Consider the following 172,297-nt stretch of genomic DNA (forward strand, 5'->3'; position numbering starts at 1 on the left):
CGCGCAGGGCGCGGGCGTGGTGGGCGATGTGCTCGCCGATGAAACTGGCGATGAAGTAGTAGCTGTGGTCGTAGCCCGGCTGCAGGCGCAGGGTCAGCGGATGACCGGCGGCATCACAGGCCTGCTGCAGGCGCTGCGGTTGCAGCTGGGTCTGCAGGAATTCGTCCGCCTCGCCCTGGTCGACCAGCAACGGCAGGCGCTCACGGGCCACGGCGACCAGTTCGCTGGCATCCCACTGCGCCCAGTCCGCCGGGTTGTCGCCCAGGTAGGCGTGGAAGGCCTTCTGCCCCCACGGCACGTGGCTGGGCGCAACGATCGGCGAGAACGCCGACACGCTGCGGTAGCGCCCCGGGTTGCGCAGCGCGATCACCAGCGCACCGTGACCGCCCATCGAGTGGCCGCTGATGCCGCGCGCATCGGTGACCGGGAAATTCGCCTCGATCAGTGCCGGCAGTTCCTGCGCCACGTAGTCGTGCATGCGGTAGTGCTTCGCCCACGGTGCACGGGTGGCATTGAGGTAGAACCCCGCCCCCTTGCCCAGGTCATAGCCCTCGGCATCGGCCACGTCATCGCCGCGTGGGCTGGTATCGGGCGCGACGATGATCACGCCATGCTCGGCCGCGTAGCGCTGCGCGCCCGCCTTGGTGATGACGTTCTGCTCGGTGCAGGTCAGCCCGCTCAGCCAGTACAGCACCGGCAGTTTCTGCGTTTCCGCCTGCGGCGGCAGGTACACGGCGAACTGCATGTCGCAGCCCAGCGTGGTGGAATGATGCCGGTAGACGTCCTGCCAGCCGCCGAAACAGGCGCGGTGTTCAATACGTTCCATGGTGCTCTCCTGCGCGGCGCGTCAGCGCACGCGTGCTTCTGGTAGATGCCGACCTTGGTCGGCTTATCCACGCGCGGCGTGGATGCCTTTGTTGATCCGTTCATCCAGCTGCGCCAGCAGGCGCAGCAACGATTCGACGCCAGACTGGCCATCAAGATTGCGCCAGGCCGCCACGGCCACATCGCTGCGCGGCGGCCACTGTCCGGCTGCGCGCGCTTCATGAAGGCGCGGCAGGAATACCTGCGCAAGCCACTGCTCGAACGGCATGCCATCGTCGCTGCCGAAGGCCGAGGTCACCGCACGCGGCGGCCCCACCTCCCCCACTACCCAGCCCAGCGCACGCAACGCCTGCTCGATCGGAACCACCAGGGCCGCGCGCGGGTCTTCCGCACGCGGCCGGCGCAGGGCATCCAGCCAGCCCATGACGCGGCTCAGTAGTGAACCACCGACCGGATCGACTTGCCTTCGTGCATCAGGTCGAAGGCTTCGTTGATCTTGTCCAGGTCCATGGTGTGGGTGACGAACGGTGCCAGTTCGATATCGCCCTTCATCGCGTCCTCCACCATGCCCGGCAACTGGCTGCGGCCCTTCACGCCGCCGAAGGCGGTGCCCATCCACTTGCGCCCGGTCACCAGCTGGAACGGACGGGTGGAGATCTCCTGGCCCGAACCGGCCACGCCGATCACCACGCTCTGGCCCCAGCCACGGTGCGCGCATTCCAGCGCCGCGCGCATCACGTTGACGTTGCCGATGCACTCGAAGCTGTGGTCCACGCCCCAGGTGGTCATCTCGACGATGACCTGCTGGATCGGCTTGTCGTAGTCCTTCGGGTTGATGCAGTCGGTGGCGCCGAATTCGCGCGCCAGTTCGAACTTGGACGGGTTGGTGTCCACCGCGATGATGCGGCCGGCCTTGGCCTGGCGCGCACCCTGGATCACCGCCAGGCCGATGCCACCCAAGCCGAACACCGCCACGCTGTCGCCTTCCTGCACCTTGGCGGTGTTGTGCACCGCGCCGATGCCGGTGGTGACGCCACAACCGAGCAGGCAGACGTGCTCCGGGTTCGCGTCCGGATTGATCTTCGCCAGCGAGACTTCGGCCACCACGGTGTACTCGCTGAAGGTCGAGCAACCCATGTAGTGGTACAGCGGCTCGCCGTTGTAGCTGAAGCGGCTGGTGCCGTCGGGCATCACGCCCTTGCCCTGGGTGGCACGCACCGACACGCACAGGTTGGTCTTGCCGCTCTTGCAGAACAGGCACTCGCCACACTCGGCGGTGTACAGCGGAATCACGTGGTCGCCGGGCTTGACGCTGGTCACGCCCTCACCGACCTCCACCACGATGCCGGCGCCTTCATGGCCCAGCACCACCGGGAACAGGCCTTCCGGATCATCGCCGGACAGGGTGAAGGCATCGGTATGGCAGACACCGGTGTGGGTGATCTTGACCAGCACCTCGCCCTTCTTCGGCGGGGCAACGTCGATCTCGACGATCTGCAGCGGCTGGCCGGGACCAAAGGCGACGGCGGCACGGGACTTCATGGTGGACTCTCCAGACATAGGGAAAACGGGATGTATGGCGCGGTGATGCGCCATCGCTTACTTCAGGTACGAGCGGATCAATGCGCTCATGTCGCGCACGCGTTCGGCGCGCTGTTCATCGGAGGCCGCAGGCTGGCCGAACTCCTCGCGCAAATGGGCCTCCATCACCTCGGACATCAGGCCATTGACCGCGCCACGGATGGCGGCGATCTGCTGCAGCACCGGCCCGCAGTCGGCACCGGCTTCCAGCGCGCGATCCAGCGCATCGCACTGGCCGCGGATGCGGCGCACGCGGGCCAGGACCTTCTTCTTCTCTTCGGGGGAGTGCGGCATGGCGGGGCCACCTCGGAACTATACTGGGGGATAGTATACACAGAGGGGCGAATGAAGCCATCTGGTGCTGCCGAGGCATGCCCCAGGGACAGATCAGCCCAGAATATGAATGAACAATAAATAGATTCATTTGTTACTTTTTCATGACGTAGGGTGCCTGCCTTCCGCCCGCGTTTACCCCCGAGTCACATTGGCGTGACCAGGGAGAAATCATGTACCGACCGTTGTTCGCCCGCAGTCGCTTGTCTGTCGCGCTGGGTTCGGCATTGGTGCTGGTGGCCGCCGCACCGGCCATGGCGCAGCAGGCCGCCACGCAGGAACAGAAGGCCGAGCCCGCCAGCAGCAAGACCCCCGTGCAGCTGGACCGGATGACCGTCACCGGCTCGCGCATCTACCGCGCCGGTTTCGACACGCTCGAGCCCGCCGCGGTGGTCAGCCGTGAATCGATCGAGAACTATGGCGACACCAACCTCATCGATGCCCTGACCCGGATTCCCGGGGTCAGTGCCGGCGTCAGTTCGCGCGGCGACCAGGCCGGCTTCGGTGCAGGCGTCAACTTCGCCAGCAAGTTCGGGCTGGGCAGCAATCGCCTGCTGACCCTGGTCAATGGACGCCGCTTCGTCACCTCTACACCGCCCACCATCTTCGGAGCCGGCGGCGGCTCGGGCATCCAGGTCGACATGAACGCCATTCCCAGCGTCATGGTGCAACGCATTGAAAGCCTGAGCGTTGGCGGTGCACCCACCTATGGCTCGGATGCGATCTCCGGCGTCAACAACATCATCCTGCGCGACCGGTTCGAGGGTGCCGAAGTCGAGCTGGGCTACGGCAGGACCAGCAAGAACGACAACGAGCGCTACTCCTGGTCGGCCATCTTCGGTACCGACTTCGCTGATGGCCGTGGCCACATTGTGGTGGCGGCGGAACTGGACAACGCCGATGGGGTGAACGCGCTGCAACGCGATTTCTACCGCCAGGGCTACAGCCTGCAGGCCAATCCCACGGCGGCCAATGCCACTGCCCAGCCCCTGCGCCGGCCGACCAATGATGGCCGCATCGACGGCAGCATTCCGTTCAACACCGGGCCCCGCGATGGTATCCCCGACCAGGTCTGGATCCGCAACCGGCGCATTGCCAGCATGACCTTCGGTGGCCTGGTGATGCCGGCGACCGGCAGCTACACGCGCAACGGCCTGGGCGACATCCTTGGCTTCGGCCCGAACAAAGACAAACTGTGGCAGTTCAACAACGAGGGCAAGCTGGTCGAGTTCAATCCCGGCACCAGCTACGCGGGCGGCAACGCCTCCGGCGGTGACGGCCTGAACCTGTTCGAGACGGTGCCGCTGATCGCCGACCTCGAACGACGCTCGGTGTTCTCCACCGGCAGCTTCGACTTCACCGACAACGTGCGCGGCTTCTTCGAACTTTCGCGATACGAAGCGACCGCCCGCGAAACCCTCGACCAGAACGTCTACAACGCGGTGTCCTTCGGCAATGCGCGCCTGGACGGCGGCGGTACCGCCAGCGGTGCACTGACCTTCAGCGCCAGCAATCCGTTCCTCAGTGCGGAAACCCGCAAGATCCTCGCCGACAACGGCATCACCTCGTTCCGCCTGTCGCGATCTTCGCGCGACCTGTCGATGAACAACGCCAGCACCGAAACCCGCCTGACCCGTGCGGTGCTCGGCCTGAACGGCTTCTTCGAGGTCGGAAAACGCAGCTTCAACTGGGAAGCCAGCGTCACCCACGGCCGCGGTGACTTCGACTACCTCGGCACCGGCCTGATCCAGCAGAACTTCATCAATGCGATCAACGTCACCACCGACGCCAGCGGGCGCATCATCTGTGATGCCACCCGCCCGGGCACCACGGCCGATGCGAACTGCCGCCCGCTGAATCTGTTCGGCGAGAACCAGGCGTCGCGCGAAGCCCTGGACTATGTCTCCACCCGGACCGTGGCCAAGGCGCAGACCCGCCAGACCGTCATCAATGCGTCGGTATCCGGCGGCCTGTTCGATCTTCCCGGCGGCGAGCTGTCCGCGGCGGCCGGCTTCGAACACCGCCGCGAAGAAGGCTCCTTCACCCCCAGCGAGTACCAGCGCCTGGGCCAGGGCCGCTCAGTGCCGACCCAGGCGGCGGAAGGCAAGTACCACACCAATGAAGTGTTCGCCGAAGTGCTGGCACCGCTGTTCAATCCCGACTGGGATATTCCGGGCCTGCATCGCCTGGACCTGACCGCCAAGTTCCGCCGCGTCGACAACTCCGTCGCCGGCGCGTTCAATGCGTTCACCTACGGCATCCAATACGAACCGATCGCCGGCCTGCAGCTGCGCGGCAACAAGACCCAGTCACTGCGCGCGCCCTCCATCGCCGAGCTCTACACCACCCAGCAGCCGGCCTACTACAACATCCCGGAAGTGTGCTCGCTGGACAACATCAGCGGCGGCTCAAATCCGGCGGTGCGTCGCCGCAACTGCGAGGCGTTCTTCGCCGCCTACCCGGGTGCCGATCCGAACACCTTCCGCCAGCAGCCGACCAATACGCTGGGTTCGACCAACGGCAGCACCCGCCTGCAGAACGAAACGGCGAAGTCGTGGACGGCCGGCATCGTGTTCGCGCCGGAATGGATCCCGGGCCTGCGCGTCGCCGCCGACTGGTATGACATCAAGATCAACAACGTGATCACGTCGCTGAGCGCCAACGACATCATCACCGGTTGCTTCGACACTGCCGACTTCAACGCCGCCAACGTGCCCAACGCCAACCGCTTCTGCAGCCTGGTGACGCGTGATCCGAACACCGGCGTGGCTACCAGCATCAAGACCGAGTATGGCAACGGCCCGGTGCTGATGTTCCGTGGCTGGACCGCCGAAGTCGGCTACCGTTGGGACCTGTCGCGCTTCGGCGTACTGGACCTGGACTTCTACGGCTACATGCCGAAGAACCGTGGCCAGGCCGCGAACCGGGACGTGCCGTTCGTCGAACAGGCGGGCAGCTTCAACGAGCCCAAGCGCCAGTTCCGTTGGACGGCCCAGCATCGCATCGGCAACTGGAACTACGGCGTGGCCTCCAACTACACCAGCCGCGCCCAGTACACGATGACCGATACCCCGGAAAGCCGTCAGTACTTCTACCGCGACAGCTGGACCACCTGGGACGCCAACGTCACCTACCGCATCACCGACGCCGCGCGCGTGACGTTGTCGGTGATCAACGTGGGCGATGACATCGGGCCGTTCCCGTATGTACTGGATGCACTGGGCCGTCGCTACATGGCCAGCCTGCGCTACAACTTCAAGTAGGCCTGGCGCAGCGTTTCCACAGGCGGGGCCCGGTGTACGGGCCCCGCTCAATCAAACAGACCTTGTTCCGCCAACCGGGTCAGCTCATCCACCACGTAGCGCACCTTCGGCCGCAGGTGGCGCGTCGGTGGCCACAGCGCATGGATGTCGATGTGCCGCTGCATGTGTTCGTCCAGCACCGATTGCAGCACGCCGGAATCGAGATGGCGGCGCACCAGTGAAATGGGCATCTGGCAGATGCCGAGGCCGGCGATGGCCGCTTCGATCACCGCGTCGCCATCATTGAGTTGATAGGGCGCACTGGGAATGAACGTTCCCTCGTCCTCCTCGCTGCCGATCCGCCACCAGATCGGTTGCCCGTGGCGGAAGCCGACGATGCTGCGGTGCTGCGCCAGTTCCTGCACCGTGCGCGGCACGCCATGCGCCTGCAGGTACGCCGGCGATGCGCAGGTGACCAGGCGCTGGCGCCCCAACCGGCGCGCGACCAGGTGCTCGGCCTGGTGCAGCCCACCGAAACGGATCAGCAGGTCGATGCCCTCTTCGACCGGATCGACGAAGTGATCGGTGAAGGTCATCGTCAACTGCAGGTCCGGATACTGGCGGCACAACCGCAGCAGCACCGGCAGCACCACCAGCCGCCCGAACGAGGACGGCATGTCAATGCGCAGCCGCCCGCTGGGCAGGCCCGCCGAACCCAGACAGGCCTCGGCCGCGGAGATTTCTTCCAGCGCCGCCGCACAGGAGGCGTAGTACGCCTCGCCATCAGTGGTCAGTGCGATGCGCCGCGTAGTGCGATGGAACAGGCGCACCCCCAGCCGCGCTTCCAGCCGGGCGATGGCCTTGCCCACCGCCGAGCGCGAGATGCCCAGCGCGTCTGCCGCCTCGGTGAAGCTGCCCGAGCGTGCGGTCGTGACGAACGTCACCAGGCCATTCAAGGATTCCAGCGGCAGCATCGTTCGCACCCCATTGGGGACAAATAGTCCCCCACCAAGGGAGATCGAAGCGCTTTATGCGCCCGCATGTCAACTCCATCCTGTGTGCATCGCGCCGCTGGCGCTCTTCCCCGCACCGAGATGACCAACATGACCGCCGCCCTGTTCCGTCCGTTCGACCTGACAGGCATCGCCCTGCGCAACCGCATCGCGATGGCCCCGATGACCCGTGCCCGCAACCCCGGCTCGGTCGCCAATGAGCTCACCGCGCAGTACTACCGGCAGCGTGCCAGCGCCGGCCTGATCATCAGCGAAGGCACGCCGGTCTCGCCGCAGGGCCAGGGCTACATCGACGTGCCGGGTATCTGGTCGGCCGAGCAAGTGGCCGGGTGGAAGCTCGTCACCGAGGCGGTGCATGCCGCGCAGGGCACGATCTTCGCCCAGCTCTGGCACGTCGGCCGCATGTCGCATGCCTCGCTGCAGCCCGGGGGTGGGCAACCGGTCAGCGCCGGTACCCGCCCGGTGGCCAGCGCACCGAAGAACACCTCGTTCGTCTATCTGGACGACGGCAGCCGCGGCCATGCTGATCCCACCCCGGCGCGTGCGCTGGCCACCGAAGAGATCCCCGGCATCATTGCCGACTTCGCACGCGGCGCCGACAACGCCATCGCTGCCGGCTTCGATGGCATCGAGTTGCATGCCGCCAACGGCTACCTGTTCGAGCAGTTCCTCAACCCGCTCATCAACGAGCGCGACGACCGCTACGGCGGCTCGCTGCCGAACCGCGCGCGATTGATCCTGGAGACGGTGGATGCGATGGCCCAGCGCATCGGTGCGCACCGCATCGGCGTGCGCCTGGCACCGAACAACCTCACCTTCGACATGCCGTTCTACCCCGACAACGAAGCCACCTATCTGTACCTGGCCGAGGAACTGGGCAAGCGCGGGCTGGCCTATGTGCATCTCAACGACAACCTGCAGGCGGGCCAGTCGGTGCTGGGCGAGGCGTTCCTGCAGCAGTTCAAGCAGGTCTACGGTGGCACGTTGATCCTGGCCGGTGGCATGACCCGCGAACGCGCCCTGCAGCTGGTCGAGGCCGGCACCATCGACCTGGCCGCATTCGGCCAGCCGTTCATCGCCAACCCGGATCTGGTCGAACGCCTGCAGCACAACGTCGCGCTGGCCACGCCCGACCGCAATACCTATTACGGTGGCGGCGAGGCAGGCTACCTCGACTACCCGCGCGCGCAGTAGAGCCACGCGATGCGTGGACGCGGGCGTACACTGCCCACCCGCATCCACCGGATCTGCCCATGGATACGCCCACCGCATCGTTCATCGTCAACCTCGATGTCCCCGGTCTTGCCGCTGCCGAGGACTTCTACATCCGAGCCTTCGGCCTGCGCATCGGGCGCCGTCTAGGCCCGGGCGCCGTGGAGCTGCTCGGTGGGCCAACGCCGCTGTACCTGCTGCAGAACGAGGCCGGCAGCGCCGCCACCGATGACGGCGACGTGCGCGACTACGAGCGCCATTGGACGCCGCTGCACCTGGACTGGGTGGTGGATGACATCGAAGCCGCACTGGTCCGTGCGGTTGCGGCCGGGGCGACGCTTGAGCAGTCCGTGCGCGAGCGCCGCTGGGGGCGCATCGCCGTGCTGGCCGATCCGTTCGGCCACGGCTTCTGCCTGATCCAGTTCAGTGGCGAAGGCTACAACGCGCTGGTCGAATGACCGGTGCGCCGTTCACCACGGCAACGGCACTGCTTCACCGTTGGCGCGCTCACCGTAGTACAGCGACGGCAGCAGGCGCGAGAGGAAACTGAACTCCGTGTAGCAGTGCTTGAGCAGGCCCAGGCCGACCGCATCGCCGGCATCGCAGTGCGGATCGGTGCTGTCCAGGCCGAGCACGAAGCGGCTGCGCAGCACACAGCCAAACGGCGTATCGCGCGCCACGTGCAGCATCTGCCCGTCGCAGGGATCACCGTTTGCATCCAGGCGTACGTGATCTCCGAAGCCGATGCGCGCGGCGATCACCGCCGACACATCGCCTGCATCCTGTGCCACCTGCAGGCGCTCGGGCACCAGCAACGTGCGCGGGTCATGGAACTTCAAACGCGCCGCCACCGGCGGAATATCGGCCAGCGATTCCACCGCGTGGATGCTGGCACCGTGGTAGCTGCGTCCGCGCTGCCAGGCCGCGTCCCAGCCGCGATGCTCGACATGATCGACCGGATGCCACCAGCGGATGTGCTGTGTGGTCTCAAAGAAGGTGAACCACCAGTCCAGCATGCGGCCCTTGCAACCGTGCAGATCGGTACGCACCGCCACCAGCAGAGTGCCATCTTCGCGGCGCTGGATGCCGGTTTCCAAGCGCATCGGTGCGGGGTCGAGCAGATCGTGGTGGTCCAGCCAGGCGCGGGCGTTCACAGCGGTATCCATCGGGGTCTCCTGCATGTCGGGAGACCTGACAATACGGAAACGTTCTTCGTTTCGCAATTATCCGAATGCGGTAAGATGGGCGCAATGAACAGCACCACCCTGCCCGAGCCACCCTCACCAATCCGCCGCCGCGGCCGCCCTGCGCGGCCGGAAGCCGAAGTCCGCCACGCCGTGCTGCAGGCCACGCTGGAGCTGCTGCTGGCACAGGGTTACGAGGCCACCACCATCGAAGCGGTGGCGGCGCACGCCGGGGTAGCGAAGAAGACCGTGTACCGCCACGCCAGCAACCGCGAAGAACTGGTCGGGTTGGCCGTGCGCGAGTGGACCGACGGCTTCGCGCCGCAGTTGCAGCGCGATGCGCACGACGCCGATGAGGTGATGCCGTTGCTGCGGGCCATCCTGCACGCGGTGTGCGCGCAGGCACTGTCGGCGCAGGCAGTGCAGGTATTCCGCCTGCTGGCCACCGACTTTCCCGGCAAGGACGCGCTGCTGCAGGCCTATCTGGACAATGGCATCGAACGCGGCCGTGCGCTGCTGGCCGACTGGCTGGCGCGTCAGCAGCAGCGCGGGCTGCTGCGCGAGGGAGATGCCGCGTGCATGGCGCGGCTGATCCTGGCGATGGCCGTGGCCGAGCCGCTGCGCGAACGCGTGATCGGTGTGGTGGCCGAGGATGCGCCGGTAGAGGTGCATCTGCGTGATTGCCTGGAATTGTTGGCACCCGTACTGCAGGTGCCGTAGCCGGCCGCATCCACGCATGGCGAGGTTCTACCGGCAGCGCTTCGGATCAGGTCACGCCTGCACGTAGGGTATTTCGCTGTCGATACCGTCGAACGCGATCAGCTGCAGCAGCGGCTGCACGTCCTCGTCACTGATCTCACCCGCAGTGATGTCATCCACGCGTGCATACAACGCCTCCAGCGCCGCTACCTGGTCCCCTCGCAGCCAGCCACGATGGGTACCGAGCCAAGCCTGCAGATTGGTTCCGATATCGCCCTCCGAAAGCAGCGAATCCTCTTCCTCCAGCTCCACCACCGCTTCGGCCATCTTGCGGAACAGGAAGTCCTGGAAGTTCGCGGCCAGCAGATCGGCGCGATCATCGTCATGCCAGACCAGCAGCACCGGCGACTCGCTGGAACCCGGTGCATTGGTCCAGAAACAGTAGTGATCACCCGCGCCGGTGCGCGCGAACGGCAGCAGTTTCAGGTCATCGCGCAGCGGGTTGTAATGATCTTCGGCAGTCAGATCTTCCCACGCTGCGCGCAGTTCGCTCGGCTCGATCGGTTCATAGTCGTTGGCATACAGCAGTACCGGCGGCTGCGGCTGCACCTGCGGGAACACCGTGCGGTACCATTTCGGGCCCTGCTCGCCCCAGCTGAAACGGTTGTCTTCCACCAGCTGGCGGAACAACGGCGGGAAGGTCTGGCCGGAAGCCTGTTCGAGATCGGCGAGCATGCTCAATGACGTCCTTTTGTTGAGAAGACTCACTCTAGCGGGTGAACGCCATCCACGCATGGCGTGGATCTACCCGGAAAGCTCTCGTTGGAGCCGGTCATTGGACGGCACTGCGCCATCCACCGCGATTCACTCGCGCAGCATATCCACGAACGCACGCAGCGCACCGGGCATCTGCCGCTGCTTCGGGTAGTACAGCGCGAAGCCGGCGAACGGTTCGCTCCAGTCTTCCAGCACCGCCACCATCTGCCCCGATTCGATGTAGGGCCGCGCGGTGTCTTCCAGCACGTAGGCCAGGCCGATGCCATCGAGTACCGCGCCGACCACGGTGCCCTGCTCGCCCAGCGTCAGCCGTCCGGGCACGTCGATCTCCAGCGCCTGCCCACCGCGCTCGAACTGCCACTTGTACAGGTGCCCGCTGGCGAAGCGGAAGCGGATGCATTCGTGCGCGGCCAGGTCGCGCGGATGCTGTGGCGCCGGATGCCGCCGCAGGTAGTCCGGCGAGCCGACAATCAGCCCGCGCAGCGGTGGCCCCATCGGCACTGCCACCATGTCCTCGGGTACGAACTCGTGCAGGCGCACGCCGGCGTCGTAGCCCTCGGCGACGATGTCGACCAGGCCGTCGTTCTCGGTCAGCTCCACCCGCACGTCGGGATGGGCGTGCAGGAAGCGCGCCAGCCGTGGTCCCAGCTGTGTCGCCACCGCCGCACGGGTGGCATTGATGCGCAGCAGGCCGGCCGGTGCGGCACGGAACTGGTTCATCTCCTCCAACGCATCGTGCACCTGCCCCAAGGCCGGCTGCAGGCGCTCCAGCAGGCGCTGTCCGGCCTCGGTCAGGGCCACGCTGCGGGTGGTGCGATGGAACAGGCCCACGCCCAACCGTTCTTCCAGCGCGCGGATCGCATAACTCACCGCCGAGGTCGACAGCGCCAGCTCGGCGCCGGCACGGCGGAAGCTGCGGTGGCGGGCGACTGCGGCGAACGCGGCCAGGTGGGAGAGATTGTCAGTGGCCATGATTGTGCAGTTTCACTTGATGAATCATGCCGATATCCGGGCTTCTTGCCGCTGGGTACGGGGCGTATTGTAAAGCGCCTTTCGACAAACCCTGCCAAGGATTCCCCATGTCCCTCGCCCGTGGTTACGCCGCCCATTCACATACCGACCCGCTGATCCCGTACGAATTCGAACGCCGCGCGGTCGGCCCGGACGATGTGCGCATCGAGATCCTCTACAGCGGCATCTGCCATTCGGACCTGCACCAGGCCCGCGACGACTGGGGTGGCTCGATCTACCCGATGGTGCCGGGCCACGAGATCATTGGCCGCGTCACCGAGGTCGGCAGCAACGTCACCCGCTTCAAGGTGGGCGACCACGCTGGCGTGGGCTGCATGGTCGACTCATGCCGCAACTGCGACGCCTGCGAGCACGACCTGGAGCAGTACTGCGCCGAAGGCGCGACCTGGACCTACAACGGCCGTGAACGCGAAAGCGGCGCGCCGACCTACGGCGGCTATTCCGACCACGTGGTGGTCGAACAGCGCTTCGTGGTGAAGGTGTCCGAAACGCTGGACCTGAAGGCCGCCGCCCCGCTGCTGTGCGCCGGCATCACCACCTGGTCGCCGCTGCGCCACTGGAAGGTCGGCCCGGGCCAGAAGGTCGGCGTGATCGGCCTCGGTGGCCTCGGCCACATGGGCGTGAAGTTCGCCAAGGCCCTCGGCGCGCACGTGGTGATGATCACCACCACGCCGGAGAAGGGTGCCGATGCCAAGCGCCTGGGCGCCGATGAAGTGCTGGTCTCGCGCGATGCCGCGCAGATGAAGGCGCACGCCGGCAGCTTCGACTTCCTGCTCAACACTATTCCGGTTGGCCATGACACCAACCCGTACATGGGCCTGCTCAAGCGCGAGGCCACCATGTGCCTGGTCGGCGTGCTGACCGAACTGGATCCGCCGCTGACCGGCGGCAGCGTGATCTTCGGCCGCAAGCACCTGACCGGCTCTGCGATCGGCGGCATGGCCGAAACCCAGGAAATGATGGATTTCTGCGCCGAGCACGGCATCGTCAGCGATGTCGAGATGATCGACATCAAGAACGTCAACGAAGCCTGGGAGCGCATGGCGAAGAACGATGTGCGCTACCGCTTCGTGATCGACATGGCGACGATGAAGAACGCCGCCTGATCGATTGGCGACTGTGAACGAAGAACCCCGGCACTGCCGGGGTTTCTTGTTTGCGTTGCACGGCCCGTCCGCCGGGCCATGCCCGGCGAGCGAAGCGGTTGCCTCCCTCCTTGGGCATGACGAAGATCAAGGACCCGGCCACCAGCCGGGCGCAGACTCGCTGCATGGCCCGCCTGCCCTCCCCTGCGATGCTGATGCGCGCGCCGCACCGGCTGCTGTTCTTCATCGGCGCCAGCAACCTGCTGCTGGCAATGCTGTGGTGGGCGTTGTGGCTGGGCGCATTGCGCGGGTTGTGGACGCCGCAGCCACCGCCGCTGCCTCCGGCCTGGCTGCACGCGCTGCTGATGCAGTACCTGGTACTGCCCAGTTTCATCTTCGGCTTCCTGCTCACCGTGTTCCCGCGCTGGATGGCACAGCCGGAGCTGCCACGCAGCCGTTATGCACCGGTCGGCATCGGCCTGTTTGGTGGGCAGGCGTTGCTGATTGCCGCCGCCTGCGGGTGGACACCCGGGCTGTGGCCCGGCCTGCTGCTGGCACTGGCCGGCTGGAGCGCCGGACTGATCGTGCTGGGACGCGTGCTCAAGGCCGCCGGTCCCAACCGCAACTGGCATGCGCGCGCCTGCTATGCCGCACTGCTGCTGGGCTGGCTGGGGCTGCTGCTGTTCATGGCGGTGGGGCGCGGCCACGCCACGCTGATGCCAGTCACGGTGGCACTCGGCACCTTCGGCCTGCTGCTACCGGTCTACCTCACCGTCGCGCACCGGATGATCCCGTTCTTCGCCAACAACGTGGTCGATGGCTATGTGGCGTGGCGCCCGCTGCGCTGGTTGGCTGCGATGTGGGCGCTGCTGATGCTGCGCCTGCTGTTGAGCGCGTTGCAGGTCGACCACCTGCTGTGGCTGGCCGATGCGCCGCTGCTGATGTTGTCGCTGCAGGCGCTATGGCACTGGTGGCCACGCGGGCCGATGCCGGGCCTGCTCGCGGCCCTGTTCCTGGCACTGGCGTGGCTGCCGATCAGCTTCGCGTTGTATCTGCTGCAGGACATCGGCCAGATGCTGGGCCATCCGCAACTGCTCGGCCGCGCGCCGCTGCATGCCCTCGCCGTGGGCCTGTTCGGCAGCCTGCTGGTGGCGATGGTGACCCGGGTCACCCAGGGCCATTCCGGCCGACCGCTGGTGATGCCGGCAGTGGCCTGGTTTGCGTTCGTCGCGCTGCAGGCGGTGGCGATCATGCGCATCGTCGCCGAACTGATGCCCGACGCCTATGCGTGGCATTTCGCCGCAGCCATCGGCTGGTTGCTGGCCTTGGCACCGTGGGTGGCGCGGCTGGGCTGGATCTACCTGAGCCCACGGCGCGACGGCAAGCCGGGCTGACATCACCGCCGGGCATGGCCCGGCGCTACCGCAATCGAATCAATACGCGAACTCGCGGAACACCGGATCGACGTCGCCGTGCCAGCGGCCATGGAACAGCGCCAGCTTGCGTTCGGCCGGGGTCAGGCCGGACTCGACGATCTCCTGCAGCACGTCCAGGAACTTGCTCTCGTCCTGGCCGTCGGCATTGCGCGCCGCGCGGCGCTTGAGGCCTTCGACGGAAATCTTCACCGCTTCACGGGCCAGGTCGCGCACGCTGCCAGTGCGGAACGGCAGGTTCATCGCATGCTTCGGCACGCCGTCGCGCAGTGCATGGCGCTCGGCCAGGGTGAAATCACGTACCAGGTCCCAGGCCGCATCCAGCGCGGTGTCGTCGTACAACAGGCCCACCCAGAATGCCGGCAGCGCACACAGGCGGCTCCACGGGCCACCGTCGGCACCGCGCATTTCCAGATACTTCTTCAGGCGCACTTCCGGGAACGCGGTGGTCATGTGGTCCGACCAGTCGCGCAGCGTCGGCAGCGCGCCCGGCAGCACCGGCAGCTTGGCCTGCATGAAATCGCGGAAGCTCTGCCCGCTGGCGTCGTGGTAGATGCCATCGCGGTAGGAGAAATACATCGGCACGTCGAGCAGGTAATCGACATAGCGCTCGTAACCGAAGCCATCCTCGAACACGAAGTCGAGCATGCCGGTGCGGTCGGCGTCGGTGTCGGTCCAGATATGCGAGCGGTAGCTCAGGTAGCCGTTCGGCTTGCCTTCGGTGAACGGCGAATCGGCGAACAGCGCGGTGGCGATCGGCTGCAGCGCCAGCGACACGCGGAACTTCTTCACCATGTCCGCTTCGGTGGCGTAATCCAGGTTCACCTGCACCGTGCAGGTGCGGGTCATCATGTCCAGGCCCAGCGAGCCGACCTTGGGCATGTAGGCGCGCATGATCTTGTAGCGGCCCTTTGGCATCCACGGCATTTCATCGCGCTTCCACTTCGGCTGGAAGCCCATGCCGAGGAAGCCGAGCTGCAGCTCACCGGCCACCTGTGCCACTTCGTTGAGATGGGTGCCGGTCTCCACGCAGGTCTGGTGGATGGTCTCCAGCGCCGCTCCGGACAGTTCCAACTGACCGGCAGGTTCCAGCGTCACCGAGGCACCATCGCGCAGCAGGGCGATCGTGTTGCCGTTCTCCTGCACCGGCTCCCAGCCGAAGCGGACCAGGCCGTTGAGCAGCGCTTCGATGCCGCGCTCGCCTTCAAAGGTCGGCGGGCGCAGGTCATCCAGGCGGAACCCGAACTTCTCGTGCTCGGTGCCGATGCGCCACTGCGCGCGGGGTTTCTCGCCGGAGGCGATCACCTCCACCAGCTGCGAGCGGTCGGTAATGGGTGTATCGGCGACGTGGCTGGGGCTCGACAAGGGGAAGGCTCGCTGGACAGTGGCGGGGGATGTGGGGCTCGGAGCCTTCCATCGCAAGGGCGCACTATAGCGTGGCGACCCGTTGCGTCATGCGACGGAGACGGTTTTCAGCATCCTACCGACGCCCTCTTGACCCTCGTACACTCGGGGCCATGAGCCGCCATTCACGACACCCCGAACTGCACCGCTCCGAGCGCGTCGGCTGGCTGCGTGCCGCCGTGCTGGGGGCCAACGATGGCATCGTCTCGGTGGCCGGCCTGGTGGTCGGCGTGGCCGCCAGCGGCGCCTCCGCGGCGACCATTCTGGCCACCGGCGTGGCTGGCACCGTGGCCGGCGCGATGTCGATGGCTGCTGGAGAGTATGTCTCCGTGCAGACCCAGGCCGACACCGAAGACGCCGACCTGGCGATGGAAAAGCGCGAACTGCACGAAGATCCGCACAGCGAGCTGGAAGAGCTGGCCGCGATCTACCGCCACCGCGGCCTGGAGCCGGCGCTGGCGCGGCAGGTGGCCGAGCAGCTCACCGCCCACGACGCACTGGGCGCCCACGCCCGCGACGAGCTGGGCATCACCGATACCCTGCGCGCGCGCCCGCTGCAGGCAGCGCTGGCCTCGGCCGGCGCCTTCACCTGTGGTGCGGCACTGCCGGTGCTGACCGCGCTGCTCGCGCCGGTCGACAAGGTCGCGATGATGACCACCGCCAGCACCCTGCTCGGCCTGTGCCTGACCGGCGCGATGGCGGCCCAGGCCGGCGGCGCACCGCCGGTGCGCGGCGCGATCCGGGTCATGTTCTGGGGCGCGTTGGCGATGGCCGCGGCCGCCGGCGTCGGTCGCCTGCTCGGCGCACACGTGACATGACCGCCATGCTGCCCCCGGCCACCGCACTGCTGGCCGAGATGGCCAGTCTGGCGGGCTGTGAGCGCGCCGAAGGCTATACCTGCATCACCGCTCGCCAAGAGCATGGCGCCAGCTCGGTGGAGATTCCGCAACCACAGTTCGCGATCCTGCTGGAAGGCCGCAAGCAGGTGCGCACCGCGCACCAGTCGCTGGAATTCATCCCTGGCGACATCCTGCTGCTGACCCAGCGCTGCCGCATCGATGTGGTCAACAGCCCCGACCCGGGGACCGGCCGCTACCTCAGTGCCATCGTGCCGCTGTGTGCCGAAGTGCTGGCGGCCGCACGCACGCTGTGGAGCGAGGACCTTCCCGCCCCTGGCCAGGCGATGGCACGTCTGCCGTTGATCGACCATGGCCCGGTGCTGCGCCAGTGGCGGCAATCGCTGCAGGACGGCCGTTACAGCGAGGCACGATTGGCCCTGGCCTCGCTGGTATTGACCCTGTGCCGGCAGGGCCACGGCAACCTCTTGCTGCCACAGGCACCGAGCCTGGGCGAACAGATCCGCGACCGCATCGCCGCCGAACCGGCACGCGACTGGCAATCGCGTGATGTGGAAGAACAGTTCGCGCTGAGCGGTGCGACCCTGCGTCGTCGTCTCGCCGCCGAGGACACCAGCCTGCGCCAGCTGCTTACCGAGGCCCGGCTGGCGCATGGCATGCAGCTGCTCTACACCACGGACCTGCCATTGAAGACCGTCGCAGCACGCGCGGGCTACCGGTCTGCGGCGAGTTTCAGCAAGCGCTTCGCCGAGCAATACGGACTGGCTCCCACAGACATTTGAAGGGGTTCGGCAGGGCTGCGCCCTGCACCCGCAGAGGCAACGGCAACGTCCGAAGCAACAGCAACAGCAACAGCGGCTATCCGAGGGAAGGCGGGGCGGTGTGGGTGGGCAGGACACGCCGTAAACCCATCCATGGGGGCTCGATGGCGCCATCCATGGCGCCAACGGTCCTGCCCACCCACACCGCCCCACCTTCGACAGGTTCACTCGGCTGTTGGCAACTGCGGCTTTGTTCCGCGCGGCTGTTGGTAGGTGTCGACCTTGGTCGACACGATTTTTCTCTCAGATATCGAATGAGTCATCCACGCATGGCGTGGATCTACTGTGTCGACCAAGGTCGACACCCACCAGAGCAATACGTCGTTCCAACAGATCGCGGAAAACTGTCGAAGGCGGGGTGGGTCCGGTTGCGGGGGCGTGAGCCGCATGGGCCCGAGGCATGCCTCGGGCGGGTTGGGCAGGACGCCCAACCCCGGTCTTGCCGTGTGCGCAGGAAAGCGCACACGAGCAAGCGGCGACCGAGCTTACATGGGTGAGGGCGCTTTGCTTGCGAAGCACTGCTTCGCAAGCGCCCGAACGCACAGCCGCCAGCGGCTGGGCCGGGCCCCGGAGGGGGACTTGCAGCGTCCCCCGCAACCGGCCCCACCCCGCCATCCCACAGGAAACCAGCTTTTGCCGTTGCCGTTGCTGTTGCCTTTGCTCCGGCTTGTAGCGGGTGCAGGGCGCAGCCCTGCAAAGAAACCCCTACTCCTACGAATCGCGGGTGATGTGGATGTCGGTCGGGGTCGACAGCGGAATGTTCCGCTCCGCCAGGATCTGCAGCAGGCTGAAGTACAGATCGCTGCGGGTGGCATACACCTGCCGCGGGCTGGCCACGTACGCGAAGCTGTTGATGATGATCTGGCCACCGGCAATGCTGTCGATGTAGACCGTCGGGGCCGGCTGCTTCAGCACGTTGGTGTGCGCTGTGTACGCATCCAGCAGCGCCTGACGCAGGCTGCCGACATCGGTGCTTGGCGGCACCGCGAACTGGATCTGGATGCGGCCCTGGTTGTTGCCCATCGTCATGTTGCGCACGGTCTTGGTGACCAGCTCGGAGTTGGGCACGATCAGGGTGGACTTGTCGCCCACCTGGATCTCGGTCGAGCGCAGGCTGATGCGGCGGATGTCGCCCTCCTGGTCGCCCAGCTTCACCCAGTCGCCGATCTTCACCGGACGCTCGGCCAGCAGGATCAGGCCGGAGACGAAGTTCTGTGTGATCACCTGCAGGCCGAAACCAATACCCACTGACAACGCACTGACGAGCAGCGCCAGCTTGGTCAGCTCCAGCCCCATCGCCGTCAACGCCCAGATCACGGCGAGGATGATGCCGACGTAGCGGGCGACGGTACTGACCGAGTTGCGCGCCCCCAGGTCCAGTTCGGTCTTGGGCAGGTAGGTATCGGTCAGCCAGCGCTGCACCAGCTGGGTGATCGCCAGGCCGGCCAGGAGCACCACAACCGCCAGCACGATCTGCATCGGCTTCAGGGTGGTTCCGCCCAACGGAATGCCCGTGGTGAGCAGCGAAGTGAATCGCTCCACCACCGCACCGATGTTGCCGAACGGCGCCACCAGGGCAAGCAGCGTGAGCAGCACGACCACGGTACGCAGCGCCGCCGACAGCAGCACGCCGGCCTGCTCCAGCCGCGATACGCTCAGGCCGGTGCTGAGCAGAATGGTCTGGCCCACCTTGCTGTCGGCATTGAGCATCCACGTGCTCAGGTCATCGACGAATTTGAACAGCAGCGTCGCGGCCAGCACCACAATGCTGCCGTTGATCAGCTGCTGGTTCACGAATTTGGCGAAGTTCAGGTAGCCCATCAACGTCGCGACGATGGCGGCCACCACCGCGACGTTGCCCGCCACGCGTGCCAATACCAGCCAGCTGCTGCGGCGCACCGGTGTGGCCGCGCCCACGCCATCGGCCTGCGCCTCCAGCTTGGCCTCGGCCTCGGCGGTCTGCCGCCGATGCAGGCGCGCCAGGGTCACCAACATGGCCATGATCAGGCCGAGGTAAGTCAGCGCAATCAGGCCATCCAGTGCAACCGTGGTGACATCGCTGGTACGCGTGGCCTGATCGAGGGCCACCAGCACCGTGCTCAGCCAGGCAAGCGCCGCCGCGCCCCACGCATACTTGCGCAGCTTGAGCGCGGCGGTGTCATCCAGATTCAGCAACCGCCACGACGGCCGCTTGGGAACCAGCATGCAGGCGCTGAGTGCCGCAATGAACGCAGCGCGGAACGTTGCGGTCTCCAACCCATCGGCCACCACCTGCAGGCGCGGCGCGATGGCATCGATCGCATCAAGCGCTGCCATCAGCACAACCACCGCATAGCCAGGCAGCAGCGTGCCCACCAGCAGCAGCCACATGGCCAGGCCGGAACGGCGCAGGCGACCGTCCGGCGCGCGCTCGGACTCCGCAAAGCGCCGCCCCAGCCTGCGCAGCCACAGCCGCAGCGGGAACATCATCACCAGCGCGGCCACCAGGCCCAGCAGCGGCGTGCCCCAGCCATTGGCCCGGATGCCGGCGACGAAGGTATCGCGCCCCTGCTCGGCCAACGGCGCGACGCGTGCGATATCGATCGGCAGGCGCTCGGCAACCTTGCTCCACAGCGCCGGAGACAACGGCGAGGCGACCTTCTTCCCCATGTCTTCGGCGCGTTGCGCAGTGCGCTGCTGGTCGATGTCGGCTGCCAGCTGCTGGGCACGCACGGCACTGGCCTTGGCCTGCGCTACCGACGCGGCCAGGCCGTCGCGCTGTTTGGTGATGCTGCGCCGTTGCGCCGCCAGTTCGGGCGGCTCGGTGGTGCCCTCGGCAGGCGTGCCCAACTGCGCCAGCTGTTCGTCGAGGCGATCCTTTTGCGGCTGCAGCGCCTTTTCCAGCGCCTCGGCATCACGCCGGGCCTTCGAAGCATCCTCGGACAGCATGGCCAGTGTTTCGATGGCCGCGGCATCGCCACGCTTGCGGTCGACCTCCTTCAGCTTCGCATCGATACCTGCCAGCTGCTGCTTCGGCGTGGGTTCATCATCCTGCGCCAGCACCGGCGCGGACAGCAGGAAGGCGCTGCACAGCAGCAGGGCCAGCCAAGGGCCCCGTGCACGGATCGATCGCAGGAAAGAAGACAAGCCAGCCACACCGGTTCGCGCGGACCACCGCGCCTGCGCGCGACTATACGGCAGAGGCGGTCAAGGGCGGATGGGCGGCCCTGGCAACGTCGAGCATCAGTACTTCAGCCGCAGCTCTTCCACGGCCGGCTGCTGCAGCGCGTACCAGTCCTGGAACTCTTCCTCGGTAATCTCATCGGGCGCATATACCGCCACCGGGTGCCAGTCGTGGTCGGTCGGCAGCGGCTGGCGCGGGCCGGCGCGCAGGCTGTAGGCCACGCCTTCGTAGTCGACCAGGTCATCGACCTGCGGCCACTGTTCGCGTGCGAACGCGGATTCACTCTTCAACAGGATCACCTGGTACATCGGCACCTCCACCTCGGTTGGATCAGGAAAACACGGCGCTGGCAGCAGGATACCGCCACGCCGGTGACAACGGGCGCTCCGCCGGGGCGACGGAACGTTCTGGACACGGCCATCGCCCCGGCTTCACCCGCCCATGGCAAGGCCATCGGCATCGTGGAGGCCCACCCCTGCCACGACCACCGATGACCGAGCACCCGCCGCTGAAAACCGTCGCCGACCTCAAGCTGCCCCGCTACCTGGGCACCTGGTACGAGATCGCACGCCTGCCGATGCGCCATGAACCGGAAGGCTGCACCGACGTGTCGGCGCACTACACCCTGCTCGACAACGGCAACGTCGGCGTCACCAACCGCTGCCGCATGGACGGCGAGGTCGAGGAAGCCACCGGCGAGGCCTGCGCCGTCGACAACGACAGCGCGCGCCTGGAGGTGAGCTTCCTGCCCAAGGGCCTGCGCTGGCTGCCGTTCGCCAAGGGCGACTACTGGGTGATCCAGGTCGCGCCGGACTACAGCGTGGCACTGGTCGGCAGCCCCGATCGCAAGTACCTGTGGCTGCTGGCCCGCGAACCGCAGCTGGACGCTACCGTGCAGGACCATTATCTGGCCGCCGCCCGCCTGCAGGGCTTCGATCTGTCCGAACTGATCCAGACCCCGCATACCGGCCAGCCCACGGCCTGATCAGCACACGGCCATGGACCTGAAGAGCGGTTACCCCTGGTGGGCGGTACGCAATGGATTGATCCAAGCGTTTCCGCCATTGGAAAAGGATCTGCGCTGCGACGTGCTGGTGGTCGGCGGCGGCATCACCGGTGCGCTGATTGCCAACGAACTGTCCCGGCATGGCCACGACGTGGCGGTGATCGAGCAGCGCGACATCGGCTGGGGCAGCACCGCCGCCAGCACCGCGCTGCTGCAGTACGAGATCGATACCTATCTGATGGAGCTGGCCCAACACTATGGCCAGGACGCCGCCGCGCTTGCCTATCGGGCGTGTGCCGAGGCGATTCCGGCCCTGGGCGACGTGGCTCGCGGCCTGAAGGACGTTGATTTCCAGCGCATGGACAGCCTGTACCTGGCCAGCCGCCATCGCGACGTGCCGCGCCTGATGGCCGAAGGTGAGGCACGGCGCGGAATCGGCCTGGATGCCCGCTGGCTGGGCCCGGAGGCACTGCGGAAGCGCTTCGACGTGGACGCCGGCGGTGCCCTGCTCACGCGCCAGGCGGCGCGGGTCGATCCCTATCGCCTGACCTATGCGCTGCTGCAACGCGTGCGCCGGCGCGGCGGCAATGTGCATGACCGTACGGTACTGCACACGCTCACGCCCAGCGCGCGCGGGGTAACCGCCCTCACCGAGGACGGCGCCACGATCCACGCCCGCCACGTGGTGCTGGCAATGGGCTATGCCAACCAACGCTGGCTGCATCAGCGCGTCGCACGCAACCGCAGCAGCTATGCCTTCATCACCGACCCGATCGATGCGGACGTGCTGGGCCGGCTGCGCAACACGATGGTGTGGGAGAGCGCACGCCCCTACCTCTACCTGCGCGCCACCGGCGACCGCCGCCTGCTGGTGGGCGGGCTGGACGACGCCATCGACATCCCCGCCCGCCGCGATCGGCGCGTAGAGCGCAAGGCCGACAAGCTGATGAAACAGCTCCAGCACTGGTTCCCGCGGCTGGATCCGGTGCCCGCCTTCTCCTGGGCCGGCACCTTCGCCGAAACCGCCGACGGCCTGCCGTTCTTCGGCCCGCACGATCAGTGGGGGCCACGGGTGCATTTCGCCATGGCCTACGGCGGCAACGGCATCACTTATTCGATGATCGGCGCCCAGCTGCTGCGGGCCCGGATCGAGCGGCGCAGGCATGCGCTGGAAGGGCTGTTCGGGTTCGGGCGGCTGTGACCTGCAGCCAGGCATGGCCTGGCTCTACCCCAATCCGGCGCCGACAGGCATCATTCAAGCAACCCCTGCTAGCGTCGGCCTGTACCGCCGCGTGTTGCGTGGCCACCTGTCCGCTGGAGCGCCGTCATGATCCGCCCCCTGACCCTGCTGCTGTGCCTGGCCCTGCCGGGAACCGTGCTGGCCCAGTCCGCCGCTGGCGCCACCGCGCCGCAGGCCGCCGGCCTGGACCTGACGCTGCCGCAGGCGCCGATGCGCTACCTCAACGACCCGGCCCTGCAGCAGGACCCGCCGGGCACGTACTACGGTGACAAGAGCGGCCCGCGCGTGCACGACGACGCGAAGATCGCCGACGTCACCGACGACAAGGTCAAAGTGTCCGGCAGCTTCACTACCGGCATCGGCTATTCCAAGAACGGTGGCAACAGCCACTACAACGCCGCCACACTGAACCTGAGCAAGAACTACACCACCGATGAAGGCAAGACCCACGGGGTCAACGTCAACATCCACGTGAGCGAAGGCAAGGGCCCGGGCTTCTACGGCCCGTACGGCGGCTACTACGGCCGCGGCCCGGGCTACTGGGATTACCCGCCGCCGTTTGGCTGGTAAGCGCCGCGTCGGGCCTGGGCCGACCAGGGTCGGCCGCTACCGCTGCGTACGCTTGGTAGGTGTCGACCTTGGTCGACACGCTTTCTCCCCGTGTGCCGGCCAGCGGCCGGCACCTACCGGCACGCGAATCAATCCAGCCAGCCATCGCGCTCGCTGTGCAGGATGCGGCCGTCATAGCCGCTCAGGCGCACGTCCACCTTCTGGTTGCGGGCATTGCGGGCTTCCAGCGACCAGGTCGCACCATCGCGTTCCAGCGAATGGATCTCGCGCAGGCCATGCGCCTGTGCCCGTGCCAGCACCTGCTCGGTGGTCAACAGCGCGCGACCGCTGTGCTCGTCGAAGATCTCGCCGGTCTTGGGGTCAACGTAGACCTCGCTGAAGCGGCCATCGGCGCGGCTCACGTCAGCCTCCCACAGGCCATCATCGCGTTCGATCTCGTGGATCTGGGTGTAGCCGGCCTTGCGCAGGGTCTGTTCGACCTGGGCCATGCCCAGCGGTGCAGCCTGTGCGGCCGGTGCGATGGCCAGCAGAGCAACAGTGGCGAGGGTGAGCGACTTCAACATGGGGGTTCTCCTGTTCGTGTTCGTGGCCGGACCATCCCGGCAACGCCACAATGCACCCCGTGGTTAACAGCTCCTTAGCCGGCACTGTTAGCCAGCTGTTAGTCAGCCCCGGCACACTCACGCCTGTTCGTACAGCCCGCCCTGCGCCCCGATGCTCTCCACCCTGCCCCTGCTGCTGGCCCTGGCCAGCGCCCCGACCACCGCCGCGCCGGCACAGGATCCGGCGCAGCAGGTCGCACGCCGTGCCGTGCAGCAAGGCCGCTATGTGCCGCTGGAAGGCGTGGTGCGCGATGCGCTCCGTCGTTACCCCGGCCAGCTGTTGGAAGTGGAGCTGGACGATGGCGTCTACGAAGTGGAGATCCTGCGCGGCGACGGCGTAGTGGTGGAGCTGGACTATGATGCGCGGAGTGGAAAGCTGCTGAAGACGGAACTGGACGACTGATGCGCATCCTGTTGGCTGAAGACGATGCCGCGCTGGCACAGCGCCTGCTGCCGTTGCTGGAGCAGGCTGGCTACGTGGTCGAGGTGGTCGCCGACGGCCGCCAGGCCGAGGAGATCGGCCAGATCGAGGATCTGCAGGCGGCCATCGTCGACCTGGGCCTGCCCGGGCTGGATGGATTGAGCGTGATCGAGCGCTGGCGCGGCAATGGCCGCAGCTTCCCGGTGCTGATACTGACCGCGCGCGGGCGCTGGCATGACAAGCTGGCCGGCTTTGACGCCGGTGCCGACGATTACCTCACCAAACCCTTCCAGCCCGACGAACTGGTGCTGCGCCTGCGTGCACTGATCCGCCGCAGCCACGGCCACGCCAGCCCACGCCTGCACTGCGGTCCGCTGCAACTGGACGTCAACGCCGGCCGCTTTGAACTGGATGGGCAGGTGTTGCCGCTGAGCCCGCAGGAGTTCCGCGTGTTGAGTTACTTCATCCACCACACCGGCAGCGTGATCAGCCGCGACCGCCTCGGCGAGCAGGTCTTCGAAGGCGGCTACGATCCGGATTCGAACGCGCTGGACGTGCTGCTCGGGCGGTTGCGCCGCAAGCTGGGCATTGAGCTGATCCATACCGTGCGCGGCCAGGGTTGGCGGCTGGCAGAGGCATGAGCGCGCGGCAACCTTCGCTGCGCCGGCGGCTGCTGCTGGTGGCCGGCATCGGCCTGGTGCTGGTCTCGGCACTGGCCAGCGTCCTGCTGGGCGAACTGTTCAAGCGCAGCGCGCATGACCGCCTCGACCACGAACTGCAGCAGGACATGCTGACCCTGCTCGCGCAGGCGGAAGTGGATCCGGAAGGGCAGCTGCGCCTGCGCCAGGAACCGAACGACGCGCGCTTCCAGCGGGTGTTTTCCGGTGCGTACTGGCAGATCGCCGACAGCCAGGGCAAGGTGCTGCTGCAGTCACGCTCGTTGTGGGACCAGACCCTGGCCGCCAGCGCCGATGGCCCGGTCGAACGCAACCTGGGCGGGCCGATGCAGCAATCGCTGCGTGCGCGCGTGCAGCAGGTGCGCCTGCCCCGCGCCACGCAGACCTATGTGGCCGTGGTGGCCAACGACCGCAGTGCGCTGGATGCCGACATCGCCGCATTCCGCCAGCGCAGTGCGTTGGCACTGGGCATCCTGGTTGCGGCCTGGCTGGCGGTGCTGGCCAGCCAGGTGCACTTCGGCCTGCGCCCGCTGCGTGGGCTGGGCCAGCAGCTGGAACGCATCCGCCGTGGCGAGGCCGAACGCATCGACCGCAGCCAGCTGGACCGGGAAATCGCGCCGCTGGCCGATGAGCTCGATGCGTTGCTGGACCACCACCAGCGCATGGTCGCGCGCGCGCGCAGCAGCGCCGAGGACCTGGCACATGCACTGAAGACGCCGCTGAGCGTTCTGGCCGCTGAAGCGCAGGGCGAAGGCCGCGACTGGCGCCGCACCCTGCACGAACAGGGCGCACGCATGCGCGCCAGCATCGACCGCTATCTGGCCGCCGGTCTGGCCGTGGACCATCGCCAGCGCAGCGAGGTGGCCCCGGCTGCCGAAGCACTGTGCCGGCTGATGACCCGCGTGCATGCCGGCCGTCGCATCCGCTTCCAGATGGACGTTGCGCCGGGCCTGGCCTTTGCCGGTGCCAGCACCGACCTGGAAGAAATGCTCGGCAACCTGATGGACAACGCCGGCAAGTGGGCGCGCAGCGAAGTCCGCCTGCGTGCCCTGGCCCAGAACGACCGGCTGCATATCGAGGTGCGCGATGACGGCCCCGGGCTGGACAAGACCAAGCTGGAAAGTGTCCTGCAGCGCGGCGTGCGCCTGGACGAGCGGGTGGAAGGCAGTGGATTGGGCCTGGCGATCGCTGCGGAGATCGCGGCCAGCCACGATGGGTCACTGCGCCTGTCGAATGAAAACCCGGGATTGCGCGCGCGGCTGGAACTGCCGCTGGCGCCGACTGACTGAGTGGAGCCGAGGCATACCCAGGCGCAGCCGAGCGTGGGTTCGCTCTAAAACGGACGATGAGGCAACGGGCTGCTGTAGGGCCGAGCCCATGCTCGGCTCGGCGCGTCCCATCAACGGTGATGCATCCACCAGCAGTCAATCGCGTCCAGCACGATGTGGATGATCAAACCGATGCCGAACAACCGCGTTTTCTTCGGCACGCACAGCCCCACATAGACCGCGATGGCCGGTGCGGTGTGCAAGGGGTGGAACCCGATGCTGCAGCGGTTCGGCGCATAGATCGGATCGGCCAGCAGATGATCCAGGTCGATGATCCAGCCCAGCAGCATCAGCAACCACGCCGAGGCGAAGCGCTTGCGCCAGAACAGCCATGCCAGCAGGGCTGGCACGGCGGCATGCAGGAACAGGTGGAAGATCGCGCGCGCGCTCATCGGCAACGGCGGCGCCGGGCAAACCCGGCGCCGTCCATCAGACCAGCGGTTCGTCGGACAGGTAGGTGTAACCGGTCAGGCCGGCTTCCAGCGCCTCCGACAACTCCTGCGCGCGTTCCGGCGACAGCTGCGCCTCGGCCACGCGCTGCGCATAGGTGGCGCGCAGTTCGTCCAGGCGGTAACCCACGTAATCCAGCATCACGTCGGTGGTGTCGCCACGGCGCTGCTGGGTGATGGCATAGCCATCGGCGTCGGCCAGCACTTCCACCGCGTCGGTATCGCCGAACAGGTTGTGGATGTCGCCCAGGATTTCCTGGTAGGCGCCGACCATGAAGAAGCCGATGCGGTAGCTCTCGCCCGGCTTCATCTTGTGCAGCGGCAGCGAGCTGTCCAGGCTCTCGTTCTCGACATAGGTTTCCACCATGCCGTCCGAGTCGCAGGTCATGTCGGCGATGATGCCGCGACGGTCCGGGGTTTCGTCCAGGCGCTCGATCGGCACGATCGGGAACACCTGGTCGATCGCCCACACGTCCGGGATCGATTCGAACACGCTGAAGTTGACGAAGTACTTGTCGACCAGGCGCTCGTTCAGTTCGTCCAGCACCGGGCGATGGCTCTTCTCGTCGTAGCTCAGGCGCGCACGCACGCCATGGGCGATGGCGTAGAACAGATCGTCGATGCGCGCACGCTGCGGCAGGTCGATCTGGCCCAGCGCATAGCTGGCCAGGCCTTCGGCGTGGAAGTGCTGTGCTTCCTGGAACAGCTCCACCGCCGGGCGCACGTCCAGCTCGTCGTGGATCTCGCGCAGGTGGCGGATCGCCGCCGGCTCGTCGTCGTGCTGGTCCGGCACGCGGCCTTCCTGCGCCTCCTCCACTTCCGAGACGTTGGCGATCAGCACCGCGTGGTGCGCGGTCATCGCGCGGCCGCACTCGGTGACGATGCGCGGCGGGGTCAGGCCGAACTCTTCGCAGGCATTGGCCAGCGGCTGCACGATGTTGCTGGCATAGGAATGCAGGCCGTAGTTGATCGAGCAGAAGCTGCGCGAACGGGTGCCTTCGTAATCCACGCCCAGGCCACCGCCCACATCGACGTGGGTGATCTTCGCGCCCAGGCGCGACAACTCCACGAAGTAGCGGGTGGCTTCGCGCATGCCGTTGGCGATGTCGCGCACGTTGGAGATCTGCGAACCCATGTGGAAGTGAAGCAGGTTCAGGCAGTCGGCGTACTCGGTGTCACGCAGCGACTTCCACAGGTCCAGCAGCTGGCGCGGCGACAGGCCGAACTTGGCCTTGTCGCCACCGCTGTTCTGCCACTTGCCGGCGCCCAGCGAGGCCAGGCGCATGCGCACGCCCAGGCCCGGCTTCACGTCCAGCGCCTTGGACTCTTCCAGCACCAGCTTCAGTTCGGAAGGCTTCTCGATGACGATGAAGGTCTGCAGGCCCAGCTTGCGGCCAATCAGGGCCAGGCGGATGTACTCGCGGTCCTTGTAACCGTTGCAGACGATCAGGCCACCCGGGCGCGACAGCGCCAGCACGGCCATCAGCTCGGGCTTGCTGCCTGCTTCCAGGCCAAAGCCTTCGCCGTGGTGGCTGGCCAGGGTGCCGGCCACGCCGCGGGTCTGGTTGACCTTGATCGGGTACACGGCGGTGTAGCCGCCGCTGTACTCCCAGTCCTGCTGGGCCTGGCCGAAGGCCGCCTGCAGCTTGCCCAGGCGCTGGCCGAGGATGTCCGGGAAGCGCACCAGCAACGGCAGCTTGGCGCCGGCCGCACGGGCCGCGTCGACCACCTTGGGCAGCGACACCACCGGGCCGTCCGCCCCGGTCGGTCTCACCACCATGTGCCCGGCCTGATCCACGTCGAAGTAACCGTCCGCCCAATGCGGGATCGAGTAGGTCTTGCGGGCTTGGTCGAGGGACCAATCGGTCATTTCAGTCGGCCTTGTTGGCAATAAAAGGGGGGGCATGATAACGCCTATATGCCCACAGGTTCGTTATCATGCGCGCCCGCGCCCGTGACAGGTTTCAACCTGAACGGGCCGATCCGTCCGGATGTGGCATCTGTGCCACGCGGCCCCGCCCGCCAGCCCGGCTTCACCTCTCCGAACAGGACTGTTTTCAAATGACTGACAGCAACAACTGGTACATCGAGCACTTCGAGCGCACCGGCTCGGCCATCGGCTACCGCATCACCGGCAAGCTGGACGAGGTGCAGTCGCCGTTCCAGAAGATCGAGATCTTCCAGACCACCGACTGGGGCAACCTGATGACCATCGACGGGGCCATCATGCTGACCAGCAAGGACAACTTCTTCTACCACGAGATGATCAGCCACCCGGTGCTGTTCACCCACGCCGCGCCCAAGCGCGTGGTGATCATCGGTGGCGGCGACTGCGGCACCCTGCGCGAAGTGCTCAAGCACACCGGCGTGGAGAGCGTGACCCAGTGCGATATCGACGAGCAGGTCACGGTGATGGCGCGCAAGCACTTCCCGGAACTGTGCGACTCCAACGACGACGCCCGCGCCGAGCTGCTGTTCGACGACGGCGTGGCCTACATGGCCAACTGCCCGGCCGGCAGCGTGGACGTGGTGATCGTCGATTCGACCGACCCGGTCGGCCCCGGCGAAGGCCTGTTCAACAAGGCCTTCTACGAGAGCTGCTTCAAGGCCCTGAAGGACGACGGCATCCTGGTGCAGCAGTCCGAGTCGCCGCTGATGCAGCTGGACCTGATCAACGAAATGCGCACCGAGATGGGCAAGGCCGGCTTCGGCTCGTTCAAGACCCTGCCGTTCCCGCAGCCGTGCTACCCCACCGGCTGGTGGAGCGTGACCATGGCGCGCAAGGGCGACAGCAGCTTCGACTTCCGCCAGGCCGACTCGGCCGCCAAGACCTTCAACACCCTGTACTACACCGCCGCGCTGCACACCGGCGTGCTGGTGACCCCGCCGTTCGTGCAGGCGGCACTGAAGGGTTGATCCAACAAAAAACCCGCGCTGGCAACAGCGCGGGTTTTTGCTTTCTGTAGAGTCGAGCCATGCTCGACTGCTCTTCTGCAGGGCTACCGCGATCTGACCGAAATGCAGTCGAGCATGGCTCGACTCTACAATTCAAAGCGCCCAGATACCCGCGATCACCGCCACCACCAGGCCCCACTTGATGACCTGGTAAGCCACCACGCTGCGCTCACGCAGCGCCTTGGCCTTCAGGCGCACCTTGTAGACGCTGCCAAAGGCCTTGTTGACGCCACCGGTCGGGTCACCCGGCAGGTTCGGCGAGGCACCACCGGCCAGCAGCGTGGCCGCCACCGCGCGGTTGAACAGGCCCGGCAGGCCGAAGCGCAGCGGGCGGGCGATGTCGCAGAACAGGATCACGCGATCATCCGGCGTCTCGTTGTGCGCGTGGTGGATGTAGGTCTCGTCGAACATCATCCACTCGCCGTCGCGCCAGCTCTTCTTGATGCCGTCCACTTCGATGTAGCAGCCGTCGTTGTTGGGCGTGGCCAGGCCCAGGTGCAGGCGCAGCGAACCGGCGAACGGGTCGCGGTGCGGGCGCAGTTCGCTGCCCGAAGGCAGCTGCGCGAACATCGCCGCACGCACGTCCGGCAGCGACTCCAGCAGCGCGGTGGTCTTGGGACACATCGCCTTCGCCGACGGGTGCGACGGGCCGTACCACTTCAGGTAGAAGCGCTTCCAGCCACGGCGGAAGAACGAGTTGAAGCCGGCGTCGTTGAACGTGCTGGACGCAGCGATCTTCTGTGCATCGCGCAGCGCCAGCGCCTCGTCGCGGATCATCTGCCAGTTCTGGCGCAGCGGCTCCAGCTGCGGGAATTCCTTGGCCGGGTCCAGGAACGGCGTGGTCGGCACCTTCGAGAACATGTACATGACCACGTTGATCGGGGCCATGAAACTGGAGTGGTCCAGCAGCTGGCGCGACCAGCGCGCGCGGACCTTGCCACGGAAGTGGATGTACAGCACGCAGGCGACGAACAGCGCTGCAATGACGATTTTGATGATCAAAACACTTTCCTCCAGCCGCAGCCGGAACGGGAATCAGGGCGATGCACGGCCGGACGGCCAGCACCGGTGGGGACCGCGGCAGGGGACGGGGACGTGCCAGGAAGGGGCGGCCGCCGATGTCGCGAATTAACAGCTTATGGTCGGCAGGCCGTGCGTCGGGGTCAAGCTGGACGTGCGTGACGTTCAGCGGGCCGCGGATGAACGAAATAGAGCGAAACGCAACCTATTGATTCTGAAAGAATCACCGACAAAGTGAGACAGAATTGTCCGATTGGGCGCGACGAACTGTTCCAGCCACGACCCCGACATTTCTCCGACAAATCGTGGAATAGCGAACTGGCGAGTACTAAAATTAACGAAAACTTAGTAACTCCCTGTAACACCGGTTCGCTTGACGCTTTGCGCCACCCACCGGGTCGTCCGAGACCCCGACATGTATCTTCCCGCGCTGCCCCCCTCCTCCTGCGGCGATGACGCCGCCACCCCGCTGCTGCTCAAGCGCGGCGAACGCTTCCTGGCCCCCGACGTCTACCGTACCTGCCTGGACGGGCGCGAGGCGGTCATCAAGGACTATTCCCGCTACCGCGGCACTCCCGTTTCGCTGATCGCGCGGCTGATGGTGCGCCGTGAAGCCCGCATGCTACAGCGCCTCGGCGGCTGGAAGCATGCCCCCGCGCTGCTCGGCACCCTCGGTGGCCTGGCGCTGGGCATGGAGTTCATTCCCGGCCAGACCCTGAGCACCGCACAGGCCGTGGGCAATGAAGTGTTCGAGCAGCTGCAGCACGCGCTCAGCCGCCTGCACGCCGCCGGCATCACCCACAACGACCTGCATGGCACCAACGTGGTGGTCAGCAGCGGCGTACCGGTGCTGCTGGACTTCACCTCGGCCTGGCGGGCCCCGCGTTGGCTGCGCCGCAACCCGCTGAGCCGGCAGATGCGCCGCAGCGACATGAAGAACCTGCTGAAGATCCGCCAGCGCGTAACCGGCCAAGCGCCGAGTGCCGCGCAGGCCGCACTGGTGGCCGACCCGGGTTGGGTGGCGGCGGTGCGGCAGGGCTGGAAGCGGTTCTATACGTGGGCGAAGCGCCGGTAAATGCTTTGCTTTGGTAGGGGTCGAGCTTGCTCGACCGCTTTACCGCTCTTTGTAGAGTCGAGCTTGCTCGACTGAAGCGCAGAGCAGTCGAGCAAGCTCGACTCTACAAAGAGCAAGCCGAGCATCGGCTCGGCTCTACAACATCCTGCCGAACGGGTTACAACGCGTCCGCGTCCAGCTCACCGGTACGAATACGCACCACGCTGCCCAGGTCGTACACGAACACCTTGCCGTCACCAATCTTCCCGGTCCCGGCGGCCTTCACGATCGCCTCAACCACCGCCTCAACCTGGTCATCGGTCACCGCCACTTCCAGCTTCACCTTCGGCAGGAAATCGACCACATACTCCGCGCCGCGGTACAGCTCGGTATGACCCTTCTGGCGACCAAAGCCCTTCACTTCCGTCACCGTGATCCCGGTGACCCCACGCTCGGCCAGCGCTTCGCGCACGTCGTCAAGCTTGAACGGCTTGATCACCGCCATGACCATCTTCATCGTCTATCTCCTGTCTTCCGGCGTGGAGGATAGCGCCTGAACGCGGCCCGTGCGAAGCCGCCGCCGCCTGTCCGGGCGATGGGTGCCGGCAGTATCCTTGTGCCCGAATGGCCTGCCCGCGCCGGATGCACGGGCCCACCCCCACGGAGCACCCCATGATCGACCTGAACCACATCGATGACCTCGCCCGTCGCCTCAGCGACCTGGTGCCGCCGGGCCTGCGCGAATCGCGCGAGGAACTGCAGGCCACCTTCAAGAGCGCGCTGCAGGCCGGCCTGGCCAAGCTCGACCTGGTCACCCGCGAGGAGTTCGAAGTGCAGCGCGCCGTGCTGCTGAAAACCCGCGAGAAGCTGGATGCGCTGGAAACCGCCGTGCGTGAACTGGAAGGGCGCGGCGCCGCAGAATAAAAAAGGAGGCGCACCGCGCCTCCCACTACAGAGTATTTCCCGGATGGGGCCTTGCAGCAAGGCCCACCGGGCGCCCTAGACTCGCCGGCCTGTCGATCCGGCAGGACACGCAGGGGCAGTGCCGATGGCGCAGGACACCGAATGGACACCCGTTTCGCATGACACCTGCCACCAGGTTGCCGGGCCGTTCTATCACGGCACCCGCGCTGACCTCGCGGTGGGCGAACTGCTGAGCGCGGGCTTTCGCTCCAACTATCGCGACAGTGTGGTGATGAACCACATCTACTTCACCACGATTGCCAAGGGCGCCGGGCTGGCTGCGGAGATGGCCAAAGGTGAGGGGCGGCCGCGCGTGTATGTGGTGGAGCCGACCGGGCCGTTTGAGGACGATCCGAACGTGACCAACAAGAAGTTTCCCGGGAACCCGACGCGGTCGTATCGGAGTGCGCAGCCGTTGCGGGTGGTTGGGGAGATTGTTGAGTGGGAAGCCTACGACGCGGAGTTCGTTCGGCAGTTGAAGGCGTTTGTTGCTTCCGGGAGTGGGGAGATCATCAATTGATGGAGGAAGACGCCGCCGGGGCACGTCGGCGTCTTCCTATCAACACGCTCGTGTGGCCCTTATCCGCGAATCGTGCCACACGGCATCTCATCCTCCAGTCGTCTCATCGCGGCGACCGCACCGGTATCACCTCAATCCGCAGGCTGTCCCTGGTCAGGCCAACCGATTCCGGATGAATCACCACTCCGCCCGGCTTCCCGTGTCGAACCCGCCGATTCCTTCTGCCGAGGAATCCGAAGATGCCAGCACCACCATCAGCACCTAGCTGGAGCGCATCATCGACCCAATGACGAACGCCGCAGTCAGGCCCGCCCAGGACAGTACCGCCACGACAATCAGCAACACCTTCCGATGCATCGCCTGCGCCTCGTGCCGATAGGGCGCCTTGCGGTCGTACGGCCTGATCAGCCCGAACAGCTCGCCAGGGACGGTCAGCGCTCCCAGCAGCAACAGGGCAAGCATGCAGAACCCGAACAGCGTTCCAACGTCGCCCACCCGGGCGGCGTCGGTTGCGGTATGGGAATGACCGGCAAGGGCTTCGAAGAACGTCCCGACCCAGCCGGCCAACAGCCCGGCCAGGATCCCGACGAACCCCAGATGACTGAAAAGATGCACCCAGAAGCGGGCTGGAAGCTTCATCGCGTGAGGTCCTTCATCCAGTCAGAAGTAGTGGGCCGTCCACCAATTGAACACATCAACCCGCATGTGTGCCCATCAGTGCTCGAGGTGCGTCTTCAGCTCGTTGGAATCCCTTCGCAGCAGGTACAGCGCCACCAGGAATGGCCACAGCGAGTTGATCGACGAGAACAGCCGCTGTGTCAGCCCTCTGAAGCCATCCGGGTCCGCTCCCACCACGTTCAACCAGAGATAGACGATTCCCCCGACGCTCACCATAGCGGTCACGGCATAGGCCCTGCGGTTGGCAGACCACGCGCTCAACTCGATGTGCGACATCGCCGGTGCAATGATGTTTGCGATGCCGATGGTGTAGAAGCCGTGCATCGGATGGCCCATGGGCCAGAGCCCGTTGGTCAGCATGGAGATGCCAAAGATCATCCAGCAGATCGCTCCTAGGGCAATCCGGCGACCGGACTCCCGCCATACACCGATGGAGAACGCCACGAAACCCACACCGGAGCCGATAGCCGCGATCCTGCCGCAGATGCTTGCAAGCGTTGGCGCCTGCAGCAGCTCGCTGGCGTGCTGTGCAAGCGGGTTGTAGCCCGGTGCAAACACGGCGGCAACGCTGGTCCAGAACAGGAACCACGGAAGCGGGACCAGACCGGCGGAAAGGAGAAGTCGATTGCGGCGTAGCACGCACAGTGATCCTTGTTTTGGCCTGCGCCAGTGGGTGGAATCCGTTCAAACGCCGCAGAGCCTTCCTGCTCCGGGCAGGACAGTTCCGGGTGACTACAGCAGTAGTCAGATTCTGCGTGACGCCCTGTGGGGTCAATAGGCAAAAAGTCACTCATGCATGGAGGCGAAGTACGCGGCACTCATCAGCTGCCCTCGCACCGGTTCCTTCGCAATGGCGATCACACATTGCCGTCGGCCCGATGTTGTCGCATTTGCCGTGCCTTGCGTCTCTGGTGGAAGGTTCTGACGACTCCGTTCCAGAAGTGCCGCTGCGCCTAGCACGCCAACGCTCTCGCCGCTTCCGGCGCTATGCGACAATGCCAAAAGCGTCTCGGGTTTTGGCGGCATTGCCCCCTACCCGTTGGCATTCCGAACAGCAGCAGGTAATCGTTACTGTGCCACCGTGCATCGGTGGTCGGGACTCGAAAACCCGGATTGCTAGACGTAAGTTTGCGCTTGCCAGCCGGCATCACCTCGCGTGGTGCCGGCTGGCAATCCGTCTGCCGGCTATGGCGGGCGGGGCGTGGGGGTCTTGTACCCGCCGGTTTTGTCTAGCAACCGGTTTTCGAGCCACGCCCTGTCCGCCACCTTTATCGGTGGCGGCTTCCGCCTGCATGCACGGAGCCCGCCATGACCACGCCGCACTCCCCGCCCCCGCGTCCCATCCAGGAAGCGCGCTCGAACGCTCCAGCCCCGGACCCGAACAGCCTCATCGCCATCCTGCACGCCATCGGCGCGGGCGCTGCGGCCGATGGCCAGCCCTGGCCCGAGCGGCACCATCTACGCAGCCGGCAAATGGCGCTGTCCGACGCCGACTGCGCGCTCACCGGCCAACGCATCGTGCAGGAGATCCTGCTGGCGGCCGAGCGCACGCGCCAGAACGGTGAGCCCGAGCAGTACGTGGGCGACCGGGTGATGGAGGGGCTGGTGATGGCCGATCTGGCGCTGACCGCCTACATCCACGAGCGAATGCGACCCAAGGACTGAGCGCGCTTATTGCGCGGAGTTTTCTGCCTGTGTGCGGGGTGACGAATGAAGATGCACGGCCTTGCCGCTGCAGCGGTGTGCATCGCGGTGATCGGCGCGATGTGGGTGGAGTGGCCCGAGCCAGCGGGCGATCAGGTGTGGGCCTACCAGAAGCTGCGGCCGGCCGATTACCGCCAGCTGCGCAGTGATGCGCTCGGCTTCGTTACCGCGAAGGCATACGAGGGCTTTGAACTGCACGCGCGCCATGCCGGAGCGACGTCCTTCGAGATCCGGTGCAAGGGCGTGCTGGTGATGGACGTGGAGAATGCGCCCTCGCGCGTGCTGATCCGGATGTCCGCAGATGCACTTACGCGGGCGCCGGATATCGAACGCCTGCGTCTCAGTTTCGAGCGATGGTGGGACTACCACCAGAGCCAGGTCGGGTTGCTGGTGGAGAGTGCAGGAACCTCGTGGATCGAAGCGCTGTTTCGACGCTTCAATGAGTACGTGCCTGATGAGCAGCGTTGTTTGTTGAGGACCGCGGGCCGCCCTTGGTCGTAATCCCTCTAGCCGCTTCGCCAGCGACTCACAACGTCAGCCCGCGGAGTGCCCGTCGCGCCATCGAGCGTTCTCTGTCTACCCTCCGCAGATCATCAAATTGGGCTCCGTCGCATTAAACGAATTGCGACGCCGTCATCGATCAGATTCGCTTCCGGCCAGAGGCTGACCTCTCCGGGTACTCGACGAACCCGGCATCACACGTAGCAATCCTACCGTCCTGTGATCCTGGCCTGATGCTCGAGCATCAGGGGCAGCGCCGACATCATGGGCGGTCCGTACTAACGGAAACGGAGCCGTCCTCCCTCAGCCGGACGCTTACATAAACATCTGGCGGAGGTATCTGATTGATCGAAGCCCCCGCGGGAAGGATCTCCCAACTGGTGACCGAGCCGCAGACTGTTTTATGAGTCAACCTGCGACTATCCAACGCCCGTCTGGAAAGCTCGGCAACAACCACTTCTGGTGGGTGGCGATCAAAGCCCTTGTCGGCAGTGCAGGTCTTTCCACTCTGACCCATGGGATACGTTGAACTCTCCACCTCGTCCCTGCACCCCAGCAGACCCAGGATGAGCGAGAGGAGGGTTAGTATCCGAATGCATCGCATTGCCGGTTACTCCTTTCTTCCACTGCCCTGTTATACGCCTTGTCTATCGCAACTCCTCCGAGTCGCCATCGCGTAGCCGTAAGGAACGGTGCTTTGGCGCGAGCACTGGCCGGATGACAGACCCGTCCGGGTCAGGCGCTGCGCAGGATCGCCACCGGGGCTTCTTTGGCTGCTCGTCGGGCCGGAACAAATGCTGCGGCCTGGCCCAACAGAAGCACGGTCAGTACGCCAATGGCGAGAAATGGCGTCTCGATCCTGGCCACCTCGTAGTACCGGGCCACGGCCATGTTCAGGCCGATGGCCAGTACGGTGCCGACAACAGACCCGGTGGCGGTGAGAATCAGGTTCTCCACCAGGAAGTACCGGAGGATGTCGGATTTCCGGGCACCCAATGCGCGCCGGATACCGATCTGACGATACCGCTTGCGAACCCAGAAGCTGGCCAGTCCGTACACGCCCGTAGCCGTTACCACCAACAGCGCCAACCCGGAGCTCAGGAACATTATCGCCATGGTCTGATCGTGGCGGAAGTAGTCGGCGCGCAGTTCCCGGAACGAGGTGCTGCGGGCGATGGTGCGGTTTGCGTCGCGCTGCGACAAGGCCGCCTCACTGGACGCAATCACATCCGCCACCCGCCCATCCGCGGCACGGATGGCGAACATCACGCGAGGCCCGTCCGGAATCAGCGGCAGGATGAGTGACATGTCATTGTCTGCATCGGTCTTCAGAACAGGCCGGGAAAGCGACTTGACGATGCCGACCACCTGGATGGGATGCTGCGCATCGGCATACAGGAACTTGCCGACTGCGCCGCCTTCCGGAAACAGCTTGTCTGCCAGTGCCTGCGAGACAACGGCCTCGCTTGCCTTGTAGAGCCCGGCATAGTCGGCGCTGGCCTCCATCGGCACGAACGCTCCCGCAGACAGGTCACGGCCGGCAACAAGGGTCAGGCCCAACACCTGGACTGCTGGCGAAGATGCCGTGTAGACAGTCGGCTCTGCCTCGACGATACCGGAGATGTCATTGCCTTCAAGCACCTTGTTGGTGAATCCCACCGACCAGCTGCGCTGGGAAAGGGGAAGCGACTCTGCTGCGACTACCTGTTCGACGCCTGGCTGTTGCCGGATGGCCTCCAGGTCGGTCCTGATCGAGGCTGCAGGGTTGGCTGCTGCAGGCCCCAGGTACTCGGTCTCGATGACGCCCAGGTTCGCCTCTTCCAGGCCCGTCTTGTAGGTGAGGGTTCCCAGCCGCTCGGACAGCAGAAACGCAAGGTTCGTCACGCACGCGGTGGCAACCAGCACCTGCACCAGAAGAATGGACGCGATGACGCGGTTGCGGGTGAGCGCGCGGACGACAAGGGGAACTTCTGCAATGCTCATTCTGACGCCTTGATCTGCATGGCCAGACGGCCCGAGGTAGCGCGCAGCGCAGGGAAGAACGCAGCGATCACGCTGGAGACACACGCCAGGCCCATGGTGAGAGCGGCCATGCTGAGATCCATGTTGGCCAGCGAGGCGTAGTCTTCCGGCTGCGTCCGCACAAGGTGGAGGCCGGCCTCTGCAACGATCAACCCTACCGCCCCGCCCAAGCCGCCGATGATCAGTGCTTCAGTGCAGAGCTGATAGATGACGTCCTGCCGACGCGCACCCAGCGCCCGACGGACCGATATTTCATGGGACCGGCGGATGAAGCGGGCGAAGATCAAGGCACTCATGTTCAGCAGGCAAACGATCAGGAACCCCAGGCACAGCGCCAACTGCAGCTTCACCTCGTTGGGGATGATGCGATGCTCGACCAGGAAGTCCTTCAGGGACACCATCCGCGGTGCAGTTGTCCTGTCAAACCTTCCCGCCTGGTGCTGTGCACGTGCGTAGTTGCCCAGGAAGCGCTCGTACTGCTCGACACTGGCCGCGTCAGGCAACTCCGCCCAGAACTGGATCCACGACGTGCGAGCGTCCTGCAGGCGATTGGGGGATTTGTCACCACTCCATGAAAAGACGCTGTTGGTCACCGTCATCTGCATCTCTGCCGCGACACCTAACGGTATGAAGAAGTCTTCGCGTCCCTTGAACACGTCCTGCTGAAGGTCCGTATAGAACCGTGGGCGCGGGCTCCACGGACCGGCAACACCCACCACCGTGAATGCCTGGCCACCCAGCCGAACCGTCGTACCCACCAGGCCTTCACCGCCCAAATGAGCAGCCAGATCCTGACCCAGCACGACAACCCGGGCGCGGGCAGCATCATCTTCACGCGTCCAGGCCCTGCCCTGCACCACTGGGATGCCGAACATGGCAAACGCATCCGCAGTGACATACTGCCCTTGCGTGAAGAATGGAATCTGCACGCTGCGCTGCGCATCCACCAATAGACGAGCAGATGCCAGCGCGGCCTGATGGGAGGCCGGGGCCTGCCGCAGCAGGTTCTGGGCATCTACCCAGGTAAGGGCCACCCGCGGGTCCATGCCAGGCCTGACGTCGTAGGAGGTGGGGAGTGCGTCGATGAAGGGGTGATAGAGATGCTCGCTTCGCCCCGGCAGTGGATCCCACGTCATTGTCCGCACGACGGTCAACATCGTCATGCTCGCGCCAATGCCCAACCCCAGCGCCAGGATCAGCGCGGCGCTCATTCCCTTGGTTTCCAGAAGCCTTGTGCGGGCCAGCGCAAAGTAATGGCCTAACATATACGTCTCTCTAATGCAGGAATGTGGCCGCAGTCGGAATCACGTCCACCGGTTCAATCGAGATCCACGCTGTGCTGTTCTGCGCCCTGTCGCGGGCTTCCAGCAGATGCATCAGGCGGAAGCGCGAGCGCTGGACGATCCGAAGGATCGCTTCGATGCCCTTCTCGCTGCGATCCTTGATGAACGCCCTGGGTATCTTGTTCTGATTCAGGGCGTCCACAACGGCTTCCAGGGTCAGGTAACCAAGCCGCTGGGTAGAGGCACTGTCGATGAAGATCGAGGCGCTTTCCGCCATGCGCGGCAGAAACGCCGCTAGCAAGGCCTGGATGCTGTCCTGGGAGTGATTGAAGTCGGAGAAGACCATGTCTATTCCGCCGTCAAAGGCGGGGGCCGGGCAATATCGGCAAAGCCGATTTCCTGCCAGTTGGAGACAACGTGATTCTCGACCCCGGCCCACTGGAATACGTGCTTCAGGAAAGCGGGATAGTCCTGCGCCTTTTCCCGCAGCAGATCGGCAAACGGCCCCTGCAGGCCCTCCACAAACCTGATGCCTGGCTCGCTGGAGAAGTGCGAGCCATTGTCGTAGGTGTGAATGACACCGCCACCGTTCTCCCGCAGCGCACCGGCCATCCAGGCCGCAGTGACGCCAAACCCGGTACCCAGTTCAACCACGATGCGTGGGCGCATCCGCTTGACCAAGCTGTACAGCAGTACGCACAGATCCTCGCTTCCGTAAACCCAGCCCATGGACTCGCGCAGCGAGCTCAGCTTTTCAAGCAGCATTCACACCTCCGGCGTTGCCGGCAAGCAACCACGCATCCAACGCATCCTGCACAGCCGCATCGGCCGCGACGGAACGAAGGTAAGGCGAGAATGCATGGAAGGTTACCGCCTCATCCGTCACGTACAGGAGCATCTCTCCCGCTTCGGATCGGAAGGCGTGTGCGGCCGCTCGCGTTAGTTGCTCGCACACACCACCATCGACCTCAACGCTTTCACGGGGAAAGTGGATTCCGTTGTAGTCCCGCCCAAGGAACCACGCAACCACGGGGACGCCCTTCGGCCTGGAAACGTGGAACTGGTGTCTGCGGCGCTCTTCATCATCAAGCTGCCGTTCCTGCCGCCAGTCAAAAAGTGACCATACCGACTTCTGCATGGGGTCTTCGATGCGGGACAGGTCTGGTTCTTCGTAGCCAAAACTGTAGGCGAAGTCAGGCGTGTTCGCGCCTGGAAGAGCGCGTTCGAGTTCAAACCACTGCACGTTCAATGGAGCCAGGCACCGGGACACACCGCGCGTGCCCGTGTCGTGACAGAGACTCACCCCCAGCGCCAGAAGCGGCTGCAGGCGGATATGGAACCAGCGGGCGTCCACTCCGCGCTCGGCCAGAAACTGTTCGATCTGCGTTCCTGCCAGTGAGAAGACCCGATTCACCACATTGGCTCCGCGGAACAGACGCTCGAGATGCGCACCTGGGCTCAAGCGGAGTACTTCGGGCCAGGGTTGGCCCTCCATTACCGGGATCAGTTCATCAATGTGCATGGCAGGGACACCTGTAGCCATGGCCCGCAGGGCGACAGGGTCAAGGTGATCCGCATGGATGACGACCGTTCTGCTCATTGCTGCCACTCCCCATAGCGATACTGCCGCTTCATTTCGGCCTGCATTCGATCGATCATCTGCCCAACCTCACTATTGATGGCGTCCTTGGTCATCAACCGACCACTGAGATCCTGCTCGATCAGGAAGCCGGCAGCGCAGACGGCCAGCCTGCGTTGGACGTGGCGCTTGGCGGTTTCACCCAGGTCCGGCGAGACTTCAAGATGACGTTTCAGCAAGCGGTGGCACACGTAGTAGACGAAGACAGCGTGGATGTAGGAGGAGTTGGGAATGGGATTCCCGGACCAGGGAGATACGACACGATGCTGGTAGTCATTGGCAACGAAGAACCCGTTGGCCAGCTCCCATGCGGCCAGATAGTTGTGGGTGCTTTCATGCATGATGCTCTCCATGCATGCCTCAACCAGAAGTTCAGGGTTATGCGTGTTCAGCAGTCGAATGGAACCCGGCTGCCTCGGCACATGCTCCGAGCCGTAGCGGCCGGCTTCATCGGAGGTGACGTCTGCCGACTTGCGTACGGTGATCCGCCGGACGAAGTTGCGGATGAGAAGGCCGTACATGGGTTCTGCACTATCGATCGCCGCCAGTGCGTCTGACAGCTTTCGCGAGACATGCTCGCGCTCCGCATCGGTCAGCGGCAGGCACGGTTGGCTCAGCACTCCAGAGCGTGGCTCATGATGCCGCGCCGGTGGGCTCTCAAGATCCAACGCGATACAGTCACCCAGCTTCGGCAACTGCCGAAGGGTCCACACGCCCGTGGCATCCTTCTCCGCAACGCAGTCTCCAACCGGACTGTAGAGCTGCCACTGCCGCGCCTCCCTCAGGTACCTGCCTGTCCGTCCCTGTGCCAGTTCGGCGATCGACTTCTCCCGAGCGATGATGTCGTGCAGCGCGCCAAGCGCGCGGGCCTGTTCCTCCGCCCTCTCCTGCTCGTCGGCTCCCGCCTCCAGCCTACCCTTCCGTGCGGACTCCAGGCACAGATACTGCTCACAGAACTCGGAACTGAGCAGTACGCGGGCTTGGTGATCGGCACCGATTGACTGGTACATCTGGTGCATGACACGAGCCATGGCCCCGTACTGCTGGTCGGCAAGCACTTCCTGAAGTCGCGCTCTCATCCTGCGGAGTCTTGACCAGAGGATGCCCTCGACGACCGACTCCATGCTTTCTGTTGCATCTGCGATTTCCATCAGGCAGATCGGGTTTTTTACATCTGGCGGTTGGGCCTGGGCCATCGAACTCATTCTCCTACTCCATGTGGTGATCGCCGTCCTCGCCACTTGCTTCTGGCAGCTCTTATCCACCCTTCAAATCCACTTTGAGGCCGAAGACAAGAAGCCACCTCCGGCCTCCATAGGCTCTGCATGACAGTGATTCACGTGCAAGGGGCGGAGAGATCCCCGCCCCTCTCTCTTCAGACGTCGAATCGGGAATCCGCGGCAATGCGCGAAGCAAATGCCATCTGCTTGCTCGCCGTGTCATGATGGTGATGGGATCCGAATGAATCGGAGTGATGGTGCCCATCTGCGAGAAGCGCGGATTTTTCGTCTCTGAACTCACTGATGCTCAGAGACTGCATATCCGCCTGGATGGACGTCGACGCCGCAATGTCATTGGCGAAATCTCCGTTCGATGCAGCAGCAGAAGCCGAACCTGCTGCCGCGACACCCGCAATGATCAGCGTGAGGGACGAGAGAGTCTTTACAGCAGTGCGTTGGGTCATTTTTCTTTACTCCATGTAATGGCGGGCATTTGATCTTCTGAGCTGCGAACGTGATCAGCGTTGTGGCTCAACTTTATTCAACGGCCCGCCGGCATCCAGCTGCAACCTCGCTGCTGTGCCGCGCACAGCTTCCGCCGCGCGCGGGCGGTTGCGCCCCAGCTTTCACTACGTGCAGAGGGCAACCATCACCAATCGAGTGCTTGAATTTGCGCTTGCGCGCTGGCTCCGAAAGGACGTCACTGTCGCTAACGTCTTGGCCAAAGATAGGGAGGACGCGGCGTTCATCCCGTATCGCCACGTGTCAGAAGCAGCGTCCTCAGCGCATTCAAGAAGATATTCGTGCGAGAACCGACATATGTAGAACTGCTACAGAATTGACGATCTGTATTGGCGCTCACACACTTCCCCGCACGCCCTGTGCAAGGGAGCATAGGAAGGGGAGTATGCATGGAGTTCCGCACTGATTCACTGTCCGCCCGGATCCGCGTTGCGCGTATCAGCAACAGGCTATCTCAAACCGATCTCGCCAAAGCCCTGAACGTAAACCGGGCGACGGTGGGCCACTGGGAACGCGAACTAGGCTTCGTGCCGTCTATCGACCATCTGCATGCGTTGAGCAGGGTCACGTGCGTGAGCGTATCTTGGCTGATTACGGGGAACACCATCGCCGATGGTGGGAAGCCTGAAGGTATGCGCCTGCAGATGGAAGCCCACATGTTGACGGCATCGCGCAACCTTCCGATCTCCCTCCTCGACAACATTGTTGAGTTGATGAGGTCTGCCGAACGACATATCTGACGTCGTCCCGACGACTGAACCACACGTAGTGGCTGGCCGGACAAATCCTATATACACCGCCGGAGTACTCCGATGGTGATCGGCGCACCGCCGCCGCACCATCAAGCGCCCGTCTGCAGGAAACCACACATGAGCCTGGCGCTGGTCCACAGCCGTGCCCGCGCCGGGGTCGATGCCCCACTGGTGCGGGTGGAAGTGCATCTCTCTGGCGGCCTGCCTGTCACTCAGATCGTGGGACTGGCCGAGACCAGCGTGCGTGAGTCCCGCGAGCGCGTGCGTGCCGCCTTGTTGTGCGCGCGCTTCGACTTCCCGCAGCGGCGCATCACTTTGAACCTCGCGCCTGCCGACCTGCCCAAGGAAGGCGGCCGCTACGACCTGGCCATTGCGCTGGGCATTCTGGCGGCCAGCGGCCAGGTCGATCCGCAGTCGCTGCTGCAGTACGAATTCCTGGGCGAGCTTGGCCTGACCGGTGAACTGCGGCCGGTGGCCGGCGCGCTGCCGGCGGCGATTGCGGCGGCCGAAGCCGGACGCATCCTGGTGGTGCCGCCGGGCAATGCCGCAGAAGCTGCTCTGGCCGAGCACGCTGATGTGCGGGTGGCCCGTACGCTACTGGAGTGCTGCGCCGGGCTGGGCAATCCGCGCCTGCTGCCGCCCGTGGAGCGCGTGGACACGACGCCATTGCCGCTACCGGATCTGGCCGACGTGCGCGGGCAGGCGCATGCGCGGCGCGCGTTGGAAGTGGCCGCAGCGGGTGGGCACCATCTGTTGTTGATTGGCAGTCCTGGCTGCGGCAAGACACTGCTGGCCTCGCGCCTGCCCAGCCTGTTGCCGGATACCGAAGAGACTGAGGCGCTGCAGCTGGCCGCTATTGCCTCTGTGAGTGGCGAAGGGCTGGACCCACGGCGTTGGCGGCAGCGGCCCTTTCGGGCGCCACATCACAGCGCCAGCGCGGCGGCGCTGGTGGGTGGCGGCAATCCGCCCTGCCCCGGTGAAATTTCGCTGGCCCACCATGGAGTCCTCTTCCTCGATGAGCTTCCAGAGTGGAACCGCAGTGCGCTGGAGACCCTGCGCGAGCCGCTGGAATCCGGCCACATCCGCATCGCCCGCGCGGCGCGCAGCGTGCAGTATCCCGCGCGGTTCCAGCTGGTGGCGGCTTTTGTGAGAAATCCCACCATGTAAGCATTTAGGTCGTCAGGGGTGACAGAACGAGCCGACCAAATTCTTCACGGCAGACGGGGTCTATTCTAGGGAAATGGAGGCCTTGGGCTCTGCTAGAGCAAGCGTGTAAGCCTTTCACCGTGGATCGCAATTCTGTCGAAGTCGGCTGCGGTGAGCTTGATAAGGCTTGTTGGGAATCTCGCTACGAAGTTTGCCTCCTCCTCATCTGCAGAGTCCGCACTGGTTGGACTGCCGATGTAGATCATTGCTCCCCTATTGGCACTCTTAGAGAGGTAGTGGTGAAAGGAGCGAACCCTCAGTGCATGTGACTGGTCAGACATGATGTCGGCCACGCGCTTGATCCGGAATGGATTCAGAGAGTATTTGCTGAAGCCCATATCCAAGGGCCTTCCTGCATCTGACACCAGGATGAAGTGGCCGTTCGGCTCCTTCGGCTCTCCACTACCCGCATCAAAGAAGGGCTCAAGTCCAAGGTTGTCGTATACGCCACCGTCGTAGAGATGGATTACAGAGCCCGGCTGGGAGTCTACGGTTTCGTGTGCAGGCCCGCTCCAGTTCGCTCGACGCTTCCACCTGAATTTGTCCGCCCTGAGGCGAAGCGGACCAAAGCCGCCTGGGAAGGCGGCCGAGACAGCCATTGCGCTGGCCAGGGGGAAGTTGCCCGCAGCTGCGTAGCCCGTGAGGTAATCTCCCAAGTCTGCACGCTTGAACCGAAAGCGGCGTCCGTTCTCAGCATTGGTCCCATTGATTGACCAATCAGGTGTCGCGGGAAGATCGCAAAGCCTGTTCTCAATGCCCCACCGGCGGCGCAGTGCAGCTGCCAAGAGATTCGAGCGGCTCAACAAGAACCGGAGATTCGAGAGGCTCGACAATTCGCGGAGTGCATCCCACTGGAGGCTGCGTGAGGTGAGTTCATCGCGGAGTGCCGGGTAGATCTGTTCGAGAAACCGCTCTGAAGTCGGCCATGCCATGCCAGAGCGATGCAGCACAAGTCCGGTGATAAGGCTCCCTCCCGACACGCTGGATATCCGAGACACTGACTCCAAACAACCAGCCCTTGCCAGCGCCCGCATGACCCCCAAGTGGAAGGTCATTGCTCTGATGCCTCCACCGGACAGCACTAGATCGATCTGGCGATCTTTCAAGGCTGAACCTCCGCCTGGACAACACGAATGTCATGGCTTCCAACGATGACTTGGATTACCGGAAGGCCTTCTTCGTGCATTCCCATAGCGAGCTCGACCAGCTGCACAAGATCAGCTCGGCTTGGCTCTGGAGGACAGCCGTCTGGGTGGCTGTGCCACTCTCCAACGTATCCAACGATTCCAGCAGTGCGGTTCTGTGCCTCTGCGACAGCCTCTGGCATTCCGGCAACGCCGCGCTCAAACGAAGCGGGCGTACCCTTACTGTCGGCTGGCGCCGGGAGCGCATCTACAACGACGAGCAGGTTCTGCGTGAAGTCGTGGTAACCAAGGAGGATGCCCCCCGTCTCGTTGGGAAGACTATTGCCGCGCAGAGCATGCAGATGTTCGTGTAGGCCTTCATCCATGTAGATGCAGAGACCATTAGCTGCTTGGTGTATCCGCCTATCAGACAGTGGGATCTCTATCGCTTCCGTTTGACCGCTCAAATCTCGCTGCCAGATCAACGCGGCGGCCTGGGGGTTGGCAATATGGACTGGGATGCTCTCGGCAAACTGACAGGCATGAATCATCACACTCGAGTACGGTAGGACCATTGAGATGTCACGGCACGATGCTCCGCTCCAAAACGCTCCGCGATGGCCCTCAAGATGGGCCCTTCCCCAATCGGAATTGATGATGGCGCGGTAGTACTGAGCTTCAATCGTACGCAAGCACCGTTCCTTGGCGACGTCCTCAAGCATCATGACTCCCGACCGACCGGTGGGAGTTACGAACACGCTCACATGCCGTGATCGATCATCCACGACTGCTGACGCCCGCGGGTACCCTAGGTCTGCAGTTGCATCTACGACCAAGTTTGCGCTCCTGAGGGCCTGCGCCAGCTCTGGCGATGTACTGGTAAGGACGTCTTCCTCGAGAGGAGTCACAGCCGAACCGTTACGCGTGACCTCCCTGGCATTCGCGGAGACTGCCAGAACCTTGGGTAGCCCAATCTGTCTATTGAATGCAGTGTGGCGTGACAGATTGTGCGGTCGGACATGATCCTTATCCACTACAGTCCACCGACCCCAGCCAGATCGAACCCATAGGTCCAACAAAGCACTTCCCAAAGATCCAACGCCGATCAATACGCCTTGCGGCCCTGCATCGCTGAAGCCTGACTGGGTGCGTGCACGTTCAGGGCTGTTCTCCCAAAGAACGGTGACTGGATCAAGCCCGATAGACTCCCAACCTTCCTGCGGCTGATTTCCAACAACACCAACTGAGCTGAAGTACCGACCGTCATGCGGGATAAGGGCACCGAGCATAGTTCCGATCTTCAGTGCCCCACCATCAAGGAAGAAGGCGCGATAGGTGATTCCTTCGACCTCGCCAGTCGACGCACGCTTGATGGGAACAGAGAGCAGCACAAGCGTGCTCGGAACCTCATCCTGGCGAGTGAGTCCGCCTGAAGGCGTCGCTGCCTGGATAGCTGCTGTTACAAGCGGAAGCAGGTCCGCTCCTCGCCGTGCCAAAAGCTCATTCAACTGTCCGAGAGTATGCGGATCCCATTCAATCATCCCGCCTTCAATGGGCTCAAGATCTACCTTGACCAGAGTAGCGTGGAGAGACTTGTTGGCAGGCAGTTGATCAACGATGCGCAGTGTCCAGCCATCGTCCTTACGCGCAGCTGCAGCGATGACACTGAGCTTCCCCCTTGCCGCCAGTTGGTCAAGATCCCAAGGGATCAGCAGTTCATGCCGAGACTCAAAGAACAGCATGTCCAAAGGCTGATCGGCCAGATGCAGCTCGCCCTTGGCATTCTTCTCCATCCACCACTGGATCCGAGCAAGAAATGACGAAGGAGTCCAGGTGCGAGCGACAACGGGGGGCGGTTCGAAATACAAGCAGAGCTGAGCTGGGCCCTGCGACGTCACGCTGTTTTGGTGTGCAAGCCTCGGAAAGTCCTTTCGCATTGACCAAACGACCGTTGCCTTCGCATCGTCCTGAGGTACATGTATAAGCATGCGCTCCCGAAAGCGGAGCCCGTATTCATTGTGGGTGGGCACACCGTGGCATTCAACGTCCACCATTAGGTAGACGGTCTCCAGCTCATCTACCTTGGCGCTACGCATCACCTCAATGAGCTTGAAGTCACGGTGAGCATTGACAGCTGCGATCATCGCGCTTGTACGCGATGTGACTGCCGCTAGATCGTCGAGAGCAGTCAATGTATGCGCAAAGTACTCCGAGCTCATGCTCCTGCCCTGGCTGGGCGGGAGGCAACGATGGCCGCAGAGCCAAATGACGACGCTGCTTTCGTCCATGTGACGCCTGCGGCAGCCACCTCAAAGACAATTGGCTTGGGCTTGTTGGCGTTAGGCTCTTCCATGGTGACGAGGAAGGATCTTCCACCAACCTTCTCAAGATAGGACGCGTAGGTTCTGCGGGCTTGAATGTGGGGTGGCTGGACCTGCTCGTAGGACTCTTTAATGTCGGGCACAGGTTTGCAGCAAGCGACGATGTACGAGTCCTTCTTTCCCATCATGAGAAGTTCAGCGACCTTTTCGCAGGGAACAGTGTCCTTCTCCCCCTTTTCTGCCCCGAGTGCCTTGTAGCTGCAGTGATGGGGAATGTTGAAGAGGTCCCAGGCAAGACGGTCTTCATTGCCGTGATACTTCGTAATGTCGACAATTCTCTCCAGGTCGCAGTAGTCGGCATCACCAACTTCCAGGTAGTCGTAGGTGCGGCCGTCTGCCTGGAGCCTCACGTTGAACACCAAGGCTGCTGAGTTGCGGATGATGTCCCCATCGTCGCAATGTTCGACGAAGGGCGAGTGGCAGAAGAACTCCACGTTGTCTTCTTGCAAGGTGAAACCCGGAACGACAGTGCCAGCGTCGACAAACAGGTGATCCCGGGCCGTCAATGCTTCGCCGCGTGCTTCCAACTTGGGCTCCAGCCACTCCATCAGCGCCTCTGGCTGTGAGAAGACCAGAATGCCTTTTCCTTCCAGCAGACGGTGGCGCGCCTCTTGCCTCAGAAGCACGAACTCTTCGCTCTGCTGTTCTTGGGTGGCCTCCTCCAAGAGCATTGCTGCGGGGACCCACAACTGGTCGATCTTGATCCGACCGTCGCCATGATAGACCTTTGCATGCTCCAGCCAGAAGAAGTCAGTGCTTCCCTCGATGTGATCATTGTCTGCGTGGGTGAATGCAACGACGTCGAAGCTTTCCTTGCCTGCGTCGGCAAGGTCTTTCTTGAGAGCTGCCTTCAGATCAATCTCTGGTGTCGACTCTTCTTCCGCGCACTGTTTGTGACGGAAGTCGAAGAGAACTCGTTTTCCATTATCAAGAATGATCTGCGTCGTGTCCCCGTTACCAACCGGGTAGAAAATCACTTGGTGCTTAGTCGCCATCTCGACATCCCCCTGAAAGTTGATCCATCAATCTCAGATTGCCGCCCTGCCGTCTCGAGGCATGAGACCGCGTGCAGCCGGCTGTTTCTGTTCAGCCAAGCGTCTATTTTGTGATGACCATCACTCTTTTCAAGGGCCGGGCGGAATTTTCTTTTGTGTTTGGAGAAGAAGGGCCGAGGCCTTTAAAATCAATAACATAACAAGCCGTCGAATTGTGCGCCGGCTTGTTTGAAGGGATGGTGTCTCGAGGCCACGAGCCCAGGTACGTCACTGAGAGCTGCTCCATCTCGGCAAGATCGATCAGATACACGCACTTCGACGTTTCAACTATTCGCCTGCATCCGGGCCATAGCCCTGCCAAGCGGGCAGCTTAATTGGATTGAGTTCGACACCGATCTTCATGCCCTTGAGCAAATCGAAGAATTTATTTTGAAGATCCCCTTGACCATCATCGAGATGAATGGCAAGCATCAAACTACAGTACAACGCTCTTGCCGCTAGCGCTTCGGCTTTTATCAGCAACGTATGTTTGACGCTAGTTACACCTGTATGCACAATTTCTGATCGAGCATCGTAAATTTTTCCAAGATCCGCATGGACGCGCCTTCGGTCCTCGCCCTTAAAGCAAAGTAGTGACGCGTAGTCAGCCAGAGTAATCTTGATGGGCGCGTGCTTATCGCGAGAGAAAATTGCCTCCATTGATATGACAAAGAATATGAATCGCGCCACGCTATCCTTCTCGCCCACGGCTCGACCAAAGAATTCCAGCGCGTTCCTAAGCTGTGCATTCAAGGTTTTTTCCTCACCCAAGGAGAGCAGCTTGAGGGCAATTGGTACGTCGGGCCGCTTCATTACTTGAAGAAGCTTTCTCTCCAGCGAAATGGACACAGTCAACGGGCGCATCGCCATAACCCGATCAAGCCACCCCGTACGCTTGTTGATGAGGAACAAATAGCTTGGTGTGGCCTCCTTCCCCAGCACCGGCTTCTTTACGCCGAAAACTCGACCAAACAATTCAATTAATCCGATCACGCGGCGAGCAGCTGCACGTGTCTGATGGCGTAGGGAATCCGAAGACCCATGGGTTGGCAGGAGCAACAAAGGATTGCTGCTCAGTGCCTGGTCAGTCTGCCGTTGCTGATGTTCGAATAAGTCGTCCGGCACAGCTTTGGAGTTAAACATCTTGATGCGCTTGTTCAGCGCTTCGCTCGTGGCTGCAGCTGGCACTAGTGTAAATGGACCAACTTGGAATGGGCGAAAAACGCTCTGCCTCTTCGAAGCGAAAGCTATGGGCTGAAAGAACCCTAAAGGGATGACGGCAATATAGTCGAGATGCACCGCTGTTTGTTTCAGCGCAGCATCAAGCCGCGTTGCAAACGCTCGGGCATCGTCGAGATCGCCAGCATTCAGCACTGCATAGATTAAATCGAGCGCGTGCTCCCAACCTATGTGACTACGTGTGTACTCCGACTTATAGAAGGCGGCTCCCAACTTCTGGTTCGCGTAGATGAGCTTGGCTTCCTCATCCTCATCCAACTCATTTCTCTTACGCAGCGCCTTCAACTGGGGCAGAACGGATCTCATGACCCGCTCAACCGCACCGATGTCGATTCCAGGCGTTGTACTCAGTGACATGTTGGCTACGCGTCCGTGTGGTCAGATGGTGTGAATGAGTTCTTAGACCTTCACTATAGCGTCTCCGCATCCTTGCGATGCCGCCGCTGTGACACTTACTCTTTCATCCTGCATCCAGCCAGAGAGGCCACAGTAGGTGAGTGCTTGCATCCCACGTATCTTTCACATTGAAACGCGAAGCCCACCGCGTAGCTGGGTAGGGAACCCGCGAAGATAGCTGTAGTGAATGAGGCAGAATTCTCCCGTCCAAAGATCGTCGCGATCTGAGACTTGCTCAGCTTTGACGGATCATCGCCGATGTCAGCTGGGATCGATGTGAGATAACAAAGAACCGAGGTCGACTCAGTTCCCTTGTGGGGTTTGACATAGCCATCGATTACCCAGATTTGATCGCCGTCGGGGAAGAAGGTGAGGTCAGTCATGCCTGATGTTGCTGGAGTGCATCACCAACATTAGCGGCACCTGGCCTCTTTAATTGATGATGTATGTTGACCGACGTCGCAAATTCGGCTCGCAACCGTCTCATTGCTGGGGAATGCGGCAAGTCACCCTACAGGCCTGAATTCCCGTACCGATATCAACCAACACACAATGGTCAGATAGGAGTAGTGATGAAAGAGGAACTTTGGTTCGTGGCCGAATGCGAGGACCTGGCGGACAATTGCCACTATCTAGTCTGGGTGCATAGGATCGGCTCGTCCGCAAGGCTAACAGTGGACGGTAGGGGTAGAGGGGTTCTTGTTGATGCGAAGACTGAGGACGAAGTCGTGGACCAGATCCTCGTCGTGCTTAAAATGGTGGTCGAGAAGACCCTTAGCCGGGAAGAGGTCGCAAGGGCGACGAACAAACACCTAGAAGATGCGGAGGAGGCATCCTCGGATAGCGAAGCCGACGACTCAGAGCAGATCATTGACGAGGAATCAGAAGAGCCTTCCGAGTCGGCACACCAGCAGCAGGGTTCGGCCTCCTGATGCCGTTCGGCAAGCCCGGGCGCTTGGTAAGCCTGACTGCTCGGGCCTTGTTGGCAGGAAGAAGAGTGGGTCTCCCGCAGAGACCCAGCGCACCATTGCCAATGCCCACAACGGCGCTCTGGTGATTCGACGCATTGAGCAGGATCACTCCGGGCCAGTGGATCTAATGAATCCGCGACCGCCTAGGTAGCGCTGCAAACCCATGTTGCCCTTGAGGAACTCGGCATTAGGGTCGATGCTATCGGGCTGAAGAGCGGCGAGCGGATCCACTTTGCCTTCCGGCCATTTTGCAAAAGTATGAATGACCACTGCCGACATCGGTTCAATGAGCTCTTCTTTTTCTGCCAAGGAAGGACCGCCGCTGTAGTACCCCACTCCGCGGACACCAATGAGGGGCTGCAGGAGTAGATAGAAGCGATGCCGCCAATGTTCTTCCTGTTCCTCCAGAACAAGCTTATGCGGGACGGAAGTCACCCGTTTCTTGATCCACTGATACTGGGTAAGTAGGCGTGCAGCACTAAGCCAGGCGATGCGATCTGGTTCAGGTGGATTGTAGGGCTTGGCATGTTGGCGCGCATCCAGAACTGACCCACTTTCGGCGGTGATGCGCGGGTAAAACTGACCCACCTGAAGCCCACATCCTGAGCATCTTTTGCTCGGGGGATTTCAGGAGTGATCACCATGGTCATGTTGGCCAAGATCCGGCGGATGCATTTCCGCGATGGCCTGCCGCTGCGCGAGATCGCCAAGCGCACGGGCCTATCCCGCAATACCATCCGGCGATGGCTGCGCAGCGGCCAGTCCGAGCCGGTCTATCCCAGGCGAGCCTCGCCCTCCCGGCTCGATCCCTACCGGTCCCAGTTGGAGACGTGGCTGCGTGCCGACAGCCATCGTCCCCGGCGGGAACAACGCACCGCCAAGGTGCTGTTCTCGCAGTTGCAGGCGATCGGCTATCCGGGCACCTACACCCGGGTGACGGCCTTCATCCGCCAGTGGAAGGCGGCCGGCGGCGCCAGCCGCCGCCCGGCCTTCGTGCCGTTGCACTTTCCTCCGGGTGAAGCCTTCCAGTTCGACTGGAGCCGCGAGTACGCCTTCGTCGGCAGCCACGCCAAGATGCCGCTGGATCTCGCCCACGTGAAGCTGGCCTGCAGCCGCGCCTTCTGGTTGGTGGCCTATCCCACCCAGAGCCACGAGATGCTGTTCGATGCTCATACCCAGGCGTTTACCGCCTTCGGTGGCGTGCCGCGCCGCGGCATCTACGACAACATGAAGACGGCGGTGGACGGGATCGGCCAGCACCGGGAACGGCGGGTCAACGCCCGCTTCCACGCCATGACCAGCCACTACCTGTTCGCCGCGGAGTTCTGCAACCGCGCCGCGGGTTGGGAGAAGGGGCGGGTCGAGAAGAACGTGCAGGACCGGCGCCGACAGATCTGGATCGAGGCCGGGGCCCGCCACTGGCCAGATCTGGACACCCTCAATGCCTGGCTCGCCAGCGAGTGCCGCGCCGCTTGGCCGATGCAGGCGCATCCGGATGCCTCCGACATCACCGTGGCCGAAGCTCTGGAGGACGAACAGCCCCACCTGATGCCGATGCCCGCGCCCTTCGACGGCTACATCGAGCGGCCGGTGCGGGTCAGTTCGACCGCGCTGGTCAGCTTCCAGCGCAACCGCTACAGCGTGCCGTGCGAACACGCCCACGCCGTCGCCAGCCTGCGCGTGTATCCCTTCGAACTGGCCGTGGTGGTCGGCGAGGCCGAGGTCGCCCGCCACCGGCGCAGCTTCGAGCGTGATCGGGTCCACTACGACTGGCAGCACTACATCGCCCTGGTCCAGCGCAAGCCGGGGGCACTGCGTGACGGCGCGCCGTTCCTGTCCATGCCCGATCCGCTGCGCAAGCTGCAGCAGGTGTTGCTGCGCCAGCCTCACGGCGACCGCGCCATGGCCCAGGTGCTGGCCGCCGTACCCGTGCACGGGCTCGAAGCGGTACTGGTGGCGGTGGAACTGGCACTCGAGTCCGGCCTGGTGCGCGCCGACCACGTGCTCAACGTGCTGGGGCGATTGCAGCATCCGGACCGCACGATCGAGACGGTCGCCTCGCGAGTGACGCTGCGTCATCCGCCGGTGTCCGATCCGGCCCGCTACGACGCCCTGCGGGAGGCAGATCATGTCGACGCCTGACCTGCCGCTGCGCATGCAGCAGCTCAAGCTGCACGGCATGGCCAGCCAGTGGCCCGAACTGCTGGCCAAGATGCGCCTGCACACCATGGAGCCCGAACACTGGATGGCCGAACTGCTGCAGGCCGAGTCCGCCGAACGGCAGGTTCGTGCCCAGGCCAACCAGATGAAGGCCGCACGTTTCCCCGTCCATCGTGACCTGCTCGGGTTCGACTTCGCGGCCAGTCCCGTTGATCGCGCACTGGTCGAACGACTCCACCAGGGTGACTTCATCCACACCCCCGAGAACGTCGTCCTTGTCGGTGGACCGGGCACCGGCAAGACCCACCTGGCCACCGCCATCGGCATCCAGGCCGTGCGCCAGCATCGCCTGCGCGTGCGCTTCTTCTCCACCATCGAACTGGTCAATGCGCTGGAGAAGGAACAGGCCCAGGGCAAGGCCGGGCAGATCGCCCTGCGCCTGACCTATGCCGACCTGGTCATCCTCGATGAACTGGGCTACCTGCCGTTCACCCCCTCAGGCGGCGCGCTGCTGTTCCACCTGATCAGCAAGCTCTACGAGCGCACCAGCCTCGCCATCACCACCAACTTGGCCTTCTCCGAATGGGGTCAGGTGTTCGGCGACGCCAAGATGACCACCGCGCTGCTGGATCGCATCACCCACCACTGCCACATCCTGGAGACCGGCAACGACTCCTGGCGGCTGCGCAACAGCACCGCCGCCAACAAGACCAAAGCCAGAATCAGGGCAAAGGAGGCCACCACCCAGACCACCAACTGATACCCTCAGCCCCGTACACCGGGTGGGTCAAAGTTCAACGCGCAGCCTGGGTCAGTTTTAAGTGCGCGCCAACAGGCTTGGCATCCTTGGCAAGGGCTTCATAGGCACGTTCCAAGGAAAGGACGGCCTGCTCCAGCATCTGCTTGCTCTCCTGGTCCCGCCGGGTTCCTCGGATTGAACTGGCAGTGATAACCGCTGTAATCGCAGAGCCGATGGCTGAAACTCCGGCAAATACTACCGTTCCAATCGTAATGGCTTCTGTGAAATTCATGAGGGCCGCCCGCGTCAATGTTGGTTCCGCATTCTATCAACGGCCCTGAACGGCTGGACGGAGGACTTGCGTCATCTAACTCCTAGGTTGCAGGCCTTTTGCTGCCATCAGGCGCGCAACCCGGCTCAGGCAGGCACTTTCGCCCCCCTCAACCAGGTTTTCGCGCATGCGACCAGCCCTCAATGTGCCGCGGCTGTCTTCGTGCAGTTCGCACAGTCTGGGCGTAACCGCGCAAGTACTCCATGAGGCAACTCAAACCAGAACAGTCATTGATCAGACAAGGCCGAACGTTGGCAGCAGCTCAACCAAAGAAGGTTCTCCGCTTCACAGGTGGCACCCCCAGAAAGAGCCCACATGAATCATCTGGCTTGACGCGATCGCCACCGTCGCTCGCTAGTGCCGGCCCTTAATCTGGCTGCCGCGCACGCTCTGTAGCATCTTCATGACCTGATCAGATACCTCAGCCGGAGAGAACCCCAAGGCAGCAGCGATGAGGCAGAACTCCAATACGTCCAAGCGTCGGGCCCCAGACTCAACGGAAGAGACTCGCTGCTGAGGCCACCCCAGATGAGCGGCTAGCCGGGTTTGACTGATACCCAACGACTCACGTCGCTCGCGGAGCAGACCGACCAACCGAAGGTACGCACTTTGGTAGATCGTCTTGGTAGCCATCAGGTCCGCCTGGAGGAGCGGAACGAAATCTATGGCCGAGCCGGGCACTACATGAAAATTGTGTAGACGACTTTCCGGTGGCTTGCTAGCATCAGAGCCGGTTGAACTGCCGGGGATCGAGTGATCTATGGTCGTGACCAACAGACCCTCATCCCTCCGTGGCCAGACCTCGATGCGCTGCTAGTATCGCTTGGGCCGTTCTACGCGTGCGCGTGGTGTGCGCTCGAGCGCTCCACTTCGATTTCCGCACCTGTGGCCGCTGACACAGCAGTTGCGCAGCACTTGCTGCTGTTCCTTCAGACAGCGGGGGTCCTAGCTGAGACGAGCTCGTCAAATGGCTCTACAAGGCGATCTCTTTACGACCCTATTAGCTGGAGCTATCGGGAGAGCAGTCAGCTGCCTGACGACCTGAGTAGTTCACTAACCCATGCACTTAGAGCATGGCGCCCCTCGCTTGGAGCACAGGACCGACAGTGGCTCTGGCGTCAGCTTTCCGACCGCGAAGCTGCTGCCTATCTCGTGTCATTGCTACGCAAGCATCGGATCCGTACTCAACACGCCGAGGAGATCCTATGTGTACAGGAAAGAGAATGGCGTGAGCTGAGTTTGGGACGCAAGCGATACGTGCTTTGGTCGTCAGTCCGGGGAGCTGCGAGTGAGTTCTTAAGCACCGGCGGCGACGAATCCGCAGCATTGACCGTGCTGAGCCGCGAGATACGCAGTCGAGCAGATTGGCTATCTCGCAAGCAAGCATCAGGAACGCTAAGCAAGTCTGACTACTGCTTTCTGCCGGACCCTGCATGGCGGCGACCGCTGATGGTCGATGTCGCGCTGGAGTGCCTACTGCCTATTGGCGACGACTACTGGCTCGCCCCTCCTATTCTGGCTCGGCAGCAAGAGGGGCCAGGACTCAGATCGCGTCTCTTACGACGCACTCAAACGTAGATAGGCTCCTATCGCATGCGCCCCAGTATCCTCGCCCTCGATCTTGAGGGAACCCTGATCTCCAATGCGGTCAGCCAAATTCCTCGACCAGGACTTCGGGATTTCCTAGATTATGCTAGAACCACCTTTGATGAGGTTGTGCTTTTCACAACGGTATCTCGGCATATGTCGCTAAGAATCGCCTTACTTCTGGCTGAGGAAGGCCATGTGCCTGGCTGGTTCACAGGGGTCCGCTACGTCGAATGGACTGGGCCTACCAAGGACCTTCGATTCGTGTCTCCACTACTTGGCCAAGCTCTGCTGCTTGACGACCACCGCCCCTACATCCACCGGGGTCAACACAAGTTCTGGGTTGAGGCCCCGCTATTCGCATCACCGTACCTTGCTGATGACAGTGGGTTGCAGGCCGCCCAGCGACGCATCGGGGAGAGAGTGTCGCTGCTTTCTAGCTCGCCTGACTAAGCATCAATCGAAGCCATCGCGCCAGAGCCGCAGACGAAGCCACGTCTAGGTTCTCTGCATGACAGAGCGCGCCATTCAATCGCCGGAGTCAGCGTGACCAGAACCAGTCTTTCCCACCCCCTTCAGATTGCGACTCTCCCGGTTGGCCATTGCGGTGGGGCCATCGGGGTGACGTTCGCGCCTGGCAAGCATCAAGTCACAGCTATGACCGGATCGTGGTCGCGAGACTTGGATATGGACCTTCAAGCTATAAGTTCATGGGGCGCAAGTCATCTCATCAGTCTAATTGAGCCTTGGGAGTTCGAGGATCTTCAGATCGCCGCTCTGCCAGAGCGTGCAGCAGACCATGGTCTACGGTGGTACGGACTGCCGATCGTGGATGGCGCCGCGCCCGACTACGGGTTCCTCCAGCGATGGAAGGAGTTGGAGACGTCCATCTGCAACGCGCTACTTAACGGCAAACGGGTTGTCGTCCATTGCAAGGGCGGACTTGGCAGAGCAGGCACTGTCGCCTGCATGCTTCTCCTCAGCACCAAGACTTCCCTGAGCAGCGAGGATGCGATCAGGCGCGTGAGAATGGTACGCCTTGGTGCCGTTGAGACATTGGAGCAAGAGGAGTTCCTGCACAACTGGGCATCTGCCTCACATCACCTCTAGGGAAGCACTGATCAGCTTCCTGTCCTTCTGATAAGACCAACCCCAACGTGTCGCTGCTGAGGATCGTCGCGTTAGGAGAGGGCGCGGCAGCAGCCGGCGCAAGTCAGTATCGGGCGACTGACCAATGCCCGGCTTCGGTCAGAAGACGATAGCCCCCTCCCCCGATAGATCTTTCTTATCCACGACTAGCCTTGAGCCTACTGGTCCCGCGGAGAAGAGAAATAAGGGGCGGACGGATTCTGGCGTTAGCCGGATTGCCGCCAACGACCTAGATCTCTCCAAGATCCTTGAGCACGGCCTGTCCCTTCTGCAAGAACCCAGCCAGCAACCGGCCTCCCGCCACTCGCCGGCCAAGTTGCTCATTGAGGTAGCTGGCCTGCAGGCGTGCGTGGGCCAGCAGATCCTTCTGGGCCATGCTAGGAATCACGGCCCGGAGCGGTTCGCCTGGTGAGGCCAGCTGCCCCCGGATCGGCTGGACCACGCAAGGGTGCTGGCTGCCGCTCTTGGCATATGCCGTGGCCATCATCCGGTCGCTCTTCGACGACCAGCCACCAAACACCAACTCGGTCCCGAGCTGCTCGATCGGTAATCCTGCCTCGGCTGCCGCCTTCTCGTAGTTCGGCCACAGCTGGTCCACCACCAACCCCAGCTCGACAGATAACTGTTCCATTGTGAAATCTGCGCGGTAGCTAGCCTGCAGCGCCAGCTCATAAATGCGAAGGAAGAACTGCGTAGAACCTCGCGTAGCAAACATCAGGTTGTGCTGAGGGATCAGCAGCAGCTTTGCCCCGGCGGAATGTGCCCCTGTGAGAGCATCCTCTGCCAAGGTATCCACGGCGACGACAAGGTGATCACGAGTGAGCAGAAGGTTGAGGATGCTCATGGCGGACTCGTCCAGATGTTCGCAAACTATCGCCTTCCCACCCCTTGCCTGTCCAGACTGCCATGACCTCCGAGATCACAGAAATCCTTGAGCGCCTCCACGCTTGCGAGGCCGCACTTGAGATGCACCGCGGCTACCTCAAAGCAATGGAGTATGGGTTGCGGGTTTCGTTTCTAACACACCAAGACCCGGTGATTCTGCTCGACACGTGGACCAGACTGCTCCCCTCGATCGCCCATAGCCACGAGAGGGAGGGCAGCCAGCAATTCGCCGCCGCATTCCAGCAGTCCCTGACAGTTCTCACTGAGCAGATCGGCACCGAGTGCAAGAGACCCTAAGCAGCCAAGGCGTACGGCTCAACGAGGCGGGCAATGTCCGATCTCGGCCAGAAACGGACGTCCCAGCACACGGTGCCTGCACTGCGACTTCTGCATCAATGTGGCCCGACACTTACAGCCGGGCCACATTGCCCACCGCTTACTTCTTCTTAGCGCCCGAAGCCGCCTCGGCGTCGCAACGCTCCTTCAATGCCTTGGTCTGAGAGTCATTCAGATCAACCTTGTACTTCGATCGATCAGCCAGCTGCTCGCACGTCTTTGGCTTAGCTTGTGGCGCGGCGGCCGGCACCGGATCGGCATGCAAGGCAGGATCGTGGGCAGATGCGCCTGAGGACCATGTCAGGCCGGCAACGAGGCATACAGCGAACGTATAACGCAGTTTCATGGATTGACTCCTGGGTTGGTTCCGGCGGAATGCCGGGGGTGTTACGGCTGATACAGGTCGGCCTGATAGCCATTCAGTTCGATTGTGATGATCACCGGCGAGGTACCTCGGTTCTGCCAATACCAGCCATGTGTTCCATCGAAGGGAGCGATGAAAGTCCCCTCTGCTTTCGATTGGGCGCCCTCTACGGCGTAGCTGGTCCAGGCTCCCTTCACGTCAGGTCTCTCGCCATGCATGTCCACGGCAACCGGAGCGCTGGATGTCCAGCGGAACAGCATTCCTGCACCCGTGGTCATGTGGGACTTCAGCTCCATGCCTTTGCCTGGCTCGATTTCGATGGTCATGGTGTCCTGACGCAGCGCGCCAGAACCAAAACCTACAGCCGCTGGATCAAGGGATTGCCCCTTGTTCTCTCCGAAGGCGACCTTGGCCTTCTCGGACAAGGCCGCAATGGCTTCCGGGCGCCCATTTGAGGTTTGAGGAACGGCTTCAGATGCGGAGGAATCGCCGCTCGCGGCCAGCGCATCCAAACCGAGGGCACGACCCACGCCAGTCGGGTCAATGCCGTACTCGGCGGGCAGTACGGTAGTGATCAGAATCACACCAGCGACCGCCACGGCGAGCGCGGTCGATTTGAGCAGTCGGCGAGTGCTGGGAAGTTGCTGATTGATGGAAATGGACATTGAAAGCCTCGATCAAAGGTCAGGAAACGAAGTAGCCCGTCAGTTGCATGCCCATCAGCACGAAGCCGGCACACATCAGGACGGTATTGATGCTGTAGGCCTGCCGATGGAAGGACGGCAGGCGACGCCAGAAGCCCATCAGAATCAGGATGCCGGCCAAGGCCAGCAGCTGGCCCAGCTCCACGCCGACGTTGAACGCCAGCATGTTCGGGACAAGACCATCAGCCGACAGGGTGAAATCCTGCAACTTCGTTGCCAATCCGAAGCCATGGAAGAAGCCGAAGATCAGCACGGCTGCTTTGGTGTTGGGCTGCACGCCGAACCAGCGCTTGAACGCCCCCATGTTGTCCAGTGCCTTGTAGACCACTGACAGTCCGATGATGGCGTCCACCAAGTAGGCATTCACGTGGAAGCCACCCAACACGCCCAGCAGCAGCGTCGTGCTGTGACCAATGGCGAACAAGGTCACGTAGATGCTGACATCACGCATCCGGTACAGGAAGAAGATCACCCCGAACAGAAACAGCAGGTGGTCGTACCCTGTGACCATGTGCTTGGCACCCAGGTAGGTAAATGCAATCAGCTGGGTGCCCGTGCTGTCCTCCAGGAAGGCTTGGTCACCCTCACTGACACCGTGGGCGAACGCAGCCCAGGGAATCAACAGCGCGGCCAGCAGGAGGAGCCACGACAACGGTCTGTTCAACGGAATCAAGCGTAGGTTCCTCAACGTTGGAAAAAGGGAAAGCGTCATTCGGCTTCATCCTTGGACGTATCGCCCTCGCGATGGATGAGGCGGTAAAGCGCAGGAAGCACCAGCAGCGTCAGAAGCGTGGACGAGACGATGCCGCCGATGACCACCGTGGCGAGAGGACGCTGTACTTCAGCGCCGGCACCGACGTTCAGTGCCATGGGCAGGAAGCCCAGGCTGGCGACCAGGGCAGTCATCAGCACAGGTCGCAAGCGTCCCGCTGCCCCCTCGCTGACAGCGCGGTGGAGAGGCACACCCTGTTCCCGCAGGCTTTTGATGAAGCTGATCATCACCAGGCCGTTCAGTACCGCCACGCCCGAAAGCGCGATGAACCCGACACCGGCCGAGATGGACAGCGGAATGTCACGCAGCCACAGAGCCGCCACACCGCCGGTAAGGGCGAGCGGCACGCCGCTGAAAACGATGGCGGCATCACGTCCCGAACCAAACGCCATGAACAGCAGGCCGAAGATCATCACCAGCACTACGGGCACCACCACCATCAGCCGCTCGCTGGCCGAGATGAGCTGCTGGAACGTGCCGCCATACTCCACCCAGTAACCTTCAGGCAGCTGGACTTCATCTCCGACGGCGGCGCGCAGCTCCTCGACGAACGAGCCGAGATCGCGTCCGCGGACGTTGCTGGTGATAACCACACGCCGCTTGCCGTTCTCGCGGCTGATCTGATTCGGGCCTGGAGCCACCTCAACCTTGGCCAGCTGCCCCAGCGGAACGAAACCGCGATCAGCATCGGCCTCTGTCGAACCTGACACCGTTACAGGCAGTGATTCCAGCGTGCGCGTGTCCTGACGCAGGTTCTCGGGCAGCCGCACGACGATGTCGAAACGACGATCACCTTCGAATACTTGGCCAACGGACTCCCCACCCAATGCGACCGATACGGTCTTCTGCACATCGTCGATTGCCACGCCATAGCGCGCCAACGCGTCCAGGTCAGGCGTAATGGTCATCAACGGAAGGCCCGAGACCTGCTCCAGCTTCACGTCCGCTGCGCCGGTGATCCGGTTGGCAACGTCCTCGATCTGGCTGCCGATCTGTGCGAGTTGATCCAGATCGTCGCCATAGAGCTTGATCGCCACTTCCGCGCGCACGCCGGCGATCAGCTCATTCATGCGCATCTGCACCGGCTGAGTGAACTCGTAGTTGTTGCCGGGGATGGCTCTGACGGTCTTCTCCAGCTCGGCAATCAGCTGGGCCTTTGGTTTGCGCGGGTCCGGCCACTGGTCCCGATCCTTGAGCATGATGAAGGTGTCGGCGACCGACGGAGGCATCGGGTCGGTCGCCACCTCGGCAGTACCGATCTTGGCCACCACCTCGTCGACTTCAGGGAACTGCTTGATGGCAGCTTCCAGCTGGCGTTGCATGCCGATGGCTTGGGTAAGGCTGGTTCCGGGGATGCGCAGCGCGTGCAGGGCGATATCGCCTTCATCCAGGTTGGGGATGAACTCTGTACCCATGCGACTGGCACCGATGCCGGCCACCACGGTAAGTGCAACCGCTGCGCCGACCACCCACCTACGGGCACTGACCGCCCGCTCCAGCAGAGGGCCATACAGGCGGGTTACGCCACGCATGACCTTGGTTTCCTTCTCGGACACCTTGCCGGTGACGAACTGCGCCACGGCAGCCGGCACGAACGTCAGCGACAACGCCATGGCACCGGTGAGGGCGATTACCACGGTCAAGGCCATGGGATGGAACATCTTTCCTTCCACACCCGACAACGCGAAGATCGGGATGTACACCGCCGCGATGATGAACAGACCGAACAGGCTGGGCTTGATGACCTCGGCGCTTGCCGAAGCGGCCAGGGAGAATCGCTCCTCGCGCGTTAACAGGCGTCCCAGCGCATGCTGGCGTTCACCGAAGCGGCGCAGGCAGTTCTCCACGATGATGACCGCGCCGTCCACGATCAGGCCAAAGTCGAGCGCACCGAGGCTCATCAGGTTGGCCGATACCCGGTTCTGAACCATTCCGGAGATCGTTAGCAGCATGGTCAACGGGATGACCGCAGCGGTGATGAGCGCGGCGCGCAGATTGCCCAGCAGCAGGAACAGCACCGCGATGACCAGCAGCGCGCCCTCCAGGAGGTTCTTCTTCACCGTTTCAATGGTGCGATCCACCAGCTCGGTTCGGTCATACACCGGGTGCGCACGAACGCCCTCGGGCAGCGTGCCGTCGATCTCCTTCAGCTTGGCAGCGGTGCGCTGGGCGACGGCCCGGCTGTTCTCGCCGATCAGCATGAAGGCCGTGCCAAGCACAACTTCCTTTCCATCCTTGGTGGCGGCGCCGGTCCGCAGCTCGGTGCCTTCGTGGACATCAGCAAGATCGCCTACCCGCAGCGGCAGCCCCTCTCGATTAGCCACCACGATCTTGCGCAGGCCGTCCATGTCGGCAACCTGCCCAGGCACGCGTACCAGGTATTGCTCGCCGCTCTTCTCGATGTAGCCCGCACCGACGTTCGCATTGCTGCGGGCAACGGCCTCCATGACGTCCTGCAGGGTCAGGCCATAGGCCTGCAGCTTGCGGGGGTCTGGCGTGATATGGAACTGGCGGACGTAACCGCCCACGGTGTTGACCTCGGTCACGCCCTTCAGGTGCCGCATCTGCGGGCGTACCACCCAGTCCTGCAGGGTACGCAGTGCCATTGGCGTCCAGGTTTTCTCAGCTCCTGGTTCGGCCTCCACGGTGTACATGAAGATTTCGCCCAGGCCCGTGGCAACCGGTCCCAGTGTTGGCTTCAGGCCATTGGGCAACTGGGAGGCCGCCTGCTGCAGACGCTCAGCAACCTGCTGGCGGGCGAAGTAGATATCTGTCCCATCCTCGAATACCACGGTCACCTGCGAAAGGCCGTAGCGCGAGATTGAGCGTGTGTACTCCAGACGTGCCAACCCGGCCAGTGCGGTTTCAACCGGGAAGGTCACGCGCTGCTCGGCTTCCAGTGGCGAATAGCCAGGGGCTTCGGTGTTGATCTGTACCTGTACATTGGTAATGTCAGGCACGGCGTCGATGGGAAGCTTGCTGTAGTTCCAGATGCCCAGGCCGGACAGCGCCAGCACGAGCAGCAGCACAAGCCATCGATGCGCGATGGACGCGCGAATGATTCGCTCTAGCATGGGATGCCCCTCAGTGATCGTGGCTCGCGCCAGACTTTTCGATGTCCGCGCGAATCAGGTAGCTTTGCTCGCTGACATAACGGGTACCGGGCTTGAGGCCACCGAGTACCTCGACCAGCTGCCCATCGCGCTTGCCGAGCTCAAGCATGCGCACCTCATACGTGTCGCCCACCTGTGCGAAGACCACGGTGAAGTCACGGAAGCGCTGCAGCCCGGATTCCTTGACTGCCAACGGGACCTGGGTTTCGGACAACACGACCTCGGCCGACACGGCCATACCCGGGCGCCACCGGCCGTCTTCATTGGGGATGCTGACCCGTGCGACTACGCTTTGGCCGGCACTGGCCAAGGGGAGCAGGCTCTGCACCCGTCCTTGGGTTTCATGGGCGCCAGTGGCTGAGCGAAGCGTCACCACCTGGCCTGCAGCAAGCCGCTCGGCGTCGGTGCCCAGTGCCCGCAGGTCTACCCATACCTCGGAGAGGTCGGCGATCTCGAACAACGTGTTGTCTGCCGCCACGTCCCCAACGCTGGTATTACGCGCCAACACAATTCCGCCAAACGGCGCGATGACGGCATAGCTGCGCATGCTGTCGTTGCCTTCCACCGTGGCCAGAGTCTGGCCCGCACTGACTCGCTGGCCCATCTCGACTGCAACGCTGCGCACCACGCCGGGAAAGCGTGCTTTCACTGCGGCTTGCCGCGCCGTGTTGACCGTCACGTTGCCCATCAAGGTCACTGTGTCGCGGATGCTGGCACTGCCTGCTGCTTCCACCACGATGCCCGCGTCCTTAGCTGCTTGTGGTTCGATTCGCGTACGGCCTTCATAGGAGGGGTAGTTCCAGCGATGGGACTTGCCTGCTGCGGTGGCTTCGGCCACCACATCGAACGAGTGCGGCTCAGTGACCTCCCCACTGCCGACGAGGTAGCCGTTCTCCGGCTTGAAGCTGAAGGTATTGACCTCGCCGTCCAGACGCTTGAGCTGCATGCTCGCCTGCACTTCGGAAGGCGGAATCGGTTTGTCGTTGCGATACGCGTAAAGACGGAAGTGTGGCGGCGTGTTGGTTTCGTAAACGGTGATCTCGAGGGCAAAATCGCCGTCACGCAGCATGCGCCCTCGATTCGGCCCTCGTTCGTAGTCGGCGGATGCGGCAGCTGTCTCGGTAGAGGCTTCGGTCGCGGCTTTGTCACCGCCGCAGGCGGAAAGGACCAAGGGGAACATGATCAGGAATGCGTAGCGGTTCATGGGCGGATGTCCAGAGCGGAGGCGGTGAGGCGATCTGCCTCGACCAGCAGTCGGAGATAGCGGGCGGCGGCTTCAACTTCGCGCTCGCGAAGGTCGAACAGGGTCTTCTGCGCCTGGCCCAGCGCCAGATAGGAGAATCGGCCCTCCTCGAAGCCGCGCCGGCTCTGCTTCAGTGCTGCCTCGGCCTTGGGCAGCTGGCGTTCGCGTACCGACTCGACCTCCAGCTGCGCTTGCCGCAATTGCTGGTAGATATCGAAAAGTTCCTGTTGCAGTTCAACGGCCTGCGCTTGGCGCCGGGCACTGAGGGCAGACAGCTCGTGGTCGACTTCAGAAACGGAATACGCTGATCGCTTGCGGCTGCCCAATGGGACAGAAACCGACATCACCAATCCGCTGTCTTTGGTGGCTTCCAGCCGGCGAATGCCCAGGCCCACGCTGACATCTGGCCGGGCGGCGGCAAGCGCCACGTTACGGCGCGCGGTCAGCACGCCTGCCTGGGACTCAAGAAGCTGTTGCTGAGGTGTCGAAGGCAGCTTCGCGGCCATCGCCTGGAACTGCTCAAGGGGGGGCAGCACCGAGGTATCACCAGCGACGGCGCCAAAGTCGACCGTCAACGCACCCCATGAAGCTGCGAGCGCATGGCGTGTCGACTCCAGACGCTCCAGCGCCTGATCGCGCTTGAGTTCGGCGTCGGCAACTGCGATTTCTGCCGCTCGCAGGTCGGAATCAGGATTGCGCGCCGCCGAGACCCAACGCCCGACCTCTCGCTGCAGGGCGCGCGCCATCGCGATGCGCTCCTGCGCGTGTTCCACATGCTCCTGCGCGGCCAGCACATCGATGAACCGTCCTGCGGCTCGGGTGGCGATGGTTACGCGAGTCACGTCCCCTGCCCGTTGGGCCGCGTCGATCTCCGCGCCGCCCAATGCCTGTCGCGCAGCGCGCTTGCCGCCGAGTTCCAGCAGGCGGGATACGCGGAACGTTGCCTCAGCGGCATCCATCCCTGAAACGCTGCCGCTGCCAGCAACGTTCTCCAGTTCCCCGCCCAGAATGATTGGCGCCGGCAGGCCCTCCCGGGCTGCACGGCTGCGGGTTGCCTCCAGCTGGGCGGCATCAGCTGCGGCGCTCGGATGACTGCCCAGGGCGCGGGCGACCGCTTCCTCCAGGCGCAGAACTTCGGCGGCATGGCCAGGCACGGCCATACCGCAGGCGCCGGCAATGGCCAGCGCCCACACACTACGGAATTTCACGGAAGCCTCCGGAAAGATGTTAGAACAACGCGCTGCCGCCCGCTAAGGCAGGCAGCAGAACAGGCCGCGCGGACGCGGCAGGCGTTGTCAGACGATCGGAGGCCGGAAGGGCGAGGCGGGATAACCCAAAGGCACGCGCAGCAGCCGCAATGCGGGCACGTCGGCGCTCAGTGCGAGAGCGACTACCTGGTGGTGGCCATTGAACAGGCTCCCTGCGAAGCTTGCGTCTGCCTGGTGCAGCACGCTGTGCGCACCAGAGGCGTGGTCGTCGTCGAGGTTGTCACTGGCTCCGGCCGGATGGGAATGCCCATGGTCGAACGCAGCGGCGATGTCGTGCTCCAGACCATGCAGTTCGCTCAGCTGGATCACCATCGGCCGCGCCACAACACTCAGCAGCATCAGCGCGAAAAGGCTGATGCGGGCGAGCACACGGTGGCGGGCGGAAAGACGCATGGGATCTAGGGTAAATGTGGCACGTGGCCTTGTCGAGATGGTAGGACGAATGTTTGCAGAGGAGCGTACCCGGCTGCCCCGGGCACGCCCTCCTGGCCTGGTCTTACATTTTCTTCAGCTGTTCATACTGCCCGCCCGTACGCAGCAGCAGGGTGACCGGTTCCTCGCCGCGATTGCGCCAGAACCAGCCGTGGTTGCCCGTAAAGGCGGCCAGAAGTACGCCCTGGTCGGACGCCTCACCTCGCCCCTTCTCATAGCTGATGGCACGACCACCGCCGTCACCATGGGTGTCGAAGTTCACCACCCCGCCCTGGACCGACCAGGTGTAGGTCGCACGCTCGCCTTCCTTCATGGAAAGCTTGATTTCGGTACCCTGACCGGGCGCCAGCACGACTTCGGCTTCGTCACGCCACTCCGTAGCTGCGGGCGCTGAGGCCGAAGCAGCGGCCGGCTTGGAAGTGACTTCGACTGTCTGGCGATCCCGCGTGGAGACCTGGGTGAGCACGGCGAGGCCCTCCTCGGCCCGGGCATCCATGGCCGCATCCGCTGCGGCTTCTTCGGACAGTTGCTGCTTGATCTGTCCCATCTCGGTCAGACCCAGCATTCGGCCTATACCCAACGGATCCACGGCGTGTTCCGCAGGCAGCACGACACCGATGAGAAGCACGACGGCGATGCCGGCGGCGATGAGGGTAGTGCGCGCCAGCTGACGGCTGCTGGGGAGGTCACTTTCGAGGGGCTTGCTGTTGTACATGATGGTAGGGATCTCTCAAGGATTCAGGAAATGGCGTAGCCGGTCAGCTGCATGCCGATCAGGACGAAACCTGCGCAGAGCATTGCCGCGTTGGCGAAGTAGGCGTGCTTGAAGAAGCTGGCGGTGCGGCGCCAGTAGCCCATCACAATCAGGATGGCGCCCAGGGCAAGCATCTGCCCCATTTCCACCCCGACGTTGAAGGCGAGCAGGTTCGGCAGAAGACCATCGGGGGAGATGTCGTATTCGATGATCTTGGTGGACAGGCCAAAGCCATGGAACAGTCCGAACACCAGTGTCGCGACCTTGGTATTGGGCTGGAAGCCGAACCAACGCTGGTAGGCACCGAGGTTATCCAGCGCCTTGTAGACCACTGACAAGCCGATGATCGCATCGATCAGATAGCTGTTGATGCCCACATTGAAGAGCACACCCAGCAGCATAGTCGTGGAATGACCGATGGCAAACAGGGTGACGTACAGCGCGACATGCTTCATCCGGTAAAGGAAGAAGATCACGCCCAGCAGGAACAGAATGTGGTCATACCCGGTGGCCATGTGCTTGGCGCCCAGGTAAGCGAAGGCGATCAGATTTACCCCTGATATCTCTTGGATGTAACCCTTGTCGCCCTCGGCGATGGCATGCGCCAGAGCACCATCGGCAGTGAAAACAAGCAACAGCATGGTTATCGCTGCGAGCAGCGTGCGCGGCCAATGCGACGGCATGGCCATGGGATGGGTACGGGTGGATAGCCCGGAATGTGGTCTGGGGATCATGATGGAGTTCTTGAGTGACATGACATGCCACGGTCCTCCGCGCCGCGCCCCGCCACAGGCGCACGGCAACGCCATGCAGATGTGTGCCAGGGCACGCATGCACGTCGTTACCGCGCGGTGGCGCAGGAGTCAGCCGGATCGTGGCCGGAATACAGAGGGGAACCGCGATGCGTCTAGCCGCAAGCCAGCCGCATGCCCGCAGAAAGCAGGCAGCGCGGCAGACATGCGCCCGGCATCAGGCCGCGACGATGGGAGGCCTGAACAACGATGAGCAGTGATGGGCAATGAACGCTGCCTGGCGATGCCAAGGGTGCGCACCACGGCCGATGGCTGGATCGTGGAGTGCTACGTCCAGCAGGATGCCAAGTGACCCGCCCAGATCGGACTGGTGCAGCACGCCATGGCCGCCCGACGCGTGCAGAGGATCCCGATCTGCAGCATCACGATCGCCCGCGTGCGGATGTCCATGTTCGGCTGCGGTCTGCACCATGTGCTGCAGACCATGCAGCTCGCCAAGATGATTCAGCACCGGGCGCAGGAACATGCTTGCCACCAGCATCAGAAAGATGCTGGTGAGCAGTCGCACATTCGATATCCGGCGCAGTGATGTCATGCTCAAAGACTAGTGTGTTGCTGGATCAAAGTCGACACGAAAAAGGGGGGTTGTTCAGCGTGCGCGCGCTACTGGGCATCTCTGGTGACTCGTCGTTCAACCGGGCCAACGGGTATGGTTGTCATCGATGACAAAACGGTGCGAGTGGCCTTGTTCCGTATGCGCGTGTTCCTGCATGTGCGGGTGGTCCGCAGGGAGATCATCATGTCGGTGGGTGATTGCGTCAGGATCATTCGCAGGCCAGGTACGCCAGGCGAATAGAAGCCCCGCGCAGGCCACCACCGCGAGCGCCAGAACCGCCACCGGCATGCCCAGGCGTGCCCCCACGGTACCGGCCAGTGGGTAGGCAATCAGCCAGCAGACGTGGGAAAGCGAGAACTGCGCGGCGAACAGGAAAGGAAGGTCAGTGGACTCTGCCGAGCGCCGTAGCAGCCGGCCGCCTGGTGTCACCAAGCCGGCGTAGCTCATGCCCAGCAATGCCCAGCCGGACAGCACCAGGGGCCAGCCGATCGCGGAGGGCGTCAGCCACCACGTAACCCCCAAGGCGGTAAGCACCGCAAGCATCATGCTGGCTGCAGAGAGCATCACGCGACGGTCCGGTACGCGGTCCAGTACCTTGGGAAGAACCAACGCCATCAGCATCGAGCCGCCGCCGAACGCAGCCAGGGCCCAGGCGACCTGGGCTTCAGCACCGCCCAGCACGTTGCGCACGACCACCACCGTATTGACGAATACCATCGCACCACCCGCGGCAGCGCACAGGTTCAGCGCCAGCAGGCCTTTCAGTCGAGGCGTCTTCAGATAGATACGCATGCCACGGATGGCCCGTGCATAGGGGCCTTCCTTGCGCGGCGAGGCTGCAACGAAGGGGAATGCCGTGACCACGACCAGCAGCGCTGAGCAGACGAAGCCCACCGACGTACCGGCGAAAAGGCCATGGAAGCTGATCAGTGTCAGCAGGGCCGCCGCCAGCGCAGGGCTGAGCAGGCTTTCCAGGTCATACGCCAGCCGCGACAAGGACAATGCACGGGTGTAGTCGCGCTCTTCCTTGAGGATTTCCGGAATGGTCGATTGGAACAGCGGCGTGAAGCAGGCTGATGCCGACTGCAGAAGAGCGATGAGCAGGTACACCTGCCAGATCTGATTCACGAAAGGCAGGCACAGTGCCGCGGCCGCGCGCACCAGATCAAGCCCGATCAGGACCGGCTTACGCAGATTGGCTGGCACGACCGCGCCGGACATAGGCGCGAGCAGGACGTAGACCACCATCTTGATGGCCAGTGCCGTGCCGAGCACCTGGCCGGCCTGCGCGCCAGCCAGGTCATAGGCGAGCAGCGAAAGCGCCACGGTCGCCAAGCCAGTACCGACCAACGCAATCACCTGGGCAGCGAACAGATTCCTGAAGGTCGGAAAACGGAGAACCTCGATCATGGCTGTCCTCGGAGGAATGGAGTGCAGAAATGCCAATACCCTGCGGATCGTAGAACGATCCGCAGGGCCGGGCGTGAAACTGTGGAAGGGAACGTACTCAATCGGTTTCCGGCGCCGGCAGTGGGTCCTCGATGCCCGCTGCCTTCCTGCGCGCAGTCCTGCGCAGCACCAGCCCACACAGTGCCGGCAGGACGAACAGGGTCAGCACGGTGGCCGTGATGAGGCCGCCGATGACCACGGTTGCCAACGGCTTCTGCACTTCAGCACCCGTGCCGGTTGCGATCGCCATGGGCACAAACCCCAGTGAAGCAACCAAGGCCGTCATCAACACGGGCCGGACGCGCTCCATTGCACCCTGCTCCACCGCCTCGTCCGGCTCCATGCCGTCATGCAGACGCTTCTTGATGGCGGAGATCAACACCAGTCCGTTCAGCACCGCCACACCCGAAACAGCAATGAACCCCACTGCTGCCGAGATCGAGAACGGAATGCCACGCAAGGCCAGCGCGAAGAAGCCACCGGCCAGCGCCAGCGGTACGGCCGTCAGCACAGTGCCGGTCAACAGCCCGTTGCCGATGGCCATATACAGCACCGCGGCAATCAGGATGAAGCACAGCGGCACGATGATGGCCAAACGCTGGGTAGCTGCCTGCAGGTTCTGGAACTGCCCGCCCCACTCGATCCACGAGCCGGTCGGCAGTTGCACCTGCTGTGCGATCGCTACCTTGGCATCGTCCACGAAGCTGCCCAGATCACGCCCCACTACGTTGGCCTCTACATAGATCCGGCGCTTGCCGTTGTCACGACTCACCTCGTTCAGACCCTGCGTGAAGCGGAAGCTGACCAGCTCACGCAGCGGCACCGAAGGGCTGCCTTCCTGATTCCCCGGCGGCAGCATGACCGGCACCGCACCCAGGACGTCCAGATCACTTCGGTCGACGCGGGGCAGCCGAACCACCACATCGAAGCGGCGATCGCCCTCAAAGATCTGGCCCGCCTGGCGTCCGGCCAACGCGGCCGACACCGTATCAGCCACATCCTTCACGGTCAGGCCATAGCGGGCGATCGCTGCGCGATCAAACGCCATGTCGAAGGTCGGGAAGCCACCGGTCTGGGCCACACGCACATCCGATGCCCCGGGAATCTTCTTCAGCACAGCAGCAATTTTGTCTGCGCTGGTGGCCAAGGCCGTCAGGTCTTCGCCGTAGATCTTCACCGCCACGTCGCTGCGCACACCACCGATCAGCTCGTTGAAGCGCATCTCGATCGGCTGCGTGGCGTCGTAGTTGTTGCCCACCAGGAACGCGGTCTTCTCGCGGATGCGCTCGATGACCTGCTCTTTGGTCTTCACACCATCAGGCCACTGGTCCTTCGGTTTCAGGATGACGTAGTTGTCCGATGCGTTTGGCGGCATGGGGTCTGCGGCAAGGCTCGCCGTACCCGCCTTGGAGTAGACGGTCTGCACCTCGGGAAGCGTCAGCACAGCCCTTTCCAAGGGAAGATCGATGGCCACCGACTGTTCGATGGAGGTGGAGGGAATACGAACGGAGGACAGGTTCAGGTTCTGCTCGTCCAGTGTCGGCATGAACTCACGTCCGACGAAGGAGAACGCCACCGCGCCGGCCAGCAATACGCCCAATCCGCCGGCAAGATATGGCATCGGTTGCCGGATCGCATTGCGCAGCAACGGCTGGTAACGGCTCTTCGTGGCCGCCACTACACGCACTTCCTTCTCGGAGATGTGGCCCTTCAACATGACCGCGACCATCGCCGGAACGAATGTCAGCGAGAGGACAAAGGCCGATGCAAGCGCCAGCATCAGGGTGATCACCATCGGCGAGAACATCTTGCCTTCCACGCCCTGGAACGTCAGGCACGGAACAAAGACGAGGAAGATGACCGCCTGTCCGTAGATCGTCGGGCGGACCATCTCCTTGGAGGACGCGATGGTCTCGTGCAGGCGCTCGCTCAGAGTGAGGATTCTACCTTCGGCATGCTGACGCTCGGCCAATCGTCGCAGTGAGTTTTCGACAATGATCACAGCACCGTCGATGATCAGTCCAAAATCCAGCGCTCCCAGGCTCATCAGGTTGCCGGAGATGCCCAGCTTGTTCATGCCGATGGCGGTGATGAGCAGGGACAACGGAATTACCAGTGCAGCAATCACTGCCGCACGCCAGTTACCCAGCAACGCGAACAGGATGACCACCACCAGCAGCGCGCCCTCCGTCAGGTTCTTGGCGACGGTCTTGATGGTCGCCACCACCAACTGCGAGCGATCCAGCGTCGGGACGATGCTCACGCCCGGCGGCATGGTCTTGCTGATCTCCTTGAGCTTGTCGCCGACGGCGGCGGCCACGGTGCGGCTGTTGGCGCCCACCAGCATCAGCGCGCTGCCCACTACCGTCTCGTAGCCGTTGCGACTGGCGGCACCTCGCCGCAGCTCGCCGTCGATCACCACCCGCGCAACATCACCCACCGTGACCGGAACACCGTTGCGGTTACCCACCACGGCCCGCGCGATCTCATCCACCGAACGGATACGGGCATCAGCTCGCACCAGATAGGATTCGCCAGAGCGCTGGATGTAGTCCGCACCCACCGAAAGATTTGCATCCTGCAGCGCGTTCGCCAGGTCGGTGTAGGAGAACCCATACTCAGCAAGCTTGGCTGCATTGGGCTCGACCACATACTCCTTCACATAGCCGCCCAGGCTGTCGACGTCAGCCACGCCCGGCGTCGTGCGCAGCTGCGGGCGCACGATCCAGTCCTGTACCGTGCGCAGGTACGCTAGGCGCGCCATGTCATCGGCCAGGCGATCGCCCTGATCGGTCAGGAACGAGCCATCGCTCTGCCATCCGGGCTTGCCATCGTTGCGTGGCGCGTCCTTGCCATCGGGGTGTGTGAACTCGACGCTGTAGTGGAATACCTCGCCCAGGCCAGTGGAAACCGGCCCCATCAGCGGCTCGGCGCCTTCGGGAAGCTGCGGCCGGGCCTGGGTCAAGCGCTCGGTGACCTGCTGGCGCATGAAGTACAGATCGGCACTTTCATCGAAGATGACCGTCACCTGGCTGAAACCGTTGCGCGAGAACGAACGCGTGTTGGCAACGCCGCGCAGGCCCGCCATCGCGGTCTCGATGGGATAGGTCACCCGCTTTTCCACTTCCACCGGGCTGAGCGTGGGGATGACGGTGTTGATCTGCACCTGCTTGTTGGTGATGTCCGGGGTGACATCGATCGGCAGCATGTTCAACTGCCAGGCACCGATGACCGAGATCACCAGCGTGATGAACAACACCAGCCAGCGGTGCCGCACGGCACCTGTAAGCACCTGTTCGATCATCACTCGTCTCCGCCGGACTTGTTCATTTCCGCCTTCACCAGGAAGGCGTTGCGGGTTGCTACGCGGGTTCCTGCGGAAACACCGGAGAGGATCTGCGCCATTCCACCACTACGCACGCCTACGAACACGGGCTGGGCGTTGAACCCCTTCTCCGTGCGCACGAACAGCACGTCTTTGCCATCGATGTTCTGCACGGCTTCTTCGGGAACGGACATGCCACCGGACTGCCCGGCTGACGCCACAAGGCGCACCTGCACGCCGTCACCGACGACAAGTCCGGCGCCAGCGTTTTCCGGCGTAATCACCACGGTTGCAGCTCGAGTCAATCCTCCCACCGCCGTCGCTACAGAACGGACCTTGCCTGATACCACGGTGCCGTCAGAGCGCACGATGGTGGCAGGATCACCGGAGCGGATCCGGCTGGTATCACCCGCGCGCACCGATGCCTGCACCTCCACGCCGTTCGAGCCGGTGACGCGATAGAGGGTGGCCTGTGGTTCAACGAATACACCCAGTGTGGCCTGGGAACTGCTGATGGTCCCGGCGATGGGGCTGACCACCGAAACGCTGCCGCCGCCATCGACGTTGGCGGTGCGAGCCACCAGCGCAGCCCGTTGCGCTTCGGCCTGTGCCGACAGGTAGGCAGCTTGGCTGGCTTCGGCCTCCTGCCGGGCAAGCACCCCCTGCGCCAACAGCGACTGGTCCCGGCTGGCGTTCTTCTGCGCCAGGGAAAGACCGGCATTGGCCACGCGCAGATCTGCTGCAATGCGTGCGCCATCAGGGCTGGCGACCCGTGCAAGGACATCGCCCTTGGCGACCTTGTCGCCCACCTGGCGAAGCACCTCGGTCACGTTGCCTGCGGCCCTGGATACAACCACGGCTTCGCCACCCGGAATGGCAACGACGGAGCCTGCTGCGCCAATGTTGGCTGCCACGTCGGCAGAGGTGACAGCCTCCACGGCAATACCGGCTGCTCCAAGATATGCATCGGGAATGGCAACGGCCTGCACGCCGCCGGTATCTTCAGCGGCAGTGGGCGCAGCGTCTGCCGGGGCAGGCGCGCTGGAGGACTGCGAAAGGCGGGCGATGCCGAAGCCTGCGCCAAGCGCCAGCGCGGCGACGCCGAGCATGCCCAGAGTATTCACGGAAGGGGTGTTTCGCTTCATTCAACGGTCTCCGAAGACGATCTGGCCATTGGCCATTGCAAGTGATGCGTAGGCACGGACCCGGGCAAGGCGCGCATCGACCACGGTCAGCCGCGCTTCTGTCAACGTGCGGCGGCTGAGCAGCAGTTCCACCAGGGGCGTGCGGCCGGCCTCGTACCCCAGACGGCCCATGCGGTAGGCCTCGGCCGCGGCTTTTTCACCCTCGGCAGCTGCCTCGAGGCCGCGTCGTGCCGCAGCCACCTGGGACAACGCGGTAGCGCGATCTGCCTGGCTCTGCAGGCGCGCAGCGTCCAATCGCGCCCTGGCCGCGTCGGTACGGGCACGGGCGGCGCTGATGCCGCCACTGTTGCGGTCGAACAGCGGCACGGACAGCGAAAGGCCCACGACCAGCGCGTCCCCACCTGCTGCAAAGCTGCGACGCCCTGCAGACACGCTCAGGTCCGGCGCACGCTTGAGCCTTTCGATACGCAGTTGGGCTTCGGTAGCGTCCACGTCCGCCTTGGCTGTCAGCACCGCCGTGGCATCGCCTGCGGTTGCGCCCACCGTTGGCCAGTCGCGCTCTAGAAGGGACTGGCCCACACCTGAGTACGTCTCGGTCTGGCCGGCCAGCACCGACAACTGCTCAAGAGCAGCCGTCGTCTCGGCATCGCGACTGGCAGCAGCCGATTGCGCCGCGCTCAGGCCGGCCTGGGCTTGGGCGGAACGAAGGCTGGCCTCTTTGCCAGCTTCCACCAGAGCCTTGGCCGCACGCAGGTCGCCCTCGGCGCGCTCCACATCCTCCTGCGCGATTGCCCGGCGAATCAGGCTGGCCTCGGCAGCGGCGTAGGCCACCGCCAGCGCTGCCGAGAACTCAACCTGCGCTTGGTGTTGCCGAGCTTCGGCCGCCTGCAGGCCCTTCTCGCCCGCCTGGATACGCGCGCTCCGCTGGCCGAAGATCTCCAGCGGCTGGGTTAGGGTGTAGGTCGTCTGGCGCTGGCTGCTGCCATTGCTTAAGGGTGCGTTGAGATTCTCGACAAGGCCGTCGATAGTGGGGTTGCGCAATGCTCTGGCCTGCCGGGCATCGCCGGCGGCCGCTGCGGTGTCGAAGCGCTTTTCCTGCAGGTAAGGCGATTGCGCCCTGCTCTGTTCCAGTAGATCTTCGTAGGTGGGCGCGTCGGCGGCCCACGCCACCGATGTGCCGAACAGCGCCAGCAGTGTCGACAAGGCAAGCAATGAGTACTTCATCCAGGGGTCCAGTGCAGTGATGCCGCATCAGCGGTCGTCTCATGCACTACGCGGCCTGTGTGCCGCTCCCCTCACATCTGGGAGATTTTTTTCTAACGACCCAACGCCGAGGCCAGTTTTGCCCGGGCGCGAAGTACGCGGCCTTCGATCGTTTTCAGGCTGATTCCCAGCGCAGCGGCCGCTTCAACCTGGGACAGACCGACGAATGCCGTCAGCACCAGTGCCTCGCGTAAGGCGGGATCGATGCTGTCGAGCACGCGCATCACGCTGGCGAGTTCAAGGCTGGAACTGGCGCTCTGTTCCGGGCCGGCCTGGTCCGATACCAGCGTCCGGCTCTCTTCATCGTCGATGGGCCGGGCCTTGAATAGGAAGTAACGCACGCGGCGGAAACGCTGGGTATCGCGAACCTTGTTGATTCCGATACGCATCAACCACGGAAGCACCGGGCGAGCGGGGTCATACTCAGCCAACGCGCGCCACGCCGACACGAACGTTTCCTGCACGACGTCGTCCACGTCGGTTTCCGGAACGCCCATGCCTCGCACCATCTGTGTGATGGCCGGCGAGTGCCTGCGCACCAGGCGCGCGAATGCCGCTGGGTCACCCGCAGCAGCTTCGACGGCCCAGTTGTTGTCTTCCTCGATCGTCACGCTCAGGCCATGCTTTCAAGGGGAATCGTTGCGCAGTGCGTCCAGCAGCGCCTTGTCGTAGGCAGCGCGGTGATCGGGCTTCAGCCCTGCACGCATCTCGAAGACGTGCTCCAGCGTGATACGCTGCAGATCACCCGCCGCACGCTCGACCTCCCTGCTTGCCGCCTCTACCTGCGGACTCCAGCGAGGATCGGCCGCAATGGCATCGGCAAGTTGACGGTTGGCGATTCGCAAGCGCGCCTCGATCTCGCCCCTGCGCGTCGCAAAGAGCTGCTCTTTGGCCTGCAGGATGTCCTTCTCCGAATTGTCCAGGGGCACCACGGCGTGCAGCCGTTCATGCAGGTCGCTGTGGCCAGGGTTGAGGTAGTGCCAGCCCCAGCCGATCCCCAGGGCGCAAACCACGCCGATGACCGCGCCGGCCAAGGTCGCCAAAGGCAGGCGCATGGCGGTTCCGATAGCCATCAGCGTTCCACCAGCAGGGCGTAGGGGGACATGGCAGACGGCGCCGCGACCCAGGTGGGCCGCGGGTTGGACTGGGTGACGAGGAATGCAGAGCCCACCCCGCCACAGGTCAGCACCGCAGACAACGCAGCACAGGTCACAGCGCGGCGGAGCTCGCGGCGTCCCGCCCACTTGGCAGGTGGCGGCTCCTGGGCCAGGCGGGCCAGCAGCGCATCGGTTCCCGCGCTGGCATCTGCGCGCGTTGCGTTTGCGGCTTTTGCAAGCCAGTCATCAAGGTTGTTCATCTGCAGATCTCCTCGTCCACATACTTCATACGGCTGCCAGGGCGGCTTCCCCTCGAACACTAGCAGTTGATGAACGTGGTTTCTGAATAGGCCTTCCGGGAGCTCTGCCCCAGCGGGATTCGTCAACGATGTCTGCTTTCGGCCATAAGCGATCGCCTAACCCGGGCTAGACACCGCCCTACTCTGCCAGCGGAGCGAACGATGCTTGGCTTGGCGTCCCCATGACTTTCTGGACAAGCTCGTAACCAGAAACCTCCTCGTACCGTGAGGGTATTCTTGCCTTTAGCCCATGGAGGCGCCGGTTTGCTGTCAATGCGAGCTGGTTGTAAGTGGTCGCTGTTACCCGTCCGCGCTGGGCTCCGTTGTATTCCAGGTTATTGACAGTTGGGATATTGGATGCGACCGAATGGCCGACCACGAAGGCATGGAAGAAAGGCCCACCCTGTATGCCTCCGCTGGAGACAAGTTCATCGACATACTCTGCCGCCTGATTCATTTCTTTGCGACCGATTTCAGAACGCCCTTTTTTCAACTCGATGAGCAGGACATCGCGCATCATCACGAGCTGATCCTTGCCGGTATCAAAACTTTCCGTCCCGACGATTGAGAGAGTGGCATCGGAGAGGACGACGATGTCGGGGCGCTTCGCAGCATTAGCAAAGGTCTGATTCTGCTTTCTCGCTTTGAATAGACTGGTGGCGACTGTTCGCAGGGTGTTGTTCGACGCATACTCCGAACTGTCGAACTCCGGCCCAAACAGCCAACGCGCCTGCGTCACGAGCGGATGAAGGGTATGCAACTCGTCAGCTTCCGGGTCGCCGCTGAGCTTCTCCATGGCGGCAATGATGGACAAACGACTGTCGATCTCATCCAGAACCGTGAGCGCATCCTCCACAGTCCACTGTCCTAGCAATCGATCCAGCCCGTCGATGTCGTGCTCATCCAGCTGCATCAGCTTGTCAAGGAAACTTGAACCGCTTCGTGCCTTCTGAATCTTGATAACCGCTTTGACGACCTTGTTGAGGGTCTCCGGCGGTATCCCTGGCTGGTCATGCACCACGGTCTTTGTGAACTGGGCTACTTCAAGCATGGATCGCCTAGGTAGCGTCCGCAGATCCTCTCGATTCTTGTAGAGCGCGTCTTCTGAGTTCTCCTCGATCAGGTGGGCCGACAACTTCTCGACCATTTCCTGGGCATACCCGTTGGCCGCTTCGAAAAGGTGATCAGTTCGCTCCGTAGTCTTGAACTTCGACCAGTCTGGTTCGATTTCGGAAAGCCACTCCGATCCGCACTCAATCACGAGGGCATAGCGCTTGGCAAAGCGCACCCGCCCATCCAGAACGACCATCGGCCCAACGGTCCAACTCGGCAGCCCGACCAACCGATTGCTCACCCAAAACGCTACGCCTTGGTAGCGGGTGGATTTCGCTGTGCGTGTTGTGTCCACCACATACGCCGTGACATCAAAGCCAGGTTCGACCTGAATCTTGCGTTCCTCCAGAAGGCCCTCATGCTCAGACAGCGGGACGGACTGGCCGTTCACCGAAACGACGAACTGCGGATCGTGCAGGAAGCGTCCTGACAGGACCGTCCTGATCCGATCTGGATCTGGGCGGTGGCGTTCAACCTCCACCAACAACCGGGTGCCATGGCCCGAACGGGTGGCTGTCTCATGGCTTTGGATGTAGAACGGCGACGGCTGATTTCGGGTCCCAATCACGAAGGTAGAAAGAACGCCATTTGTCCAAGTTTCGACCGTGTAATGATCAGAAAAGCACAACAAGCCATGGCGACCAATACCGTTGCGTCCGAAGGCCATGCGTACCCAATCGTCGCGTTCGGAAGGAAACTGGACGTTCGCCCCTTGGCTTCGATGCCTGTTGTATCCCAAGGTCATCCAGCGCTTGCGAAACTGGTCCTCGGTCATCCCGTGGCCATCGTCTTCGACCGACAGCATGCCACTTGTTTCCTCGGGGATGATCACGGCAACCCTGGCAGCCCCTGCATCCCACGTGTTGGCCACCAGCTCAGTGAGCGCCATATCTGGGTCATAGCCAATCCGCCCGAGTGACCGCAGCACGTAGTCTTCCTCAAAGAGAGCTTGGTTGGCTGCCTTGCCCTTCTTGGCCATGGGAATATCCGCTAAGTGCTTGATCGGTAATATGTGCAAGACTATGCCGCCTTCCGCCGAGTTTGGCAAAAAGCTAAGCCCAGCCCATCTCACCTGCCGCGACGCCAGCCGACGCGTGTGCTATTGCCGGAGCGCCGTTCAATCCCTCGCCCGCTCCGCTTGACCCACTTGGTAATCTCCGTCAGCACGCCGACCAGGAATGTGCCGTATAGACAGCCACTGAGCTAAGCGTCCGCTTTCGGCCAGAAGCGGATATCAGAGTTTCACGTCAGCAGCCCAGCTGCACCCGCTCAGCTGATGCGCTTTGGGCTGGTTCCCGCGGGACGTTGAGCACAATCGGTATCGGCGCCAGCCCAAGCGCTCCTCCGGACTGTCCGGCCTCGCCCCCGCCCAAGCCGCTTTTCCAATGACCTCACCCATCCAAATAGAGTCAAATAGCGCTCCGAAAGCGGTTCGGTTCCGACCAGCAGCGCAACACGCGTGACCGAGCAATGCCTGGCCCAAGGCTCTGGGAACCTATAGCGAAGACGGTGCGGCCGACGATCAAGCACGCTACCGTTGCCCAGAATGCCTGAGCATCCAGCGGAGAGGGCACCGAGGGAAACGAGCTACACGCTCGAAGTACGACGCCAGCGAACAGCACGACCGCCAACGATTGAATTCCGGTCAGTGCAAGGGCGACTCGGAACGCGAACCATGTGCTTTCGGGCACTCACGCGCGCATCCATTATGGCTGTGAGCCCGTGTTGGTGATGCTTCGCTGGGACGCCTGGTGGGACGACCACAAGCGTGTGCATCGCATCCGCAAGGAAGAAGGCGCTTTTTACGGCGTCGCCGGCAACCGATCAAGGTGGTCACGACACCCAATACTCTGTAGGACATTCACTGTCCCCAGTGACGCCCTGTTCGATGGACGTCGCTTCCGGCTACTAGAGGTGCTGGATCGCCCGCACCACACCAACAGCAAAGGGCTCTCACCCATACCACCGGCGCCCCTGCACAAGCAGTTCATCCCAGCCCCATCCCTTGGTGGGCGAGTACACCCAGTTTCGGAGCCTTCTCAAGCTGCGAAGCAAGTGCGCTACGAACCCGGCTAAGCAGGGCTTTCCCTTCGGAGCTTTCTATCGCCGCATCACCAAAAACCTCCAGTTCCCGGATGAGCTCGCCAATCTCCAAGGTCCCGCGGTTCTCGGCATCCGAGGCCATTTCCTGATAGGCCCAGTCAATGTAGTCCCACATGCTAGTAGGATTGGAGTGGCCGCTTAAAGAAGCCACCTGTGCGAGTACCGTTGCTGCTGCCTCAACGCCAAGAATCCCAATGTTTCGAAGCCTCTTGATCCGATCGATGACCTGAAGAGTTATGTACCTGTGTCGAAGCATATGAGCCGTAGCGCGCTCTGAAACTCCGGCAAGCGCCCGCAGATCCGAGAAAGTCTGGCTCACCGTTGCAGCAGCTAGCCTTGAACCGCTCTGAGAGCAGAAGACCCAACCCTTGTCGCGACTCCCCCGTCCGGACTTGGTATGGCGGCGCATATGCATTTCCCGTTGCACCCTGATGTACTTCATGACCTCCTGCAAAGTTAGTGCGGGAACAGGAACCAGACGTATAGGGTTCCCCCTCCTCTTCGAGGTCCGCACCTTCAGCATGCCATCACCCTTCGATGCATCAAGTACATCGGTGACCCTGATCCAAACAAGCTCTTCGCGCCTGATCCCGGTATCCGCGAGTATCAGGAGCATCGCGCGATTGCGACTCTTTACAAAGGTGCGCTTCGCGCTTCGCTCGCACTGCGCCAGGAGTCGGCGAAATACCTCAAGAGGCATTGGTCGTACGACTCGCTTTGCACCACTTGGAAGCATCGCTGCATGCCTGTCCGAGGACACCCGGTCCAGCCGTTTCGTCCTCACCACGCGCCTTTCAACCGTGATAATCGCCTGCTCACCAAGCCGGCCGATCTGGGAAGGGCCGAGACTTATACATTCGGCCCAGCCAATGAAAGCGAGAACACGTGAGAGGATACGATTGATGTGCCTTGCGCTGGACTCATCCCGAACCACCAGCCAATCAGCAAACTCGATCAGATGATCATCATCGATCTCTCTCAGCTCCAGGCGACGCAAGTACAGAAATCGTACCAGCAGGCTTAGCTCACTCGCATAGGTGGATATCGTACCTACCGTCAGCCCAAGGCGTCGGCAATGAACTAGGTACGCATTCACTTCCCAGCAAGAACGGCCGTTTGGGAAGAACACCACCTTCATGCCTCCTGCGGCGCCCCTATCGAGGAACGAGGTGACGCGTCCAACCCCCGGTAACCGGAATTGATTGCTGGCCCTCCTACACAAACCACCATCAATCTTCACTTCACTACCCGCAGGGAGCTAGAGCCGCGGTACCGATCGAAGTGTCGCTTTAGCTCATCGGCTGCGACCTCCGATCCAAGAGCCAGCCTCTTGAAGCGTTGCACGAGATCACTGTACCTAGCGGTCATGTCCAGAACAGCATCCTCCAGCCAAGCCTCATCTTCCTGCTGTGCAACAGGCTTCCTCGCGGCCCCCAGAAGCTCTCCGATGGCACGCCTAAACGCTTCCATCCCGCCTGGGTACAGCGATTCCACATTGTTCCTGAGTGTTCGAACCGACATCGGAAAGATGCCTCGAGCCTCATCATTCATCCCGGCAAGATCACTCATGCGTCTAAAGAGATCACTATGCTCTTCAAGAAGGGACCCAACTGCCACCGCCTCGTCCAGGATGGCGATGATGCCCCGAACACTCCGTTCAGCACGAAGCTGCTTGTCCCGCACACCCGCAGCTACCTGTCCTTTACTGAGCCTTGGCATCATTCCCCTCTGTGCGAAATGAGGATTGTGAACGTACTACGATCGCCGGTTGTAATCTGAATCGGCTTGACACTGATCTTTCGCTCCTCAGAGAGCATCTCCAGATACTCCAAGACATCATCATGATCGAGAACAGCGAGATCGTCGCTTCCGAAGTGCTCGAGAAGAAGCGTCTTCAATTTTTGGGCAGATTCCGAGCCATCACCTGAGTTCACAGCCGCCATCGCCAAACAGGCTTCTGCATGACTGATCTCCTTGCCCGTCATAGACTCCTTCACGTATCTCCAAGTCTCCTCGACATCATGATGACCCATGAGCCACGCGAGCGCAGGTAGAGATGACTCTTCCCCCTCCGAATGAAAGAATGTCATAGCAAAGCTCCTTCGCAGTTGATGAGGCTCAAGCACCCATCGCTTTCCGTCGGGGCCACGGAGATCAAAGTAGTCACTTATGAGCTGGAGAACGACGCGCGGATGATTCTCACTGAATGGCCTGATGCCCTGCATTCCGACGAAGAACATCACGCGATCATCCAGCAACGCATCCTCCCTGGGCATCACCCGAAGTAGTTGCGTCCTGAGATTGTTCATGATCGATATCGCCATGGCAACGATACGTGGCACAGGCTTGTCAAACCTCGGCCTCTCGTTCCCTTCCCCCCGCTTTGCCTGGTGAATCGTCAAGTGGTAGCGACCATCAGATGTCAGGAGCGCATGCAACCCCATGTCAATGATCTCGGATCTCCTTGCACAAGCAAACAAGGCCACAAGTCCAAAGCAAACTCCTAGATGGATTCGGATCAGTCCGAGAACCAAAGGGAACAACCGATAGGGTTCCAAATCACAGTACCTGTCATCCCCTCTCTCCCTGAAACGCTGGGAAACGAACCTCGAACAGCGTACTAGTGGACCGGTTTCAATCAGCGCTTCCGCATCCTTCAACAATGCAGTTGGCGACCGGTGGCCAAGGTCACCACTTTGGGCGATTTCATCAATCAACCCTGCAAGGTGAGCCTCCAATGCAGGCGCCTCCTCAAGCATCCACGCACACGCTGACCTAACAAACTGCCTACAGACGGTCGGTGGCAATGTCGCCGTGCGGCCCGACTGTTCTCTGCGAAAAGGTCGGCAAGCATCGCGAACCTCGCGAACATTGCTCAAAGCCCACGCGCTCAGGCTCTGGACGGAGTGCGAGGCCTGAGCCAGTAGCGGAAAGATATCCGCATAGCCGCTGGTGGTACGAGCGCCGCGGCTTAAGTCGCGTTCTCCTCGGTACCCGTACTGGGTCAGATGGCTCCGAAATGCGGGACTACTGCGCAGCCTCTGCCAGTCCACCGATATAGCCGCGCCAATGGCGACCAAACTCAACTGGTTTGTTTCCGTCAAACCAAAGTGGTTCCTAACCTCATCCGCGTCTAACCGTTCCAACGGAATCTCAGCCGAAAGGTAAGAGCTAAGCCGCTCAATGAACCGCCCCGTCCCGCAAGACCCCGCCTCAGCATAGGACTCCATGAATGCCTCTACGTCGTCCAGATGAGCGACTAGGAGTCCGTCACGCAGGAACTTCTCTTCGTACTTAAGGGCCAAGAACTCTGCGAAGAGAAACAGTGCGCCGTGAACTGATCTGAGCGACCGGGTTGATCCACGGACCTTCGCTACGGCGATGATCAACGCCTTACATTGTTCACAGATAACTGCGTGAGATGATGTGCTCAATCGTCCCGTTGGTAGCAGTAGATCCCATCTCAGAACCTGCCCACCGCGACTCTTCTCACCGACTTGGCGCAGATCTCTCTTTCCCGTCTCAACTCTCCATACAGATTCGTGGACCGCGGATTTCAGCCACCACGGACGCACTAATGGGCTCAAACCGGTTTGGGTCCGACTGAAGAAGGACAGGACCTCCGAGGGAAGTTGAGCCATCACCGGATCTCCGGCAGCCGAATGCGAGAAATGATGACAGTCTTTCTAGCCAATGCACACTCGACAAGATCAGTGATCTCAATCAATGCCGGGGGCAATGGCGCAGTCAGCGCATCCACAAAGTCTCTCCAGAATCGCGGGGCAACTCCGGTCCGGAGATCAGGTCGATCCAGGAAGGTCGCACTGGCGCTTTCCAAGCGATCCCGGTAGAGCATTGCAACCGCCAGCGCATCAGGATCCTTACAGAGGATCAGTCCCGCGCCAGGAGAAGCGGCCTTGTACACACGGCGGGGAACCTGAGCTTCAGCAGCCTCGTCCGCGCTACCCGAGAGGAACAGGTGGAGGTCCTCAACCGTCGAGAAATCCGACACTTCAAGAAGCCGCTCGTGATCAGAAAATGCTTGAACGATCAGTCTGTTCTGGTGCCGCCTAACCTGCCTCTCAAACAAGGCGATGCGAAGGGCATTTGGGACGTAGTGCCCCAAGGTCGTCTTGACCGATCGGTGGCCAAATATCCTCGCCGCTACGACAAGATCACCATCTGCCTCAAGGAACTTTAGCACTCCGGAGTTCATTCGTAGATTCTTGTAGGTGAGCTTCTCTCTCCATGGAGCGAGCTCGGCATGGCGCTCCCCGAAGTTCGTTGCCCGGGTGACCATGCCGGCTCCCCTGACACTGCGCCAAGCTTCAGATGCACCAAGTGCATTCAGGAACGCTTTCTCCGAGAAGGCTTTCAAACGGTAGTCGAGGCTACTGATGCCAATCCAAAGATGGTTTGCATCCTTCCTTCTCCCTTCCTGGATCATCCGAGTACGTACGGGCTCGGTCCACTCGAAGACCTTCACAAGAACTCGCTGGGCAAGAGGCGAAAGCTCCACACTCTTCTCCTCACCCGCACGCAGCTTCTCCACGCTAAAGCGAATACCCCCTTTTCCGACAAGACCATCGGAGGAGATGTAGGTTCCACCATGACGATCCCTTTCTATCCTGGCCCTGTACAACGCCACCGGGTTAAGAATCGGGTGTTCAATGAGTAGGATCAGTATGCAGACCGCCGCCTGCTTGCTACTCATGATGCCAAGGTATGGCAGGAGCTCGTTCTTTCCGAACGAAGAAACGAAGTCCCAGATTCTGCTAGACCCATCTAAGATGGATGCCTTGCTCGACTTCACATCGAATTTGCGTCGCTGCCTAGGAATCCCGCCCATATCAAAGACGCATATCCCCAAGGCAATCCTGAGACCCTTCTCATATCGCTCTTGATTCAGCAGGTGCCCCCAGTTCTCTCGGGAGAATCCGCCTCGGCGATGCGCCTTAAGCTCATGTAGTGAACCTACATCGAAACGGCTAATTTCAGCCAAGCCTCTCTCTCGTTGAGCCACGAACTCCTCGAAGTCCTTCACTGCGCAGCGGAGAATCGTGTTTACTGCCTTCCCAAGTTTTTCCTGATAGCGATCTAGGTACTCTGCACTTCCATCAACGATTGAGATCGACTCGAAGAGATTGTCGTTGTATGAGTTCTGTGCCGAATTCAAAGTCTTTGGGGCGTTGTTCAGGCACACTGGTGAGTTTGCAGCATGCTCCCTATCCGCAATGATGAGCGCGCGAGGCGGAGCGGAGATGGCAGCCAATTTCGATTCGACGAAGTTGATTGCACCGGTCTGAACAAGACAGGGGATGAATCGAACAAAGCTGGTCCACTGATTCGTGATCGTAGTTAGCGCGACTCCAACCGCCGCTCTGGCCGCGTAGAACTCACCCCGAAGATCAGACAATTGCGCGACCAAGGCAGCGGAACTCATTCGACGACTTGGAGCCGACCACCCCCTTCTTGCACCGAGGGCCTGCCAGAACTGAAGGACGCAGCGAACCGAGTACGTGTTCTGGGCCGCGACGTAGCGCCTTGATAGCTTGACAATTGCATCGACAAATGCGGCTTGACCGCGAGGTCCGATCCAACTCCGAAGAAATGTGAAGTCAATCGACGCTACTCCATGCGCCCGACCGATCGCCCTTACCGTGATCCAAAGTCCGTCCGGGCCCGTTTGGACCTCGCCGACACTCTTCTTCTTTCTAGTTGCCATGCAATGTGAGCTACCGTGGTGAGCAGAGCTAATTTGCCGCACCTTATCTTTTTTCCCAAGCACTATTCCTCACAAAACATCTGGATGAACCCTTGCCCGTGTGGCTGGGCCGGTGACCGCAGCAACCGCTGCCTGTGCAGTGACGAGCGCATCAACCGCTATCGCGCGCGGGTATCCGGCCCGCTGCTGGACCGCATCGACCTGCATATCGGCGTGACGCGCATGGATGCGGTGGAGCTGCGCGAGAGCACGCCGCTGGGTGAGCCCAGTGCATCGGTACGCGCACGGGTGGAAGCCGCGCACGCCCGGCAGCAGGCGCGTGGCGGGCTCAATGCCCATCTGCCACCGGCGGCGCTGCGGGCGTGCACGAAGCTGAGCGAGGCCGATCAGGATCTGTTGGAGCAGGCGATTGAGCGTCTGCAGCTTTCTGCGCGGGCGATGCACCGGATTCTGCGGGTGGCGCGCACGATTGCTGATCTGGCGGGTTGTGAAACGATCCAGACGGCGCATCTGGCTGAGGCGATCGGTTACCGGCAGTTGGATCGGGGGAAGCCCTAGGAGCACCGTTCGGAGTGGTCGTTGGTTGAGTCGACCGTTGGTCGACTCACGCGCGAAGCGCGGCCTTCTGTGAAGTAGATGCAAAGAGCGGTCGACTAACAGTCGCCCCCACCAAGGGCAGGCATCAGGCTGCGGAATGCAACCGTCCCCGCTTCGCCAGCAACGCCACCCGACGGCTGACCAGCGCGTGCAGCTCCGCCAGCTCCGACGCCCGGTCAGCCGTCATGTTCCCGCCGAACAACACCCGCGACAACGCCGCCTCGTCGCTGTCGTGCGGGTGCCGCCACCGGTCCCGGTACACCTTCTGGCACACCAGCCAGGCCAGCCGCAGCCCCCCACCGGGCAACGGACGGACCACGCGCTCGTAGACGTGCCAGAACTGGTACTCGGCCTGCAGGTCGATCACAGGCGCCACGGACAGCGCCTGCCGGGGCCGTCCTGGGCCCCGGATGCCGAACAGCGGGGTTCGCGGGTTGTACTGAGCCATGCCGACAGCATGACCCAGCAACATTGTGGGAACCTTGCGTCGCCGCCAGAAAATCCCTGTTGATTGCGCAAGGCGGGTTTGTGGGCGGATCTGGGCACCTGCCTGGGGACCGCCAGGTGCATCCACGCATGGCGTGGATCTACTTAGAACGCCATCGAGGTGCTGAACATCAGCTGCCGGGGGGCGCTGCGCTGCAGGGTCTGGTAATCCCCCGAGAACGACGAGCCGGCGATGGTGGCGGTGCCGATGTTGTGGCGGTTGAACAGGTTGCTCACGTCCAGCCGCAGCTCCAGGCCGGGCACGGCGCTGTCCGCACCGAAGCGGTAGGCGGCATAGGTGTTGACCTGCCAGAAGGTCGGCACGCGGATGTCGTTCTCGTAGGTGAAGGGCTGGCGCAGGTAGGAGGTGCTGGTGGCACCGAAGCGCCAATCACCGAAATGCGCCGACAGGTCGCTGACCAGCGAGATCTGGGGATAGCCCGGCTGGGCGTTGCCCTTGATCGGGTACACCGTGTCGCCCACCACGAAATCGCTGTCGTAGTACGAACGGGCCACGGCCACGCCCTGGTAGAACTGCAGGTGGTCGGTCAGGTCGGCGGTGATGCCGAGGTCAGCGCCGATCACGTGCATCTTCGGCATCAGCCGCACCGTGTTGATCTGCGCGAACTGCGTACCGATGGCGGCCGACAGCAGGCGGTTGCGGATGTCGTTGTAGAACACGTCGCCGGTGATCGTCAGCCGGTCGAAGCGATGCGACGCTCCCACGGTCAGGTTCCAGTTCTTCTCCGGGCGCAGGGTGCCGGCCACGCGGTCGAACTCTTCCTGGTCGGTGATGGTCCACGCCGAGGCGGTGTAGCCGATGTTGCCGCGCTGAGCGACGCGGTAGCCGTTCATGGTGTTGGCCAGGTCGATGAAGGCATCGGTGGATTCGGTCGGGCTCCAGAACAGGGAGACATGCGGCAGGAAGTTGCTCTTCGCGCGAAGCGTGCCGTTCACCGGCCGGTCCTTGGCATCGCCGAGGCCGCCGCCGCTGGTGCGGAAGTCCACGGCCTTGAAGCCGACACCCAGCTTCAGCGTGTCGTTCAACACGATGTCGTCCTGCAGGTAGAACTGGCGCGAGCGGGTCACCCAGCTCGATGCGTTGTCGGTCTTGAACGCGGGGCCGTACACATCGAACGGGCCGGTGGCCTTCAGCGGCGGGCCCTCGCCCAGCAGCGGCTGCTGGTACCACTCGGTCTTGGCCGCGGCCTTGCTCTTCTCCTGCCAGACGCCAGCAGTGAAGGTGTGCGCGCCGGTCTCGAACTGCAGGTTGACCATGCCACCCAGCCGATTCACACGCGGCGTCTGCACCTGTTCGGAGAACGGCGCACCGTTGGGCGACGGCACGGTCGGGTCGGTCAGCGTGGCCTGGGTGTGGCTGTTGGCGTTGTACAGCTGCACGTTGCCGCTCAGCGCCGGGGTGATCTGGAAGCGGTGGTTGATCGAGGACACGCGGTCGCGGGTGATCTGGCCGGTGTCGTACGGGATCAGTTCGGACAGCTCACCGCAGGTGTAGGCGCCGCAGGACTTGTCCGCATTCTCCGGCGAGGCCACGTACCACGCCCACGCATAATCGGGATAGAAGATGTCGGCCTTCCAGCCCAGCTTGCGGATCATGTCGAAGGAGATGTTGTTGTAGCCCCAGACCTTGGCCTTGCTGTCAGACAGGAACACGGTGAAGTCGCCCCAGGCGACGTCCTGCTGCAGCTTCAGGTCGCCGCGCAGGAAGTTCTGCGTGCCCTCGCCCTGGTACTTGTCGGCCGACACCCGCTGCAGGTCGACCAGCACTTTCGGGCCATGCTCGCCGAGCTGGCCGCTCTGCCCGGATACGGTGGTGACCAGCGTGTTGTTGCTGCCCACGCCCTGCTTCACGCGCAGGCTGGGCGTGTCCTGCAGGTCGCGCAGACGATATTCCAGGCTGCCGCCGTTGACGCTGCTGGAGAACACGCTGACCGGTGCCCCACCGGGGCTGACCGTGATCGCGCCGATGCCATCGGGCACGCCCACGTTCACCACACTGGTACCGGTGAGCGAGAGGAAGCCGTTGTCGTTCAGCGGCACGCCTTCGAAGGTGATGCCCATTTCGTTCATGCGGAAGCCGCGCACGAACAGGCTGGTGGCCGAGATATCCAGGCCAAGGCCATCGGTGGCGGTGTAGCTGGCGCCCGGCACCTGCTTGAGCATGGCCAGGCCATTGTTGCCGGTGACCATCGCGTCGAGGTCTTCGGCCTTGATGATGTAGCGGTTGGGACCGACCACCTGGGTGGGCGCAACGGCGGCGCCGCGCGGGGTAGCGATGACCTGCAGGGCGTTCAAGGTGGTGGGGGTGTCATGTGCTGCGTCGTGAGTCTCGGCGGCGTACACAGGTGCGGTGATGGCCGTGATGATGGCCAAGGCGAGGCGCGTCGTGGGTGGGGTGTTCATCGGCAGATCCAGGTGCAGGGAGAGAGCGGCGCAGGCGCACGCCCAGCGCGTTGCAGCACCGGTGTCGGCGCCCTGGCTGGCGATGCGATTGCGTTGAGGGAGCGACGGCGCAGTGCGCGCCGGTCAGCAGACGAAGACGATCATCTGCCGTGGGATTCGATGGGGTGATTTCGACGTGCGAAATTCTTGCATCGCAGTGCCGCATTCGCCATTGCGCGGTGGTACAGCGCGGATGGCGATGGGGATGGGTGGGTTATACGTGGGTATAGCCTGGGTCGGCGCATACGGTGCGCGTGTGCCAACCAAGATTGGCACCTACCGAGGCGGACGGGACCCGGTAGAGGCCGACCTTGGTCGGCGCTTGCCGTCTGCGTGTGCCAACCAAGGTTGGCACCTACCAGGGCGGATGGGACATGGTAGAGGCCGACCTTGGTCGGCGCATACGGTGTGCGTGTGCCAACAATGGTTGGCACCCACCAGGGCATAGGGACGCGCGGTTACTGCAGGACGAAACGCTCGATCGCGCGCGCCACGCCTTCGTCGGCGTTGCTGGTGGTCTCGAACCGCGCCACCGCCTTCACCGCGTCGATGGCATTGCCCATCGCCACACTGGTACCGGCGTACTGCAGCATGGTCAGGTCGTTCTCCTGGTCACCGATGGCCATCACGTTGGCACGGTCGATGCCCAGGTGTTCGGCCAGCTTCTGCAGGCTCGGCCCCTTGCCGGCGCGGTGGTCGAACACTTCCAGGAAGAACGGTGCGCTCTTCAGCACCGCGAAGCGCTCGGTCAGCTCGGCGGGCAGGCGCGCGATGGCGGCATCCAGCACGTCGGGCGCGTCGATCATCATCAGCTTGATGAAGGACATGGACGGGTCCATGTCGGCCACGCGGCGGTACGACAGCGGCATCCGCGAAAGATGCGAGTCGGCCACGGTGTAGTAGCTGATGTCCTGGTTGGGCGTGTACATGCGCTGGCTGTCCAGTGCCTGGAAGTGCACGCCCAGGTCGCGGGCCACCTGCTCGCAGAACAGGAAGTCGTCGAAGCTGAGCGGGTACTCGACCACGGTTTCGCGCGTGCCGATGCGCTGCACCAGGCCGCCATTGCAGGCGATGCAGTAGTCGTCGTCGCCGGCGATGTCCAGCTCGTGCAGGAACGGTGCCAGGCCCGGAACCGGGCGGCCACTGGTCAGCACGATGTGCACGCCCAGCGCGCGCGCCTGTGCGATCGCCTGCTTGGCCCGCGCGGTGAGGGTGTGGCCGGGGTCCAGCAGGGTGCCATCCATGTCGATGGCGACCAGTTCGATGGTCGATTGCCTGCGGCCCATGTCCATTGCGTTCAACTCGTGCGGGGCACGCCAGTTTACCCCCTCATGCCCGGTTCACCTCTTTGCCCACATTGGCCGGGATACTGCGGGAGCCTGTGCGTCCCCCACCGCAGGACGGCCCGCTGACCGCCCTTCCCTGGAGAACCTTGCGACGCATGACCTACCGTGCCCCCGAAACCAACGACAGCGCGCCCCTGGCCGAGCAGATCGAGCAGATGATCGACGAGCTGCCCGGTGAGCAGGTCAGTATCGGCACCCTGCTCAGTGCGCTGGGCGACGAAGGCCTGCTGCTGATCGTGATCCTGCTCTCGGCCATCTTCATCATTCCGGTGTCGATTCCGGGGCTGAGCACGGTGTTTGGTGCCTCGATCCTGCTGATCGGCCTGAGCCGCGTACGCAACCGGCCGCTGTGGGTGCCGCAGAAGCTGGCGCGCCGTGAGATCGCCACCGACAAGCTGAAGGCCAACCTGGGCCGTGCGCTGAAGTGGGTGCACCGCATGGAGCGCCTGTCGCGACCGATGCGGCTGGCGGTGATGGTGCGCTCGAAGAAGATCATGCGCCTGAACAACCTGATGCTGGTGTTCGCGACCCTGCTGCTGATGGCCCCGGCCGGGCCGATTCCGTTCAGCAATACCTTGCCGGCACTGGCGCTGATGTCGTTTGCGATTGGCTTCATCCAGCGCGATGGTGCGGCGGTGGCCGCTGGGTACGGCTTTGTTGTGGCCACGGTGGTGTATTTCGGCGTGCTGCTGGGTGGCGTGGGGTTCGCTGCCGAATCGGTGTTCAGTGGATTCCGCGCTGCGCCTTCGGAAATGTAGAGCCGAGCCCAGGCTCGGCGGCTTATGGCTTTTTGTAGAGTCGAGCCATGCTCGACTGCTGCTGGCAAAAGCAGTCGAGCATGGCTCGACTCTACAAGGGCCAGATCCAAAGCAGTCGAGCAAGCTCGACTCTACAAGGCTACTTGGCAGACACCCGCCACACCACGTCGCCCACGTCGTCGGCCACCAGCAGTGCGCCCTCGGCATCCATCGCCATGCCTACCGGTGCGCCCATCAAGGTCTTCTCGTCCTTGGAGGCGAAGCCGCTGACCACGGTCTGCGGCCGCCCGGTCGGCTTGCCGTCCTTGAACGGTACGTAGACCACTTCGTAGCCGCTCAATGGTGAGCGATCCCAGCTGCCGTGCTCGCCGATGAAGGCGCCGCCGTGGAACTGCGCCGGCAGTGCCTGGCCGGTGTAGAACAGCAGGCCCAGCGGCGCCACGTGCGAGCCGATGGCGTAGTCCGGCGTGATGGCTTTCGCCACCAGGTCCGGCCGCTGCGGCTGCACGCGCTCGTCCACGTGCTGGCCGTAGTAGCTGTAGGGCCAGCCGTAGAAGCCATCTTCCTTCACCGAGGTGAGGTAATCCGGCACCAGGTCGGCACCGATCTCGTCGCGTTCGTTTGCCACCGCCCACAGCTTCCCGGTGCTCGGCTCCCAGTCCAGTCCGGTCGGGTTGCGGATGCCCGACGCAAAGATGCGGCTGCCACGGGTGGCGACGTCCACTTCCAGCACCACCGCGCGGCGGTACTCGACGGCCAGGCCGTTCTCGGTGATGTTGCTGTTGGAGCCCACGCCCACGTACAGCTTGCTGCCATCGCGGCTGGCCAGCAGTTCCTTGGTCCAGTGGTGATTGATGGTGCTGGGCAGGTCGGTGAACTCACGGCCCTTGTCGGACATGCGGGTTTCACCCGGCACGTAGTGGTACTGCACGATGTTGCCGGTGTTGGCCACGTACAGCGTGTCGCCGATCAGCTGGATGCCGAACGGCGAATGCAGGCCTTCGATGTAGACGTGTTGGGTCCAGGTGTTCGTTCCCGGCGTGCGGCGCAGCAGGGTGACCCGGTTGCCGCCCTTGCCGGCCTTGCCCGAGCGCGCCTTGACCTTGCCGGCGATCCACTGCTTGGGCGTGGTGACCGGTTCTTCGCCGGGGCCATTGCCCTCCACCACCAGCACATCGCCGTTGGGCAGGGTCAGCAGACGCCGCGGATGCAGCAGGTTGGCGGCGATGCGTTCGATCTTCAGGCCTTCGGCCACCGTGGGTGACTGCCCCTCGGCCCAACCCACGCCGCGCGGCACCTGCATCGGCGGCATCAGGAAGTTCTTCGGTGCCGGCAGTGGTGGCTTCGCACCGGATTGGTCGGTGGGGTGGTACTCGGCCTTGCCGGCACAGGCCGACAGGGTCACGGCCAGCGCCAGCGCGGCCACGGTGGGCAGGATGTGCTTAGCCATGACGGCCTCCCTGCAGCACCGGCGGCTGCAACGACAGCAGGATCAGGCCCAGGGCGATCAGGGCCACGGTCAGCGCCGACAGGATCGTGCCCGGCACGGCAACGGCATACGCATCGCGGCTGTGCACGAAGGCGTTCCAGATGGCCAGCACCACCGCGACCAGGTTGAGGAAGAAGTCGATGCGGTCGATGCGCGTGGCGGTACCGTTGCGGCGCCAGACCGCGAACAGGTTGATCAGGCGCGGAATGATGGCGATCAGCAGGCCGAAGGTGATCAGCCAGGCGGCGGCCTTGCCCCACATCACCTCGGCGCTGTTGAGGTAGATCGCGTCGAAGATCAGCGCGCCGACGAAGAAGCCGAAGGGTATCGGGTTCAACAGGCTGAACAGCGTGGTGCCGAGGCCGCGATGGGCCTGGGCCAGAGGGTTGACCATCATCGTGCTCCGATGCGGAAGGGTGCACGGGCTGTAGTAGCACAGCCGGATGTGAGGGCGCGCGATGATGCCGGGTAGATCCACGCCATGCGTCGATACGCGTGCCAACCAAGGTGGGCACCTACCAGATGCGGGCCGCTGCAGTCGTCATTACCCCACGGCATAAGTGTTTGTGACGCAATCGGCACATCTGCAGATTGGGAGTGTGAAGAGGTAGGGGGTTGTTCGTTGTGTCGCGTTTGGCTCGTTGCGATGGGGCAGTTCCGCCCCGCCGTCCTGCCATGCCGATTCACAACAGAAGGATTCGTGTATGAAGCGACACACGCAACGCTCCGCGCCACCGCGCTCCGCGCGCCTGGCCCTTGCCACTGCCCTGGTGCTGGGCAGCCTGGCCGTCACCGCCCAGGCCCAGCAGGCCGATCCGCTGGCCGGGCGTCAGTGGCATCTGCTCAACACCGGACAGACCGTACTGGGCGATACCCTGCCGGTGGCTGGCAACGATCTGAACGTGGATGGCCTGTTCCGCAATGGCATCCGTGGCCAGGGCGTCACCATCGCCATCGTCGATGACGGCCTGCAGATCGCACACCCGGACCTGGCCGCCAACGTTGCGGCGGTCGCCGGCAAGAACTTCGCCAACCAGAGCAACAACCCTTCACCGTCCAATCCGGACCGCGACAATCACGGCACCATGGTCGGCGGCATCGCCGGTGCAGTAGGTGCCAACAACCTGGGCGTGCGCGGCGTCGCCTCGGCGGCCACCCTGAAGGGCTTCAATTTCCTGGCCTCCAATGCCCAGGGCAATTCGAACTCCAACATCGAGTACTCGTGGTGGGATGGCGCCGAAGTGGCCGACGTGGGGGTCTTCAACAACAGCTGGGGCTCCAGCCCGGGCAACCCCAACCTGCCGCTCGCCTATAGCCAGAACGACATCGCCGCCTATGAGCAGGCCATGTCCGGCACCCGTGGCGGGCGCGGTGGCATCTACGTGAAGGCCGCCGGCAACAATCACAACAACGGTGCACGCTCGGATGGCACCGACATCTGCTCGGCAGACACCAAGAACCGCAACACGGGTTGCATCCCGGCCGGTCGCGACCCGCGTAACAACCTGTTCAACGTGATCACCGTTGCCGCCGTGCGCGCCGATGGCGTGCGCTCTTCCTACTCGTCCACCGGCTCGGCGCTGTGGGTGTCCGGCTTCGGCGGTGAGAATGGTTGGCAGCGGCAGGTCGTGCCGGGGCAGCTGGCGATCCGCTACGATCCGGCCATCCTCACCACCGATGTCACCGGCTGCGCGCAGGGCAGCAACAAGAACACGAGCCTGCGCAACACCTTGGACGGCGACCAGTCTGCCATCGACAGCACCTGCAACTACACCGGCAAGATGAACGGCACCTCGGCGGCCACGCCGATGGTGTCGGGCGTGGCGGCACTGCTGCTGGAGACCAACCCGAACCTGTCCTACCGCGATGTGAAGTACATCCTGGCCACCACCGCCACCCGCACCGATCCGAACCGGGCAGCGGTGACCCACTCCGACGGCCGCGTGCTGGTGCCGGGCTGGACGGTGAATGCCGCCGGCCGTGCCTACAGCAACTGGTACGGTTTCGGTGTGGTCAATGCGGCACGCGCGGTACAGGTCGCAGAGGACTTCCAGCCGCTGGGTGCACTGGTGGATAGTGGCTGGCGCAACACGACGCGTACCGTGGCCATCGGCAATACCTCGGCGGCCGCGGCGCGCCTGACCTTCCAGCTGGCCAACGGTGCGCGCAACATCGAGAGCGTGCAGCTCGGCTTCCGCGTCAACCACAGCAACACCCGCCAGCTGCAGTTCGTGCTGATCTCGCCCAGTGGCACCCGCAGCGTGGTGCAGCCGGCATTCACCGCGATCGGCTCTGGCCTCAATGGCGTCCAGCGCAACTTCACCAACTGGGACCTGCTGTCCAGCAATGCCTTCCTGGATGAGAACGCCACGGGCACCTGGACGCTGGAAGTCACCGACCTGGGGCAGGCCGCGAACGCTGCATCGCGTGGCAACCTCGAATTCTTCAAGATCCGCGTTCTGGGGCACTGATGATGAAGACGACCATTCTGTTGAGCACCCTCGCCCTCGCGGCGATGACCACCACCGCCTGGGCACAGAGCTCGGGCCAGACACCTCCGGCGAAGACCTTGTCGACCGTAGACACGCAGCAGTTGAAGGCGGAGGCCACCGGCCGTTCGTTCAATGTCGGCGGCTCGCGCTTCCAGCTGGCGCCGTCGGCAACCGTGCAGCAGGCCAGCGGCGGCCAGTTCAGGATCACCACCGGGGCTGATGCCAGCGCGGCGGCCGTCGGCACCCGCAGCAAGCGGTCCACGGATGCGTCTACCGGTGTGGCCGCACGTGCGGATGCCGGTGCCAGCAAGTTTGCGGCCGCTGTCTCCAACGATGGCGCGCCGGTCGTGGCGACCTCGCGGGTCAAGGTGTTCTTCACCGATGCGGCTTCGGCGCAGCGTGCGGCCACCGCCACCGGCGGCACCGTGGTGAAGGTATCCAAGGCCTCGGGCCGCGCGATTGTGGAGTATCCGTCGGTGAACGCGGCACTGGATGCGACCACCAAGCTGCTGTCGACCGCCGGCATCAAGGCGGCCGAGCCAGACGTGGTGCAGTGGGAAGAAACCAAGTAAGGCGTTGAGTGGTGCCCCCGGCCGGTTGGCTCTCCTGGCCGGTCGGGGGATTGGTGTGGGGGGTGTGCCGACCAACGGTCGGCACCCACCAGATTCATTCACCGCGTGTCGACCAAGGTCGACACCTACCGGGCGGCGAGCATGTCGCTTTGCTTGAGGTGGCAGCTGGCCAGCGGGCCGTTGCCGGCGGCCGGATGGCCCGGCTCCAGCAGCAGGCGCTGCACGTCGGAGAACAGTTTCTCCACCGGCATGCCGTACGGTGCGAACAGGCGCAGACGGCCTTGGCGATCAAACACGTAGCCGCCGGCGATATGGCTCATGGTGTAGGTGTCCGGCACCGGGCCGGGTTCCTTTTCGTAGAACGCCTTGAAGTCGCTGGCCATCGCGGCCAGTTGCGCTTCGTTGCCGACCAATGCGACCGCCTTGGGGTCGAACGCTTCCACATAGGTGCGGGCGACTTCGGGCGTGTCGCGTGCGGGATCGACACTGACGAACACTACCTGCAGCTGGTCGGCATCCTTGCCCATCAGGTGCTTGACCTGGCTGAGCTCGACCATGGTGGTCGGGCACACGTCCGGGCAGCTGGTGAAGCCAAAGAACAGATAGGTCACCTGCCCCTGCAGGTCCTTGGGCCCGCGCACGGCGCCGTAGCTGTCAGGCATCGACCAGTGCTGGCCGAGCTCTTCGCAGGCAATGTCCTTGGAGTAGAAATCCATGCGCGACTGCGCGCTGCAGCCAGCCAGCAGGCCGATGGCCAGGCCTGCCAGCAGCGGCAGGCGGAATCGGGGAGAGAACAACGAACGGACAACAGCAGCAGGACGCTTCACGGGTACCACCAACGCAGACGCGGGCGGGGTCTCGGTCAGGCCTGCCCGTGGGGGAAAGAGGACGGAGGTGCCGGGGTGATCGCGCGGTCCATGCCGATCACCCCGGCCACGGTCAGTTGATCATCATGTGGTAGTGCATGCTCCAGATGATCCAGACCGACAGTGCGACGACGATGAACAGGATCACCAGGGTGAACACGAAGCTGGCCAGGTTCCAGCCGCCTTCGGACTTGCGGTCCATGTGCAGGAAATAGACCAGCTGCACCAGGATCTGCGCCACCGCGAAGCCGACCAGCAGGAACAGCGTGAGCGGCCGCGACAGCACCGGGTTCATCACCAGCGCGAACGGCACCACGGTCAGCAGCGCGCACAGCACGAAGCCGATCAGGTAGGACTTGGTGGAGCCGTGCGCATTGCCGGCGCGCGAGGTTTCGACGTGGGCCATGTCAGAAGGCTCCGATCAGGTAGACGAAGGTGAAGACGCAGATCCACACCAGGTCCAGGAAGTGCCAGAACAGGCTCAGGCACGACACGCGGGTGATGTTGGTCGGGGTCAGGCCGCGGCTGTAGACCTGGTGCATGACCACCGCCATCCAGATCAGGCCGCTGGCCACGTGCAGGCCGTGGGTGGCGACCAGCGCGAAGAACGCCGACAGGTAGGCACTGGTGCTGGGGCCCGCGCCTTCGTGGATCAGGTGCGAGAACTCGTAGATCTCCATGCCGATGAACGAGGCACCGAGCACGAAGGTCACGCCCAGCCAGCGCAGCACTGCCGAGGTATCGTGGCGATGCATCGCCAGCACGGCCTGGCCATAGGTGATGCTGGAGACCAGCAGCAGGAAGGTCTCGGCCATCACGAACGGCAGCGAGAACAGATCCTTGCCGGTGGGGCCGCCGGCGTAGGCGGTGCTGAGCACCGCGTACGAGGCGAACAGCGAACCGAACAGCACCAGGTCGGACATGAGGTAGACCCACATGCCGAACACCTTCATGCCGCCCTGCTCGTGGCCATGGTCGTGTTCGTGGTGGTCCTCGTGCGCCTGCGTGTCGCTGGCCAGCTCCGGGCGGGTCAACAGGTTCATGCGCGTACCTCCTTCAGCTTGGCAAGGTTGGCTGCTTCGGTGCGCGCCACCTCTTCGGAACTGACGTAGTAGTCCACGTCCTCGTCATAGGACCGCACGATCAGGGTGACGATCATCGCGATGAAGCTGGCTGCAGCCATCCACCAGATGTGCCAGACCAGGGCGAAGCACAACACCAGGATCCAGATGTTGAGGATCAGCGGCACGCCGGTGTTCTTCGGCATGTGGATCGGTGCGTACTTCTTCGGCGGCGGCGGCAGGCCGCGCTTCTTCGCTTCGTGGAAGGCATCCAGCTCATCGGCCTTGGGCACCACGGCGAAGTTGTAGAACGGCGGCGGCGACGGCGTGGCCCATTCCAGCGTGCGTGCGTTCCACGGGTCGCCGGTCAGGTCCAGGTTGCGCTTGCGGTCGCGCACGCTCACGTAGATCTGCACCAGCATCAGGATGATGCCCGCGAACACGAACAGTGCACCGATGAAGGCGGCGATCAGGTACGGCGTCCACGCCGGGTTGTCGTACTGGTTCATGCGGCGGGTCATGCCCATGAAGCCGAGCATGTACAGCGGCATGAAGGCCAGGTAGAAACCGATCACCCAGCAGGCGAACGACCACTTGCCCAGGCGCTCGTTGAGGGTGAAGCCGAACACCTTCGGGAACCAGTAGGCGAAGCCGGCCAGGTAGCCGAACAGCGCGCCGCCGATGATGGTGTTGTGGAAGTGCGCGACCAGGAACAGGCTGTTGTGCAGCAGGAAGTCCGCGCCCGGAATGGCCAGCAGCACGCCGGTCATGCCACCGATGGTGAAGGTGACCAGGAAGGCGATGGTCCACAGCATCGGCACGCTGAACTCGACGCGGCCGCCATACATGGTGAACAGCCAGGTGAAGATCTTCACGCCGGTGGGAATGGCGATGATCATCGTCATGATGCCGAAGAAGGCATTGACGCTGGCACCGGAACCCATGGTGAAGAAGTGGTGCAGCCAGACGATGAACGACAGGATGCCGATCGCCAGCGTGGCGCCCACCATCGACTTGTAGCCGAACAGCTTCTTGCGCGCGAACGTCGCGGTCACTTCAGAGAAGATGCCGAATGCCGGCAGCACCAGGATGTACACCTCCGGGTGGCCCCAGGCCCACACCAGGTTCACGTACATCATCGGGTTGCCACCCAACGTGTTGGTGTAGAAGTTGAAGTCCAAGTAGCGGTCCAGGGTGAGCGCACCCAGCGCCACGGTCAGGATCGGGAAGGCGGCGATGATGATCACGCTGGTGACCAGCACGGTCCAGGTGAACACCGGCATCTTCATCAGGGTCATGCCCGGCGCACGCATGCGCAGGATGGTGATGAACAGGTTGACGCCGGTCAGCAATGTGCCGATGCCCGAGGCCTGCAACGCCCAGATGTAGTAGTCCACGCCCACGCCTGGACTGAACTCGATGCCCGACAGCGGCGGATAGGCTACCCAGCCGGTCATGGCGAATTCGCCAACGCCCAGCGAGATCATCATCAGCGCGGCGCCGACCACGAAGATCCAGAAGCTGAAGGCGTTGAGGAACGGGAACGCCATGTCGCGTGCGCCGATCTGCAGCGGCACGATGATGTTCATCAGGCCGACCACGAACGGGGTGGCCACGAAGAAGATCATGATCACGCCGTGCGCGGTGAAGATCTGGTCGTAGTGCTCAGGTGGCAGGAAGCCGTCACTGCCCGGGCCAGCCGCGGCCAGCTGCGCGCGCATCATCAGCGCATCGGCAAAGCCGCGCACCAGCATGACCAGCGCTACCACCACGTACATGATGCCGATCTTCTTGTGGTCCACGGTGGTGAACCAGTCACGCCACAGCGGGCCCCACAGCTTGAAGTACGTCACCGCGCCGAGCAGCGCGAGGCCACCCAGCACCATGGCCGCCAATGTGACCACGACGATCGGCTCGTGCAGCGGCACGGCCTCCCACGTCAATTTACCCAACATGTTCGTTACTCCTGGGAAACCTGGGCACCGCCGGCAGCGCCCGCCGGGGTCGCAGCAGCCGTGTTCTCACCAACGCCGATGAACTGGTCGATGACCTTCTTGAACAGCAGTGGTTCAACACTGGAGAAGTGCTGCACCGGTGCGTTCTTCGACGGTGCGGCCAGCGCCTTGAACTGCGTGAAGCTGAGCGCGTCCGGCGCGCTGCGCACCTCGGCCACCCAGCGCTCGAAGTCTTCGTTACTGCTGGCGGTGGCGATGAACTTCATGTTCGAGAAGCCATGCCCGCTGTAGTTGCCGGACATGCCGCGGAACTGGCCGGGCTCGTTGGCGATCAGGTGCAGCTGCGTGCGCATGCCGGCCATCGCGTAGATCTGCCCACCCAGCTGCGGGATGAAGAAGGTGTTCATCGTCGAGTTGGAGGTGATGTTGAACGCCAGCGGGCGGTCGACCGGGAAGTTGAGCTGGTTGACCGTGGCGATGCCCAGGTCCGGATACACGAACACCCACTTCCAGTCGGTGGCGATCACGTCCACGTGCAGCGGCTCACCGGCCACGTCCAGCGGCTTGTAGGGGTCCAGCTCGTGGGTGGACTTCCACACGATCACCGCCAGCACCGCGATGATGATCAGCGGCACGCCCCAGACCACGATCTCCACCTTGGTGGAGTGCGACCAGTCAGGCATGTATTTGGCTTTGGTATTGCCGGCGCGGTAGCGCCAGGCGAACACGAAGGTCAGCACGATGGCCGGTATCACCACGATCAGCATCAGGCCGATGCAGATCAGGATCAGGTCGCGCTGGGCGAGCCCGACCATGCCCTTCGAATCCAGCAGCACCCAGTCACAGCCCGACAGGCCGACGCAGGCCAGGGCGACCAGCGCCAGGCGGATGCGGTTCCAGCAGATATTCATTGGAGGTCAACCCTGTTGAAGAAGCGCGCTTGACCGGCTCGCCTGCGCGCAGCGCCCGGGCGTGGAGCGGCTACACTGTGGGTACGAGGTCGCCTACAAGCAGGCGAACCACTCCAATCAAGCCCATACAAGATACATCATTGTATGGACTTGTGCATCTGCACGTATGGAAAAAACTGACCGATGACGCCACCTGCCGCCGGCCGCCGCCTGAAACACCCCAATCGCACCTGGGTTCGCCCCTTCCGCGAGGGCGCCGGCCCGCTGTACCTGCAGATTGCCCAGCAGGTGCGCGAGGCGGTGGATGACGGCGTGCTGCGCCCGGGCGACCGCCTGCCGCCGCAGCGCGACCTGGCCCAGCAGGTGGGCGTGGACCTGACCACGGTCACCCGTGCCTTCGCCGAGCTGCGCCAGGCCGGCCTGCTCGACGCCCAAGGCGCTGGCGGTACCTTCATCGCGCTGTCGGCCGGCAACCGCAGCACCTCGGTGGACCTGAGCATGAACATCCCGCCGCTGCTGGGCAGCGCGCCGTTCGCACAGGGCATGGAGGCCGGTTTCCAGCACGTGGGCCAGCAGCTGGGCCAGGGCGAACTGATGAGCTACCACGTCGGCGCCGGCACCCGCGAGGACCGCGCCGCCGCTGTGCAGTGGCTGTCACCGATGCTGGGGACGGTCGGTGCCGACCAGGTGGTGATCTGCCCCGGTGCGCAGACCGCACTGTGCGCGCTGATCCTGGCCCGCACCCAGCCGGGCGAGCTGATTGCCGCCGAGCAGCTGACCTACCCGGGCCTGCTGGCCGCCGCGCGCGTGCTGCAGCGGGGCGTGGTGCCAGTGGCGATGGACGCCGAAGGCATGCTCCCCGACGCACTGGAGGAGGCCTGCCAGCTACGCCGCCCGCGCCTGCTGTACCTGGTACCGACCATCCAGAACCCGACCACCGCGACGATGTCGGCACAACGCAGGCAGGCCCTGCTGGCGGTCGCGAAGCGCCACGATCTGACCGTGATCGAAGACGATCCCTACTGGTTGCTGGCCGGAGACGCCGCGCCGCCGCTGGCCGCCCACCGCGATGTGGGCTGCGCGGTCTATTACATCTCCACCCTGTCCAAGTGCCTGGCGCCGGGCCTGCGCACCGCCTACCTGGTGGTGCCGGCCGGCGAGCCGATGGAACCGGTGCTGGATGCGCTGCGCGCAATCGCGCTGATGCCGACCCAGTCGATGGTGGCGGTGGCCTCGCAGTGGATCCGCAGCGGCCAGGCCCAGGACATGGTGCAGCGCTTCCAGCAGGAACTGCGCGAGCGCCAGGCCATTGCCGCCCGCTACCTGCCGGCCCGTGCCCAGGCGCATCCGGCCGGCCTGCATGTGTGGCTGCCGCTGCCGCCGCGGCTCGACCAGTACCGGTTGATCCAGGCCGCACAGGAGCAGGGGCTGGGCATTGCCAGCTCCGATGCCTTCAGCGTGGAAGAACCGCCACCGGGCAATGCGATCCGCCTGTCGTTGGGCGGCGCGGTCGACCAGGGCGCGCTGGCCGGGGCACTCGCCAAGCTGAACGAGATCCTGTCCGAGGCCCCCGAGGCACGCCACAACGCCATCGTCTGAACGGGGCGCATGGCGCTTTATCCATACAAGATGATATTTTGTATGCAATGTATGGATGAAGGGACGTGCATCGATGCGCGCCGAGAAACTGAAGTTCCACCTGGTGATGGCCGGGTGCGGCGGCTTTGTGGTGCTGATGCTGGCCGCGCTGGCCTGGGTCTGCCTGCAGCCGCAGACCGTGGATGTGCAGGCGGCCGAACGCCACGCCATCGAGCAGTGCGTGCAGCGCAGCGAGGATCCGTCGCGTAGCGAGATCCAGCGCCGCGCGCAGGCCGATTCCTGCCGCGAGATGCGCAAGCAGTACGTGCACAAGTTCGGCCGGGAAGATTCCTGATGGGCGCAGCCGCGCCGCGTCGCCGCTGGCTGCTGCCGACGATGATCGCCCTCGCCTGCCTGTTCATGGCCGGCGTCGCGGCTGCGCTGTGGCAGTACTTCGGCTACAGCGCGCAGTCCACCTTCACCGAACAGGCCATCGTCTTCGACGATTCGCAGCTGCGCCTGCCGGCCGATCTGGCCGGTGATACCGGCCGCATCCGCGTGGTGCATTTCTGGGACCCGGCCTGCGGCGTGTGCAACCGCGAAACCGGTGCGCACCTGAGCTACCTGATCAGCATGTACCGCCGCGCCGGCATCGACTTCTATGCCATCCGCCGCCCGGGTACGCAGGGCGAGCTACCCGAGCCGCTGCGCAACAAGGTGATCAACCTGCCGACCATCGATGGCATCGAACACATCCCGGCCAGCCCCGCCGTAGCCATCTGGGATCGCCAGGGCCACCTCGCCTACGCCGGCCCGTACAGCATCGGCATGGTCTGCAACTCGGCCAACAGCTTCGTCGAACCACTGCTGGACAGACTGGTGCGCGGCGAGACCGTGCGCCCGAAAGGACTGCTTGCCGTGGGCTGCTACTGCCCCTGGCAGGCCAAGCGCTGAGGACGCGCAATGACATCACTGACGCTGGCCGGCGTGGCCGCCGCAGACAACAACGGCGGTCACCTGTCCGAACCGACCGATGGTTATGGACAGGCTCCCGCCGTTGGAAGCAACGATACGCCCCGACATGCTCCGTACATGCCGCGACCGGATGTCGCAGCCCGCGAATGGGTGCAGGACGTACTCGCGCACAGCGGGCCGATCTACCTGCGCATTGTCAACTCGCTGGAACGCACGGTGCGCCGCGGTGGTCTCGCACCGGGACAGCGCCTGCCTTCGCAACGCGCGTTGGCGCAGCAGCTCGGTATCGACCTGACCACGGTCACCCGCGCCTTCGATGAAGCACGCAAGCGTGGCCTGATCGAAGCGCGTGGACCACAGGGCAGTTTCATCGCACCGCCCAAGGCCGGCTTTGACCAGGTGGTGGACCTGAGCATGAACGTGCCGCCGGTGCCCGATGCCGACGCGCTGGCCGAGACGCTGCGCCGCGGTGCCGCCGCCGTGCTTGCGCGCAGCAACGCGCCGAACCTGATGACGTATCACCTGGGCGGCGGCAACCCGACCGACCGCCACGCAGCGGCGCGCTGGCTGCAGCCGATGCTGGGAAAGGTGGACGATGCCTGCCTGCTGCTGACCGAAGGTGCACAGGTGGCGCTGGCGTCGATCCTGGTCAGCCAGGGCCGCGACGACGACGCGATCCTGTGCGATGCACTGGTCTATCCGGGCCTGCTGCAGGCCGCTGCCGCACTGGGCCGGCGCCTGCTGCCGGTGGACAGCGACGAACACGGCATGTGCCCCGATGCACTGGCGCGGCTGGCACGCGAAAGCGGCGCGCGGTTGGTCTATCTCAATCCCACCTGCCAGAACCCGACCGCACTGACCCTGCCGCTGCATCGGCGCGAAGCGCTGGCGCGTGTGCTGGAAAGCGAAGGCCTGCTGGCGATCGAAGACGATCCGTACTGGCATCTGGCCGAAGATGCGCCGCTACCGATGGCAACACTGGCACCGCGTCATGTGTTCTACGTGGCGACGCTGTCGAAGGTGATCAGCCCCGGCCTGCGCACCGCCTTCGTGCGTTGCCCGAGCGCCGCGCATGCCGAGGCGATGACGGCCGCACTGCGGGCGACGCGGTTGATGGGCCATCCGCTGGTCTCGGCGTTGGCCAGCCAGCTGCTGCTGGATGGTTCGGCGCAGTCACTGCTGGCGCAGGTGCGCACCGAGGCGCGCGAGCGCATGCGCATGGCGCGCTACCTGCTGGCGCCGTCGCTGCTGCAGCGCGCCGAAGGCCTGCATGCCTGGTGCCGGATACCGGCGCCGTGGACCGACGCCACGCTGGTGCGTACCGCACAGCTGCAGGGGCTGGCGATCGCGCCGTCATCGGCGTTCTGCCTGCCGGGGGTATCGCACCAGAGCGGCGTGCGGCTGTCGTTGGGGCTGGCGGCGGATCGCCGGCAGTTGGAAAGTGCGCTGCGGAGGATCGACCGGTTGTTGTTGTCGGATGCGTTGCCGGCGATCGAGCGGTAGGTGGAGAGCATCCACGCATGGCGTGGATCTACGGGACCCGCTTCGGTAGATGCCAACCTTGGTTGGCAATGCCCGTGCACGCCATGCGTGGATGGAATGTGCCGACCAACGGTCGGCACCCACCAGGCTGGAGGAGGATCGGTAGCGCCGGGCCATGCCCGGCGGAAGATTCCCCGGCACGGACGGAATGTGCCAACCAAGGTTGGCACCCACCAAAGCAGAGTCAGGCCAGGGCGGAGAGCGCCTGCACCAACGCGTCCATCTGCTCCGGCCGGGTGAACACCGACGGCGTCACCCGCACGCAGGCGCCGGAGTCCAATCCATCGCGATGGGTGGTGAACACGCGATGCTCATCCAGCAGGCGCTTCTGCAGCGCGAGGTTGTCAGCCACGCTGGTGCGCCTGCGCAGGCGGAAGCTGGCCAGAGCGCTGGCCAGCGTCGGGGCCGGTGAAGACAGCACTTCGATGTGCGCCATCTGCCGCGCTGGCAGCGTCCAGCGCTCACGCAGGTAGCGCAGGCGTGCCTGCTTGTTGGCCGCGCCGATGCGCTGGTGCAGCGCGATCGCTTCCGGCAGCGCCAGGTAGGCGGCGAAGTTGACCGTACCGGTATGCACGCGGCTACCCACGCGGCCGTCGTCGGTCTCCCCCATGTACGGGTCAAGATCGGCCACACGCCCCTTGCGCACGTACATCGCGCCGACGCCGACCGGCGCACCGATCCACTTGTGCAGATTGATGCCGACGAAATCAGCCTTGAGCTGCGGCACCGCGTAGTCGATCTGGCCGAACCCATGCGCCGCATCGACGATCACGTCGATACCACGTGCACGCGCACGTTCGGCGATCTCGGCCACCGGCAGCACCAGCCCATGACGATGGCTGACCTGGGTCAGCAGCACCAGCTTCAGACGCGGCAACAGCGCGAATGCGTCCTCATACGCCTGCAGGATCTGCGCGTGGTCCGGCACCGCCGGCAGCGCGATACGCTCGACCTGCACGCCGCGACGCTGCTGCAACCAGCGCATCGCGCCGATCATGCTGTCGTAGTCGATGTCGGCGTACAGCACCTGGTCGCCGGGCTGCAGGCGGTTGTAGCCGCCAATCAAGGCCAGCATCGCCTCGGTGGCACCACGGGTCAGTGCGATTTCATCAACGCCCACGCCCAGCAGCTCGGCTACCTGCCGCTGCACCGCCAGGTACTGCGCCGGGAACTCACGACGGCCGTACCAGGCGTTGCCACGGTTCACTTCAGCGGTATGGCGCTGGTAGCTGGCCAGCGTCTCGCGGCCCATCGCGCCCCAATAGCCGTTCTCCAGGTGGTTCACCTCGTCGGTGATGTCGAAGTGGCTGGCCACGGAGGCCCAATAGCCTTCATCGCGGGCCAGCACGTCCGGCGCCACGGTCGTTGCGGGAATCTGCATGGGCGCAGCGTAACGCGTGGCAGCCATGGCGGGCAGTGAAGACAGTGCGGCTGCGGCCGGCAGCAGGGTGCCGGCACGCAGCAGGGAGCGGCGCGTGCGGTCCATCAGAAGCTCAACCGGTACTGCGCGTACAGGTTGGCACCATCGGTGTCGTACGGCGCGTTGCGCGAGTAGACCAAGCCACGGCTGGCCTGGAACACCGCCTCATCCGGATAGCGGTCGAGCACATTGTCGGCACCGACGCGCAGGCTGTGGTGCTCGTTGATGCGATAGCCCACGGCCAGGTCGAGGAAGCTCATCGCGCCGAAGCGCTGGTAGATGTCGCCCACCGCATTGCCGCTGGCGTCGGTCCAGGCACCGTAGTAGCGCATGCGCGCCATCAGCGACCAGGCGCCGACATCCCAGCTGCCGGTCAGGCTGCCCTTGTGCTCGGGGAGGCGGTCTTCAAACAGCACGCGCTGGGTCTCGTTGGTGGCCACCGAGGTGCTGCCGTTGTCCACCCGCGTACGGTTGTAGTTGTAGGCCAGGGTCAGCGTCATGCGGCCGGCACCGAGATCGCGCAGGTAGTTGCCGACCACGTCCACGCCGGTGGTGGTGGTATCGAAGTCATTGGTGAAGTAGTTCACCGAGGTATAGCCCAGCGGATTGGGAGTACCAGCCGGAATGGCGAAGCTGGCCGACTGGCTGAAGCGGTCGGTGAGCTTGATCTGGTAGACGTCCACCGAACCGGACAGGCCCAGGTCGGTGCGCCAGGTCAGGCCCAGCGACGCGGTACGCGATTCCTCCGGCTTCAGCGGCTTGGCACCGAGCAGCTGCGCCAGCGGATCGTTCGGCGACAGGCGGCCACTGGTGAAGATCTGCAGCGTGCGCGTATCCAGGCCCTGGGTGGTGCTGGTGGTGCTGAGCTGCGCCGGGGTCGGTGCACGGAAGCCGGTGGACACGGTACCGCGCAGGGCCACGTCCGGGGTGATCGCGAAACGCGCCGAGAGCTTGCCGTCCAGCGTGCTGCCAAAGCTGGAGAAGTCCTCGTAGCGGCTGGCTGCACCGATGCTCCAACGCTCACCCACTGGCACTTCCATATCCACGTAGGCGGCCTTGCTGCGCTGGCTCCACTGCCCGGCCTGGCTGGCCGAGAAGCCCGGCGCGCCGTTGGAGTTGGCTTCCAGGCCCGCCGCTGCGCCCGGCCCCACCGCGTACGAAGCCGGATCACCCGCGCGCACCTGGTAGGTCTCCTGGCGGAACTCACCACCGAAGGCGACGTTGATCGGCTTGGACAGCGCGGCTACGTCCCACTCGTAGTTGAAGTCGGCGTTGGCGTTCTTCTCGGTCTGGGTCAGGCGGCCGAGATCGAATGCGGTGGGGCTGGCCGGGCCGAGCGAGGCATTGATCGAGTTCTTCAGGCTGTAGTCGATCGCGCTACGGCCGTACGAGGCGCTGACATCCCAGCGCAGCTTGGACGTGATCTCGCCACGCAGGCCACCGACCAGCTGCAGGTCGTTCTGGACGTTGCCGTACTGCGGGCTGAAGCCCACCGGATAGATCGAACGCAGGTTCCAGCCGGGGAAGATCGCGGTGGTGCGGTAGGCACCGGTGGTGGTATCCGGATTGCGCCAGTTGAAATCGCTGACGCCATCGCTGTGGCTGTACAAGCCGAACGCATACAACTCCAGCGTGTCGCTGGCATTGGCCTTCACGTTGAAGCCGACACGGCGGCTTTCCAGTTCCGGCTGGCCCCAGCGCTGCACCGGGTTGGGCACGTCCAGATCCGGATGCGCGGCCTGGAAGGCGATCGCATCCGGGCGCTGGCGGGTGCGCGAGGTGGCGTCGGAGTTGGACGATTCGGCGAACAGAACCAGGCTGCCATAGTCACCCAGCGACCAGCCGGTGCGTGCGCTGAAATCGCGCGAGGCGCCATCGCCCTGCGCATACTGCGAATAACCAGCGGTGATCTCGGTACCCGGGCCATCCTCGAGAATGATGTTGATGACGCCGGCGATGGCATCCGAGCCGTACTGCGCCGACGCACCATCGCGCAGCACTTCGATGCGCTTGATCGCACTGGTCGGAATCTGTGCCAGGTCGGCCGCCTGCGCGCCACGGTTGCCGAGCAGCGCGCTGCGGTGGAAGCGGCGACCGTTGACCAGCACCAACGTCTGGTCCGGCGACAGGCCACGCAGCGTGGCCGGGCGCACGAACACCTGGCCATCCGCCATCGGCAGGCGCTGCACCACGAACGACGGCACCAGCTGCGCCAGCACGTCCTTCAGGTCGGTGGATTCAACGGACTTGATGTCTTCCTTGGTGAACACGTCCACCGGCGCCAACGTTTCGAACTGGGTGCGGTTGGAGGCGCGGGTGCCGGTGACCAGCATCGCGTCGAGCTGGGTGGGCGCCGCACGGCTGCCCGCCGGGGCATCGACCGCATCGGCCTCCGCTGCGATCGCGCCTCCTGCGCTGGCCATGGAAAGGGCGAGGAGGATGGAACGCGAAAGCTTCGAACGATGCACGGCAGGGCTCCGGGAGGACGCGACAGGGCCAGCACCTGCAGGGATATCGCAGGCCTGGACAAGGCGCGCAGTCTCGGCGCGATCTGTGAAGGAGCCATGACGTCAGTGCGACAGCTTGATGCCGCTGGAGCGCAAGAACTGCTAAACGCGCTGCCTGCCGATCCGCTACTGTGCCCGGCATCGGAATCGGGGAACGGCTGGATGAGCGCGGCAGGCAAGGCGTTGTGGTACATCGAAACCCATGCGGACCAGCCGTTGGCACTGGCCGATATTGCCGCTGCGGCGGGGCTGTCGCCGTTCCATCTGTCGCGCCTGTTCCAGGCCCGCACCGGCACCTCGGTGGTGCGTTATCTGCGGGGACGGCGCCTGACCGCTGCCGCGCAGCGGCTGGCCAACGGGGCGGGCGACATCCTGCAGGTGGCACTGGGCGCGGGCTACACCACCCATGCCGCGTTCACCCGCGCCTTCAGCGAACAGTTCGGGCAGACCCCGGAGCGGGTACGCGAACAAGGTACTGATGGACTGGCGCTGGTGCAGGCGATCCGCGTGGACGAGGCGCCGGCTGCCTGCGGTGAAGCGCCGCGCCTGCTCGACACGCCCGCTTTCCAGGTGGCGGGCATCGGCATGCGGCATACCCGCGACAGCGGCGGTGCGATTCCTGGACAGTGGGCGCAGCTCAACCGCGAATGGCCGGCGCCGGCGCCGATCAGCTTCGGCGTGTGCTGCAACAATGATGACGATGGCGGCTTCGACTACATCGCCGCACTGCCGGCCAGCGCGGTGCCGAGCGTCCCTGCGCACTGGCAACGCGTGGACATTCCGCCGCGTCGCTACCTGGTGGCCTGGCACGGCGGGCACATCTCGACCATCCGCTCGACCTGGTTCTGGCTGCTGGATCACTACCTGCCCGGCTCCGGTCTCAGCCTGGCCGATGCCCCCGATCTGGAACGCTACGACATGCGTTTCGATGAGCACAGCGGCAACGGCGGCGTGGAGATCTGGCTGCCAGTGGAGTGATCTTCGAGCGCGGCACCCACCGTAACGAATCGTTGCGCCCGCGGTGACACCCACGCAATCCCGCCAGGTCTACACTCGGTGCATGCGCTCCACGGAGGATCGATCATGCGCCTGCTTCACCTCACCCTGCCGGTGTCCGACGTCACCACCGTCGCCGCGTATTTCCACGATGTGCTGCAGCAGCGCGTGGTCGGCAATCATGTGCACATCGGCTGGAGCACGATCGAACTGCAGCCGGCGGGTGATCATCCGGTCGGTGGCGTGCACCTGGCCTTCAACGTACCGGACAACCGCTTCAGCGAGGCGATGACCTGGTTGCGTGAGCGCACGCCGCTGCAACGCAATCCGGCGGGACTGGACTACTTCACGCTGGAGAGCAGCTGGCAGTCGCAGTCGGTGTATTTCACCGGCCCTGACGGCCTGATCCTGGAACTGATCGGCCGCCGCCGTTTGCCGGCCAGCACGCGCGAAGGCGCGTTCCACGGCAGCGAACTGACCTGCCTGAGCGAAGTCGGCCTGCCCAGCCACGATGTCGATGCCGTGCGCGCGCAGTCCAACCGGCACTTTGGCCTGCAGCCGATCAGTACGGCCTCGCCGCAGTTCGCACCGATGGGCAACGACGAGGGCCTGCTGATCGTGGTTGCGGCGGATCGTCGCTGGTTCCCCGAGCAGAAGGACCTGCCGAATGCGCGCGGCCTGCAGCTGCAGGTCGCCGATGTGGCCGGCCCGGGCGTTGTGGAGGACGCCGCGCTCGGCTGGCGGGTGCAGGCGGCCTGAGAACTACCAGCTGCCCGATGCGCCGCCGCCACCGCTGCGGCCGCCGCCTCCAGACCAGCTGCTGGAACTGCTCGACGACGAACTCGACGAGGACGGCGAACGGGACGACGTGCGTTCGCGGGATGAAGAAGCCCGGCCACGTGCGCGCTCGCCCGGCAGCATGGTGAACAACCACACGAAGTACAACAGTACGCCGCACACCCCGGACACGATCATCGCCAGCAATCGTGGATCGTCACCTTCGGCACGATGGATGGCCAGCAACGCGCCCACACCGTAGCCCAGGGTGAGCAGGACCAGCGCCGCCATGCGCACGGCGAAGCTGCTGCGGTTTTTCTTCCAGCGCGTGCGGCAAGCCTGCACCAGCAGGAACACCATCAGGGTGAGAACGCCCGCGGCGGCCTGCAGCAGCAGGTGCCGGGCCAGGCTCGGTGGCAGCTGGCCACGAAGCAGCGCCTGCGCAAGGAAGACCACGCTGAGCACCAGCATGCCGCACAGCACGATGCGCACACTTCGGCTGCGGCGCCAGCACCAGCCCAGCAGGGCCGCCACCGGCACACCCAGCGCCAGCACGAAGCACAGGCCCGGCAGCACATGGCGTGGCAGCAGCAGCGCCACGGAGAGCACGCCCGCACCCACAACAGCGGTCAACAGCATCGGGCGGCCCCAGGCCGGCAAGGTCGGCCAGGTTGGTTTTGGTGCCGATGCATTGGCGGCCAGTGCCTTGCGCCGCCGCTCCCGACGGCTGCCGCTGAAATCATCCTCGGTCTTCGCCGGCGGGAGCGGCGGCGGCGAGCGCCACAGCCCGGCCAGGAAGCCGGCCAGCAGGGTCAACGCCACCACCGAGTCTGCGCGTCGCCAGTCCGCAGGCAGCACGTTGCTGGCCGACGGTTCTTCCCATGCCGGCAGGTCCTCGCCATCGATCAGCGCCACCATGATCGTCGTGCCATCGAGCACGCCCTGGTCGACATCGCCCTCACGGAAACGCGGCACGATCGCGTTGTCGATGATGCGAGCGGCGTACGCGTCCGGTAGCGCTCCTTCCAGGCCATAGCCGGTCTGGATGCGTACGCGGCGGTCCTGCACCGCCACCAGCAACAGCACACCGTCGTCGACACCGGCGCGACCCAGCTGCCACTGATCGAACACCCGCTGTGCATAGGCCTCGATGCCTTCGCTGCCCACGCTGGGTACCACCAGCACCTGCAGCTGTGCACCTTTCCGTGCCTGCAGCTGCAGCGCCTGCCTGCGCAGGGTGGCGCGGGTTTCAGCGGACAGCGCGTTGGCAGTGTCCACCACGGGATCGTCCAGCGCCGGGACCGGGATTGCCGCCAGCGCTGCCATCGGCAGCAGGCACAGCAGCAACAGCAGCCACACGGTGGCGGCCGCCTGCTGCAAGGGGCGCGCCGGGTTCACGTACCCTGCCCTGCCTCGATCTGCGCATGCAGCGCCTGCAGCTGCGCCGCCGTCTGGTTGAACACCTGCAGATCGGCATCCACCAGGGCCGCCCAGTCAGGCGCGTGCCCCAGCAGTTGCGCCACCTGCTCGTTCGGCGCGCGGTCGAAGCCCTCGCCAAGCACGGCAAGATAGCGCTCACGGAACCCTTCGGGGTCGCGCTGGTCCTGCACGTACAGCTGCACGGCCAACAGCCCCGCATACAGGTAGTTCACCAGATAATTCGGGTCTTCATACATCAGACGCTTGCCGATCCAGGTGTTGCGCAGCTGCGGGTAGCGCTCCGGTTGCTGGCCGAAGCGCGCCAGCACCTGCCCGGTCAGCGCGTCCAGGTCATCGGCGGTGCCCAGCGTGCCGGCGGCCACGCCCCGATAGATCGACTGCTCCAGCTGCGCTTCCTCGGAAGAGGTGAACAGCTGCAGCACCATGTCGTCCAGCAGCGATTTCAGGTAATAGGCTTTGGCGCGCGGATCCTCTGCCTGCTGGTACAGCTGGTCGCGGAAGCGCAGCTCGTTGTAGATCGCGAACGCCTCGGTCAGCCACTGGCTGCCATTGCGCTGCAGCGGCGACGCATGACCGCGCTGCATCCACTCGCCGTGCACGGCATGACCGGCTTCATGGGCGATCTCGACGTCGCTTTCCAGATCACCACGGCGCAGGCCAACGAACAGCATTGCCGGCACACCGGGAGCGCTCACCGAGAACGCGTCCTGGCTGCGGTCACCGCGTTCGGTGGCCAGATCCATGCGCTGGTTGGCCGGATCGAGCAGCGCGCGCAGTTCGGCGACGTACGCCGGCCCCAGGTGCTGCATGGCATCGGCGGCGTTGTCACGCAGCTGCGCCAACGTCAGCACTGGTGGCGTATAGCCGGCATCGGGCACGGTGGTATCCCAGATCTGCGGCGCGTCGATGCCGGATCGCGCAGCGTGGCGCAGCAGCATGTCCTGGTAGGCACGGCGGTCCCCAGCGTGCCGTTCGATCGCCACCAGCGTTGCATCCACTGCGGCAGTATCCAGGCCCATGCGCTGGTAGCCATATGCCGGCGCCGAGCCGTCACCCTGCAGGCGTGCGGCGGCGTCATTCACCTGCACCAGCCCCAGCAGCACCGAGGCCATCGGCTCACGGCGCGAGTGCAGCCCCTGCCAGTAGCCCTTCCAGCCGGCCTCGCGCAGGGCGCGGTCGGGCTGCTGGGCCAGCAGCTGCTTGTCGCGTCCGGTGTCCCAGTGACGACCGCCGTGCTCGATCTGCGGATACTCGGCGCTGCGCAGGATCTGCCCGCGCAGGCGCGCGAAGCTGTCCAGCGCCGGATCGGCCAGTGCCTCCACGGCCTCATCAAGCGCGGCGTTGGCCGGGGTGGCAGCCTCCTTCAGCGCCCGAGTGCGCAGGAAGCCATACGGTGCTGCCCACGCCGCATCTGCGGGCGCCTCGCGCAGTGCGGCGCGACCACTGCGAGCGATGCGGCTGCACAGCCCCGCTGCCTGCTCCATCGCCTGTGCCGGTCGAAGATCGCGCGCGTTGCGGGCGGACTGCAGATGCAGATAGGCGAGATGCCGCAGGCACTGCGCCTCCAGTGCCTCAGCCTGCTGGAAGCGTTCCGCCGGTGCGAGGGTGGACGCCTGCTGCAGGGCCTCGACGCGCTTGCCCAACGCGTCGCGCGCGGTCTGTTCGGACGCGGCGCTGGCGAAGTAGGTGCGGTCATCGGCATGCACCGACTGTGCCTGCGCGCCGCTGAAGGGGGCTATCGCCAATACGGCGGCAATGGCGGCGGTGGTGGTGCGCTTCCTGAAAGCCTGCATCGGCGTCTCCCTGCCTGGACCAGGGATCGAGCCTAGCAGCCGCTGGCCCGCCGCGCCTGTGCCGGATCAGCCATCAGATCGACTCATCCTCACGCTTGACCAGCGTCCAGCACGGCGCCTGCGCGAAGGTGTAGGTCTGCTGGTCGCTGCTGTCCGGCGTACGGATCTGCACCTGCCGCTGTCCATCGGCCAGGGGGCTGACCTGCATTTCGCGGCCCTGCCCGGCCAATGCGGCGGGATCAGGCATCACCGGCCACTCGACATCGGCCAGCGCCAGCCGGCTTTCCACCTTGCGCGGTTCCGGCTCGGCCTCTGCATCGATGTAGCTGTCCAGCAGCGGATCGGCGGTGGTCTTTTCCTGCAACGCGATCTCGTTGCCGAAATGCTTCAGGAACGTATCGAATTCCGGGTAGAGGCATTCACCGCGTGCAGCCACAGCTGTGGGCTCGGCGGGGGTGGTCGCCGGCGCCGCTGCGGCAGGTGAGGCTTCGGTCGCGGTCTGCAGTGCCTGCGGCGCTGGCGCGCAGGCTGCCAGCACCGCGCTACAGGCAAGCATCAACGGTGCGGCAGAACGGTATCGACACATGGGCTCATCCTGAATCCGGTCCGGTCGCTCCATGCTACCGCGCACCCTACAATTCCGGCATTCCGCCTGTCCGAGAGTCCTCATGCATCGCCTCCTGCTCCTGATCGGCCTGCTGCTGCCTGCCCTGTGGCCGGCGGTGGCGAGGGCCGTCGATGTCCACGAAGGCGACCTGCTGTTCGTCACTGCCGGCCGCAGCGGTCTCAGTGCGGCCATCGACGATGCCACCGGCAAACAGGGCGCGCCCAGCTTCGATCACGTCGCGCTGGTCGCTTCCGCGCCGAAGGGCTGGGAGGTATTGCATGCAGACGAGAAAGGATCGCGCCGGCAATCGCTGGTCGAATTCCGCCAGGAAGCGCGCGCCAGGCAGCGGCAGATCGTGGTCTATCGCCTGCGCGTGCCGCAGCAGGCAGCGATCAAGGATGCGGTCGCCACCGCGCGCACGATGCTGGGCAAGCCGTACAACACGTCGTATGTGTTGAACGAGGACAGCTACTACTGCTCGGACTTCATCGAACGCACCTTCCGTGCGCACCACGTGTTCGCATTGCAGCCGATGAACTTCCGGAACCCGCAGACCGGGGAGATCGCCCAGCACTGGATTGATCTGTACCGCGGCATGGGCATGGAGGTGCCGCAGGATCAGCCCGGCACCAATCCGAACGACATGTCGGCGGCGCCGGTGTTGCAGCGCATCGGCATGCTGGAATAAGCAAAGCCCCGCACGGGGCGGGGCTTCGCCGGTCACGTTGCACATGCAACGCGGTCATTCTTCTTCGTCGTGTCCGCCCTGCTGCTGGTTCTGGTTGCGCTTCTGCTGTTCCTGCTGCTGTTGCTGCTGCTGGTCGCGGCCACGGCCCTGCTGCTGATCCTGCTGATCCTGCTGGTTCTGCTGGCCCTGCTGTTTCTGGTTCGGGTTCTGGTTCTGCTGTGCCATGTCCGATCTCCAAAGCCACTCGCGGAATGCGGTGGACGTGGCCATCGTCTGCAGCGAATGGTTAATCACGCGTGGGTGGGCGGCTACATCTGTGTGTACGCGTGTGAATGAACGCGCAGAAGCCCTTGTGGCACAAGCGGCTGAAGGATTCATGCGGGTTCGGCATGTGCTCATGCCTTCGTCAGCCTGCACGCATTCATGGCGTTCGCCGCCGGAAACACGCGCTGAACAAGGTTGGCTTCCCAACGCACGCAGGGAAGCCAACCCTGCATTCAGGGCATCACGGGCGGCACATAGGCCAGGGTCATGCCCAGCAGCCACAGCAGGCCCAGCACCAGCGGAATGTGCACCAGCAGCTGGATGAAGGTGAAGCCCACGATGTCGCGTGCCTTCAGGCCCAGCACGCCCAGCAGCGGCAGCATCCAGAACGGGTTGATCAGGTTCGGCAGCGCTTCGGCCGCGTTGTAGACCTGCACCGCCCAGCCCAGGTGTGCCTTCAGTTCATTGGCGGCCTGCATCACGTACGGCGCCTCGATGATCCACTTGCCACCGCCGGAGGGCACGAAGAAGCCCAGCACCGCCGAATAGACGCCCATCACCAGCGCGAAGGTATCGGTGCTGGCCACGTGCACGAACAGGCTCGACAGGCGGTGCGCCAGTGTCTGCCCATCGCCGCCGGCAGCATGGGTGAGGATCATCGCGATGCCACCGTACAGCGGGAACTGGATCAACACGCCGGTGGTGCTGGGCACCGCCTTGGCCACCGCGTTGAGGAAGCTGCGCGGCCGCCAGTGCAGCAGCAGGCCCAGCGAAATGAACATGAAGTTATAGGTATTGAGGTTGGCGATGGCGGTGACCACCGGCTTGTTGGCGAACTCGTTGAACAGCCAACCGAACGCCAGCAACGAGAGCAGCACAGTCAGCAGCGGGCTGTATTCCAGCCACTCACCCGGGCGCGTGCGGCGCTGCAGCGGTTCCGGCTCGGCCTGCGCGGCGCCGGGGAAATCCTCAGCGGTACGCGCACTGCCGGCAGCCGGTGCGGTCAGCCAGGCGATCAGCAGCGAAACCAGGATCAGCACCGAGGTCAGCGCGATCGACTGCAACAGGAAGATGGTTTCGGTGAACGGCAGAACGCCGGTGATCTCGACCAGCCCCGGCGGCATGCTGGCCGGGTTGGCCTGCAGCTGCGCGGCCGAGGAACTCAGCCCCATCGCCCACACCGCACCCAGACCGAGATAGGCCGAAGCACCAGCCGCGCGGTAGTCCATGCGCAGTTCGGTACGGCGCGCCAACGCGCGCACCAGCAGGCCGCCGAACACCAGCGAGAAGCCCCAGCTGAGCAGCGAGGCCAGCATGCTGACCAGGCCCACGTACACCACCGCACCACGGCCGGTGCGCGGCACACGGGCGAGGAAATCGATGAAGCGTGCGACCACCGGTGCAGTGGCCACGGCGTAGCCACCGATGACCACGAAGGCCATCTGCATGGTGAAGGGAATCAGGCTCCAGAAGCCATCACCGAAGGCGCTGGCGGTGGCCTGCGGGGTCGAGCCGAAGCCCATCGCGGCCAGCGCGACGATGACCACGCCCAGCACCGCGAACACGTACGCATCGGGGAACCACTTTTCCGCCCAGGCGGCCGAGCGCAGCGCAGCGCGCGCCATCCAGCCGTCCTGTACTGCTGCCGTCGAGGCCATCGCCTACCCTCCCAGGTTCGATGGATCGATTCTGGGCGGTGGGGTGCAGGCTGTCTGCCACCTATTGGTCGTAGGTGGCGGAATGGTAGTGCCGGCCGCTGGCCGGCAACCTCGGGATCACGCACGGGTGCAGCCAGCCAGCGGCCGACTCTACCTCACCTTGGGCTCAACGCAGCGCCAGGTCCACGGCGATGCCGGCGAACAGCGCGGCACCCACCCAGTTGTTGTGCAGGAACGCCTTGAAGCACGGGCCGCGCTCGCGGTTGCGGCAGATCCAGAACTCGTACACCACCAGAACGGTGGCCACCGCCACGCCGGCCAGGTAGTACCCACCCAGCCCGCCGCGCACGCCGACCAGCGCCATGGTGGCCAGGAACAGCGCGTACAACACGCCCTGGATGACCAGGTCGAGGTCACCAAACAGGATCGCGGTGGAGTGCGAGCCCATCTTCAGGTCGTCCTCGCGGTCGACCATGGCGTACCAGGTGTCGTAGGCGGTGGACCACAGGATGTTGCCGGCATACAACAGCCAGCCCAGCAGCGGCACCTCGCCCTGCACGGCGGCGAACGCCATCGGGATGCCCCAGCCGAACGACATGCCCAGGTAGACCTGCGGCAGATGGGTATAGCGCTTCAGGTACGGGTAGCTGGCGGCCAGGAACACGCCGATGAAGCTGAGGCCGATGGTCAGCCCGTTCAGGGTCAGCACCAGGCCGAACGCCACCAGCATCAACACCGCGAACAACGCCAGCGCAGCGCGGCCACTGATCGCACCGGTGGCCAGCGGACGCGCCTTGGTACGCTCCACATGCGGGTCGAGCCAGCGATCGGCGTAGTCGTTGATGACGCAACCGGCCGAGCGGGTCAGCCACACGCCGGCGGTGAACACGAACAGCGTCCACAGCGGCGGCATGCCGCCCGCGGCCAGCCACAACGCCCACCAGGTGGGCCACAGCAGCAGCAGCGTGCCGATCGGGCGATCAGCGCGCATCAGACTCCAGTAATGCCGCCAACGCGGCGTCGCCGGCGACTGCGGCGAAGTGAGGGGGGTATCAGCCATGGCGATAGGATACTCCTGCCCCTCCGGCAGGGCTTTGCCCATGGGGGGAGATTTGTTCGGCGAAACTGGATAGAATGCCGGTCCCGCACCGCCTCATGGCGCTGCGATGCCCGCCCCGGCACTGGTCGGTGGCGCGGCGGTTCTACAACGCGCCCGTAGCTCAGCCGGATAGAGTAGTGGCTTCCGAAGCCATTGGTCGGGGGTTCGAATCCCTCCGGGCGCGCCATCTCCTTGTCGGCTTCGACCTGCCAATCACCGGGCAGATTCACCCGCGCATGTCCCCGTTCTCAGCTTATGAGTCCCGCAAGGCGCAGAATGTGGGTCTGCACTCCAGATCCATTTGGATTGAGTAGACTCGCTGCCATGGGTATCGCCTTGCCAGCACAGGACAGCCTCGGCGTCGGTCTCTATTCCTACGCCGATGCCGCGCGCTTCATCGGCGGCAGCTCGTCGGAACTGCGCCGGTGGCTGAAGGGCTACCAGGGCCGGAAGCACGGGAATCCGGAAGCCCACCCTCCCCTGTGGAAGTCGCAATGGGCCGATTCAGAGATCGACGGCATTGGCTTTCGCGATCTGATCGAGCTGCGCTTCGTCCGCACATTCGTCGCATGTGGCGTGCCACTCAACCTGGTGCGGCGAACCATTGTCGAGCTGAACGAGCGGCTCGGTAAGGAGTATCCCTTCACCAGCACCAGCTTCAAGACCGATGGGCGCCGCATTTTCATGGAGCTCGTGGGCGACAGCGGCGATGCCGCACTGGTGGATGTGGTGAAGCGCCAGGACGTGATGCGCAAGGTCATCGCACCTTCACTGCGCGACGGCGTCGAACTGGGCATCGATGATCGTGCCGAACGATGGTTCCCACTGAAGGGCTCCCGCGCCGTGGTATTTGATCCACAGCGCAGTTTTGGTCAGCCCATCCTTTCCGAATCGGGCGTTCCTACCATCGCCATTGTCGAGGCGCTGCGCGCCGAAGGTGGCGACGAGCGTCGCGTGGCCAGGCTCTATGACCTGCCTCTGACTGCAGTGAAGAAAGCACTGCAGTTCGAGAATCGAGCCGCGCCTTGAAGGCGCAGATCGATGAGAATCTTCCGCCCGCGCTGGCCCGGGCCATCGACGCCATTGCAGGAACGGACGAACACGAAGTCTTCCACGTAAGGGAGTTCGTGAAGCCCGGCACTACTGACCTGGAGCTCTTCGACGCGGCCACCCAGCGAGGCATCCGTGTACACGTTACCCAGGATCATCATCATCGCAAGCCCGCAGAGCGCGAGGCGATCGCACGCCTCGGCCTGACCGTATTCGTTCTGGCCAAGGGTTGGAGCACGTTCAACCACTACGAGCGCGCAGCGCGGCTTCTGGAGTGGTGGCCCAAGATGATGCAGCAGGCCGACCTCGTGCAACCTGGTGCAATGTTCCGCGTACCGCATGCCAGGGCATCCGGGGGAAGGCTGACGCAGATCAAGGTTTCGCGGTAACCGCCTCGAGCGTCAACCCTCATCAGCCCTGAAACCATGCTGTGCACGCAGCGTTGGGTCGGTCTCGATCATGAACATATGGAACAGGTGTTCATGGTCCCGCGACCAGCTCCCCTGCAACAGACGCCACGACGCCACGTCCACGCGCGGCAGCTTCCGTTCCAGATAGTAGATACGGCTTCCATCGCTCGAGAAGTGTCCATCCAGCAGCCGCCAGCGCGCACGATCCACCGCGGGCAGCGGCTTCCCGTCGCAGTAGACGTTGCTGTCATCAACGGCGTACAGCGGGTCCTGCGGGATTGTCTGCAGCAGGTCGCCGCGCCGGCAGTGCTTCATCCGCCGGCCGCAGTACCAGCCGCCATGGTCATCGGCACCGTAGCCGCCTCCGAGATCGCGGAACGTCGTGCAATCTGCCTCGGCCATCGCCTTCAGCGAGGTCTCGTGCTCGAAGTAGACGGCGTGGTTGTCCAACCAGTACGCGCCACATTGACGAAAGCTGTCGCGGTCGATGGAGGTCTGCCGGGTCCAAGCATGGTAGACCGCGTGCACGTCGCGACCGATGAAGTAGTGCGCCGGAATGAACTCGAAGCTCGCTGCATCGGCCTTGCGCAGCAGCCGGCCCTGGTGGAACACCTGGCCCTCGTGGATACGCCAGAATTCGATGCCATACGGACCGATGAAACGCTGGTCCGGCAGGTCACTGATCTTCTGCCATGGCATGGTCTGGGCCTCCGCCAGTGGTGGGGCCTTAGTGTAAGTGGTAGGAGAAGCAGCCGAGCGTGGGCTCTGCTCTACAACAGCAACACCGGGCATGGCCCGGCGTTGTGTTCAAAGCAGTCGAGTATGGCTCGACTCTACAGAGAGCGAATCAATACTTCCCGTCAAACGCAAAAATCGGCTTACGCTGCTTCCACGCACCAGCGGTGAAGTCCGGGAACTCCAGCGTCTGGAAGCTGTTGGCGATCGACTGCTCGCTCAGCGGGGTGATCGCGCTCCAAGTCACCGCGTCATAGATGTCGATCGGCATCGGCGCCTTGGCCTTCAGCGCTTCCACGAACGCATGGATGACGAACCAGTCCATGCCACCATGACCAGCGCTGGCAGCGGTCTCGGCATTCTGCTTCCACAGCGGGTGCTCGTACTCGTCCTGGTACTTCTTGAACTCTTCCCACTGGTGCGGCGGGCTGCGGCCTTCGATGTGGATCGAATGGTTCACATCCATCCACAGGCCCTTGGTGCCCTGCACGCGGAAGCCCATCGAGTACGGGCGCGGCAGCGAGGTGTCGTGCTGCAGCAGGATGGTCTCGCCATTCTCGCAGGCCAGCGTGGTGGTCACGATATCGCCCAGCTTGAACTTCACCTTGGTGCTGGGATGCGTGGTGCCGCCACTCTTGGCCACGGTGTATTCGTGCAGGCCACGCGCCTTGGTCGCGAAGGCGTTGATGTGGGTGAAGCGGTTGCCACGGTTGATGCCGGTGTACATCGCGCACGGGCCGATGCCGTGGCTGGGGTAGAGCTCACCATTGCGCTCCACCGAATGCTCGGTGCGCCAGCGGGCTTCGCTCCAGCCCTTGGGACCGAACTCCACGCCGCTGTCATACGGCTGGTTCGGGTCACCGGAATTGAACTTCACGCCGCGCAGGTCGTGCTGGTAGCCAGCCTGCAGGTGCACCAGCTCGCCGAACAGGCCCTGGCGCACCATCTGCAGCGCGGCCATCACGTCGCGGCGGTAGCAGACGTTCTCCAGCAGCATGTACGGGGTACCGGTGCTGAGCTGGGTCTTCAGCACGTCCCAGTGATCCTGCAGGGTGATGCCGGCCACTACTTCACAACCCACTGCCACGCCGGCCTGCATCGCGGCAATCGCCATCGGCGCGTGGTACTCCCACGGCGTGGCAATGATCACGCCATCGATGCCCTTCTGTTCCAGCAGGCGCTTCCAGGCATTGGTGTCGCGGTCCTGGCCGTAGGTCTTCGGGGCCGGCTTGCCGGCCTTGCTGACCATCTCCACGGCGCGGCCGAGCATGATCGGCTCGATATCGCAGACGGCGACAACCTCGACGTCATCGCGGCGCACCAGTTCCTTCAGCAGCACCAGGCCACGCATGCCGGTACCGATCATGGCCAGGCGCACCTTGCGCCCGCGTGCCCAGGCCGGGGTCTGCGGCAGCAGGCTGCTGGCGGCGACAGCGGCGCTGGCCGCGATGAATTCCCTACGCTTCATGGCAAACATCTCTCCTCTTGGCAGCGTGCCGACCGAAGCCGGCACGCCAGGTCACGCAAACGGAATTACTTGAACCGGTAACCGACAGTCACACTGTAACCACGACCGAAGATCGTTGCGTAGTCACTGGAGTCACCCAGGAAGCTGTTCGGATCGTAGAACGGCAGGCGGTTGAACAGGTTCTTGACGGTGAAGCTCAGGTTCCACGCATCATCCGGGCGCCAGGTGACGCTCATGTTGGCGGTCCACCACGACGGTGCACCGTCGCACTTGCTCTTCTGCAGGGCCAGGTAGCCGCCGGTGCAGGTTTCCTTGTTGTTGCTCACCTCATCAACCTGGTCGGTGGCCCACTTGGTGCCACCCACGTAGTTGACGAACATGCTGGTGGTGACCTGCTTGTAGGTCCAGTCGGCATTGAGCGTGGTACGCAGGCGCGGGTTGTTGTAATAGCCCACCACATCGCCGTAGTACCAGCCGTTGGCTTCATCCATGTAGAAACGGTTGCGGTTGGCGATGGTGGCGGCCAGGCCGATGTTCAGGTTGCCCCAGTCCCCCAGCGAGAAGCGGCTGCGCGCATCGATATCGAAGCCGTCGATCAGGGTCTTGCCACGGTTCTTGTACTGGCCCACTACGCTGGCCACATTGCCGGCGGAGTAGCCCGGCAGCACCGACGGGCAGCTCACGCCGCTGGCCGGGTCGGCACACATCGCCGCCAGCTGCGCCAGGTTGGCGCGGTCGCTGTCGGTGATCGGCGAGCGCGACGAGGAGATGATGTCTTCCATGCGGCGGTAGTCCGGCGCGACGATTTCATTGTCGCGATAGATGAACCAGTAGTCGGCCGACACCGACAGCCAGGTTGCCGGCTCGTAGACGAAGCCAAGGGTGGCGATCTTCGCCTTCTCCGGCTTCAGGTTCTTGTTCGGCTGGGTCATGCGTGCCACGGTGCGACTGCAATCGACGTTCAGCATGGTCTTGCCCAGATCGACATCGCCCGGCCGCTGCGACTTCAGCAGCAGGTTGGCGATGGCGTTGGTCTCGTTGCAGCGCAGCTCGTCACGGTAGCCACCCAGCTGCGCGAACACGCCGCCGTTGCCGGATTCGGCCAGGCTCGGTGCACGGAAACCGGTCGAGTAGGTACCGCGCAGCATCAGCTGGTCGAACGCCTGGTACTTGAAGCCGATCTTCGGCGCGACGTTGGCGCTGAAGTTCGGGTACTTGTCCACGCGTACCGCCGCGTCCAGTTCCAGCTTGTCGGTGATCGGCGCCACGGTCTCGGCGAACAGCGCGTAGGTGTTGCGCTTGCCGTCGAACCAGGAGCCGCCCTGCTGGGTGATCAGGCCGTTGGCCGCATCGGCGTTGCCCGGGGTATAGAAGGTCTCACGGCTGGCATTGAAGCCGAACGCGGCACGCATCTCACCAGCCGGCAGCTGGAACAACGGGCCTTCGATCTTGCCGTCCAGGGTGTGCAGGCGGGTCCACGACTGGATGTCGAAGGTCGGGAACGCTTCACGGATCAAGGCAGCGTTGGCTTCACTGATCTCGCCGAACTTGTACGCCGGGTGGTCGGAGATGATCACGCGGCCGGTACCCGGATCGATCGTGTACGGACCGAAGGCCTTCTCGAAGCCCTTGGTGTTGACGTTGATCGTCTGATAGGTGGTGGAGTGGGTACCCGCACTGGCGAACGCGGTCTCCCAGTTCCAGTCACCCCTGCTGCCGCGTGCACCGGCCAGCACGCGGTAGCTCTTGTCGGTGTTGCGCTGGCCGAAGTAGTTGGCGCCGGCATCCTGCAGCAGGTAGTTCAGGCCGACCACACCGCCCATCATCGCCTTCATCTGCGGGCTGGCGTGGTTGTACTCGTTGTTCGGGCCCAGGAACGGGTACAGGAACTGGTTGACGTTGTTGCCGGTGTTGCGCGAGAACCAGCTGGTCGGGTTGCCGGTGGTGGTGCCGTAGGTGCGCGGCGTGCCGCCGTTGGCGCGCAGGTCGATGTCGGTGTAGGTCGCCTCGGCGAAGATCTCGGTGCTGTCACCCACCAGGAAGGTGCCGTTGAGGTAGGCGGTGTTGCGCTCGGACTTGGCGCCGGCATCGATCTCGTTGTTCATCCAGGTTTCCCAGACGCAACGCGGGCCGGCCGCTTCACTGGTCAGCACGTTCTTGCAGCCCGGCGCAGCTTCCTGCACGCGGCGGCCGGTGACCGGATCGAACGCGAAGTAGCTGCCCGGGTTGAACTCACCCGGCTTGCTGCCCACGCCCAGGCGCAGGTTGTTGAGGTAGTTCGGGTTGTTGACGTAGTACTGGTCGGGCCGCTTGTCGTAGAAATCGCTGAGCGGAATCGCGTCGCGGCGGTACATGTTGACCGCGCCGTAGATGTTGAAGCGGTTCTCGGTCAGGTCACCGAAGCCGGCAGTGATGCTGGCCTGGCGCTCGCCGTAGGAGTCGATGCGGGAGGAGGTGTCGTTGGTGAAACTGATCTCGGCGCCCTGGAAGTTGCGCTTGGTGATCACGTTGATCACGCCGGCCACCGCGTCGGTGCCATACACCGCCGAAGCGCCGTCGGTCAGCACTTCCATGCGCTCGATGGCTGCAGCCGGGATCGCATCGATGTTGACGAACTGGGTCTGGAAGCCGGCCGGCGCACCGTAGTACGACAGGCGACGACCGTTCAGCAGCACCAGCGTGCCCTGTGCGCCGAGGCCACGCAGGTTGGCCTGCGAGGCACCATCGGAGCCGGTGAACAGCGAACGCGCGTCCTGCTGCGCCGGGCGTGCGGCCGGCAGGTTGTCGAGCACCTGCAGCAGCGTGCGCGCACCCATGTTCTGGATGTCCTGCTTGCTAATCACCTGCACCGGCGAGGCGGTTTCAACGTCGGTGCGGCGTATGTTGGAGCCGGTGACCTCGATGCGGGCCAGGTCGGTGGCCTTGTCCTTGCTCTCCTGGGCGAAGGCAGGAACGGCGACCGACAACAGCACGCCGGCAATGGCCAGCGTCAGCGGAGCGATCGAACGACAGGGGGGGCGGTGGTGGCGGGCGGGCAACATCGGGGTTCTCTCCTGGCAGGGGTGCGGCGCAAAAAGTGAGCGCGTGGGCGTTCGGCGGGCAAAACGCTCCCGGGCCACGGCCATGAGGGCCGTAGTCGGAATGGGCGGGGGGAGGAGCGGTGTTACGTAGGGGTCATGGGGCGACGATGCTGGCGGAGTCGCCCTCCTGGCCGATCAGCACGGCGTTGGCCCAGTTGGCACAGACCTGGGCGGGTTGGCTGCCCTGGGCACCCAGCGTGCGCAGGCTCAGGGTGGAAAGGCCACGGATGTCCAGCTCCGGCTTGACCACGCCGGGCGCCTTCACCAGGCCGCTGTCGTACAGCAGGCGGTTGTCACCCCAGACCTGGAACTGCAGGCCACCGGCAGTGCGGCAGGCGTCGTCGATGCCGAGGTCGGCACGCAGCAGGTGCCAGCCTCCCTGCAGACGCAGGTCGATGCGGCTGTTGGCGCCGACGCCCAGGCCACGACGGAACTGCAGGCCGTTCATGCGCATGCCGGCGTCGCCACGGAACGACTGGTCAGTGCGTACCTGGCTGGCCAGCGCGGCCGGCACCGGCAGCTCGGAGAGATAGCGCTGCCGGGCCGGTCGCTCCGGTTCCTGGTGTTCAAGAATGTGGAAGGTGGACAAGGCGATCGGGCCGACATCGCGCGGCTGCAATGCATCGAAGGCGCGGGCGCTGCCCTGTGCGGCGGTCACCATCGGGTCGGTGCTGCTGGCGCCGTCGCCTTCGGGGTTCTGCACGCTCAGCACGCGGAAACGCAGCAGGCGGCCGGCGTGGGCCGGGAAGTCGATGCGCTGCACGCCTTCCTTCAGCTGCAGGCGGCCGCGGGCGATCGGCTCGCCCCACTCGCCATTGCTGTCGCCGAGGTAGACCTCGTAGTCGCGTACCTGGCCGTGCTTCCAGTTCTTATCGTTGCGCGGCGCGATGTCGATGCCGTCGATCATCCTGCGCTCGCCGAAGCCGATCACCCACTCGTGCGCACCGGTGCGCACGGCCTGGTTGCGCACGCTGCGGAACCAGGTGCCCGGATCATCATCGAAGGCATTCTCCAGCGCATGGCCGGGTTCTTCGGCCGGGCGATTGACCACCAGCAGGCTGTCGGCCGGCAGTTCGCGGCCCAGCACCGGCGCGGCCGGATAGGCATCGTCGGCGGCCGCGGCAGCCACCGCGAAGTCCAACTGCAACTGCAGCGGCTGGCGGATGTCCTGGGCGGCGGTGCGCACATGCACGGTGCCACGACGCTCCTTGGCATCGAAGTACCAGCCTTCGCTGGCGTTGTTGAACGCCGCCGCGTCGGCCAGCGCCGGCAGCGCGCGACCACCGGCCTGCACCGCACGCGGCGCCTGCCGGCTGAGCATGCGCAGGCCGTAGCGGCGCTGCGCCAGCTGGCCGTTGTACTGGCCCTGCACCGCGTCGATCTGCACCTGCACCGGACCGCTGCCCTGCACCGGCGCCTGCACGCGGATCTGCTGCGTGCTCGACTCGCCCTGCTGGTAGCGGCGCGTATTGCCATCGTCTTCGTACAGCGTGTACTGCGAATCGCCCTGCGGGTACAGGTCGAACGTCACCTCATCGAGTGGCTTTTCGCCATCGAACAGCATCGACGGGTACATCGGCAGGATCGCACCGGCGCGCACGAACACCGGCAGCGTGGCCAGGTCCACTTGGCGGTCGAGCTGGCGGCCATCGGCGGCGGCCTGCACGCGGCGGCCATCCCAGTAGTCGATCCAGCCGCCGGCAGGCAGGTGAATGTCGCGGCGCCAGCCACGGCTTGCGGCCTGGCTGCGATACACCGGTGCCACCAGCAGGTCGCGGCCGAGCAGGAACTGGTACTTGTAGGTTTCATCCTGCGCATGCGGATCGCGCGGGTTGTCCCACATCAGGCCACGCACCGGCGGTGCACCGGTCTGCGCAGCCTCGTGCACCAGCCCGTACATGTACGGGGTCAGGCGCATCTTCAACTTCAGGTAATCGCGGTTGATGCTGCGGTAGGGCTCGTCGTACCACCACGGGTGCTTGCGCGCGTTCGACGACCAGCCGCTCATGCCCATCAGCACCGGGGTGAACGCCTTCCACTGCAGGTCGCGGGTGAAGGTCTCGGCGCTGCCGCCGAAGATCGCATCGACGTCGCCGCTGGCGTAGGCCATGCCGGACAGGCCCGAACCGACCAGGGTCGGTACGTGCCAGCGGATGTAATCCCAGCTGCTGCTCTGGTCGCCGGTCCATGCCACCGCATAGCGCTGGATGCCGGCCCAGCCCATCACCGTCCACAGGAACGGGCGCGAATCGGAATTGTCGAGGATGCCGTTGAAGGCCTGGCGGTTGGCGTCCATCGCGAACTGGTAGCCCTTGCCGGTCCAGGCCACGTCCAGCTTCTGCACGCGGCTGCCGGCCTTGCCCACTTCCCAGGCGATCTTGTCGACGCCGTTCTCGGTCCACAGACCGGTGCGGAAACCGTACTTGGCCAAGCCCTTCACCGTTTCCGGCAACTGCTTGTAACCGCAGCCGTAACCATCATTGGGCAGGATCCAGCCACCGGGCATGTCGTGGGCGCGGTACTGCTTGGCCACGCTGTCGATCACATCCGGGGTGGTGCCGGTCGGGCCGTCGCTCCAGCCTTCGGGCACGGTGCCGGGCTTCTTGCTGTTGTCGCCGTCGTTGTAGCAATCGGCATCGCCGTAGGACAGCGCCCAGCGCGCCACCATGTTGGGGCGGCCGGTCAGCTGGGTGTAGCGCTCGATCAGTTTCGGCAGGTCGGCGCCGACGAAGTAGTACGCATCGAAGCGGTCTTCGCGGTGCAGCAGCGTGGCCTGGTCGGCCTCGCGCAGATCGTAGCTGCCATCGCTCCAGGTATTGCGCAGCATGCCCCAGCCACGGCTGCTCAGCAGCATCGGTGCCGGGCTGGGGCGGTCGCCCTCTTCCCAGCCGCCGGAATAGGACACCTCCAGCTCGCGTCCCTTGAACTGGTAACGGCCGTTCTGCTGGCCGCCACCGTAATAGCCTTCATCGGCCTGCGAGGACAGCACCTGCACGCTCTGCGTGGCATCCAGGTCCAGCGGCTGCAGTTCCTGCCACAAGGCGGTGGGCTGGCCGTTGTCCAGGCGCTCCAGGCGCAGGCGCAGCGGCTGCCGTTGTACATGCAGCACCAGTGCATCGGTGCGCACGCGGATTTCCTGCGCGTCTTCTTCCAGCTGCGCCTGTACGTTCGCCTTGGGCTGCGGCAACACGATCGGTGCGGCCTTGTCGCCGGCGCCGGTCAGCGTGCCGTTGCGGCCGGCCTGCACGCGGATGATGTCGGTGGCCGGCAGTTCGATGCGGATGCGCGCGCCCTTGTCGGTCTGCAGATCCCAGCCCTGCACGCCGTCGCGGCTGGCGCTGGCGCTGACCGAACGCAGGTTGCCGACGGGCTCGGCCCGGGCCGGCATGGACGCCAGCATCAATGCCGGCAACAGGGCCAGCATCAGCGGCGAGCGACGAACGCAGATTTCCACGCGGACTCCCAACCCGTTCACCGGGCGTTTCGAAAGCGATTGGGCCGACTCTAGGGCAGCGATTCGAAAGATGTCAACAAATTGAAAGGAAAAAGGAAGATATATTCCATTGAAACGAAAGTTGTTGCGCCGCAATACTTTGTGTAAGCGCTTGCAGGCGCCTGTTAAGCATTGTGCGATACGGCATTCGGCTGGTCCTTTCGTTTTTCGGAGCACTCCACGGCGGGAAAAGTCACCACGCCATTTTCTTTCTTTTTACTTTCGCTATTTGACATTTCGAAAGAAAACACAGATGGTGCGCTGGCCCAACTGGAACCTCCGAATGGACGTCACCCTGCTTTCCGATGTGTCCGCCTGGCAGCGCCTTGGCGGAGCCGATACCGCTACCGAAATCGCCCAGCAGCCTGCGCTGTGGGACGCCCTCGCACAGGACCTGTCGCGTGCCCGCGACCGCCTGCAGGCCTTCCTCGGCGACAGCCTCAACGATCCCAACCAGCGCGTGCTGTTCACCGGCGCCGGCAGCTCCGGCTTCATCGCCGAAATGGTGGCCGATGCAATCAACGCGCAATGGCCGGCCGATGTGCGCGTGGTGCACACCACCAGCCTGCTGACCCACCCGGCGCTGTACCTGCAGCGCGACCGTCCGACCCTGCTGGTCTCGTTCGGCCGCAGCGGCTCCAGCCCGGAAAGCGTGGCGGCGGTGGACCGCGTGCGCAGCGACGTGGATGACGCGCGCTTCCTCGACATCACCTGCAATGCCGATGGCGAACTGGCCCGTCGTGGCGCCGGCCGTGCCGACACCTGCACCCTGCTGATGCCGTCGGCCAGCTGCGACCGTGCCTTCGCCATGACCAGCAGCCTGACCTGCATGCTGCTGGCCGCACTGACCGTGTTCGATCGTTCGCCGTGGGATGCGCGTGTGGCGCGCCTGAAGCAGATCGCCACGCTGGCCCGCGACGGCCAGGCGCAGTGGGATGCACCGGTGGCGGCGCTGGCACAGCGCCCGTTCAACCGCATCATCTACCTCGGCAGCGGCCCGCTGGAAGCGCTGGCACGCGAGTGTGCGCTGAAGGTGCTGGAACTGACCGCCGGCCGCGTGCTGGCGCTGGCCAACACCCCGCTGGGCTTCCGCCACGGCCCGAAGTCGACGCTGGACGGCAACACCCTGGTGGTGGTGCTGCGCAGCGTGCAGCCACTGGCGCGCCGCTACGAACAGGACCTGCTGGAAGAACTGCGCCGCGACGGCGTGGCCGGCCAGGTACTGGCGATTGGCCCGCATTCGGACATCGGTGCGGACGACGAGTACACCCTCACCGTACCGGCACTGGATGATCCGTGGCTGGCACCGGTGTGGCTGGGCTTTGCGCAGCTGTTCGCGCTGCAGCGCTCGGCCGCACTCGGCCTGACCCCGGACAATCCGTTCCCGGATGGCACCGTCAACCGCGTGGTCAAGGGCGTCACCATCCACCATGGCTGAGCTGATCGCCCACGCCTGCTACGGCATCGACATCGGCGGCACCAAGATCGAGCTGGTGGCGTGCGATGCGGCGATGCAGGTCACCTGGCGTCGCCGGGTGGCCACGCCGCAGGGCGACTACGACGGTTTCCTGCAGGCGGTGGTGAACCTGGTCGCCGAGGCCGATGCCGCGCTGGGCCGCAGTGATGCGGCGATCGGCATCGCTCTACCCGGCGTGCGCGACCGCCGCAGCGGCCGCCAGCTCAGCGCGAACGTGCCGGCGTTGACCGGCCACAGCGTGGCGGCCGACCTGCAGGCGCGCCTGCAGCGGCCGCTGCATTTCGGCAACGACCTGCAGTGTTTTGCCCTGTCGGAAGCACACGGCGGTGCCGCCGACGGCTATCCGAGCATGTTCGGCGCCATCCTCGGCACCGGCGCGGGTGGTGGTTTCTGCCTGCACGGCCGCCTGCTGTCCGGTTTCAACGGGCTGGCCGGCGAATGGGGCCACTGGAGCGTGCCCGGTCATCTGCTGCAGCGCCACGGCCTGCCGCTGATCGACTGCGCCTGCGGCCTGCAGGGCTGCGTGGAGCGCTATGTGTCCGGCAGTGGCGTGGCGATGATCGAACGTCACCTCGGTGGCAGCGCCGCTGACGCCAGCGCGGTGATCGCGCTGGCCGAAGCCGGCGATGCCCGCGCACGCAAGGCGCTGGACATCCATCGCGACCTGCTCGGCCACAGCCTGGCCGCGCTGGTGCTGGCGCTGGACCCGCACGTGATCGTGCTCGGCGGCGGTCTTTCGCAGTATGCGCCGCTGTACCAGCAGTTGCCTGCGGCCATCGCCGCGCATCTGTTCAACGGCGTGCAGGTACCGCCTATCGTGCCGCCACGCTTCGGCGATGCCGGTGGCGCACGTGGTGCTGCCCTGCTCGCCTGCCAACTCTCGTTTTCCTGATGTCCGGAGCCTGACCATGTCCCCGTTGCAGACCCTGCTTGCCTCCCACCGCGCCGGTGCCAACGTCGGCCTGTACAGCGTCTGCTGCAGCAACGAGCAGGTGCTGCGCGCGGCCATGCACGTGGCGCTGGCACACGGCACCGTGCTGCTGATCGAGGCCACCTCCAACCAGGTCGACCAGTTCGGCGGCTACACCGGCATGACCCCGCCGCAGTACCGCGATTACGTGGGCACGCTGGCCGATGAGGAAGGCTTCCCGCGCGAACGGCTGATCCTGGGCGGTGACCACCTCGGCCCGAATGCCTGGCAGAAGCGCCCGGCCGCCGAAGCGATGACCCACGCGCGCGTGTTGATCGAAGCCTACGTCGCCGCCGGCTTCCACAAGATCCACCTGGACTGCAGCATGTCCTGCGCCGATGACCCGGTGCCGCTGCCCGATGCCATCGTCGCCGCGCGTTCGGCCGAGCTGGCCGAGATCGCCGAACGCACCGCCGCCGAACACGGCCTGCCGCCGCCGGTCTACGTAATCGGTACCGAAGTGCCGATTCCCGGTGGCGAAGCCTCGCTGGCCGAAGGCCTGCAGGTGACCACGCCGGCCGCCGCCGCGCAGACCCTGGCCATCCACCAGCAGGCGTTCGACACGCCGCAGCTGCGCGATGCGTGGCAGCGCGTGATCGCGATGGTGGTGCAGCCGGGCGTGGACTTCGACCACAGCAGCGTGCACGAGTACGACGCGGCCGCTGCCAACACGCTGGCTGGCTTCCTCGAACAGCAGCCGCGCATCGTGTTCGAAGCGCATTCCACTGACTACCAGCGCGAAAGCGGCCTGCATGCACTGGTGCGCGACCACTTTGCCATCCTGAAGGTCGGCCCGGCCGCCACCTTCGCCTATCGCGAGGCGCTGTTCGCGCTGGCCGCGATCGAGGCCGAGCTGCTGCCGGCTGCGCAGTGCTCGCGCCTGCCGCAGGTGCTGGACGAGGTGATGGTGGCGCAGCCGAAGTACTGGCAGTCCTACTACCAGGGCGATGAGGCCGCGCTGCGCCTGCTGCGCAGTTATTCCTTCAGCGACCGCTGCCGCTACTACTGGGGCGAACCGGTGCTGGTACGGGCGGTGCAGACCCTGTTCGCCAACCTGGAGCAGCACGCGCCGCCGCTGGTACTGCTCAGCCAGTACCTGCCGGAGCAGTACCGCGCGGTGCGCGAAGGCCGCCTGGCCAACACCCCCACCGCCCTGGTGCAGCACCGCATCGGCCTGTGCCTGGGCGAATACGCCCGCGCCTGCAGCGCCAACCAGGCCGGAACCCGCGCGCACCACGCAGGCTCGGCTCCCGCCGTTGCTGCGAACGGCTAATCTCTACCTTTTCCCGCGAAACCGAGAATGGCCATGCGCAACACCCGCTCCCGCCGGCAACAGATCCTGCAGCTGCTGATCGAGCACGGCTCGGTGCAGGTGGCCGATCTGGTCGAGCGCTTTGGCGTGTCGGCGGTGACCATCCGTGCCGATCTGACCCACTTCGAGTCGCAGGGCCTGGCCACCCGTACCCACGGCGGTGCCACGCTGGTGCGCACGCCGCCTCAGGAACAGGACATCCACGAGAAGGACGCGCTGAACCTGCCGCTGAAGGAATCGATCGGTGCGCGCGCCGCGCGCCTGGTGCAGCCCGGCGACAACATCATCATCGACTCCGGTTCGACCACGATGACCCTGGCCCGCCACCTGCGCGCGCATCGCGACGTGACGGTGATGACCAACGGCCTGAACATCGCCTGGGAACTGGCCAATGCCGCGGGCATCACCGTGCTGCTGACCGGCGGGCTGCTGCGCCAGCAGTCGCTGTCGCTGCAGGGCAGCCAGGCCGAAGCCAGCCTCAACTCGTACAGCTTCGACACCCTGTTCCTGGGCGTGGACGGCCTGGACCTGCAGTTCGGCCTGACCACCCACGACGAGGCCGAAGCCCGCCTCAACCACCGCATGGTCGAGCGCGCGCGCCGCATCGTGGTGCTGACCGACGCCTCCAAGTTCGGCCGCGTCAGCCTGCACCGCATCGCCCTGCTGGATCAGATCCACGCCATCATCACCGACGCCGGCATTGACGACGCAACCCGTGAGGGGCTGCAGCGGCTGGGCATCGAAGTGATCATCGCCGAGCCCACCGCATGACCGACACCCGCACCCTGCATGGCCGCATCCTCACCCCGCTGGGCTGGCGGCGTGGCCACGTCCACTTCGATTCACACGTGCGCCAGCTGCAGGTGGACGACCACAGCGGCGCTGACGACCTGCAGCTGCCGGTGATCCTGCCCGGCTTCATCGACCTGCATGTGCACGGCGCGGCCGGCGTGGACCTGATGCAGGGCGGTGACGTGGCACGCACCATCGCCCGCACCCATCTGCGCTTCGGTACCACCACGCTGCTGGCGACCACCATGACCGCCGGGCTGGACGAGATCGAGCACGCGCTGCAGGGTGTGGCCGCCACCATGGCGGCACCCGATGCCGACGCCGCCAGTATTGCCGGTGTGCATCTGGAAGGACCGTTCATCAGCCCGCAGCGGCTGGGTGCGCAGCCCGACCGCACGATCGAGGCGACCCTGGCACTGGTGCAGCAGCTGCACGCACTCGCACCGATCCGGGTGATGACGCTGGCCCCGGAAATCGGCGAGCACACTGCGCTGATTCCCGCGCTCTCGGCGATGGGCATCCGCGTGCAGCTCGGTCACAGCGCTGGTACCTACGAGGAAGGCGTGGCGGCACTGCAAGCCGGTGCCTCCGGCTTCACCCACCTGTTCAACGGCATGACCGGCGTCGATCACTATCGCCCGGGCATTGCAGCGGCGGCACTGGCGCATGCGCAGTACGCCGAGATCATTCCCGACCTGCAGCACATCCACCCCGGCGTGATCCGCCTGGCCGCGCGCGCGATTCCGCGCCTGTACGCGGTGACCGACGCCACCGCCGCCACCGGCATGCCCGATGGCGAGTACGCGCTGGGCGAACAGCGCGTGCACAAGTGCGGCGGCTGCGTGCGCCTGGCGACCGGTTCGCTGGCAGGTAGTGCACTGACCATGGACCAGGCGCTGCGCAACCTGGTGCAAGTGGGCCTGGAGCTGGCCGATGCCTCGCAGCGTGTTTCCACCTTCCCGGCGGACTACCTGGGCCTGGACGATCGCGGCCGCATCGCGCCCGACGCCCGCGCCGACCTGGTGGTGCTGGACGCCGAGCTGCGCCTGCAGCAGGTGGTGGTTGGTGGGCGCGTGGTCGATTTGAACGCTGCAAACGCCTGACGTGCCGCCGCTCCTTAACGCCGGAAATGCCTGACGCACCGCCTTTGTAGAGTCGAGCTTGCTCGACTGCTCTGCCGCGCCCCGCACGGTCAGTCGAGCAAGCTCGACTCTACGAAGGCAATCCGCACCGAAACGCCTCCTGGGATATGCCGATGACCGCAAGCACCGCTCCGCGCTGGCCCGTACGCTACCTGCTCTTCATCGGCGGCCTCGGTGGCCTGCTGTACGGCATCGACATCGGCATCATCGCCGGCGCCCTGCCCTACCTGGAGGCAACGGCCAGCCACGCCTGGCAACTCAGCAGCCAGCAGCTCGGTTTTGTCGTGGCTGCGGTGCTGCTCGGCAGCGTGTTGTCCTCGCTGTTCGCCGGCATGGTCGCCGACCTGATCGGCCGCCGCGGTGCGATGCTGCTGGCCGGCCTGCTGTTCACTGCCTCGATCCCGATCATGGCACTGGCCTCCGGCTACACGCCCCTGCTGCTCGGCCGGCTGCTGCAGGGCATCAGTGGCGGCCTGATCGGCGTGGTGATTCCGCTGTACCTGGCCGAAGTGCTCAGCCCCGAACGACGCGGGCGCGGCGCAGCCATGTTCCAGCTGCTGCTGACCGTTGGCCTGGTGCTGGCTGCCCTGATCGGCCTCTACCACGCCCACGCCGTGGATGCCGCCGCCGAAGCCGTGCGCTCACTGCCGGTCGCGCAGCAGGCGCAGGAGCTGTTCACGGTGAAGGACCACGCCTGGCGCACCATCTTCTGGACCTGCCTGGCGCCGGGCCTGCTGTTCTGCGCCGGCATCTTCTGGTTGTCCGAATCGCCGCGCTGGCTGGTGCGTCGCGGCCGCATCGGTGATGCGCGCCGCAGCCTGCAGCGCGTGCTGCCCGCTTCGGAGGTGGAGCCGACGCTTGCACAGATCCAGGCACCGGAATCGAGCAGCGGCAGCGGCAAGCGCGACCCGCTACTCAGCCGCCGCTACGTGGTGCCGTTCCTGCTCGCCTGCGTAGTGCTGGCCTGCACCCAGGCCACCGGCATCAACTCGGTGCTGGCCTACGCGGTGAACATTCTCAACCAGGCCGGCCTGTCCGGCTCGGTGGCCAATGGTGCCGATGTGGCGATCAAGCTGCTCAATGCGGTGATGACCGTGGTCGCGCTGCTGCTGGTCGACCGCAAGGGCCGCAAGTTCCTGCTGATGCTCGGCAGTGGCGGCATCTGCGTGGCCCTGCTGGCCGCGGCCACGCTGTTCTTCCAGGCCGAGCGCGGTCGCACCGACGTGCAGCCGCAGCTGCAGGCGGCGGTCAGCGGCGATGGCCTGCAGCTGGTGCTGGATGATGCGCAGTGGCAGCGCCTGAGCAATGGCATCGACAGCCAGGGCCGGCCGATGCAGCTGACCGTCTCCTACGCCTACGGCGACTTCACCAATGTGCGCGCCCTGCGCAGCGACAACCTGACCGACCGCGAGCTGCGCATCGAGCGTGCTGGCACTGTGCAGCCGGACAGCGTGATCGGCGCGTTCTTCCGCAAACTGCACCTGAATCCGTTCGCCGACCCGGCCAAGGCGGCGCAGGCTCCGCTGCGCATCGAGCAGGCGCGCATCGGCCCGGTGCCGCCACCGGCACACGGCTGGGCCGTGGCCGCCTGCATCCTGGTGTTCGTCGCGTTCTTCGCGGTCGGTCCAGGCGTATGCGTGTGGCTGGCACTGTCGGAGCTGATGCCGAACCGCATCCGCTCCAATGGCATGAGCATCGCGCTGCTGATCAACCAGTTCGTGTCGACCACTATCGCCGCGATCTTCCTGCCCACGGTGGGCCACTATGGCTACGCCAGCATGTTCGTGTTCTGGGCGGCGTGCACCTTCGTGTTCTTCCTGGTGGCCGCGTTCTGGCTGCCGGAGACCAAGGGCAAGTCACTGGAAGAAATCGAGGCCCGGTTCGCCCGGTAGCGGTCGACCTGGGTCGACCTCCGCGCGCAGCGCGGGTTCATGGCGCGCCCGTCATTCGCCAGTGATGTGCTTCGCCAGCTCCCGCGCCTCGGCAACGCTGGACAACCCGCTCAGCATCATCGATTCGCCGAACGGCCCCTGCACCGTCGCCACCATCAGCACGCGGCCATCCACGCTGAGCGCTGCACGCTGGCCCACCAGGGCCGCGGTGCCATCGTGGATGCGCTGATGCGCCTCCGGCCGATAGCGGATCTGCAGGCCCGGCTGCTTGCCTTCATCCAGCACATAGCGCACATCGGCAATATCCGCGCTGCCGGCAATCGGCGGCTCGCGCAGGGCGAGGGTCTCGCCCTGCCACTGCGCCGGCGTGCCCTTGCCGGTTGCATCGACCGCGCTCAGGCGCACATCCACGCCGGGGCGTGGCGCATGATCCTTGCCTGCCAACGCACCGGGCGTAGCGCCCGGCATGCATCCGGTCAGGGTCAACGCCATGCCCAGCAACAGGGGAAGCGCAGTCCTCACTTCAGCTTCCGCAGCTTGAACGCCACCAGCACCTGCAACAGCCCGTACAGCAGGCTGCCGATGCCGATCCACAGCGTGGTCACCGCAACGCCCGCATACGGGTTGGCCGCAAACAGCAGGCCCAGCACCACCGCCAGCACGCCACTGAGGATCAGCAGCCACTCGCCTTGGATCTGCTTGCGCACGCGGATCGCGAACACGATGCGATAGATGCCGGCCACCAGCAGCCACGCTGCCAGGAACAGCACCAGCACGCTGGCGGTGGCCAGCGGATTGATCACCGCCAGGATGCCGAAACCCAGCGAGGCGATGGCATACAGCGCCAGCCAGCCACGCGAGGCACCGCTGCCGCCGCTGACCAGTGCGAACAGGCTGATGACACCTTCAACGATGGCCATCACACCCAGCGTCCATGCCAATGCCATGGCTGCAGACAGCGGCCAGCCGATGGCAACGATGCCGAAACCCAGTGCGACGAGCCCGTACAGCAGCAGGATCCACCAGCTGCGCCCAACCGCCGACAACAGGGGAGACAAGGGGGAATTCATGGCCACTCCTTCGATCCGGAACCGGGCTCATCCTAGCCCCTGGTGATGAAGAGGGCGATCACGGCGCCCGCGCGCAGACCCATACCCGCACCTCGTCCGCTCCCACCCACCGCAGCGTCTCCGCAACCTCCATCACCGTGCTGCCGGTGGTCATCACATCGTCCACCACTGTCAGTCGCGGCGGCACCGGACCACGTACATCGAACGCATCGAACAGGTTTTCCCTGCGCTGTTCGGCCGTACGCTCAGACTGCGGCGCGGTATGCCGCCGCCGGTACAGCCCCTGCCAGACCGGCATCGGCAGCAGGCGGCACAGTTCTGCGGCCTGGTTGTAGCCGCGCTGGCGCAGGCGGCGCCGGTGCAGCGGTACCGGCACCAGCGGTGGGCATGACCAGGGCGGCGGTGCGCGCTGCATCAACTGCGCGAGCAGGCGACCGGCGGCGAGATCCTGATGGAACTTGTAGCGCACCAGCAGCTGGTCGACCGGCGGCAGGTACAACAAGCTGGCATGGGCAGCGGCCTGCGGTGGCGCTTCCTCGCGGCAGCTGCCGCAGACGATCAGGGCGTTGTCGGGCAGCGGCAATGCGCAGCGCAGGCAGGCGCGGCCGGCCCACGGAAGTTCCGCATAGCACGCGGCGCACAGATCCAGCCCATCGTGGCCGGGGTCGTTGCAGACCAGGCAACGCAATGGCAGCAGAACTCGAAGCAGCGCGTGAGGGACAGTGCTTGCCGTGTGCAGGAAGTTGATGCGCATGCGCCAGCCTTCCATCGCTGCGTCAGCTTCACCATCAGCGGACCGCGTGCTGCAGTGTCAGCGCTATCTGTTACCGCGCGCCCTTCAGGGCGCGCGTTCGCGATCCCCGGCATCCGACGGCGCCACGGCGGGCATCATCAACACCTCCGCCAGCCCGCGATAGATCGGCACGCGGCACACCAACCCGGACACGCCGCGCGCGATCAGCACCGTGGCCAGGATCGGCAGCAGCAGATCACCACTGTCGGTCAGCTCCAGCGAGATCACCGCCGAGGTCAGTGGCGCCTGGGTGACGCCGGTCAGATAGGCGCACATGCCCAACAGCACGAACGCACGCGGATCCACACCCGGCATCAGCACCGCGAGGTTGTGCCCAAGGCCGGCACCGACCGCCAGCGCCGGCGAGAACAGGCCACCGGGGATGCCCGCCACGTAGGACGCCAGATTCGCCAGCAGCTTCATCAACCCGAACTCGTGGCCGACCATCGCCTGCCCCTGCACCAGGCTGCGCGCCTGCTCGTAGCCGGTGCCGAACGCGCCTTCACCGAACGTCAACGCCAGCGCCACCACCACCAGCCCACAGCCTGCAGCCAGCAGGACGGGATGCCGCTGCCGCAGCTGGCCCAGCCAACGCGGGTGGCCCGCCGCACTGGCCAGCACCGCGCGCGCGAACAATCCACCCAGCAACCCGGCCACTACACCGCACAGCAGGATCGCCAGCCAGCCCTGGCCGAGCGGCAGCCGCGCGCTCACATGACCGAAGTAGGTGTAGTTGCCCAGCAGTCCGAGCGATACCACGCCGCCGACGATCACCGCGGTCAGCAGGGTGCCTGAGAAACGATGTTCGAAGCGGCCGCTGAGCTCTTCGATGGCGAAGACGATACCCGCCAGCGGTGTGTTGAACGCCGCCGCAATGCCGGCAGCACCACCGGCCAGCAGGAAGTGCGAGAGCTCGCGCGGGTCCTTGAAGCCGAACCAGCGGCCGAACAGGTACATCAGGCTGGCGCCCACATGCACCGTCGGGCCCTCGCGCCCGACCGACGCGCCGCCCAGCAGCGACAACGAGGTCAGCAGCAGCTTGCCCGCCGAGACCGCAGGCGAAAGATTGACCTTCCGGAACGGCTCATCGGGCTTGTCCAACGCAGCGATGACCTGCGGAATACCGCTGCCCCGCGTGGGTTTCAGCACACCGGAAGTGAGCCAGGCCAGCAGCGCGAAGATGCCCGGCGTAAGCAGCAGGGCCCACCACGGCGAGTGCGAGGTGATGTGCTGGAACAGGTGAAACGCCGCGTCGCTGGCCTTGGCGAACAGGATGGCCACCAGTGCCACGGCCACGGCGCCGCCCCAGAGCGCGGCACGGCGGCGCCAGGCCTCGCTGAGAACCAGCGCGGTGATGCGGCCGCGGAGGCGATGGAGATCGGTCATGCGGGGCAGTCTGGACCCTGCGGAGGAAGGCGGACAGCGGGTACTGTGGCTGAAGGCCTTGCAGGATGCGGTGAATACGCTCACGCGCCGGGAACCGCATGCTTTGGCAGCAATGGCACGCCGTCCCACATGCGTGAAGGCCGGCCGATTCCTACCGGGTTCGTCCACCGCGCCTCGTGGAGGTAGCATTGCAGCCGCTGCCCTCTGGGGAGAGGGTGCAGCTCCGCCGGCAACGAAAGGCCGCCACCGCTCGTCATCGCGGTAGCGCTTGCCAGCACCTGCGTGCCGACATCTGCGTGAATTGCTTCGTTCTCGACATCCTCAATGACAATGGAGTGTGAGATGAATGCCTACGACCCGCTGGATCACATCATCCATCTTCGTGATGGCACGTTGCAGGAATCAGACCTTCGCCGGATTGTCGGTCGCGCGCTGCAGGCCAGGTCACCTTCCGGAATCGTCATCCATGTACATGGCGGCCGCGTTTCGCAGAAGCGTGGACGGCGCATCGCAGAAACCCTGCATGACCCCTATGTGCGGGCACAGGCCTACCCCTTGTTCTTCGTCTGGGAAACGGGTGACATCGAAGCTCCGTTGAACAACCTGGGCGAGATCCTGGGTGCAGTACTCGCCAAACTGCTCTTCAGGAAAGTCCAGGACAAGATCCTGGAAAAGCTCGGCGGTGAACAGGCATTCACGCCCGGCATGAAGATCCTCAACGCCGCGCCACCCGACGAGGAAAGCCTTTCGGCAGATCTCGCACAGGAGTTCGCTGAAGATCCCGAGGTGAACCAGGCCCTTGCCGAGGCCCGGGAGGATTACAGGGAGGCGACGCTGACGCCCGTAAACAAGATGCTGGCACATGAACCGCCAGCCGAACACGCGGCCATCGTCAACGAGCGCACGGCAATGGAACTGTTTGGCACTCCGTCACCCAACAAGGCCGTAGCATTGAACTGGATCGCGCTGGCCATCAAGGTGGCCAGACTGGTGATACGCGTATGGCAACGCCAGCACAGTGGCCGGGGGCGGCCAGGTGCCGTCTCCGCCGTGATCGTGGAAGAAGTACTGCGAGAGTTCTATCTCGATGACGTGGGGCGCATCGGCTGGTGGAATCCCATGAAGAAGGATGCACAGGATTCATTCGACGGCCCGGCATCGGGTGGCGTCAGATTCCTGCGCGAGCTGCACAGGCAGTTGCAGTCCGAAGCCTCTGTTCCCCGCATCACGCTCGTCGGCCACAGCGCCGGCAGCATCTTCCTGTGCGAGCTGTTGGACCAGGCAGCGCAGATCCTTCCGGATCTGACGTTCGACCTTATTCTCGAAGCGCCTGCGGTGACGTGTCGTCGGTTCGCGCATGCCATCTCGAAGCACGAGAACCGCATCGGGAGGTTCCGGCAATTGGCGATGAGGGATGCCGACGAAGCCAGCGAGCGTTCACTGTTCTTTCCCGGTTCGCTGCTCTACATCGTGTCCAACATCTTCGAAGATGCCGCCGATGAGCCTCTGCTCGGCATGGAACGCTTCTTCACCCGGGAGAGCGTCTATAGCAACTCTGCGGCGTGGGCAGACATCTCGGCCTGCCAGGCGTTCTTCGCCCGGAAAGGAGAAAGCGCGGTGAGCTGGTGGACCCTTGATGACCTCAATGCCGACCAGCGCGAAGGTTGGGGCCACGGCTACTTCGATGACGGTCCCTTCATCCTCGGCAAGGTGACCGCGTTGATCAGCGAAACACCGCACACGCCTTGATGCCGATCACTTTTCGCGCTCGACGACAGAAGCAACGCTCCGGGCGGGATCGCCCGGAGTGCAAACACTGTAAACCATGTGAACATAAATATTGTTGACAGCCTGCGCACGCCCACCCACACTGCCGCCCTCGCTCTACTCGTACCCAAGGTCCCGCCATGGCTGCTGCCATCCGCCACGACTGGCAACACGACGAACTGCAGGCGCTGTTCGATCTGCCGTTCCCCGAGCTGCTGTTCCGCGCCGCAGCGGTCCATCGCGAGCATTTCGACCCCTCGCAGGTGCAGGTCTCCACGTTGCTGTCGGTGAAGACCGGCGGCTGCCCGGAAGACTGCGCGTACTGCCCGCAGGCGCAGCGCTACAGCACCGGGGTGAACGCGCAGAAGCTGATGGAGACCGATGCGGTGCTGGCCAAGGCACGCCAGGCCAAGGCCGCCGGTGCGTCGCGCTTCTGCATGGGTGCCGCGTGGCGTTCGCCGAAGGACCGCGACATTCCGAAGGTGGCGGCAATGATCGCCGGGGTGAAGGCACTGGGCCTGGAGACCTGCGCCACGCTGGGCATGCTCAGTGGCGAACAGGCACGTGCGCTGAAGGACGCCGGCCTGGACTACTACAACCACAACCTCGACACCGCGCCGGACTACTACGATTCGATCATCCACACGCGCCAGTACCAGGACCGCCTGGACACGTTGGAGCACGTGCGCGATGCCGGCCTGAAGACCTGCTGCGGCGGCATCGTCGGCATGGGCGAGACGCGCGCGCAGCGCGTCGGCCTGCTGCTGGCGCTGGCCACGCTGCCGGCACATCCCGATTCGGTGCCGATCAACAAGCTGGTGCAGGTGGCGGGCACGCCGCTGCATGGCAGTGCCGAGCTGGATCCGTTCGAGTTCGTGCGCATGATCGCGGTGGCGCGCATCGCCATGCCGCGCTCGATGGTGCGGTTGTCCGCCGGGCGCGAGGCGATGAGCGACGAACTGCAGGCGCTGTGCTTCCTGGCCGGTGCCAATTCGATCTTCTATGGCGACAAGCTGCTGACCACGGGCAACCCGGAAAGCGAACGCGACCTGGCCTTGTTCGCACGCCTGGGCCTGCAACCGATGGCGGTGCAGGTAGATGCAGAGGGCCACGACCACGGCGGCACCGTGCACGCCGATATCAGTGCCGATACGCCCGGCTGTGGCTGCGCTCACGCGGCCTGAGACGGGCCGCAAGCAGGCGTCGCGGCAACGCGCTACCCTAGCCGCCCCGTCGTCGCATTCAGCCACCATGGCCCGCCCCGACCTGACTGCCCGCCTCCACGCCCAACGCGCCCTGCGCGATGCCCAAGGCCGTCGCCGCCCTCGACGCACGGTCAGCCGTCGTGATGGCGTGCGCCTGGAAGTGGACGGCCAGTGGCTGACCGGCTTCTGCAGCAATGATTACCTGGGCCTGGCCCAGCAGTTCAGCGTGGTCAATGCGCTGCAGGACGCCGCCGCGCGCGAAGGCGCTGGCGCCGGTGCCTCGCACCTGGTCTGCGGCCACCACGCCCTGCACGAAGCGCTGGAACGCGAAGTAGCCGAGTGGCTGGGCTATCCGCGTGCGCTGCTGTTCGGCAGTGGCTTCGCCGCCAACCTGGCGGTGCAGCAGGCATTGCTGAGCGAAGAGAACGATGTCTGCGTACAGGACAAGCTCAACCACGCCAGCCTGCTCGATGCGACGCGGTTGGCCGGTGCACGCCTGCGCCGCTATCCGCATCTGGATGCGGAAGGCGCGATGCGTCAACTCAAGCACGCGCCCGATGGCGCGGCGATGCTGGCCACCGATGGTGTCTTCAGCATGGATGGCGACATCGCACCGCTGCGCGCTTTGTCGCTTGTGGCACGCCTGCAGCAGGCGCTGTTCTACGTCGATGACGCGCACGGCGTGGGCGTGGTCGGTGATGGCCGTGGTGCCGTGGCCGCCGCCGGGCTGGGCGTGGACGACGTACCGCTGCAACTGGTCACGCTGGGCAAGGCACTGGGCGGTTCCGGTGCACTGGTGCTGGGCCGCGACGACCTGATCGAGCATCTGGCCGAAACCGCACGTCCCTACATCTACACCACCGCCGTGCCACCGGCGATGGCCGCTGCGGCGCTTGAAGCAGTGCGCCTGGCGCGTCGCGACCACTGGCGCCGCACCAAGCTGACCGACCTGATCGCGCTGTTCCGCAGCGAAGCGCGTCGCCATGGGCTGGACCTGATGGCTTCGGAAACGCCGATCCAGCCGCTGCTGTGCGGCGATGACCATACCGCCGTTGCGATGTCCACGACGCTGGAACAGGCCGGCTGGCTGGTCGGCGCAATCCGCCCACCGACGGTGCCGGAAGGCAAGGCACGCTTGCGCGTGACGCTGTCCGCGCTGCATACGCCGGAACAGGTGCGTGGCCTGGTGGAGGCCATCGCCAGCGCGCGCGATCGCGTGACCCTGGCCGTGCGTGAAGCCGCGCCACCGCCGCTGCCCGCTTTTGCCTGAGTTCCGTGTAGTTCCCCATGCATATTGAAGTGACCGGCCGTGGGCCGGACCTGGTACTGATCCACGGCTGGGCCCTGCAGGGCGGTGTGTTCGCACCACTGGTGCAGCGCCTGGCGGACCAGTTCACCCTGCACCTGGTAGACCTGCCCGGCCATGGCCACAGCCGCGAGGACACCACGCCGCTGCGCCTGCCGTTCGTGGTCAATGCCATTGCTGCGGCCACGCCGCCGGCGGTGTGGTGCGGCTGGTCGCTGGGCGGCCTTTTCGCGCTGCATGCTGCCGCGACGCTGCCAAAGGTGCGCGGGCTGGCGATGATCGCGGCCACGCCGCGCTTCGTGCGTGGCGAAGACTGGCCGCACGCGGTGGAACCGGCGGTGTTCGAACAGTTCGGGCGCGAGCTGGCCAGCGACTTCGGTGGCACCTTGGAGCGCTTCCTGGCGCTGGATGTGATGGGCTCGGCACACGCCCGCGAGGAGCTGCGCACGCTGCGCCAGCGCCTGGTCGAGCGCGGTGCGCCCACCGAACGCGCCCTGCTGGAAGGCCTGCGCCTGCTGGAAGGCACCGACCTGCGCGGCGCACTGCCGACGCTGGGTAAACCCAGCCTGTGGATCGCCGGCCAACGCGACCGGCTGGTGTCTCCGGCGGCGATGCAGGCCGCCGCGGCACTGGCCCCGGGCGGGCAGGCGCTGACCATCGCCCACGGCGGCCATGCGCCCTTCCTCGGCCATGCCGACGAGGTCGCCGCCGCCCTGCAACACTTCGTTGCCGGCCTGTCACCGGCCGATGGCGGACAATGAGCGCCTTCCTCATTCCGCGGGATTGACGCATGGATCTGGGTATCAATGGCCGCTGGGCACTGGTCTGCGGCGCAAGCAAGGGGCTGGGCCTGGGCTGCGCGCGTGCGCTGGTGCGTGAAGGCGTCAACGTGGTGATCGTGGCCCGCGGTGAAGCCGCCCTGCAGGCCGCCGCTGAAGAGCTGCGCGCGCTGGCCGGTGCCGCCGAGGTGCGCGCGGTCGCCGCCGACGTCACCACCGAAGCCGGCCGCGTCGCGGCGCTGGCCACATGCCCGCAGGTGGACATCCTGGTCAACAACGCCGGTGGACCGCCGCCCGGTGATTTCCGCAATTTCGAGCGTGACGACTGGATTGCCGCGCTGGACGCCAACATGCTGGCGCCGATCGCGCTGATCCGCGCCACCGTCGACGCGATGATCGAGCGCGGCTTCGGCCGCATCGTCAACATCACCTCGTCGGCGGTGAAAGCCCCGATCGATATCCTGGCGCTGTCCAACGGCGCGCGCAGTGGCCTGACCGGTTTCGTCGCCGGCCTGTCGCGCCGCACCGTGGCCCACAACGTCACCATCAACAACCTGCTGCCCGGCCAGTTCGACACCGACCGCCTGCGCGCCAACTTCGCCCACAGTGCGGGCAAGGACGGCGACGCCGGCGAAGTGGCCGAACGCCGCCGCCAGCAGATCCCCGCCGGCCGCTTCGGCACACCCGACGAATTCGGCGCCGCCTGCGCCTTCCTGTGCAGTGCACAGGCCGGTTACCTCACCGGGCAGAACCTACTGATCGACGGCGGCGCCTACCCCGGTACGTTCTAAGAGACTTTCGCAATGCCGTCCCACTTCGATGCCCGCCACGTCCGCCGCGCGTTCGCCCGTGCCGCCAACAGCTACGACGCCGCCGCCGCCCTGCAGCGCGAAGTGCAGTCGCGGCTGATCGAATCGCTGGACTACCTGGAGGCACGCAAGCCCGAGGTGGTGCTGGACATCGGTGCCGGTACCGGACACGCCAGCGCGCTGATGAAGAAGCGCTGGCCGAAGGCGCAGGTGATCGCGCTGGACGTGGCGCTGCCGATGCTGGACCAGGCCAAGCGCCAGGCCGGCTGGTGGAAGCCGTTCCAGCGCCTGTGCGGTGACGCCGCCGCGCTGCCGCTGGCCGACAACAGCGTGGACGTGATCTTCAGCAACCTGTGCCTGCAGTGGGTGGACGACCTGCCGGCGGTGTTCGCCGGGTTCCGCCGTGTGCTCAAGCCAGGTGGCCTGCTGGTGTGTTCCACCTTCGGCCCGGAAACCCTGATCGAACTCAACGAAGCATTCGCCGCTGCCGATGACCGCCCGCACGTGAGCCGCTTCGCGCAGATCGCCCAGTTCGGCGATGCGCTGATGATGGCCGGCTTCCGCGACCCGGTGCTGGACCGCGACCTGTTCACCCTGACCTACGACGACCTGCCGTCACTGATGCGCGAACTGCGCGCGATGGGCGCGACCAATGCCCGCGTCGACCGTCGCCACACGCTGACCGGGCGTGGCCGTTTCGCCGCTGCGGCAGCGGCATATGAGCCGATGCGGCGCGCCGACGGCAAGCTGCCCAGCAGCTGGGAAGTGATCTATGCGCACGCCTGGGCACCGGACCCGGGCGCACCGATCCGCGAAGGCGGGCATGACGTGGCCTCGGTGCCGGTGTCGGCAATTCCGATCCGGCGCAAGCAGAGCTGATCGTCCGGTAGTGCCGGCCACTGGCTGGCAACCTCACGATTCCATGGTGGGCATCTGCCGGCCAGCGGCCGGCACTACCGCATGCCACTCCGCACGCGAATCGCTCTGGTAGGTGCCAACCTTGGTTGGCACACCCCATCAGATCGCGGTGCCGCCAGCAGTGTGCCGACCAAGGTCGGCACCTACCAAAGGCGGGTATGGGCCGGCACGTGGACCGGGTAGCGCCGGGCCATGCCCGGCGAGCGCAGCGGCACCCTCAGGTATTGGCCGGCGAACTCAGCGGCGGGCGCACCAGGTCACGGTGGAAGAAATAGATTTCCTGCACCAGGAAGCGCCAGCTGGTGTGGAAGCTGCGGAAGCGCGTGCTGGGCGTGGACGAGGCCAGCGCATCGATGCCCAGCGCCTTGCTCAGGCGCAGCGCGCGCGCCATGTGCAGCGGATCGCTGACGATGATCACCCGGTGCAGGTCGCGCTGGTCCATCAGCCGCTTGGCTTCAACCAGGTTCTGCACGGTATTGCGCGAGGCGGTTTCGATCAGGATCGCATCGTCCGGCACGCCATGCTTCAGCGCATAACGCCGCGCCACCTGCGATTCGGAAAAACGCGCACCGGTGCCACCGTAGCCGCCGGTGAAGATCAGCAGCGGCGCGTACTGGGCCTCGTACAGGTCCAGCCCATGCCGGATACGCTCTTCGAACACCGGTGACGGTTTGGCGTCATAGGCGGCCGCACCCAGCACGATGATGGCGTCGGCCTTGGCGGCCTGGTCACGCTCGCCGACCCAGACGATCCAGGCAGTCACGCCCAGCAGCCAGATCACCAACAGGACAAACAGCCGCCACAGCCAGCCCAGCAGGCCGGTGCGAGGCCGCTGCCGGTCGCGGCTCACGGCGCGCCCCAGCGCAGCGCTGGCAGGTCGACGTTGCCGCCGGACAGCACCAGGCCCACGCGCAGTCCGGCGAAACGTTGCGGCTGCGCCAGCACCGCAGCCAGCACAGTGGCCGAGGACGGCTCGACCACCTGCTTGAGCACCTCCCACAGCAGGCGCATCGCGGCCATCGTCGCCGCGTCATCGACCACGATCACCTCGGCACCGGCCGCGCGCAGCAGTTCGAAATTGGGCGCGCCGATCAGGGTACGCAGGCCATCGCAGATCGTGTCCGGGGTGAACGCGTCCTGGCGCTCGCCAGCGGCCAGCGAGCGCGCGGTATCGTCGGCACCGGCCGGCTCGGCCAGCACCAGACGGGTCTGCGGGCTGGCGTGCTGCAGCGCCAGCGCAGTGCCGCTGGCGAGGCCGCCGCCGCCCACCGGTACCACCAGCACGTCGAACGGGCCGTCGCTGTGCAGCAGTTCCAGGGCGGCGGTGCCCTGCCCGGCCATCACCGCCGGATTCGTATAGGGATGCACCAGGGTCGCGCCGGTGTCGGCCTGCACCTTGGCGCAGGTGGCCTCACGATCGGCAATGGTCGGCGGGCAGTGCCAGAGCGTGGCGCCATGGCGCGCAATATTGGCCAGCTTGGCCGCCACCGCGCCTTCCGGCACCACCACATGGCAGGGAATGCCACGGGTGCGCGCGGCCAGCGCCAGCGCGGCGCCATGATTGCCGGAGGAGTGGGTGACCACGCCGGCACTGGCGGAATCAGACTCCAGCGACCACACCGCGTTGCAGGCACCGCGGAACTTGAACGCACCACCACGCTGCAGGTGCTCGGCCTTGAACGCCAGCTGTGCCCCGGCCAGCGCATCGAGCGTGTGCGAGCGCAGCACCGGGGTCACGCTGGCATGCGGGGCGATCCTCGCGGCAGCAAGCAGGACGTCGTCGGCGCGGGGCAACAGTGAATCGCTCATGACGCAAGATTAACGTATGCCCCCGCGCTGGCGACCGGGACACAGGTCATGCCAGCATGCAGCCCTACGCCTCCATTCATCCTGGCCGGCGGAATTAAGGGCCGATTCAACGCTGGCGCCCGAAGCTGACTGCACACCCGTCCTCTGGGGGGACCCACCATGAAAATGCGCCTGATGCTTGCCGGTGGCCTGTTGCTGGCCCTGACCGGCTGCACCACCTACGACTATGTCGGCGGCGGCCGCAGCGGCAGCTACTACCACGGTGCGCCGTCGGTGGAATACCGCTACCCGGCCGGCTATCCCTACAACTACGGCCCCTACTACGGTGGCTATGGCGGCTACTACGGCGGCTACGGCAACCCGTATTACTCGCGCCCGATCTACCGCCCGCCGCACAACCACCGCCCGCCGCCGCGTCCGGGCAATGGCGGCGAGCACCGTCCGCCGCCGCCGTCGCGACCGTCGTACAACGGGGGTTCGCCGTGGCGGAACATGGACTCCATGCGCCGCCCGCCGCAATCGAACGCCCAGCCGTCGGCGCCCCCGCCGCAGACCCGTCCGGCACCGGCACCGAGTGCGCCGAGGATGAACGGTTCCCCCTGGCGCAACATGGATCGTGCGACGCAGCGCACAGTTGAGCGCTGAACCGTCTTGCATTTCACACGGTCTAAGCCGCAATCTACGCGGACATTGACGGCCCGCGTCACAAAGTGACAAAAACGACACGGGCCGCCGCAAAAAGCTCTACGTCGATATCCGACAGGAACATCTGGATCCCCCCTGTTCCGGCCCTGTCGGATGTCGGCACCTCTGAAAACAGACGGCCCCGCAATGCGGGGCCGTTTGTTTTGTTGGGTCGCCAACCGGCGAGGGCCCCAGCGTCAGTAGCTCCACGCCATGCGTGGATGGCGCCTTCCCGACAGCCGCAAAAAAACAGGGCCGGACAGTCCCCCGACTGCCGGCCCTCTGCTCCCCCACCGTGCGCCTGTACCGGCCCCTGTTCCAATTCCGGTCACGGGCGCCTACGGCGCCAGCCACGGTGGGTGCTATTGGGTTATCTGCAAAAATCCTGCCAACTTTAGGGCTGATTTCGGCGCTGGCCGGCCGGCGGCGACGTCCCGGCCCCGAATGGCGCTAAAATCGCCACCCCGGCGCCGCCTCCGGCCGCGCCCGCCCCCAGCTGAACAGGCCCCATGAATCCGTCCTTCCATCGTTACGACGTCATCGTCATCGGCGGTGGCCACGCTGGCACCGAAGCCGCGCTGGCCGCGGCCCGCACCGGCGTGCGCACCCTGCTGCTGACCCACAACATCGAAACGGTGGGTGCGATGAGCTGCAACCCGGCCATCGGCGGCATCGGCAAGGGCCACCTGGTCAAGGAGATCGACGCGCTGGGCGGTGCGATGGCGCATGCCGCCGACCGCGCCGGCATCCAGTGGCGCACGCTCAATGCCTCCAAGGGCCCGGCCGTGCGTGCCACCCGCTGCCAGGCCGACCGCAACCTGTACCGCATGGCGATCCGCGCCATCGTCGAAGGCCAGGCCAATCTGACAGTGTTCCAGGCCGCCGTCGATGACCTGGTCATTGAAGGCGACGCCGTGCGCGGGGTCATCACCCAGACCGGGCTGCGCTTCGATGCCGAGGCCGTGGTGCTGACCGCCGGCACCTTCCTGGCCGGCAAGATCCATGTCGGCCCGACCCAGTACGCCGCCGGCCGCATGGGCGACCCGCCGGCCACCACGCTGGCCGCGCGGCTGCGCGAGCGCCCGTTCCAGGTGGACCGCCTGAAGACCGGCACGCCGCCGCGCATCGATGGCCGCTCGCTGGACTACAGCGTGATGGACGAGCAGCCCGGCGATTCGCCGCGGCCGGTGATGTCCTTCCTCGGCTCGGTGGACGAGCATCCGCAGCAGGTCAGCTGCTGGATCACCCACACCACCGAACAGACCCACCAGATCATCCGCGACGCGCTGCACCGTTCGCCGCTGTACAGCGGCCAGATCGAAGGCATCGGCCCGCGCTACTGCCCGTCCATCGAGGACAAGGTGGTGCGCTTCGCCGAGAAGGCCAGCCACCAGATCTTCGTCGAACCCGAAGGCCTGGGCATCGTCGAGATCTATCCCAACGGCATCTCCACCTCGCTGCCGTTCGACGTGCAGCTGGAGATGGTGCGCAGCATCCGTGGCTTCGAGAACGCACACATCACCCGCCCCGGCTACGCGATCGAGTACGACTTCTTCGACCCGCGCGGGCTGAAGGCCTCGCTGGAAACCAAGCTGGTCAACGGCCTGTTCTTCGCCGGCCAGATCAACGGCACCACCGGCTACGAAGAGGCCGCCGCGCAGGGCCTGCTGGCTGGCCTGAACGCCGCACGCCAGGTGCGCGGGCTGGACGGCTGGTGCCCGCGTCGCGACGAGGCCTACCTGGGCGTGCTGGTGGATGACCTGATCACCCACGGCACCAACGAGCCGTACCGCATGTTCACCAGCCGCGCCGAGTACCGCCTGCAGCTGCGCGAGGACAATGCCGACCAGCGCCTGACCCCGACCGGCCGCGAAATGGGCCTGGTGGATGATCGCCGCTGGAGCGCGTTCGAGACCAAGCAGGCCGCCGTCGCTGCCGAGCGCGCACGCCTGGGTGCGCTGTGGGCAACCCCGGCCAATGCACTGGGCCGCGAAGTGAACGAGACGCTGGGCGTGGCGGTCAGTCGCGAGACCAACGTGCTGGACCTGATCAAGCGCCCCGAGCTGGATTACGCCAAGCTGATGCAGGTGCCCTCGCTGGGCCCGGCGGTGGCTGATGGCAAGGTTGCCGAGCAGGTGGAGATCGGCGTGAAGTACGCCGGCTACCTGGACCGCCAGCGCGAGGAGATCGAGCGCCAGCAGCGGCACGAAGCCACGCCGATCGCTGAAGCCTTCGATTACGCGACGGTGCGCGGGCTGTCGGCCGAAGCGCTGCAGAAGCTGGAGCGCGTACGCCCGCAGACCATCGGCCAGGCACAGCGCATTCCGGGCATGACCCCGGCAGCGATCTCGCTGCTGCTGGTGCACCTGGAGCGCGCACGCCGGGGACGCGTGGCGTAACGCACCGCTTCGCTCGCCGGGCATGGCCCGGCGCTACCAGCTCTGGTAGGTGTCGACCTTGGTCGACACGGATGCATGAAGCATCCCGGCAGTTGCAGGTGTCGGCGGGGTCGCCATTGGCCGAGCGCGTATCATCGTCGTGAACGCCCTGATTTCCGGAGACTTCGATGAACCCGCTGCGCCCCTTCCGCGACAAGATGCCCGTCCTCGGCGAACGCGTGTACATCGATCCGGCCTGCACCATCATCGGCGACGTGGAGCTGGCCGATGACGTGTCGGTATGGCCGGGCACGGTCATCCGCGGCGACGTCAACCATGTGCGCATCGGTGCACGCACCAACGTGCAGGACGGCACCATCATCCACGTCAGCCACCACAGCCCGTACAACAAGGCCGGCTACCCGACCCTGATCGGCGAAGGCGTGACCGTTGGCCACGGCTGCATCATCCATGCCTGCACGATCGGCGATTACAGCCTGATCGGCATGGGCGCCTGCATCCTCGATGGCGCCCGCGTGGAGCGCCATGGCTTCGTCGGCGCCGGTGCGGTGATCGGCCCCGGCAAGGTGGTGGGCGAAGGCGAGCTGTGGGTCGGCAACCCTGCACGACAGGCACGCACGCTCAGTGACAGGGAGATCGAGGCGCTGCATTACTCGGCCGACCACTACGTGCGGCTGAAGGACGAATACCGGGGCTGAGCCCCCGACGCTGCCATGCGGCTCTGCTAAAGTCTTGGCCCGACCAGGACCTGTCGAGACCCCCATGCCTGTGGCTGCCCGCCGGAGAGGACTCCGGCGCCCACAACGAAGGCCATCGCGCTGATGGCCGCACCGATGCTCGATACCTACCGCGAGGTGGTGACGCCGGAGGGTGTGCCGCTGCAGTTGCCTGCCGCCGGCCCGGTACCGCGGGCGATGGCCTGGCTGGTCGATCTTGGCGTGCGCATCGCGGCACTGGTGCTGGTGTCCATTCCGCTGGCGCTGCTGGACAAGTTCGGCTCCGGCCTCTACCTGGTGCTGATGTTCCTGGTCTACTGGGCCTACCCGATCGTCTGCGAAGCGTTGTGGGGGCGCACGCTGGGCAAGCGTGCGCTGGGGCTGCGCGTGCTGTCCCGCGATGGCGCGCCGGTAGGCTGGATGGCGGCGATCACCCGCAACCTGCTGCGCACGGTGGACATGCTGCCGTTCGGCTATGCGCTGGGCCTGATCAGCAGCCTGTTCGATCCGCATGGCCGCCGCCTTGGCGACCTGGTGGCGGGCACCGTGGTGGTGCACGCACCCGCGCTGTACCTGCCACCGCCGCCGACCATCGACAGCGTGCTGGCCCCGCCGCAGCCCCTGCGACCAGAGGAACAGGCTGCGTTGATGGCCTTCGCCGAGCGCGCGCCACGGTTGTCGGCGGCGCGCCAGCAGGAGCTGGCCGGTATTGCCGAGCCACTGACCGGCACCCATGGCCAGGTCGGCGTGCTGCGCCTGTATGCGATGGCCAACTGGCTGCTGGGGCGGCGATGAAGCAGGAACAGTTCGTCGCCCGCTACCAGCAGGAATGGCAGGACCTGGAGCAGTGGCTGCTGCTGCGTGCCGGTGCCTCACGCCGCACGCGCCGCAAGGCCAGCGGCCTGGCACTGGATGACACCACCTTCCCGCAGCGCTACCGGCGGCTGTGCCAGCAACTGGCGCTGGCCCGCGAACGCGGCTACAGCCCGCAGCTGGTGCAGCGCCTGCAGCAGCTCATGCAGCAGGGCCACAGCGTGCTGTACCGCACGCCGCCGACGCGCTGGCGGGGTGCCCTGGAGTTCCTGGTGGCCGATTTCCCGCTGCTGGTGCGCAGCCAGGCGCGCAGCATGTGGGTGGCGCTGGCGATGTTCGCGCTGCCGGCGGTGGCCTGCTTCGTGCTGGTGCAGGTCTATCCGGACCTGATCCACATGCTGATGGACAACCGCCAGATCGCCGAGATGGAGCGCATGTACGATCCCGCCGCCGAGCGCCTGGGGCGTGACAGCGGCACCGACTGGATGATGTTCGGCCACTACATCATGAACAACATCAGCATCGCCCTGCGCACCTTCGCCAGCGGGCTGCTGGCTGGGCTGGGCACGCTGCTGGTGCTGTTGTTCAACGGCGTGATCATCGGTTCGGTGGCCGGTCACCTGCAGCACATCGGCCATGGCGACCCGTTCTGGCGCTTCGTGGTCGGCCACGGTGCCTTCGAGCTGACCGCGATCGTGATCGCCGGCGGTGCCGGTCTGCAGCTGGGCATGAAGCTGCTGGCACCAGGCCGGCGCAGCCGCCTGGATGCACTGGTCGAAGGCGGCCGCATCGGCGCACGGCTGTGCCTCGGCGTCGCCTTCATGCTGCTGGTGGCCGCCTTCATCGAAGCCTTCTGGTCCTCGCTTGCCGAAGTACCGGCGTGGGGCAAGTTCAGCGTGGCCGGTGTGTTGTGGGCCGGCGTGCTGCTGTGGCTGTGGCGCGGCGGACGTGGGGGCGGCCATGCGCATTGACCGCCTGGACGTGGCGCTGCGCGCCCGCAGTGGCTGGGAAGCGATGGAGCTGGGCACCGCCCTGTCCCGCCGTCACGCGCGTGCGCTGTGGGGCAGCTGGCTGCTGGCCAGTGCACCGCTGTTCGTGATCTTCAACGCGCTGGGCTGGTGGCTGGATGCCTTCGGCTGGGCCTGGCTGGCGATGTGGTGGTGCAAGCCGCTGTTCGAACGCGCGCCGCTGTACGTGCTGTCGCGCGGCATTTTCGGTGAGCCGGTCGGCACGCTGGCCGCGCTGCGCGCGCAGCGAAGCTGGGGCAACAGCGGCTTCTGGGGCTACCTGGGCTGGCGCCGCTTCAGCGTGCTGCGCAGCCTGTGCCTGCCGGTGAACCTGCTGGAAGGCAACACACCGGGCCAGCGCGGCCCACGCCGTCGTGCGGTGGCAGCCGGCGCAGCGGGCGCGGCACTGGTACTGACGGTGACCTGCCTGGCGTTCGAAGCCGTGTTGGTATCCGGCGCGATCGGTGCGGTGTTCATGTTCATGCCACTGGAGCTGATGTCCGAATCGTGGCGTGCGGCGTGGGACATGATTGGCAAGGACACGCCGGCATGGGCACGGCTGGGCTTCAACCTGGCGTGCTGGCTGGCCTCGGTGTTGATCGGCCCGTTCTTCGTCGGTGCGGGCTTTGGCCTGTACCTGAACCGTCGAACGCAGATGGAAGCCTGGGACGTCGAAATCGCCCTGCGCCGCCTGCGCGAGCGGCTGCTGCCGGCAGCATCGACGCTGGCGCTGCTGCTGTGGCTGGCACTGCCGCTGGTGTCCGCACCGGTGCATGCGCAGGACGCGCAGACGGTCGCGGAGCAGGCAGGCGATGCCGAAGAGGACGAAGACAGTGCGGAAGAACCGGCCACCGCGGCCAACGACCCCGCCAATACGCCGGCAATGATCTTCGGTACAGCGCCGGTGGACACCGCCGGTTTCCGTCAGGCAGTGAACCGCGCCTATGAAGACCCGCTGCAGCGCCCGACCCGCCAGGTGACCCGCTGGAAGCCGATCGAGCAGGCCGAGAAAAAAAAGAAGGAAGACAAGCAGCTGCAGCGTGACACCAACAGCAAAGGTGAACGCAAGGCGCGCAAGGACGGCATCGCCTGGCTGGCACGGCTGGCCGAATGGGGCCTGTGGGGCCTGCTCGGCATCCTGCTGCTGGTGCTGCTGCTGACCGCGCGGCTGTGGCTGCCGTGGCTGCGTGGCAGTGGCCGGCGCAAGGCCGACGTTGCACCGAAGGTGCTGGAGGAGCAGGTGGAGTTGCCGGTGGTGCTGCCGCCGGACGTGGCCACCCAGGCCGGCCTGCTCTGGGACCAGGGCCGGCCGCGGCAGGCGCTGGCCCTGCTGTACCGCGCCAGCGTGCGCACGGTGGGCGAGCGCAGCGGTATCGCGCTTCCACCCGGTGCTACCGAAGCGCAATGCCTGCGCGCGTCGCGACGCATGCCCGAGGCCAGCGACCGTGACCTGTTCGCGCGCATCGTGCGCATGTGGCAGTACGCTGCCTACGGTGGCCGCCTGCCCAGCCGCGCCGATTTCGATGCGTTGGCCGATACCCTGCGCCAGCAGTACGGGTGGCAGGCATGAGCCCGCGCCTGTTCTGGTCGCTGCTGCTCGGTGCATTGGTGCTGTTCGGCGTACCGCTGACCATCCTCTACCTGCGCACGCACGAACGGGTGACCGAGACGATCCGGCTGCCGCCACAGGGCGAGGCCGCCTACAACCCGCTGTACGTGCTCGGCCAGGCCCTGCGCGCCGATGGCATCGACGTGCATTCGCGACCGCGGCTGGAGTTGCAGCAGATGACGCTGGGGCGCCACGACACGGTGGTGCTGCTGCAGGACAGCAGCGAACTGCCGCCGCCCGTCGCCAGCGCACTGCTGGACTGGGTCGACGGTGGTGGTCACCTGCTGGTACGTACGCCGCCGCCGGCCGAGGACGATGCCGGCAGCACACAGGGCCCCCTGCTGGACCGGCTGGGCGTAGACAGCCTGTTCCAGCGCAGCGACTGCCAGGCCTTCCATGTCGACGACGATCCGGGCCACGTCGAATTCTGTGGTGGCCGCCGCTTCACCCTGGGGTTTGCGGCCAGTGCGCAGGCCGAACGCCGCTGGGGCACTGATCGCGACCTGGTGTTCGCGCGCCTGCGCCACGGCCAGGGCAGAGTGAGCGTGCTGGCCGACATGGAGTTCATGCGCAGCGAAGTGGACTCACCGGCAGCGCGCCTGGCGTCGGCAGGTGGCGGGGCCAGCGACGGCCTGCACGACGCGTCGCATCGCGACCTGACCCGCTACCTGCTCGATCCGAACTATGGCAAGGGTGCGGTCTGGCTGGTCTATGCCAGCCGCCCGCCGTCGCTGTGGTCGCGCATGTTCTATCAGGGCTGGCCGTTGTGGGTGCCGTTGCTGCTGGCCTTGCTGGGCTGGCTGTGGGGCCGTTCACAGCGCTTCGGCAGCCTGCTGCCGTCGCCGGTGCTGGAACGTCGTTCACTGCTGGAGCACGTGCGTGCCAGTGGCGAACTGCTGCTGCGCTTCGGTCACGGCATACGCCTGTACGAGGCCGTGCTCGCCCTGTTCCTGCACCGCCTGCGCCTGCGCGCACCGATTGCCGCCGCATTGGATGGTGCGCCGCGCGATCAGGCCATCGCCGAGCTGCTGAAGTGGCCGCAGGGCCGCGTCGCCAGCGCACTCACGCCCCCACCGCCGCACGATTCCTCCGCCCTGCGCGAGCGCATCCGCTTGCTGCTCCAGATGAGATCCCTGCTATGACCGAAGTCCCCGAGCTGCCGGCGGCCGCCAACGCCCGCCTGATCGAACGCGTCGATGCCATCCGCGATGCCGTCGGCCACGCCTTCATCGGCCAGGCCGATGTGCTGGACCAGATCCTGGTGGCGCTGCTTGCCGGTGGTCACGTGCTGATCGAGGGCGTGCCCGGGCTGGGCAAGACCCTGCTGGTGCGCGCACTGGCACAGGCCCTGGAGCTTGATTACGGGCGTGTACAGTTCACCCCCGACCTGATGCCCAGCGACGTCAGTGGCCACGCGGTGTACGACCCGAAGAGCGAGAGCTTCAAGATCCGCCGCGGCCCGGTGTTCACCAACCTGCTGCTGGCCGACGAGATCAACCGTGCACCCGCCAAGACCCAGTCGGCGCTGCTGGAAGTGATGCAGGAAGGCCAGGTGACCATCGAAGGCAAGGCCTTCACCCTGGCGCCGCCGTTCATGGCGCTGGCCACGCAGAACCCGCTGGAGCAGGAAGGCACCTACCCGCTGCCGGAAGCACAGCTGGACCGCTTCCTGCTGAAGGTGCTGATCGACTACCCGCAGTTGGAGGACGAGAAGCGCATGGTGACCGCGATCACCAGCGGCCGTGCCGCCAGCGATTTCGACCTGAGCCAGGTGCCACGCGTGCTCGGTGCTGGTGAGCTGCTGGAACTGCAGCGCGCCACTGCGGCGATCACCGTCGACGACGAAGTGATCGACTACGCGGTGCGGATTGTGGCGGCCACAAGGCAGTGGCCGGGTATCGCGGTCGGCGCTGGCCCGCGTGGCAGCATCGCGCTGGTGCGTGCCTCGCGCGCGCAGGCGGTGCTGGCCGGTCGTGATTTCGTCACTCCGGATGATGTGCGCGACATCGCACGCCCGGCGCTGCGCCACCGCATCGCGCTGGCCCCGGAACTGCAGATCGAAGGCCAGGACGCCGACGATGTGCTGGGCGCGCTGCTGGCCAAGGTGGAAGCGCCGCGCCGATGAAGCCGGCCCCGCTGCTGCTGGCACTGCTGCTGGCCTGGGCTGCCCTGGGCGGTCTGGTGCTGGGCGGTCTGCTGCCGCGCTGGAGCTGGGCGCTGGCGGCGCTGGCGATTGCCGTGCCGGCGCTGATGGATCTGTGGCGCCAGTGGCGGCGTCCGTCGCCGCAGGTGCAGCGCGAACTGCCCGAAGCGCTGGCACTGGGCGTGCGCCGCGAGGCTGCACTGCGGCTGCAGGCGGACGCACCGATGACGGTGCAGGTGTTCGACCTGGTCCCCGGCGGCTGGCCGCTGGAATCACTGCCGCAGCGCGTGCGCCTGCAGGCCGGCAGTGCCTCCACCCTGCACTACCACTTGCAGCCGCTGCAGCGTGGGCATTTCCGCTTCGAAGGCGTGCACCTGCGCATGCGTTCGCCGTGGCGGCTGTGGTGGCAGCAACGCACGCTGCCGCCCACACTGGACGTGCGGGTCTATCCGAACTTCGTGCCGCTCACCCGCTTTGCCCTGTTCAGTGCCGACCAGGCCTCGCGGCTGGTCGGTGCACACGTGAAGCGCCGCCGCGGCGAAGGCACCGACTTCCACCAGATGCGCGAGTACCGCATCGGCGACAGCCTGCGCCAGCTCGACTGGAAGGCCACCGCGCGTGCGCGCAAGCTGATCTCGCGCGAATACCAGGACGAGAAGAACCAGCAGCTGCTGCTGATGCTCGACAGCGGTCGGCGCATGCTGGCCAGCGAAGGCGGGCTCTCGCACTTCGACCATGCCTTGAACGCCTCGCTGGTGGTGGCTTACCTGGCGTTGCGCCAGGGCGACGCCGCCGGCCTGTTCGCCACCGGTGGCGAGCGCCGTTGGGTGGCGCCGCAGCGCGGCATGGGCACCGTCGAGCACCTGCTGCGCGCCAGCTACGACCTGCAGCCACGCGCGGTGGCCACCGACTACCTGGCCGCCGCCACCGAAGTGTCGCTGCGCCAGCGCCGGCGTGCGCTGGTGATGCTGGTCAGCAACGTGCGCGACGAAGACATCGAAGACCTGCTGGCGGCGGTGCGCCTGCTGCAGCAGCGCCACCTGGTATGCGTGGCCAGCCTGCGCGAGCGTGAGCTGGACGGCGTGCTGGACAGCGAAGTGCAGACACTGGAAGACGCCACCCAGGCCGGTGCAGCGGCGCTGTACCTGCAGCAGCGCGCGAAGGCGCATGAGGCGCTGCGCAGCGAGAAGGTGATGGTGCTGGACGTAACCGCCGATGCCCTGCCCGGTGCGCTGGTGGAACGCTACCTGGCGGTGAAGCGCGAAGGGCTGCTCTGATACCAGCGATCGATCTGGTGGGGGCCAACAACGGTTGCCGGCCAGCGGCCGGCACTACCCCTGCAACAACCAACGCATCGCTCTGGTAGGTGCCAACCTTGGTTGGCACGAAACCCACGGCGCCGACCAGGGTCGGCCTCTACCCTCAGCGGTTGTTCTACGACGGGCGATGGTTGCCCACGCCGGCCCGTGGGCGCCGCACTGTCATCAGACGTAGATCCGCGTCGGCGCCTCGTCAACGATTGCGTGCGGCACGAAGCGCGCACTGTCGCGGGTGATCGCGCTGTCGTCCTCGCGGATGCCGATGCCGCAGGCGTGGTCACCCACCACCCAGCTGCCGATCAGCGGGTAGCCGCCTTCGAAGCGGGTCAGCGGATGCGCACGCTGGATGATCGCCGGGCCGTCGTAGGGACCGTCGCTGCGTTGGGTGCTGCCATCGGCCAGGTGCATCTCGATGTTGGCGCCTTCGCGCGAGAACAGCGGCTTGCGCACCCAGCCCGAGGCCAGCGTGCTGCCGTCATCGAAATGCGCTTCCAGCAGGTTCGGATGGCCCACGTTGCGCTGCCACAGCAGCGGCAGGATGCCCTTGTTGCTCAGCACCGCCTTCCACGCCGGCTCCAGCAGCTGCACGCCCGAGCCGGGCAGCGCGCGGCCGAACTCCTCGGCCATCAGGTCTTCCAGTGGGTACAGCTTGAACAGCGTGCCGATCACCGAATCGTCCAGCGCGGTGAAGCGTCCGTCCTCGGACAGGCCGATATCCTCGATGGCGATGGCCTGGCCATGCAGGCCGGCCTGCGACGCACAGTCGCGCAGGTACTCCACGGTGCCGCGGTCTTCTTCCGAACTGCCCACGGCGCTGAAATACAGCGGCGGCGGCAGCTGCGTGGCCAGTTCGCCGAAGCGTTCGACCAGCGCTTCGTGGATCGCGTTGAACTGGTCGGCATGCTGCGGCAGGCGACCGGCATTGCGCTGGTCTTCCAGCCACTGCCACTGGAAGAAGCTGGCCTCGAACAGCGAGGTCGGCGTGTCGTAGTTCAGTTCGTACAGCTTGGCCGGGCCGGTACCGTCGTAGGCCAGGTCCAGGCGACCGTACAGATGCGGCTGGCGCTGGCGCCAGCTGTCGGCGATCCAGTCGCGGTAATGCGACGGAATCGCCAGCTGGTCCATCAGGCGTTCGCTGCCGATGACATCGCCGACCAGGTCCAGCGCCATCTGGTGCAGCTCGGCGCTGGGGTCTTCGATGTCCTGTTCGATCTGGCGCAGGGTGAAGGCGTAGTACGCGCTTTCATCCCAGTACGGCTGGCCGTCGATGGTGTGGAAGCGGAAACCCGCCTCTTCCGCGCGTGCCCGCCACTGGGCACGCTCGGCAATCCGGATACGCTGCATGGGTCGATCAGCCGCCGTAGCTGCCGCTGGTGCTGCGGCGTGCGCTGGTGTTGCCGAAGCCACCACGGCTGGCGGTGACCGCACGGTTCGGTTCGCTGGTGACCGGCGCCAGGCCCGCCTTGCCGGCGCCGATGCCGCTGGCGGTGTTCAGGCCGCCGCTGCCGCCCGGTGCCGGACGCGCCCAACCAGCGCTCTTGTCCTGGTAGGCCGGCGACGCCGCCGGCGCCTGCGGAGCCAGGCCGCCGCGGTTGCTCAGCATCTGCGACATGAAGAAGCCCATCATCATCGGGCCGATGAACGAGGTACCGGCCGAGGTGTGCTGCTGCACGCACTGTTCCGGCTTGTAGTCCTTCTCGCAGGCTTCCTTGCTGGCGTACTTCGGCGCCGCATCGGCGGCCTGCTTCTGCGCTTCGGCGAACGCATTGCGGCACGACGACGGATCGCCGGTGGCCTCGGTGCAGGCCTCCACCGAGGTGTACAGGCCTTCCTGCACCTTCACCTCCGGCTCCTTCTGGCAGGCGGTGAACAGCAGCGGCGCAGCGCTCATCAGCAGCAGCGCGGTGGTGCGGGAACGTTTCATGGCCTCATGCCCTGTCGACGGATCAATGCCCCAATGATGCCAAATCCGGACCAGCAACCGGAATCGGCAAAGTCCGAAAGATGAACGGACTTTCATTTTCGTCGGGCATTGGGGTCAGAGCCCATCGCGCCGCGATGGGATCCGACCCCGGGCGGCGCACCGCTCTGGCAGGTGCCAACCTTGGTTGGCACACACGGCACGGCGCCGACCAAGGTCGGCATCTACCGAAAACGGGTGGTTGCAGCAGCAACCGAAAAAATTGGCCATGATCGGGCGACCCCCACGTTGTACGGCCCGCCCGTTCCGCCAGCCATGCCTGAATACCGCTCCCGCACCTCCACCGCCGGCCGCAACATGGCCGGCGCCCGCGCCCTGTGGCGTGCCACCGGCATGAAGGACGGCGACTTCCACAAGCCGATCATCGCCATCGCCAACTCCTTCACCCAGTTCGTGCCCGGCCACGTGCACCTGAAGGACCTCGGCCAGCTGGTCGCGCGCGAGATCGAACAGGTCGGCGGCGTCGCCAAGGAATTCAACACCATCGCCGTGGACGACGGCATCGCGATGGGCCACGACGGCATGCTGTATTCGCTGCCCAGCCGCGAGATCATCGCCGACGCCGTGGAGTACATGGTCAACGCGCACTGCGCCGACGCGCTGGTGTGCATCAGCAACTGCGACAAGATCACCCCCGGCATGCTGATGGCCGCGCTGCGCCTCAACATCCCGGTGGTGTTCGTCTCCGGCGGGCCGATGGAAGCGGGCAAGACCAAGCTGTCCGAGCACAAGCTGGACCTGGTCGATGCGATGGTGGTGGCCGCCGATGACAGCGCCTCCGACGAGAAGGTCGCCGCGTTCGAGCGCAGCGCCTGCCCCACCTGCGGCTCCTGCTCGGGCATGTTCACCGCCAACTCGATGAACTGCCTGACCGAAGCGCTGGGCCTGTCGCTGCCGGGCAATGGCACCACGCTGGCCACCCATGCCGACCGCGAGGCGCTGTTCCGCCGCGCCGGCCGCCTGATCGTCGAACTCTGCCACCGCTGGTATGGCGGCGAAGACCCGAGCGCGCTGCCGCGCGGCATCGCCACCCAGGCCGCGTTCGCCAACGCGATGACCCTGGACATCGCCATGGGCGGTTCCACCAACACCATCCTGCATCTGCTGGCTGCCGCGCAGGAAGCGGAGGTCGACTTCGACCTGACCCACATCGACGCGCTGTCGCGGCGCGTACCGCAGCTGTGCAAGGTGGCGCCGAACACGCCGAAGTACCACATCGAGGACGTGCATCGCGCCGGCGGCGTGTTCGGCATCCTCGGTGAACTGGACCGCGCCGGCCTGCTCGAAACCACGGTGCCGACCGTGCACAGCGCCAGCCTGGCCGAAGCACTGGAACGCTGGGACGTGGTGCGCAGTGACAACGACACCCTGCATACCTTCTTCAAGGCTGGCCCGGCCGGCATCCCCACCCAAGAAGCCTTCAGCCAGGCCACGCGCTGGCCGACGCTGGACGTGGACCGCGCCGAGGGCTGCATCCGCTCGCTGCAGCACGCGTATTCGCTGGAAGGCGGGCTGGCCGTGCTGCGCGGCAACCTGGCCATCGATGGCTGCGTGGTGAAGACCGCCGGCGTGGACGAGTCGATCCATGTGTTCGAAGGCCCCGCGCGCGTCTACGAAAGCCAGGACGCCGCCGTCGCCGGCATCCTCGCTGACGAGGTGCAGCCGGGCGAGGTGGTGGTCATCCGCTACGAAGGCCCGAAGGGCGGCCCCGGCATGCAGGAGATGCTGTACCCGACCAGCTATCTGAAATCGAAGGGGCTGGGCAAGCAATGTGCGCTGCTCACCGATGGCCGCTTTTCCGGCGGAACCTCGGGCCTGTCAATCGGCCATGTCTCGCCGGAAGCCGCCAGTGGCGGTGTCATCGGCCTGGTGGAAAACGGCGACCGCATCCGCATCGACATCCCGGCGCGCCGCATCGATCTGCTGCTGGATGAGGCCACGCTGGCCCAGCGCCGCGCCGACGCCGATGCCCGCGGCTGGAAGCCGCGCGCACCGCGCCCGCGCAAAGTCACCAGCGCGCTGAAGGCTTACGCGCTGCTCGCCACCAGCGCCGACAAGGGCGCCGTACGCAACACCGCCCTGCTCGGCGATTGACCCCCGTGCGGTAGTGCCGGCCGCTGGCCGGCATCTGCACTGCGACGCCCCACATCAATGAGGTTGCCGGCCAGCGGCCGGCGCTACCTCTCCTGATCCGTTATGGTGGTCCAGGAAGTCACCAACACGGAGGTTGAGATGATGTTGCTTTCCTATGCGCTGGCCGCTGCCATGGGCATGTCTGCAGAACCGCCCAAAGCCCCCGACTGCAGCTACGACCGTGCAGCGATGCTGGCGATGGAACCTGGCCGATTCGATCAGGACCTGGCAGGTGGCTGGCGCCCGCTGGCCGACCGTGGCTGTACCCGCGAAGCGGCCGACCTGCTGTCCGCCTACGGCGCTCTGCCCAAGGCAGAAGGCAACGTCATCATCACCTGGCACGAGGGCCAGCTGCGCGCGGAGCTGGGGCAGACCGCGCAGGCGATCACGCTGATGGAACGCAGCCACAAACCTGTGAACGCGGGCGACCCGGGTTACTGGAATGCCTACGTGGACGGCATGGTCGCGTTCCTGCGCCAGGACCGCGGCGCCCTGGAAAAGGCTCGTGCGAGGCTGGTCGCGATACCGACGCCCACCGCGATGGCGGAGAACATCAAGGACGGTCGCTACCACTTCACCACCGAGGGCGGGCAGCAGGTGCAGATGCCGTGGCCACCGAACCTGGATGTGCTTGATGGGCTACTGCGCTGCTTCGGCAAACCCTACACGGAGGCTTATGGGCCAGGCTGCCGGACGCCTGAAACAGCCACCCGGTAACCACCAAGCGCCGCTGTCCGATCGTCAGCCCGTGCGGTAGTGCCGGCTGCTGGCCGGCATCTGTACAGTGCTCGCAAAAAAGGGGACGGAGGGAATTAAGTCGTTTTTGCCATAAACGACTTAATTCCCTCCGTCCCCTTTTTGCTACTGGTCAGCCGATCACGCGCTTGAACGGTGGCAGCGCGTCGATGATGCGCTTGCCGTAACGGCGGGTCAGCAGCCGCGAATCGAGGATCACCACGCGGCCGGTGTCGGTGGAGGTGCGGATCAGGCGGCCGGCGAACTGGGTCAGCGTGCGCAGCGCGTGCGGAATCGCGATCAGGTTGAAGGCGTTGAGCCCACGCCCCTCGAACCATTCACTGAGCGTGGCGGTCTGCGGATCGGTCGGCACCGCGAACGGCACCTGGGTGATTACCACCGTGGTGCAGGCCTCACCGGGCAGGTCGAGGCCTTCGCCGAACGAATTCAGGCCGAACAGCACCGAGCCTTCGCCTGCCGCCACGCGCCGCAGATGCTCGTCGATCAGTCGGGTCTTGGACATCTCGCCCTGCACCAGCACCTGCTTTCGGCGCGCGGCCGACATCAGCCCGGCTACCTTCTCCATCTTCCAGCGCGAGGTGAACAGCACCATCGAGCCCTTGGCCCAGTCCAGTTCGGTGTCCAGGTAGCGCGCCACTTCGCGCGGGTGGCCTTCGCGGTCGTCCGGCGTGACTGGGAACTTCGGCACGATCAGCTCGGCCTGGTTGGCCAGGTCGAACGGCGACGACAGCGAGACCATCTCGGCCTCTTCCGGAATGCCGTTGTCGATCGCCAGCGACTGGAAATCACCACCGCCGGTCAACGTCGCCGAGGTCATCACCACCGAGTCCACTTCATCCCACAGCAGCTTGCGCAGCACGTGCGCGGCCGACACCGGCGAGCCATGCAGCACCAGGTCGCCGTCGCGGGTGGCGGTGACCCAGCGCGCCATCGGCGGCGCGCCGTCCTTGTCCTCGCGGCGCCAGGCCTGCCACAGGTTGTACTGCTGCTCGATCATTTCCAGCGCCATGCCCAGGTTGCGCTGCAGGCGCTCGCGCGCGGCATCGTCCGGCTTGCCCTTGGCGACCTGCGCGGTGGCGGCATGCGCCCAGTTGTAGAGGCTGCGGGTGTCGTCGGCCAGCGCTTCGATCGGCTCGCGCCAGGCCTCGGGCAGGCGGCCATTGGCCGCGCGCCACATCGGCTCTTCGTCGGCCGGTGCCGGCATCCACACCCGCTCGATGTGGTCACGGAACGCGCGCAGCTGCTTGGCCACGTTGCTGGCCACCTCGATCGCCTCGTTCGGCAACAGGTTGCCAAGGCGGTCCTTGTCGACCGCGCGGTAGGCGCCGGCGATCAGGATCTGCAGGCGGCCGGTGCGCTTGGCCATCTCGTCCAGCGCCAGGCTGGCCGCGCCCTGGTCGATCGCCACGTTGCCGATGTGATGGCCTTCGTCCAACACCAGCAGCATGTCCGACGGCGGGGCGATCAACGGCTGGCCGTTGTCGCTGTCACCGATCGACAGCGCCGACAGCAGCAGCGCGTGGTTGGTGACCACGATCTGTGCGTCGCGCACCGTATTGCGCGAACGCAGCACCGCGCACTGCGCCGAATAGGCACAGCGGCGCCCGGCACAGCCCGAAGCCGGCGTGGTGATGCGGCTGCGCAGGCCGGGGCTGATGGTCTCCGGCGCGTTGTCGATGTCGCCATCCCAGCTGCCGCCGGTGAAGGCATCGGTCAGGCGCTTGGCGATGTCCATCTCGATCGGCGCCAGCGGCCGGTCGAACAGCGGCGCGTCATCCTCGAACATGCCGCCTTGCGAGCCCTCGCCCTGCGCCTCGGCGGCGTTGCGCGTGCAGAGGTAGCGGGTACGGCCCTTGGCCAGCGCCACGGTCGCTTCCAGGCCGGTGGCCTTGAGGAAATTCGGGATATCGCGCTCGACCAGCTGCGACTGCAGCGCCACGGTGCCGGTGCTGATCACCAGCTTCTTCTTGCTGGCCAGCGCGATCGGCACGCCTGCGGTGAGGTAGCCCAGGCTCTTGCCGACGCCGGTGGGCGCTTCGACCACGCCGACGCCACCGCTTTTCGACAGCGCACGCGACACCACGCCGATCATCTGGCTCTGCGAGCGACGGGTGGAGAAGCCGGGGGTATTGGCCTGCAGCGTCGTGTACGCCTTGCGGATCGCGTCCTTCAAGGTGTCATCGAGCGTGCGCGGAGCGGCGACGGTTTCGGTCACGCCGGGAAGTACCGTGGCTGGATCAGGCCGGTCATTGTCGCATGGCCGGCCGCGTTCACCGTCGCTGGCACCCTGAACGGGCCAGCGACGACGCCCGGCGGCGGTCACGGTCCGATGGCCGGACCGCTCATGGGCCAGATACGCCGGGCATGGTCCGGCGCGACCGGTCAGGACGCCGGGATCGAACGGGTACGCAGCAGGCGCACCAGCGCCCACACCAGCAGCACCACGCCGATGGCCTCGACCATCGCCAGCGCGAAGTGCAGCACGCCAAGGATGGCACTCATGCCCGAGATGGCGTCGAAGTTGCCGCTGTTGATCAACCACATCGGCAGGATGCCGGCGGCCATGCCGCCGAGGCTGGACAGCAGCAACAGCACCAGGCCGACCAGGGCGCCGGTACGGGTGGCATCGCGCGGTGCGCCGACCACCCAGACCAGGCCCACGCACAGTGCGATCAGTACCGGCAGGCGCACGCCCACGATGCTCAGCACCGTCACCATCAGGGTCGTGTTGTCCATCGATCAGTCCTCGCCGGCCAGCACGGCCGAGCCCTGCCGCAGCGTCTGGTAGACCTCGTCGGTCTGCGGACGCACACCGTGCCACTGCAGGAAGCTCTCGGCGGCCTGCTCGACCAGCATGCCCAGGCCATCCACGGTATTGCGGCAGTTCGCTGCGCGCGCCCAGGCCAGGAAGGCGATGGCGGCCTCGCCGTAGTTCAGGTCGACGGCGGTGGTCATCGAGTTGACCAGCGACAGCGGCAGCTTGAACTCAACGTCGCGGTCGCGGCCGGCCGAGGTGGCATTGACGATCAGTTCGAAGTCGCCCAGCTCGCGCAGGTCTTCCCAGTAGCGGCTGATCGCGCGGCCCGGTTCGCCCATCGCGTCGATCAGTTCATCGGCGCGTTCCGGCGTGCGGTTGACCACCACCAGCTCGGTGATGCCGGCATCAAGGAAGGCCGGAGCGACGCTGCGCGCGGAGCCGCCGGCACCGATCAGCAGCATGCGGCGGCCACGCAGGTCCAGGCCATGGCGGTCGGTCAGGTCACGCACCAGGCCGATGCCGTCGGTGGTGTCGCCATGCCAGCGGTCGCCCTTGCGCAGCAGCGTGTTGACCGAGCCGGCGCGGCGCGCACGTGCAGTCAGCGTGGTGCACACCGAGAACGCGGCTTCCTTGTGCGGCGAGGTGACGTTGGCACCGACACCGCCGTCGGCGGCGAAGGCTTCCAGGCCGGCCAGGAACGCATCCGGGGCCAGGTCGATCGCGCGGTAATCCACCGCGATGCCTTCCTGGCGACCGAACGTCGCGTGGATCTGCGGCGACTTCGAGTGGGCAACGGGGTGTCCGAAGACGGCGTAACGGTCGGTCATGGAATCCTCAAGCTGGCTAGACTGATGCTCTTTCGTGCACGGACCCGGATGATGCGCATCACCCCGCCCCTGCTGGTGCTTGCCGCCAGTCTACTCTCTGCCCCCGTGGCGATGGCGTTGAACGAGTACGGCATCGAAGGCATGGGCGTAGTCTCGACCCGTGCCGACGAGGGCCGCGCCACGATCAGCGCCGATGGCCAGCGCATCGTTTTCGCCCGCCGTGGCGAGGCCGGTTGGGGCCTGTGGGAGGCGCGCGTGGTGGACGGCCGCTGGCAGCAGGCGCAGGCCTTGCCGGTAGGCGTGGCCGGTGAGGCCCATGATCCCTACTTCAGCCGCGACGGCCGCTGGCTGCTGTTCGCGGCCGGCCGCGAGGGCAAGCTGGCGCTGTATCGGGCCGCTCTCGCCACCGATGGCCAACTGGGTACCGCGCAGCTGCTGGCGGGCGACGCGGGCCGCCGGGAAGAGCGCGGGCCGGCCCTGAGCGCGGATGGCAGGCAGCTGTTGTTTGCCCGCCAGCAGGGCCGTGGCGCCGGCTGGGACCTGTTCGTAGCGACGCTGGATGCGCAGGGACTGCGTGGCCCGGCCAGCGCACTGAGCGCGTTGAACAGCGCCGACGACGAGACCGACGGCGACTGGCTGGGCCATGACGGCGCCGTGGTGTTCAGCCGCGGCAACGGCACGACCACGCAGGTGTGGAGCAGCGGCTGTGCGTGGACCGGTGCGGCGCTGCAGCCATTGGGGCTGTCGTTCAACCAGGCCAGCGGCTGGACCGGCGCGCCGGTGATCGACAACGCCAAGCCCGGCGAGATGATGGTCGCCAGCAGTGCGGCGAAGGCACCGCGTGCCGGTGGCGTGGATGTGTACCGGTTGGCCGCGCCGAAGGTGGCGGCGGTTGCGGGGTGCGTGCCGGGCGCACGGTGACGGCAAACGCCAACCAAGGTTGGCGGCTACCCGGGCGATGGAGGCGCCAGGTGCGTGCGGTAGATCCACGCCGTGCGTGGATGGCCGCTTGGTAGATGCCAACCTTGGTTGGCATGCGGGAAAGTGCCAACCAAGGTTGGCACCCACCCGTCAGCGCGACAACACCTTGGCGCGCTGCTGCTCGTACTCGATCTCGCTCAGCTGGCCATTGTCCTTGCGCTGGTTCAACGCGGCCAGTTCGGCCTGCACGCTGTCCGGCAGGGCCTGCTCACGGGCGACATGGCGGGCGGCGGAGAGCTGCTCCGGCGGGCGCTTGCCGGCCCGCCAGGCCGCGATGAAGACACCGACGATGATGGCGCCGAACACCAGCGTACCGATGCCCCAGATCAGCCATTGCATCCATCCCAGTTCGGGTCCCATCGCGTAATCCTCCGTCTATCGTGGCGCTATTGTCAGCGCTCGCGCAGCCATCGCGCCACCTGCGGCGCGAAATAGGTCAGCACGCCATCGGCGCCGGCCCGCTTGAAGCCCAGCAGCGACTCCAGCACGCAGGCGCGTTCGTCCAGCCAGCCGTTGGCGAAGGCGGCCTTCATCATCGCGTACTCGCCGCTCACCTGGTAGGCGAAGGTCGGCACGCCGAATTTTTCCTTCACCCGGCGCACCAGGTCCAGGTACGGCATGCCCGGCTTGACCATCACCATGTCAGCACCCTCTTCCAGGTCCAGCGCGATCTCGCGCAGGGCCTCGTCGCCGTTGGCAGGGTCCATCTGGTAGGTCTTCTTGTCGGCCTTGCCGAGGCTGGTGGCGCTGCCCACCGCATCACGGAACGGACCGTAGAACGCCGAGGCGTACTTGGCCGAGTAGGCCATGATGCGCACGTTGATGTGGTTGTCGGCATCCAGCGCACGACGGATCGCGCCGATGCGGCCGTCCATCATGTCCGACGGCGAGACGATGTCCACACCGGCCTCGGCGTGCGATACCGACTGCTTGACCAGCGCCTCGACGGTGATGTCGTTCAGCACATAGCCCTTGTCGTCGATGATGCCGTCCTGGCCGTGCGTGGTGTACGGGTCCAGCGCCACGTCGGTCATCACCCCCAGTTCCGGGAATCGCGACTTCAGCGCGCGGATCGCACGCTGCGCCAGGCCGTCCTCCGCCCACGCCGCCGATGCATCCAGCGACTTCAGCGACGGGTCGATCACCGGGAACAGGTCGATCACCGGAATACCCAGCTCCAGCGCTTCTTCGGCTACCTTCAGCAGTTCTTCGATCGACAGCCGCTCCACGCCCGGCATCGACGGTACTGCGGTGCGGCCGGCCAGTTCGTGCACGAACACCGGGTAGATCAGGTCATCGGTGGTCAGCGTGTTCTCGCGCATCAGACGGCGTGAGAACTCGTCATGGCGCATGCGGCGCGGGCGGTAAAGCGGGTGGGACATGGCAGGCTCCGAGGAGTGGCTATTGCAACAGGTAGCCCTGCGGCAGCAGGGGTTCGGGCAATGGGCGTTCGCCGAGCGCGTCGAGCTGGTCGATCTCGATCGTGCGCACCAGCGCGTCCAGCGGCAGGTCGTTCGGCTCCAGGCCGAACGGGTCTTCCATTTCTTCGCCCAGCTGGTCCAGGCCGAAGAAGGCATAGGCCAGCACCGCCGACAGCACCGGCGTGCCCCAGCCCAGCGAACTGGCCAGGCCGAACGGCAGCAGCACGCAGAACATCCACGCGCAGCGGTGCAGCAGCAGGGTGTAGGCGAACGGCAGCGGTGTGGTGAGGATGCGCTCGCAGCCGGCCTGGATCGACGACATCGCATGCAGGCGCTCTTCCAGCTGGGTGTAGAGGATCGGGTCGAGGTCACCGGCGCGCAGGGCCTGCGCCAGTTCCGCAGCGATCATCGAGAGCAGCGCGTCGGGCACGTTCTCGCGCTGCCCGAGTTGTTCGCGCTGGCGCTTGTCCAGCCACGGCAGGGCCATCAGCGCCACGATGCGCCCGCGCAGGCGACCGGCCAGGGCATGGGCGAACGCGGTGGTGAGGTAGGCGATGCGGCGGCGGCGACCGGCGTCATCGGCCAGCAGCAGGTTGACCTGGCGCGCCAGCGAACGCGATTCATAGACCAGCTGGCCCCACAGCTTGCGGCCTTCCCACCAGCGGTCATAGCAGGCGCTGTTGCGGAAGCTGAGGAAGATCGACAGGACCAGGCCAAGCAGGGTGAACGGCGTGACCGACACGCGTTCGATGCCGGTCGGCGGCGCCAGTTCCACCACCGCGGCCACCGCGATGGACAGGATCAGGATGGCCAGCACCTTGGGCGCGATCGCTTTGACGATCGAGCCGCGCAGGATGTACAGCAGTTGCCAGCCGTGGGGACGGGGTCGGATGATCATGGGGCAGCCGCGCCGGGCGCGGATTCACAGGCACGCGGGGGGCTCGCGCAGCCATTCATTGTACGCCCCTGCCCGGCCATGGGCCGTGCGCCTGCGACGCCCTGTCGCACCCGACGGTGGGCTCAGATCACGCCGCCCCCCAGGCCGAGGCGGAGGATGCCGACCACCACCACGATGCCGTTCAGCACCAGCCCGGCCCAGGCCCGGCCACGCTTGCTCGAGTGGGTGAACAGGATGCCGAGCGCGGCGATGACCGCGCCCACCGCAGCGAACGGGATCAGGAACCAGTTGCCCCAGCCCAGCAGTGGAATCAGCGCCAGGATCATCCACAACAGCGCCAGTACGCCCCACAACAGACTGATCACACCCATGCCGCTCTCCCGCAGTTGGTTCCTGCCCCAACCATAGACGTTCCCGCTGCCGCCGCCTACTGCCATTGGCGGGGCTGTCACCCCCGCCGTGCTAGCGTGCTGCCGTGCGTGCCCTGGCCCGGGTGTTGGCGCCGATTCAGAGTGGCCCGCCGATGATCGCAACCAGTCCTACAGGGGTCGTGCCATGAACATCCGTTGGGCCGCGTTGGCGGCCATCCTGCTGGTCGCCGCTGGCTGTGCCAGTACCTCCAAGGTGATGCTGGGCCGCGCCCGCGCACCGATCGATCCGGCGCTGGTGCAGATCTATTCGACGCCACCGGCCGGTTCACAGGAAATCGCCCAGCTGGAATCGGCGTCCGCCGTCGGCTTCGGCACCCAGGGCCAGACCGATGCCGCCGTGGCACGCCTGAAGCGTGAGGCCGCCGCGCTCGGCGCCAATGGCGTGGTGTTGATGGGCGTGGGCAGCAGTGGCTCACCGGTGGGCATGTCGGTCGGCGCCGGCACGTTCGGTTCGCACGTCGGTGGCGGCGTCGGCATCGGTATTCCGACCACGCAGAAGCGCGCCGCCGGCGTCGCGATCTGGGTGCCGAATCCGGCACCGCCCGCGCGGTTGCCG

156 protein-coding genes, 1 tRNA gene and 2 pseudogenes are annotated in these 172,297 nt (G+C 65.0%); 66 read left to right on the forward strand and 93 right to left on the reverse strand.

What is annotated here, in order from left to right; genetic code table 11:
• From fghA to frmR, 4 genes are all read right to left on the reverse strand, one after another.
• Positions 1–826 (reverse strand): S-formylglutathione hydrolase (gene fghA, locus N7573_RS03750; protein ID WP_279943081.1); only part of this gene is annotated, 826 nt, incomplete at its 3' end.
• A gap of 63 nt (positions 827–889) precedes the next feature.
• Positions 890–1,249, reverse strand: coding sequence for a YqcC family protein (locus N7573_RS03755; protein WP_279913144.1), 360 nt, complete (start codon positions 1,247–1,249; stop codon positions 890–892).
• Positions 1,250–1,257: 8 nt separating this feature from the next.
• Positions 1,258–2,367 (reverse strand): S-(hydroxymethyl)glutathione dehydrogenase/class III alcohol dehydrogenase, encoded by a 1,110-nt coding sequence (locus N7573_RS03760; protein ID WP_012512082.1) that lies wholly within the window; start codon positions 2,365–2,367, stop codon positions 1,258–1,260.
• Positions 2,368–2,424: 57 nt separating this feature from the next.
• The gene (frmR, locus tag N7573_RS03765) at positions 2,425–2,700 is read right to left on the reverse strand and encodes a formaldehyde-responsive transcriptional repressor FrmR (protein WP_005411009.1); all 276 of its coding nucleotides are present in this window, start codon (positions 2,698–2,700) and stop codon (positions 2,425–2,427) included.
• 212 nt (positions 2,701–2,912) lie between these two features.
• On the opposite strand from frmR, the gene N7573_RS03770 reads away from it, so the two are divergent.
• Positions 2,913–6,002 (forward strand): TonB-dependent receptor, encoded by a 3,090-nt coding sequence (locus N7573_RS03770; RefSeq protein ID WP_121504397.1) that lies wholly within the window; start codon positions 2,913–2,915, stop codon positions 6,000–6,002.
• 47 nt (positions 6,003–6,049) lie between these two features.
• Here N7573_RS03770 and N7573_RS03775 read toward each other — a convergent pair whose 3' ends face one another.
• Entirely contained in the window at positions 6,050–6,955 is a 906-nt protein-coding gene (locus tag N7573_RS03775; RefSeq protein WP_049461842.1) for a LysR family transcriptional regulator, read from the reverse strand.
• A gap of 129 nt (positions 6,956–7,084) precedes the next feature.
• Between N7573_RS03775 and N7573_RS03780 the strand changes: the two genes are divergently transcribed.
• Positions 7,085–8,188 carry an alkene reductase gene (locus N7573_RS03780; RefSeq protein ID WP_279913143.1) on the forward strand — a complete coding sequence of 368 codons (1,104 nt, stop codon included), beginning with the start codon at positions 7,085–7,087 and terminating at the stop codon, positions 8,186–8,188.
• 59 nt (positions 8,189–8,247) lie between these two features.
• The gene (locus tag N7573_RS03785; RefSeq protein WP_279913142.1) at positions 8,248–8,664 is read left to right on the forward strand and encodes a VOC family protein; all 417 of its coding nucleotides are present in this window, start codon (positions 8,248–8,250) and stop codon (positions 8,662–8,664) included.
• A 12-nt stretch (positions 8,665–8,676) separates the two neighbouring features.
• Here N7573_RS03785 and N7573_RS03790 read toward each other — a convergent pair whose 3' ends face one another.
• Positions 8,677–9,372, reverse strand: coding sequence for a hydrolase (locus tag N7573_RS03790; RefSeq protein WP_107433164.1), 696 nt, complete (start codon positions 9,370–9,372; stop codon positions 8,677–8,679).
• A 75-nt stretch (positions 9,373–9,447) separates the two neighbouring features.
• Between N7573_RS03790 and N7573_RS03795 the strand changes: the two genes are divergently transcribed.
• A complete protein-coding gene (locus tag N7573_RS03795; protein ID WP_125895892.1) occupies positions 9,448–10,110 on the forward strand; it encodes a TetR/AcrR family transcriptional regulator in 663 nt (220 codons plus the stop codon).
• 51 nt (positions 10,111–10,161) lie between these two features.
• Here the strand turns inward: N7573_RS03795 and N7573_RS03800 are convergent, their stop codons facing one another.
• Complete coding sequence (locus tag N7573_RS03800; RefSeq protein ID WP_279913141.1) at positions 10,162–10,824, reverse strand: SMI1/KNR4 family protein; 663 nt, start codon at positions 10,822–10,824, stop codon at positions 10,162–10,164.
• A gap of 129 nt (positions 10,825–10,953) precedes the next feature.
• On the reverse strand, positions 10,954–11,838 hold the full coding sequence (locus tag N7573_RS03805; RefSeq protein ID WP_049400266.1) for a LysR family transcriptional regulator: 885 nt from the start codon (positions 11,836–11,838) through the stop codon (positions 10,954–10,956).
• 107 nt (positions 11,839–11,945) lie between these two features.
• Between N7573_RS03805 and N7573_RS03810 the strand changes: the two genes are divergently transcribed.
• Positions 11,946–13,004 (forward strand): NAD(P)-dependent alcohol dehydrogenase, encoded by a 1,059-nt coding sequence (locus N7573_RS03810; protein ID WP_279913140.1) that lies wholly within the window; start codon positions 11,946–11,948, stop codon positions 13,002–13,004.
• Positions 13,005–13,120: 116 nt separating this feature from the next.
• Entirely contained in the window at positions 13,121–14,377 is a 1,257-nt protein-coding gene (locus N7573_RS03815) for an NnrS family protein (protein ID WP_279913139.1), read from the forward strand.
• A 39-nt stretch (positions 14,378–14,416) separates the two neighbouring features.
• Here N7573_RS03815 and N7573_RS03820 read toward each other — a convergent pair whose 3' ends face one another.
• A complete protein-coding gene (locus N7573_RS03820) occupies positions 14,417–15,781 on the reverse strand; it encodes a glutamate--cysteine ligase (protein ID WP_032129893.1) in 1,365 nt (454 codons plus the stop codon).
• 152 nt (positions 15,782–15,933) lie between these two features.
• On the opposite strand from N7573_RS03820, the gene N7573_RS03825 reads away from it, so the two are divergent.
• The gene (locus tag N7573_RS03825; RefSeq protein ID WP_032129894.1) at positions 15,934–16,638 is read left to right on the forward strand and encodes a VIT family protein; all 705 of its coding nucleotides are present in this window, start codon (positions 15,934–15,936) and stop codon (positions 16,636–16,638) included.
• Positions 16,635–17,459, forward strand: a complete 825-nt coding sequence (locus N7573_RS03830; RefSeq protein ID WP_279913137.1) for an AraC family transcriptional regulator — start codon at positions 16,635–16,637, stop codon at positions 17,457–17,459. Before N7573_RS03825 ends, N7573_RS03830 begins: the two co-directional genes overlap by 4 nt.
• Before the next feature lie 750 nt (positions 17,460–18,209).
• Here N7573_RS03830 and N7573_RS03835 read toward each other — a convergent pair.
• Together N7573_RS03835 and N7573_RS03840 are read right to left on the reverse strand one after the other, a co-directional pair.
• Positions 18,210–20,633: a DUF3772 domain-containing protein gene (locus N7573_RS03835; protein ID WP_279913876.1), complete on the reverse strand. Its 2,424-nt coding sequence runs from the start codon at positions 20,631–20,633 to the stop codon at positions 18,210–18,212.
• Between the two features lie 87 nt (positions 20,634–20,720).
• Positions 20,721–20,969 (reverse strand): hypothetical protein, encoded by a 249-nt coding sequence (locus N7573_RS03840; RefSeq protein ID WP_049422925.1) that lies wholly within the window; start codon positions 20,967–20,969, stop codon positions 20,721–20,723.
• A 182-nt stretch (positions 20,970–21,151) separates the two neighbouring features.
• Between N7573_RS03840 and N7573_RS03845 the strand changes: the two genes are divergently transcribed.
• The 3 genes from N7573_RS03845 to N7573_RS03855 all read left to right on the forward strand — a co-directional run bounded on the left by N7573_RS03845 (position 21,152) and on the right by N7573_RS03855 (position 23,477).
• Positions 21,152–21,646, forward strand: coding sequence for a lipocalin family protein (locus tag N7573_RS03845; RefSeq protein ID WP_049400797.1), 495 nt, complete (start codon positions 21,152–21,154; stop codon positions 21,644–21,646).
• A gap of 13 nt (positions 21,647–21,659) precedes the next feature.
• On the forward strand, positions 21,660–22,868 hold the full coding sequence (locus N7573_RS03850) for an FAD-dependent oxidoreductase (RefSeq protein WP_279913877.1): 1,209 nt from the start codon (positions 21,660–21,662) through the stop codon (positions 22,866–22,868).
• A gap of 126 nt (positions 22,869–22,994) precedes the next feature.
• Positions 22,995–23,477 carry a hypothetical protein gene (locus N7573_RS03855; protein ID WP_049400799.1) on the forward strand — a complete coding sequence of 161 codons (483 nt, stop codon included), beginning with the start codon at positions 22,995–22,997 and terminating at the stop codon, positions 23,475–23,477.
• A 128-nt stretch (positions 23,478–23,605) separates the two neighbouring features.
• Here the strand turns inward: N7573_RS03855 and N7573_RS03860 are convergent, their stop codons facing one another.
• Complete coding sequence (locus tag N7573_RS03860) at positions 23,606–24,040, reverse strand: PepSY domain-containing protein (RefSeq protein WP_032127132.1); 435 nt, start codon at positions 24,038–24,040, stop codon at positions 23,606–23,608.
• A 151-nt stretch (positions 24,041–24,191) separates the two neighbouring features.
• Here N7573_RS03860 and N7573_RS03865 point away from each other — a divergent pair, with 151 nt between their 5' ends.
• From N7573_RS03865 to N7573_RS03875, 3 genes are read left to right on the forward strand one after another with little or no spacing between them, the layout of a single operon-like run.
• Positions 24,192–24,482: a PepSY domain-containing protein gene (locus N7573_RS03865; RefSeq protein ID WP_279911973.1), complete on the forward strand. Its 291-nt coding sequence runs from the start codon at positions 24,192–24,194 to the stop codon at positions 24,480–24,482.
• Positions 24,482–25,141, forward strand: coding sequence for a response regulator transcription factor (locus N7573_RS03870; protein WP_153854715.1), 660 nt, complete (start codon positions 24,482–24,484; stop codon positions 25,139–25,141). Before N7573_RS03865 ends, N7573_RS03870 begins: the two co-directional genes overlap by 1 nt.
• Positions 25,138–26,466, forward strand: coding sequence for an ATP-binding protein (locus tag N7573_RS03875; RefSeq protein WP_110713997.1), 1,329 nt, complete (start codon positions 25,138–25,140; stop codon positions 26,464–26,466). Before N7573_RS03870 ends, N7573_RS03875 begins: the two co-directional genes overlap by 4 nt.
• Before the next feature lie 110 nt (positions 26,467–26,576).
• On the opposite strand, the gene N7573_RS03880 is transcribed toward N7573_RS03875, so the two are convergent.
• On the reverse strand, positions 26,577–26,897 hold the full coding sequence (locus N7573_RS03880; protein ID WP_005414728.1) for a DUF6122 family protein: 321 nt from the start codon (positions 26,895–26,897) through the stop codon (positions 26,577–26,579).
• A 37-nt stretch (positions 26,898–26,934) separates the two neighbouring features.
• On the reverse strand, positions 26,935–28,824 hold the full coding sequence (speA, locus tag N7573_RS03885) for an arginine decarboxylase (RefSeq protein WP_012512349.1): 1,890 nt from the start codon (positions 28,822–28,824) through the stop codon (positions 26,935–26,937).
• Positions 28,825–29,015: 191 nt separating this feature from the next.
• Between speA and speE the strand changes: the two genes are divergently transcribed.
• Positions 29,016–29,870, forward strand: coding sequence for a polyamine aminopropyltransferase (gene speE / locus N7573_RS03890; RefSeq protein ID WP_049400802.1), 855 nt, complete (start codon positions 29,016–29,018; stop codon positions 29,868–29,870).
• Between the two features lie 132 nt (positions 29,871–30,002).
• On the opposite strand, the gene N7573_RS03895 is transcribed toward speE, so the two are convergent.
• Entirely contained in the window at positions 30,003–30,908 is a 906-nt protein-coding gene (locus N7573_RS03895; RefSeq protein ID WP_029550749.1) for an aspartyl/asparaginyl beta-hydroxylase domain-containing protein, read from the reverse strand.
• 436 nt (positions 30,909–31,344) lie between these two features.
• Here N7573_RS03895 and N7573_RS03900 point away from each other — a divergent pair, with 436 nt between their 5' ends.
• Positions 31,345–32,004, forward strand: coding sequence for an RIO1 family regulatory kinase/ATPase (locus N7573_RS03900; RefSeq protein WP_006399523.1), 660 nt, complete (start codon positions 31,345–31,347; stop codon positions 32,002–32,004).
• Positions 32,005–32,161: 157 nt separating this feature from the next.
• Here the strand turns inward: N7573_RS03900 and N7573_RS03905 are convergent, their stop codons facing one another.
• Positions 32,162–32,500, reverse strand: a complete 339-nt coding sequence (locus N7573_RS03905; protein WP_005411374.1) for a P-II family nitrogen regulator — start codon at positions 32,498–32,500, stop codon at positions 32,162–32,164.
• 155 nt (positions 32,501–32,655) lie between these two features.
• Here N7573_RS03905 and N7573_RS03910 point away from each other — a divergent pair, with 155 nt between their 5' ends.
• Both N7573_RS03910 and arr read left to right on the forward strand, forming a co-directional pair.
• Positions 32,656–32,907 carry an accessory factor UbiK family protein gene (locus N7573_RS03910; RefSeq protein ID WP_049456468.1) on the forward strand — a complete coding sequence of 84 codons (252 nt, stop codon included), beginning with the start codon at positions 32,656–32,658 and terminating at the stop codon, positions 32,905–32,907.
• A 124-nt stretch (positions 32,908–33,031) separates the two neighbouring features.
• The gene (arr, locus tag N7573_RS03915) at positions 33,032–33,466 is read left to right on the forward strand and encodes an NAD(+)--rifampin ADP-ribosyltransferase (protein WP_279911972.1); all 435 of its coding nucleotides are present in this window, start codon (positions 33,032–33,034) and stop codon (positions 33,464–33,466) included.
• A gap of 261 nt (positions 33,467–33,727) precedes the next feature.
• Here the strand turns inward: arr and N7573_RS03920 are convergent, their stop codons facing one another.
• Positions 33,728–34,105, reverse strand: coding sequence for a hypothetical protein (locus N7573_RS03920; RefSeq protein WP_049421112.1), 378 nt, complete (start codon positions 34,103–34,105; stop codon positions 33,728–33,730).
• Positions 34,106–34,180: 75 nt separating this feature from the next.
• On the reverse strand, positions 34,181–34,783 hold the full coding sequence (locus tag N7573_RS03925; RefSeq protein ID WP_121504213.1) for a DUF998 domain-containing protein: 603 nt from the start codon (positions 34,781–34,783) through the stop codon (positions 34,181–34,183).
• A 669-nt stretch (positions 34,784–35,452) separates the two neighbouring features.
• On the opposite strand from N7573_RS03925, the gene N7573_RS03930 reads away from it, so the two are divergent.
• Together N7573_RS03930 and N7573_RS03935 are read left to right on the forward strand one after the other, a co-directional pair.
• Positions 35,453–35,809: a hypothetical protein gene (locus tag N7573_RS03930; protein ID WP_049421114.1), complete on the forward strand. Its 357-nt coding sequence runs from the start codon at positions 35,453–35,455 to the stop codon at positions 35,807–35,809.
• 45 nt (positions 35,810–35,854) lie between these two features.
• Positions 35,855–36,349 (forward strand): hypothetical protein, encoded by a 495-nt coding sequence (locus N7573_RS03935; protein ID WP_049400809.1) that lies wholly within the window; start codon positions 35,855–35,857, stop codon positions 36,347–36,349.
• A 735-nt stretch (positions 36,350–37,084) separates the two neighbouring features.
• On the opposite strand, the gene N7573_RS03940 is transcribed toward N7573_RS03935, so the two are convergent.
• From N7573_RS03940 to N7573_RS03970, 7 genes are all read right to left on the reverse strand, one after another.
• The gene (locus tag N7573_RS03940) at positions 37,085–38,332 is read right to left on the reverse strand and encodes an FtsX-like permease family protein (RefSeq protein ID WP_253146044.1); all 1,248 of its coding nucleotides are present in this window, start codon (positions 38,330–38,332) and stop codon (positions 37,085–37,087) included.
• Positions 38,329–39,582: an ABC transporter permease gene (locus N7573_RS03945; protein WP_279911971.1), complete on the reverse strand. Its 1,254-nt coding sequence runs from the start codon at positions 39,580–39,582 to the stop codon at positions 38,329–38,331. Before N7573_RS03945 ends, N7573_RS03940 begins: the two co-directional genes overlap by 4 nt.
• Before the next feature lie 64 nt (positions 39,583–39,646).
• Complete coding sequence (locus tag N7573_RS03950) at positions 39,647–40,000, reverse strand: hypothetical protein (protein ID WP_279911969.1); 354 nt, start codon at positions 39,998–40,000, stop codon at positions 39,647–39,649.
• Between the two features lie 2 nt (positions 40,001–40,002).
• Positions 40,003–40,419, reverse strand: a complete 417-nt coding sequence (locus N7573_RS03955) for a hypothetical protein (RefSeq protein WP_279911968.1) — start codon at positions 40,417–40,419, stop codon at positions 40,003–40,005.
• Complete coding sequence (locus N7573_RS03960; RefSeq protein ID WP_279911967.1) at positions 40,409–41,176, reverse strand: hypothetical protein; 768 nt, start codon at positions 41,174–41,176, stop codon at positions 40,409–40,411. The genes N7573_RS03955 and N7573_RS03960 overlap by 11 nt, the downstream gene beginning before the upstream one ends.
• A 74-nt stretch (positions 41,177–41,250) precedes the next feature.
• Entirely contained in the window at positions 41,251–42,498 is a 1,248-nt protein-coding gene (locus tag N7573_RS03965; protein ID WP_152905172.1) for a hypothetical protein, read from the reverse strand.
• A gap of 170 nt (positions 42,499–42,668) precedes the next feature.
• Positions 42,669–42,977, reverse strand: a complete 309-nt coding sequence (locus N7573_RS03970) for a hypothetical protein (protein ID WP_032127113.1) — start codon at positions 42,975–42,977, stop codon at positions 42,669–42,671.
• Positions 42,978–43,424: 447 nt separating this feature from the next.
• Between N7573_RS03970 and N7573_RS03975 the strand changes: the two genes are divergently transcribed.
• Together N7573_RS03975 and N7573_RS03980 are read left to right on the forward strand one after the other, a co-directional pair.
• Complete coding sequence (locus tag N7573_RS03975; protein ID WP_279911966.1) at positions 43,425–43,775, forward strand: helix-turn-helix transcriptional regulator; 351 nt, start codon at positions 43,425–43,427, stop codon at positions 43,773–43,775.
• 129 nt (positions 43,776–43,904) lie between these two features.
• Positions 43,905–44,954: a YifB family Mg chelatase-like AAA ATPase gene (locus N7573_RS03980; RefSeq protein ID WP_279703676.1), complete on the forward strand. Its 1,050-nt coding sequence runs from the start codon at positions 43,905–43,907 to the stop codon at positions 44,952–44,954.
• A 92-nt stretch (positions 44,955–45,046) separates the two neighbouring features.
• Here the strand turns inward: N7573_RS03980 and N7573_RS03985 are convergent, their stop codons facing one another.
• From N7573_RS03985 to N7573_RS04000, 4 genes are all read right to left on the reverse strand, one after another.
• On the reverse strand, positions 45,047–46,075 hold the full coding sequence (locus tag N7573_RS03985) for a patatin-like phospholipase family protein (RefSeq protein ID WP_256200894.1): 1,029 nt from the start codon (positions 46,073–46,075) through the stop codon (positions 45,047–45,049).
• Between the two features lie 20 nt (positions 46,076–46,095).
• The gene (locus tag N7573_RS03990) at positions 46,096–48,336 is read right to left on the reverse strand and encodes a ThiF family adenylyltransferase (protein ID WP_164145931.1); all 2,241 of its coding nucleotides are present in this window, start codon (positions 48,334–48,336) and stop codon (positions 46,096–46,098) included.
• Positions 48,333–49,493, reverse strand: coding sequence for an MBL fold metallo-hydrolase (locus tag N7573_RS03995; protein ID WP_071227700.1), 1,161 nt, complete (start codon positions 49,491–49,493; stop codon positions 48,333–48,335). Before N7573_RS03995 ends, N7573_RS03990 begins: the two co-directional genes overlap by 4 nt.
• Before the next feature lie 327 nt (positions 49,494–49,820).
• Positions 49,821–51,128: a HEPN domain-containing protein gene (locus N7573_RS04000; protein ID WP_143048166.1), complete on the reverse strand. Its 1,308-nt coding sequence runs from the start codon at positions 51,126–51,128 to the stop codon at positions 49,821–49,823.
• 611 nt (positions 51,129–51,739) lie between these two features.
• On the opposite strand from N7573_RS04000, the gene N7573_RS04005 reads away from it, so the two are divergent.
• The gene (locus N7573_RS04005) at positions 51,740–52,099 is read left to right on the forward strand and encodes a hypothetical protein (RefSeq protein ID WP_071227703.1); all 360 of its coding nucleotides are present in this window, start codon (positions 51,740–51,742) and stop codon (positions 52,097–52,099) included.
• A gap of 144 nt (positions 52,100–52,243) precedes the next feature.
• Here the strand turns inward: N7573_RS04005 and N7573_RS04010 are convergent, their stop codons facing one another.
• Positions 52,244–52,726, reverse strand: coding sequence for a hypothetical protein (locus N7573_RS04010; protein WP_177179487.1), 483 nt, complete (start codon positions 52,724–52,726; stop codon positions 52,244–52,246).
• Between the two features lie 54 nt (positions 52,727–52,780).
• On the opposite strand from N7573_RS04010, the gene istA reads away from it, so the two are divergent.
• Together istA and istB are read left to right on the forward strand one after the other, a co-directional pair.
• Positions 52,781–54,280: an IS21-like element ISPa36 family transposase gene (istA, locus tag N7573_RS04015; RefSeq protein WP_003097546.1), complete on the forward strand. Its 1,500-nt coding sequence runs from the start codon at positions 52,781–52,783 to the stop codon at positions 54,278–54,280.
• The gene (gene istB, locus N7573_RS04020; RefSeq protein WP_003097544.1) at positions 54,267–55,058 is read left to right on the forward strand and encodes an IS21-like element ISPa36 family helper ATPase IstB; all 792 of its coding nucleotides are present in this window, start codon (positions 54,267–54,269) and stop codon (positions 55,056–55,058) included. The genes istA and istB overlap by 14 nt, the downstream gene beginning before the upstream one ends.
• Before the next feature lie 34 nt (positions 55,059–55,092).
• Here the strand turns inward: istB and N7573_RS04025 are convergent, their stop codons facing one another.
• The 3 genes and pseudogenes from N7573_RS04025 to N7573_RS04035 form a co-directional block, all read right to left on the reverse strand.
• Entirely contained in the window at positions 55,093–55,329 is a 237-nt protein-coding gene (locus tag N7573_RS04025) for a hypothetical protein (RefSeq protein ID WP_143048167.1), read from the reverse strand.
• An 87-nt stretch (positions 55,330–55,416) separates the two neighbouring features.
• Positions 55,417–55,548: pseudogene (locus N7573_RS04030) on the reverse strand (IS3 family transposase); the annotation flags it as partial.
• Positions 55,549–55,722: 174 nt separating this feature from the next.
• Positions 55,723–56,001 carry a helix-turn-helix transcriptional regulator gene (locus tag N7573_RS04035; protein WP_071227721.1) on the reverse strand — a complete coding sequence of 93 codons (279 nt, stop codon included), beginning with the start codon at positions 55,999–56,001 and terminating at the stop codon, positions 55,723–55,725.
• Positions 56,002–57,501: 1,500 nt separating this feature from the next.
• Here N7573_RS04035 and N7573_RS04045 point away from each other — a divergent pair.
• Complete coding sequence (locus N7573_RS04045; protein WP_049441974.1) at positions 57,502–58,065, forward strand: cyclin-dependent kinase inhibitor 3 family protein; 564 nt, start codon at positions 57,502–57,504, stop codon at positions 58,063–58,065.
• Between the two features lie 268 nt (positions 58,066–58,333).
• Here N7573_RS04045 and N7573_RS04050 read toward each other — a convergent pair whose 3' ends face one another.
• Complete coding sequence (locus N7573_RS04050) at positions 58,334–58,948, reverse strand: hypothetical protein (protein ID WP_071227704.1); 615 nt, start codon at positions 58,946–58,948, stop codon at positions 58,334–58,336.
• Between the two features lie 62 nt (positions 58,949–59,010).
• Between N7573_RS04050 and N7573_RS04055 the strand changes: the two genes are divergently transcribed.
• Positions 59,011–59,286 (forward strand): hypothetical protein, encoded by a 276-nt coding sequence (locus tag N7573_RS04055; RefSeq protein WP_046984184.1) that lies wholly within the window; start codon positions 59,011–59,013, stop codon positions 59,284–59,286.
• Positions 59,287–59,425: 139 nt separating this feature from the next.
• Here the strand turns inward: N7573_RS04055 and N7573_RS04060 are convergent, their stop codons facing one another.
• The 22 genes from N7573_RS04060 to N7573_RS04165 all read right to left on the reverse strand — a co-directional run bounded on the left by N7573_RS04060 (position 59,426) and on the right by N7573_RS04165 (position 86,580).
• A complete protein-coding gene (locus N7573_RS04060) occupies positions 59,426–59,671 on the reverse strand; it encodes a hypothetical protein (protein WP_046984183.1) in 246 nt (81 codons plus the stop codon).
• 41 nt (positions 59,672–59,712) lie between these two features.
• Positions 59,713–60,354, reverse strand: a complete 642-nt coding sequence (locus tag N7573_RS04065; RefSeq protein WP_046984182.1) for a hypothetical protein — start codon at positions 60,352–60,354, stop codon at positions 59,713–59,715.
• Positions 60,355–60,373: 19 nt separating this feature from the next.
• The gene (locus tag N7573_RS04070) at positions 60,374–61,045 is read right to left on the reverse strand and encodes a HupE/UreJ family protein (protein WP_197652578.1); all 672 of its coding nucleotides are present in this window, start codon (positions 61,043–61,045) and stop codon (positions 60,374–60,376) included.
• 56 nt (positions 61,046–61,101) lie between these two features.
• A complete protein-coding gene (locus N7573_RS04075; protein ID WP_071227706.1) occupies positions 61,102–64,239 on the reverse strand; it encodes a CusA/CzcA family heavy metal efflux RND transporter in 3,138 nt (1,045 codons plus the stop codon).
• 10 nt (positions 64,240–64,249) lie between these two features.
• On the reverse strand, positions 64,250–65,482 hold the full coding sequence (locus N7573_RS04080; RefSeq protein WP_046984179.1) for an efflux RND transporter periplasmic adaptor subunit: 1,233 nt from the start codon (positions 65,480–65,482) through the stop codon (positions 64,250–64,252).
• Positions 65,479–66,729: a TolC family protein gene (locus tag N7573_RS04085; RefSeq protein WP_176422360.1), complete on the reverse strand. Its 1,251-nt coding sequence runs from the start codon at positions 66,727–66,729 to the stop codon at positions 65,479–65,481. The genes N7573_RS04080 and N7573_RS04085 overlap by 4 nt, the downstream gene beginning before the upstream one ends.
• An 87-nt stretch (positions 66,730–66,816) precedes the next feature.
• Positions 66,817–67,182 (reverse strand): hypothetical protein, encoded by a 366-nt coding sequence (locus N7573_RS04090; protein ID WP_046984178.1) that lies wholly within the window; start codon positions 67,180–67,182, stop codon positions 66,817–66,819.
• 103 nt (positions 67,183–67,285) lie between these two features.
• Positions 67,286–67,936 carry a transmembrane anchor protein gene (locus tag N7573_RS04095; RefSeq protein ID WP_071227707.1) on the reverse strand — a complete coding sequence of 217 codons (651 nt, stop codon included), beginning with the start codon at positions 67,934–67,936 and terminating at the stop codon, positions 67,286–67,288.
• 23 nt (positions 67,937–67,959) lie between these two features.
• Positions 67,960–68,616: a HupE/UreJ family protein gene (locus N7573_RS04100; RefSeq protein ID WP_229301257.1), complete on the reverse strand. Its 657-nt coding sequence runs from the start codon at positions 68,614–68,616 to the stop codon at positions 67,960–67,962.
• A 328-nt stretch (positions 68,617–68,944) separates the two neighbouring features.
• The gene (locus N7573_RS04105; protein WP_143048168.1) at positions 68,945–69,322 is read right to left on the reverse strand and encodes a hypothetical protein; all 378 of its coding nucleotides are present in this window, start codon (positions 69,320–69,322) and stop codon (positions 68,945–68,947) included.
• Between the two features lie 96 nt (positions 69,323–69,418).
• On the reverse strand, positions 69,419–70,753 hold the full coding sequence (locus tag N7573_RS04110; RefSeq protein WP_046984174.1) for an MFS transporter: 1,335 nt from the start codon (positions 70,751–70,753) through the stop codon (positions 69,419–69,421).
• A gap of 97 nt (positions 70,754–70,850) precedes the next feature.
• Positions 70,851–74,096 (reverse strand): CusA/CzcA family heavy metal efflux RND transporter, encoded by a 3,246-nt coding sequence (locus N7573_RS04115; protein WP_071227708.1) that lies wholly within the window; start codon positions 74,094–74,096, stop codon positions 70,851–70,853.
• A complete protein-coding gene (locus N7573_RS04120) occupies positions 74,096–75,262 on the reverse strand; it encodes an efflux RND transporter periplasmic adaptor subunit (protein WP_071227709.1) in 1,167 nt (388 codons plus the stop codon). The genes N7573_RS04115 and N7573_RS04120 overlap by 1 nt, the downstream gene beginning before the upstream one ends.
• Positions 75,263–76,465 carry a TolC family protein gene (locus N7573_RS04125; protein WP_160314165.1) on the reverse strand — a complete coding sequence of 401 codons (1,203 nt, stop codon included), beginning with the start codon at positions 76,463–76,465 and terminating at the stop codon, positions 75,263–75,265.
• 113 nt (positions 76,466–76,578) lie between these two features.
• A complete protein-coding gene (locus N7573_RS04130; RefSeq protein ID WP_143048169.1) occupies positions 76,579–77,136 on the reverse strand; it encodes a sigma-70 family RNA polymerase sigma factor in 558 nt (185 codons plus the stop codon).
• 15 nt (positions 77,137–77,151) lie between these two features.
• Positions 77,152–77,598, reverse strand: a complete 447-nt coding sequence (locus N7573_RS04135; RefSeq protein WP_046984169.1) for a periplasmic heavy metal sensor — start codon at positions 77,596–77,598, stop codon at positions 77,152–77,154.
• On the reverse strand, positions 77,598–77,882 hold the full coding sequence (locus N7573_RS04140; RefSeq protein WP_046984168.1) for a CnrY/NccY family anti-sigma factor: 285 nt from the start codon (positions 77,880–77,882) through the stop codon (positions 77,598–77,600). Before N7573_RS04140 ends, N7573_RS04135 begins: the two co-directional genes overlap by 1 nt.
• Before the next feature lie 178 nt (positions 77,883–78,060).
• Positions 78,061–80,013, reverse strand: coding sequence for an ATP-binding protein (locus N7573_RS04145; protein WP_071227722.1), 1,953 nt, complete (start codon positions 80,011–80,013; stop codon positions 78,061–78,063).
• 1,008 nt (positions 80,014–81,021) lie between these two features.
• A complete protein-coding gene (locus N7573_RS04150; protein ID WP_081352257.1) occupies positions 81,022–82,275 on the reverse strand; it encodes a site-specific integrase in 1,254 nt (417 codons plus the stop codon).
• 98 nt (positions 82,276–82,373) lie between these two features.
• Positions 82,374–82,820 (reverse strand): hypothetical protein, encoded by a 447-nt coding sequence (locus tag N7573_RS04155; RefSeq protein ID WP_046984166.1) that lies wholly within the window; start codon positions 82,818–82,820, stop codon positions 82,374–82,376.
• A 35-nt stretch (positions 82,821–82,855) separates the two neighbouring features.
• Complete coding sequence (locus N7573_RS04160) at positions 82,856–84,526, reverse strand: tyrosine-type recombinase/integrase (protein ID WP_071227712.1); 1,671 nt, start codon at positions 84,524–84,526, stop codon at positions 82,856–82,858.
• 251 nt (positions 84,527–84,777) lie between these two features.
• The gene (locus N7573_RS04165) at positions 84,778–86,580 is read right to left on the reverse strand and encodes a hypothetical protein (protein WP_143048170.1); all 1,803 of its coding nucleotides are present in this window, start codon (positions 86,578–86,580) and stop codon (positions 84,778–84,780) included.
• Between the two features lie 366 nt (positions 86,581–86,946).
• On the opposite strand from N7573_RS04165, the pseudogene N7573_RS04170 reads away from it, so the two are divergent.
• Positions 86,947–87,420, forward strand: a pseudogene (locus N7573_RS04170) (ATP-binding protein); the annotation flags it as partial.
• 124 nt (positions 87,421–87,544) lie between these two features.
• Here N7573_RS04170 and N7573_RS04175 read toward each other — a convergent pair.
• From N7573_RS04175 to yidA, 3 genes are all read right to left on the reverse strand, one after another.
• Positions 87,545–87,931: a hypothetical protein gene (locus N7573_RS04175; protein ID WP_279911965.1), complete on the reverse strand. Its 387-nt coding sequence runs from the start codon at positions 87,929–87,931 to the stop codon at positions 87,545–87,547.
• A gap of 119 nt (positions 87,932–88,050) precedes the next feature.
• Complete coding sequence (locus N7573_RS04180) at positions 88,051–90,369, reverse strand: TonB-dependent receptor (RefSeq protein ID WP_279911964.1); 2,319 nt, start codon at positions 90,367–90,369, stop codon at positions 88,051–88,053.
• A gap of 497 nt (positions 90,370–90,866) precedes the next feature.
• Positions 90,867–91,700 (reverse strand): sugar-phosphatase, encoded by an 834-nt coding sequence (gene yidA / locus N7573_RS04185; RefSeq protein ID WP_279911963.1) that lies wholly within the window; start codon positions 91,698–91,700, stop codon positions 90,867–90,869.
• A 149-nt stretch (positions 91,701–91,849) separates the two neighbouring features.
• On the opposite strand from yidA, the gene N7573_RS04190 reads away from it, so the two are divergent.
• Complete coding sequence (locus tag N7573_RS04190) at positions 91,850–92,512, forward strand: exopolysaccharide biosynthesis protein (protein WP_279911962.1); 663 nt, start codon at positions 91,850–91,852, stop codon at positions 92,510–92,512.
• 139 nt (positions 92,513–92,651) lie between these two features.
• Here the strand turns inward: N7573_RS04190 and N7573_RS04195 are convergent, their stop codons facing one another.
• On the reverse strand, positions 92,652–93,962 hold the full coding sequence (locus N7573_RS04195) for a sorbosone dehydrogenase family protein (RefSeq protein ID WP_279911961.1): 1,311 nt from the start codon (positions 93,960–93,962) through the stop codon (positions 92,652–92,654).
• On the reverse strand, positions 93,955–94,395 hold the full coding sequence (locus N7573_RS04200) for a DUF2231 domain-containing protein (protein ID WP_049400823.1): 441 nt from the start codon (positions 94,393–94,395) through the stop codon (positions 93,955–93,957). Before N7573_RS04200 ends, N7573_RS04195 begins: the two co-directional genes overlap by 8 nt.
• A 310-nt stretch (positions 94,396–94,705) precedes the next feature.
• Between N7573_RS04200 and N7573_RS04205 the strand changes: the two genes are divergently transcribed.
• Together N7573_RS04205 and N7573_RS04210 are read left to right on the forward strand one after the other, a co-directional pair.
• A complete protein-coding gene (locus N7573_RS04205) occupies positions 94,706–96,472 on the forward strand; it encodes a S8 family serine peptidase (RefSeq protein WP_134950807.1) in 1,767 nt (588 codons plus the stop codon).
• Positions 96,472–97,065 carry a hypothetical protein gene (locus N7573_RS04210; protein WP_006399785.1) on the forward strand — a complete coding sequence of 198 codons (594 nt, stop codon included), beginning with the start codon at positions 96,472–96,474 and terminating at the stop codon, positions 97,063–97,065. The genes N7573_RS04205 and N7573_RS04210 overlap by 1 nt, the downstream gene beginning before the upstream one ends.
• A gap of 125 nt (positions 97,066–97,190) precedes the next feature.
• Here the strand turns inward: N7573_RS04210 and N7573_RS04215 are convergent, their stop codons facing one another.
• The 5 genes from N7573_RS04215 to cyoA all read right to left on the reverse strand — a co-directional run bounded on the left by N7573_RS04215 (position 97,191) and on the right by cyoA (position 101,858).
• The gene (locus N7573_RS04215) at positions 97,191–97,862 is read right to left on the reverse strand and encodes an SCO family protein (protein ID WP_345781972.1); all 672 of its coding nucleotides are present in this window, start codon (positions 97,860–97,862) and stop codon (positions 97,191–97,193) included.
• Between the two features lie 142 nt (positions 97,863–98,004).
• On the reverse strand, positions 98,005–98,337 hold the full coding sequence (cyoD, locus tag N7573_RS04220; RefSeq protein WP_006399830.1) for a cytochrome o ubiquinol oxidase subunit IV: 333 nt from the start codon (positions 98,335–98,337) through the stop codon (positions 98,005–98,007).
• A 1-nt stretch (position 98,338) separates the two neighbouring features.
• Positions 98,339–98,974, reverse strand: a complete 636-nt coding sequence (gene cyoC, locus N7573_RS04225; protein WP_012512371.1) for a cytochrome o ubiquinol oxidase subunit III — start codon at positions 98,972–98,974, stop codon at positions 98,339–98,341.
• Positions 98,971–100,947, reverse strand: a complete 1,977-nt coding sequence (cyoB, locus tag N7573_RS04230) for a cytochrome o ubiquinol oxidase subunit I (protein ID WP_006474876.1) — start codon at positions 100,945–100,947, stop codon at positions 98,971–98,973. The genes cyoC and cyoB overlap by 4 nt, the downstream gene beginning before the upstream one ends.
• A 5-nt stretch (positions 100,948–100,952) precedes the next feature.
• Positions 100,953–101,858 carry a ubiquinol oxidase subunit II gene (cyoA, locus tag N7573_RS04235; protein ID WP_071227643.1) on the reverse strand — a complete coding sequence of 302 codons (906 nt, stop codon included), beginning with the start codon at positions 101,856–101,858 and terminating at the stop codon, positions 100,953–100,955.
• Positions 101,859–102,041: 183 nt separating this feature from the next.
• On the opposite strand from cyoA, the gene N7573_RS04240 reads away from it, so the two are divergent.
• The 4 genes from N7573_RS04240 to N7573_RS04255 are packed head-to-tail and all read left to right on the forward strand — an operon-like array spanning position 102,042 to position 105,914.
• Positions 102,042–103,457 (forward strand): PLP-dependent aminotransferase family protein, encoded by a 1,416-nt coding sequence (locus N7573_RS04240; protein ID WP_277778683.1) that lies wholly within the window; start codon positions 102,042–102,044, stop codon positions 103,455–103,457.
• A gap of 55 nt (positions 103,458–103,512) precedes the next feature.
• Positions 103,513–103,791, forward strand: a complete 279-nt coding sequence (locus tag N7573_RS04245) for a hypothetical protein (RefSeq protein WP_005414763.1) — start codon at positions 103,513–103,515, stop codon at positions 103,789–103,791.
• Positions 103,791–104,390, forward strand: a complete 600-nt coding sequence (locus tag N7573_RS04250; protein ID WP_012481503.1) for a DUF6436 domain-containing protein — start codon at positions 103,791–103,793, stop codon at positions 104,388–104,390. The genes N7573_RS04245 and N7573_RS04250 overlap by 1 nt, the downstream gene beginning before the upstream one ends.
• Positions 104,391–104,399: 9 nt before the next feature.
• Positions 104,400–105,914: a PLP-dependent aminotransferase family protein gene (locus N7573_RS04255; protein WP_279912900.1), complete on the forward strand. Its 1,515-nt coding sequence runs from the start codon at positions 104,400–104,402 to the stop codon at positions 105,912–105,914.
• Positions 105,915–106,137: 223 nt separating this feature from the next.
• Here the strand turns inward: N7573_RS04255 and N7573_RS04260 are convergent, their stop codons facing one another.
• Both N7573_RS04260 and N7573_RS04265 read right to left on the reverse strand, forming a co-directional pair.
• On the reverse strand, positions 106,138–107,439 hold the full coding sequence (locus N7573_RS04260; protein WP_279912901.1) for an aminotransferase class V-fold PLP-dependent enzyme: 1,302 nt from the start codon (positions 107,437–107,439) through the stop codon (positions 106,138–106,140).
• Positions 107,439–109,841: a TonB-dependent receptor gene (locus tag N7573_RS04265; RefSeq protein ID WP_279912902.1), complete on the reverse strand. Its 2,403-nt coding sequence runs from the start codon at positions 109,839–109,841 to the stop codon at positions 107,439–107,441. The genes N7573_RS04260 and N7573_RS04265 overlap by 1 nt, the downstream gene beginning before the upstream one ends.
• Before the next feature lie 201 nt (positions 109,842–110,042).
• Here N7573_RS04265 and N7573_RS04270 point away from each other — a divergent pair, with 201 nt between their 5' ends.
• Both N7573_RS04270 and N7573_RS04275 read left to right on the forward strand, forming a co-directional pair.
• The gene (locus N7573_RS04270) at positions 110,043–110,858 is read left to right on the forward strand and encodes an AraC family transcriptional regulator (protein WP_279912903.1); all 816 of its coding nucleotides are present in this window, start codon (positions 110,043–110,045) and stop codon (positions 110,856–110,858) included.
• Between the two features lie 105 nt (positions 110,859–110,963).
• Positions 110,964–111,635, forward strand: coding sequence for a VOC family protein (locus N7573_RS04275; protein WP_279912904.1), 672 nt, complete (start codon positions 110,964–110,966; stop codon positions 111,633–111,635).
• A 3-nt stretch (positions 111,636–111,638) separates the two neighbouring features.
• Here N7573_RS04275 and N7573_RS04280 read toward each other — a convergent pair whose 3' ends face one another.
• The 3 genes from N7573_RS04280 to N7573_RS04290 form a co-directional block, all read right to left on the reverse strand.
• On the reverse strand, positions 111,639–112,979 hold the full coding sequence (locus N7573_RS04280; protein ID WP_279912914.1) for a TPM domain-containing protein: 1,341 nt from the start codon (positions 112,977–112,979) through the stop codon (positions 111,639–111,641).
• 68 nt (positions 112,980–113,047) lie between these two features.
• Entirely contained in the window at positions 113,048–114,886 is a 1,839-nt protein-coding gene (locus tag N7573_RS04285; RefSeq protein ID WP_279912905.1) for a M3 family metallopeptidase, read from the reverse strand.
• Between the two features lie 73 nt (positions 114,887–114,959).
• Positions 114,960–115,472 carry a hypothetical protein gene (locus N7573_RS04290; protein ID WP_180837683.1) on the reverse strand — a complete coding sequence of 171 codons (513 nt, stop codon included), beginning with the start codon at positions 115,470–115,472 and terminating at the stop codon, positions 114,960–114,962.
• A gap of 82 nt (positions 115,473–115,554) precedes the next feature.
• Here N7573_RS04290 and N7573_RS04295 point away from each other — a divergent pair, with 82 nt between their 5' ends.
• Entirely contained in the window at positions 115,555–116,181 is a 627-nt protein-coding gene (locus N7573_RS04295; RefSeq protein WP_279912910.1) for a YiiX/YebB-like N1pC/P60 family cysteine hydrolase, read from the forward strand.
• 54 nt (positions 116,182–116,235) lie between these two features.
• Here the strand turns inward: N7573_RS04295 and N7573_RS04300 are convergent, their stop codons facing one another.
• From N7573_RS04300 to ubiA, 3 genes are all read right to left on the reverse strand, one after another.
• Positions 116,236–116,406 carry a hypothetical protein gene (locus N7573_RS04300; protein ID WP_279912912.1) on the reverse strand — a complete coding sequence of 57 codons (171 nt, stop codon included), beginning with the start codon at positions 116,404–116,406 and terminating at the stop codon, positions 116,236–116,238.
• A gap of 272 nt (positions 116,407–116,678) precedes the next feature.
• The gene (locus N7573_RS04305) at positions 116,679–118,103 is read right to left on the reverse strand and encodes a TIGR00366 family protein (protein WP_279912913.1); all 1,425 of its coding nucleotides are present in this window, start codon (positions 118,101–118,103) and stop codon (positions 116,679–116,681) included.
• A gap of 166 nt (positions 118,104–118,269) precedes the next feature.
• A complete protein-coding gene (gene ubiA, locus N7573_RS04310) occupies positions 118,270–119,163 on the reverse strand; it encodes a 4-hydroxybenzoate octaprenyltransferase (protein ID WP_279913174.1) in 894 nt (297 codons plus the stop codon).
• A gap of 149 nt (positions 119,164–119,312) precedes the next feature.
• Here ubiA and N7573_RS04315 point away from each other — a divergent pair.
• From N7573_RS04315 to N7573_RS04325, 3 genes are all read left to right on the forward strand, one after another.
• Positions 119,313–119,389: transfer RNA gene (locus tag N7573_RS04315), tRNA-Arg, on the forward strand.
• A 137-nt stretch (positions 119,390–119,526) separates the two neighbouring features.
• A complete protein-coding gene (locus N7573_RS04320) occupies positions 119,527–120,231 on the forward strand; it encodes a DUF433 domain-containing protein (protein WP_094001264.1) in 705 nt (234 codons plus the stop codon).
• A complete protein-coding gene (locus N7573_RS04325) occupies positions 120,228–120,641 on the forward strand; it encodes a DUF5615 family PIN-like protein (RefSeq protein ID WP_032127087.1) in 414 nt (137 codons plus the stop codon). Before N7573_RS04320 ends, N7573_RS04325 begins: the two co-directional genes overlap by 4 nt.
• Before the next feature lie 12 nt (positions 120,642–120,653).
• Here the strand turns inward: N7573_RS04325 and N7573_RS04330 are convergent, their stop codons facing one another.
• From N7573_RS04330 to N7573_RS04345, 4 genes are all read right to left on the reverse strand, one after another.
• The gene (locus tag N7573_RS04330) at positions 120,654–121,361 is read right to left on the reverse strand and encodes a DKNYY domain-containing protein (RefSeq protein ID WP_279913175.1); all 708 of its coding nucleotides are present in this window, start codon (positions 121,359–121,361) and stop codon (positions 120,654–120,656) included.
• A 148-nt stretch (positions 121,362–121,509) separates the two neighbouring features.
• Positions 121,510–122,865, reverse strand: coding sequence for a Gfo/Idh/MocA family oxidoreductase (locus tag N7573_RS04335; protein WP_106469419.1), 1,356 nt, complete (start codon positions 122,863–122,865; stop codon positions 121,510–121,512).
• Between the two features lie 65 nt (positions 122,866–122,930).
• Positions 122,931–125,906, reverse strand: a complete 2,976-nt coding sequence (locus N7573_RS04340; protein ID WP_279913176.1) for a TonB-dependent receptor — start codon at positions 125,904–125,906, stop codon at positions 122,931–122,933.
• Positions 125,907–126,039: 133 nt separating this feature from the next.
• The gene (locus N7573_RS04345) at positions 126,040–129,399 is read right to left on the reverse strand and encodes a TIM-barrel domain-containing protein (RefSeq protein WP_279943084.1); all 3,360 of its coding nucleotides are present in this window, start codon (positions 129,397–129,399) and stop codon (positions 126,040–126,042) included.
• Between the two features lie 322 nt (positions 129,400–129,721).
• Here N7573_RS04345 and N7573_RS04350 point away from each other — a divergent pair, with 322 nt between their 5' ends.
• From N7573_RS04350 to N7573_RS04375, 6 genes are all read left to right on the forward strand, one after another.
• On the forward strand, positions 129,722–130,876 hold the full coding sequence (locus tag N7573_RS04350) for an SIS domain-containing protein (protein ID WP_180848057.1): 1,155 nt from the start codon (positions 129,722–129,724) through the stop codon (positions 130,874–130,876).
• Complete coding sequence (locus tag N7573_RS04355; RefSeq protein ID WP_279913178.1) at positions 130,869–131,807, forward strand: ROK family protein; 939 nt, start codon at positions 130,869–130,871, stop codon at positions 131,805–131,807. The genes N7573_RS04350 and N7573_RS04355 overlap by 8 nt, the downstream gene beginning before the upstream one ends.
• A 16-nt stretch (positions 131,808–131,823) precedes the next feature.
• The gene (locus N7573_RS04360) at positions 131,824–133,158 is read left to right on the forward strand and encodes a D-tagatose-bisphosphate aldolase, class II, non-catalytic subunit (RefSeq protein ID WP_279913180.1); all 1,335 of its coding nucleotides are present in this window, start codon (positions 131,824–131,826) and stop codon (positions 133,156–133,158) included.
• Positions 133,159–133,191: 33 nt separating this feature from the next.
• On the forward strand, positions 133,192–133,968 hold the full coding sequence (locus N7573_RS04365; protein ID WP_071227660.1) for a DeoR family transcriptional regulator: 777 nt from the start codon (positions 133,192–133,194) through the stop codon (positions 133,966–133,968).
• Positions 133,965–135,092 (forward strand): N-acetylglucosamine-6-phosphate deacetylase, encoded by a 1,128-nt coding sequence (gene nagA / locus N7573_RS04370; protein ID WP_279913182.1) that lies wholly within the window; start codon positions 133,965–133,967, stop codon positions 135,090–135,092. The genes N7573_RS04365 and nagA overlap by 4 nt, the downstream gene beginning before the upstream one ends.
• A 152-nt stretch (positions 135,093–135,244) precedes the next feature.
• The gene (locus N7573_RS04375) at positions 135,245–137,023 is read left to right on the forward strand and encodes an MFS transporter (RefSeq protein ID WP_279913205.1); all 1,779 of its coding nucleotides are present in this window, start codon (positions 135,245–135,247) and stop codon (positions 137,021–137,023) included.
• A 51-nt stretch (positions 137,024–137,074) separates the two neighbouring features.
• On the opposite strand, the gene N7573_RS04380 is transcribed toward N7573_RS04375, so the two are convergent.
• The 4 genes from N7573_RS04380 to N7573_RS04395 form a co-directional block, all read right to left on the reverse strand.
• Positions 137,075–137,545: a hypothetical protein gene (locus tag N7573_RS04380; RefSeq protein WP_189720200.1), complete on the reverse strand. Its 471-nt coding sequence runs from the start codon at positions 137,543–137,545 to the stop codon at positions 137,075–137,077.
• On the reverse strand, positions 137,542–138,093 hold the full coding sequence (locus N7573_RS04385; protein ID WP_006399985.1) for an HdeD family acid-resistance protein: 552 nt from the start codon (positions 138,091–138,093) through the stop codon (positions 137,542–137,544). Before N7573_RS04385 ends, N7573_RS04380 begins: the two co-directional genes overlap by 4 nt.
• A gap of 58 nt (positions 138,094–138,151) precedes the next feature.
• Entirely contained in the window at positions 138,152–138,847 is a 696-nt protein-coding gene (locus N7573_RS04390; RefSeq protein WP_279913204.1) for a ComF family protein, read from the reverse strand.
• An 84-nt stretch (positions 138,848–138,931) separates the two neighbouring features.
• Positions 138,932–140,272 carry a chloride channel protein gene (locus tag N7573_RS04395; protein WP_279913203.1) on the reverse strand — a complete coding sequence of 447 codons (1,341 nt, stop codon included), beginning with the start codon at positions 140,270–140,272 and terminating at the stop codon, positions 138,932–138,934.
• 342 nt (positions 140,273–140,614) lie between these two features.
• Here N7573_RS04395 and N7573_RS04400 point away from each other — a divergent pair, with 342 nt between their 5' ends.
• The 6 genes from N7573_RS04400 to bioC all read left to right on the forward strand — a co-directional run bounded on the left by N7573_RS04400 (position 140,615) and on the right by bioC (position 147,017).
• Positions 140,615–142,021 (forward strand): hypothetical protein, encoded by a 1,407-nt coding sequence (locus N7573_RS04400; RefSeq protein WP_012512398.1) that lies wholly within the window; start codon positions 140,615–140,617, stop codon positions 142,019–142,021.
• A 158-nt stretch (positions 142,022–142,179) separates the two neighbouring features.
• Entirely contained in the window at positions 142,180–143,223 is a 1,044-nt protein-coding gene (gene bioB, locus N7573_RS04405) for a biotin synthase BioB (protein ID WP_049412416.1), read from the forward strand.
• Between the two features lie 67 nt (positions 143,224–143,290).
• A complete protein-coding gene (gene bioF / locus N7573_RS04410; RefSeq protein WP_125895472.1) occupies positions 143,291–144,514 on the forward strand; it encodes an 8-amino-7-oxononanoate synthase in 1,224 nt (407 codons plus the stop codon).
• A gap of 17 nt (positions 144,515–144,531) precedes the next feature.
• On the forward strand, positions 144,532–145,311 hold the full coding sequence (bioH, locus tag N7573_RS04415) for a pimeloyl-ACP methyl ester esterase BioH (RefSeq protein ID WP_182266877.1): 780 nt from the start codon (positions 144,532–144,534) through the stop codon (positions 145,309–145,311).
• 29 nt (positions 145,312–145,340) lie between these two features.
• The gene (locus tag N7573_RS04420; protein WP_279913202.1) at positions 145,341–146,120 is read left to right on the forward strand and encodes an SDR family oxidoreductase; all 780 of its coding nucleotides are present in this window, start codon (positions 145,341–145,343) and stop codon (positions 146,118–146,120) included.
• Positions 146,121–146,132: 12 nt separating this feature from the next.
• Entirely contained in the window at positions 146,133–147,017 is an 885-nt protein-coding gene (gene bioC, locus N7573_RS04425) for a malonyl-ACP O-methyltransferase BioC (protein WP_164080493.1), read from the forward strand.
• A gap of 256 nt (positions 147,018–147,273) precedes the next feature.
• Here the strand turns inward: bioC and N7573_RS04430 are convergent, their stop codons facing one another.
• On the reverse strand, positions 147,274–147,918 hold the full coding sequence (locus tag N7573_RS04430; RefSeq protein ID WP_032127185.1) for a YdcF family protein: 645 nt from the start codon (positions 147,916–147,918) through the stop codon (positions 147,274–147,276).
• Positions 147,903–148,865 (reverse strand): pyridoxal-phosphate dependent enzyme, encoded by a 963-nt coding sequence (locus N7573_RS04435; RefSeq protein WP_149908935.1) that lies wholly within the window; start codon positions 148,863–148,865, stop codon positions 147,903–147,905. Before N7573_RS04435 ends, N7573_RS04430 begins: the two co-directional genes overlap by 16 nt.
• 159 nt (positions 148,866–149,024) lie before the next feature.
• Between N7573_RS04435 and N7573_RS04440 the strand changes: the two genes are divergently transcribed.
• From N7573_RS04440 to N7573_RS04480, 9 genes are all read left to right on the forward strand, one after another.
• On the forward strand, positions 149,025–149,510 hold the full coding sequence (locus N7573_RS04440; RefSeq protein ID WP_197615681.1) for a hypothetical protein: 486 nt from the start codon (positions 149,025–149,027) through the stop codon (positions 149,508–149,510).
• A gap of 548 nt (positions 149,511–150,058) precedes the next feature.
• Positions 150,059–151,948, forward strand: coding sequence for a tRNA uridine-5-carboxymethylaminomethyl(34) synthesis enzyme MnmG (gene mnmG, locus N7573_RS04445; protein WP_049400865.1), 1,890 nt, complete (start codon positions 150,059–150,061; stop codon positions 151,946–151,948).
• Between the two features lie 167 nt (positions 151,949–152,115).
• On the forward strand, positions 152,116–152,646 hold the full coding sequence (locus N7573_RS04450; protein WP_279912890.1) for a gamma carbonic anhydrase family protein: 531 nt from the start codon (positions 152,116–152,118) through the stop codon (positions 152,644–152,646).
• A gap of 123 nt (positions 152,647–152,769) precedes the next feature.
• Positions 152,770–153,459, forward strand: coding sequence for an RDD family protein (locus N7573_RS04455; RefSeq protein ID WP_049400866.1), 690 nt, complete (start codon positions 152,770–152,772; stop codon positions 153,457–153,459).
• The gene (locus tag N7573_RS04460; protein ID WP_032129115.1) at positions 153,456–154,448 is read left to right on the forward strand and encodes a stage II sporulation protein M; all 993 of its coding nucleotides are present in this window, start codon (positions 153,456–153,458) and stop codon (positions 154,446–154,448) included. The genes N7573_RS04455 and N7573_RS04460 overlap by 4 nt, the downstream gene beginning before the upstream one ends.
• Positions 154,438–156,054, forward strand: coding sequence for a DUF4129 domain-containing protein (locus N7573_RS04465; protein ID WP_279912891.1), 1,617 nt, complete (start codon positions 154,438–154,440; stop codon positions 156,052–156,054). Before N7573_RS04460 ends, N7573_RS04465 begins: the two co-directional genes overlap by 11 nt.
• Positions 156,051–157,235, forward strand: a complete 1,185-nt coding sequence (locus tag N7573_RS04470; protein ID WP_049461684.1) for a DUF4350 domain-containing protein — start codon at positions 156,051–156,053, stop codon at positions 157,233–157,235. The genes N7573_RS04465 and N7573_RS04470 overlap by 4 nt, the downstream gene beginning before the upstream one ends.
• The gene (locus N7573_RS04475; protein WP_005411535.1) at positions 157,232–158,218 is read left to right on the forward strand and encodes a MoxR family ATPase; all 987 of its coding nucleotides are present in this window, start codon (positions 157,232–157,234) and stop codon (positions 158,216–158,218) included. The genes N7573_RS04470 and N7573_RS04475 overlap by 4 nt, the downstream gene beginning before the upstream one ends.
• Positions 158,215–159,513, forward strand: a complete 1,299-nt coding sequence (locus N7573_RS04480) for a DUF58 domain-containing protein (RefSeq protein ID WP_279912892.1) — start codon at positions 158,215–158,217, stop codon at positions 159,511–159,513. Before N7573_RS04475 ends, N7573_RS04480 begins: the two co-directional genes overlap by 4 nt.
• Before the next feature lie 207 nt (positions 159,514–159,720).
• Here N7573_RS04480 and N7573_RS04485 read toward each other — a convergent pair whose 3' ends face one another.
• The gene (locus tag N7573_RS04485) at positions 159,721–160,899 is read right to left on the reverse strand and encodes a glutathionylspermidine synthase family protein (RefSeq protein WP_049400870.1); all 1,179 of its coding nucleotides are present in this window, start codon (positions 160,897–160,899) and stop codon (positions 159,721–159,723) included.
• Positions 160,900–160,906: 7 nt separating this feature from the next.
• Positions 160,907–161,479, reverse strand: coding sequence for a DUF1190 domain-containing protein (locus N7573_RS04490; protein ID WP_014038869.1), 573 nt, complete (start codon positions 161,477–161,479; stop codon positions 160,907–160,909).
• 312 nt (positions 161,480–161,791) lie between these two features.
• On the opposite strand from N7573_RS04490, the gene ilvD reads away from it, so the two are divergent.
• Both ilvD and N7573_RS04500 read left to right on the forward strand, forming a co-directional pair.
• Positions 161,792–163,630 carry a dihydroxy-acid dehydratase gene (gene ilvD, locus N7573_RS04495; protein WP_049424111.1) on the forward strand — a complete coding sequence of 613 codons (1,839 nt, stop codon included), beginning with the start codon at positions 161,792–161,794 and terminating at the stop codon, positions 163,628–163,630.
• 138 nt (positions 163,631–163,768) lie between these two features.
• Entirely contained in the window at positions 163,769–164,386 is a 618-nt protein-coding gene (locus N7573_RS04500) for a hypothetical protein (RefSeq protein ID WP_279912893.1), read from the forward strand.
• A 151-nt stretch (positions 164,387–164,537) separates the two neighbouring features.
• Here N7573_RS04500 and dinG read toward each other — a convergent pair whose 3' ends face one another.
• The 3 genes from dinG to aroE all read right to left on the reverse strand — a co-directional run bounded on the left by dinG (position 164,538) and on the right by aroE (position 168,010).
• Positions 164,538–166,640, reverse strand: a complete 2,103-nt coding sequence (gene dinG / locus N7573_RS04505; RefSeq protein ID WP_279912894.1) for an ATP-dependent DNA helicase DinG — start codon at positions 166,638–166,640, stop codon at positions 164,538–164,540.
• Between the two features lie 167 nt (positions 166,641–166,807).
• Positions 166,808–167,161, reverse strand: a complete 354-nt coding sequence (locus tag N7573_RS04510) for a hypothetical protein (protein WP_279912895.1) — start codon at positions 167,159–167,161, stop codon at positions 166,808–166,810.
• Positions 167,162–167,164: 3 nt separating this feature from the next.
• Positions 167,165–168,010 carry a shikimate dehydrogenase gene (aroE, locus tag N7573_RS04515; protein WP_071228545.1) on the reverse strand — a complete coding sequence of 282 codons (846 nt, stop codon included), beginning with the start codon at positions 168,008–168,010 and terminating at the stop codon, positions 167,165–167,167.
• Positions 168,011–168,058: 48 nt separating this feature from the next.
• On the opposite strand from aroE, the gene N7573_RS04520 reads away from it, so the two are divergent.
• Entirely contained in the window at positions 168,059–168,931 is an 873-nt protein-coding gene (locus tag N7573_RS04520) for a hypothetical protein (protein ID WP_279912896.1), read from the forward strand.
• Between the two features lie 150 nt (positions 168,932–169,081).
• Here the strand turns inward: N7573_RS04520 and N7573_RS04525 are convergent, their stop codons facing one another.
• The 4 genes from N7573_RS04525 to N7573_RS04540 form a co-directional block, all read right to left on the reverse strand.
• A complete protein-coding gene (locus N7573_RS04525) occupies positions 169,082–169,351 on the reverse strand; it encodes a hypothetical protein (RefSeq protein ID WP_049400875.1) in 270 nt (89 codons plus the stop codon).
• A gap of 32 nt (positions 169,352–169,383) precedes the next feature.
• Positions 169,384–170,373 (reverse strand): porphobilinogen synthase, encoded by a 990-nt coding sequence (gene hemB / locus N7573_RS04530; RefSeq protein ID WP_279912897.1) that lies wholly within the window; start codon positions 170,371–170,373, stop codon positions 169,384–169,386.
• A gap of 19 nt (positions 170,374–170,392) precedes the next feature.
• A complete protein-coding gene (locus tag N7573_RS04535) occupies positions 170,393–171,310 on the reverse strand; it encodes a bestrophin family ion channel (protein WP_087923940.1) in 918 nt (305 codons plus the stop codon).
• Between the two features lie 122 nt (positions 171,311–171,432).
• Positions 171,433–171,681 carry a hypothetical protein gene (locus tag N7573_RS04540; protein WP_103282714.1) on the reverse strand — a complete coding sequence of 83 codons (249 nt, stop codon included), beginning with the start codon at positions 171,679–171,681 and terminating at the stop codon, positions 171,433–171,435.
• Between the two features lie 184 nt (positions 171,682–171,865).
• Between N7573_RS04540 and N7573_RS04545 the strand changes: the two genes are divergently transcribed.
• The coding region (locus N7573_RS04545; protein ID WP_279943086.1) for a hypothetical protein at positions 171,866–172,297 on the forward strand (432 nt) is incomplete at its 3' end.

This window comes from Stenotrophomonas sp. GD04054 (assembly GCF_029836955.1).
GTDB lineage: Bacteria > Pseudomonadota > Gammaproteobacteria > Xanthomonadales > Xanthomonadaceae > Stenotrophomonas > Stenotrophomonas maltophilia_A.

Bases quoted from the DNA above. Each gene is read 5' to 3' on its own strand.
- N7573_RS04540 (WP_103282714.1), bottom strand. From the start codon at position 171,681: ATGGGTGTGATCAGTCTGTTGTGGGGCGTACTGGCGCTGTTGTGGATG.
- N7573_RS03860 (WP_032127132.1), bottom strand. From the start codon at position 24,040: ATGTTGAAGTCGCTCACCCTCGCCACTGTTGCTCTGCTGGCCATCGCA.
- N7573_RS04095 (WP_071227707.1), bottom strand. From the start codon at position 67,936: ATGTACAACAGCAAGCCCCTCGAAAGTGACCTCCCCAGCAGCCGTCAG.
- N7573_RS03770 (WP_121504397.1), top strand. From the start codon at position 2,913: ATGTACCGACCGTTGTTCGCCCGCAGTCGCTTGTCTGTCGCGCTGGGT.
- N7573_RS04400 (WP_012512398.1), top strand. From the start codon at position 140,615: ATGAATGCCTACGACCCGCTGGATCACATCATCCATCTTCGTGATGGC.
- N7573_RS04340 (WP_279913176.1), bottom strand. From the start codon at position 125,906: ATGTTGCCCGCCCGCCACCACCGCCCCCCCTGTCGTTCGATCGCTCCG.
- N7573_RS04525 (WP_049400875.1), bottom strand. From the start codon at position 169,351: ATGGGACCCGAACTGGGATGGATGCAATGGCTGATCTGGGGCATCGGT.
- cyoC (WP_012512371.1), bottom strand. From the start codon at position 98,974: ATGAACCTGTTGACCCGCCCGGAGCTGGCCAGCGACACGCAGGCGCAC.
- N7573_RS03790 (WP_107433164.1), bottom strand. From the start codon at position 9,372: ATGGATACCGCTGTGAACGCCCGCGCCTGGCTGGACCACCACGATCTG.
- N7573_RS04300 (WP_279912912.1), bottom strand. From the start codon at position 116,406: ATGGCACAGCAGAACCAGAACCCGAACCAGAAACAGCAGGGCCAGCAG.
- N7573_RS03865 (WP_279911973.1), top strand. From the start codon at position 24,192: ATGCTCTCCACCCTGCCCCTGCTGCTGGCCCTGGCCAGCGCCCCGACC.
- ilvD (WP_049424111.1), top strand. From the start codon at position 161,792: ATGCCTGAATACCGCTCCCGCACCTCCACCGCCGGCCGCAACATGGCC.
- nagA (WP_279913182.1), top strand. From the start codon at position 133,965: ATGACCGACACCCGCACCCTGCATGGCCGCATCCTCACCCCGCTGGGC.
- N7573_RS03990 (WP_164145931.1), bottom strand. From the start codon at position 48,336: ATGAGCTCGGAGTACTTTGCGCATACATTGACTGCTCTCGACGATCTA.
- N7573_RS04180 (WP_279911964.1), bottom strand. From the start codon at position 90,369: ATGAACACCCCACCCACGACGCGCCTCGCCTTGGCCATCATCACGGCC.
- N7573_RS04090 (WP_046984178.1), bottom strand. From the start codon at position 67,182: ATGCGTCTTTCCGCCCGCCACCGTGTGCTCGCCCGCATCAGCCTTTTC.
- hemB (WP_279912897.1), bottom strand. From the start codon at position 170,373: ATGTCCCACCCGCTTTACCGCCCGCGCCGCATGCGCCATGACGAGTTC.
- speE (WP_049400802.1), top strand. From the start codon at position 29,016: ATGACTGACAGCAACAACTGGTACATCGAGCACTTCGAGCGCACCGGC.
- N7573_RS04305 (WP_279912913.1), bottom strand. From the start codon at position 118,103: ATGGCCTCGACGGCAGCAGTACAGGACGGCTGGATGGCGCGCGCTGCG.
- N7573_RS04240 (WP_277778683.1), top strand. From the start codon at position 102,042: ATGACGCCACCTGCCGCCGGCCGCCGCCTGAAACACCCCAATCGCACC.
- N7573_RS03805 (WP_049400266.1), bottom strand. From the start codon at position 11,838: ATGGCCACTGACAATCTCTCCCACCTGGCCGCGTTCGCCGCAGTCGCC.
- N7573_RS04195 (WP_279911961.1), bottom strand. From the start codon at position 93,962: ATGGCTAAGCACATCCTGCCCACCGTGGCCGCGCTGGCGCTGGCCGTG.
- N7573_RS04135 (WP_046984169.1), bottom strand. From the start codon at position 77,598: ATGGCTATCGGAACCGCCATGCGCCTGCCTTTGGCGACCTTGGCCGGC.
- N7573_RS04245 (WP_005414763.1), top strand. From the start codon at position 103,513: ATGAAGGGACGTGCATCGATGCGCGCCGAGAAACTGAAGTTCCACCTG.
- N7573_RS04055 (WP_046984184.1), top strand. From the start codon at position 59,011: ATGACCTCCGAGATCACAGAAATCCTTGAGCGCCTCCACGCTTGCGAG.
- N7573_RS04290 (WP_180837683.1), bottom strand. From the start codon at position 115,472: ATGTGTCGATACCGTTCTGCCGCACCGTTGATGCTTGCCTGTAGCGCG.
- N7573_RS04510 (WP_279912895.1), bottom strand. From the start codon at position 167,161: ATGGACAACACGACCCTGATGGTGACGGTGCTGAGCATCGTGGGCGTG.
- frmR (WP_005411009.1), bottom strand. From the start codon at position 2,700: ATGCCGCACTCCCCCGAAGAGAAGAAGAAGGTCCTGGCCCGCGTGCGC.
- N7573_RS04270 (WP_279912903.1), top strand. From the start codon at position 110,043: ATGAGCGCGGCAGGCAAGGCGTTGTGGTACATCGAAACCCATGCGGAC.
- N7573_RS04450 (WP_279912890.1), top strand. From the start codon at position 152,116: ATGAACCCGCTGCGCCCCTTCCGCGACAAGATGCCCGTCCTCGGCGAA.
- N7573_RS03945 (WP_279911971.1), bottom strand. From the start codon at position 39,582: ATGAGCGCCGCGCTGATCCTGGCGCTGGGGTTGGGCATTGGCGCGAGC.
- N7573_RS04420 (WP_279913202.1), top strand. From the start codon at position 145,341: ATGGATCTGGGTATCAATGGCCGCTGGGCACTGGTCTGCGGCGCAAGC.
- N7573_RS04490 (WP_014038869.1), bottom strand. From the start codon at position 161,479: ATGAAACGTTCCCGCACCACCGCGCTGCTGCTGATGAGCGCTGCGCCG.
- istB (WP_003097544.1), top strand. From the start codon at position 54,267: ATGTCGACGCCTGACCTGCCGCTGCGCATGCAGCAGCTCAAGCTGCAC.
- N7573_RS04075 (WP_071227706.1), bottom strand. From the start codon at position 64,239: ATGCTAGAGCGAATCATTCGCGCGTCCATCGCGCATCGATGGCTTGTG.
- cyoD (WP_006399830.1), bottom strand. From the start codon at position 98,337: ATGGCCCACGTCGAAACCTCGCGCGCCGGCAATGCGCACGGCTCCACC.
- N7573_RS03935 (WP_049400809.1), top strand. From the start codon at position 35,855: ATGAAGATGCACGGCCTTGCCGCTGCAGCGGTGTGCATCGCGGTGATC.
- N7573_RS03920 (WP_049421112.1), bottom strand. From the start codon at position 34,105: ATGAAGCTTCCAGCCCGCTTCTGGGTGCATCTTTTCAGTCATCTGGGG.
- N7573_RS03955 (WP_279911968.1), bottom strand. From the start codon at position 40,419: ATGCTGCTTGAAAAGCTGAGCTCGCTGCGCGAGTCCATGGGCTGGGTT.
- N7573_RS04485 (WP_049400870.1), bottom strand. From the start codon at position 160,899: ATGCAGCGTATCCGGATTGCCGAGCGTGCCCAGTGGCGGGCACGCGCG.
- N7573_RS04465 (WP_279912891.1), top strand. From the start codon at position 154,438: ATGCGCATTGACCGCCTGGACGTGGCGCTGCGCGCCCGCAGTGGCTGG.
- N7573_RS04100 (WP_229301257.1), bottom strand. From the start codon at position 68,616: ATGCTGTTGCTTGTTTTCACTGCCGATGGTGCTCTGGCGCATGCCATC.
- aroE (WP_071228545.1), bottom strand. From the start codon at position 168,010: ATGACCGACCGTTACGCCGTCTTCGGACACCCCGTTGCCCACTCGAAG.
- N7573_RS04385 (WP_006399985.1), bottom strand. From the start codon at position 138,093: ATGAATTCCCCCTTGTCTCCCCTGTTGTCGGCGGTTGGGCGCAGCTGG.
- N7573_RS04255 (WP_279912900.1), top strand. From the start codon at position 104,400: ATGACATCACTGACGCTGGCCGGCGTGGCCGCCGCAGACAACAACGGC.
- N7573_RS04115 (WP_071227708.1), bottom strand. From the start codon at position 74,096: ATGATCGAACAGGTGCTTACAGGTGCCGTGCGGCACCGCTGGCTGGTG.
- N7573_RS03975 (WP_279911966.1), top strand. From the start codon at position 43,425: ATGGAGTTCCGCACTGATTCACTGTCCGCCCGGATCCGCGTTGCGCGT.
- N7573_RS03970 (WP_032127113.1), bottom strand. From the start codon at position 42,977: ATGACCCAACGCACTGCTGTAAAGACTCTCTCGTCCCTCACGCTGATC.
- N7573_RS03940 (WP_253146044.1), bottom strand. From the start codon at position 38,332: ATGAGCATTGCAGAAGTTCCCCTTGTCGTCCGCGCGCTCACCCGCAAC.
- bioH (WP_182266877.1), top strand. From the start codon at position 144,532: ATGCATATTGAAGTGACCGGCCGTGGGCCGGACCTGGTACTGATCCAC.
- N7573_RS04165 (WP_143048170.1), bottom strand. From the start codon at position 86,580: ATGAGTTCCGCTGCCTTGGTCGCGCAATTGTCTGATCTTCGGGGTGAG.
- N7573_RS03775 (WP_049461842.1), bottom strand. From the start codon at position 6,955: ATGCTGCCGCTGGAATCCTTGAATGGCCTGGTGACGTTCGTCACGACC.
- N7573_RS04455 (WP_049400866.1), top strand. From the start codon at position 152,770: ATGGCCGCACCGATGCTCGATACCTACCGCGAGGTGGTGACGCCGGAG.
- N7573_RS03855 (WP_049400799.1), top strand. From the start codon at position 22,995: ATGATCCGCCCCCTGACCCTGCTGCTGTGCCTGGCCCTGCCGGGAACC.
- N7573_RS03755 (WP_279913144.1), bottom strand. From the start codon at position 1,249: ATGGGCTGGCTGGATGCCCTGCGCCGGCCGCGTGCGGAAGACCCGCGC.
- N7573_RS03810 (WP_279913140.1), top strand. From the start codon at position 11,946: ATGTCCCTCGCCCGTGGTTACGCCGCCCATTCACATACCGACCCGCTG.
- N7573_RS04335 (WP_106469419.1), bottom strand. From the start codon at position 122,865: ATGAAGCGTAGGGAATTCATCGCGGCCAGCGCCGCTGTCGCCGCCAGC.
- N7573_RS04285 (WP_279912905.1), bottom strand. From the start codon at position 114,886: ATGCAGGCTTTCAGGAAGCGCACCACCACCGCCGCCATTGCCGCCGTA.
- N7573_RS04175 (WP_279911965.1), bottom strand. From the start codon at position 87,931: ATGTTGCTGGGTCATGCTGTCGGCATGGCTCAGTACAACCCGCGAACC.
- N7573_RS04480 (WP_279912892.1), top strand. From the start codon at position 158,215: ATGAAGCCGGCCCCGCTGCTGCTGGCACTGCTGCTGGCCTGGGCTGCC.
- N7573_RS04205 (WP_134950807.1), top strand. From the start codon at position 94,706: ATGAAGCGACACACGCAACGCTCCGCGCCACCGCGCTCCGCGCGCCTG.
- N7573_RS03825 (WP_032129894.1), top strand. From the start codon at position 15,934: ATGAGCCGCCATTCACGACACCCCGAACTGCACCGCTCCGAGCGCGTC.
- N7573_RS03795 (WP_125895892.1), top strand. From the start codon at position 9,448: ATGGGCGCAATGAACAGCACCACCCTGCCCGAGCCACCCTCACCAATC.
- N7573_RS04365 (WP_071227660.1), top strand. From the start codon at position 133,192: ATGCGCAACACCCGCTCCCGCCGGCAACAGATCCTGCAGCTGCTGATC.
- N7573_RS04080 (WP_046984179.1), bottom strand. From the start codon at position 65,482: ATGAACCGCTACGCATTCCTGATCATGTTCCCCTTGGTCCTTTCCGCC.
- N7573_RS04350 (WP_180848057.1), top strand. From the start codon at position 129,722: ATGGACGTCACCCTGCTTTCCGATGTGTCCGCCTGGCAGCGCCTTGGC.
- N7573_RS04060 (WP_046984183.1), bottom strand. From the start codon at position 59,671: ATGAAACTGCGTTATACGTTCGCTGTATGCCTCGTTGCCGGCCTGACA.
- arr (WP_279911972.1), top strand. From the start codon at position 33,032: ATGGCGCAGGACACCGAATGGACACCCGTTTCGCATGACACCTGCCAC.
- N7573_RS04320 (WP_094001264.1), top strand. From the start codon at position 119,527: ATGGGTATCGCCTTGCCAGCACAGGACAGCCTCGGCGTCGGTCTCTAT.
- N7573_RS04250 (WP_012481503.1), top strand. From the start codon at position 103,791: ATGGGCGCAGCCGCGCCGCGTCGCCGCTGGCTGCTGCCGACGATGATC.
- N7573_RS04535 (WP_087923940.1), bottom strand. From the start codon at position 171,310: ATGATCATCCGACCCCGTCCCCACGGCTGGCAACTGCTGTACATCCTG.
- N7573_RS03800 (WP_279913141.1), bottom strand. From the start codon at position 10,824: ATGCTCGCCGATCTCGAACAGGCTTCCGGCCAGACCTTCCCGCCGTTG.
- speA (WP_012512349.1), bottom strand. From the start codon at position 28,824: ATGACCGATTGGTCCCTCGACCAAGCCCGCAAGACCTACTCGATCCCG.
- N7573_RS04520 (WP_279912896.1), top strand. From the start codon at position 168,059: ATGATGCGCATCACCCCGCCCCTGCTGGTGCTTGCCGCCAGTCTACTC.
- N7573_RS03950 (WP_279911969.1), bottom strand. From the start codon at position 40,000: ATGGTCTTCTCCGACTTCAATCACTCCCAGGACAGCATCCAGGCCTTG.
- N7573_RS04200 (WP_049400823.1), bottom strand. From the start codon at position 94,395: ATGGTCAACCCTCTGGCCCAGGCCCATCGCGGCCTCGGCACCACGCTG.
- N7573_RS03980 (WP_279703676.1), top strand. From the start codon at position 43,905: ATGAGCCTGGCGCTGGTCCACAGCCGTGCCCGCGCCGGGGTCGATGCC.
- N7573_RS03960 (WP_279911967.1), bottom strand. From the start codon at position 41,176: ATGCACATTGATGAACTGATCCCGGTAATGGAGGGCCAACCCTGGCCC.
- N7573_RS04260 (WP_279912901.1), bottom strand. From the start codon at position 107,439: ATGGACCGCACGCGCCGCTCCCTGCTGCGTGCCGGCACCCTGCTGCCG.
- N7573_RS04000 (WP_143048166.1), bottom strand. From the start codon at position 51,128: ATGTCACTGAGTACAACGCCTGGAATCGACATCGGTGCGGTTGAGCGG.
- N7573_RS04110 (WP_046984174.1), bottom strand. From the start codon at position 70,753: ATGATCGAGGTTCTCCGTTTTCCGACCTTCAGGAATCTGTTCGCTGCC.
- N7573_RS04275 (WP_279912904.1), top strand. From the start codon at position 110,964: ATGCGCCTGCTTCACCTCACCCTGCCGGTGTCCGACGTCACCACCGTC.
- N7573_RS03780 (WP_279913143.1), top strand. From the start codon at position 7,085: ATGACCGCCGCCCTGTTCCGTCCGTTCGACCTGACAGGCATCGCCCTG.
- N7573_RS04390 (WP_279913204.1), bottom strand. From the start codon at position 138,847: ATGCGCATCAACTTCCTGCACACGGCAAGCACTGTCCCTCACGCGCTG.
- N7573_RS04500 (WP_279912893.1), top strand. From the start codon at position 163,769: ATGATGTTGCTTTCCTATGCGCTGGCCGCTGCCATGGGCATGTCTGCA.
- ubiA (WP_279913174.1), bottom strand. From the start codon at position 119,163: ATGGCTGATACCCCCCTCACTTCGCCGCAGTCGCCGGCGACGCCGCGT.
- cyoB (WP_006474876.1), bottom strand. From the start codon at position 100,947: ATGTTGGGTAAATTGACGTGGGAGGCCGTGCCGCTGCACGAGCCGATC.
- N7573_RS03930 (WP_049421114.1), top strand. From the start codon at position 35,453: ATGACCACGCCGCACTCCCCGCCCCCGCGTCCCATCCAGGAAGCGCGC.
- N7573_RS04120 (WP_071227709.1), bottom strand. From the start codon at position 75,262: ATGAAGCGAAACACCCCTTCCGTGAATACTCTGGGCATGCTCGGCGTC.
- N7573_RS04280 (WP_279912914.1), bottom strand. From the start codon at position 112,979: ATGGCAGCGCTGGCGGCAATCCCGGTCCCGGCGCTGGACGATCCCGTG.
- N7573_RS04375 (WP_279913205.1), top strand. From the start codon at position 135,245: ATGACCGCAAGCACCGCTCCGCGCTGGCCCGTACGCTACCTGCTCTTC.
- cyoA (WP_071227643.1), bottom strand. From the start codon at position 101,858: ATGAATATCTGCTGGAACCGCATCCGCCTGGCGCTGGTCGCCCTGGCC.
- N7573_RS04460 (WP_032129115.1), top strand. From the start codon at position 153,456: ATGAAGCAGGAACAGTTCGTCGCCCGCTACCAGCAGGAATGGCAGGAC.
- N7573_RS03900 (WP_006399523.1), top strand. From the start codon at position 31,345: ATGTATCTTCCCGCGCTGCCCCCCTCCTCCTGCGGCGATGACGCCGCC.
- N7573_RS04150 (WP_081352257.1), bottom strand. From the start codon at position 82,275: ATGAAGGTGGTGTTCTTCCCAAACGGCCGTTCTTGCTGGGAAGTGAAT.
- N7573_RS03910 (WP_049456468.1), top strand. From the start codon at position 32,656: ATGATCGACCTGAACCACATCGATGACCTCGCCCGTCGCCTCAGCGAC.
- N7573_RS04190 (WP_279911962.1), top strand. From the start codon at position 91,850: ATGACCTACCGTGCCCCCGAAACCAACGACAGCGCGCCCCTGGCCGAG.
- N7573_RS04470 (WP_049461684.1), top strand. From the start codon at position 156,051: ATGAGCCCGCGCCTGTTCTGGTCGCTGCTGCTCGGTGCATTGGTGCTG.
- N7573_RS03965 (WP_152905172.1), bottom strand. From the start codon at position 42,498: ATGAGTTCGATGGCCCAGGCCCAACCGCCAGATGTAAAAAACCCGATC.
- N7573_RS04355 (WP_279913178.1), top strand. From the start codon at position 130,869: ATGGCTGAGCTGATCGCCCACGCCTGCTACGGCATCGACATCGGCGGC.
- N7573_RS03830 (WP_279913137.1), top strand. From the start codon at position 16,635: ATGACCGCCATGCTGCCCCCGGCCACCGCACTGCTGGCCGAGATGGCC.
- N7573_RS04440 (WP_197615681.1), top strand. From the start codon at position 149,025: ATGAAAATGCGCCTGATGCTTGCCGGTGGCCTGTTGCTGGCCCTGACC.
- N7573_RS03785 (WP_279913142.1), top strand. From the start codon at position 8,248: ATGGATACGCCCACCGCATCGTTCATCGTCAACCTCGATGTCCCCGGT.
- N7573_RS03845 (WP_049400797.1), top strand. From the start codon at position 21,152: ATGACCGAGCACCCGCCGCTGAAAACCGTCGCCGACCTCAAGCTGCCC.
- bioF (WP_125895472.1), top strand. From the start codon at position 143,291: ATGGCCCGCCCCGACCTGACTGCCCGCCTCCACGCCCAACGCGCCCTG.
- istA (WP_003097546.1), top strand. From the start codon at position 52,781: ATGGTCATGTTGGCCAAGATCCGGCGGATGCATTTCCGCGATGGCCTG.
- N7573_RS03850 (WP_279913877.1), top strand. From the start codon at position 21,660: ATGGACCTGAAGAGCGGTTACCCCTGGTGGGCGGTACGCAATGGATTG.
- N7573_RS04295 (WP_279912910.1), top strand. From the start codon at position 115,555: ATGCATCGCCTCCTGCTCCTGATCGGCCTGCTGCTGCCTGCCCTGTGG.
- N7573_RS03905 (WP_005411374.1), bottom strand. From the start codon at position 32,500: ATGAAGATGGTCATGGCGGTGATCAAGCCGTTCAAGCTTGACGACGTG.
- N7573_RS04475 (WP_005411535.1), top strand. From the start codon at position 157,232: ATGACCGAAGTCCCCGAGCTGCCGGCGGCCGCCAACGCCCGCCTGATC.
- N7573_RS04435 (WP_149908935.1), bottom strand. From the start codon at position 148,865: ATGAGCGATTCACTGTTGCCCCGCGCCGACGACGTCCTGCTTGCTGCC.
- N7573_RS04065 (WP_046984182.1), bottom strand. From the start codon at position 60,354: ATGTCCATTTCCATCAATCAGCAACTTCCCAGCACTCGCCGACTGCTC.
- N7573_RS04050 (WP_071227704.1), bottom strand. From the start codon at position 58,948: ATGAGCATCCTCAACCTTCTGCTCACTCGTGATCACCTTGTCGTCGCC.
- N7573_RS04140 (WP_046984168.1), bottom strand. From the start codon at position 77,882: ATGAACAACCTTGATGACTGGCTTGCAAAAGCCGCAAACGCAACGCGC.
- N7573_RS04330 (WP_279913175.1), bottom strand. From the start codon at position 121,361: ATGCCATGGCAGAAGATCAGTGACCTGCCGGACCAGCGTTTCATCGGT.
- mnmG (WP_049400865.1), top strand. From the start codon at position 150,059: ATGAATCCGTCCTTCCATCGTTACGACGTCATCGTCATCGGCGGTGGC.
- N7573_RS03880 (WP_005414728.1), bottom strand. From the start codon at position 26,897: ATGAGCGCGCGCGCGATCTTCCACCTGTTCCTGCATGCCGCCGTGCCA.
- N7573_RS03870 (WP_153854715.1), top strand. From the start codon at position 24,482: ATGCGCATCCTGTTGGCTGAAGACGATGCCGCGCTGGCACAGCGCCTG.
- N7573_RS04145 (WP_071227722.1), bottom strand. From the start codon at position 80,013: ATGGCCAAGAAGGGCAAGGCAGCCAACCAAGCTCTCTTTGAGGAAGAC.
- N7573_RS04360 (WP_279913180.1), top strand. From the start codon at position 131,824: ATGTCCCCGTTGCAGACCCTGCTTGCCTCCCACCGCGCCGGTGCCAAC.
- N7573_RS03815 (WP_279913139.1), top strand. From the start codon at position 13,121: ATGACGAAGATCAAGGACCCGGCCACCAGCCGGGCGCAGACTCGCTGC.
- N7573_RS04025 (WP_143048167.1), bottom strand. From the start codon at position 55,329: ATGAATTTCACAGAAGCCATTACGATTGGAACGGTAGTATTTGCCGGA.
- N7573_RS04005 (WP_071227703.1), top strand. From the start codon at position 51,740: ATGAAAGAGGAACTTTGGTTCGTGGCCGAATGCGAGGACCTGGCGGAC.
- bioC (WP_164080493.1), top strand. From the start codon at position 146,133: ATGCCGTCCCACTTCGATGCCCGCCACGTCCGCCGCGCGTTCGCCCGT.
- yidA (WP_279911963.1), bottom strand. From the start codon at position 91,700: ATGGACATGGGCCGCAGGCAATCGACCATCGAACTGGTCGCCATCGAC.
- N7573_RS03875 (WP_110713997.1), top strand. From the start codon at position 25,138: ATGAGCGCGCGGCAACCTTCGCTGCGCCGGCGGCTGCTGCTGGTGGCC.
- bioB (WP_049412416.1), top strand. From the start codon at position 142,180: ATGGCTGCTGCCATCCGCCACGACTGGCAACACGACGAACTGCAGGCG.
- N7573_RS04210 (WP_006399785.1), top strand. From the start codon at position 96,472: ATGATGAAGACGACCATTCTGTTGAGCACCCTCGCCCTCGCGGCGATG.
- N7573_RS03840 (WP_049422925.1), bottom strand. From the start codon at position 20,969: ATGTACCAGGTGATCCTGTTGAAGAGTGAATCCGCGTTCGCACGCGAA.
- N7573_RS04105 (WP_143048168.1), bottom strand. From the start codon at position 69,322: ATGACATCACTGCGCCGGATATCGAATGTGCGACTGCTCACCAGCATC.
- N7573_RS03760 (WP_012512082.1), bottom strand. From the start codon at position 2,367: ATGAAGTCCCGTGCCGCCGTCGCCTTTGGTCCCGGCCAGCCGCTGCAG.
- N7573_RS04035 (WP_071227721.1), bottom strand. From the start codon at position 56,001: ATGGCTACCAAGACGATCTACCAAAGTGCGTACCTTCGGTTGGTCGGT.
- N7573_RS04395 (WP_279913203.1), bottom strand. From the start codon at position 140,272: ATGACCGATCTCCATCGCCTCCGCGGCCGCATCACCGCGCTGGTTCTC.
- N7573_RS03995 (WP_071227700.1), bottom strand. From the start codon at position 49,493: ATGGCGACTAAGCACCAAGTGATTTTCTACCCGGTTGGTAACGGGGAC.